Here is a 222,627-nt window from a genome sequence, read left to right on the forward strand (position 1 = left end):
AATCTTGTTGTGGGTCGGTACGTAGCCTTCCTGGGTGCAGGCGATGGCGAACACCAGGCCGTCGTGGCGCGGCAGCAGGGATTCCTGGATCGGCGGCAGCACCTGGTCGGTGTAGCGGTCGAAGCGGGTCTGGTACTTGGGTGGGTGGGTATTGGCGATCAACTGATAATGGCGGTCGAACAAGTCATCGAGGCTGATGCGGTTCTGCGCCAGGTCGGTCTCGAACTGCTCGGCGATGCGCCGCGCCCCCTCGCGAGCCAGGTCGTAGATACGCTGGTGGTAGTCGTCCAGGCCCACCGCCGCCAGACGCTCGCTGATGGTCTCCGCCTGCCCTTCCATCTGCACCGCGGCCTCGGCCAGGCTACGGGTCTGCTGGTCGCTGATGGCCAGGTCGCTGCGCATCTGCTCCACGGCGTGAAACAGGCTGTCGAGCTGTTCGCGATTGGTTTCGGCGCCCCGGGCGATCTCGCTGACCTGCTCCTCCACTCCCGCCGCCAGCCGCGCGATGTTGTCCAGATGCCGACCGGTGTGTTCCACCTGCTCCACCCCCAGGTTCAGGTCGTCGGACAGCTGGCGGATCTGCTCCACCACATCGCTGGTGCGCTGCTGGATATCGGCCACCATCACCCCGACCTCGTCGGTGGCCGTGGCGGTACGCCCGGCCAGCCCGCGCACCTCGTCGGCGACCACGGCAAAGCCCCGCCCGTGCTCGCCGGCCCGGGCCGCTTCGATGGCCGCGTTGAGGGCCAGCAGATTGGTCTGGCTGGCGATGGACTGGATTACCAGGGTCACCCGCTGGATCTCTTCGCTGCGCTGGCTCAAGGCCTCGATCAGCTCGCGGCTGCCGTTGGCCCGCTGGCTCAGGGAGTGCATGCGGCTGATGGACTCGCCCAGCACCGTGCGCCCTTCGGCACTGCTGGCGTGGGCTTCGCTGGCGGCGCCCAGGGCCTGCTGGCTGAGCTGCGAGGTGACCTGTTCGGTCTTGATCATCACCTCGGCATTGCCGACGATGCGCGCCGCCGCATCGAGCTGGGACTGCAGCCGGCCTGCCAACTGGGTCACCGAATAGGCCACGCCCGCAGCGGACAGCGCGTTATGGGTGGTGCTGTAGGACAGATCGCGGGTCAGCGCCGACAGCTCATTGTCCGTTGCCACCGGCACCTCGGAGGCCTTGCGCGAGCGCAGCCGGGGCATCCAGATCACCAGCACCGCCAGCGGCAGGCACAGGTACAGCGGCCAGTCGCCCAGGGCCTGACCGGCGAACAGGCCCATCAGCGCTGCACTCTGCAACGATGGAAGCCACCAGCGGGCCGCGGTTTCGGGTGTTGCCAGCGACTGCGCGCCCGGCGCCGCTAGAGATCCATCTCTTGACATCTTGATCACCCCACATCGTTCTAATTGTTTGCGGCATTAGACGCCACTATAAGGCCATTAACCATGGTCCCTTAGTAGGAAGAAGAGCAGCGGCAAGCGGCAAGCAGCAAGCTTCAAGCCGCAAGCGGCATGTGCGAGGCATTATTCAGAGTCTGCAGAGGCGGATGTTGCAGTAGATCAAGGGAAGTGGAGGCTGGGACATTGTGGCGGGGGCGCTGGCTCGCGCCCCAGTGCGCAGCGCTGGCTAGGCTGCGCACCCGGAGGCAAGGATGCACTTGAAACGCTTGCGGCTTGAAGCTGCAAGCTTGCAGCTGTTTTCAAGCCTGACGCTGATGCTTGTCGATCTGCTCGTGGCGTTCTTGGGCTTCGATGCAGTATTTGGTGGTCGGGCTGATCAGCAGGCGCTTGAGGCCGATGGGCTCGCCGCTGTCGTCGCACCAGCCGAAGGTGTCGTCACTGATCCGGCCCAGGGCCTGCTCCAGTTGCGGCAGCATGCGCTGATCGCGATCAATGGCGTTGACCAGCCAGGTGCGCTCTTCTTCGACGGAAGCGGCGTCGGCCGGGTCAGCCGGGGTGTCCAGGCTTTCAATGGCGATCCGGTTCTGTTCGATGCGCTCGTGGGTTTCCACCTTCATGGCTTGCAACAGGTCGCTGAAAAAAGCGTGCTGCTCGGCATTCATGTAGTCATCCGCCGGCATGGCCAGCAACTTTTCCTTGGTCATTGATTTCTCTATAAAAAATACGTGCATTAAGGCGAATTCAAACTGTTTCCGGTTGACCCGTCAGGTCATCAGAAAGGCGCCATACCTTCCAAGCGCCACCCGGCACTCAATTTACGAGGGGCGGCAGTCTAAGGCCGGTTTGAGGGCGCAGCAACTGAAATGACAGCGAATCTGTCCGACAAAGCGAACAAAGCCCGTAATCACGGGCTTTGCTGGCGCTTATCGGAGTGTGTTTATAACAAAAAATTCCATAAGCACTGCCCTTTTAGAAGACAAACGGCAGTACCGGACGGCGGATTCAAGCTTTTTACCCCTCCTTTCTTCCCCCCCGCAGGAGCCGGCTTGCCGGCGAACAGGCCGGCAAGCGTTGCATCGGAGTGTGGGCACCTGCGCTGGCCGGCCAGCGCCGACAACGGGCGCTGGATCAGCGCTTGAGCTTGCGCTTGTTGCGGTACTGGTCGATGACCACCGCCACCACGATGATCAGGCCCTTGATGATGTCCTGGATGTAGGCATCCACGCCGACAAAGGTGAAGCCGCTGGCCATGACCCCGAGGATCAGCGCACCGATCACCGTACCGGTGATGCGCCCCACCCCGCCGGCCAGGCTGGTGCCGCCGATCACCGCCGCGGCGATCGCATCCAGCTCGTAGGACATGCCCATCCCCGCCTGCCCGGTGGCGGCCCGCGCCGAGGCCACCACCCCGGCCAGCCCGGCCAGCAGCCCGGCGATGCTGTAGACGATCACCAGATGCCGCTTGACGTTGATTCCCGAGGTGCGCGCCGCCTGCATGTTGCCGCCGATGGCGTAGGTGTACTTGCCGTACTTGGTGTAGCGCAGGGCGATGTGGAAGATCACCGCCACCACCAGGAAGATGATCACCGGCATGGCCCCGTGACCGATGGCGGTGTAGGAGTCCGAGAGCATGCTCACCGGCTGGCCTTCGGTGTAGTAGCGGGCCAGGCCACGGGCCGACACCATCATGCCCAGGGTGGCGATAAAGGGCGGAATGCCGGTGATGGCGATGATGCTGCCGTTGATCGCCCCCGCCAGCAGGCCCACCCCCAGCCCGGCCACCACCGGTATCCACACCGGCAGGTCGGTCAGGGACGGGAACACCGCCCGGGCAAAGTCCGAGGTCTGCGCCAGGCTGGCGGCGATCATCGCCGACAGCGCCAGCACCGAGCCCGAGGACAGGTCGATACCGGTGGTGATGATCACCTGGGTCACGCCGATGGCCAGCAGGCCGATGATCGACACCTGCAGGATCATCAGCACCAGGCGCTGGGAGTTCAGCAGGAAGCTCTGGTCACGAACGATCCAGCCGAACAGCTCGAACACCAGGCCGATGCCGATCAGCACCAAAAAAATACTCAGTTCGGTGGGAAAGCGCCGGCGCGTTCTGGCGGGCGCCACGGCCGGTTTGTTTTCAGACATCACGTTCATAACCACTCACCTTTGTTATCGCCTGACCGTGGCGCCTCAGCGCGCCGCCGGTTGCCATCGATTGAAGAATCAGTGCACCAGCGACATTCCGGACGCCAGTTGCATCACCCGTTCCTGGGTCGCTTCGCTGCGGTCGAGAATGCCCATCAGCTCACCTTCGTGCATGACCATGACCCGGTCGCTCATGCCCAGGACTTCCGGCAGTTCCGAAGAAATCATGATCACCGCCATACCCTCGCTGGCGAGGAAGGCGATCAGGCGGTAGATCTCGGCCTTGGCCCCGACGTCGATGCCCCGGGTCGGCTCGTCGAGAATCAAAATCCGCGGGTTGGTCATCAGCCAGCGCGCCAGCAGCGCCTTCTGCTGATTGCCCCCGGACAAGGTGTCGATGCATTGCTCCAGGGACGGGGTCTTGACCCGCAGCTTCCTGCACATGTCCTCGCACAGGGCGCGCAGGGCCTTCTGCTGGACAAATCCGCCGCCGGCGTAGTGCGGCAGTACCGCCACTTCCATGTTTTCCAGGACCGACAGGCAGGGGAACAGGCCGCTGAGCTTGCGATCCTCGGTGAGCAGGGCAAAGCCCTTCTCGATCGCCCGGTGCGGGTCGCTGATGCGCAGGGGCTGGCCGTCGAGGTGAATCTCGCCGGCGTCACTGGGGGTGATGCCGAACAGGGTTTCGGCGACATTGGTCCGGCCCGAGCCCATCAGCCCGGCGATACCGAGGATCTCCCCGGCGTGCAGGTCGAAGGACACGCCGTCGAACACCCCGTCCAGGCGCAGGTCGCGGACCTTGAGCAGCAGGTCGCCAATGGGTTTCTCGCGTTGGGGAAACAGCTGGCTCAGCTCGCGCCCCACCATCATCGAGATCAGGCTGTCGCCGTCCAGGCTGTCGGCCCGTTGCAGGCCGATGTAGGCGCCATCGCGGAACACCGCCACCTCATCGGCGATGGCGAACACTTCGTTCATCTTGTGGGTGATGTAGATGATGCCCTTACCCTGGGCCTTGAGGTCGGCAATGATCGAGAACAGGTGCGCCACCTCCTTGTCGGTGATGGCCGAGGTCGGCTCATCCATGATCAGCACGTCGGAGTCGTAGGACACTGCCTTGGCGATCTCCACCATCTGCCGCTCGGCGATGCTCAGGTTGCCCACCTGTTCCTCCGGGTCCAGGTCGATGCGCAGGCGCGCCAGCAAGGCGGCGGTGCAGCGGTGCATTTCGCGGTGATCGATCAGGCGCAGGCCGTTGAGCTGCTCGCGGCCGATCCAGATGTTCTCGGCGATGCTCATGTGCGGCATCAGGTTGAGTTCCTGGTGGATCATGGCGATGCCCGATTGCAGGGCCTGCAGGGGCGTGTCGAAGACCACCGGCCGGCCCTTGAGGCGCAGTTCGCCGGCATCCGGCTGATAGATGCCGGCGATGATCTTCATCAGGGTCGACTTGCCGGCGCCGTTCTCGCCCATCAGCGCCAGCACCGTTCCCGGGCGTACCCGCAGTTGCACATCGGACAGGGCCACCACACCGGGAAAGCCCTTGCTGACGTTGATCACCTCCAGCAGGTAAGGCTCCCGGGTCGCCGGGGTGGCAGGCTGGACGGCGGCCAGCGGGGTGCTTGAGGCAGTCGCGCAAGAGAACATGATCAGCTACTCCATCGGCGCGGCGGCCCGGGGCCGCCCCGCTACTTTATTGTTGTGATGTAACAGCCCTTGGCAAAGGCGCGGCGTTACTTGAACTGGTCGACGTTTTGCGGGGTGATCAGGCGATAGGGAATCCACACGGCCGGCTCCACCGGCTCATGCTTGATCATCTTCACCGCCGTATCGATGGAGCCGTCCGCCTGGCCCTTGGCGTCCTGGAACACCGAGATCGCCAGGTCGCCCTTCTTCACCGCACGCAGGCCGTCGGGGGTGCCGTCGACCCCGGCGATCAGCACACTGCCCTTCTCGACCCCGGCCTGCTTCAGCGCCATGGCGGCACCAATGGCCATTTCATCGTTGTTGGACACCACCGCATCGAACTTGCGGCCCTGGGTCAGCCAGTCGTTGACCAGGGTCATGCCCTTGTCCCGCAGCCAGACCCCGGTCTGTTCCTGATCGACCTTGATCCCCGGGTAGCGGGTCAGCACCTCCTTGACCCCCTTGGTGCGGTTGGCGGTGGAGTTGTTCGCCAGATCGCCCAGCAGGATCACGATGTCGCCCTTGCCGCCCATTTTTTCGGCCAGGTACTGCATCTGCATCTTGCCGGCCTCCAGGTCGTCGGAGGCCACGGTGACCACGCCCTTGGGCAGGTTCAGGTCATCCGGGCGACGGTTGACGTACACCAGGGGGATGCCGGCCTTGACCACGGCCTCGGTGATTTTGCGGGTGGCCGCGGTGTCCACCGGGTTGACCACGATGGCGTCGACTTTCTGGCTGATGAAGTTCTCGACCTGGCTCAACTGCTTGACCACGTCGCTGCGGGCGTCCTCGAACTGCAGCTTGACCCCGTCGGGCAGGGACTTGGCTTTCTGGTCCATGGACTCGCGCAGGTAGGTCAGCCAGGTGTCATCGAACTGCGACATGCTCACGCCGATCTTGATGTCGGCCAGCGCCGCCCCGCTGGTCAGCAGCAGCGACAGCGCGAGCGAGGCAAAACGGATCTTGGTGTTCATAACAGGTCTTTCTCCACATTCTTGTAGGTTTTATGGATAAAGCGCAGAACGACTCAGAGCGGCAGGCGCACCACCGGCGCGCCGGGAACGCAGCACAGCAGCGCACCGTTGCGCTCTACGCAGAGAAAGCCGAGGCAGGTCAGGACAAGGGCGCAGCGGCGGGCCCGAGGAGTCACAGCGGCGGGCGCAGAGGAGAAGCGGAACGCTGAAGCGACAGCGAGGACAGCGGATTTGAAGGTTTTCATCGACGGTACCTGTTTGTTTTTGTGGGTCGGTGCACACCGCGCTCAAAGCCTGTTCGAGGGGTTTGCAACCTAGCTAGTCGGCAACCTGGAAATGACTTTATTGGAAAATAATTTCTATATCAACTCATTTTAGAATTTTATTCTAAATCGGTTTTCCCCCCGGAAAACCGCTGCTGCACGACGGCTGCTGGCCCAAGACCTGCGCTTGATGCAAGGCCTCCTTGGCCGGCCAGCCGGCTTGCCAGCGAAAGCGCCCTGCAAGGGTTGCTCCGCCGGCAAGGCTGCAGCTCAGGCGTAGAAGCCGGGACGCTCTGGCAGCTCGATCTTGACGATCTGGCCGCTGTTCTGCGCTTCGATACAGGCGTCGGCCGCCACGGCGGCAGCAAAGCCGTCCCAGGCCGAAGGCCCGCCCACCCGACCGCCGCGCACGCCGTCGATAAAGGCCTGCAGCTCGACGTCATAGGCGGCGATAAAACGCTCCTTCCAGTCCATCAGGATGGCGTTGGACAGCTTGGCTTGGCTGCGCAACTGCACCTGGGACGGCTCCGGCAATCTGGCGATGCCGCTCTCCCCCACCACTTCGCACTGGATGTCGTAGCCGTACTGGCAGTTGACGAAGACCTCGACGTCGATCCGCGTGCCACGGGCGGTTTCCAGCAGCACGATCTGCGGGTCGCGCAAATGGGCCAGGGCCTTGCTGGTCTTGCGCGGGAACACCACCTGCACCGACACATAGTCGTCGGCCAGCAGCCAACGCAGCACGTCCAGCTCATGGATCAGGGTGTCAGTGATGGCCATGTCGGTCTTGTAGTTCTCCCCCACCCGCGGGTTGCGGTGGGCGCAGTGCAGCATCAGCGGCTCGCCGATCTGCCCGCTGTCGATCACCGCCTTCAAGGCCTGGTAGCCGGCATCGTAGGGGCGCATGAAGCCCACCTGCACCAGGCGCTTGCCGTGGGCGATTTCGGCCTCGACGATGCGCCGGCAACCGGCGGCGGTCACCGCCAGGGGCTTTTCACAGAACACCGGCTTGCCCGCGGCAATCGCCGCCAGCACGAACTCCTCGTGGCTCGGGCCCCAGGAGGTGACCAGCACTGCCTCGACATCCGCAGCCTTGATCAGCGCGTGGCCATCCGGGTAGACCTCGGCAGTGAGCTTGAGGTCGCTGGCCACCTTGGCCGCCGACGCCAGGTTGATGTCGGTGACCGCCACCACCTGGCTGCCCAGCAGGGTCTGGCTGCACCGACGGATGTGATCCTGGCCGATGGCCCCGGTGCCGATAACGCCAAGTTTCAAAGACATGCAGATACTCCTGTTGTTGTTCGTTGCAGAGCGATCAGTACTGCCGGGCCTGGGCCAGGCGTTCATTGAGGGTCTTGGCCGCGGCATCGGTGCGCGCGCTGGTGGACACCTGGGCCACGCCCACCCGCCACCAGGACAGGTAGCCGTGGATCATGGTCTTGGGCAGGACCTTGATGTCGATCAGGGTCGATACTGTCTGGGTCCGGGCATCGGCCAGGGCCGCCAGCAACTGCTCCTCGTTGCTGACCTTGTAGGTCTTGCAGCCGTAGGCCGCGGCGCTCATGGCGAAGTCCACCGGCACAAAGCCGCCGTCGAGCTTGCCGCTCGAAGGGTTGCGGTAGCGGAACTCGGTGCCGAAGCTGTCCATGCCGTGGCCCATCTGCAGGTTGTTGATGCAGCCGAAGGTCATGTTGTCCAGCAGCACCACGTTGATCTTGCGCCGCTCCTGGATCGAGGTGACTAGCTCCGAATGCAGCATCAGGTAGGAACCGTCGCCCACCAGGGCGTACACCTCGCGATCCGGCTCGGCGAGCTTGACCCCCAGCGCCGCGTTGACCTCGTAGCCCATGCACGAATAGCCGTATTCCACGTGGTAGCTGTTGACCGCCCTGCTGCGCCAGCTGCGCTGCAGGTCGCCGGGCAGGCTGCCGGCGGCGGCAACGATGATGCCGTCCTCGGGCAAGGCCTGGTTGAGCAGCCCGAGCACCCGGCTCTGGGTCAGGCAGGAGCCGGTCAGTTCGATGAATTCGCGCAGCACCGCCGGGTCCAGGTGGTCGTTGATTTCCGGCACGAAGCCCTGGTCCTGGTATTGCAGCTGGTAGAGCCGGTCGACCTCGGCCTCCAGCTGCGCCCGGGCCTCGCCGATCTGCCCGCCCCAGGCTGCCCGGTAACCGCTGCGGCCCAGGGTTTCGCCCAGGGCCTGCAAACCGGCCTGGGCATCGGCCAGCAGTTGCACGCCCTCCATCTTCAGGCTGTCGCCAGGGCAGACATTGAGGTTGAGAAATTGCACCTCCGGGTGCTGGAACAGCCATTTCGACGAGGTGGTGAAGTCGCTGTAGCGGGTGCCGACGCCAATGATCAGGTCGGCTTCCCGGGCCAGCAGGTTGGCCGCCAGGCAACCGGTTTCGCCGATCCCGCCGACGTTCAGCGGGTGCTCGGAAACCACCGCGCTCTTGCCCGCCTGGGTTTCGGCAAAAGGAATGCCGAAGCGTTCGGCAAAGGCCTGCAACGCCCGGTTGGCCCCGGAGTACTTGACCCCGCCGCCGCAGATGATCAGCGGCTTGCGCTTGCCCTCGAACAGCGCCAGGGCATCGCCAAGCATGGCCTCGGTGGCCGGGCGGCGGTCGATGCGGTGCACCCGCCGGGCGAGGAAGGAGTCCGGGTAATCGTAGGCCTCGCCCTGCACATCCTGGGGCAGCGCCAGGGTCACGGCGCCGGTCTGCGCCGGGTCGGTGAGCACGCGCATGGCGTGGAGCGCCGCGCTCATCAGTTGCTCGGGCCGGTTGATCCGGTCCCAGTATTGGCTCACGGCCTTGAAGGCATCGTTGGTGCTGATGCTCAGGTCATGGAACTGCTCGATCTGCTGCAGCACCGGGTCCGGCTGGCGGCTGGCGTAGACGTCCCCTGGCAGCAGCAGCAACGGAATGCGGTTGGCGCTGGCGGTGGCCGCCGCGGTCAGCATGTTGGCCGCGCCGGGGCCCACCGAGGAGGTGCAGGCGTAGATCTTGCGCCGCAGGTGCTGCTTGGCGAAACCGATGGCGGCGTGGGCCATGCCCTGCTCGTTGCGGCCCTGGTGCACCAGCAGCTCGCCACTGTCCTGTTCCAGGGCCTGGCCCAGGCCGAGCACGTTGCCGTGGCCGAAAATGGTGAAGACCCCGGCGATGAACTTGCTCTGGACCCCATCCACCTCGACGTATTGGTTATCGAGGAATTTCACCAGGGCCTGGGCCATGGTCAAGCGTGTCGTACTCATGGTTTGCACCTTATTCATCATGTGAAGCCAACGGCCCTGCCAATACTCCCGTAGGAGCTGGCTTGCCAGCGAAAGCACCTTCGAGACTTGCCCCCCTGTGGGGCCCCTTCGCCGGCAAGCCGGCTCCTACATGAGGGCGGCGTCAAGTCAGGGATTGCTGCAGGTGGGCCATGCTCGCCCCAATCGCCTGCTGGATATCCGCCAGCCCGTGCACGCTCTCGGCAAAGGGTTCGAAGGACAGGTAGCCGCTGTAGCCATTGCTGCGCAGGGTATCGATCTGCGCCGCATTGCCAAGGATGTCCGCCTCGCCCACCAGCACCCGATGGCCGTCGCGAATGCGGTTGAGCGGCGCCTGGCGATCCTCGACCCCGGAGATGTGCACCAGCCCGGTCAGCTCGGGGAAGAACTCATGCTCGCCGGCCAGGTGGTGGTGGAAGGTGTCGTGCACCAGGCGCAACACATCCAGGCCGCCGATGGCGCGGATCGCCTCCACCGCCGTGCGCTTGTGGCGCAGCGCGCATTCCTCAAAGCCCAGGGGCTCGATCAACCCCAGCAGGCCGTGCTCCCGCAGGATCGGCGCCAGTTCGCTCAGGGCCGTGCGCAACGCGCTGCTGCGCTGGGCCTCGCCGCGCGGGTCGGCAGGGTCATTGAGCGGGCACAGCACCAGCCCCTCGGCGCCGCAGTCACGGGCATAGGCGGCCAGTTTCAGGGCCTGCCGGCGACGCTCGTCGTTCCACACATCGAAGGGGTACAGGGCGTTGATCGACAACACCTTGAGCCCCTGGGCCGCGCACAACTGGCGGACCCGTTCGGGCGGCGTGCCGTCCTCGATTTCCACGCCCGCAAGGTCATTGCGGATCTCAATGGCATCGACCTTCAGCGTGCGCGCCAGGTCGATGAACTGCGGCAGTGACAAACCCGGTGCAACCATACGATTCAGGGCGAAACGCAGGGGCTGGCTCATTCTTCTTGTTCTCCCAAATCCATCCCGTCGAGGCAGTTACTTGGCGGTCGGCATGCTGAATTCCGGGCCCTTGGCGATGCTCTCGGGCCAGCGCTGCATCACGCTCTTGTAGCGGCTGTAGAAACGCAGGCCTTCCTCGCCGTAGGCATGGTGATCGCCGAACAGCGAACGCTTCCAGCCACCGAAGGAATGCCAGGCCATGGGCACCGGAATCGGCACGTTGATGCCCACCATGCCCACCTTGATGCTGCGGGCAAAGGCCCGGGCCACGCCGCCGTCGCGGGTGAAGCAGGACACGCCGTTGCCGAATTCATGGGCGTTGATCAGCGCCACCGCGCTGGCAAAGTCGGGCACCCGCACAATGCCCAGCACCGGCCCGAAGATTTCCTGCTGGTAGATGCTCATCTCGGGAGTGACCTGGTCGAACAGGGTGGCGCCGACAAAAAAGCCCTGCTCCGCCCCCGGCACCTTGAAGCCGCGTCCGTCCACCAGCAGCTGTGCGCCCTGGGCCACGCCCTGGTCGATGAAACCTTCAACCCGGGCCTTGTGCTCGGCGGTCACCAGCGGCCCCATGTCGCTGTCGCCCTGCAAGCCGTTGCCGACCTTGAGCTGGTCGATGCGCGGCAGCAGCCTGGCGATCAATTCGTCGGCCACCTCGCCCACCGCCACGGCGATGGAGATGGCCATGCAGCGCTCGCCGGCCGAGCCGTAGGCCGCGCCGATCAGCGCGTCGGCGGCCTGCTCCAGGTCGGCGTCAGGCATCACGATCATGTGGTTCTTGGCCCCACCCAGGGCCTGCACGCGTTTGCCTCGGGCGCTGGCCTGCTGGTGGATGTACTCGGCAATCGGCGTCGAACCGACAAAGGAAATCGCCTCGATGTCCGGGTGCTGGAGCAAGCCGTCCACCGCGCTCTTGTCGCCCTGGACCACGTTGAACACCCCTTCGGGCAAGCCGGCTTCGGTCAACAGGCGCGCCAGCAGCAGGCTGGCGGACGGGTCGCGCTCGGACGGCTTGAGGATGAAGCAGTTACCGGCGATCAGGGCGAGGGGGATCATCCACAGCGGCACCATCACCGGGAAGTTGAACGGCGTCACCCCGGCGCACACACCCAGGGGCTGGCGCAGGTTCCAGTTGTCGATGCCGCCGCCGATGTTGTCGCTGAAATCGGTTTTCAGCAGGCTCGGCGCGCCACAGGCGTACTCGACGATCTCGATGCCGCGGGTCACTTCGCCCATGGCGTCGGCCAGCACCTTGCCGTGCTCGCGGGTGATGATCTGCGCCAGCTCCTGGTGGTGCCGATCCAGCAGTTCCTTGAACTTGAACATCACCCGCGCACGGCGCAGGGAGGACTGTTCGGACCAGGCCGGGAACGCCTTCAGCGCCGACGCCACCGCCGCGTCCACGGTCTGCTGGGCGGCCAGCGCCACGCGGGCCTGGACCGCGCCCGTGGCCGGGTTGAACACCGGGCTGAAACGCTCGCCGGCGTCCTGCACCTGGCCGTCGATGTAATGGCCGATTACCGGGGTGTCGCTCATTGTTCTTGTTCTCCGTGATGGGTTCGGTCGAGGCTCAAGGTTCGAGCGGCTTACAGATCCAGCAGCCAGCTGTGCTGCGGGTCGTTATGGAACTGCCAGACCCGCTTGGGCCCGGCCATGACGTTCAGGTAATAGGACTCGTAGCCGTAAGGCACGCTGACCGGGTGATAGCCCTTGGGCACCACCACCAGATCGTTGTTTTCCACGGCCATGGCCTGGTCAATGCTGCGGTCGTCGGTGTAGACCCGCTGGAACACGAAGCCCTGGGGCGGGTTGACCTGGTGGTAATAGGTCTCTTCCAGAAAGCTCTGGTGCGGCAGGTCATCGGTGTCGTGCTTGTGCGGCGGGTAGCTGGAGGAATGCCCGGACGGTGTGCGCACCTCCACCACCAGCAGGGAATGGGCCGGCTCGCTGTCGGGCAGGATGTCGCACACATAGCGGGTATTGGCGCCCTTGCCGCGCACGCTGCGCTTGCACTGCTCAGGGCGAATCAGCCGCGGGCCGGGGCTGCCCTCAAGGGCGCCCGGGGCGGCGCAGACCGCGATCTGCACGTCGCTCAAGGCACTGACCCGGGCCTGGCTGCCCGGCGGCAGGTAGACGGCAAAGGGCGACTTGTCCTCGAACACCGATTGCCGGTCGCCCAGGTTGGACCACTGGAAGGCGCCCTGGGGCGACTCGCCCTGCACGTCGATGCGGCCGCTGAGCAGCACCAGGCACAGCTCCTGGTCTCCGGCCCTGAGCGGCAGGCTGTCCCCCAGGCTCAGGCGGTAGGCACTGAACCCCACGTACGCCAGGGCGCCCTCCGGCAGCTGGACCAGGGTCCGGCCCTGGGTCGCGCTTTTAACCAGCAGATTCATTGGCCTGTCCTCGTAGATGGCACTGCGGCGTCCAGCAGCGCCCGCAGGGTGTCATAGCCTTTTTTCGCGTAGACGTAGCTCGGCGCCACGGCCGGGTCCTGCTCGGCTTCCACCACCAGCCAGCCTTGGTAGCCCGCCTGCAGCAGCACGTCGAGCAAGGCGGCGAAGTCGATGTCGCCATCGCCGGGCACGGTGAAGGTGCCGTTGACGATGCAGTCCGGAAAGCTCCACAGGTTGTTGCGCGCCAGTTGCACCACCGGCTTGCGCACGTCCTTGAAATGCACGTGGCAGACCCGGCGCACATGTTTGCGCAGCACCTCCAGGGGCTCGCCGCCGCCCATGTAGCAATGGCCCGAATCGAACAGCAGGCCGACTTCCTCGCCGCTCAGGCGCATCAGCTGGTCGATGTCCGCCGGCGATTCGACATAGGCGCCCATGTGGTGGTGATAAGCCAGGCGCACGCCCTGGGACAGGGTGAAACGCGCCAGCGTCGTGAGTTTGTCGGCGTAGTCCTGCCAGGCCTGGGCGCTGTGGAAGCGCGGGCGCTCGACCAGACGCACCGGCGAGCCCTGGATCGAGTCGGCCACTTCGCCGTAGACCAGCACCGAGGCGCCGTTGTGCTTGAGCAGCTCGACGTGGCCGGCGATGGCGTCGATTTCCTCGGCCGCCGAGCGCCGGGCCAGGCGCCCGGAATACCAGCCCGACACCAGCGCCAGATCATAGGGGCGCAACACCGCGGCCACGCCCTGGGCGTCCTTGGGGAATTTGCCGTTGAGTTCAAAGCCTTGGTAACCGATGTCGCGGCCTTCGCTGAGGGCGGTGCTCAGGGGCGTTTCACCGCCCAGGGCCGGCAGGTCGTCGTTGCTCCAGGAGATCGGGTTGATGCCAATTCGGATCGCGGGCATGGCTGCACCTTTTGTTGTTGTTCATGAAAGCGTGGAGAACGGCCTCGCACTCGTAGGAGCTGGCTTGCCAGCGAAGGCTCCGGCGAGCCTGGCACCAGGCTCAAGACCCTCTTCGCCGGCAAGCCGGCTGCTAAAGTGAGCGGGCGCTGCGCCAGGCGTTGATCAGTTGTTCGAAGGTGCCCTGCACTTGGTGGATCAGGGTGGCGTCGTCGATCTCCCCCGCCAGCCACGCACGGCTGGGCTCCTGGAAGATCGTGCGGCCCACGGCAAAACCGCGGCAGGTGCGGCTGTCGGCGGCTTGGCGAAAGCCCTCGGCGAGGGCTTCGGCCGAGGCATTCAGGCCCAGCAGCACCACGCCATGGCAATACGGGTCGCGTTCCTGGATCAGCTCGTCGAGCTTTTTCCATTCTTCGGCCGACTGCGCCTCGATCTTCCACCACGCGGGGTAGATGCCCAGGTTGTACAGGCGCTTGAGGCTGCGGTAGAGCACCTCGGGATGGGCGCCGGGCAGGTCCTTGGGCGGGATGATTTCCAGCAGCAGTTCATGCCCGCTGACCTGGGACGCCTGGTACAGCCCACGGATCTGCGCTTCCTGCTCCAGGCGCAGCAGGGGTTCGTCGTCCGGGTGAAATTGCACCAGGCACTTGATGATCTGCTCCTGGGGCCAGGCGATCAGGTTGCTGCCCACCGAGCGCCCGTGCTCGAAGGCCAGGGGCCGCGAGCCCTGGACTTCCACCGGCCGTGCCACCCACCAGCCGCGCCCGGTGGCGGCGTTCAGCGCCTCCTGGCCGAAACGCTGGTCGGCCAGCAGGCCGACATCGGCCTCGATGCCCCGGCGCCGCAGCTCGGCTTCGACCCGTTGCACCGCCTCTATGAAGAGCTGCTTGAGCTGAGCGATGGCCTTGAGCTCGCGACCGCTGTGCTGCGCCAGTTCCACCAGTTGTCCACGGTGGTCGAAGGCGAAGACGAACAATTGCTTCCAGGCCTTGCGCGGCACGCTGACCTGATGCAGGCGTTGCAGGATCGGATCCTGGTCGGGACGGGTAATCGGCACCGGGCTGCTGAACAGGTAGTCCAGTTCGGCCCGGGTCGGCATCGCCGGGGCGCAGGCATGGCGCGACACCACCAGGCCGCCGCAGGCGTTGGCCAACTGGCAGCAGCGCTCATCGCTGGCCTCTTCCAGCCAGCCACTGAGGAAGCCGGACATGAAGGCATCGCCGGCGCCCAACACGTTGAGCACCTCCACCCGCACACCGGGATAGATCGCCCCGTCCTCCAGGCGCGGCGGAATCTCGCCGTGGATCACCGTGCAGCCTTGCGGGCCGAGCTTGACCACCAGGGTCGCGGCGCTCAGGGAGCGCACGGTGCGCAGGGCCGTCAGCAGGTCGTCGCTGCCACCGGCAATCAGGAACTCCTCCTCGGTGCCGACGATCAGGTCGAAACGCCCCAGGATGCCCTGCACATGCTGGCTGACCTGCTGGTCGGCAACGAACCGGGTCTCGCCGTCGGCCTTGCCCGCCAGGCCCCAGAGCACCGGCCGGTAGTCGATGTCCAGGACCCGCCGGACCCCGTGCTTCTCGGCGTAGTCCAGGGCCTGGAGGCTGGCCCGGTAGACGCCGTCGGTGGAGAAATGGGTGCCGGTGATCAGCAGGGCCTTGCTGGAGGCAATGAAGGTTTCGTCGATGTCGGCGGCGCACAGCGCCATGTCCGCGCAGTTCTCGCGGTAGAACACCAGGGGGAAGGTTTCGCGGTCCTTGAGGCCCAGCAGGACCAGGGCGGTGAGGCGCTGCGGATCGACCTTGACCGCGCTGACGTCGCAGCCTTCGCGCGCCAGCGACTCCAGCAGGAAGCGCCCCATGTGATCGTCGCCGACCCGGCTCAGCATCGCCGACTTGAGGCCCAGGCGCGCGGTGCCGAAGGCGATGTTCGCCGACGAGCCGCCCAGGTACTTGGCAAAGCTGCTGACGTCCTCCAGCCGCGCCCCGACCTGCTGCGCATAAAGGTCGACGCCCAGGCGTCCGAGGCAGATCAGATCCAATTGACGCCCACTGGCAAAACGAGTCTGGCCCATGCTGGCTCCTGTTATTTTTATCAGCCTGCGCTCGCCGCCGTGACCGGTCGGCGAGCACTCTTGGTGGATGCAGACTAAAACGTCTCCGGGCCTCAATCAATATTTTTTCTATATATTTTTTACATGGAATATATTTTCCATTAAACTTTTTCAAGCCTGAGCCAGACGCCCTGCATCGTTTCAGCAAAGCCCCGGCCGGCACCGGCCCGAAGATTTTATGGGGCCCTACCCTGTAGACTGCCGGCTGCCCACCTATTGTCAGGGGACGGCTCTCCAGCCTGCCCATCAGTACACGCCAGAAGGATTTTCTATGTCCCGCACCGATCAGCCGGCCCTGGCCGAGAGCACGCCCGAGAGCGACCTCGTCAGCCCCCCGATCAATGCCGAGCGCCTGCTGCAACTGATCACCGAGGAATACGAGAGCCTGCCCCGCCAGCTCAAGCGCATTGCCAGCTACATGAGCCAGCAGAGCGACCGGATCATGGTCGACCGCATCAGCGACATTGCCCGGGAGTGCGAGGTCCATCCTTCGGCCATCGTGCGCTTTTCCCAGCGTTTCGGTTTCAGCGGTTTCAGTGAAATGCAGGCGCTGTTTCGCGAGGCCTACACCCACAAGGCCACGCCGGTGCAGAACTACCAGCAGCGCATCCGCAGCATGATCGCCAACAAGTCGCAGAAGGCCAGCGGCGGCGATCTGGCCCGGGAGTGCGTCAACGCCACGCTCTCGGGAATCGAGCGCCTGGGCCTGGAGCTGGACGACGCGGCCTTCGAGCAGGCGGTGGAGCTGGTGGTCAATGCCGACAACATCTACGTGGTGGGGGTACGCCGCTCCTTCGCCGTGGCCGACTACCTGGTGTACAACCTGCAGCACACCAACAAGCGCATCCACCTGGTGTCGGGCCTGGGCGGCAGCTACCGCGAGCAGATGCGCAGCATCCGTCCCAACGACCTGGTGATCGCCATCAGCTTCACCCCCTACGCCAAGGAAACCCAGCACTGCCTGCGCATTGCCCAGCACAACCAGGCCCAGACCCTGATCATCACCGACAGCACCCTGTCACCCCTGGCCAAGCGCGCCAACAGCGTGCTGCTGGTCAACGAAGGCAGCTCCTTCGCCTTCCGCTCGCTGAGCGCCACCCTGTGCCTGTGCCAGGCGCTGTTCATCGCCGTGGCCTATCGCCTGGAACTGAAGATGGACGAGATTCACGAACAGGGCGGCTTCGACGACTAGCCCGAAGCCGGCCCATGGCTATGGGCTTGCAGGGCATCGGGCACGCCCCGGCGTTGCAGGCCGCCCTGCTCGACCCAGCCCAGGGTCTGGCGGTATGCCCGCTGCAGCAGCGCCTCGGTCTGGTTGAAGTCGAACACCGATACCCCCAGCGGGCACAGGGGGTCGACCACATGGATCGCCACCCGCGGCGCATAGAGTTCGATGTCGCGCACCAGCTGGCGCATGCTCAACAGGTTCAAGGTGTGCAGGGCCAGGGCCAGCATCCCCGCCGGCGGCGCCGGGCAGGCGCAACCGAAACCGGTGGGCAGGACAATCACCCGAGTGGCCCCCAGGCCCACCGCAGCGGCAATCGGCGTATTGCTCGCGACCCCGCCATCCACCAGCAGCTTGTCGCCGATGCGCACCCAGGGAAACACCAGGGGAATCGCCGCGCTGGCCAGCAGCGCCTGCTCGGTGTCGCCACTGGAGAGCACTTCCTGGGCCCCCGTCAGCAGGTTGGTGGTGACGATATGCAACGCCAGCCGGCTGTCTTCGATACGCGCGACCGGCAACGCCCGACGCACCAGCCGAGACAGGGCCGTGGACGGCAGCAGGCAGCCGCGATGGCGTAGCAGGCCCACCAGGCTGTCGAACCAGGAAAACGGAAACACGTCGCCCGTGCGCAAGCCGCGCCAGAAGTCCGCCAGCTCGGCCACGCCCCGGGCATCGGGCCGCGCGGCGAAGTAGGCGCCATTGATGGCGCCCACCGAGGCCCCCACCACCAGATCGAACTCCAGCCCCAGCTCCACCAGGGCTTGCAGCATGCCGACCTGGACCGCCCCGAGGCTGCCGCCCCCGGAAAGCACCAGCGCGGTTCTGTCCTGACCCATGACCGACCTCCCGCGCCGTTGTCGACGCCCTAGAAGCTCAGCATAGTCGCCCGCCAACCACCGGCAGCAACCGCCCCAGCGGCCCTACTCGTAGATCTTGCCGCAGTACAGGAACACCGCGAAACGCCGCCAGGGCGAGGCCTGCGCCAACCCCTGGGTGGCGCCCATGCCGGTGGCTTCGGCCCAGGCCTGGGCGCCATCGAGAAAGTCCTCGATGGAATGATTCTGCCAACTGTCGCGGTGCTGCAGCTGACGGCGGTCGTCAAGCAGCGTCTGGACGAAGTCGAGGAAGCTCTGCTCGTCATTCACCTGCTGCAAGCGTTGTTCAAGGTCCATGGCCTGCTCCGTTGATTCAGGACAGCGCCTGCAAAGCCAGGCCCTTGCGCAGCAGCTCCTTGCGCAGGATCGGCCGGGCCAGGCAATGCACGCCGTCCTGGGCGCTGCACTCTAGCAGCCGCTCAAGCTTGCGGGCACTGCCCGGGCTGCCGGTCAGCAGGTAGCTTTTGCCTTCGCTGAGGCTGATCAGGTTCAGCAGCCAGTCATCGCCCCACTGCCCCAGCACCTGCTCGATCAGGTGGCGCTGGCGCGCCAGCAGGCCCTCGCCCTGCCACAGCGTCAGTTGGGCAAAGCGCCGCGGCAGGTTGCTGGACGCTTCGAGCACCTTCAAATCCTTGAGCAGGGCCTGGGGCAACTGCGCTTCGATCTGCTGCTGGCATTGCTGGAAATACGCTTCGGGCCACTGGGGCCCCAGGCCGGCATGGGCAGCCAGGGCGGCATAGGCCTGGCGGTCGGCCGCAGTACAGCTGCCGCCGCTGAAGTTCAGGGTGTTGTCGAGGATGCCCGCCGCCAGCAATTGCGCGCTGTCGCGGCTGATCCGCGGCAGCAGGCCGGCGTCGCGCCAGCGCTCATAGACCTGGGTGCAGGCGGCGCCGATCGGGCGGATATCCGCGTATTTGCCCAGGCGCTCGTCCCAGAACGCCTCGAACCCCGGGTGATGGTCGATGACCTCCACCACCCGCGCGAGGTCCACCAGCGGGTCCAGGTGCAGGTGGTTGGAAATGTCCACCAGCACGAACTGGTCGGCGCCCTCGGGGACGTGGCTGTCCAGGCCCTTGAGGCGGTCTCTGAAGCCTTGGGGAATGCTCTCGTTGAGCGGCGCGCTGCTCAGGGCCCGGGCCGGGCGCCCGCTGAGATTGAGCAGTTCGGCGTAGGCGATGCAACCGGCGTAGGCGTCGATATCCAGATAGGCCGCGCCGGCGGTGACAATGATCATGACGTCCGTGTAATCCACAAAGGCCCGAGGCCGGGGCGCCGAGGGTGCCCGAGCCACATGACAGGCAGATGACAGCCCAGGCTCAGCGTGCTTGCGCTTGCCGCGCCGCGGCCACCAGCAGCGCCGCCAGCCGCGATCCGCTGAAACGGATCTGCGCCAGGCTCAGGGCCGCGTAGCCGATGATCACCGCCGCCGGCCGGCGCGCCACCTGACAGTGCTCGGCCAGCCCCTGCAGCAGCAGGCCCTGCTCGGCGGCGCGCTGGCGAAAGCGCGTCTCGTCGCTGCCCGGTGGCAGCTCCAGGAGCAGGTGCAGCCCGGCCTGCTGGCCGCTGATGCGGTAGCAGCCCGGCGCCTCCCGAGCGAGGATCGCCAGCAGCAGGTCGCGGCGTTCCTGATAGGCCTGACGCGCCGCCCGCAGGTTACGCAGGAAGGCGCCGCTGGCGATGTAGTCGGCCAGGGCCATCTGCTCGATCACCCCGACCGAGCGCCCGGTGCTCTGCAAGGTCGCCAACAAGCGCGGGCGCAGGCTGTCGGGCAGCAGCATGAAGCCCACCCGCAAGCCGGCGAACAGGGTCTTGTTGAAGCTGCCGCAATAGATCACCCGGTCGTCCCGGTCCAGCGACTTGAGGGCCGCCAGCGGCGCGCTCTGGTAGTTGAACTCGCTGTCGTAGTCATCCTCCACCACCCAGGCCTGGCTATGCCGCGCCCATTCCAGCAGGGCCAGGCGCCGCGACACCGGCAGGGTCATGCCCAGGGGCGCCTGGTGAGCCGGGGTCACGTAGACCAGGCGTGCATCGCGATGCTCTTGCAGGCGCGCGGTGTCGATGCCCTCCTCCTGCAGCGGGATCGGCACCAGGCGCGCCCCGGCCAGGGCAAACAGATCCTTGGCCGAGAGGTAGCCGGGGTCTTCCAGGCACACCTTGTCACCCGGGCGCAGCAGGCTGCGGGCCAGCAGGTCGAGGCCATGGCGGATGCCGGTGGTGATCATCACCTGCCCGGCATGGCAGGCGATGCCCCGGTGCTGCCCCAGGTACTCGGCGATCTGCTGGCGCAGCGCCGGCAGCCCGCCGGGGTCGGCGTCGCACAGCGACTGCGCCGAGGCACTGCCCAGGGCCCGGGTCAGGGAACGGGTCCAGTGCGGCAGGGGAAACAGCGCCGGGTCGGCCAGCCGCGCAACAAAGGGCTGGCCGGCACGCACGCCCAGCGGCGGGTACGGCGGTTCAAGGTCACCGGCGGCGGGCGCGGCAACCGCCGCCGGGGCGCTCAGGTAAAGATCCGGCACCACCGCGCAGACCCGGGTCCCGGAACCGCTGGCGCGGCTCACGTAGCCTTCGCTGCGCAGGCGATCGAAAACCACTTCCAGGGTGCCCCGGGACAGGCCCCAGCGCTGGGCCAGGGTGCGCGTGGAGGGCAAGCGGCAGCCGGCCGGCAGGCGTTTTTCCAGGATCGCCTGGCGTAACGCGGCGTAGGCACTGTCCTGCTTGCCCTGAGCGCCCTCCATGGGCAGCGGCAGGTCGAGGGGCACGGGGTGTTTTCCACGGCTCATAGTGGTCCAGTCGAATGGGCTCTAAACGGTGCTCGGCATTAAACCATAAAGACCTTAATTTCAGCGCCGTACCCACTTGCCCCGAGCCCGCCATGCCCCTGCTTGCCGACGCCCCGCCCCGCTCCATTGCTGTTGCACGCCCCCTCGCCCCCTGGCTCTGGACCCTGTTGCTGCTGGTGGTGGTCTGCCTGCCGCGGATCAGCATCGACCTGTACCTGCCGGCGCTGCCGGCCATGGCCGACCAACTGCGGGCCAGCGATGCGCAACTGCAACTGACCCTGAGCCTGTACATGCTCGGCTATGCCCTGTCGATGCTGCTGGGCGGGCCGCTGTGCGACCGCTATGGCCGGCGCCCGGTGCTGCTGGCGGGCACCGCGCTGTTCCTGCTGGCCAGCCTGGCCTGCATGCTCGCCGCCAGCGTCGAGGTGCTGATGGTCGCCCGCCTGCTGCAAGCGTTGGGCGGTTGCTGCGGCACCCTGATCGGCCGGGTCATGGTCCGCGACCGCTGCGCCCCCGAAGAGCAGCCGCGCCTGCTCGGGCTGCTGTCCATGGGCATTGCCCTGTCGCCGATGCTGGCGCCGCCGCTGGGCAGCCTGATCGACCACCTGCTGGGCTGGCGCGGGCTGTTCCTGTGCCTGAGCCTGGTGGCCGCGGCGGCCTGGCTGCTGATGTACAAACGGCTTGCCGAAACCCGCCCGGCGCAGCTCGCCCCGGTGCCTGGCAAACACCTGCCGCGCCTGTACCTGCGCCTGCTGGGCGAGCGCTATTTCATGCGCTATTCCCTGGCCATCGGCTGCCTGTACTGCACCTATTTCCCTTTCATCCTGCAATCGTCGGCACTGTTGCAGCGCCAGCTGGGGCTGTCGCCCACGGCCTACGCCCTGGTATTCGCCGCCACCGTGGCCGGCTACCTGCTGGGTTCGCGGCTGTTCCAGCGCCTGGGCGCGCGCCACGGCGCCGACCGTCTGATAGCCCGGGCCTGCCTGTTGAACCTGGCGGGCGCCGGCCTGTTGCTGTTCGCTCGCAGCCTGTGGCCCGACAGCCTGTGGGCGATCGTCCTGCCGATGCTGCCGCTGATGTTCTCGGTGGGCCTGGCGATACCCGCCTGCCAGCTGGCGATCCTGCAACCCTATGCGGCGGTGGCGGGCACCGCTTCGGGGCTGTTCTTCTTTATCCAGATGGCCCTGACCGCCGGCTGCGGTTTGCTTGCCAGCCTGCTGGCGAACCACCCGGCCGGCTCGCTGCAGGCCCTGACCGGCCTGTCCAGCCTCGCCCTGGGCCTGGTCTGGTGGTGCCTGCGACCACGGCAGCCCTAGCACCTGTGGTAACGCGACGCGCAACCTGCCGGTCGCCGATTACCTGCCTGGCTGTAGCCGCTGCTGAGCCCGCGAAGCTGCGCAAAGGTCCGCAGGACCTTGCTTGACGATCTCCAGCCAAACTCGCAGCGGCCTCAAGAGCGCTGCGGCCCTTCGTGCCGTTCGCAGCCTGCGGCAGCGGCTACACACCCTCCCGATCGGCATTGGCCTGTAGCCGCTGCTGAGCCCGCGAAGCTGCGCAAAGGTCCGCAGGACCTTGCTTGACGATCTCCAGCCAAACTCGCAGCGGCCTCAAGGGCACCGCGGCCCTTCGTGCCGTTCGCAGCCTGCGGCAGCGGCTACACTCCCCCCCCGATCGGCATTGGCCTGTAGCCGCTGCTGAGCCCGCGAAGCTGCGCAAAGGTCCGCAGGACCTTGCCTGACGATCGCCCGCCAAACTCGCAGCGGCCTCAAGAGCACCGCGGCCCTTCGACGGAGTGCCGCCCAGCCCGTTCGCAGCCTGCGGCAGCGGCTACACCCCCCCGATCGGCATTGGCCCGTAGCCGCTGCTGAGCCATGACAAGGAGCTGGGCAAGGCCGATTCAATGCCGCTACATTAGCCGCGCCGTTCCCATCCGTTGTGCCGTTCAAGACAAGGAAATACGCGATGAAACTCATTGGAATGCTCGATTCACCCTATGTGCGCCGCGTCGCCATCAGCCTCAAGAGCCTGGGCCTGCCCTTCGAGCATCACTCGATCTCGGTGTTCAGCACCTTCGAGCAGTTCAAGGCCATCAACCCGGTGGTCAAGGCGCCAAGCCTGGTCTGCGACGGGGGTGAAGTGCTGATGGATTCGAGCCTGATCCTCGACTACCTGGAAACCCTGGCCGGCCCGAAACGAAGCCTGATGCCCGCGACCCAGCCGGAGCGTTTGCATGAGTTGCGCCTGATCGGCCTGGCCCTGGCGGCCTGTGAGAAGTCGGTGCAGATCGTCTACGAACGAAAGCTGCGTCCGGCGGAGAAACAACACGGCCCCTGGCTGGAGCGGATCGGCGGCCAATTGCAGGCCGCCTATGCCGAGTTGGAGCACGAGTTGCAGAAACAGCCCCTGCCCCGGGATGGAACCCTGAGCCAGGCCGGCATCAGCCTGGCGGTGGCCTGGAGTTTCAGCCAGATGATGCTGGCGGACCAGTTCGGTCCCGAGCAATTCCCGGCGGTGCGCAGTTTTGCCGAATACGCCGAACAGCTGCCGGTGTTCCTCGACACCCCCGCCACCTGACCCACACAGCGCCATCACCGTAGCCGGCTTGCTGGTGAAGAGCCCCCTGAGCCGTGCAGCGCTCCTGGAAACGCTTTCGCTGGCAAGCCAGCTCCTACGCAAGTCCAACAGACCCTGCCGACCGTAGGAGCCGGCTTGCCGGCGAAGAGGCCCGCGAGCCGTGCAGCGCTCCTGAAACGCTTTCGCTGGCAAGCCAGCTCCTACGCAAGTCCAACAGACCCTGCCGACCGTAGGAGCCGGCTTGCCGGCGAAGAAGCCCGCGAGCCGTGCAGCGCTCTTGGAAACGCTTTCGCTGGCAAGCCAGCTCCTACGCAAGTCCAACAGATCCTCGTGGGGATCTGTCAGGCCGGTTCGGGCTGTTTTTTCACCGGGGCGGTGGCGAAACGCCGGGCCAGGAACGGGGTGATGTCCAGCGGCAGGGTTTCGTCGTTCACCAGTTTGTCCAGCAGCACGCCGGTGATCGCCGACGTCAGGATGCCGGTGCGGAAGTGCCCGCAGGCATTGAGGTAACCCTCGACCCCGTCCATCGGCCCAAGAATCGGCAGTTCATCCGGCGAGCCCGGGCGCAGGCCGGCCCAGCAGCGCTTGAGGTTGACCTGGGCCAGCTCGGGAATGCAGCGCACCGCCCCCTGCACCAGACCGTTGATTTCCGGGTAGGTGGTGCTGACGTCGAAGCCCTTGTCCTCGGTGGTGCTGCCAATCAGGATCTCGCCGTTGTCCTTCTGCGCCATGTAGCAGTCGCTGGTGGTCAGGCAGCCATTGAGCAGCTTGGGCATGCGCTCGGTGAGGAGGATCTGGCCCTTCACCGGCTTCACCGGAATCTCCACCCCGGTGGCCTGCAGGCTCAGCTCGGCGGCCCAGGCACCGGCGGCGTTGATCAGGGTCGAGCAATGGAACAGCCCGGCCTCGGCGGTCTGCACCCCGCTGACCCGGTTGCCGTGGTGCAGGACGCCGGTGACGTTGGTGTTGAAGTACACATCCACGCCGTTCTGCCGTGCACCTTCGGTGTAGGCATCGGTCAGGCGGAACGGGTTGACCTGGTGATCGCAGAGGAACTCCAGGGCGCCCTGGGCTTCGTGGCTGACATTGGGTTCCGCAGCGCGCAGGGCCGCCTGGTCGAGCCAGCGCACCTGATCGGACAGGTGCGGGATGCAACCGACAATGTGTTCGGCGTACAGCCGGTCTTCATCGTCATAGATGACGAACTTGAGCCCGGTCTGTTCGAACTTGAAGTCCATGCCGTGCAGGCCGATCAGCTCGCGGTGCAGGCGCGGGTAGATCTCGTTGGACTGCAGGGCGAAGTCGAAGAACGACTGCGGCAGGATATGCGGGGTGCTGGAATCCACCACCACCGCCGAGCCCTGGGCCTCGCGTTTGCGGTTGGCCGACATCATGCGAAAGAAGATCACCCCGCAGCCCAGGCCCACCGACTCGCCGATGGCCCACAGGCCGCCGGCCGAGGCACGACTGGCGTTGCCCGGACGCTTGGCGTCGATCAGCGCCACCTTGAGGTTCTTGCGCTTGGACAGCTGGTAGGCGCAGGACGCCCCAATCACGCCGCCACCGGCGATCACCACGTCGTAGTACTTACTCATGTTCGGGGACCTCCTGGTCGGGTGCGGCAAAGGCGGAAAACGGAATCGGGTCCAGCGGGAAGCGCGGGCGAATCCAGCCCACGTCCTTGCGTCCGGTGGCCTGGCGCAGGCGGTCGCTGCAGTAGCCGACGCACATCCGCCCCTGGCAGTCGCCCATGCTCACGCGAGTGCGCATTTTCAGGCTGGCCATGTCCTGTACCCCCTGGGCCAGGGCACGCTCGATATCGTTGCGGGTGGTGTGCTCGCAACGGCAGATCACCGTGTCGCCCTTGGGCAGTTCTATCTGCCCGGTGCCACGCGCGGTATAGCGGTCCACCGCACCGCGAAAGCGCAGGATCGAGGCCAGTTTGCGCTCGTAGCCCTGGCGCCGCTGCAGGGCCGCTTCGTTATCCAGGACATTGCGCTGCATGAGGATCGACAGCGCGGCGATGCGACCGCTGAGCATGGCCGCTTCACCGCCGCGGATCCCGCCCATGTCGCCCGCCAGATGAATGTGCGGCTCGCTGCTCTGCTGCCAGGCATTGGCGTGGGCCCGCAGGTAGCCGTCGTCGCTGAAGCCGTGGTCCAGGCCCATCTGCTGGCTCAGCTGGGTGCGTGGGATGAAGCCGTAGCCCACCGCCAGGGTCTGGGCCGCGATGCGCTGGGCCTTGGACAGGTCCGGCTGCCAATCGGCGGAATAAGGGGCAACCGTGACCACGCTCAGGGCGTCCTGCCCCTGGGCCTCCACCACGCCCCAGCCATAGCGCAGGCTGATGCCGTGGAGCTTGAGGTAGGCCAGCATGCTCAGGCCGTCGAGGAACAGTTGCGGCTTGTTCAGCATGGCCAGGCTCTGCTTGGCGATCTTGCTCAAGGCACTGGCCTCGTAGACCCCGGCCACCCGCACGCCCGAGGCATGCAGCTGGCAGGCCACCAGTGGCAGCAGCGGCCCGGTGCCGGCGATCACCACCGGCCCCTGCGGCTTGACCACCCCGCTCTTGATCTGCAATTGCAGGCCGCCCAGCAACTTGACCCCCGGCAGGGTCCAGCCGGGAAACGGCACGCTGCGCTCATGGCAACCGGCGGCCAGGAGCAGTTGCGAGTAGTCCACCTGCTGCACCTGCTCTTCGGCGTCCAGCAGCATCAGGCTGTTATGGCCTTCGGCGCCGATCACCCGGCTGTTGAGGCGCACCTCGATCATTTGTTCGTGGTCGGAAAAATCACCGTGCAGCTTGGCCAGCATTTCGCAGTAGCGCGGCCCCAGGTAATCCAGTTGCACGCCATCGCGTAGCGGCCCGCGATAGACCACCCCGCCCAGGCGCGAGGCCTCTTCGATCAGGGTGCTGCGCACCCCGTGCTCGGCCAGTTCGATGGCCGCTGCCATGCCCGCCGGCCCGCCGCCGACGATCACCGGGTTCAGGCTCATAGGCTGGGCTCCGTTTCAGTGATGCGGTTGCTCAGGGTCTGCACCTGCATCCCCGGCTTGACCAGGGTCTGGCAGGCGCGGCGCTTGTGGCGGCCGTCGATCTGCACCAGGCAGCAATGGCACACGCCCATGCCGCAGTAGGCACCGACCAACTGCCCGTGATCGTTGCGCGCCACCTGGCGCAGACCGGTGGCCTGGATCACGCTGAGGACTGTTTCACCCAGGGCGGCAGTGACCGGCTGGCCATTGAGACTGATGGTCATGTCCGCATGCTGCAGCGGCTGAATATCAAAGTTGCGGTCTATCTGACGCATTGCGGTTCATCCGTGAGAAGTGAGTGGAGTTGCCGGCATCCTGCCGCTCAGAGTCCTGGCGCGAGGACGTGGCAACACCGCGGTTCCGATAACGCTGTCAGAACCGAGCGCGGGCCAATCTAGTACTTTTGTCCGACAGGAATATTGATCTGGGCCAAGCAAACTGCCGCAGCGCCCCAACACGTCGCGCCTGCGCTTGCGCGGTGGGGCCCGGGGCACAAAAAAGCCGCTGCCGGTACAAGCCGGCAGCGGCGCGTGAACAACGGGTCACCCCGCGTCGCGGGGGGCGCTTAGTGCATGAAGAGGGCGATCAGAATGATCACCGGGATCGGTACACCGAGAAACCACAACAGTAATGAGCGCATGACGAGTCTCCTGGATCAGTGAACGGGGGTGGGAGCCACGGTGCGCGGTTGCACAGGGCTTTCAAGCCAGAGCACCGCATCCCGGCGCCGGCCGCCGAAGGTGGCGGCCAGACTGGCGAAGAACGCCCCACATAGCAGGGCAACGAACATCCACAACGACGACCAGGCGGCTATCCTGGCGGCGCTGTCGGCGGCTTCCCGGGCCGCCTGCTTGGCTTCATGCAGCGCCTGCTGGGTCTTGGCGAACACCTCGTCCACCCGGCGCTCGGCCTCGGCCCGCGTCAGGTTGGTGCGCTGGGCCACCAGTTGCGCCAGGTAGCTGCGGTCGTCGGATGACAACTGGCCATCGTTGCTCAAGGTGCGCACGAAGATCCGCGACACCGTGCCCCGGGCCGCATCCTCAGTGACCGCCACCGGGCGATCGTCACGCAACAGGCTGTCGACGAAATAGCCGTACTCGTCCGGGGAACCCTGGGCAGCGGCATGGCCGGCCACCTGGGTGGCGGCACCGGCGGCCGCGGAAGCAACCTGGGCCCCGGCCTGCACGCCACCGCCAATGACGCTGGTGACCGAGCCCACCACCAGGGTCGCGGTGACCAGGGTCGCCACCGCCCAGGCCAGGAAGCCGTGGGCGGTGTCACGGAAATACACTTCATCGCCATGCAGGTTGGCCCACTTCACCCGCAGGCGTCCGGCGATATAGCCGCCCAACCCGGCGGCGAGAATCTGCGTCAGGGCCAGCCAGACAATGCTGGAAATGCCCAAGCCCTTGGCACTGATGCCGTTGCCGGCCCAGGGCGAAACCGCGGAGAAGCCCAGGCCGAAGCCCAGCAGCAAGAGGATCAGGGACAAGGCCGCGGCCGCCGCCGCGCCGGCGAAGATCGCCGCCCAGGACACGCCCGAGTGATGACTCGAAGCGTCCTCGGTGGCCAGCAGGTGTTCAGAGGGTCTGTTCATTGTTGTTCTGCTCCAGGCAGGAAAGAGGCTGTTACACGTCACGAAGGCACAGAAAGGACAGGTGCAGTCAGCGTGCCAGCAGCAGGAGTCTTATAAACACATGTATTTCAATAACTTGCGATTAGTCATCGGGCCTGGATCGTGCAATTTGCCGCTCCGGGGGTTTTATGGCGGGCGTTCTGCACGGCGTGCGCCTCAGCCGCGCTTGCTCAGGTAGAACACCCGGCCGCGGCTGTAGCACCAGTGCACCAGCAGCCCAAGGCCCCATAGCGCCAGCAGCAGGTTGGCCGCCAGGGTCAATTGCGCGATGCCCTGCCCCCACAGGATAAAGAGCGGCAATGCCAGCCAGGCTGAACGGCGAAAACCCAGCAGGCGCATGATGCCCGGCACGATCACCGCCATCAGGGCAATGACCAGCACGTCCAGGCCGCGATACCCCAGCATCCAGCGCGCATAACGGGGATCGGCGGCATAGGCCTCCAGGTAGCCCGGCAGGCGCAACGCCAGGTCCACGGCCAGACTCAACAGCAGGCTAGCCACCAACAGCCACAGCAGCCCTTTGAAACGTGATGCGTATTTCATTGCATGACACCTTGATACGAAGAAGCTCAATCGGGGCTTCAATGCCGCTTGTAGCTTTTATTGCCACTGGGGGTCAGGCAATAGACCCCGCCCCGTGGCCCGGTGCAGAAACTACCGCTGCCGCAGGTGCAACCCTGGGTATCACGCAGCAGTGGCTCGGCACGAGGGGTGGAGGAACGCTGGCCGAACATCAGCGCGCAGTTTTTCTTCGAGGCGCTGATGGAGCCGTCATTGCACAGGAACAGCTCGCCATCGCAGCGGGCGATGCCGCCTTTCTTTCCAGAACAGGGCTGATTGGCCGCCTGCGCCACCGCGCTGCACAGCAGCATCAGGCACACCGCGAAAAAGGGCTTCCAGCCGCCCCGGGTCAGGGCTCTCATGGTGACGCCTCCTGGCAAAAAGTGGCCGGATAATATCAACCTTCAGCGCCCCTGACCCGTAGGACACCGACGAGCCCCGCGCCTGGATGAAAGTTTTTTTAGAATCCCGCCAGCGGTTTCTTGGCAAAATGCCCGCCTGTGTCACGAACCGCCAAGCAGGTAACGCCTATGACCCGCATTCTGACCATCGAAGACGACGCCGTGACGGCCCGGGAGATCGTCGCCGAACTGAGCAGCCACGGCCTCGACGTGGACTGGGTGGACAATGGCCGCGAAGGCCTGGTACGCGCCGTGAGCGGCGACTACGACCTGATCACCCTGGACCGCATGCTGCCGGAGCTGGACGGCCTGGCCATCGTCACCACCCTGCGCACCATCGGTGTGTCGACGCCGATCCTGATGATCAGCGCCCTCTCCGACGTCGACGAACGGGTGCGCGGCCTGCGGGCCGGCGGCGACGACTACCTGACCAAGCCCTTCGCCTCCGACGAGATGGCGGCCCGGGTCGAGGTGCTGCTGCGGCGCAAGAACACGGTCAAGGATTTCGCCACCAGCCTGCGGGTGGCCGACCTGGAGCTGAACCTGATCAGCCGCGAGGCGACCCGTGCCGACCAGTTGCTGAGCCTGCTGCCCACCGAGTACAAGCTGCTGGAATTCCTCATGCGCAACACCGGGCAGATCCTCTCGCGGATGATGATTTTCGAAGAGGTCTGGGGCTATCACTTCGACCCGGGGACCAACCTGATCGACGTGCACATCGGCCGCCTGCGCAAGAAGATCGACCCGCCTGGCATGACTCCGTTGATCCGCACCGTGCGAGGCTCGGGTTATGTCATTGCTGAACCCCTCTAAGGGCTGGCGCTCCTCCAGCAGCCGCCTGCTGGCCCTGTACAGCACGCTGTTCGTGGCCTGGAGCTGCATCCTCATGGGGGTGCTGTACTACGAGGTGTCCACCTACCTGGACAGCCTGGCCAAGCACTCGCTGATGCAGCGCCAGCACCTGTTCGCCCGCTTCGAAGGCGAGCAGCTGGTGGAAGCCCTGGCCACCAGCATGACCTTCGACATGCGCGCCATCGACGCCTATGGCCTGTTCGACGAGCAGCGCCGGCCCTTGAGCGGACCGATCCGCCAGATCCCCGACGACCTGCCCCTGGACGGCCAGATCCACGAGTTGAAGAACTGCATCGACTCCGACGACACGAGCCTGCCCCGGGACAGCTGCGACGCGGTGGCCACCCACACCCGCGACGGCCGCTGGCTGGTGCTGGTGCGCGACAACGGCTCGCTGTTCGCGGTGACCCGGATCATTCTTCACGCGCTGCTGTGGGGCATCTCCCTGACCATCATTCCCGGCGCCGCCGGCTGGCACCTGCTGCGCCGCCGTCCACTGCGGCGCATCCGCCAGATCCAGGCCAGCGCCGAAGCCATCGTCGCTGGCGACCTGACCCGGCGCCTGCCGCTGTCGGACCGGCGCGACGAACTGGACATGCTGGCGGCCATCGTCAACGCCATGCTCGAACGCATCGAGCGGCTGATGCATGAGGTCAAGGGCGTGTGCGACAACATCGCCCACGACCTGCGCACCCCGCTGACCCGCCTGCGGGCCCAGCTCTACCGCCTGCAGCAACAGGCCGAGGAAGGCTCGCCCCAGGCCCTGCAGATGGACCAGTTGCTGGCCGAGGCCGACACCTTGATGGCGCGCTTTCGCGGGTTGCTGCGCATCTCCGAACTGGAGGACCAGCAACGGCGTTCGGGCTTCCTCGAACTCGATCCGCTGCCGCTGCTTCAGGAGCTGTACGACTTCTACCTGCCCCTGGCCGAGGAAGGCCGCCTGACCCTGCAGCTCGACGTGCCGGCCAGCCTGCCCCGGCTGATCGGCGACCGCGCCCTGCTGTTCGAGGCCCTGGCCAACCTGCTGAGCAACTCGATCAAGTTCACCCCGCCGGGCGGCGAAGTGATACTGCGCGGCCTCGACGACGGCGGCAGCCCGCGCCTGGAAGTGCTGGACTCAGGCCCCGGCATTCCCCCGGCGGAACGGGCGGCGGTGTTCCGGCGCTTCTACCGGGTCGACGAAAGCAACGCCCAGGGCGGCTTTGGCCTGGGCCTGTCGATCGTTGCGGCGATTGTCAGCCTGCACGGCTTCAAGCTCGAAGTGGGCAGCAGCGAACGCGGCGGCGCGCGCCTGAGCCTGGATTGCCGGCCAAGCCTGATCGCCGACCACTGACCCACCCCATCCCTGTAGCCGCCGCTGAGCCCGCGAAGCTGCGAAAAGGTCCGCAGGACCTTGCCTGGCGATTTCCCGACGAACCTCCAGCGGGCTTCAACTCCCCGCGTCTCCTGAGGCAGAGTGCCGACCAAAGCGTTCGCAGCCTTCGGCAGCGGCTACAGGTGGCCCAGGGAGTTGCTGTCCAGCTCGTAGAGCAACTCGTCAATGAGCCGCAATACGTCGGCCTCGCTCTGCAGGGACTTGATGCGCAACCCGCTGACCACCAGATCGACCCGGCCACTGTCGGGCTCGAACACCCGCAGGGTCAGGGTGCCGTCGCCGGCATGGCTGAAACTGCAGGCCAGGGGCGCCAGGCGCTGTTCGATACAGGCGCGCCATTGGGCCTGGGTGAGCACCGCCGGTGCCTGATCGGTCACGGTGCCCTTGCTCTGTTCATCACCCATGCGGGCTGTCCTTGTGCTGTGGTTGTGCTCTGCCACAACCCCATTGACCGGACCTGTGGCGGCTCCAAGGGTAGAAAACACCCACCACGCAAAGAAGGCGCATTTGCACGGGTTGCCCTGGTGCATATGCACCAGTTCAGCGTCCCCGACTGCCGACCGTTCCGACGAACAGCCCGCGCTCCCGGGCCCAGACGATGGCTTCGCCCCGGCTGTGCACCCCGAGCTTGGAATACAGGGTGGCGACGTGGTTGCGCACGGTGTTGGGCGCCAGCTTCAACTGGGCGGCAATCTCTTTGTCTGCCAATCCCTGATAGATCAACCCCAGCACTTCCCGCTCGCGGGCCGTCAGGTCGGCAGAGGACACCCCAGGCGTGTCCCGGGCCTTGGGGCTTCTCACGTTGGCCAGCTTTTCGATCAGGGTTCGGCTGAACCAGGAGGCGTCGCGCATCACTTCCTCGATGGCGCCCACCAGCTCCAGTTCGGAGCGCTTGCGCTCGGTGATGTCCATCAGCACCAGCAGGTAACAGGGGCTGTCCTGGATAAGCACGGTGTCGGCGTAGGCCACGCAATCGATCAGCCCGGCGTTCTTCTGGCGCACCTTGAGGTCCAGGCCATCGACGTTGCCGGCCTTCTCCAGTTGACTGAACAGCTGGCTGGCCGCCGCGGCTTCGGCGATGAAGCCGATGGCCTCGACCTTCTTGCCCAGCAGTTCTTCGCTGCTGTAGCCGCAAGTGTTGAGAAAGGCCTCGTTGACGTCGACGATCTGCTGCTCGGCGCTGCACACCAGGGTCGGCACCGGGCTCAGTCGAAACGACTTGGCAAAACGCTCCTCGCTCTGGCGCAGGGCAATCTCGATCCTGCGCCGTGGCTCCAGGTCCATGAAGGAAAACAGCATGCAGTCTTCATCGTTGATGTCCAGGGGCTGGCCGGCGACGATCACCAGCTTGCTGCCGCCGTCCGGCAGGCGCAGCTCGGCCTGCATCTGCGGGATGGTCGCGCCCTGGCCCAGGCGCTCGATGGCCAGGTCCTTGTGCTCGGCGGCCTCCAGCACATCCAGCTCGTACACCGAACGGCCGATCACCTGGTCCCGGGCATAGCCGGTCATTTCCAGGAAGCCCTGGTTGACCTTGATGTAGCGCAAGTCGCCGAGGCGGCAGATCACCGCTGGCGCCGGGTTGGCGTTGAAGGTCTTCTCGAAGCGCTGCTCGGCGCCAGCCCAATCGCTGGCATCGCTGAGGATCAGCACCAGGGATTCCGGCGCGCCGCTGCGATCAGTGAGGATCATACTGCGCACCCGGTGCACCCAGTGCCGGGGTTCGCCGTCGATCTCGGCCTGTACCTCGACCACCACGTCGCTGAAGGTTTCCCCGGCGGCCACCCGGTTGATCGGGTAGGCCTCCAGGGCCAGGGGGTGATTGTTGCGGTAGCGCAAGGCATAGCGCCGGGCGTACTCGCGGACATTGGCCCCCAGCTCGCCGACCTCGCTCACTCCATGCATGGCCAGCGCCGCCTCATTGGCCCAGAGCAGGCTGCGGGCCTGGTCGGTTTCGATCAGGATCACCCCGTCGGACAGACCGGCGATGATCTGCTGCAACTGGCGGCGATTGGTTTCGGTAGCAAGGACGGCCTGGCTCATGGCATCTCCGGAAAAAGGGCGATGAAGCTACGACCACGCTCGTTCGCCATCGTGCCCCGGGCGCACTGGAGCACCCGGGCACCAGGCGTTAAGCTGCTGCGCCCGGTTCCGCCCATTCATCTGGAGTCAAGCATGATCACCATCCGTGAAGCCGACAGCCGCGATATCCAGGCGCTCAAGGCCATAGGTTGTGCCACCTACCGCGAGCACTTCGCGGCGATCTGGAGCGCTGCCGGCATGCAGCAGTTTCTCGACCAGGACTTCTCCGACGCCCACCTGCAAGCGTCCCTGGCCGCCCGGGACCGGCACCTGTGGCTGCTGGCCCTGGACCCGCAGCAGCAGCCCATGGGCTTTGCCAAGCTCAACTGGGGGCGGCCGGTTCCGGGCAGCGACCGCTGCGGGGCCGAGTTGCAGAAGATCTACCTGCTCAAGTCCCAGGCCGGCCAGGGCCATGGCCGGCGCCTGCTGGAGCAGGTGCTGCAACGGGCCAGCGCCGCCGGGGAATCCTGCCTGTGGCTGGACGTGCTCAAGAGCAACAGCGGCGCCCGGCGCTTTTATGAAAGCGCCGGACTGCGGCAGATCGGTGAAGTGCCCTTCAGCACCGACCTGGAACAGATCGGCATGTGGGTGATGGCCTGCGACCTGCCGCTGCCGCTGCCCCGGCCACCGGCCGAGGCTTGAACCCGGCTGCGGCCGTCCGCCCGGCGGCTACAGGCCCAGGGCCTTGAGGCGCCGGTACAGCGTGCGTTCGCTCAGGCCCAGGGCCTTGGCCAGTTCGCTGCGCGAGCCGTCGAAGACTTCCAGGGCATGGGCCAGTTGCTCCAGGTCCTTGCCGGCCCGGCGCCGGGTCACCGGGACCGGGGCCTGGGGACGGCGCAGTTCCGCCGGCAGGTCCTGCAGGCGGATCACCCCGTCATCGCTGAACAAGCGCGCCCGTTCGAGGATGTTGCGCAGCTCGCGGATATTGCCCGGGTAGGTGTACAGCTGCAGCTGTTCCAGGGCCTGGGGATCGACCCGCGGCACCACCCCGGGATCGAGGCGGCGCAGCAGGCTGTCGATCAGCAGCGGCAGGTCGTCGCTGCGTTCGCGCAGCGCCGGCAGGCGGATCGGGAAGGCGCTGATGCGGTAGTACAGGTCCTGGCGGAAGCTGCCGGCGGCGACCATTTCCTTGAGCGGCTTGTGGGTGGCCGCCACCAGGCGAAAATCCGAGTGCACGGTGCGCAGGCTGCCCACTGGGCGGAAGCTGCCGGACTCGATCAGGCGCAGCAGCTTGACCTGCATGGCCAGGGGCACCTCGCCGATTTCATCGAGAAACAGGGTGCCGCCGTGGGCCGCTTCCGCCAGGCCGATCTTGCGTTGCAGGGCGCCGGTAAAGGCGCCCTTTTCATAGCCGAACAGTTCGCTTTCCAGCAGGGTTTCGGTGAGCCCGGTGCAGTCCACCACCACCAGCGGCCCGCTGGCCCTGGGGCTGCCGTCGTGCAGGGCCCGGGCGAACAGCTCCTTGCCGGTGCCGGACTCGCCCTGCAACAACACCGGGATCGGCGCCGGAGCCGCCCGCTGCAAGGCGCTCAGGGCTTCATTGAAGGCCGGCGAGCGTCCCACCAGGCCTTTCTGCTGGGGCTGCACCGAAGCCACCGCCACCGAACTCAAGCGCTCGACGTAGGCCACCACGGTGCCGGCCTCGCCGATGATCGGCCGCAGTTCCACGTCCACGTGCTCCGGGCCGCGAGGCGTGTGATGGATGTGCAGCATGCGCTCCGGCACCCGGCTGTCATGGGCCTTGCGCATCGGGCAATGCTCGCCGGCCTGATCGCAGGGCACGGCGAACTGGTGGGAGACGCGGTAGCACTTGGCGCCGACGTGGGGCTTGCCGGCCACGCCGAACTGACGCTGGTAGGCGGTGTTGGCGGCGATGATGTTGTAGTCGGTGTCGAGCACGATGGTCGGTTGCGGATCGTGTTCGAGGTAGGACACCAGGGCAGACATGGACGGCTGGGCAAGGTCGGTGGCGATCAGGGACATGGGCAACTCCGGGGCAGTGGCGGCAGCTTAAAGCACGCCGCGGCTTTCTGCCATTTTCTGCCACAAACTGCCAAACAACTGCCAAATGACGTTGGCAGTCGCGGCGCAAAACGCCTGATGGCAGCCTCTGCGGCCTTCTACTTCAATGAACAGGTGGCCAATCCGGGTGTTTGAGGTTGGCACGTTTATTGACAGTCCAAGGGACGAGCGACAGCGCAGACTGTCCTCACCTTCATTGCCTGGAGTGCCCCATGATCATCAGCGACACGCTGCGTGTAGAAGCCTTTTTCGACAGTCAGACCTGGACCATCAGCTACCTGGTGATGGACCAGGCCAGCCGCCGCTGCGCGCTGATCGACAGCGTGCTGGACTACGACCCGAAATCCGGCCGCACCCGCACCGAGTCCGCCGACCGCCTGATCGCCCGGGTGCGCGAGCTGGACGCCCGTGTCGACTGGATCCTGGAAACCCACGTGCACGCCGATCACCTGTCCGCCGCGGCCTACCTCAAGGACCAGCTGGGGGCCCGGGTGGCCATCGGCAATCAGATCACCCGGGTGCAGAAAGTCTTCGGCGCGCTGTTCAACGAGGCCCCGAGCTTTGCCCGCGACGGCAGCCAGTTCGACGTGCTGCTGGAAGACGGCGCCGAATTCGCCATCGGCGGCCTCGGCGCCCGCGCCCTGCACACCCCGGGGCACACCCCGGCCTGCATGACCTACCTGGTGCAGGTCGGCGATGAGTGCGTGGCCTTTGTCGGCGATACCCTGTTCATGCCCGACTACGGCACCGCCCGCTGCGACTTCCCCGGGGCCGATGCGCGGACCCTGTACCGCTCCATCGGCAAGATCCTCGCCCTGCCCCCACAGACCCGGCTGTTCATGTGCCACGACTACCTGCCCAACGGCCGCGAGCTGCAATACATGACCACCGTCGCCGAGCAGCGCGCCAACAACATCCACATCCATCAGGGCGTCGACGAAGACAGCTTCGTGAAGATGCGCGAAGCCCGTGACGCGACCCTGGACATGCCGGTGCTGATCCTGCCTTCGGTGCAGGTCAACATGCGCAGCGGGCAGTTTCCCGAGCCCGAAGACAACGGCGTGAGCTACCTGAAGATTCCCCTGAACACCCTATAACGATTAACGACTCCACACGGAGACCTTGCCATGCGTCCCTTCAACCCGGCCCTGCGCCCCGTCGACGGCAGCCACCAGGTGCTGATCGTCGGTGGCGGTGCCGCCGGCATCGCCGTTGCCGCCAGCCTCTTGACCCGCGATCCGCACCTGGACGTGGCCCTTATCGACCCCGCCCAGCACCACTATTACCAACCCGGCTGGACCCTGGTGGGCGCCGGGGTGTTCAGCGCCGCGTCCACCGAACGGACCATGGCCGAGCTGATTCCCCAGGGCGTCAAGTGGATCCAGCGCGCGGTCAGCCAGTTCGAACCGCAACACAATGCCCTGGTGCTGGACAACGGCCACGTGCTGGCCTACGACCAGTTGATCGTCTGCCCCGGGCTCAAGCTCGACTGGGCGGCCATCGACGGCCTGCCCCAGGCCCTGGGCAACCACGGCGTGACCTCCAACTACCGCTACGACCTGGCACCCTACACCTGGCAACAGGTGCAGCAGCTGCAACAGGGCGAGGCGCTGTTCAGCCAACCGCCGATGCCGATCAAGTGCGCCGGCGCGCCGCAGAAAGCCATGTACCTGTCCTGCGACCACTGGCGGCGCCACGGTCGCCTGGGGGCGATCAAGCCGCGCTTCCTGAATGCCGGCGGCGTGCTGTTCGGCGTGGCCGACTATGTGCCGGCGCTGATGGAATACGTGAAGAAATACGCCATCGAGCTGGATTTCGGCCACAACCTGGTGGCGGTGAACGGCCCGGCGCAGCGCGCGACCTTCGTCCGCACCCTGGCCGACGGCCGCCAGGAAACCCTGGAGCGCGCCTTCGACCTGCTGCACGTGGTGCCGCCGCAATGCGCCCCGGATTTCATCCGCCACAGCCCGCTGGCGGACGCCGCCGGCTGGATCGACGTCGATCCCCACAGCCTGCGCCACAGGCGTTTCGTCAACATCCACGGCCTGGGCGACGCCACCAATACCAGCAACGCCAAGACCGCCGCCGCGGCGCGCAAGCAGGCGCCGGTGGTGGCCAACAACGTGCTGGTGGCCCTCAAGCGCCTGACCCGGCTGGCCGCCTATGACGGCTACGGCTCCTGCCCGCTGACCGTGGAACGGGGCAAGATCGTCCTCGCCGAATTCACCTACGGCGGCAAGCTGGCGCCGAGCTTTCCGCGCTGGCTGCTGGACGGCCGCCAGCCGACCCGCCGCGCCTGGTGGCTGAAGGAACGGATTCTGCCGCCGCTGTACTGGCGCGGCATGCTCAAGGGCCATGAATGGCTGGCGCAACCGACCCAGGCCACGGACACCCCGAAGACATGAATGAACACAGTCTTTTGGGCGCTGGGCTGGGGGCGGTCATTGGCGCGATCCTGGCGCTGACCGGAGCCGGCGGCGGCATCCTCGCGGTGCCATTGCTGGTGTTCGGCCTGGGCTTGAGCATGGTCGAGGCCGCCCCTATCGGCCTGCTGGCGGTGGGTCTGGCCGCCAGCGTCGGCGCGGTGCTGGGCCTGCGCCAGGGCATCGTGCGCTACCGTGCGGCGGGGTTTGTCGCCAGCATCGGCATCCTCATGGCGCCGCTGGGGCTGTGGCTGGCCCACCGCCTGCCCAACCTGCCCCTGGCCCTGCTGTTTTCCCTGGTGCTGCTGTATGCCTGCGGACGTATCCTGCGCAAGGCCAGCCTGGAATTGAAACAGGGCCGGGCGGCGCCGCGCCCGGCGTTCCTGCCCTGCGTGCTCAACCCGGCCCAGGGCCGCCTGCGCTGGACCCTGCCCTGCGCCCGGGCACTGACCTTCACCGGCATGCTCTCGGGGCTACTGTCGGGGTTGCTCGGCGTGGGCGGCGGCTTCGTGATCATCCCGGCCCTGAGCCGCTACACCAACCTGGACAGCAAGAGTATCGTCGCCACCTCCTTGGCGGTGATTGCCCTGGTGTCCCTGGGCAGCGTGGTGACCGCCAGCCTCAGCGGGGTGATGCACTGGGCGGTGGGCGCACCCTTTGCCCTGGGCGCGGTAGTGGGCCTGGTGCTGGGCCGTCAGGTGGCCAGCCACCTGGCCGGGCCGCGCCTGCAACAACTGTTCGCCGTCACCGGCATGCTGGCGGCGCTGCTGCTGGCGGGCGGGGCCCTGGGCTGGCTGTCCCATTGAGGTCCTTGCGCCGGCCAGCCGGCTCCCACAACAACAGTTACACGGCAGCTGTCGCCGCTGACTTGCCAGCGAAGGCGTCACCACCGACGCCGCGCTTCCAAGGTGGAACAACAGGGCCATGCAGAGGAAATCCCCATGCTCTTTGATGCCGTACATTTCACCCCGGGCTCGGCCCTGGCCGGAGGCGCGCTGATCGGCCTGGCGGCCGGGCTGTTGATCGTCGCCAACGGGCGCATCGCCGGAATCAGCGGCCTGCTCGGCAGCCTGCTGCAACCGGGCAGCGACGGCTGGGGCGAAAAGGCCCTGTTCATCCTCGGGCTGTTGCTGGCGCCCCTGCTCTGGGGCCTGTTTCACGCCCTGCCGGTCGCCGAGTTCCAGGGCGGTCCGCTCGGCCTGATCGGCGCCGGCCTGCTGGTGGGCATCGGCACCCGCTATGGCGCCGGTTGCACCAGCGGCCACGGGGTCTGCGGCATTTCCCGGCTGTCGCCACGCTCGCTCGTCGCCACCCTGTGCTTCATGGGCACCGGCTTCGCCACGGTCTGGGTGTTGCGCCACGGACTGGGGCTGCTGCCATGAGAAAACTCAGCGCATTTTTTGCCGGCCTGCTGTTCGGCATCGGCCTGCTGCTGGCAGGCATGGCCAATCCGGCCAAGGTCCTGGGCTTTCTCGACCTGGCCGGCCGCTGGGATCCGTCCCTGGCGCTGGTGATGCTCGGCGCCATCGCCGTGGCCTGGTGGCCTTTCCATTGGGCCATGGGCCGCTCGCGCTCGCTGCTCGGGGCGCCCATGCAGATCCCCGCCAAGCGCAATGTCGATCGACGCCTGATCGGCGGCAGCCTGCTGTTCGGCATCGGCTGGGGCATCGCCGGGATCTGCCCGGGACCGGCCCTGGTGCTGTTGCCGGGGGGCCACTGGCAAGCCTGGGTATTCGTCCTGGCCATGCTCCTGGGCATGCTGCTGTTCCAGCGCCTGGAGGCCCGTCGGCAGCCCTGAACAGCACTGCTACGAGGGAAACCACCAGGGAAATATTGGCCTCTGCCGAACCAGCGCTTAGGTGGCGACCATGACCTGGACCCATGCCCCACCAGGAGTGCGCCATGTCCACCGCCCAGTCCCTTGAACTCTGTTTCTGGCACAAGATCGGCCGCTACGCCTCGCGCATCGGCCGGGCCCTGATCCAGAAAGCCCTGTGGCTCTACTACGCCGCGCAACGACCGCAAACCCCGATCTGGGCCAAGACCACCATCTACGCCGCCCTGGGTTACTTCGTGCTGCCGCTGGACCTGATCCCCGACCTGATTCCCGGGGCCGGGTACGTGGATGACCTCGGCCTGTTGACCGGCTCGGTGGTGACGGTGGCCGCCCACATCAACGCCGAGGTCCGGGAGCAAGCCAGCGCACGCCTGGCCGACTGGTTCGGCAGTGAGCCGCAATGAACCGGAGGGCGGCGCCTGGGTGCGCACTCGACTCACCAGGGCGCTGCGGCAGCCCGGCCAGAGTCGCCGCCCGGCTCACCGCGCCTGCGTGTCCAGGGCATAGAACTCCTGCAGCTTGGCCTGCAGCAGTTGCTTGTCCGGCAACTGGGTCCGGTACTCGGCGATCAACGCCGGAGACAGCGAACGGTTGAGGGCATATTCCACCACCTCGTCTTCCTTGCTGGCACACAGCAGCACGCCCAGGGCCGGTTTTTCGTGGGGTTTGCGCACCTGACGATCCAGGGCCTTCAGGTAGAAGCCCAGCTTGCCCAGGTACTCCGGTTCGAAGCGCCCGACCTTGAGTTCAACGGCCACCAGGCAATTCAACCCACGATGGAACAGCAGCAGATCCAGGACGAAATCGCGCCCGCCAACCTGCAAGGGGTAGCCCGAAGCGACAAAGCAGAAGTCGCGGCCCATCTCGATCAGAAAATCCTTGAGTTGACGCACCAGCCCCTGATGCAGATCGGCCTCGTCATGCCCCGGGGGCAGGTCGAGAAACTCCACCATGTAGGCATCCTTGAAGACCTTCAGGGCCTCGGGACGGGCCTGTTTCAAGGTGGCCGTGGCATTGGCCGGGTGGCTCAGCGTGCGTTCGAACAGCGCGGATTTGATCTGCCGTTCCAACTCGCGCCTCGACCAGTGCTCCTGGATCGCCAAGCGCAGGTAGAACTCACGCTCACGTGGCCCTTTGCTCTGCCCCATCACCACCAGATGGTGGCTCCAGGACAATTGTCGCACCAGTGGTGCGACTTTCTCGTCATCGCGATAGGCCTCATAAAACTGCCGCATGCGAAACAGGTTGGCCCGGGTAAACCCCCGCAGCCCCGGCTGCTGCCGCGCCAGGTAATCGGCCAATTGCTGGACCACGCCATCACCCCATTCCGCCGCCTCGAGCTTGCGGCTGATATAGGCCCCAACCTGCCAATACAGTTCCACCAGTTCAGTGTTCACCGCCCGCACCGCCCGTTGCCGCGCGGCGCTGATCATATGCGCCACTTCGCCAAATGCCACATCGGTGGGGTTAATTGCCGCTTCAGCCTTTTGCTTCATAACGCACGCCCGCTTGCTGGGAGACAGGCCCCCATGATCCCGTGGCTCGCCATGGGCCTGAAGTCAGGCCTGTCTCTTTGTGTTGAGCGAAACGTCCTGATTTGCGCGCGTTAAACAGCCCCGTCAGCCGGGCATGCAACTGAAGTCGTGGGTGCTGGCCACCTGCTTGCCCTGGGCGTCATACAAGCGCGCCGACACCTCGCTGCCCAGGCTCGACTCCACCAGTTTGTAATGCTCGCCGGCCTTGAAGCCGCTGTAGCTGAGGTGGCCGTTGCAGTCTTGCTGGTTGGAATCACCGACGCTCTCTTCAAACAGGGTCACGTCCAGGCGATGAGTGCCGGGCTTGACCTGAAAATAACGCCCGTCGTCGACCTTGTGCCCATCCACCCGTTCGGCCATCAGGTCGTTGGAACCCTCTTCCTGCAAGCCGATCCAGGCCTCGCTGGGGTCGGGCTGGGGCATGGGGCCAGCGCAGGCAGAAAGCAGGCACACCAGGCCCAGGGCAGGAATCAGCAGCAGCGGTTTAAATGTCATGACGCAGTACCTCGACAGTCGAAAAAAGGCGTTTACAGGCAACTGAACGGCTGGCTCCGGGCCACTGGCCGGCCCTGGGCATCCACCAGGGCGACGCTCACGTCCTGGCCCTGGCTCGACTCCAGCAGTTGGTAATGCCCACCCGCCTTGAACCCTGCGTAGTCCAGGCGTCCCAGGCACTCGGGCTGCGCCGAGTTGCCGTTGGCCCCTTGCAACAGGGCCATCTGCAAGCGGTGCTGGCCCGGGCTGACCTGAAAGTAGCGGCCATCGTTCAGGCGCTTGCCGTCGACGCTGTCGGCCAGCAAATCGTTGGGCGACTCCGCGGAAAGATCGATCCAGGCCTGCTGCGGATCGGCCTTGGGCACGGGCCCGGCACAGGCCGAGAGCAGGCACGCCAGGCCCAGGCCCGGCAGCAGCAACAGCGGTTTGAGGGACATGAAAAAACCTCGCAAGTGACAGAAACAGGTGCGACGCCGGCCGGAAAAAATCGGCTGCGTCGATGGCCATCAAGCTTGTCGAGGCCCGGGCGCGAGAACAAATGAATCCACATGAAAGGAAATTCAGGCCTTACCTAAAACTTCCTTCACCTGGCTGAAAGCCGCGTGTTAGGTGGGTCGCTGCAGGCTGCCGAGGTTTGCAATCCCACTCCCTCGGAGGTTTTCGGCATGCTCGGGCTGGTCAAGACCGCACTGCTCAAGCCCTACACGTTCATCGTGCTGGCGATATTCATCTGCATCATCGGGCCCCTGGCGGCCCTGCGTACCCCCACCGACGTGTTTCCCGACATCGGCATCCCGGTGGTGGCGGTGGTCTGGCAGTACAACGGCCTGTCGCCGGACGCCATGGCCGGCCGGGTGATCTACACCTACGAGCGCTCCCTGAGCACCACGGTCAACGACATCGAGCACATCGAATCGCAGTCGCTGCCGGGCATGGGCATCGTCAAGATCTTCTTCCAGCCCGGGGTCGATATCCGCACCGCCAACGCCCAGGTGACCGCGGTGTCACAAACCGTGCTCAAGCAGATGCCGCCGGGCATCACCCCGCCGCTGATCCTCAACTACAGCGCCTCGACGGTGCCGATCCTGCAGCTGGCGTTTTCCAGCCCGACCCTGTCGGAGGCGAAGATCCGCGACCTGGTGCAGAACAACATCCGCCTGCCCCTGAGCTCGCTGCCGGGGCTGGCCATGCCCACGCCCATGGGCGGCAAGCAGCGGCAGATCACCCTCGACCTGGACCCGCAAGCCCTGGCCGCCAAGGGCCTGTCGGCCCAGGACGTGGGCAATGCCCTGGCGGCGCAGAACCAGATCATCCCGGTGGGCACCGCCAAGCTCGGCGGCGATGAATACACGGTGCTGCTGAACAACAGCCCGACCGCCATCGACGAGCTCAACGACCTGCCGATCAAGACCGTGGACGGTGCGCTGATCACCATCGGCCAGGTGGCCCACGTGCGCGACGGCTCGCCGCCGCAGACCAATATCGTGCGGGTCGACGGACGCCGCGCGGTGCTGATGCCAGCGCTGAAGAACGGCAACATCTCCACCCTGTCGATCGTCGACGGCATCCGCCAGATGCTGCCGCGGATCAACGAAACCCTGCCGCCGGCCCTGAAGACTTCGCTGCTGGGGGACGCCTCGGTGTTCGTCAAGCAATCGGTGGGCAGCGTGGCCCGGGAAGGCATCATCGCCGCCCTGCTGACCAGCGCGATGATCCTGCTGTTCCTCGGTAGCTGGCGCTCGACATTGATCATCGCCGCCTCGATTCCCCTGGCGGTGCTTTCCGCGATTGCCCTGCTGGCGCTCAGCGGCCAGACCCTCAACGTCATGACCCTGGGCGGCCTGGCCCTGGCGGTGGGGATCCTGGTGGACGACGCCACGGTGACCATCGAGAACATCAACTGGCACCTGGAACAGGGCAAGGCGGTGAAGCAGGCGATCCTCGACGGCGCCAAGCAGATCGTCGGCCCGGCCTTCGTCTCGCTGCTGTGCATCTGCATCGTCTTCGTGCCGATGTTCCTGCTGCAGGGCATCGCCGGTTACCTGTTCCGGCCCATGGCCCTGGCGGTGATCTTCGCCATGGCCAGCTCGTTCATCCTTTCGCGGACCCTGGTGCCCACACTGGCCCTGTACCTGCTCAAGCCCCACGCGCCGGAAGCCGGGCCCGGGCATCACCCGGAAGACGCCTTCATCAACCACCACGAAGGCGAACAGCACGCCAAGCCGCGCAGCGCCCTGGTGCGCGGGCTGCTGGCCTTGCAGCAGGGTTTCGAGGCGCGCTTCTCCAACGTGCGCGACACCTACCACGGCCTGCTGCACCTGGCCCTGGGCCGGCGCAAGACCTTCATCCTCGGTTTCCTGGCCTGCGTGCTGGCCTCCTTCGCCCTGCTGCCGAGCCTGGGCCAGGACTTCTTCCCCGCCACCGACGCCGGGGCCCTGGCCCTGCACGTGCGCCTGCCCCTGGGTACGCGGATCGAGGAAAGCGCGGCGGCCTTCGACCGCATCGAAGCGCGCATCCGCGAAGTGATCCCGGCCGAGCAACTGGACAGCATCATCGACAACATCGGCATCCCCCTGAGCGGCATCGACATGGCCTACAGCAACAGCGGCACCATCGGCCCCCAGGACGGTGATATCCAGGTCACCCTCAAACCGGGCCACGCACCCAGCGCCGACTACGTGAAACAGCTGCGCGAAGCACTGCCGGAAAGCTTCCCCGGCAGTCAGTTCGCCTTCCTGCCGGCGGACATCAGCAGCCAGATTCTCAACTTCGGCGCCCCGGCCCCGCTGGACGTGAAAATCTCCGGGCCCAACGCCGAAGCCAACCGCGCCTTCGCCCTGGAACTGCAACGGCGCCTGCAACATGTACCGGGCATCGCCGACCTGCGCATCCAGCAGTCCACCGGCTACCCGTCCTTGCAGGTCAAGGTCGACCGCCTGCGGGCCAACGGCCTGGGCATCACCGAGCGCGACGTGACCAACAGCATGGTGGCCTCGCTCGCCGGCAGCTCCCAGGTGGCGCCGACCTTCTGGCTCAACCCGAAGAACGGCGTGTCCTACTCCATCGTCGCCGCCACCCCGCAGTACCGCTTGGACAGCCTGCCGGCCCTGGAGGCGCTGCCGGTCACCGGCAGCAACGGCCAGTCGCAGATCCTCGGCGGCCTGGCGGACATCTCCCGGGTCGAGAGCCCGGCGGTGGTCAGCCACTACAACATCCAGCCGACCCTGGACCTGTACGCCAACGTGCAGGGGCGCGACCTCGGCGCCGTGGCCCACGACATGCAAAAGGTCCTGGACGACGCCGCGGCCCTGCGGCCCAAGGGCGCCACGGTCAGCCTGCACGGGCAGATCGACACCCTGCACGAAGCCTTCAGCGGCCTGAGCCTGGGCCTGCTGGGGGCGGTGGTGCTGATCTACCTGCTGATCGTGGTCAACTTCCAGTCCTGGGTCGATCCGTTCGTGATCATCACCGCCCTGCCGGCGGCCCTGGCCGGGATCGTCTGGATGCTGTTCCTGAGCGGCACCTCGCTGTCGGTGCCGGCGCTGACCGGGGCCATCCTGTGCATGGGGGTGGCTACCGCCAACTCGATCCTGGTGGTGAGCTTCTGCCGCGAGCGCCTGGCGGCACATGGCGACGCCCTCAAGGCCGCCCTGGAAGCCGGCTACACGCGCTTTCGCCCGGTGTGCATGACCGCCCTGGCGATGATCATCGGCATGCTGCCCCTGGCCCTGTCCGAGGAACAGAACGCGCCCCTGGGCCGCGCGGTAATCGGCGGGCTGCTGCTCGCCACCGTCGCCACCCTGATCTTTGTCCCCGTGGTCTTCAGCCTGGTCCACGGCCGTCACCCCCAATCCGCTGTCGTTGGAGAAAACACCCATGTCGCCTGATCACACCCCTTCGCGCAAACGCCTGATGCTCCTGGGCATCGGCGGCCTGAGCCTGGCCGCGCTGCTGGTCGCCAGCGGCCTGGCGGCGCGCACCCGACATGAACGGGCCGTGGTCGCCTGGACCGAAACCGCCGCCGTGCCGCAGGTGCTGGTGTTCCAGCCGCAGCACAACCTGCTGGGCGACACCCTGCGCCTGCCGGCGCACCTGGAAGCCTGGAGCAAGGCGCCGATCCACGCCCGGGTCAGCGGCTACCTCAAGGACTGGAGCCAGGACATCGGCGCCAAGGTGGCCGCCGGGCAGGTACTGGCCCATATCGACAGCCCCGACCTGGACCAGCAAGTGGCCCAGGCCCGGGCGCGGATGATCCAGCAGCAGGCCAATGCAAGGCTGGCGCAGACCACCGCCGAGCGCTGGCAGCACCTTTTGGCCAGCCACTCGGTGTCGCGCCAGGAGGCCGATGAAAAAAGCTCCAACGCCGCCGCGGCCAAGGCCAATGCCCAGGCAGCCGCCGCCGACTACGCACGGCTCACGGCGCTGGAAGACTACAAGACCATTCGCGCGCCCTTCGCCGGCACCATCACCGCCCGCCACACCGACATCGGCCAGTTGATCAAGGCCGACAACGACAGCGACCCGGAGCTGTTCGACCTGGCGGACACCCACAAGCTGCGGCTCTACGTGCCGATTCCGCAGAACTACGCCAGCGTGATCCGCCCCGGCCTGCAAGCGCAACTGACCGTGCCCGAGCACCCGGGCCAGCACTTCAGCGCGCAACTGGTGGGCGACTCCACCGCCATCGACCCGCGCTCCGGCACCCTGCTGGCGCAGTTCGTCGCCGCCAACCCCGACGGCGCATTGCTGCCCGGCGACTATGCCGAAGCCACCCTGGCGATCCCTGCCGACACCCACGGCGTGAGCATCCCCGCCAGCGCGCTGATCTTCCGTGCCCAGGGCACCCAAGTGGCGGTGATCGACAGTGCCAAGCGCGTGCACCTGCGCAGCATCCATATTGGCCTGGACCTGGGCGAGCGACTGGTGATCGATCAGGGCCTGCAAGCCAGCGATCACGTCATCGACAACCCGCCGGACGCCCTGCGCGAAGGTGACCTGGTGCAACTGGCCGACGCCGGAGGTGAGCATGCGCCCAAGGCTTAAGCCCCTCGCCGCCCTGCTGGTGCTGGCCCTGCACGGCTGCTCCCTGGCGCCCCATTACCAGGTGCCGGCCATCGACCTGCCGGCGCACTACCGCGAACAGAGCAGCGACGGCCCCTGGCACCCGGCCGCCGCGCCCCAGGGCCTCGCCGAGCACTGGTGGCGGCTGTACCAGGACCCGCAGCTGGATGACCTGCAACAACGCCTGCTCCGAGCCAACCCGGATCTGGCGGCGGCCCTGGCCCACTACGACGGCGCCCAGGCCTACGCCAGCCAACTGCATGCTGGGCTGTTCCCGCAGATCAGCGCCAGCGCCCAACCGCTGCGCCAGCGCCAGTCGGACAGCCGCCCCCTGCGCGGCAGCACGCAACCGTCGATCTACAACAGCAACAGCGCCGGTTTTGCCCTGAGCTTCGACCTCGACCTCTGGGGCCGAATCCGCAATCAAGCCGCAGCCGGCGATGCCCAGGCCCAGGCCTCCGGCGACGACCTGGCGGCGGCGCGCCTGAGCCTGCAAAAACAGCTGGCGAGCCTGTATGTGCAACTCAACGGCCTGGATGCCCAGAGCCGGATCCTGAGCCGTTCCCTGGAGGATTACGCCCAGGCCCTGCAACTGACCCGCGACCGCTATCAGGGGCAGATCGCCTCGGAACTGGACCTGACCCGGGCCCAGAGCCAACTGGCCAGCGCCGAGGCGGAACTGGACGAAGTGCGCGCCCAGCGCAACCTCACCGAACATGCGATTGGCGAACTGGTGGGCGAACCGGCCAGCCGCTTCAGCCTGGCGCCCTCTTCGCGGCTGCTGAGCCTGCCGAGTATTCCCCAGCAACTGCCCAGCACCCTGCTGCAACGCCGACCCGACATTGCCGCCGCCGAACGCCGGGTGTACGCCGCCAATGCCGGCATCGGCATCGCCCGCGCCGCCTGGTACCCGGATTTCAGCCTGACCGGCATGCTCGGCGGGCAGACCCAGGGCGTGGGCAACCTGCTGTCGGCGGGCAATCGCTATTGGGCCCTGGGCCCCCTGATGAACCTGCCGATCTTTGATGGCGGGCGGCTGAGCGCCAATGAACGCCAGGCCCATGCCGAGTTCGAAGAAGCCGCCGCCCATTACCGCGGGCAAGTGCTGCGAGCGGTTCGGGAGGTGGAGGATAACCTCGGGCAACTGCGGGACTTGCACCAGGAGGCGCTGGACCAACAGGCAGCGGTGAATGCGGCGCTGCATACCCAGACCTTGGCCATGAACAGCTATCAGGCCGGGGCGGTGAGTTACCTGGATGTGGTGACGGCGCAGACTGCAGCCTTGCAGGCACAACGGGGGTTGCAGGCGCTGCAGACCCGGGAGTTGCAGGCCAGTGTGGGGTTGGTGGTGGCGTTAGGCGGAGGGTGGAACGGTGGGGCTTGAAACCTGAAGCGCAAACCTTGTGGCGAGGGAGCTTGCTCCCGCTCGACTGCGTAGCGGTCGTGAAATCTGTGTTCGCTATTTGTCGGGAGTCCATATCCGTTGCTGCGGTAACGGCGGCTTATGGTTTCGCTCTTACAGCGAGTCACTTTGGAAAAGCCGGAATCTCGACCCAGCCCAAAGTCACCAAAGGCTTCTGCCCCTCCACTCGGAGCCTCGCCTAGCGAGGCATGCTCGAGCTCCGGCCATCGTGTCTCAGGGGGCAGGAAGATCAACATCTGACGGCGGCCTACCGGCCGACCTTGTTTCATTTGTCCTTCACAGGGCGATGCTGCTCTTGGGATGGTCGAAGGTCCTGCGGACCTTGTCGCAGCTTCGCAGGCTCAGCAGCGGCTACAGAACGCACATACTCTGTAGCCGCTGCCGCAGGCTGCGAACGGCTCAGCAGGAGACGCTAAACCTGCATCCCCAATGCTCCTGGCATACCGCGCCGCCTGGTTTTGCGAGCGCGAGCGCTCGTTCGCAGCCTTCGGCAGCGGCTACAAGGAGCCGGCCTGCGCACCTTGGCTTTGGCTTTTGATCTTGATCTTGATCTTCCGGCCCCTTCCCAGCAGGCCGAGCGTAGGCGTTGCATAGGGGGCAGCTCGGCATGGATGCCGAGCTAGCCGCCACCCGGCCAGGGCCCCCGGAGCAATTCCGAAGCGAGGGAACCCCGAGCCCCAGCGAGGGGCCGTATGGAGGGGCAAGCCCTTTTGGTTCCTTTTTGCTGGGCCGGCACTCCGGCGTTTGACAAAAGGGACTCGCCGTAAGGGCGAAACCCTAAGTGGCCATGACCGCAGCAACGAATATGTACCCCGTCAACCTCGCCACAAAGACAAAACCGCCAGCCGCTACACCCGCAGCAACGGATATGCCCCCCAGCAAAACCAGCCACCAACACCACGAAACAAGCGCTCAAACATCTCCCCAACCACCCTGTTGCAGCGCTATGACGTCGCTCCTATAGTCCCCACTCGCAACCCAATCCGCGAGCGACCTTGGCCGGTCGAATATAGGAACGCATCGACTATCAAACCATCATTGCAGTCGCTTTTTGCGCCAGTGATCGAGGGACATGACGGTGATGCGCGGGACACCTTCTGGTGCACTGCTGTCCTGTCTCCGGCCAGTCTTTCCGCGTACTACCGCCCTACTCCTCCCAATCGGCGAAAAAGGTGACTGCTCTGAAAAAGGAGCCGCAGCTATGACTGACCATCACCTCCCTCGCTTCACCCCCATCGACACCCACGACACCGAACACCCGGTGTTCTACCTCGACACCCAAGCCCCCTTGAGCGACCTGGCCAGCAGCGCCGCTCACCGTTTCACCGTGGTCCGCGACCTGATGGACAGCCTCTCCACCCTGGAACTGAAAGACATCAGCGATTGCGACCTGACCCGCATCACCCGTGGCGTGCACCTGCTGACACGAGAAGGCTGCGCAGTGCTGGAAGTGATTCAGTGGCGAGTCGCGTAGCAACCCTATTCGCGGACCTGTGGCGAGGGAGCTTGCTCCCGATTGGGCCTCAACCCCATACATCCTGATGCACCGCGTCATCAGGGTTTGGGGCCGCTGCGCAGCCCAGCGGGAGCAAGCTCCCTCGCCACGAAGAGCAGGCAGCAACTAAGACTCCGAGCTCCAAGCTGCAAGCTCCAAGCTGCAAGCTCCAAGCTCCAAGCTCCAAGCTCCAAGCTCCAAGCTTGCGGCTTGCAGCTTGCAGCTTGCAGCTTCTAGATATGGCAACTGCTCAAGCCATTCTTCTCCAGGTAACGCTGGTGCGCTTCATCCGCCAACTCGAAGCGGCCCAGGGGCACGATCACAGTGGCCACGGGTTTATTGAGGCGTCCGGAGTCTTGCAGGGCGGTCTTGGCCGCCCTCGCCTGTGCGGCCTGCACAGCGTTGGTGTGGAAGATCGCCGAGCGATATTTCACCCCGCCATGTTCGCCCTGGCGATCCACCGAAGTGGGATCGTGCAGGCCCCAGAAGTGTTCGATCAGGCTGGTATAGGTCAGCACCTGCGGGTCGAAATCCACCTGCACCACTTCTATCTGCAAGGCTTCGTCCGCCGCTTCCACGGCGTAGCCGACGCGGCTGTCGATAACGCCCGGCAGCGCCCGGAACGCGGCTTCCGCGCCCCAGAAGCAGCCGGCGCCGAAGGTCGCTTGCTCGAGGCTGTTCACCGGCGCCCCACTCATTGCGCCACTCCCACTTTTTCACCGCTGGCACCCAGCCAGCCATCAACGATCTGCGGGTGCGCGGCGACCCATTCCTTGGCCGCCTGCGCCGCCGGTTGCTGTTCCTTTTCGATCTTGAGGATCAGGTCGTTCAAGGCCTGGGGTTCGATGCTGAAGTTCTCCAGGAACGCGGCGATCCGTGGTGCGCGTTTTTGCAAAGCGCTGGACGCCAGGACATACACCCGGGCATCCGGGTAGGCGCAGGTGATCTTGCTCTTGCTCAGCCAGTCGGCGTCCACCGTGGGGCTGATGAATTTCCAGCAGCCGTCGGCCTTGTACAGCGGGTCGCCCTTCTTGTTGTCCTGGGCGTAGCCGTCGAACGCCGGTTCATCCAGGCGGCGCAGGTCGAAGGCGGAGAAGATCCAGTCCGGGGTGTAGGCGTAGAACACCACGCCGCGCTGGGCCTTGTAGGCCGCGGCGAGCTTGGCGTAGGTCACCGAGGCTTCGGTGGACACCGATTCGAATTTATCGGCAAAGCCAAAATCCTTGGCCTTGATCTGGCCGATGTAGGTGGACTCCCAGCCCGCCGGGCCCACCAGCAGTTGGGCCTTGCCGCCGCCCAGGGGTTCGAAGAGTTTCGCCACTTCGGGCTTTTGCAGGTCGTAGACCGACTTCACGCCGTATTTATCTTGCAGGTAACCGGGAATGTAGAAGCCTTGCACCCCCAGGTACGGCTGCTTGTTGGGCACCAGGGAGCGGGTGCCGCCGGTGACGTACTTGGCCCAGGCGGCGGACTGGTTGGGCAGCCAGATGTCGGTCAGCACGTCCACCGAGCCGTCGCCCTTGGCGGCAGCAGCAAACAGCACCGGTACGTCACCGGCGAGGTAGGAAACGTCGCCGTCGAGGCGGCTCTTGATCACTTCGCCAAGGATGTTCTGGATGGCGATGGCGCCGGTCCAGTTCTGTTCGCCAATGACGATCTTGTCCTTGGCCAGCACCGGCAGGGACAGACCCAACAACAGCGCGGCGGCGCCAAGGGTACGGGTAAACGACTTGTTCAAGGGACACCTCATGATTGATGCAATGTGCGATCCCGCTGGCGCAGGGTCGCTTGAATGATTCGATCGGGAATCAGCGCGCAGAACACGATCGCGGCGCCGGCCAACATGCCCTCGCCGCCCTTGATGTTGCGCAGCGCGGTCATCACGTCGTAGCCCAGGCCACCGGCGCCGATCAGCGCCGCCACCACCACCATCGACAAGCTCATCACCAGGGTCTGGTTGATCCCCAGCAGCAGCGAGCCGGCCGCCAGGGGCAGCTCGACCTTGGTCAGGATCTGCCACGGCGTGGCGCCGTGGGCCAGGGCCGCTTCGACGGCGGTCTTGGGCACTTCCTGAATCCCCAGGGCGGTGAGGCGGATCATCGGCGCCAGGGCGAAGATCACCGTGGCGATCACCGCCGGGGTCTTGCCCACCGAGAAGAACGCCACCGCCGGGATCAGGTACACGAAGGTCGGCAGGGTCTGCATCACGTCCAGCAAGGGAGTGATCAGGCGCCGGGCCAGGGCGCGCTTGGCCAGGAGGATGCCGGCGGGCACGCCGATCAACAGCGAGATCAGCACCGAGGAACCCACCAGGGCCAGGGTGGCGATGGTCCGTTCCCAGAAGCCGAACAGGCCGATGTAGAGCAAGGCCGCGGCGCTGGTCAGGGCCAGGGCGGCGCCGGCGCTGCGCCAGGCCAGCAGCACCAGGGCCAGGGCCGGCACCGGCCAGGGCAGCCAGCCCAGCAGGCTTTCGATGCTTTCGATCACCGTGCGCACGGCGACTATCACGCCGACAAAGCTGCTTTCAAAGGTGACCTGGGACCAGCCGATCAACTGGTCGATGGCTGCCGCGGTGCCCAGCAGCACTTGGCGGTCGGCGGGAAACTGCAGCCAGGGGCCCGAGGCATCGGCGGCCAGTACCCGCCACAGCACCAGGGCCTGGGACAGCAGCAACACCAGCCACGGCAGGCGCCAGTCGGAACGGCCCAAGCGGCTGGGGCGACGGGCCAGGGTCACACTCAACAGGCGGCTGGACAGCAAACCGATGAGCGCCAAGGCGACCCAGGCGAAACCGGCCGTGGCCAGCCCCTGCCCCAAGGCTGCGGCGGCGCCCAGCTCCAGGGCAAAGCCCAGCCAGTACAGGCTACCGCGACCGCTGGCGGCCAGGGCCGCGGGCCCCAGCAGCAGGGCCTGGGCCAGGGACAGCCCGGGGCTGACCGGGGCCGGAGCCGGGGTCGTCGCGCGCGGGTGCGGGGCAATCGCCGCCACCGCAGGCGCAGCGCTGCGGGCACCGTGCTCCTGGAAGAAGTCCGCCACTTCGGCATCCGCCGGCTGCTCCAGCAGTTCGGCGGGGGTGCCCAGTTGAATCAGCTGGCCGTGGCGCAATACGGCAATGCGGTCCGCCAGGCGCAGGGCTTCGGCCGGGTCGTGGGTCACCAGCAAGGTGGTGATGCCGCGCTCGCGTACCACCCGCAGAAAGTGGCTTTGCAGGTCGCGGCGAATGGTCGGGTCCAGGGCGCTGAAGGGTTCGTCCATCAGCAGGATGTCCGGCTCGCTGACCAGCGCCCGGGCCAGCCCGACCCGCTGCTGCATGCCTCCGGACAGTTCATGGGGATAGTGCTCGCCCCAGCCGTCCAGGCCCATGGCCTGCAACTGCACATCCGCTGCGGCGTGACGCAGGGCCTCGGGCTCGCCGCGCAGCTCCAGGGGCAAGGCGACGTTGTCGCGCACGCTGCGATGGGGCAGCAGGCCGAAGTGCTGGAAGACCATGCCGATGCGCCGGGAACGCAGGGTACGCAGTTCCTGGGCCGAGAGTTGGCTGATGGCCGAACCGTCGATCAGCACCTCGCCACTGCTGGGCTCGATCAGCCGGTTGATATGCCGCAGCAAGGTGGACTTGCCGCTGCCGGAGGTGCCCATCAGGCACAGCACTTCGCCACGGCGCACCTGCAGGCTGACCTGCTGCACCGCTGGCGGCGCGCTCTGGCCACGGCGGCGGGTGTAGTGCTTGGTCAGGTTGCGCAACTCCAGCACCACGTCGGCGGGGCTCGGTGGCGTGGCGGCTGAGGCTGAGACGGCGAAAGCCTCTTGGGGGTGAACGGCAGACACGGGAACTCCTGACGCCGGGCGCGGGATGGCGTAACCGGCGGTGAACAAGAAAAAAGGGGGGGACCTGTTCGCCGGCAAGCCGGCTCCTACAACGGCATCGCGTGGTGCATGTAGGAGCTGGCTTGCCAGCGAAGGCAATCTAACCAGCGATCACAACTTCTTGGGGCTCCACAACTGCACGGCCCGGGCATCCACCGGCTTGGGCAAGAGCTTTTCCTGGTAGAAGGCATCGGCGATTTTCTGCTGCTCGCCCAGGGCGTCGGGCTTGACCGCTTCCACCTGGTAGGTGCGGCGGCTGTTGGCCAGCTCTACCGTCGGCACGTCCAGGTTGCCCCACAGCGGGCCCAGCAGTTTGGCCGCCTCGCTCGGGTGTGCCTTGACCCAGGCGCCGGTCTTCTGCAACTCGGCGAACACCTGGTTCAGCACCTCGGGATGGGCCTTGGCGTAGTCATTGGAGGCCAGGTAATAGCGGCGGTAACTGGCCAGCCCCTGGCCGTCGTGCAGCACCCGCGCGCCCTGCTGGCGCTGGGCGCTGGCGACGAAGGGCTCCCAGGTGACCCAGGCATCGACCTTGGCGGTTTCCAGGGCCGCGCGGCCATCGGCCGGGGTCAGGTACACCGGCTGGATATCAGCGAAGCTCAAACCCGCTTCGCGCAAGGCGGCGATCAGCAGGTAATGGCTGCCGGCGGCCTTGGTCACGGCAATGCGCTTGCCCTTGAGGTCGGCCAGGGATTTGAGCGGTGAATCCTTGGGGATGACGATGGACTGAGCCGCCGGCGATGGGGTTTCCGTGGCGAAATAGGTCAGCTGAGCCCCGGCGGCCTGGGCGAAGACCGGCACCGTGTCGGCGACATCGGCACTGATGTCGACATTGCCCACGTTCAGCGACTCCGCCAACGGCAGGCCGCTGGTGAACTCGTGCCAGGTGATGTTGACGCCCTGCCCCGCCAGTTGTTTTTCCAGGGTGCCCTGGGCCTTGAGCAGCGCCAGCAGGGTCGAGGATTTCTGGTAGCCGATGCGCAGGTCGGTATCGGCCTGGGCATTGAGGGCCATGCCCAGCGCCAGACCGGCCAGGGCGGTAATCGACAAGCTACGACGCAAAGCAAAGGGCAGGCGCATGGGGGCGAACCTTCTCGGAGACAGGACAGTCGCTAAAAGCTAATCGATCTAATAAATCGAAAATAAATACTTTTTAGGAATTAGCTTAGGTTCGTGCGACCGACCCCCCCTAACGGTCACAAGGCTTGGAACCGCCGAACTCGGTTTTGCGCAGGCAGAAGAAGCCGTTTTTCTTCAAGGTCAGCGGTGCCACGGCGCAAGGCAGCACGGCCTGATTGACTTCGATCGACACCCGCTCGCCCTGCAACTCGCGCTCGTCCAGCCGCAGCTCGCAACTGCCCGCCTGGTCACCTGCCGCGTAGCCGATATGGCTGATCACCCGGTTGTCCAGTTTGATCACCAGGGGGTTCTGCGCTGCCGAACAGGCCGAGAGGCTGGGGTGGCGGGCGTTGATGCTCAGATGGTTGTCATCGCCGGTGGCCGCCGGGACCAGGGGGATGAACAGCAGCGACATCAGGTGGTGGGACGGCGCGGAGGTCAGCTTCACATACAGCGGCTCGGGGCCGCAGGCCAGCTTGAACGAGGTGCCCTGGTCATAGCTTCCCTTGCTGGCGTCCTGCCAACCGCCGAGGCTGTCGGCCTTCCAGTCGTGGCCCCATTTGTAATCGATACACCCCCCCAGGCTCAGAGCCAGGGCCAGACAAAGCGCCATCCTGTGCATAGTCGACATCCCGTGCGAAAAGTTCGCCAGTGTACGCCAGCCAAGCACCTGACGATGCCCCTTGCCGGCGAAGGCGTCGGCGGCCCACCTCTAGCGGGCCCCTTCGCCGGCAGGCCGACTCCTAAGGTTGGCGCTGGGCGATGGATTGGGAGGCGGCGAGCATGGCCCGCAGCAGCACGGCGCAGCCGGCGGCCAGGTCGTCGGGGTCGGCGTTTTCGATTTCGTTGTGGCTGATGCCGCCTTCGCAGGGCACGAAGATCATCCCCGCCGGGCCCAGCTCGGCGACGAAGATCGCGTCGTGCCCGGCGCCGCTGACGATGTCCATGTGGGACAACCCCAAGCCCTGCGCGGCTCCGCGCACGGCTTCGACACAGACGGGGTCGAAGTACAGCGGCGGGAAGTCCGCGGTGGGGGTCAGTTCGAAGCTCAGGCCGTGCTCTTCGCAGGTGTTGTCGATCACCTGGCGCACCTCGGCAATCATCGAATCCAGGCGCTCCGGCTCCAGGTGGCGGAAGTCCAGGGTCATGCGCACCTCCCCCGGAATCACGTTGCGCGAGCCCGGGTAGGCTTGCAGGCAGCCGACGGTGCCGCAGGCGTGGGGCTGGTGCCCCAGGGCCGCACGGTTGACCGCGGCCACCACCGCGGCAGCGCCCACCAGGGCGTCCTTGCGCAGGTGCATGGGGGTCGGGCCGGCGTGGGCTTCGACACCCCGCAGCTTGAGGTCGAACCACTTCTGGCCGAGGGCGCCCAGCACCACACCGATGGTCTTGCGCTCGTCTTCCAGGATCGGGCCTTGCTCGATGTGCGCCTCGAAATAGGCACCCACCGGGTGCCCGCTGACCGGGCGCGTACCGGCGTAGCCGATGGCGTTCAGCGCCTCGCCGACGCTGATGCCCTCGGCGTCGGTCTTGGCCAGGGTGTCCTCTAGGGTGAATTTCTCGGCGAACACCCCGGAGCCCATCATGCACGGCGGGAAGCGCGAGCCTTCTTCGTTGGTCCACACCACCACTTCCAGGGGCGCCTCGGTCTCCAGCTTGAGGTCATTGAGGGTGCGCAGCACTTCCACCCCAGCCAGCACGCCAAAGCAGCCGTCGAACTTGCCGCCGGTGGGCTGGGTGTCGATATGGCTGCCGGTCATCACCGGTGGCAACTGCGGATTGCGCCCGGGGCGGCGGGCGAAGATGTTGCCGATGCCGTCCACCGTGACCGTGCAACCGGCCTCCTCGCACCACTTCACGAACAGGTCGCGGGCCTGGCGATCGAGGTCGGTCAGGGCCAGACGGCAGACCCCGCCCTTGACCGTGGCACCGAGCTGGGCCAGTTGCATGAGCGACTGCCACAGGCGGTCGCGGTTGATGTGCAGGTGACTGGATTGCAGAACCTCGACAGCAGCGTTCATGGTGATCCCCTCAGGCTTTATCTGGTTGTGGTTGACGAGATCGGGCTCGTCTTGAGTCTCGCGGTTTTCGGTGCTCACCTGCAGGAGCGAGCTTGCTCGCGATTAGCCAGCAGACGTTACGCAATCCCCAGAGAGACAGGGTTGTTTGTACGTTCATCGCGAGCAAGCTCGCTCCTACAGGGTCGGGGTCTTGACGGTCGCCACCTGCGGGCTGCGCAGGCTGCACAGGCCGTAGTAGATCAAGCCGCCCAGGGCCGAGCCGGTGAACCAGCCGTAGCTGTAGAACCAGTTGAAGGCGCTGCTGCCCAGGGACATCAGGGTCAGGGCCACCGGCACGCCAAAGGCGATGAAACCGTGCCAGTTCCACGCCGGGTAGACGTCGTCGCGGTACAGGCCGGCCAGGTCCAGGCGCTGTTTCTTGATGATGAAATAGTCCACCACCATGATCCCGGCGATCGGCCCCAGCAGGCTGGAGTAGCCCAGCAGCCAGTTGGAGTACACGGTCTCCAGGCTGACGTCGGAAATCAGCAGGCCGAGCTTTTTCAGCAGTTCGTGGCCCATCAGCGCCAGCCCCACCAGGCCGGTGAGGATCACCGCGGTGGTGCGACCGATCAGCTTGGGCGCCAGGTTCTGGAAGTCGTTGGTGGGCGAGACGATGTTGGCCGCGGTGTTGGTGGACAAGGTGGCGATGATGATCAGCGCCATGGCCAGGGCCACCCAGCCCGGGCTCTGGATATGACCGATCAGGCTCACCGGATCGGAGACGGTGACCCCCACCAGCTTCACCGAGGCGGCGGTCATCACCACCCCCAGGGCGGCGAACAGGAACATGGTCAGTGGCAGGCCGAAGATCTGCCCGAGGATCTGGTCCTTCTGGCTCTTCGCGTAGCGGCTGAAGTCGGGAATGTTCAGCGACAGGGTGGCCCAGAAGCCGACCATCGCCGTGAGCCCGGCCATGAAGTAACCCGTGACGCTGGCGCCCTCGGGACGCTTGGGCGCGATTGCCAGCAACTCAGTCAGCGACACGCTGGGCAAGGCCCACACCAGCAGGCCGATGCCCACTGCCACCAGCAGTGGCGCAGACAATGTTTCCAGCCACTTGATCGACTCGGCGCCGCGCAGCACCACCCACAGGTTGAGGGTCCAGAAGATCATGAAGCCGATCACCTCGCCGGTGCCGCTCAGGGCCTTCCAACCCTCGAAGATCGAGCCCAGGAACAGGTGGATCGCCAACCCGCCGAACATCGTCTGGATGCCGAACCAGCCGCAGGCCACCAGGGCGCGGATCAGGCACGGCACGTTGGAGCCGATGATGCCGAACGACGAGCGCAGCAGCACCGGGAAGGGAATGCCGTACTTGGTGCCGGCAAAGGCGTTGAGGGTCAGGGGAATCAGCACCACGATGTTGGCCAGGAGGATCGCCAGCAGCGCCTCGCCGACGCTGAGGCCGAAGTAGGCGGTGAGCACCCCGCCCAGGGTGTAGGTGGGCACGCAGATCGACATACCGATCCACAGCGCGGTGATGTGCCATTTGTTCCAGGTGCGCTCCTGGACCTTGGTCGGTGCGATGTCGTGGTTGTAACGGGGGCTGTCGAGTACGTCGCTGCCGGCGTCCAGCTCGTACAAGCCGGCGCGCTCGGTCACCTGGGATCTGATCTGTTGCATGGCCGCTCCACTGTTCTTTTGATTATTTTGCTCATCAGGCCAGCGCACCCAGGAACAGTGCGCCGGACGATGGCCGGAGAACTTACGACTTCCGCCCTCCTGGCCAGCGATCTGCGGCGGCACTCAATAACGATGCCAACTACTGCCGGGTACGCGACTGCACAGTGTGCGGAATCCATGTAAACAACTGATGTGATTCAGTTTTATTCAGTCAACTTTGAAGCCTTCGGTTAGTTGCCGGTTCACTCAGGCCGGGTGTTTGGCAAGTTGTCCGTTCGATCAGGACCCAAAGCAGTGCACGGTTATTTTCTTAGTTGTCTTCTGCTCTTCGCAGCGCCTCCTCAAACGGCTGATTTGACATAGGAAATCTCGACTATTTTTCGATCCTGTCAAGTGCGTCAAAATGGTGATGGCGCGCACCATTTTGCGGATTTTGATTTTTATTCGTTTACTTTCAATAACTTATAACTAATATAAGCTTATAAAAAATAATCTTGCTGTTTCTTTGAACTGCGACTAGCTTCTAATCCTGACACCGCTGACAGGATTGTTAAGTTGTCAGCGCGTTCAATAAAAAAGTTAGAACCGGCACCAGCCGGCCATGCCTGCGAGGAACTCGGAATGTCTCTGTTGATCCGTGGCGCCACCGTTATTACCCATGATGAAAGTTACAAGGCCGATGTGTTCTGCGCAGACGGCGTGATTCGCGCCATCGGCCAAAATCTGGATATTCCCGCCGGCTGTGAAGTACTCGACGGCAGCGGCCAGTACTTGATGCCCGGCGGCATCGATCCCCATACCCACATGCAACTGCCCTTCATGGGCACCGTGGCCAGCGAAGACTTCTTCAGCGGCACCGCAGCGGGTCTTGCAGGCGGCACCACCTCGATCATCGACTTCGTGATTCCCAACCCCCAGCAGTCGCTGCTGGAAGCCTTCCACCAGTGGCGCGGCTGGGCCGAGAAATCCGCCAGCGACTACGGCTTCCACGTGGCCATCACCTGGTGGAGCGAACAGGTGCGCGAGGAAATGGCCGAGCTGGTGCAGCATCACGGCATCAACAGCTTCAAGCACTTCATGGCCTACAAGAACGCCATCATGGCCGCCGACGACACCCTGGTGGCCAGCTTCGAGCGCTGCCTGGAGCTGGGGGCGGTGCCCACGGTACACGCGGAAAACGGCGAGCTGGTGTACCACCTGCAACGCAAGCTGCTGGCCCAGGGCATCACCGGGCCGGAAGCCCACCCGCTGTCACGGCCCTCGCAAGTGGAAGGTGAAGCTGCCAGCCGGGCGATCCGTATTGCCGAGACCCTGGGCACGCCGCTGTACCTGGTGCACGTCTCGACCAAAGAGGCGCTGGACGAAATCACCTACGCCCGCAGCAAGGGCCAACCGGTCTACGGTGAAGTGCTGGCCGGCCACCTGCTGCTGGACGACAGCGTGTACCGCGACCCGGACTGGCAGACCGCCGCCGGTTACGTGATGAGCCCACCCTTCCGCCCTCGTGGCCACCAGGAAGCGCTGTGGCACGGCCTGCAATCGGGCAACCTGCACACCACCGCCACCGACCACTGCTGCTTCTGCGCCGAGCAGAAAGCCGCCGGCCGCGACGACTTCAGCAAGATCCCCAACGGCACCGCCGGCATCGAGGACCGCATGGCCGTGCTCTGGGATGAGGGGGTCAACAGCGGACGCCTGTCGATGCAGGAATTTGTGGCCCTGACCTCCACCCACACCGCGAAGATCTTCAACCTCTACCCGCGCAAGGGCGCGATCCGCGTCGGCGCCGATGCCGACCTGGTGCTCTGGGACCCGCAAGGCACGCGGACCATCTCCGCCAAGACCCACCACCAGCAGGTGGACTTCAACATCTTCGAAGGCAAGACCGTGCGCGGCGTGCCCAGCCACACCATCAGCCAGGGCAAGCTGGTCTGGGCCGACGGCGACCTGCGAGCCGAACGCGGCGCCGGGCGCTACATCGAACGCCCGGCCTACCCGGCGGTGTTCGACCTGTTGAGCAAGCGCGCCGAGCGGCACAAACCGACCGCCGTCAAACGCTGACCCCGGAATGCCCCAATGCCAATCCACGCTCTGTCACGCTCTGTGTAGCCGCTGCCGCAGGCTGCGAACGAGCGGCACGCTCGCGGCGCTCTTGAGGCCAGCAGAGGGTTGGCGGGAGACCGTCAAGCAAGGCCCTGCGGGCCTTTTCGCAGCCTCGCAGGCTCGGCAGCGGCTACAGGGATTGCGGGGATCGGAGGGCTTCGTGTAGCCGCTGCCGTAGGCTGCGAACGAGCGGCACGCTCGCGGCGTTCTTGAGGCCAGCAGAGGGTTGGCAAGAGATCGCCAGGCAAGGCCCTGCGGGCCTTTTCGCAGCCTCGCAGGCTCGGCAGCGGCTACAGGGATTGCAGGGATCGGAGGGCTTCGTGTAGCCGCTGCCGCAGGCTGCGAACGAGCGGTACGCTCGCGGCGCTCTTGAGGCCACCAGAGGGTTGGCAAGAGATCGCCAGGCAAGGCCCTGCGGGCCTTTTCGCAGCCTCGCAGGCTCGGCAGCGGCTACAAGACAGCAGGACGGCAGGACAGCTAGCAGTTTCGTGAACACCCATGCCCGTCAGAGGCAGATGAAAAACCGTGAGGCCAAAACCGTGATCAAGACCTTGAACCACTTGCCCCACCCGACCCTGGACGGCGCCACCCTCGCCGGTCATTTCAGCGATCTGGCGCCACCGCTCAACGCCCGCCAGGCCCATCTGGAAGCCTCGCGCTGCCTGTATTGCTACGACGCGCCCTGCGTCAACGCCTGCCCCAGCGAGATCGACATTCCTTCGTTCATCCGCAATATCCACACCGACAACGTCCAGGGCGCGGCGCAGAAGATTCTCTCGGCCAACATCCTCGGCGGCAGTTGCGCCCGGGTCTGCCCCACCGAGATCCTCTGCCAGCAGGCCTGCGTGCGCAACAACGCCCAGGAATGCGCGCCGGTGCTGATCGGCCTGCTGCAGCGCTATGCCCTGGACAACGCGCACTTCACCGAGCACCCGTTCCAGCGCGCCGCGCCCACCGGCAAGCGCATCGCCGTGGTCGGCGCCGGCCCGGCGGGCTTGTCCTGCGCCCACCGCTGCGCCCTGCACGGTCATGAGGTGGTGGTGTTCGAAGCCCGGGAAAAAGCCGGTGGCCTCAACGAATACGGGATCGCCAAGTACAAGCTGGTGGATGACTTCGCTCAGCAGGAGTTGGAGTTCCTGCTGGGCATTGGCGGCATCGAGATCCGCCACGGGCACAAACTCGGCGACAACCTGAGCCTGACCCAACTGCATCAGGAGTTCGATGCGGTGTTCCTCGGCCTCGGGCTGGCCGCCAGCAAGCAGCTGGGGCTGGAGCATGAAGACGCCCCCGGGCTGCTGGCCGCCACCGACTACATCCGCGAGCTGCGCCAGGCCGACGACCTCGGCCAACTGCCCCTGGCCGACCGCTGCATCGTCCTCGGCGCCGGCAACACCGCCATCGACATGGCGGTGCAGATGGCCCGCCTCGGCGCCCGGGACGTCAACCTGGTGTACCGCCGGGGCGTCGAGGACATGGGCGCCACCGGGCACGAACAAGAGATCGCCAAGGCCAATCAGGTGCGCCTGCTGACCTGGGCCGCGCCGCAACAGGTGCTGCTGGATGATCAGGGCCGGGTGCGCGGCATGCGCTTCGCTCGCACCCGAATGCTGGAGGGACGTTTGCAACACACCGGGGAAACCTTCGAGCTGGCGGCCGACGCGATCTTCAAGGCCATCGGCCAGTCGTTCGACGACGGCGCCCTGGCCGATCCTCTGGCGCGGGAACTGCAGCGTTGCGGGGAACGTATCCAGGTGGACGAACAGCTGCGCACCAGCATTCCCGGGGTCTACGCCGGCGGCGATTGCGTCAGCCTCGGCCAGGACCTGACGGTGCAGGCGGTACAACACGGCAAGCTGGCCGCAGAAGCCATGCATGCCCAACTCATGCTCAATGTGGAGGCTGCGTAAATGGCCGATCTATCGATTGTCTTTGCCGGTATCAAGGCGCCCAACCCGTTCTGGCTGGCCTCCGCACCGCCCACCGACAAGGCCTACAACGTGGTTCGTGCGTTCGAGGCCGGCTGGGGCGGTGTGGTCTGGAAAACCCTGGGTGAGGACCCGGCGGCGGTCAACGTGTCGTCGCGTTATTCGGCGCATTTCGGACCGAACCGCGAGGTCATGGGCATCAACAACATCGAGCTGATCACCGACCGCTCCCTGGAGATCAACCTCAAGGAAATCACCCAGGTGAAGAAGGACTGGCCAGACCGGGCGCTGATCGTGTCGCTGATGGTGCCCTGCGTCGAGGAATCCTGGAAAGCCATCCTGCCCCTGGTGGAAGCCACCGGCGCCGACGGCATCGAGCTGAACTTCGGCTGCCCCCACGGCATGCCGGAACGCGGCATGGGCGCGGCGGTGGGCCAGGTGCCGGAGTACGTCGAGCAGGTGACCCGCTGGTGCAAGACCTACTGCTCGCTGCCGGTGATCGTCAAGCTGACGCCCAACATCACCGACATCCGCATGGCCGCCCGCGCCGCCCACCGCGGCGGAGCGGATGCGGTGTCGTTGATCAACACCATCAACTCCATCACCAGCGTCGACCTGGAGCGCATGGTGGCCCATCCGATGGTGGGCAGCCAGAGCACCCACGGCGGCTACTGCGGCTCGGCGGTCAAGCCGATTGCCCTGAACATGGTGGCCGAGATTGCCCGCGACCCGCAGACTCGCGGCCTGCCGATCTGCGGTATTGGCGGCATCGGCAGCTGGCGCGATGCGGCGGAGTTCGTGGCCCTGGGCTGCGGCGCAGTGCAGGTGTGTACGGCGGCGATGCTGCATGGCTTTCGCATCGTCGACGAGATGAAGGACGGCCTGTCGCGGTGGATGGACAGCCAGGGCTACCACAGCCTGCAGGACTTCTCCGGGCGCGCGGTAGGCAACACCACCGACTGGAAGTACCTGGACATCAACTATCAGGTGATCGCAAAAATTGACCAGGAGGCGTGCATTGGTTGCGGCCGTTGTCATATCGCCTGCGAAGACACCTCACACCAGGCAATTGCCAGCATCCGCCAGGCCGACGGCACCCACACCTATCAAGTGATCGACGACGAATGCGTGGGCTGCAACCTGTGCCAGATCACCTGCCCGGTGCAGGACTGCATCGAAATGGTGCCCCAGGACACCGGCAAACCCTTCCTCGACTGGCAGCACGACCCGCGCAACCCCTACCGCGAAGCCGTGTAACACCGCACCACTTGTAGCCGCTGCCGCAGGCTGCGAACGAGCGGTACGCTCGCGGCGTTCTTGAGGCCAACAGAGGATTGGCGGACGATCGCCAAGCAAGGCCCTGCGGGCCTTTTCGCAGCCTCGCAGGCTCGGCAGCGGCTACAGGAATTGCGGAGGGCCGGGGGGGTCGTGTGGCCGCTGCTGTTGCTCAGGGCTCCAGGCCAATGCCGCGCAGGATGACGCTGGTGACGGTCTGTACCGCCCGTTCGAATTGCAGGTCCGACAGCGGCTGGTGGTCGTTGAGGATCATCACCTGGTGGTCGAAGTCGGCGTAATGCTGGGTCGAGGCCCAGATCATGTACAGCAGGCTCGACGGTTCCACGGGCATGATTCGTCCAGCCTCGACCCATTGGCGGATCTTGGCTTCCTTCATCTTCGCCCAGTCGTACAGGCTGGCATCCAGCGCCGCGCCCAGGGTCGGCGCGCCATGGATGATTTCGTTGGCCCAGACCTTGGAGCCATAGGGCCGGCTGCGCGAGTGCTGCATCTTGGCGCGGATGTAGCTGCTGAGCACCACCCGCGGGTCGTCGAACATCTCGAAGCACAGGGCGTCCTGTTTCCACACGTCCAGCAGGTCCATGAGCACGGCGCTGTACAGCTCGTTCTTGGTGCTGAAGTAGTAATGCAGGTTGGAACGCGGCAGTTGCACTTCTTCGGCGATGTCGGCCATGGCGGTCCCGGCATAGCCTTTTTCAGCGAAGATTTTCTCGGCCGCCAGGAGGATCTTTTCCACGTTGCTGCGACGAATCTCGATCTTGTGATTGCCCATGAGGGCTCCTACGAAAACAGTCTGCGGCAAGACTAGCATTCGCCCGAGTCTTGCGGGGGCTGTCAGGGCCGCGACATTGCGCGCCGCCGATGGGTCTTTCGCCGCCCGGCCGGATTGAGTAGGATCGGCCTCCCGCTCATTTGCAGCAGCCACTGCGGTGCTCCGTCCAGGCGTTAACTCGCGACACGGGCATACAGGTCTCTGCCCGAATGCCGGCCCTGCCCCACCGCCGGCCATCTGTCCTGTTACTGATGGAACACACTCATGACGATTCGCCCTCGCGTCGCTGCGGACGACGCCCTGCTGACCGCGCTCTGGGAGCGTTCGGTCCGCGCCACCCATGACTTCATTGCTGAAGACGACATCCAGCGCCTGTACCCGCTGGTCCGCGACAGCTACCTGCCGGCCCTTGAGACCTGGGTCTTCGAAAACCCCGACGCCAGCCCCGCAGGCTTTATCGCCACCAGCGACAACACCGTACAGATGCTGTTCATCGAACCGGCCCAACGCGGCCAGGGCATCGGTCGAACGCTTCTGGATCACGTTCGCCGTCCCGGCCTCAAGGTCGACGTCAATGAACAGAACCCACCGGCCCACGGTTTCTATCGTCACTACGGCTTCGTCGACTGCGGCCGCTCGGAAACCGATGGCGAAGGCCGGCCTTTTCCGATCATCCATATGCAGCTGCAAGCTCGTTGAGCGGCTGCCCTTTCTTCAAGGTAACCCTGTTATGTCCCTGAAAAACCTGTTCACCACCACCGCCCTGCTCGCCTCCCTGCTGGGCGCCTCCTCAGTATTCGCCCACGCCCATCTGAAAAGCTCGAACCCGGCGGCCGACAGCAGCGTGGTTGCGCCCAACGAACTGCGCCTGGTGTTCACCGAAGGCGTGGAAGCGGCCTTCACTCAAGTGACGATCAGCAAGGACGGTGCGCCCCTCGAATTGAAAAGCCTGGCCACCGAAGGCGCGGACAAGAAGACCCTGGTGGTCACCCCGGCCGCCACGCCGCTGCGTGCCGGCAAGTACCAGGTGCAATGGCACGCGGTGTCGGTGGACACCCACAAGAGCGAAGGCAGCTACAGCTTCAAGGTGAGCCCGTAAGCCGTGGCGTCATGGCTGGTGCTGTGCCGCTTCGTGCACTTTGTGGTGGTGCTGATCCTGGTGGGTGCCTGGGTGTTTCGCCCGCTGTTGCTGGGCCGTGATTCAGCACAGAACGGCCATGGCGCCGTGCATCGACAGCTCGATCGGCTCAGCCGCTGGTTGACGCTGATCGGTCTTTGCAGCGGCCTGTGCTGGCTGTTGCTGATCACCGCCAGCATGGCCGGTTCCTGGTCGGCGGCGCTGGACCCGGCGACCGTGCAATTGGTGCTGGGCAAGACCTTCTTCGGTCAGGTCTGGACCTGGCATCTGCTGCTCAATCTGCTGTTGCTGGGGCTGCTACTGACGCCGCTGGGTCGGCGCCTGCCGCTGCAACTGGGGCTCGGTGCCCTGCTCCTGGCCACCCTGGCTCCGGTGGGTCACGGCGCCATGCTCGATGGGCTGCAGGGGCAGATGCTGATCCTCAATCAGATCGTGCATTTAAGCTGTGTCGCCATCTGGTTGGGGGGCTTGCTGGTGTTGTTGCTGGTGTTGCGCCAACCCGCGGGGCTGTCTGTCGAGCCCTTGTTGAGGCGCTTCAGCGGCGTGGGTTATGGCCTGGTCAGCGGCTTGCTGCTAACCGGCCTGATCAACGTGCGAGTGCTCACCGGACAGTGGTGGCCGACGCCATTGTTCAGCGGCTTTGCCCTGATCCTGCTGATCAAGGTGCTGCTGGTGGCGGGCATGCTCGGGCTGGCGCTGTTCAACCGCCTGCGCATCCGCGGCTGCGACCTGCGCCTGTCGAGCCTGCGCAGCAGCGTGCAGCTGGAATGGCTGCTGGGTGTGGCCGCCGTGGCCGCCGTCTCGTTACTGGGCACCTTGCCGCCGATGCAGGCGGCATGACCTCCCGCGCACCGCGCCCCTGTAGCCGCTGCCGCAGGCTGCGAAAAGGTCCGCAGGACCTTCAGCGATCTCAAGGCCTTCCCCTCCTGGTCTGGAGCATTGCGGTGGAGCGCCATCCTTGGCGCCTGCTGCGCAGCCGGTCGCAGCCTGCGGCAGCGGCTACAGAGGATCCGCGGCAAGAGGGGTCAAGGCGTGACGGAGGTGTCGATGCTGACCACCACCGATAACCCTGGCCGCAACCGCTCCAACTCCGGCTGATCCGGGTCGACGCTGATGCGCACCGGGACGCGCTGGGCAATCTTGACGAAGTTGCCGGTGGCGTTGTCGGCCTGCAACAAGGCGAATTCGGAACCGGTGGCCGGGGAAATCCGCTGCACCTTGCCGGTGAATCTGCGGTGGTTCAGGGCGTCCACGGTGAAGCTCACCGGCTGCCCGACCCGGACGTTGTCCATCTGGGTTTCCTTCATGTTGGCAATCACCCACAACTGGTTCGGCACCAGGGCCATCAGTTGCGCGCCGGAGTTGACGTAGGCCCCCAGGCGCACGCCGATCTGCCCCAGCTGGCCATCCCGCGGGGCGAGGATGCGGGTGTTGGACAGGTCGATGCGCGCCAGTTCCACCGCGGCCTCGGCGCTGGCCACCGCCGCTTCCAGGGAGCCGCGGTTGACGACCACGCTCTGCAGGTCCTGGCGGGCGATGTCCAGTTGCGCCTGGGCCTGAGCCACGGCGGCCAGGGTCTGGGCATGGGCGGCGCGGGTCACGTCCAGCTCACGCTGGGACACCGAACCGTCGGCGATCAGCGCCTGGTTGCGTTGCAGGTCGGCTGTGCTCTTGCGCGCCTGGGCCTGGCTGTCGACCAGGGCGGCCTGGCGCAGCTTGATCGTGGCTTCGGCGCTGTTGCGCTGCTGCAGGGCGTTGGCCAGGGCGGCCTTCTGCACCGCCAGTTGCGCCAGGGACTGGTCCAGGCGCTGGCGGTAGATGCGGTCGTCGAGGCGCACCAGCAGATCGCCGGCCTTGACCTGCTGGAAGTCCTGCACCGGCACCTCGAACACATAGCCGCTGAGCTGCGGGCCGATGATGGTCACCTGCCCCCGCACTAGGGCGTTCTCGGTGCTTTCGATGGCGCTGGAGAACGGCGGCAACTGCCAGGCGTAGAGCACGATCAGCACGCCGACGATGGCAATGGCGGCAAAGCCCAGGGACGAGAGGACGCGCACCGCCAGCGGGCGCGGCTCGGTGGCGGGCATGCTCGGCGGGCCGCCGGACTCCGGAGTCGAGGCGATGGCGTTGGTGGTGGGGTTGACGGTTTCGCTCATGAACTTGGGGCACCACTTTGTTGAACGGGAGCCGTGGGCGCGACCGCTCGGGTCGTGCTCATCAGCCACAGGCTGCGGATGAAGATCCAGAGCATGGTCAGCACGGCAATCACCGCGATCAGCATGAATACATCGTTATAGGCCAGCACGTTGGCCTCGCGGGTAGCGGCGCTGGCCAGGCTGCGAATGCCTTGCAGGGTGCGCAGGTCCGGGTCGGCGATGACCTTGCCGTAGGCCACGCCGCCGCTCTGCACCCGGGCCAGGACCTGGGGATCGAGCAGGGTCAACTGATCGACGATATGGCTGGAATGGTACTTCTCGCGCACGATCTGGAAGGTCCCGAGCAAGGCCGAGCCGATCAGCCCGCCGAGGTTCTGGCAGATGCCGAACAGCACCGAGAAACTCACCAGGTTGCGCGGATTGGTCAGCACGTTGCGGGTGCCCAGGACCATGGTCGGGCCGAGAAAGAAGGTGCCGCCGAAGGCCAGCAGGAACTGGCTCAGGTACATGTTGGCCGGGCGCGTGAGGTTGCTGGAGAAGCTGTCCATCACCGAGCCCACGGCCATCAGCGCCAGGGAAATCACCAGCGGCATCAGCAGGTGCGCCGGGTTGATGGTCAGGGCGCTGGTGGCCAGCCCGGCGACGCTGCCCAGCAGCATCACCCCGTAGAGCAGGCGCATCTGCTCGCTGCTCATGTTCAGCGCCTGGAGAAAACCCACGGCGCCGGTGGACTGCTCGGACAACACCATGCGAATCAGGATCACCGCCAGCCCCAGGCGGATCATCGCCCCGCTGCCCAGCCAGCGGGTCATCAGCATCGGGTTGCTGCGGTTATGTTCGATGCACAGCCCGGCCAGGATCAGCACGATGGAGCCGGCGCTGGCGTAGCCGATCCACGGCGCTTCCAGCCACCAGTCGATGCGCCCCAGCGATAGCACCGCGCACAGCAGGGCAACGCCTGTGGCCAGCAAAGCGAAGGTCAGGAAGTCGAGTTTCTCGAAGGTGCGAAAACGATCCCCCGGCGGCAGCTTGAGCAGGAACACGCAGCCCAGGGAGGTCAGCGCCAGGCCCAGTTCGAACAGGTACAGGCCGCGCCATTCGGCGATCTGCAGCAGGTCCTCGGAAAACAGCCGGGCCAGGGGCAAGGCCAGCTGCGAAGTGCCGAGCCCCAGCACCAGGGCCTTGAGCCGCCATTTCGCCGGAAAGGCCTGGACCATGTAGTACAGGCCCAGGGAACTGAGCGCCGCGCCGACCATGCCGTGGGCCGCGCGCACGGCGATGGCCGAACTCAGGTCGTTGACGAACAGGTGGCCGAAGGTCACCAGGGCGTAGAGCACCAGGAACACTTCGGTGAAGGCACGCAGGCCGAACTGCTGGCGAAACTTCACCAGCAGTAGGTTCATCGACACGTTGGTCATCACGTAGGCGGCCGGCAGCCAGGCCATTTCCGCGGTGGTCGCCCCCAGCGCCCCTTGCAGGTACGGCAGGTTGGCGATCACCAGCGAGTTGCCCAGGCCGCCGGTAATCGCCACCAGCAAACCCACCAGGGCGTAGGCCAGGCGCTTGTGGCGGGGGTGCAGCGGTGTCGAGGGCGAGCCGGGCAGGCTGGGCTTTTCGTGGGGCTGCCAGTTGCGCGGGGCGTAGTGATCCATGCCGTGACCTTGTGCTGTGCCGAGCGCTGTTGCAGCGCCGGACGATGTTCCCGGTGGTCCGGCAGTGTGCCGGAAAATCCCGCGATCCAGGCAGCAGCGCTGCCCGCCGGATGAATTTTATTTTATGGCGCTGGCGCCGGTGGTCTTTTTTCGCAATCCTGCACTCGCCGGCGCCGCTCCAACCTGGCGCCGCCTGCACTCGCCCACCGGAGCCCGCATGCCGCTGAACCTTCTCAACATGCCGCTGAACTTTCTAAACATGCCGCTGAACTTTCTCAAGATGCACGCCAATGGCGACGACTTCGTGCTGATCGATGCCCGTGGCCGCGACAACCCGATCAGCGCCGAACGGGCCCGGGCCCTGGGGGATCGTCGGCGCGGCATCGGTTTCAATCAATTGGTGGTGCTGGGCGATTGCCAGGAGAGCGCGGCGCAACTGACCTTCTTCAACGCCGATGGTTCCAGCCTGGCTACCTGCGGCAGCGCGACTCGCGGCGCCGCCGACCTGCTGCTGAACGAAAGCGGGGCCACCTCGGTGCTGGTGAAAACCGCCCGCGGTCTGCAGCACTGCCTGCGCCTTGAGGATCAGTCGGTGTCCGTGGAAATGGGCCGACCATCGTTCGACTGGCGGGACGTCCCCCTGGCCCGAGAGCTGGACAGCCTGCACCTGCCGCTGCCAGGAACACCGGCGGCATGCAGCATGGGCAACCCCCATTGCAGTTTTTTCGTCGACGATCTGGAGCAACTGGACGTGGCCGCCCTGGGTCCCACGATCGAGAGCGACCCGCTGTTTCCACACAAGACCAATGTGCACTTCATCCAGGTGATCGACCGCCAGACCATCCGCCTGCGCATCTGGGAGCGCCATGGCGCCATCCCCCTGGGCTCCGGTTCCTGTTCCTGCGCGGCGGCGGTCAATGGCATCCGTCGCGGCTTGCTCGACAGCCCGGTGCGGGTGCTGTGCGACGGCGGGCCGGTGACGGTGAGCTGGGACGGCCAGGGCAAGGTGCGCCTGGCCGGCAGCGTGACCCGGGTGTTCAGCGGGTCACTGTGAAGGGCTCTACATCCAGCCCAGCCACTTCCACCAGGTCAGGGCGAACACCAGCATCAGCAGGTAGCCGATCAGCGTCACCAGCAGCCCGACCTTGGCGAACTGCCGGGCATTGAAGGTCTCGGTACCCAGGCAGACCATGTTCTGCGGCGCGTTGATCGGCAGGATGAAACCGTAGCTGACGACAAAGCCCAGGAGCATGGTCATGCCCAGGCGGCTGAACTCGCCCGGCAGGGTTTGCAGCACGGCGATCAGGATCGGCAGCAGCGCCGAAGTCAGTGCCGTGGCACTGGCGAACCCCAGGTGAATGAGGATCAGGAACGCCGCGAGAATCGCGAACACCGCCAACGGCCCGACCTGGTCCAGCCCGGTATGGGCCACCACCTGCCCGCCCAGCCATTGCCCGGCCTGAGTGCTGAGCAACGCCGACCCCAGGCTGATGCCGACCCCGAAGACAATCACCGTGCCCCAGGGAATGCGCGACTGCACGTCCTTCCAGGTCATGATGCCGACTCGCGGCAACAGCAGGATTACCAGCCCGGCGTAGGTGGTGGTCGTGGTGTCGAAGGGGTGCAGCTTGCCTTCGGTGGACCAGGCCAAAAGCAGCAGCAGCGACACCGCCAGCAGGCGCTTCTGCGGCCCGGTCATGGGCCCGATGTCCACCAGGGACTGGGCCACCGCCTCCTTGCCGCCAGGAATGCTGTCGGTTTCCGGCGGCAGCAGTTTGAGCACCAGCCACAGCAGCACCAGGGACATGATCAGCGCCCAGGGCGCGCCGGCGATCAGCCAGTCGAGCCAGGCCACGCGCTGGCCGAGCATCTTGTCCATGAAGCCCACGGTCAGCAGGTTCTGCGCCGCGGCGGTCTGGATCCCGACGTTCCAGATGCTGGTGCCCTGGGCCACGACGATCATCAGCCCGGCGGCGATATTGGAGCGCTTGTCGACGCCGAAGGCGGCAATCACCCCCATCATGATCGGCACCACGCAGGCACTGCGCGCCGTGGCGCTGGGCACCAGCAGGCTGAGGAGGATGGTCACGGCGATGGCGCCGAGGAGGATGCGTCGGGTGCTGGTGCCGACCCGGGTCAGGGTCACCAGGGCGATGCGCCGGTCGAGGCCGGTGTGGGTCATGGCGGCGGCGATGAACAAAGCGCCGGCCACCAGGGCCAGGGCCGAGTTGGAAAACCCGGTGAGGGCCAGGCTGATGGCCGCCGAGCTGCCATAGAGTTGGGTCGGGTCCTGCAGGGTCGGCGCGGTGCCGATCAGGAAGGCCATCAGCGCGGTGATCATGATGGCGCTGGCCTCGTAGGACACCGCCTCGCTGATCCACACCACCACGGCAAATGCCAGGATCGCCAGCATCCGCTGGCCGGCCACCGGCAGGTCGGCGGGCAACGGCAACAGCAGCACGGCGACCAGCGCCAGTACGCCGATCAACAGCCCGACGGGCAAGCGCGCCCGAGCCTCGGAGGTTTGACTGACAGGGGAGTTCATGTGCGGGGTATTCCTTCTCCGGTTGGGCCTGTGCAGCATGCCGGTTTCTGCGGCAAACGGCCTTGATAGAGGTCAAGTCGGGCGGCCCGCGAGCCCTCTAGACTGCCGCAAAGACGCCTGCACAAGCACCTCGCCCGCACTGATCGAATGCCTGAGAAATCCAAAAAAAAAAGAAGCACTCTTTTACATTTCTACAGATTTTTCACTTCAATGAGATCAGATTGGCATCAGGGCGACAGGGAGTCGAAGTATCAGTCGTATCACTCCAAAAAAGCAGGTGCCTTATGGTGACAAGAAACATGAAACTGACCTTGCGAGCGCTGCTCAGCTTCGGCTCGATCTGCGTTTTACTGGTAGGCCTGGGAGGGTTGTCCCTGTGGAAGATGGGACAGATCCATGATGCCGCGATCGACCTGCAAACCAACTGGCTGCCCAGCGTGCGACAAGCCACGCTGATCGAATCCAGCACCCTGCGCCTGCGTCTGGAAACGCTGCATTTCATCACCGAGAACAACGGCGAGAAAACCGCTTCGCGGGCACGTCTCGATGCCCTCAAGGACAACCTGAACCAGGCCATCAAGGACTATGCCGTGCTGGTTTCCAGCCCTCAGGAACAAGACATCTACGAGCGCGTGCGCAGTGGCGCCCAAGCCTATCTGGACAAGTTCGCGGTGCTGATGGAGAGCAGCAAGACCAGCACTTCGGAGGAAGCGGTCAACTATGCCAACCAGGTCACGGTGCCCCTGGCCAACACCCTGCAGACCAGCATCGATGAGCTGATCAAGCTCAACGAACGTGGCGCCGCCCAATCAGGCACCGACGCCGGAGCCCAGTTCAGCACCGGGCTGACCGTGACCAGCGTGATCATCGTCCTGGCCATCGTGCTCACCGCCCTGATCGCCCTGTTCTTCACCCGCAGCATCATCCTGCCGGTGCAGACCCTGCTGGCGACCACGCGAAAAATCGCCGAGGGCGATCTGCGCACCCAGGTGGAAGTCAGCGGCCAGGACGAACTCACCGAGCTGCAGACCGCCACCCGGGCCATGCTCGACAGCCTGAAGTCGACCATCCGCCACATTGCCGATTCCTCCACTCAACTGGCCTCGGCCGCCGAGGAAATGAGCGCCATCACCCGCGAGTCCAACGCTGGTATCCAGCAACAGAGCATGGAGACCGAACAGGCCGCCACCGCGGTCAACGAGATGACCGCCGCCGTTGAGGAAGTGGCGCGCAACGCGGTGTCCGCCTCGCAATCGACCCAGGAATCCGAGCGCTCCGCCGGGCTGGGCAAGGAGCGGGTCGAGCAGACCATCCACTCCATCGAGAAGCTCACCGGCACGGTGGAAAACACCCGGGTGGAAATGGCCGGCCTGGCGCAACAGGCCCAGGACATCACCAAGGTCCTGGACGTGATCCGCGCCATTGCCGAGCAGACCAACCTGCTGGCCCTGAACGCCGCCATCGAGGCCGCCCGGGCCGGCGAGCAAGGCCGCGGCTTTGCCGTGGTGGCCGATGAAGTGCGCGCCCTGGCCCACCGCACCCAGCTTTCGACCCAGGAAATCGAGCAGATGATCCAGGGCATCCAGAGCGGGTCGAACAAGGCCATGCTGTCCATGCAACAGAGCAGCGAGGACGCCAGCCAGACCCTGGCCATCGCCCATGAAGCCGGCTCGGCCATCGGCCACATCACCCAGGCCATCAGCCACATCAACGAACGCAACCTGATGATCGCCACCGCCTCGGAGGAACAGGCCCAGGTGGCGCGCTCGGTGGATCAGAACCTGATGAGCATCCGCGACCTGTCGGTGCAGAGCTCGTCCGCCGCCAGCCAGACCTCCATCGCCAGCAGTGAACTGTCGAACCTGGCGATGGGTCTGAACAAGCTGGTGGCACGCTTCTCCCTGTGAGACGGGCCCAAGCCCGTATAGAAGTCAGGTAGAACAAGCGCTGGCGTGCTTCGCCGCTGATCGGTTCGGCAGGAACCTTTCAGCGGCGACCAGCCGGTGCCCTGAAATGGAGTGCTGGTCATGCTGAAACAAATCTCCATCCACCAGCTGCAAATGGGCATGTACATCCATCAATTCTGTGGTTCCTGGCTGGACCACTCGTTCTGGAAAGCCGGCTTCGTCCTCGACAACCGTGACGACCTGCAACGCCTGCAACGCTCCAACCTGAGCAGCCTGTGGATCGACACCGCCAAGGGTCGCGACCTGCCCGAAGCCAGTTCGACGCCAGCGCCAGGCGCCCCGCCACTGCCACCGCTACAACCGGCCAGCACGAGCACACCCCGGGTGAGCATGGACGAGGAAGTCCAACGCGCGATCAAGCTCTGCGCCGAATCGCGCAAGGCGGTGATGGCGATGTTCCAGGAAGTGCGCATGGGCCAGGCCCTGGAGATGCAGCAAGCCGAGGAACTGGTGGTGCAGTTGGGCGAGTCGCTGCTGCGCCATCCCGATGCGCTGATCAGCCTGGCGCGCCTGAAGAGCGCCGATGACTACACCTACATGCATTCAGTGGCGGTGTGCGCGTTGATGCTGGCCACCGCCCGCCAGCTGGGCCTGTCGGAGGACTACATCCGCCTGGCGGGGATTGCCGGGCTGCTGCATGACGTGGGCAAGCTGACCATCCCCGACAGCATCCTCAACAAGCCGCAAAAACTCTCGGACAGCGAATTCGAACAGGTCAAGCTGCACCCCGAAGCCGGTGGCGCGATCCTGCGGCAAAGTCCTGACGTGGATGCGCTGGTGCTCGATGTGTGCCTGCATCACCACGAGAAAGCCGACGGCTCCGGCTATCCGCACCGGCTGGCGGGCAACCAGATCAGCCTGTTCGCGCAGATGGGCGCGGTGTGCGATGTGTACGACGCGGTGACCTCCAATCGCCCCTACAACCGAGGCTGGGACCCGGCCGAGGCGATCCAGCGCATGTCCACCTGGAAAGGCCACTTCGACCAGCGGGTGTTCCAGGCCTTCGTCAAGAGCGTGGGCATCTATCCGGTGGGCGCCCTGGTGCGCCTGGAAAGCGGACGCCTGGCGGTGGTGATCGAACAGAACCCCAAGTCGTTGCTCACGCCCAAGGTCCGGGTGTTCTTCTCCACCCGCTCCAACCTGCCCCTGGAGCAGAGCGTGGTCGACCTGGCCAAGGTCCAGGGCCAGGAGCGCATCCTGGCCCGCGAAGCCCCGCAAGACTGGGAGTTCAAGAACCTGGAGCGGCTCTGGAACCCGCTCCCGGCCTGAACCTCAGGTACCCAGGGTCAGGCCGTTGGCCGGCAGCGGCAGCGCGGTCTTGTAGCGCACCTGCTTGAGGGCGAAGCTGGAGCGGATGTTGGCCACCCCGGGCACCTTGGTCAGAAAGTCCATCATGAAGCGTTCCAGGGACTGGATGGTCGGCACCAGCACCCGGATCAGGTAATCCGGGTCGCCGGCCATCAGGTAGCACTCCATGACTTCCGGGCGATCGGCAATGGCTTCTTCGAAGTGCTGCAAGGCCTCCTCCACCTGCTTCTCCAGGCTGACGTGAATGAACACGTTGACGTGCAGCCCCAAGAGGTCGGCATCCAGCAGGGTCACCTGCTCGCGGATCAGTCCCAACTCCTCCATGGCCTTGACCCGGTTGAAGCACGGCGTGGGCGAAAGATTCACCGAACGGGCCAGGTCGGCGTTGGTGATGCGGGCATTCTCCTGAAGACTGTTGAGAATGCCGATGTCGGTACGGTCCAGTTTACGCATGAGATAAAACAACCTTTTTTTTATGTTTATGCAGATTTTTTATCTGCAAATAATCTCAAGCGCAATGAAACAGAGATAAATATTCTCCTTCGCCCGGCCTATGATGTTTGTAGGACAAGATTTCTTTTACCCAGAGAATGACTGTCAGCTAGCGCGCCCAATTACAAGAAATCCACAAGATCGAGCGTAGAAAGCCATGACCACCGCGTATGAACCGCTACGCCTGCACGTTCCCGAACCCTCGGGCCGTCCCGGCTGCAAGACCGACTTCACCTACCTGCGTCTGAACGATGCCGGCCTGGCCCGCAAACCCCCTATCGATATCGAACCTGCCGAATGCGCCGACCTGGCCCGCGGCCTGATTCGCGTGCTCGACGACCAGGGCAACGCCCTGGGCGACTGGGCCGCGGACATGCCGCTGGAGATCCTGCGCAAGGGCATGCGCGCCATGCTCAAGACGCGGATCTTCGACAACCGCATGGTGGTCGCCCAACGGCAGAAGAAGATGTCCTTCTACATGCAGAGCCTGGGCGAGGAAGCCATTGGCAGCGCCCAGGCCCTGGCCCTGAACATCGACGACATGTGCTTCCCCACCTACCGCCAGCAGAGCATCCTGATGGCCCGGGAAGTGCCGCTGGTGGAAATGATCTGCCAACTGTTGTCCAACGAGCGCGATCCGCTCAAGGGGCGCCAGCTGCCGATCATGTACTCGGTGAAGGAATCCGGCTTTTTCACCATCTCCGGCAACCTGGCGACCCAGTTCGTGCAGGGCGTGGGCTGGGGCATGGCCTCGGCGATCAAGGGCGATACCAAGATCGCCTCGGCCTGGATCGGCGACGGCGCCACCGCCGAGTCGGACTTCCACACCGCCCTGACCTTCGCCCACGTGTACCGCGCGCCGGTGATCCTCAACGTGGTCAACAACCAGTGGGCCATCTCCACCTTCCAGGCGATTGCCGGCGGTGAAGCCACCACCTTCGCCGGACGCGGCGTGGGCTGCGGCATCGCCTCCCTGCGGGTCGACGGCAACGACTTCCTCGCGGTCTACGCCGCCTCGCGCTGGGCCGCCGAACGCGCCCGGCGCAACCTCGGGCCGACCCTGATCGAGTGGGTCACCTACCGCGCCGGCCCGCACTCCACCTCCGACGACCCGTCGAAATACCGTCCGGCCGACGACTGGAGCCACTTCCCCCTGGGCGACCCGATTGCCCGCCTCAAGCAGCACCTGATCAAGATCGGCCAGTGGTCCGAAGAGGAACACGCCGCGGTCAGCGCCGAGCTCGAAGCCCAGGTGATTGCCGCGCAGAAGGAAGCCGAGCAGTACGGCACCCTCGCCGGCGGCCAGATCCCCAGCGCCGCGACCATGTTCGAGGACGTCTACAAGGACATGCCCGAGCACCTGAAACGTCAACGCCAGGAACTGGGGGTCTGACATGAACGATCACAACAACAATATCCAGCTGGAAACCGCCATGACCACCACCACCATGACCATGATCCAGGCCCTGCGCTCGGCCATGGATGTGATGCTCGAGCGTGACGACAACGTGGTGGTGTTCGGCCAGGACGTCGGCTACTTCGGCGGCGTGTTCCGCTGCACCGAGGGCCTGCAGGCCAAGTACGGCACCTCGCGGGTGTTCGACGCACCGATCTCGGAAAGCGGCATCGTCGGCGCGGCCATCGGCATGGGCGCCTACGGCCTGCGTCCGGTGGCGGAAATCCAGTTCGCCGACTACGTCTACCCCGCCTCGGACCAGATCATTTCCGAAGCCGCGCGCCTGCGCTATCGCTCCGCCGGCCAGTTCACCGCGCCGATGACCCTGCGCATGCCCTGCGGCGGCGGCATCTATGGCGGCCAGACCCACAGCCAGAGCATCGAGGCGATGTTCACCCAGGTCTGCGGCCTGCGCACCGTGATGCCCTCCAACCCCTACGACGCCAAGGGCCTGCTGATCGCCTCCATCGAAAACGATGACCCGGTGATCTTTCTCGAACCCAAGCGCCTGTACAACGGCCCGTTCGATGGCCACCACGACCGCCCGGTAACGCCGTGGTCGAAACACCCGGCGGCCCAGGTGCCGGACGGCTACTACAAGGTGCCGCTGGACGTGGCGGCCATCGCCCGTCCGGGCAAGGACGTCACCGTCCTCACCTACGGCACCACCGTCTATGTGTCGCAAGTGGCGGCCGAGGAAACCGGCATTGACGCCGAGGTCATCGACCTGCGCAGCCTGTGGCCCCTGGACCTGGACACCATCGTCAAGTCGGTGAAAAAGACCGGCCGTTGCGTGGTGGTGCACGAAGCCACCCGTACCTGCGGCTTCGGCGCCGAGCTGGTGTCGCTGGTGCAGGAACACTGCTTCCACCACCTGGAAGCCCCGATCGAGCGCGTCACCGGTTGGGATACGCCGTATCCCCACGCGCAGGAGTGGGCATATTTCCCAGGGCCGTCCCGAGTGGGCGCGGCACTGCAACGGGTCATGGAGGTCTGAATGGGCACGCACGTTATCAAGATGCCGGACATCGGCGAAGGCATCGCGGAAGTGGAACTGGCGCAATGGCACGTAAAAGTCGGCGACCAGGTGGTGGAAGATCAGGTCCTGGCGGACGTGATGACCGACAAGGCCATGGTGGACATCCCCTCCCCGGTGCACGGCACGGTCATTTCCCTGGGGGGCGAACCCGGTGAAGTGATGGCGGTGGGCAGCATCCTCATCAGCATCGAAGTCGAAGGCGCGGGCAACCTCAAGGAATCCGCCCAGGCCGCCGCGCCGGTGCAACAAGCGCCGGCCGCTATTAATAAGCCGGCTGCCGCGCCAGTGGCCGAAGCCCCCAAGGCGGAACAAGCCGTCGTCAGCCAAACAGCCGCCTGCCGCCCTGCGCCCCAGGCGCCGGTGGCGCGCCAGGCCGACGAACGCCCCCTGGCCTCGCCCGCGGTGCGCAAGCACGCCCTGGACCTGGGCATCCAGCTACGCCTGGTCCAAGGCAGCGGCCCAGCCGGGCGCATCCTGCACGAAGACCTGGAGGCCTACCTGGCCCAGGACAGCCAGCCGCTCAAGGGCTATTCGGCCCCAGGCGCCGGCTATGCCGAACGCCACGACGAAGAGCAGATCCAGGTGATCGGCATGCGCCGCAAGATCGCCCAGCGCATGCAGGAATCCAAGCACCGCGCCGCGCACTTCAGCTATGTCGAGGAAGTGGACGTCACCGCCCTGGAAGAGCTGCGCATCCACCTCAATGAAAAACACGGCGCCAGCCGCGGCAAGCTGACCCTACTGCCGTTCCTGGTACGGGCCATGGTCGTCGCCCTGCGCGACTTCCCGCAGATCAACGCGCGCTACGACGATGAAGCCCAGGTCATCACCCGCCACGGCGCGGTGCATGTCGGGGTCGCCACCCAGAGCGACGTCGGCCTGATGGTGCCGGTGGTACGTCACGCCGAAGCCCGCAGCCTGTGGGGCAACGCCGAGGAAATCTCGCGCCTGGCCAAGGCGGCCCGCAGCGGCAAGGCGGCCCGGGATGAACTGTCCGGCTCCACCATCACCCTCACCAGCCTCGGCGCCCTGGGCGGGATCGTCAGCACCCCGGTGCTGAACCTGCCGGAAGTGGCGATTGTCGGGGTCAACCGCATCGTCGAGCGGCCGATGGTGATCAAGGGCCAGATCGTGATCCGCAAGATGATGAACCTTTCCAGCTCCTTCGATCACCGGGTGGTCGACGGCATGGACGCTGCGCAATTCATCCAGGCCATTCGCGGCCTGCTCGAACAACCCGCCACGCTGTTTGTGGACTGACTTTCAGAGGAGCAGGCATGCAACAGACTCTCAACACCCAACTGCTGATCATCGGCGGCGGGCCTGGCGGTTACGTGGCGGCGATCCGTGCCGGCCAGCTGGGCATTTCCACCATCCTGGTGGAAGGCCAGGCCCTGGGCGGCACCTGCCTGAACATCGGCTGCATCCCGTCCAAGGCGCTGATTCATGTGGCCGAGCAGTTCCACCAGACCCGCCACCACAGCCAGGGCTCGGCCCTGGGCATCGAAGTGGCGGCGCCAACCCTGAACATCGGCAAGAGCGTGGAATGGAAGGACGGCATCGTCGACCGCCTGACCACCGGGGTCGCCGCGCTGCTGAAGAAAAACAAGGTCCAGGTGATTCACGGCTGGGCCAGGGTCATCGACGGCAAGACCGTGGAGATCGAAGGCGCCGAGACTCGCATCCACTGCGAGCACCTGTTGCTAGCCACCGGTTCGAAGAGCGTCAACCTGCCGATGCTGCCCATCGGCGGGCCGATCATCTCCTCCACCGAGGCCCTGGCGCCCAAGACCCTGCCCAAGCGCCTGACCGTGGTCGGCGGCGGCTACATCGGCCTGGAGCTGGGCATCGCCTATCGCAAGCTCGGGGTCGAGGTCAGCGTGGTCGAGGCCCAGGAGCGCATCCTGCCGGCCTACGACGCCGAGTTGACCCAGCCGGTGCTGGAGTCGGTGAAGCAGTTGGGGATCAAGCTCTACCTCAAGCACAGCGTGCTGGGCTTCGATGCCGCCAGCAGCAGCCTGCAGGTGCGCGAGCCCAACGGCGACACCCTGAACCTGGCCACCGACCAGGTACTAGTGGCGGTGGGTCGCAAACCCAACACCCAGGGCTGGAACCTGGAAAGCCTGAACCTGGACATGAACGGCGCGGCGATCAAGATCGACCACCGCTGCCAGACCAGCATGCGCAACGTCTGGGCCATCGGTGACCTCAGCGGCGAACCCATGCTCGCGCACCGGGCCATGGCCCAGGGCGAGATGGTCGCCGAGCTGATCGCCGGCAAGCACCGCGAGTTCAACCCGGCGGCGATCCCGGCGGTGTGTTTCACCGACCCGGAACTGGTGGTGGTGGGCAAGACTCCGGACGAGGCCCGCGCTGCCGGGCTGGATTGCATCGTCAGCAGCTTCCCGTTCGCGGCCAATGGCCGGGCCATGACCCTGGAAGCCAAAAGCGGTTTCGTGCGGGTGGTGGCCCGAAGTGACAATCACCTGATTGTCGGCTGGCAGGCGGTGGGGGTCGGGGTGTCCGAATTGTCCACGGCGTTTGGCCAATCCCTGGAAATGGGCGCGCGCCTGGAAGACATCGGCGGCACCATCCACGCCCACCCGACCCTGGGTGAAGCGGTCCAGGAAGCGGCGCTGCGGGCCTTGGGCCACGCCCTGCACCTGTAACCATTCAAGGGGCACACAGGACAGCGCCCAGGTAGGAGCGAGCTTGCTCGCGAAAGAGCTGGCGGGGATAGCCAAGCGTTCGCGCCGGGACCTTCGCGAGCAAGCTCGCTCCTACAGGGGGTATGGGGCTGTTATGGAGGAAGCTTCATGAGCAGGCCAAGTTTTTTGCGCACCCTCCCATCGTCCGGGATGCGGTGCGCCCCCGGAATGCAGTATTGTTGTGCCCATCCAAAAAAACGTCAGAAGCCTTGAGCCGTTCCGACGGTTGTTAAGCGATAGAGGGTGTCATGGGTAACGAAAGCATCAATTGGGACAAGCTGGGTTTTGACTACATCAAGACAGACAAGCGCTATCTGTCGCACTGGCGTAACGGCGAGTGGGACGCAGGCACCCTGACCGAAGACAACGTGCTGCACATCAGCGAGGGCTCCACCGCCCTGCACTACGGTCAGCAATGCTTCGAAGGCCTCAAGGCCTACCGCTGCAAGGACGGCTCGATCAACCTGTTCCGTCCCGACCAGAACGCCGCGCGCATGCAGCGCAGCTGCGCCCGCCTGCTGATGCCGCAGGTGTCCACCGAACAGTTCATCGAAGCCTGCAAGGCCGTGGTCAAGGCCAACGAGCGCTTCATTCCGCCGTACGGCACCGGCGGCGCGCTGTACCTGCGTCCGTTCGTGATCGGCGTGGGTGACAACATCGGCGTGCGCACCGCGCCCGAGTTCATCTTCTCGATCTTCGCCATCCCGGTCGGCGCCTACTTCAAGGGCGGCCTGACTCCGCACAACTTCCTGATCTCCAGCTACGACCGCGCGGCCCCGCAAGGCACCGGCGCGGCCAAGGTCGGTGGCAACTACGCCGCCAGCCTGATGCCCGGCTCCCAGGCCAAGAAAGCCAGCTTCGCCGACTGCATCTACCTCGACCCGCTGACCCACAGCAAGATCGAGGAAGTCGGTTCGGCGAACTTCTTCGGCATCACCCACGATGACAAATTCGTCACCCCCAACTCGCCGTCGGTGCTGCCGGGTATCACCCGCCTGTCGCTGATCGAGCTGGCCAAGACCCGCCTGGGCCTGGAAGTGGTCGAAGGCGACGTGTTCATCGACAAGCTCTCGGACTTCAAGGAAGCCGGCGCCTGCGGCACCGCCGCGGTGATCACGCCGATCGGCGGCATCCAGTACCAGGACAAGCTGCACGTGTTCTACAGCGAAAAAGACGTCGGCCCGATCACCCAGAAGCTCTACAAAGAGCTGACCGGCGTGCAGACCGGCGACGTTGAAGCGCCAGCGGGCTGGATCGTCAAGGTCTGATTCGTCCCCTGCTGCACCCCAGCCCGCCCCTGCTTGCCAGGGGCGGGCTTTTTCATGCCTGGAGCCTGCTGGGGCTCCCCCCTCAGAGGCTGATACCGAACGACATCAGCACCTGTTGCGTTCCATCCACCACCAGCAGTGCAGCCCGGGACGCCATCAAGGTGTAGAGAAAACTCGTGATCAGCACAAAGAGTTCGAACCAGACGAACATCGGCCAGTTGCTGGCTCGCAGCGGTCGGCCCTGCATGAGCCACTCCATTCGATTGCGTGGCAGGTGATAAACAAGTTCGAAAATCTTCAGCTCGCGAAACTGCTTGATCACCGCGTGTATCACCCCCATCGCAGTGACTATCGCGATACACCAGAACACAACGAACTCAACCCCTTTGTTCCCGTACCCGCCAAGACTGACTGCCTGTTGAAAAAAGGCGAGGCCGACCCCCGATACCACAGGCCCAACTACCCAGGCGTAAATCACCAACCCCAGGCTGGCCATGGCCACACCACTGGCAAAGACACTGATGCGAACCACCCAGGCCAGGAACCCGGGGGAAAACTTCGAATAGGCCCTCTGGGTCTCGATCACCAGCAAGGGGATCAGCATGGTCAGCACTCCAACCGCGATGTCCACGACCTTGAACCCGGTCTTGGGCAGCAGCAGCGCCGCCAGGAAGGTCACGCCGCGGCTGCCCACCCGCCACATCATCTTGGCGTCGTTAGTCACTGCCTTCGACCAGAACTCCTCGGTAATGCCCTTGCCGTCATCCACACCGTCATCCATTGACTGCCTGCCTCATTGTTCAAAGCCGCGCATTGTCAGGGAAGGCCCTGGCGTCTGCCCAGCGCTATCACTGCGCACCTGACCGATCCGCTTGCCTGGCCGCGCTGCCACCTGGCTGGCCTGGCCGTCGCGCTGCTTGCCGTGGCGCGCTTCGCTGATCAGCGCCGGAATCAGCGGCCCCTCCGGCAGGTGCTTCCAGAACCGGGTCGGCAAATGCCCCTGCATGACCTTGGGGTTGAGCCGCGCCGGGTTGAAGATGTGGCTGTAATAGGCCAGCCACAGCTCGCTGCCGGGGTCGTCGCCGGCCTGGGCCAGTTGCTGCCAGCCACGGGGGCACTGGCGCTGGTGGTGCAGTTGCTCGCCGTCGAAGTACACCCCGTCCCGGGGCGTGGCAATCATCCAGCGGTGGCGCCCCATGCGCCCGATGAAGTGCCGGCTGGCGTGGGCCAGGATGTCGTGGGCCGGCTCGTGCCAGGCCACGTATTCGGGTTGCTCGGCCAGGCGCGAGCGGCCCTCGGGCAGCCGGACAAATCGCACGAAGGCATGCAGGTGATGGGCCTCGCGGTCCACCTGCTTGATCCGCCGCTGCAACTCGCTGCCCAGTTGATCGCCGCTGAGCATGGCCGTGCGGTCGCCATGGCTGACCCGCCACAGCACCTCGTAGAGCAGGCTCCAGCGCTGCTCGCCGCGGTAGCAGGCGGCTCGCTGCAACAGCTCCAGCAGGGCCTGGGGAATGCGCGCGCGAAAGGGCCCCGGCTGTTCGGGGCAACTCTCGTCGCTGGCGAACAGGTCGGCCTCCCGGGTCCCGGCCCAGCTGACCCGGCTCGGGTCGATGGAGTGGCTGAGCAGCCAGCGTGCCTGCTGGCGCCAGGTGTCGAACAGGTCGTCGCAATCCAGGCTGATCATCCCCAGAGCCCCATCTGCTGTGGTTGCGGCCGGTCCCGCAGTTGCTGATAGAGCAGCGCGCTGCTGGTTTCCGCCTGCTGCGGGTGATAGTCGCTGGTGATGAAGAACGGCTTGGCCTTGCTCAGCACGCAGCGCATGCGCGCCAGGTCCTCGAAGCGGATGCGCCGCTCGCGGCGCAGTTCCACCAGGCGCTGGGTGGTGCGCAGGCCGATCCCCGGAATACGCGATATCAGCGCCGGTTCGGCGCGGTTCAGGTCCAGGGGAAACAGGCTGCGGTTGTCCAGGGCCCAGGCCAGCTTGGGGTCGATATCCAGGGCCAGGTGCCCCGGTCCCTTGAAGAGTTCGTTGGCGCTGAAGCCATAGCCGCGCAGCAGGAAGTCGGCCTGGTACAGGCGGTGCTCGCGCATCAGCGGCGGCGCGGCCAGGGGCACGCTTTTCGGGCTGTCGGGAATCGGGCTGAACGCCGAGTAATAGACCCGGCGCAGGCGGAAGTTGCCGTACAGCGACTCGGCGCTGTGGAGGATGGTGCTGTCATCGGTGTCGTCGGCACCGACGATCATCTGGGTGCTCTGCCCGGCGGGGGCGAAACGCGGCGCCCGGGGTTCGTTGAGCACGGTCTGCTCGCCGGTATAGATGGTGCCCATGGCCTGCTTGATCGAACCCAGGTGTTTTTCCGGGGCCAGGGCCTTGAGGCCCTGGTCGGTGGGCAATTCGACATTGACGCTGAGGCGGTCGGCATAGCGCCCGGCTTGCTCGATCAGCAGCGGGTCGGCGTCGGGGATGGTCTTGAGGTGGATATAGCCGCGAAACTCGTGCTCCTCGCGCAGCAGCCGGGCCACCCGCACCAGTTGCTCCATGGTGTAGTCCGCCGAGCGGATGATGCCGGAGCTGAGGAACAGCCCGCTGACGCAATTGCGCCGGTAGAAATCCAGGGTCAGGCGCACCACTTCCTCGGGGCTGAAGCGTGCCCGGGGCACATCGCTGGAGCGGCGGTTGACGCAGTACTGGCAGTCATACAGGCAGAAGTTGGTCAGCAGCACCTTGAGCAGCGAGACGCAACGCCCGTCCGGCGTGTAGCTGTGGCAGATGCCCATGCCATTGCTCGAGCCCAACCCGCTTCGGCCTTCCGAGCTGCGCTTGGGCGCGCCGCTGCTGGCGCAGGAAGCGTCGTACTTGGCGGCGTCGGCGAGGATGCTCAGCTTGTCGATCAATTGCATGGCAAGGCCCTGATACTGTTTTTATATACAGTACAGAGTACAACCCCGGGCCCACAAGGGACTTGGCAGGTAGACGTCGAAAAAAATCTCGGCACAGCCCGCCGGCCACCAGCAACCAGGGCAGAAAGCCCCTAAGATACGCCCCCGCCTCCCCCTCCCTTTGGAAAGGACCCCGTCCATGCACCGTTTCTATCGTTTCTGCCTGCTTGGCGCCGTATGGCTGTCGACCTTCGCGGCCAGCGCCGCGCCAGGGGACCCGGCCCTGGTCGAGGGGATTTCCGCCAAGGTCCAGGCCCGGCAAGACTGGCAAGCCCAGGCCAGGCAATGCCCCAGCGACAACATGCCGGCCAGGACCGCGACACGGGCCACGCAGGCCAACCGCTGCGAAACCCCGGAGCAGCTGGGCGCCTGCCTGCAGCGCTGCGAAGCCGGCGACGGCAACGATTGCTACTGGCTGGCCACCACCCTGCAACAGGCCAAAGGCCCCGCCGCAGGCTATGAACCGCTGTACCAGCGCGCCTGCAGCCTGGGGCTGGTTTCCGGGTGTACCAACCGCGCCGCCGGCATGCTCACCGCCGACGCCGACAACCAGGCCACCCGGCACTGTGCGGTGCAGACTTTCAACAAGGCCTGTGAGCTGAATGATCCCTGGGCCTGCACCATGTACGGCTTCCACCTGAGCCGGGGCATCGGCGTAGCGCCCGACGCCGACCTGGCGCTGAAGGTGCTGGATAAATCCTGCAAGTACGGCCCCGCCGACCCGGCCTGCAGCGGCGCTCGCCAGTTGCAGGAAGAAATCCGCGAGGCCATTCGCGCGGCGCGGCCCTGACAGCGTTCGGGGGATGCTTTCGCCGGCCAGCCGGCTGCTGCGCAACGCGTGCCGGCGAACCCTCCCTCAAAAGTACTTCAGCCACCCCAGGTCGCGACGCCGTGCCTTGAGCCGGGCAAAGGCCCGCACCGGCGGGTAGAGCAGCACCGCCAACAGCGGCGTGATCAGCCACAGCCAGCCCAGCGAGTCGAAGCCGAAGTAGGCCCCCTGGTTGCGCCCCAGCAGCGCCACGGCCAGCAGGTACAGGCCCTTGAGCACATACAGGTGCAGCAGGTAGAAGAACATCGGCGCGCCGCCAAACACCCCGAGCAGCGCGACCCAGCGGCGTGCCTGGCAGCGCTCCAGGGCGCGCAGCACCAGCAACCCCACACCCAGGGTCAGGGCGATGAACAGCAGCGACGGTGGGTACTTGGTGATGTTGAAAAAGCTCATCAGCGTTTGCAGGCCGCTGTCGCCACTGCCCCAGGGCCGCTCGCCATAACCATTGAGCAGGCGCAGCAGGACAAACCCCGCCAGCGCCGCCAGCCCGCCCAGCAGCAACCGCCGCTGACGCCGCGCGCTATCGGCCTCGGCGGCAAACCACGGCCCCAGCCCATAGCCCAGGCCAATCACGCCGATCCACGGCAACAGCGGATAGGAGGTGCGCACGCGCAAGGCATCGCCGAACTCGATCCAGCCCCGGTCGTGCAGGATCGCCCAAGGCACGTGCAGCGCCTCGCCCGCGGCGAAATGCACGCCATCGAGCAGGTTGTGCCCGCCGATCAGCAACAGGCTCAGTACCAGCAGCACCGCGCGCGGCAACCACAGCAGCGCCGACAGCGCCAGCATGCTCAGGCCGATGACCCAGATCACCTGCAGGTAGATCACGCTCGGCGGCACCTGCCCGGTCCAGGCGAAGTTCACCAGGGTCAGTTCCAGCAGCACCAGGAACAAGCCGCGCTTGAACAGGAAGGCACTGGCCTCGGCCCGATTGCCGTGCTTGTGGGCGAACAGGCTGGCCGAGAGCCCGGTCAGCAGCACGAAGACCGGCGCACACAGGTGCGCCAGGGTGCGGCTGAAAAACAGCCCGGGCTCGGTGGTGGCCACGTCCATGGGATCGCTGACCTGCCGGTGCAGGAAGAAGGTTTCGCGGACGTGGTCCAGGAGCATGAACAGCATCACCAGGCCGCGCAGCGCGTCGATGCTCAACAAGCGCGCGCCGAGGCGCACGGGAGGATGGGCTGAAGAAGTCATAGGGAGGGATCGCAGCGTCAGGTTCAGAGAGTGGGCGTCAGCTTGGCTAAGCGGGACAATCGGCCGTTACTTTATAACATCAACGATTGATCCGAAACCTTGTCCGCAACCGCTGCTGCGGGCACGACACGCTCAAGACCGCGGGCGAGCCGACGCCAGCCGCGGCCAGTGGGCCTAGCCTCAGGCGCGTGGCCCGCTCCCGGGCAGGCTCGCCGGCGCGGCAGCGACCTGGGGGTTGCGCTTGAGCCGCTGGCGCAGCCACTCGTAGCCGCTGACCGTGACGATGCCCGCCAGCACCAGCAGCGCGCCAACGATGAAGTTGGCCTCCAGGGGTTCATGCAGCAGCCAGACGCCGAAGCCGATGCCGAACAGCGGGGTCATGAACGACAGCACCCCGAGCCGCGAGGCCTGGTAGCGACGCAACAGGGTGAACCAGATCAGGAAGCTGGCAAACGACACCACCAGCACCTGGAACCCCAGGCTGGCGATCACCAGCGGGGTGAAACGGATACTGGTCTGGCCGAACAGCAACGCCGCCAGGCCGAGCCAGACAAAAGCCCCCAGCAGCTGATATTGCAGGGTCCGGGTGGTGGGGCTGGAGGCCAGCCGCGAACAGCGCACCACCACCGTGGTGGCGCCCCAGGCAACCCCGCCGAGCACCCCGAGAAAATCCCCCAGCAGCACATGGCTGCCGCCGCCGTGGCCGGCCGGGGATGGACCGCTGAAGGCCACGACGATGCCGCCAAAGGCCACGCCAATACCCAGCCATTGCGCGGGCTTGAGGCGCTCGGAAGGCATCAGCCAGTGCAGCCCGAGGGCGGCGAAGATCGGCGCGGTGTAGAGGAAGATCGCCATGTGCGAGGCCGTGGTGTGACGCAGGCCCTCGCCCACCAGAAGAAACTCCAGGGCAAACAGCCCGCCCACCAGCAGGCCCGGGCGCCAGTGACCATCGCCCAGCCCCAGGCGTTCGCCGCGCCAGCGCATCAGCAGGCCCACCAGCAACGCGGCGCCGCCGGAGCGCAGGGCGATCTGCAGGATCGGCGCGATGTCCGCGGCGGTGGCCTTGAGCGCCACCTGCTGCAGGCCCCAGATCGCGCACAGGCCGAGCATCAGGCCAGCGGCGGTGGCGTCCAGGGGTTGGCGAGTGGCCATGGCGAATCCTTCATCGAGCAAAAGTGATGAAGGATTGTCCGCCTGACAGTTTTCCTAGATATAGTTCTATTCCGCCAGCTCATAACACTTATCCGCCAACCGGTGCCCGCCGTGAACAAAGCTGCGCAACAACTGCACCTGCCGCCGTTCAGCGAAGCCCTGCCGGCGCCGATCTTCTTTCGTGCGGCCAACCTGCCGGCCCATGCCACCTACCCGCGCCACCGCCACCCCTGGGGCGAGTTCGTCTATGCCTACAGCGGGGTGATGGAAATCGAGCTGGGCGACCACCATTACCTGGCGCCGCCGCAGTACGGCATCTGGCTGCCACCGAATGTCGAGCACATGGGCTTCAACCGCCACGAGGCCTGCCACTGCTCGCTGTACCTGGCGCCCGAGCTGTGCACCGCCCTGCCCGCCCGACACTGCGCCCTGAGCCTCAGCCCGCTGGTCCTGGCCTTGCTCGACGACCTGCGCCAGGCGCCGCCGGGGCTGCCCCAGAGCGCCGAACAACAGCGCCTGCTGCAAGTGCTGGTGGACAAGCTGGGGCACGCCTCCTGCGCCGGCAGCTACCTGCCCTCTTCCGACGACCCGTTGCTGGGACCGGTGCTGCGTACCCTCAAGGCCAACCCCGGCGACCCGCGCTCATTGCCGCAACTGGCCCACGCCGCCAACACCAGCGAACGCACGCTGATGCGCCGCAGCCAGCGCGAGCTGGGCATGTCGCTGATCGAGTGGCGCCAGCGGCTCAAGGTGGTGCAGGCCCTGGCCCTGCTGGAACAGGGCCAGACCGTGGAAAGCATCGGCCTGGACCTGGGCTACAGCAGCGCCTCGGCCTTCATCAGCATGTTCCGGCGCATGATGGGCACCACCCCGGACGAATACCGTCGCCAGTGCATGGGCCGCGACTGACCCCGGACAGCCGCCTATTGATGCTGGACCTGCACCATGGAACTGACCTGCACCTGCGCGTGCATCTGTTCCGCCCCGCCGCCGCGGCGCATGCCGCGCACCGGGCAGGCATCCAGGTAATCCAGGCCCACCGCCAGTTTCAGGTGGCGCTCGGGGCGGGTCAGGCGGTTGGTCACGTCGAAGCTGTACCAGCCGTCGTCGAGCCAGGCTTCGGCCCAGGCATGACTGGCCAGATGGCTGGCGTCCTCGGTGCACAGGTAGCCGGACACATAGCGCGCGGGAATCCCCAGGCTGCGGGCGCAGGCCAGGAACGCGTGGGTATGGTCCTGGCAGACCCCGGCGCCGCCGGCAAAGGCCTGGGCGGCGGTACTGCCGACCCCGGTGGCGCCGGGACGGTAAGGCATGTGCTCGGCCAGGGCGTGCATCAGCTCGGTCAGCGCGGCGCGGTCGCGGCCTGCGCCGCAGTGCTGCCGGGCAAAGTCGCAGAGGGCCGCGTCGGCCGCGCTCAAGTGGCTTGTGCGCAGGAACGGCAGCGGCGACTGGCTGTCGCCTTCCACCTCGCGACTCTCGTCGATCTGCACTTCGCCGAAGGCGGTGAGGATGATCGCCCCGTGGGGCTCGTCGAGGGTCATGACGTGCAGGATGTTGCCGTAGGGATCGCGCTGGGCGCGGACCCGGCGTGGCAGTTCCAGCTGCCACTGCAGGACCTGCTGGCGCTGGCTGTCCTGGGGCGTCAGGCGCAGGAACTGGATGCTGGTGCAGACTTCGTCGGCGTAGCTGTAGGTCGTGTCGTGGCGAATGGACAGTTTCATACCACCTCCAGATAGGATTCGTGCACGGTCTGCCCCAGGTGACGGATCTGCCCGATGCAATCGGTCAGCCACTGGTGCAGGCCGGAGTCGAGAATCTCGTCGATCCCGGTGTAGCGCAGGCGCGCATTGAGTTCGGCGGCCAGGCGCTGGGCCGGGCGGCCGTTGTCCCCCGGCAAGGTGGCCAGGAGCTGGTCCAGCTCCTCGACACAGGCCAGCAGGGAGCGCGGCACATCGGCGCGCAGCAGCAACATCTCGGACACCTGCTCGGCCCCCGGGGCATTGCGGTAGATCTCGTTGAACGCCTCGAACGACGACAGGGCGCGGAGCAAGGCGCTCCACTGGTAGTAGCCCCGGGCCGAATCGTCGCTGACCTCCTCGGACTCCTCGCCGAACATTTCGTAGCGCGCATCCAGCAGGCGCAGGGTGTTGTCGGCGCGCTCGATGAAGGTCCCAAGGCGAATGAAACGGTAGGCATCGTTGCGCATGATGGTGCCGGCAGTGGCGCCGCGGAACAGGTGCGAACGCTCCTTGACCCAGTCACAGAACTGGCTGATGCCGTAGCGCCCCAGGCCGTTGGCGGCGATGTTGCGCATCTCCAGCCAGGTGGCGTTCATGTTCTCCCACATGTCGGCGGTGATCCGCCCGCGCACCGCGTGAGCATTGCTGCGCGCCGCCCGCAGGCAGCAGTAGATGCTGCCGGGGTTGGTTTCGTCGAGGGCAAAGAAGTGCAGCATGCGCTCGCTGTTGAGTTCACCGTAGCGCTGGTTGTAGTCGTCCAGGGTGCCGGCGGCGAGCAGCGACATGGACAGTTCGGCATGGCCGTCGCCACGCCCAGCCTGGGGCATCAGCGACAGCGAGTAACTGACTTCGAGCATGCGCGCCAGGTTCTCGGCACGCTCCAGGTAGCGGGACATCCAGTACAGGTCCGCAGCGGTTCTTGAGAGCATGGTTCAGTCCTCCACTACCCAGGTGTCTTTGGTGCCGCCGCCCTGGGACGAGTTCACCACCAGCGAGCCCTCGCGCAGGGCGACGCGGGTCAGGCCGCCGGGCACCAGGCGGGTTTCCCGGCCGGACAGGACGAACGGCCGCAGGTCGATGTGCCGCGGCGCGATGCCGTTTTCGACGAAGGTCGGACAGGTGGACAGCGACAGGGTCGGCTGGGCGATGTAGGCCTCGGGACGGGCCTTGAGCCGGGTGCGGAATTCCTCGATCTGGGCCGCGGTGGCCGCCGGGCCCACGAGCATGCCGTAGCCGCCGGAACCCTGGGTTTCCTTGACCACCAGATCCGGCAGGTTGGCCAGCACATGGGACAGTTCGGCGGGGTTGCGGCACTGCCAGGTGGGCACGTTCTTGAGGATCGGCTCCTCGCTCAGGTAGAAGCGGATCATCTCGTCCACGTAGGGGTAGATCGATTTGTCGTCGGCGACCCCGGTGCCCACGGCGTTGGCCAGCACCACATTGCCGCAGCGGTAGGCGGCGATCAGCCCGGGCACGCCGAGCATGGAGTCGGGGTTGAACGACAGCGGATCGAGAAAGGCGTCGTCCAGCCGGCGATAGATCACATCCACCGCCTGGGCCCCGGCCGTGGTGCGCATGAACACCCGGTCGTCACGCACGAACAGGTCGGCCCCTTCCACCAGTTCCACGCCCATCTCCCGGGCCAGGAACGCATGTTCGAAATAGGCGCTGTTGAAGCGTCCCGGGGTCAGCACCACCACCGTGGGATTGTCCAGGGGGCTGGCGCTTTTCAGGGTTTCGAGCAGCAGGTTGGGGTAATGGTCGATGGGCGCGATGCGCTGGGCGGCGAACAGCTCGGGAAACAGGCGCATCATCATCTTGCGGTCTTCGAGCATGTAGCTCACGCCGCTGGGGGTGCGCAGGTTGTCTTCCAGCACGTAGTAGCTGCCGTCGCCGTCGCGCACCAGGTCCACCCCGGCGATATGGGCGTAGATGCCGCGGTGCAGGTTCAGGCCCTGCATGGCCACCTGATAGCCCTCGTTGGCCAGCACCTGTTCGGCGGGAATGATGCCCTCCTTGATGATCCGCTGGCCCTGATAGATATCGGCCAGGAACAGGTTCAGCGCCTGGACCCGCTGCACGCAGCCGCGTTCCACGGTGCGCCACTCGCTGGCCTTGATGCTGCGGGGAATGATGTCGAAGGGAATCAGGCGCTCGGTGCCCTGCTCGTCGCCGTACAGGGTGAACGTGATGCCGGCGCGATGGAACAGCAGATCGGCTTCGCGCCGCCGCTGGTCCAGAAGCTCCAGGGGGGTGTCCGCCAGCCAACGGGCGAACGCTGCGTAATGGGGTCGACACGTGCCGCTGGCAGCGTACATTTCATCGAAAAAAGCGCGGGACATAGCCAACTCCTTGCCGTGATGCAAACGGCTTCTTATCTGAACCCTGTGTGTACCTAACCCGGCTTTGCCCTGGCAGGGAGCAGCGCTCCCTGACCGTGAAAACACCTCCTGAGTGCTGTGCGGGGCGGCCCTTGCCGCCCTGGTAAGACAGCGGTAGCAATCGCTATGCCGCAAATGCGCAAACGGCGGGCAAAGCGCCGCCCCAGGCCATAAATGCACTCAATGCGACATTTAATTTCATAAAAGTGACTTGTCCGCCCTGAGCAGGCCGGCCTTGAACCTGTTCAAGACCGATCGGGCGGCACCAGGGGTGACGGATGCGGGCAGAATCGGTGCAGAAAGCCCGACAGCGGAATTTTTTGCCCCGTTATCGGGAGTTTTTCACCCAGTGCTGCTCACAGCGGCCAGTAGCGCCCCCTGAGCAATGACTGTAGCTGCACCAATGAGGTTCACAGACAAAAATCGGCACGGCGCAGCCGGGCCTCAGGAGCGCGCTGCCACCTTGGCCAGAATCACCGCCACCGCCTGCTCCGGCGACAGCCGCGAGCTGTCCAGGCGCAGGGGCGGCGAAGCCCAGGCCTGATACTCGTGGCTCTGCACCGACTGCCAGTCGGGCGCTTGCAGGCCCGGCACATCCAGCTGCCGGGTTTCGACCCGCCGGCGATGCTCCAGCGGATCGCTGCAGAACACCTCGATGTCCAGCAGCTCGACGCCCAGCCTGTCCGCCAGCCGACGCCAGGCTTGACGGCTTTCGGCCAGCGGATTGACGCAGTCCGCCAGCACGCGGTTGCCCAGGGCCAGATTGGCCTCGGCCAGTTGCAGGGCGATCTGGTAGCCGCCCTTGCCCACCTCGGGCAGGCCGGCGTCGCGCAGGCCCTGCTCGATGCTGTCGATGCGCAGGTAGGTGGCGCCCAGGTGCGGCACCAGGGTACGGGCGATGGTGGTCTTGCCGGAGCCCGGCAAGCCGCTGAAGACGATAAGCATGCAAGCACCTGCCTGAATCAAGGGACCCACAGCTTCGACACAAAGGCCGTCCGCGTCCAGCGCCGTTTCCACAGGCGCCAGCCGGCAGCCTCAGGGCGTCTGTTGCGACACCGACACCGGCGCCCTGCGCGGCCAGGCCAGCAACTGGGCTTGCGCCATCGGCCGGGCATACCAGTAGCCCTGGCCCAGCAGGCAGCCCATTTCCAGCAGCAGGCGCCGTTCGAGCTGGGTTTCCACCCCTTCCACCACCAGGCACATCTCCAGGCTGCTGGCCAACGCCAGGGACGCCCCCACCACCGCACGGCAGCGCGGCTGACGCACCAGTTCGCGGACGAAATGCGCGTCGAGCTTGATCTGGTTGAACGGCAGCTCGCACAGGCGCTGCAAGGAGGAATAGCCGGCGCCGAAGTCGTCGATGGCCAGGTTGCACTTCATCATGCGCAGACGCACCAGGTTCTCCAGGCTGATGGCCGGAGCCTGCACCAGGCCGACCTCGGTGATTTCAAAGCTCAGCAAATGCGGCGGCACCTGGTGCCGTTCGATGGCCTGGCGGATATGCCCGACAATGTCGCTGCTGGCCAGTTGCCGGGGCATCAGGTTGAACGCCAGCTCCAGCTCCTCTCCCTGATCCAGCAGCCGGCGCTGCAACGCCATGCTCTGGTCGAGCTGCTGATGAAACACCCGGTCCAGCAGGCCTTCGGCCTCCAGTTCAGCGAGAAACGCCGCCGGCGCCAGCACGCCGCGCTGCGGATGAAGCCAGCGCACCAGCACCTCGGCACCACTGCAGGTGGCCTGTTGCAGATCGAACTTGGGCTGGTAGTAGGACACGAACTGCCCCTGCTCCACGCCCCGGAGCAGCTCTTCGCGATTCACCGGCTCGAAGTGCCGGGGCGGCGGCGCGGGCAGCGGTGACTGGTGGCGCTGTTGATAGAGTTCGAGCATCGCCTGCAGGGCCGCCAGTTCCGCCGGCTTGCCCACATCACCCAGCACGATCAGCCCCTGCAGGCTGATCATCTGCAACACCGCGCGCCGCAGGTCGGGTTCGATCAGGCTGTAGAGAATCACCGCCCGCACCAATTGTTCCGCGCTGGCCCGGCGCAGGAATTCCAGGCCGTCCATGCCCGCCATCTGCAGGTCGCAGAGAACGATGTCCGCCGCGCCGCGTGCGCGCAACAGCTCCAGGGCACCGGTTCCGTCGGACGCCGCCAGGGGAGCCACCACCCCCAGGCGCTGCAACTGCTCCAGGACCAGCAACTGCTGCACTGGATGATCTTCCAGAACCAATATCTTCAGGGTATTCAAGCGCGGCTCCAGGCTCAGCGGCGACGACCGGGGTGCTGCCGATGGTGCGGCCGCCGGCACCATTCAGGCCACCCGGCGGCCTGCCCACGGGAAACGTACGGATAGCAACAAGCGTATCGCTAACCGCAAGCCGGTCAAGGCGCCGACCAGACCTTCGGTCCGCCCGTATCAGCGCGCTTGCCCGAGCCTGCGCAACCCGGGAAAATAGCCGCGTTTGCCGCCGTTCCTTGATCTATATTTACGTCCAGCATTGGCGCTCAGCTGTTGTCCGGCTGATGACGCAGCCTGCCGCTTCCCTCTTCGATCCACCCTTGTGCCGTTCCTCGATCAGGAGCCCCGATGCTTCGTTTTATCCTGCCCATGCTGATGGCGCTGACATGCCTGCCGGCCATGAGCGACACCACGCCCCTTTTGCAGTTGCTCAATTATGAATCCCCCCATCACCACCAACTGTCCCTGACCAGCGATGACTGGCAATGGCTGCGCAACAAGCGCGAACTGGTGCTGGGCACCGCACAGCAAAACCTGCCGCCTTTGGAAATGGTCAACGAAGCCAAGGAGTACGAAGGCGTTACCGCCGACTACATCGGCCTGCTGGCCGACGCTCTGGGGGTGAAGATCAGCATCCGCGCCTATGAAACCCGCGAGCAGGTGTTCAATGCCCTGGCCAGGGGCGAGATCGACTTGATGGGCAGCGTCACCCAGGACGAGGCGCGGCAACGGCAACTGCTGCTCAGCCAGAGCTATCTGGTCAATCGCCCGACCCTGGTCGCCCGCCAAGGCGACTCGCCGTCGCTCAAGGGCGGCTTGCAGGGACGCCGCCTGGCCATCTCCCAGGACACCATCAGCCTGCCCTCGGCCCAGGCGATGTACCCCCAGGCGCGGATCGAAACCTATGGCACTGCGGATGCGGCCATGGCCGCCGTGGCCTTCGGCGATGCCGACGTGCTGCTCAGCGATGCCGTCTCGGCGCAGTTCCTGATCTCGCGCAACTACAGCGACTACCTGCGGATCATCTACAGCGGCCCGGCCAGCATCTCCGGCTTCGCCTTCGCGGTGAACCCGGACAACCGGCAACTGCAGCATTTGCTCGACGCTGCCCTGCGCGCGATCCACAGGGAGCAGGACATCAGCATCCGCAATCGCTGGGGCGACCGCCTGCTGCTGAGCATGGAAAAAACCAGCCTCACCCCCGAGGAACAGCGCTGGATCGAAAAGAACCCGGTGGTGCGCATCGGCATCCACCGCTACCTGCCGCCGATGTCCTACTTCGACGCCGACGGCAATTACCTGGGGATTACCGCCGACCTGCTGGCGATGCTGGAGGCCAAGACCGGGCTGACCTTCGAAATCACCACGCTGCCCAGCTTCAAGGACCTCAACGACGCCGTGCGCGAGGGCCGGGTGCAGATGGTCGCCGATCGGGCCCGCAACCCCGAGCGCGAAACCTACCTGCGATTCTCCCGCCCCTACCTGGTCGGGCCCTACATGCTGATCACCCGCGACGCCGCCGACGCGCCGAAAAGCCTGGAAGACATGGCCGGCAAGACCCTGCTGATCGGCAGCGGTCACGCCCTGGTGGCCCTGCTGCGCCAGCGCTACCCACAGATCCGCATCAAGGAAGTGCAGACCAACTTCGAAGCCCTGTCCCTGCTTCGGGACCACAAGGCCGACGCCGCCGTGCAGGCGGAAATCGCCGTCAGCTTCAACCTGCCGCGAATCAGGGAAGACCAGCTCAAGGTCCGCTCGGCCCTCAACCTGCCCCTGCTCAACGAGTCCCTTGCGGTGCGCCGCGACCAGCCGGAACTGTTCAGCATCATCGACAAGTCCCTGCGCAGCATTTCTCCGGACGCCATCACCGAGCTCAACAATCGCTGGCGCTCCAAGGCGGCCGTCGCGCCCCCTTCCTGGCGCGACTATCGCTCGACCCTCTACCTGGCCGGCGCCGCGTCGATCGTGCTGCTGCTGATTGCCCTGGCCTGGGGCTACGCCATGCGCCGCCAGGTCAGCCAGCGCGAACGGGCCGAGCATGCCCTCAACGACCAGTTGCGCTTCATGGACGCGCTGATCAACGGCACGCCCAACCCGATCTACGTGCGCGACCGTGAACGGCGCCTGGTGATCTGCAACGACAGCTACCTCAAGACCATGGGCACCGATCGCCAGAGCGTGCTGGGCAGCAACCTCGAACAGCTGGCGGTGCCCGAAGCCGGGCTGTTCGCCACCGACTTCCAGAGCATCCTCGATGGCGGCCCGCCGCTGCTGATCGACCGCACGGTGCACATCCGCGGCCAGCAGATGCAGATCTACCACTGGATGCTGCCCTACCGCGATGCCCAGGGCGAAATCCTCGGCATCATCGGCGGCTGGCTGGACATCAGCGAACGCCAGCAACTGTTGAGTGAACTGACCCAGGCCAAGAACGACGCCGACAAGGCCAACCGGGCCAAGACCACCTTCCTGGCCACCATGAGCCACGAGATCCGCACCCCCATGAGCGCGGTGATCGGCATGCTCGAACTGGCCCTCAAGCGCGCCGACCAGGGGCAGCTCGACCGCCCTTCGATCGAGGTGGCCTACAGTTCGGCCCTGGGCCTGCTGGAACTGATCGGCGACATCCTGGACATCGCCCGGATCGAAAGCGGGCGCCTGAGCCTGAGCCCCGAGCGGGCCAATCTGCGGGACCTGGTGGAATCGGTGTTCCGGGTCTTCGATGGCCTGGCCCGACAGAAGGGCCTGCGCCTGGAACTGGACCTGGACGGCGGCGCCAGCGGCGACGTGCTGGTCGACCCGCTGCGCTTCAAGCAGATCCTCTCGAACCTGGTGAGCAACGCCATCAAGTTCACCGAGCGCGGCACCGTGCAGATCCGCCTGCAGGCCGAGCGCGACGACCCGCAGACCCTGCCCCTGCTGCTGACGGTCCGGGACACCGGCATCGGCATCGAACCCGAGGACCAGCAACTGCTGTTCCAGCCCTTCAGCCAGGTGCCCGGACAGCATCAGAACGCCCGTTCGGGCACCGGCCTGGGGCTGGTGATCTGCCGCACCCTGTGCGAGATGATGGGCGGCCAGTTGAGCCTGCAAAGCCAGCCCGGGGTCGGCACCCTGGCCCGGGTCCAGCTGCAGTTGAGCCGACTCGAGCCGCTGCCGGATACCCCGCCGCCGCTGACGCCGGACACCCAGCCGCTGGCCGCCAGGGCCGCGCTGCACATCCTGGTGGTGGACGACAGCCAGGCCAACCGCCAACTGCTCTGCGAACAACTGCGCTTTCTCGACTACAGCCTGAGCCAGGCGCAAAACGGCGCCGACGCCTACAAGCTGTGGCTGCGGGAAACCTTCGATGTGGTGATCACCGACTGCAACATGCCGGTGATGAACGGCTACGACCTGACCCGGCAGATTCGCCTTGCCGAGCAGATCCAGGGACGGCCGCCGGTGCAGATCTTCGGATTCACCGCCAATGTCCAACCCGAAGAACAGCAACGCTGCCTGGACGCCGGCATGAACGGCTGCATCTTCAAGCCCATCGCCCTGCCCGAACTGGATCGGCGCCTGCGCCAGTTGCAGGCCCTGCCGCGCACCCAGCTGAAAAGCACCAGCCAGCGTTTCGACATCCAGCAACTGGACCACCTCACCGGCGGCAACCCCGCCTCCATCCAGCGAGTGCTCAAGGGCCTGCAGCAGAGCAACCGGCAGGACCTGAAACAGATCCGCGAACAGCTCGCCGGTTCCGACAGCAAGGGGGTGGCCGATCTGGCCCACCGCATCCATGGCGCGGCGCGGATCATCAAGGCCCAGGCCCTGATCGATGAATGCGAATACCTGGAAAAGGCCTGCCGCGAAGGCGCCAATGCCGATCAGATCAAGGCGGCCTTGACGCGCTTGGAGCAGGCCATGCTCGGGCTCGACGGCGACCTGCTGGAGGCCCTGGAACCCGATTGAACGGCCCATGCGGCGCCCGGGCGAGCCCCGGCCGCCGCATCCTCATGGGGCTCAGCCCCCCAGTTGCTGCAGCTCCCGGCTGGCCGAGGCCGACAGTGGCCGCGACGGCTGGATCAGCGGCATGCCAAAACGCTTGCTGATGTAGCGTCCGCCGGTGCCGGTCAGGGTCAGGGCACGGCTGTCCAGGTCGCGGATCAGCCATTTGCGCTCCAGCAATACCCGCAGCACGGCAGCGCCCAGGGCGCCCCCCAGGTGCGGACGGCGCATGCTCCAGTCCAGGCACGAGCAGGCAACGCGCCGACGCAGGGCGCGAAGCTCGGCCACCTCGATGCCCAGGCCGCGGAAGAACTCAACGCCGCTGTCGCTGACCTGGTACTCCTCGCCCTCCCCGGCCGCCAGCAACCAGCCGGCTTCGAGCATCCGGTCGTGCAGCTGCACCCCCAGGGTGCCCGCCAGGTGGTCGTAGCAGGTGCGGGCGAACTGCAGGCGGTCCGGGGTGCGTGGGGTGAAGGTGCTGCCCTGGCCGATCACCATCAGCGCCTCCAGGGCCTGGGCCACCAGGGGATCGCCCAGGTCGTAGTATCGGTGCCGCCCCTGGACCTGCACCCGAAGCAAACCGGCGTCCTTGAGCTTGGCCAGGTGGGCGCTGGCGGTGGAGGTACTGACCTGGGCGATTGCCGCCAGTTCGGTGCTGGTGCGGGCGTGGCCGTCCATCAGGGCACAGAGCATCCGGGTCCGGGCCGGCTCGGCGATGGCCGCCGCCACGTTGGATAGCCCAAGGTCGTTCTGCACTACATTCATATTTCGCTCCATGACGAATCGTGTCTTCGAAAGGCAGAGGATAGTAGCAACCTGGATATCTGCCCAACAAAGAGAAAAATCATGGACCCGATCAGCGCCGCTACCCATTTCGACCCCTACGACTTTTACTACGCCCGCCTGCGTGCCCGGGGCGGCCTGACCTACGATTCGGCCCTCGGACTGTGGGTGGCCAGCAGTGCCGCGGCGGTCGCCGCGGTGCTCAACCACCCGGCCTGCCGGGTCCGACCGCTGCAGGAGCCGGTGCCCCGGGCCATCGCCGGACGGCCCGCCGGGCAAGTGTTTGCCCGCCTGATGCGCATGAACGACGGCCCGCGCCACGGCTGTCCGCGACAGGCCATGGCCCCTGGGCTGCAGGCACTGGGCGGGATCGACCTGATGCCCTGGCTGGCCCAATGGCGCCCGGCCCTTCGCGCCCCGCAGTGCGCCGCCGACCTGCAACGCTGGCAGTGGTGCCTGCCGGTGGCCCTGCTGGCAGCCCTGCTGGGGGTGCCCGCCGCGCAATGCGAAGAACTGGCCCGACGCACCGGCGAGTTCGTCGCCTGCTTCTCGCCCCTGAGCACGGAACCACAGTTGCAGGCCGCCGACTCGGCGGCGCAAGCCTTGCTCCGACAGATGCAGGCCGTGCTCGACAACCCGCAACCCGGCCCGCTGCTGAGAACGATCCTTGAGCGCAGCAACGGGCTGGCCCCCGAGGACCTGCAGGCCAACCTGGTGGGCCTGCTGGCGCAAACCCACGACGCCTGCGCCGGGCTGCTCGGCAACAGCCTGCTGGCCTTGCTGGCGGACCCGGCCCTGGCCCGGCGCCTGCAGCACGACCCCCGGCAGTTGCAGGACTGGCTGCTGCAACTGCAGCGCCTGGACCCGCCGGTGCAGAACACCCGCCGCTTCGTGGCCGAGCCTTGCACCCTGCTCGGTGTCGACCTGCAAGCCGGGGATAGCGTGCTGGTGCTGCTGGCCGCGGCCAACCACGACCCGGCCCTGTGCGCGATCACCGGCAGCGATCCGGCGCAGCAAGGCTTCAGCTTCGGCGCCGGCGCCCACCGCTGCCCGGGGCGGGACCTGGCCTTGAACATCGTCCACAGCCTGCTGCGCACCCTGCTGCAACCACCGGGCCTGGACGCGCTGGCCCTGCAGTGGCAGTACCGGGCCTCGGTCAATGGCCGCCTGCCCCAGTTCAGCGACGCACCGGGCAGCCGGCCAAGGGACTGGCAGCAAGCGGACGCTTGAGGTAAAAAGTGCCCCCTCTGCCGACGCCGCTATTGGAAAAAGGAAGGATCATGCTGTTTGTGGTGATGCTCGGGGGCAAGCACCCCAAAGCGACAATCGAAGTCCACGACGTCCAATTCGTGGTCGCCGACCGCCTTGAGTCGGCCTACGCGCAACTGCGCGAGGCCTGGTTCGGCAGCCCGGCGGGCCTGCATATCGATTCGTGGATGCAGGTCGACGGCGTCGATGAATACAAGGTCGAGTTCAGCCCCCTGGCCCCCGGGCCGGGCGCGCCGCGCCTGTACTTCCTCAACCTGGGCGGCTACGAGGCGGCAACCTTCGGCGAGGCCCACCGCTACCTGCTGGTGGTGGCCAGAGACAAGACCGAAGCCAAGGCCAAGGGCAAGCGGCAGATGCTGGCCCACTGGCACAAATCCCACACCGACGCCCTGCTCGACGTCGACGACTGCCTGCCGATCGACCTGCTGCAAGGGCGCTATGTGCACCTGGTGCCAGGGCCGCACCAGGGCATCGAACAACGCAACGACTACATCATCCTCAACTGACGTCATGCCGGCCGGTCAGCGCTGCCCGGGGCCCGGTAGTGCACGCCTAGATCGCTGATATCCGTGACCTGGCTCAGCAGGAATGTGCGCAACCGGGCAATGCGCTCCTGGCTCGGGCTGTCGCGCAGCCACACCAGGTAGTAGCCGTCTCCTGACGCCACCGCGCTGGGGAACGGCAGGCTGATCCGCCCGCCGCGTATGTCCTGCGCCACCAGGTGCAGGTCACCGATCGACAGACCGTGCCCGGCCATGGCGGCGCTGATCGCCTGGTCCAGGGTGTCGAAGACCGTGCCGCGCTCCAGCCGCAGCGGCTCCAGCAGTGCCCGCTCCTCAAGCGCCTGGGCCTGCAGCCAGCGGCGCCAGTCGCGGCGGTCCGCCGACGGGTGGATCAGTTCCGCGTCCCTGAGCCGCTCAAGGGGCCAGGGCGCGCCGTCCGCAGCCTGCGGCGGGCCGATGGGAATCAACCACTCATCGAACAGCTTGCAGGCCTCGACCCCGTCGCCGAAGTGGCCGTTGCCCAGCAGAATCGCGCAGTCGTAGGGCTCGGCGTAGAAGTCCACGTGATCGAAATCCATCCACACACTGGCCAGTTGCACCGCCAGCTCCGGCTGCTCGCCCTTGAGCGTCTGCAGAACCCGCAGCAGCCAGCGCATGGTCAGGGTCGAGGGCGCCTTGAGACGCAACTGGCCGCGACTGGCCCGCAGCGGCAGGCAGGCATCCTCGATGATCCGGAAACCGACCTTGAGCTCCCGGGCCAGGCGCTCCCCGGCCTCGGTGAGCTGCAGCCGCGGGCCGTGGCGCTGGAACAGACGGCAACCGAACTGGCTTTCCAGGGTACGGATATGCCGGCTGATGGCGCTCTGGGTCAGGGACAGCGCCTCGGCGGCACGGGTGAAGGAGCAGGAACGGGCGGCCACTTCAAAGGCACGCAAGGCGTAGAGCGGCGGCAGGGGCTCGACCATCGACAGGCACTCATGATGATAAAAAATCATAGTAGCTCACAGCTTTTTGCGTTTTTCAACGCCGGGCAAAGGCGCCAAGCTGCGCGCTCTCGAATTGAGCAGGAGGCCTGCACCGTGGATCTTAACCTGTCGTTATTGTTGGCCTATGCCCTCAGCGTGCTGATGCTGGTGGCCACCCCGGGACCGGTGGTGGCGCTGATTGTCACCACCAGCCTGCACGCCGGACCGCGCCAGGCGCTGCTCACCGCCCTGGGCACCCATGCCGCCTCATTGCTCCTGGCGCTGCTGGCGGTGCTGATGCTGACCACCGGCCTGGCGCTGGATCCGCGCCTGATCAGCGGGTTCAGCCTGCTGGGTTGCGGCTTTATCGGCTGGCTGGCGTTGCAAGGCCTGCGGGAGGCCGCAGGCCCGCAAACTGCAGCGGCCACAGCGCCGACCGCCCCGGGCCGGCGCGGCCTGGCCAATGGGTTCCTGCTGGGCATCAGCAACCCCAAGGACATCATTTTCTTTGTCTCGTTCTTCCCCCAGTTCATCCAGGTCAGTCGCTCCTTCGAGCGCAGCGCGCTGCTGCTGACGCTGGTCTGGGTGGTGATCGACTTTGCCGTGCTGGGGGCCTATATCCTGATGGCGCGCCAGGGGTTCTCACTCAAGTACAAGCGCCAGGTGACCGGCCTGTCGAGCCTGATGCTGCTGGCGGTGGCCGTGGTGGGACTGGTGTATTCGGTGCTGGAACTGTACCGCTGAGGCGCCCGGCCCGCGGCCTCGGAGGCTACGCAGTTCGAAGGGCAAGTGCGCCAGCCCGGACACCGCGGCCAGGCGTTCATCACGGGTGTCGAGCAACACCGCCGCGCTGGAGTTGATCAGCGCATGGGACCTGCGGGCAATCAGCAGCGCGCCGATCATTCCCATCACCGGGTCGAGCCCGACCCAGCCCCGGTAGCGCCCGCCCAGCAGCGCGACAATGGCCAGCACCGAGGTCAGGGCCTCGGCAAAGGCCACCGTGGTGGGCTGCAACAGCCGCACCAGCGACTCGCCAGCAATCCCCAGGGTTGCCCCCCCCCCGGCAGCCGCCGAATGAGCGGACGCCACAGAAAAAACTGCTCTGCAGCCGATAGCGTGGATTAACATAGCCCCGTGCCATCAACCCTCAGGACTCCCCCTTCCATGCTGTCCAGAATCTCATGATTGCTGTCTGGTCCCTGCTGTGCCTGACCCTGTTGCTGGCCCTGCTGACACTGTGGTTGCTGCGCCGTGAGCGCCGCGCCCAGGCCCAGTTGCGGGCCTATCGCCAACGGGTCGAGGGCCTGCCCGACGATGCCGAGCGCTTCAAGCGCAGCCAGTACTTCGCACGCATCGGCACCTGGGACTGGGAAGTCGACACCCAGCGCCTGTACTGGTCGGAAGCCATCTACGGCATGTTCGGCTTCAAGGTCGGCGAAGTGGTGCCCTCCTACGAACTGTTCTGCTCCTGTGTGCACCCCGAGGACCGGGAACGGGTGCGCGCCGGCGAATTGCGCTGCCTGGAAACCGGCGAGAACCATGACGAGGAATACCGCGTGGTGTGGCCCGACGGCAGCATCCACTGGCTGCGCGAGACCGGCAACGTGGTGAAGAACGTGCACGACACCACCATCAAGATGCTCGGCGTGGTGCGCGACATCACCGATGAAAAGGTTTCCACCCGCCAGCTGCAGCAACTGGCCCACTTCGATCCGCTGACCGGCCTGCCCAATCGCCTGATGCTGGAACAGCGCCTGTCCCGGGCCCTGGAGCAGGCGCGGCACAATCAGACCCGGGTGGCCCTGGTGTTCGTCGACCTCAACGGCTTCAAGGCCATCAACGACCAGTACGGCCACGCCGCCGGGGACCGGGTGCTGAGCGCCACGGCCCAGCGCCTGCAAGGCATCCTGCGCAGCAGCGACACCGTGGCGCGGATCGGCGGTGACGAATTCGTGGTGATTCTGGAGGGACTGTCCCCGGGGCTCGACCTGACGGAAGAAGCCCGGCGCATCGGCGAAAAGATCTTCAGCCAGCTATCGCCCCCGGTGGAGGTGGACAGCCAGCGCCACAGCATCGGCAGCAGCCTGGGGGTGGCGGTGTTTCCCGACCATGCCGGGCGCATGGACCAGTTGCTGCACATCGCCGACCTGGCGATGTACGAAGCCAAGCGCAGCGGCAACAACCAGTACCGCCTGGGGCAGTGATACCCACCAACCCGGCCTAGGCGTCGGCGTCGAGCAGGCGCTCGCGCAAAAACACCAGGGCCGCCTGGAACAGCGGGTGCCATTGGGCCGACGGCGGGCTGGCCAGGGGGTGCCAGAAGAATTCGAAGTGATGGCCGCCGTCATCCGCGGTGAAGTGAGTCCAGCTCTCGGGCAGCGGCGCCGGCACCCGGCACTCATGGAAAGCCCACACCTGGCCGGCAAACCCCGAGTGCCAGAGGCCAAGAAAACGGCTTTCCTCGGCCTCGACGCCCGCTTCTTCCGCCAGCTCGCGGACCGCCGCAGCGGCCGTCGACTCTCCCGCCTCCACCGTGCCCTTGACCAGTTGCAGGCCGGCCAGCGGATGGCGAAAGGCCAAGACCTCAAGCTCGGTGGTGTAGCGCAGCAGCACCGGGCAAGCCTTGTTGGCGGGTGTCGAGGGTGCGGCTGAGGTGTGCGCCGGCCCCTCAGTCGTCACGGGTCAGCACTTCGAGCAACTCGATCTCGAAGATCAGGTTCGAGTTGGGCGGGATCGCGCCCATGCTGCGCTCGCCGTACCCCAGGTGCGCCGGCACCAGCAGCTTGCGCTTGCCGCCCACCTGCATGCCCATCAGGCCCTGGTCCCACCCCTTGATCACCCGCCCGGTGCCGATCACGCACTGGAACGGCTTGCCGCGATCGTAGGAGGAATCGAAGCTGCTGCCGTCCTCCAGAAAGCCCCGGTACTGGGTGGTGATCAAAGCGCCCTTGACCACCGCCTTGCCGTCGCCCAGCTGGATATCGATCACCTGTAATTGGTCACTCATGCTTCACTCCCGTTCAAACATTGCCCCGACACGGGACCGCGGCGCGCTTTTTCGCAGAATTGCCGCGCCTTGGCAATCACTGCAGCGCCCCCGGCCCGGGCTGCAGCTGAATGCGCGTGTCGGTGCCGAGCAGCATTTCGCCGAGCGCCGCCCGGACCTCCTCGACGCTGGCCAGCCCGGCGTCCCAGCTGATGTCCAGGCCGGGCAGGCCCCGGCACCAGTCCAGGGTGCTGGAGAACTGCAGGGTCAAGCGCCCCGGGGCCAATTGCAGCTGCTCGATGCCGCCATAGCCGGCCACGCCCTGCCCGCCCAGCTCGACGTAATAGGTGTCCATGCCCAGTTGCCGATCCTGCTCGTCGAAGCATTCGGCACGCTGCAACAGCAGGTAGTGCTCGGGCTGCTGCCCATCGTCGGCAAAACCCAGGATCTGCACGTCGTCCTCGGTATAGGCACTGTAGGTGTTGGCATGAAATTTCAAGTTCATCGGTCCTTGCTCCCTGGCGCGGTCACTGGCGCAACAGCCCGCTTTCATAATCCAGCCAATCCTGGTCAACGCACGCCTGCAGGTACTCCAGCACGCTGTCCAACGGCACCGAGGCCGGTACGTTGACCGCGAAGAAGGCCTGGCTCATGCCCTCCCAGCGACAACCCAGGGCGTTGATCCGCTCCAGCACCTCCGGGATCCGCTCCCGGCCGGCCTTGAAGAACACCACGCGCAAGGTGCTGTTGCCACTGCTGCGCCCCACCTGCCTGAACCATTTCAGGCCATCGGCCTCGACCTGGACGGCCACCTCGTCGTCATAACAGACGTCCTGGGAATAGAAAGGAAGATTGGCGATCCGGTACAGGCCGTCCGGCTGCTGCTCAGCCCAGACCCCTTCGCTGGCAACCGGTGGGTAATCGTCGACCACCGTCAACCTGAGCATGATCTTGTCCATCGCCTGTCCCTGGTTCATCGAATGAAAGGCGCCCCCTCGACCTTGAAGCCGGAGCGCCGCGCGCTTTTTCGCAGAATTGCCGGCCCGGGGCAATCCCTGATTGGCTACTTGAGCAAAGCGCTGTCACGGCCCGGGACGTTTCCGTTACCATGGCCGCCCCCACGCCTCACCCCGATAAGGACATCCCATGGCCACCGCCGATATCGTCGCCCTGGTGCTGCTCGCCGTTCTGGCGCTGTACCTGGTCAGTCTCTACAACCGTCTGACGACCCGGCGCAATCGCCTGCGCAATGCCTTCGCCCAGATCGAAGTGCAACTCAAGCGCCGCTACGACCTGATCCCCAACCTGCTGGAAACCGTCAAGGGCTACCTGCAGCACGAGCGCCAGACCCTGACCGCCCTGGCCGAGGCCCGCAACAGCGCCCGGGACAGCCTGCAAGCGGCCGCCGCGCAACCCGGCGATAGCGCGCGCATTGCCCGCCTGGGCCAGGACCAGGGTGCCCTGGACCAGGTCCTCGACCGCCTGCACCTGAGCCTGGAGGCCTACCCGGAACTCAAGGCCTCGCAGAACATGGCGCAGCTCAGCGAAGAACTGACCAGCACCGAGAACAAGGTCGCCTACGCGCGCCAGGCCTTCAACGACGCCGTGACCGACTACAACCTGTGCAAGCAGCAAGTGCCGGCGCTGTTTTTCGCCGGGCTGTTCGGCCATCGCGCCGATGCCGCGCTGCTGCAATTCGCCGACAGCGCGCAGATCCAGGACGCCAGCAAAGTGTCGTTCCAATAACCCCGCCGCCTGCCCCCGGAAGCTTGCATGAAGTTCTTTCAACACCAGGCCCGTGCCCGGCGCCACACCCTCAAACTGCTGTTGTTGATGACCCTGGCGGTGACCACCCTGGTCAGCCTCAGCAGCCTGGGGCTGGGCCTGTTATGGCGCGAGCTGAGCCAGGAGTACGGCCAGCCCAAGGTGCTGAACTGGGCCGTGGTCGCGGTCATAGCACTGCTCATGCTGCTGGTGGTGGTGCTGGGCAGTTGGTACAAGACCTGGCGCCTGCGGGCCGGCGGCAAGGTGATCGCCGAGCACCTGGGCGGACGCCTGATCAACGACTCGCCTCGGGGTAGCGAAGAACAGCGCCTGCTCAATATCGTCGAGGAAATGGCCCTGGCCTCCGGCGCCACCCTGCCGGCGGTGTATGTACTGCCGGAAGACGCGATCAATGCCTTCGCCGCCGGGCTGACCCCGGAGCAGGCGGTGCTCGGAATCACCCGTGGCGCCCTCGTCCATCTGGACCGCGACGAATTGCAGGGCTTGGTCGCCCATGAGTTCAGCCACATTTACAACGGTGACATGCGCCTCAACACCCGGCTGCTGGCGGTGATCCACGGCCTGCTGGTGTTCAGCCTGGCGGGCATCGCGGTGCTGCGCCAGGCTGAAAAGCAGCACCTGGGCAGCGACCGCCACCGTTTCTTCTGGCAGATCGTGTTTGCCGTGCTGGGCCTGGCCCTGCTGATCTTCGGCTCCCTGGGCAGCCTGCTGGGCAACCTGATCAAGGCCGCCATCTGCCGCCAGCGCGAGTTTCTCGCCGACGCCTCGGCGGTGCAGTTCACCCGCAACCCCCAGGGCATTGCCGGGGCCCTGAAAAAGATCGGCGGCAGCAGCGCCGGCTCACGCCTGCGAGCCTTCGCCGCCGCCCAGTACAGCCACCTGTATTTCCATCAGGGGGTGAAACTGCGCCTGGAACGCCTGTTCGCCACCCACCCGCCGCTGGCCGCACGCATCCAGCGCCTGGACCCGCAGTGGGATGGGCGCTTCAAGCCGTTGTAGATGCGCTACCAGAGGGCGATGTCGTAAGTGATGTAGAGGCGGTTGCTGTCGCGTCCACGGGAGTAGTCGGAGCGATACACGTAGTTGCGCAGCTTCACCCCCAGCCCCTTGAACGAGCCCTGCTGGAGCACGTAGGCCAGTTCGCTGTCGCGCTCCCACTCATCGACGCGGGTATTGGACTTGCCGTCATTGCCGCTCAGGTAGCGCGAGCTGAAGGTCAGGCCGGGGACACCCAGGCTGGCGAAGTTGTAGCCATAGCCGAGCATCCAGGTCTTCTCGCCCTCCTCGATGAACTTGCCGATGCCGGCGTTACTGAAGGAGTAGACCGTGGCGCCGCTGATATAGGGCAAGCCGGCATCGCCGCTCAGGCGCTGATAGCCGCCGCCCAGGGAATGCCCGGCAATCGCGTAGGTCAGCTGGCCGCTGAACATGCGGTTGGCGATCTTGCCGTCGAACGCAGCGCCTGAATCGGCGCTGCGGAAGTAGCGCAGATCGCTGGTCAAGGTCCCCTGCCCCAGCGCCAGGTCATGTTGCAGGCCGACAAAATCCTGCCGATAGAAGTTTTCGAGCTCGCCATGGAAATAGCTCAGGCGCAGGGTCTTGCTCCATTTGTATTCGCCCCCGCCGTAGCGGAAGTCCCCGGACTGGCCGCCGCTGTAGCCGTCGGGCACCAGCCCCACGCTGTCGGTGGAATCCCGCAGTTTGAAGCGCTGCAGATAACCGCCGGTCAAGCTCAGGCCGTCGATATCGGTGCTGGTGAGCTGGGTGCCCTGATAGGTCTGCGGCAACAGACGGGCATCGTTGTAGACCAGCACCGGGGTCTTGGGCAGCAAGGTGCCGTACTTGAGGGTGGTCTTGGCCAGCCGCACCTTGGCCGTGGCGCCGGCACTGGCAAATTCGCTCGCGGCGCGACCGTCGTCGTGCACCGGCAGCAGCCCCGTGCCACTGCGGCCCTTGCCGGAATCGAGCCGAACCCCCAGCAGCCCCAGGGCATCGACCCCGAACCCCAGGGTGCCCGGGGTGAATCCGGACTGATAGTCCAGCAGGAAGCCTTGAGCCCACTCGGTGCGCTCGCTCTTGGCCGTGCGCGCGGCCTTGGCGCTGAGGCCGTGTTCGTCGCGGAAGTTCTCGTTGAAATAGACGTTGCGCAGTTGCAGCTTGAGGCTGCTGTCGTCGATGAAGTCAGCGGCCTGGAGCCCGGCCACGGGTGGCAGGCTCAAGCAGGAAAATACCGTTGCGCGAATCAGCAAATGGCTCATGTCGTACTTCTCGTTGTTGTTATTCAAGGCGCAGTTCGCCAAGCGCCCCGCCAGCAGGCGCGCCCGGCTACAAAAGAGGGTTTCGAGGCAATCAGACGAACAGGGTCAGGGCCCCGGTCAGCAAGGCCAGGGCGGTAATGACCAGGGAGGTCAGCACGGCCCACTTCACCGTGGCTTTCTGGAAGTCGCCGATGTCGCGGTCCACCATGCCCACCAGCAGCAAGGTCGAGGCCACCAGCGGGCTCATCAGGTGCACCGGCTGGCCGAGGATCGAGGCGCGGGCGATTTCCAGGGGAGAAATGCCATAGGCCGCCGCCGCGTTGGCCAGGATCGGCACCACGCCGAAGTAGTAGGCGTCGTTGGACAGGACGAAGGTCAACGGCATGCTGGTCAGCGCCACCACCAGCGGGAACAGGTGGCCCCAGGACGGCGGGATCCAGTCCACCAGGGTCTGAGCCAGGGCATCGACCATCTTGGTGCCGGAGAAAATGCCGGCGAAGATCCCAGCGGCGAATACCAGCAGCACCACAGTCATGGCGTTGCCTGAATGGGCAAGAATGCGCTCCTTCTGAATATCCAACTGCGGGTAGTTGATCATCAAGGCCAGGACAAAACCGATCAGGAACAGCACCGCCGAGTGCATCAGGCCCAGCACCAGCGCGGTCATCACCGCCATCACCAGCAGCAGGTTGACGTAGGCCAGCTTGGGCCGCTTGTGCGGGGTGTCTTCGAGAATCGCCTTGATGTAGCAGTCGCCACCGCCGCTTTGCAGCTGGGTATTGCCGATGCGCTTGCGTTCGGCCCGGCCCAGCAGGTAGGCGGTGAACACCACCCAGGCGGCGCCACCGATCATGGTCGGCAGCAGCGGCACGAAGTACTCGCCGGCATCCAGGCCCAGGGCGGCGATGGCGCGCGTGGCCGGCCCGCCCCAGGGGGTCATGCCGCTCATGATGCTCAAGGACAGCATGGAGATGGTGGCGAGGATCATCGGGTTCATGCCGATGCGCTTGTACAGCGGCAGCATGGCCGCGCAAGTGATCATGTAGGTGGTGGTGCCGTCACCGTCCAGGGCCACCACCAGCGACAGCAGCGCGGTGCCCATGGCGATCTTGGTCGGATCGCCATTGACCCGCTTGAGAATCTTGCGGATCAGCGGGTCGAACAGCCCCGAATCGATCATCAAGCCGAAGAACAGAATGGCGAACAGCAACAGCGCCGCCGACGGCGCGACCATTTTCAGGCCGTCGAGCATCATCTTGCCGGTGGTGCCGGCAAACCCGCCGAGCACCGCGAAGACGATGGGCACCAGCGTCAACGCCACGATGGGCGACAGGCGCTTGGTCATGATCAGGAAGGTGAAGACCACCACCATGGCGAGGCCGAGTAAAGCGAGCATAAGTCGATTCTCTTGTTTTTATGATGAGCGTGGCCGACGCGCGGGCGCACGGCCACCCGAGCACCGGACGCCCCGATCAAGGGCGCCCGGCACAGGTGTTGAGTCGGTACTTGGGGTGAAGCGGTGCGGCCTGGCGGGTCTAGCCGAGCTTGTTCGCCAGCGCGCTCGCCGGGGTGTCGGCAGCAGCGGCCTGGGCCGCAAGGGGCTGGCCATCGAGCGTGCGCAACAGCACCTGGCGGTCGCAGGCCTGCTCCGAAATGGCGATCACCACGGTTGCCACGGCGTTGCTGGCCAGGCTGGTCAAGGCCCGGGCCTCGGACATGAAGCGATCGATGCCGATCAGCAACGCCAGGCCGGCCAGGGGGATGTCATGAATCACCGTCAGGGTCGAGGCCAGGGCCACGAAACCGCTGCCGGTCACTCCGGCGGCGCCCTTGGACGACAGCAGCATGATCGCCAGCATGGTGACCACCTGCCCGGCGCTCAGGTCGATGTTGCACGCCTGGGCAATGAAGATCGCCGCCAGGGACAGGTAGATCGCCGTGCCATCGAGGTTGAACGAATAGCCGGTGGGCAGCACCAGCCCCACCACGCTCTTGCGGCAGCCCAGGGCCTGGAGTTTTTCCAGCATGCGCGGCATCACCGGCTCAGTCGACGAGGTGCCAAGCACCACCAGGAACTCTTCGCGCAGGTAGCGCAGCAGCTTCCACAGGCTGAAGCCGTTGGCCCGGCAAATGCCCCCCAGGACCACGCAGACAAAGAAGCCGCAGGCGACATACAGGGTCATGATCAGTTTGGCCAGGGCGCCCAGGGAGGTGATGCCGTACTGGCCCACGGTAAAGGCCAGGGCCCCGAAGGCGCCGACGGGGGCAAAACGCATCAGGTAGGAAAAAATCTTGAACACCATCTGCGAGGCCGACTCCAGCACCTCCAGCACCGGCTTGCCACGCTCGCCCAGGGACGACAGGGCAAACCCGCACAGCACCGCGATAAACAGCACCGGCAGGACCTCGCCCTTGTTGAAGGCGCCGATGAAGGTCTCGGGGATGATGTGCATGAAGAATTCCACCACCCCCAGCTTGGCCGCCGACTCGGTGTACTGGGACAGGCCCTGGGTGTTCAGCCGGGTGGGGTCGATGTTCATCCCCGCGCCGGGCTGGAACAGGTAGACCGCCGCCAGGCCGATGAACAGGCTGATCAGCGTCAGGCCCAGGAACAGCAGCATGGTCTTGCTCAGCAGCCGCCCCAGGGAACGCTTGTCGCTCATGCCGGCGATGCCGGTGACGATGGTGCAGAACACCACGGGAGCGATCATCATTTTGATCAGCTTGATGAAGGCGTCGCCCAGCGGCTTCAAGGCAATGGCTTGCTGGGCCCAGAAGTGCCCCACCAGTACCCCGAGGCACACCGCGCAGAGGATCTGGAAGTAGAGCGATTTAACAACTTTCATGGCATCACCCATTTTTAGAATTGTTCTGATGCAACCAGGATCGACAGCGCGTCGACTAACCGGCTAGACGTTGTGCAGCAGGCGCGTAGACATACCCGGAAAACAACCGGCGAGCGGTGCGGACCACCGAGGCGCGGATGGTCTCGGGGCTGGTTCCGCTGTAGGACAATACGACATCTATCGCCCCGCTGGGGTGTTCGATTCGAACCTGATGCAGACGCGGTTCACTGATCCCGCCGAGCATCTCGGCCACCACGCTGCCGGCGGTGACACAGGCGGTAGCCAGGCCGATGGAGCCGGTGATGGCCAGGGCCCGATGGCAGTTGTGGGGCATGAAATAGCGCACCGCCAGGGTGCCCCCCGCCCGGGCCGGGGACACCAGCACCGGCTTGGGAATCACCTTGTCGCTGACATCCCCCAGGCCCATGGCCAGGCCGGCCTTGAGCCGCAGGCTCTCCAGGCGCTGGAGAAAGTCCGTATCGGCGTCCAGTTCGGCGGGGCTTTCATCGCCGCGCTTGCCCAGGCAGGCCGCCTGCACCAGCACCATGGGCATGGCCATGTCGATGCAGGTCACGGCAATGCCGTCGATCAGGTCCTGAGGCTGGCCAGTGGGGAACAACTGGCCGGTCTTGCTCCCGGCGGCATCGAGAAAGGTCAGGGCCACCGGCGCCGCGCTGCCCGGCACGCCGTCAATCGTGGTGTCGCCTTCGTAGCTGACCTTGCCATCGGGGGTCTGGACCTGGGCATGGACCAGGGTGCCGGTGTTGAGGTTGCGGATCCGCACCTGCGTCTGAGCACCCGTGGCCTTGACCAGCCCCTGCTCGATGGCGAAAGGCCCGACAGCGCACAGCATGTTGCCGCAGTTGGGCGCGGTATCGACCCGCCGCTGGGACACCATGACCTGGACGAACAGGTAATCGACATCCGCCTCCGGGTGCAGCGACGGACTGACGATCGCCACCTTGCTGGTTTGCGGGCTGCCACCGCCGATGCCGTCGATTTCCAGCTCATGGCCGGAGCCCATCAGGTTGAGCAACAGCTCATCACGCTCGGACACGGCCACCGGCAGATCCCAGGCCAGAAAAAACGGCCCTTTGGAGGTGCCGCCGCGCATCAACACACAAGGAATTCGTTGCATGAACACTGACTCTTGTTGATCAATCGAGGTAATTGATGTTCTGGGCACAAGAGTGTCAGGGATTAAAATGTGTTTCCAATGCAAAGATCAGAGAGATTATTGCGTTTCGCGCATGAGTTAAATATCGTGTCCGCCAGCGCCCCACCCGCCTCCCGCCTTGAGTAGCCCCCATGGAATATGAGCTCCAGGACATAAGATCTTTCGTGAAAATCGCCGAACTGGGGAGTTTTCACGAAGCAGCCGACGCCTTGCACCTGTCCCAACCGGCCCTGAGCCGGCGCATGAAAAAGCTCGAAGAGGGGCTGGGCACCGCCCTCCTCGATCGCACCACGCGCAAGGTCAGCCTGACCAGCGTCGGTCGCGATTTTCTGCCCAAGGCCCGCCGCCTGCTGGACGACTTCGACGATTCGATCCTCAACATCCGTGAGCTGGCGGAACGGCAGATCGGTCAGGTGACCCTGGCCTGCATCCCCACGGCGGCGTTCTATTTCCTGCCGTCGGTGATCCGCCTGTACAACCAGCGCTACCCGAAAATCCGCATCCGTCTGCTCGACCTCAGCGCCAACGAGGGCCTTGAAGCGGTGCTGCGCGGCGAAGCGGACTTCGGCATCAACATGATGAGCGGCCAGCACCCGGACATCGAGTTCGTGCCACTGGTCAACGAACCCTTTGTCCTGGCCTGCCGGCGCGACCACGAACTGGCCGGACGCCCTTCGGTGACCTGGTCGGAACTGAGCGACTATCGCTTGATCGGCGTCGGCCGCCTGAGCGGCAACCGCATGCTGCTGGACCATGCCCTGTCCGGCTTGAGCTGGCGGCCCCAGTGGTTCTACGAGGTGCAGCACCTGTCCACGTCACTGGGCATGGTGGAAGCCGGGCTCGGGGTGTCGGCCATGCCCAGCCTGGCCATGCCGGCCGCCGATCACCCGACCCTGGTCAGCGTTCCGCTGACCGAGCCGGTGGTCAACCGCACCCTGGGCCTGGTGTACCGCCGCGGCGCATCGCTGTCGCCGGCGGCGGAAAAATTTGTGGCGATCCTGCTGGAGCAGTGGCCACATTGACCGGCACGCCCCGGCAACGCCCCCCATACTCCAACGTGCCTTGAAGGGCGCACCGCCAGTCTCAGGACATCCACGCCGTTTTTATTCGGGCGCAGACTGGCGACACCCGTGCGCTCATCGTCACCGGTGAGCCCTTGTCATCACCTGTGCCCCGTTTTCCCTGGAGTCCCCCCGATGCCCCATGAAGGCAACCTGCTACAAGCCGCCGTCGTGTTCCTCTGCGCCGCCGTGCTCATCGTGCCCCTGGCCAAGCGCCTGCAACTGGGGGCCGTGCTCGGCTACCTGCTGGCCGGGGTGCTGATCGGCCCGTCGGTGCTGGGGCTGGTGGGCAACCCGCAAAGCGTCAGTCACATCTCCGAGCTGGGGGTGGTGCTGTTGCTGTTCATCATCGGCCTGGAGCTGTCGCCCAAGCGCCTGTGGGTGATGCGCAAGGCGGTGTTCGGCGTCGGCCTGGCCCAGGTGCTGTTGACCGGCACGGTGATCGGCGTGGTGGCCCTGTTTCTGTTCGGCCAATCGCTGAACAGCGCCATCGTGCTGGGCCTGGGGCTGGCCCTGTCATCCACTGCCCTGGGCCTGCAGAGCCTGGCCGAGCGCAAGGAGCTGAACAGCCCCCACGGGCGCATGGCCTTCGCCATCCTGCTGTTCCAGGACATCGCCGCCATTCCGCTGATTGCCATGGTCCCGGTGCTGGCCGGCAACGATCACCACACCAGCAGCGCCGAGGACCTGCGCCACGGCCTGCAAGTGCTGGGCAGCATCGCCGTGGTGGTGGTGGGCGGACGTTACCTGCTGCGTCCGGTGTTTCGCATCGTGGCGCGCACCCGCTTGCCGGAAGTGTCCACCGCCACCGCCCTGCTGGTGGTGATCGGCACCGCCTGGCTGATGGATCTGGTGGGGGTGTCCATGGCCCTGGGCGCCTTCCTCGCCGGCCTGCTGCTGGCCGACTCCGAGTACCGCCACGAGCTGGAAGCGCAGATCGAACCCTTCAAGGGCCTGCTGCTGGGGCTGTTCTTCATCAGCGTCGGCATGGGCGCCAATATCGGCCTGCTGCTCAGCGCGCCCATCGCGGTGCTGGGCCTGACCCTGCTGTTGATCGGCCTCAAGCTGCCGCTGCTGTACGTGGTCGGGCGGCTGGCCGGCGAGCTCAATCGCGAGAGCGCGCTGCGCCTGGGCGTGGTGCTGGCGGCCGGCGGTGAATTCGCCTTCGTGGTGTTCAAGATCGGCCGCGACCAGGGCCTGTTCGAGGCCCGCCTGCACGACCTGCTGGTGCTCACCATCACCCTGTCCATGGCCCTCACGCCCCTGCTGTTGCTGGCCTGTTCGCGCTGGCTCAAGCCCAAGGCCAAGCCGCTGGAGATGCCCGCCGAATACCGTCAGATCGAAGCGGATAGCCCCCGGGTGGTGATCGCCGGCATGGGCCGCATGGGGCAGATCGTGGCGCGGATCCTGCGGGCACAGAAGATCCCCTTCGTGGCCCTGGACACCTCGGTGGACACCATCGAACTGATCCGCAGTTTTGGCGGCATGCCGGTGTTCTACGGCGACCCCATGCGCCCGGAAATCCTCAGTGCGGCCAAGGTCGGCACCGCGGAGTACTTCGTGATTGCCACCGACGACCCGGAAACCAACATCAAGACCGCCGAACAGGTGCGCAAGCTCTACCCGCACCTGAAGATCATCGCCCGGGCGCGCAACCGTCAGCACGTGCACCGGCTGGTGGACCTGGAGGCCCAGGCCGTGCGGGAAACCTACTACTCGAGCCTGGAAATGAGCCGTCGCACCCTGGTGGGCCTGGGGCTGAGCCAGGCCCAGGCCGACTCGCGGATCCAGCGTTTCACCCAGCACGACGAACAGCTGCTGGCGGCCCAGCACGCGGTCTACGACGACGCCGCCAAAGTGCTGCAGAGCGCCCAGGAAGCCCGCGCCGAACTGGCCCGGCTGTTCGAGGCCGACGAGCAGGAAGAACAGCTCGAAAGCCCGCTGCCGCCGATGCGCTGACGCAGCGCTCCCTTCGCTGGCAAGCCAGCTCCTACACCTGCGGCACGCACACTCCGTAGGAGCCGGCTTGCCGGCGAAGGCGGCCTCGAGGACGCCGGCAAATGCTCTGAAGGACGCAAGGACACACCATTCCCTCCAGCGACTACCGTCAGGTTCTGTCAGGAGGGGTTGTGTACAGTGAGCGCCGCCTCGCCTTTGAATGGATACGCCCCATGAGCTCCACCCAAGAGAACGCCCCGGCCCTCAAGGAAATCTTCAACCTGCAGCGCCTGGAGCACATCGCCGACGCCATGTTCGCGGTGTACCCGGCCTTCGAGCGCCAGCGCTTCCTGCAACTGGCCGGCCACAACCTCGCCGAGCTGTCGTTGATGCAGCGCCTGGCCCGGGTCAGCGACAGCCTGCATCAGGTGCTGGAGCTGGACTACCCCACCAGCCTGGCATTGCTGCGGGCCCTGGCGCCGCGCCTGAACAGCCGCTTCGTGTGCATCTTCCTGCCGCATTACGTGGCCAGCCATGGCCTGCATGACTTCGAGCTGTCGATGGCGGCATTGAAGTACTTCACCGGCTTCGGCTCCTCGGAATTCGCCGTGCGGCATTTCCTGCGCCAGGATTGCACCCGCACCCTGGCCCAGATGCAGGAATGGGCCGGCGACCCGGATGAACACGTGCGCCGCCTGGCCAGCGAGGGCAGTCGCCCGCGGCTGCCCTGGTCGTTTCGCCTGGAACAGCTGCAGGCCGACCCGCAGCTGGCGGCGCCGATTCTCGAACGCCTGAGGAGCGACCCCAGCCTGTACGTGCGCAAGTCGGTGGCCAACCACCTCAACGACATCACCAAGGACCATCCGCAGTGGGTCATGCAGTGCCTGGAAGGCTGGCCCCTGGATAATCCCCGCAGCGCCTGGATCGCCCGCCATGCCCTGCGCAGCCTGATCAAGCAGGGCGAGCGCCGGGCCCTGGCGATCATCGGCGCCGGGGCCCGGGCCGAAGTCGACGTCAGGCGCTTTCAGGTCACTCCCGGGCAGTTGCGCCTGGGCGAGCGCCTCAATCTGTCCCTGACCCTGGCTTCCACCAGCCCCCGCGACCAGCGCCTGGTGGTGGATTACGCCATCGACTACGTCAAGGCCTCCGGCGCCACGGCAAGCAAGGTGTTCAAGCTCAAGACCTTCACCCTGCCCGCCCTGGCCCAGGTGGACCTGGGCCGCAGCCAGCCGATCCGTGAGCTGACCACCCGGCGCCATTATCCGGGGCGCCATGGCGTGCAGTTGCGGGTCAACGGCGAACCCGTGGCCAGCGCGCATTTCGAGCTGTCGATCCCCTGAGGGTCTCCGCCGACTAGCGGCCCGGCAGCATGCGCTTGAGGGTGTTGTCGCCCACCCAGTAGTGGTGGAACAGCCCGGCCGCGGCGTGCAGGCCGATCAGCCAGTAGCCGGCGTTGCCCAGTTGCTCGTGCCAGTGCTTGAAGAAACGCGCCTGGTCCGGGTCCACGGGCACCGGCGCGGCCGGCAGGAAGAACTCGAAGTAAGGCACCGGCTTACCCGCCGCCGAGAGCATCAGCCAGGCCAGCAGCGGCGTGACGATCATCAGGCCATACAGGATCAGGTGCATCAGGTGCGACAGCCCGGTCTGCCAGGCCGCCGGCGCCGGGGAGATCGCCGGCCGTGGTTGCAGACGCGCCAGCAGGCGAATCCACACCAGGGCAAAGATGCTGATGCCGAACAGGCTGTGCAGTCCGAGAAACAGGCCCCGGGCCGTGCTGCCCCGGGGCATCAGGCCCTTGAGTTCGATACAGGCGTAGACGCCGACGAACAGCGCCAGCATCAGCCAGTGCATCAGGATCGACAGTCGCGCGTAACGCAGCGGTGCGGTTTCAGCAGTCATACACAGTCCTCACGGTGGTTCGGGACGCCCGAGTCGTTCAGGTCGTCGCAGGGCCCGTGCAACGCCTTTGGCTGCCCGGGTGCGCCACCTTGCCGGGCCAGCCTTAAGGCAACCTGAAGAGCGCAGAACTGTCTCTTTGCCATCTTCAGATTGGCTTAAGAAAGCCTGCCGATACTCCTCCCCAACACGCCCCGGGAGGCTCTATATCAATGCCTGGCTTCGACTGGAACATCCATCTGCCGCTGCGCTTCGGGCGCGACTGCGCCCCACCCCTGACCCTGGACCGCAGCCTGCCCGGGGACGGGCAGCGAGCACTTTTCGAAACCTACGTCAGCCAGCGCTTTCGCCAGGTTCACGGCGCCGATATCCGTCAATTCATGCCCGAGCTGTTCGGCCTCAGCGATCCCCAGGGCGCGCTGTGCGCCGTGGCCGGGGTGCGCCTGGCCAAGGCTGGCCCGCTGTTTCTGGAACGCTACCTGGACGAGCCCATCGAGGACCTGATCAACCTCGCCGCACAACGCCCGGTGCAAGGCCCGGTGGAACGCCAGGGCGTGGTGGAAGTGGGCAACCTGGCGGCCAGCGACACCGGCAGCGCGCGGCTGTCGATCATCGCCATCACCTGGCTGCTGGCCATGGGTGACCTGGAATGGGTGGCGTTCACCGGCAACGTCGGCCTGGTCAACAGTTTCCATCGCCTGGGCCTGCGCCCCCTGACCCTGTGCGCGGCCGACCCCGAGCGCCTGGGTGAAGACCGTCATCACTGGGGCAGCTATTACCAGAGCCAGCCAGCCGTGCATGTGGGCAGTATCCGGGCGGGGTTCATCCATTTGCGCAACATGGGGATGTTCAACCGCCTGGGCCTGCCGCTGTCGTTCGAGGAGAGCAGTCATGTCGCTTGAAGTGCAGCGTTTCAAGGAAGCGCTTCGCCAACACGCCGAACAAAAGACCGTGCATATCGCGCTGTGGGGCGACCGCCTGCGCCTGGACTACGCCACCCTCTACGCCGAGGTGATCTACCGCCAGCAACGCCTGCGCGATGAACAGGTGCAGGTCGTGGCGCTGGCCCTGGACAACGGCCCGGAACTGCTGCTGTGGGATCTGGCCGCGCTGTTCGAGGGCCTGGCCTGCCTGACCCTGCCACCGTTCTTCACCGACGCCCAGCGCCTGCATTGCCTGGAACACAGCCGCGCCGAACTGCTGGTGGCCGAAGACGGCCAGGACGCAGCGCTGCAAGCCGCCGGCTACCAGCGCCAGGGCGAGTTCTGGCGTCGGCACTTCGACGGGCCGTCGATCATGCCCCCGGGCACCGCGAAACTGACCTTCACCTCCGGCACCACCGGCACCCCCAAGGGCGTATGCCTGGGCGCCGACAGCCTGCTGCGGGTGGCCCGGGAGCTGGAGCAGGCCAGTCATTCCAGCAATCCGCGCCATCACCTGGCGCTGCTGCCGCTGGGGATTCTTCTGGAAAACCTGGGCTGCTACGCCGCGCTCTACGCCGGGGCCACCCTCAGTCTGCCCAGCCAGAAGACCCTGGGCATCCAGGGCGCCAGCGGCGTCGACGCGCCGACCCTGCTCGGCTGCCTGGCCCAGCGCCAGGCCGAGAGCCTGATCCTGGTGCCACAGTTGCTGCTGTTGCTGGTGGCCGCCGCCGAGCAGCGCCAGTTCAACCCCGCCCACCTGCGTTTCGCCGCGGTCGGCGGGGCCAAGGTGTCCCTGGAGCTGCTGCAACGGGCCCAACGCCTGGGCCTGCCGGTCTACGAAGGCTACGGGCTGTCGGAATGCGCCTCGGTGGTGTGCCTCAATCGTCCCGGGGCACATCGTCCGGGCAGCGTCGGCCAGCCCTTGCCCCATGTCCGGGTGCATCTGGCGGCCGATGGCGAGGTACTGATCGAGGGCTCGGTGCTGCTGGGCTACCTGGGGCAGACCGCGACGACCGATGGCTGGTGGCACAGCGGTGATATCGGCGAGTTCGACAGCGACGGCTACCTCTACCTCAAGGGCCGCAAGAAGCATCAGTTCGTCACCAGCTACGGGCGCAACGTCAACCCCGAATGGGTCGAGGCCGAACTGACCCAGCGCAGCCACATTGCCCAGGCCTTCGTCTACGGCGAGGCCCAGCCCCGCAACCACGCCCTGCTCTGGCCCCACCGCGCGGACTGCAGCGACAGCCAGCTGGCCGCCGCCGTGGCCCAGGCCAACGAGGCCTTGCCCGACTACGCCCAGGTCCATCACTGGACCCGCCTGCAACAGCCCTTCACCCCGGCCAACGGCCTGCTGACCGCCAACGGCCGGCCTCGTCGCGAGGCCATCGTCGAACACTATCGCGACCTGCTCTGCCCGACTGTTCACTCCGAGGAATCATCGTCATGAGTTTTTTTGACCAACTGCAAGCGGCCACCGCCCAGGAGCGGGAGCAACTGTTCAACCTGCCGATCATTCGTGAAGCCCTGGCGGGCCAGGTCAGCCTTGAGGGCTACCGGGCCTTCCTGGTCCAGGCCTACTACCACGTGCGCCACACCGTGCCGCTGATGATGGCTTGCGGCGCCCGCCTGCCCGAGCGCCTGGAATGGCTGCGCGGCGCGGTGTGCGAGTACATCGAGGACGAGTACGGCCACGAACAGTGGGTGCTCAACGACATCGTCGCCTGCGGCGGCCAGCGCCTGGCGGTGCGCGACGGTCAGCCCTGCCTGGCCATCGAACTGATGGTGAGCTTTCTCTACGACCTGATCGCCCGCGGCAACCCGGTGGGCCTGTTCGGCATGGTCAACGTGCTGGAAGGCACCAGCATCGCCCTGGCCACCCTGGCCGCCGGCAGCATTCGGGAGACGCTGCAACTGCCGCAGAGCGCGTTCAGCTACCTGGCGTCCCACGGCGCCCTGGACATCGAACACATGCAGACCTACCGGCGCCTGATGGATCGTCTCGACGATCCCGCCGACCAGGCCGCAGTGATCCATGCCTCGAAGGTGGTCTACCACCTGTACAGCGAGATGTTCCGTGGTCTGCCACGTGTCGGGGAGAGCGCCCATGCGTCTGTCTGAAACCCGCGCGGTGCTCACCGGCGCCAGTGGTGGCATCGGCCTGGCCATCACCGAGGCCCTGTGCGCCAGTGGTGCCCGGGTGCTGGCCGTGGCCCGGCACAAGGAGCCCCTGGCCCACCTGCTGGCGCGCTACCCCGACCAGCTGTGCTGGGTCTCGGCGGACCTGACCTTCCTCAGCGACCGGCGCAAGGTGCTGCTGGCCGCCGAGGCCATCGGCGGGGTCAACCTGTTGATCAACGCCGCCGGAATCAACCACTTCGCCATGCTCGAACAGCTCGACGATGCCGAGATCAACGCCATGCTGGCGGTCAACATCGGCGCGCCGATGTGCCTGACCCGCCTGCTGCTGCCCCTGCTGCAACAGGCTCCCAGCGCCATGGTGGTCAACGTCGGCTCCACCTACGGCTCCATCGGCTACCCCGGCTACGCCGCCTACTGCGCCAGCAAGTTCGCCCTGCGGGGTTTTTCCGAGGCCCTGCGCCGGGAGCTGGCGGACACCCGGGTCAACGTGCTCTATGTGGCGCCGCGCGCCACCCGCACCAGCATGAACAGCCCCGCGGCCCAGGCCTTGAACGATGCCTTGAAAAGCAACGTCGACGATCCGCAGACCGTGGCCAACGCGGTGCTGCACGCCATCGCCGGCGACCACCGCGAGTTGTACCTGGGCTGGCCGGAACGTTTCTTTGTCCGCCTCAACAGCCTGCTGCCGAATCTGGTGGATCGCGGCCTGCGCAAACACCTGCCGCTGATCCGGCGGCTGAGCATCCGTTCCGAACGGGAGCACGAGGAACCATGAAAACCCTGATCAGTGCTTTGTTGCTGGGCTGTCTGAGCCTGCCCGCCTGGGCCCTGGATGCCGCCGACCAGCAGCGTCTGAACGGTATCCAGCAAGGCTGGGCGCACATTCAGTACCAACTGCCGGCCGAGCAGCGGGCGGCGGCCTTTGAACAACTGGCCACGCAAACCCGGGCCTTTACCCAGGAGCGTCCCGCGCTGGCGGAGGCCTGGATCTGGTCGGGCATCGTCACCAGCAGTTGGGCCGGCGCCCAGGGCGGACTCGGCGCCCTGAGCAAGGCCAAGGCGGCCAAGGCCGACCTGGAACTGGCCCTGGGCCTGGACCCCAAGGCCCTGCAAGGTTCCGCCTACACCAGCCTCGCCGCGCTGTATGATCGCGTTCCCGGCTGGCCCATCGGTTTCGGCGACGCCGACAAGGCCGAGGAGTTGCTCCGGCAAGCCTTGCAGCAGAACCCCGAGGGCCTGGATAGTCTGTACTTCTGGGGTGACCACCTGTATCGCCAGGGCCGCTACGGCGAAGCCCGGGTCGCCTTGCTCAAGGCCCTGCAGGCGCCGCCGCGCCCAGGTCGGGAAGTGGCCGACCAGGGCCGGCGCGAAGAGATCCGGGCCTTGCTGGCCGAGGTGGGCAAGAAAATCAGATGACCGGAACAGGACAGGAGTCGATGTGCGCTTACTACTGATCGAGGACGACCAGCCCCTGGGCGAAGGTATCCACCAGGCCTTGACCCGCGAAGGCTACACCGTGGACTGGCTCAGGGACGGCAACAGCGCGCTGCATGCGCTGCTCAGCGAAACCTTCGACCTGGCCCTGCTCGATCTGGGCCTGCCGCGCCTGGACGGCCTGCAAGTGCTCAAGCGCCTGCGCGACAGCGGCTCGACCCTGCCGGTGCTGATTCTCACCGCCCGGGATGCCACCGAGGATCGCATCGCCGGCCTCGACGCCGGAGCCGACGACTACCTGATCAAGCCCTTCGACCTGGACGAACTCAAGGCCCGGCTGCGGGCCCTGCTGCGACGCAGCGCCGGCCGCGCCCGGGTGCTGATCGAGCATGCCGGCATCAGCCTCGATCCGGGCACCCAGCAGGTGCATTACCACGGCGAGCCGGTGGCCCTGACGCCCAAGGAATACCAGCTGCTCTACGAACTGCTCTCGCCGCCGGGCCGGGTGATGACCCGCGACCGCCTGCTGCAACTGCTCTACGGCTGGAATGAAGAGGCCGAGAGCAACACCCTGGAAGTGCACATCCACCACTTGCGCAAGAAGTTTTCCGCCGACCTGATCCGCACCATTCGCGGGGTGGGTTACCTGGTGGAGGAGCGTCGATGAATTCGATCCGCCAGCGCACCCTGACCCTGATCATCGGTCTGCTGTTCGCCGGCCTGCTGATTCTGACCAGCTTCAACCTGCACGACAGCAACCATGAGATCGACGAAGTCTACGACGCTCAGCTGGCGCAACATGCCCGGCTGCTTTTGGGGATCATGCGCATGCCCAGCAGCAGCATCGATCAGGCCCAGCTGTATCACGCCTTCAACCTGGCCCTGAGCCAGGCCATGCCCCAGGTCGACGGTCACCCTTACGAAAGCAAGATCGCCTTCCAGGTATGGAACCGCAAAGGCAACCTGCTGGTGCGCACCACCAGCGCCCCGGTCCTGGCGCTACAGCCGCTGGCGCCAGGGTTCGGCAATGAACAGGACGGCAACGACCATCAGTGGCGCACCTTCACCCTGGACGATCCGGATTCGGGCCTGCGGATCTGGGTCGGCGAGCGGGTCGATGTGCGCAGCGACCTGGTCAGCCGCATCATGCGCCACACCCTGTGGCCCAACGTCCTGGGCAGCCTGTTGCTGGCCGTGATCATCTGGCTGGCCATCGGCTGGGGCCTGCGCCCCCTGGCCAATATGGCCGCGACCCTGCGGGCGCGCCCCAGCGGTTCCCTGGAACCCTTGCACCTGGAACCCCTGCCCAGGGAGCTGGAACCCATGCAGGCCGCCCTCAACCGCATGCTGACGCAGATTCAGGAGCTGCTGGGGCGCGAGCGACGCTTCATTGCCGACGCCGCCCATGAGCTGCGCACGCCCCTGGCGGTGTTGCGGGTGCACGCGCAGAACCTGCTGCAAGCCGGCACCGAGCAGGAGCGCCGGGCCTCCCTGGAATCGCTGATCCTCGGCGTCGACCGCGCCGGGCGCCTGGTCAACCAGCTGCTGACCATGGCCCGCCTGGAACCCAAGGCGCAGGTGCCCAGCGAACAGCTCATCGACCTGGCCCACACCGTGCGCGACAGCCTGGTGCAGTTGACGCCATGGTTGCTGAACCAGGGCCTGGAACTGTCGTTCGACGTGGACGAACGCGCCTACCCGATCCGCGCGGAAGCGGCCTCCATCGATATCGCCCTGAACAACCTGATCAGCAACGCGGTGAACTTTTCGCCGGCCAATGGCGTGATCAACGTGCGCCTGGCCCAGGTCGGCGAGCACTTCGAACTCAGCGTCGAGGACCAGGGCCCGGGTATCGACGAAAGCCAGCGCGAGCGCTTGTTCGAGCGTTTCTACAGTCGCGGCAACGTCAACGGCGCCGGCCTTGGGCTGACCATCGTCAGCGTCATCGCCCGCCACCTGGGCGGCCGGATCAGCCTCGACAACCTGCCCCAGGGCGGCCTGCGCGCGACCTTGTCGATTCCCTGCCATCAACCGCTGCGGCTAGGCAGTGCCTGGACGGCGCGCCGCGAGCCATAGCCCATGGGCGGGCGCCAGGACTGAACGCTCAGTCCGGCGTGGCCTTCGCGGACAGCGCGATCAAGTGCTCGCTGCAGCCGAAGCCGCCTACCGCATCGTCGTACCAGGACACTTCCACCACCGCAATGCAGCCGTCATAGGACTGCCCCACCAGCGTGCCGTCGGCCTTGAACACTCGCAGGTAGCCGCCAACGCTGTACCGCGAGCTGTCGCCATCACCGGGCATGGTCATGATGGGAATCCAGGTGCGCCAGCTGAACAGGCGGTACTTCTGGTAGTAGAAGGCCTGATCGGGGGTGTAGTTGCGGCCCTGATACGGCGTGCCGTAGTAGAACCAGCCGTAGGCCTGGTACGCCAGGAACACCGCCAGTGCGGTGCCGAGCATGAGCTTGATCCTGTTCATCGGGGGGCGTTCCTTTTACCCGTAGAGACGTTACGCAACAGGCAGGCCCAGCAGGCGCAGGCAGGCCTGGACAATTGCCTCGGACAGCGCCCGGCCATCTTCTTCACCAGCGGCAATCACGTCGTCGGTGGCGCCGTGCACACCGGCGTAGATCAGCGAGGCAATCACGCCCGGCTGCGCCAGGGACCAGCAGCCGGCGCGCTGGCCGCCGTCGAGGATGCCCAGCAACTGGGTCAGGATCGCGCTCTTTTCCGGGTTGCCGCGGTCATGGTGATGGTGGTTGGGGTAGACGATGTCGTGCAGGCGGTAAGTGTCGAGGTAGGCCTGCACGCTGGTGCCGATCCAGCAGGAAACCTTGGCCACCCAGTCGTCTTCCGGGCAGGCAGCCACGGCCGTCTCCAGGCGCTGCAGGTAGTTCTGGGTATAGCGCTGCCCCAGGGCCACCAGCAGCTCGTTCTTGGATGGAAAGTAGTGGTAGAAGGTGCCCTTGGCCACGTCGGCGCGCTGGACGATCTCGCTGATGGTGGTGGCTTCCACGCCCTGGCTGAGAAACAGGCTCTCGGCGGCGGCCATCAGCTCTTCCAGGCGCACCTCGGCCGGCTTGGTGCGCGGCCGTGGCTGGGCGGCGCCAGGCGGGGAAACCGGGGAGGACTTCACGCTCATTGATGCATCCGGGCTGCTCGACAAAGGTCGACATTCTAGGGCAACGGCGACGGAAAAGAGAGTTGAGAATCGATATCATTTTCCATTGACCGACGGTCAGTCGAAATACTATGCTCGCCGCGAATGCCCATTCCAGCCCCTGCGGGAGACTCTTCATGGACCGCTATCGCCGCCCTGCCCTGGTAGCCGCCGCCTACCTCGGGACCTTCCTCGCGTCCCTTGACATCAGCATCGTCAACGTCGCCCTGCCGACCTTGCAGCACGCCCTGGCCACCGGCCTGGGCGGCCTGCAATGGGTGATCAATGCCTACGCCATCTGCCTTTCGGCGTGCATGCTGTCGGCCGGGCCGCTGGGCGACCGCTTCGGCCACAAGCGCTGCTGGCTGATCGGCGTGCTGCTGTTCTGCCTCGGCTCGTTGCTCTGTGCCCTGGCCCAGGAACTCGCGCTGCTGCTGGCCGGGCGCGCGGTGCAGGGGCTGGCCGGGGCCCTGCTGATTCCTGGGGCGATGCCGATCCTCAGCCACGCCTTTCCCGAACCACGGCAACGGGCCCACGTGATCGGCGGCTGGTCGGCGTTCAGCGCCCTGGCACTGATCCTCGGCCCGTTGCTGGGTGGCCTGCTGCTGGAACACCTGGGCTGGCAGAGCATTTTCCTGATCAACCTGCCCATCGGCCTGCTAGCCCTGCTGCTCGGCGGCTGGGGCATCAGCGAGCGCAAGCATCCCCAGCACGCTGCGCTCGATCCGCTGGGCCAGGTCCTTAGCATGCTCTGCCTCGGGGCCCTGACCTACGGGCTGATCGTCGCCGGCGAGAGCGGCTTCGCCAGCCGCGCAGCCCTCGCTTCCTGGCTGCTGGCGAGCCTGGCCCTGCTGGGCCTGATCCTGGTGGAGCGTCGAGTGCAGCGGCCGCTGGTGCCGCTCGTGCTGTTGCGCCAGCGGCCCTTCGCGGTGGCCAACCTGGCTTCGTTCATCCTCGGGTTTTCCTGCTACAGCAGCCTGTTTTTCTTCTCGATCTTCCTTCAGCAGATCCAGGGCTGGTCTGCCGCCGACAGCGGCCTGCGCATGCTCCCGCAGTTCGCGGTCACCGGCGTGGTATCGATGCTTTTCGGTCGCCTGCACCGGCGCATCCCCCTGCCCTGGCTGATGATCGGCGGCTATGGCCTGGTGGGCCTGGCCATGAGCGCCATGGCCGGCTTCGACGCTCATACGCCCTATTGGCTGGTGGGTTCGCTGTTCGCGCTGCTGGGGCTGGGCATGGGCCTGGCGGTGCCGGCCACCGGGCTGGTGGTCATGGCCTGCGCACCGGCGGAGCGCGCCGGGATCGCCTCGGCCAGCATGAACGCCCTGCGCCAGACCGGCATGAGCGTCGGCATCGCCCTGCTCGGTAGCCTGATGAGCGCCCGGGCGGTGCAGGTGCTCAGCGAGTCCGGCGCCGCGGCCGGGTTCCACGGCGCCGCCGAACTGGCCCGGCAAGCGGTGACCGAGCACCGCCTGCCGCTGCACGCCCCGCTGTTCGGCGAACTCTATGGCGCCGCCATGACCAGCGGTTTCCGCCTGGCCATGGCCCTGGCCGGCTGCGCCAGCCTGTTGGCCATGGGGCTGTTGCTGCTGACCCGCCAGCACGCGGCCCGCGCCCCGGTCGTCGAAGCCTGCCAGTAGCGCCGGCGGCGGGGCCGCTCGTTGACAAGCGCCGTGGCGCCGCCGACCATCTGCCGCCGCCCGCACCGGCCGGGGTCCCTATCGAGGAGTGACAAGGGTGAACAGGATGAGCGCATGGCTGTTGTCGCTGACCGCTGTCTGCAGCGCGGCCCAGGCCACGAGCGCGGTCGACGCGGCCCGCCAGTCGCTGAAGAACTACGGCCTGGCCCACTGCCTGGCCGAGCGTTTCACCGAGCCCTCGGCCATGCGCCAGGACGTCGGCCACGCGCTCGGCATGTACGGCGTGCTGGGCGCAGGCCGGTACGACGTGCAGCAGAACGAAGACACCCTGGAAATCCTGCACAACCCCTACACCGCCACCACCGACTACGTGGCACAAGCCTATGAGCAGGCCTCGGGGAGCAGCAAATACAGCCGCGACAAGGTGGTGCTGCATGCTTGCCTTGAGGTCTACAACTCCCGGGCCTTCGATGAGTTCATCCAGACCCAGGACCGCTACATCCGGCCTGACGGCTAAGGCAGCGAGCGAGCCTGGTGCATGTCGCAAAGACGTTGTTCGAGGTCGAATCCAGCCTGTCGCCCCGGCGCCAGCTGTCCATACTCAAGGGCCCATTCCCCGGTAATGGAAGACCCCCGTGAACCTGCCATCGGTCCTGTCTGAGAACACCCCGCTCCTGGTCAACCCGCTGCGTCTGGAGCAGGACGACTTGCGGCACTTTCAAGAGCGCGGCTTCATCAAGCTGCGCCAACTGCTGACCCCGACAGCCATCGAGCACCTGGGTGAACTGGTCGACAGCCAACTGCGCCCCTGCCGCACCAGCGCCCCCGCCCATGGCGACGGCTTCAGTCGCCTGACCCACCAGCTGGGGCAGATCGGCATCCTCGAACGCCTCTACCGGCAACCGGCCTTCACCCAGGTGCTGACCCGCCTCACGGGCTGCCGGCTGATCGTCAGCGAGGCCCAGAGCTTCGAGCTGCAGACCGGTCGCTCGGGCTTTGCCTGGCACTACGACTCGCTGAACTTTCGCTACATCCGCCCCCAGGACCCGGCCTTCAGCCTGTGGCTGCCGTTGCAGCCGATCCGCCCCGAGCAGCAGGGTGGCGGCATGGCCTGGGTGCCGCTGTCGCGGTGCTCGGCCCAGGCGAACTTCCAGTTCTCGCGCCTGCTGGCCGAAAAGCTGGCCCGGGGCGAGGCGATCGAGGATTTTTCCGCACACCTGCGCCAGACCTACTGCACCCCGGGACTGCTCACCGACAGTTTCGAACAGCAGCGCATCGAAGACAGCTTCGATCCCGGCGACGCCCTGCTGTTCAGCAAATACCTCTGGCACCGCTCCAGCCCCCTGCTGCCCGGCGACCTGCAACGGCGCCAGGCGGTGAGCCTGCGCCTGCTGGACTGGCGCGCGCGCCTCGACCCGCTGCTGCAGGAAGGCGAAACCCGCAGCGCCGGCGGCCTTGGCATGGGTCGTGAAGGCGGCCCGCTGAACCCGGTGTCCTATGGCTCGCGTTTCGTCGATATCCAGCCCGGGGCGCCGATCCGCAGCTCGGCCCATTGCGGGCCGATTCTCTGAGCCTGGCTAGGACTGGGGCCCCAGCAACACCTGCTGTTGGGCCGCGCACAACTCCATCAGGTAGTCCCAGACCACCCGCAGCCGCACCGACTTGTGCAGCTCGCGGCGAGTGCTGATCCAGTAGGCACGCTGGATGCTCTCGGCCGGCAACAGCGGCACCAGCTGCGGGTCGGCGGCGGCCATGTAGCACGGCAGCACGGCGATCCCCAGGCCGGAACGGGCCGCCTCTTGCTGGGCGATGACGCTGGTGCTGTGGAACACCACTTGCGGGTTGCGGCAGAACTGGTTGAGGAACATCAGCTCCTGGCTGAACAGCAGGTCGTCGACGTAGCCGATCCAGGCGTGGCGCCCCAGGTCTTCGCGGCTGCGCAGCGGCGGCGCGCGGTCCAGGTAGCTCGGGCTGGCGTACAGCGCCAGGCGGTAGTCGGTGAGCTTGCGGGTCACCAGCATGTCGGCGCTGGGGCGTTCCAGGTGAATGCTGATCTCCGCCTCGCGGTTGAGAATGCTGACAAAGCGCGGCACCGCCACCAGTTCCACCTCCAGCCCCGGATAGCGCTCGAACAGCGCGGACATGCGCCCGGCGAGAAACTTCACCCCCAGGCCTTCGGTGACCCCCACGCGGATCTTGCCCAGGGGCGCGCTGGACTGGGTGATTTCTTCCTGCACCAGCAAGGCGACGTTTTCCATGGCCTCGGCGTGCTTGAGCAGCGCCTCGCCGGCCGGGGTCAGTTCATAGCCCTGGGCGTGCTGGACGAACAGCGCGGTGCCCAGGGCCTTCTCCACCGCCTCGATATGCCGGGCCACCGTGGCGTGGGTGGTGTTCAGCCGCCGCGCCGCGGTGAGCAGGCGCCCGCTGCGTTGCAGTTCGAGAAAGTAGCGCAGGTCGTTCCAGTCGAACATGGAAAATCCTTATCGATGTCGAGGTTGGCGGCTGTTAGAAAACGCACAGCGGGTGGGCAAAAACTAACATTCTTTTGACGAAAGCTAACAACTAGGATGAGGCAACAAGAATCAGAACAAGAAGAGGTCATGGATGCTTCCCGCCTTTGACGCCTACGACTACATCGTGGTCGGCGCCGGTCCCGCCGGCTGTCTGCTGGCCAATCGCCTGTCGGCCAATCCCCAGCACCGGGTGCTGCTGCTGGAAGCCGGCGGCCGCGACAACTATCCCTGGATCCACATTCCCGTGGGCTACCTGTTCTGCATCGGCAACCCGCGTACCGACTGGTGCTTCAAGACCGAGGCCGAACCGGGCCTGCAGGGCCGCAGCCTGAGCTACCCGCGGGGCAAGGTGCTGGGCGGCTGCTCATCGATCAACGGCATGATCTACATGCGCGGCCAGGCCGCCGACTACGACGGCTAGGCCGCCGCAGGCAACCCGGGCTGGAGCTGGCAGGATGTGCTGCCGCTGTTCAAGAAAAGCGAAAACCACTTTGCCGGGGGCAGCGAGTTGCACGGCGCCGCCGGCGAATGGCGGGTCGAGCGCCAGCGCCTGTCGTGGCCGATCCTCGATGCCTTCCGCACTGCTGCGCAGCAGAGCGGCATCGGCAACATCGACGACTTCAACGGCGGCGACAACGAAGGCTGCGGCTACTTCCAGGTCAACCAGAAAGCCGGGGTGCGCTGGAACGCCGCCAAGGCCTTTCTCAAGCCGATCGCCCAGCGCCCCAACCTGGTGGTGCTGACCGGGGTCGAGGTGCAGCGGCTGATCCTCGAGGACGGCCGCGCCACGGCGGTACACGCCAGCTGCCAGGGGCGCCTGGAGCAGTTCAAGGCGCGCCGCGAGATCATTCTCTGCGCCGGCGCCATCGGCTCGCCAAGCATCCTGCAGCGCTCGGGCATTGGTCCGGCGCCGCTCCTGCAACGCTTGGGGGTAGGCGTCAGCCATGCCCTGCCCGGGGTCGGCGACAACCTTCAGGACCACCTGCAACTGCGCTTGATCTACCAGCTGGAAAACGCCCGCACCCTGAACCAGATCGCCGGCAGCCTGTGGGGCAAGATGGGCATGGGCCTGCGTTACCTGTATGACCGCAGCGGCCCGCTGTCCATGGCCCCGAGCCAGCTGGGCGCCTTTGCCCGCTCGGGCCCGGAGCAGACTCGGGCCAACCTCGAATACCACGTGCAGCCGCTGTCCCTGGAGCGCTTCGGCGAGCCCTTGCACAGCTTCCCGGCCTTTACCGCCTCGGTCTGCGACCTGCGTCCGCAGAGCCGGGGCCGGGTCGAGATCCGCTCGGTGGACGCTGGCGCTGCGCCGTTGATCCAGCCCAACTACCTGAGCCACCCGGAGGACCTGCGGGTCGCCGCCGACGCCATCCGCCTGACCCGGCGCATCGTCGGCGCCCCGGCCCTGCAGCCGTTCAAACCCTGCGAATACCTGCCGGGGCCGCAACTGCAAACCGAAGAGCAACTGCATGAAGCGGCGGCGCGGATCGGCACCACCATCTTCCACCCGGTGGGCACCTGCCGCATGGGCAGCGACGCCCACGCCGTGGTGGACGCGCAACTGCGGGTGCACGGCATTCCCGGGCTGCGCATTGCCGATGCCTCGATCATGCCGCGCATCACCTCGGGCAATACCTGCTCGCCGACCCTGATGATCGCCGAGAAGGCCGCCGAACTGATCCTCGCCAGCGTCCCCAGGAGTACCGTCCAGCACAAGCAACCCGCCACCCCGGCATGACCGTAGGAACAGATGCACCTGAGTAGGAGCTGGCTTGCCGGCGAAGGCGCCTCCAAGGCCGGCACCGGGTTCAAGGGCCTCTTCGCTGGCAAGCCAGCTCCTACGCAATAGCGGTAACAGTTGCACCCGATGTAGGGGCCGCTTCGCTGGCAAGCCAGCTCCTACGGTCGGCAGGGAAACGAAGGCTTAACGCGCGCGCGATAAGCCCGCAACAACGGCGCCGGTCACGGCGTCGGCAGTGGAACAACAACAATAATCACTGTAAGGAAGCCCCCCATGTCAGAACACGTACAGCCCCTGACCCCCACCCTGCAGGACACCACCGCCCAAGGCGGGCAGAAGGTCATCTTCGCCTCGTCCCTCGGCACGGTGTTCGAGTGGTACGACTTCTTTCTCTATGGCGCCCTGGCGGCGGTGATCAGCAAGCAGTTCTTCGCCGGGGTCAATGACACCACGGCGTTCATCTTCGCCTTGATGGCCTTCGCCGCCGGCTTCGTCGTGCGACCGTTCGGTGCCCTGGTGTTCGGGCGCCTGGGGGACATGATCGGGCGCAAGTACACCTTCCTCGCCACCATCGTCCTCATGGGCATGGCGACCTTCGCCGTGGGCCTGCTGCCCAACTACGCCAGCATCGGCATCGCCGCGCCGATCATCCTGGTGGCCCTGCGCATGCTCCAGGGCCTGGCCCTGGGCGGTGAGTACGGCGGCGCCGCGACCTATGTCGCCGAGCACGCGCCCCAGGGCAAGCGCGGCTTGCACACCAGCTGGATCCAGTCCACCGCGACCCTGGGCCTGCTGCTGTCGCTGCTGGTGGTGCTGGCCTGCCGTTACTTCACTGGCGATCAGTTCGAGGTCTGGGGCTGGCGCTTGCCGTTCCTGCTGTCCATCGTCCTGCTGGGCATCTCCACCTGGATCCGCATGAGCCTGCACGAGTCCCCGGCCTTCCTGAAAATGAAAGAGGAAGGCCGGGCCAGCAAGGCGCCGATCCGCGAGTCCTTCGGCAAATGGGAGAACCTCAAGGTGGTGCTGATCGCCCTGTTCAGCATCAATGCCGGGCAGGCGGTGACCTTCTATGCCGCGCAGTTCTACGTTCTGTTCTTCCTGACCCAGTTCCTCAAGATGGACCCGGCCCTGGCCAACAGCCTGCTGATCATCAGCGTGGTGATCGGCGCACCGATGTTCATCTTCTTCGGCTGGCTCTCGGACAAGGTCGGCCGCAAGCCGGTGCTGATGCTCGGCCTGTTGCTGGCCACGCTGCTGTACTTCCCGATCTTCAAGGCCCTGGCCCACTACGCCAACCCGGCCATCGACCAGGCCAGCCGCCAGGCGCCGATCAGCGTCAGCGCCGACCCGGCCACCTGCACCTTCCAGTTCGACCCGGTGGGCAAGGCGCGCTTCGACAGCCCCTGCGACAAGGTCAAGACCTTCCTGGTGAAACAGGGCCTGCCCTACAGCAGCGTCGCCGCCCCGGCCGGTAGCCCGGTGCAGGTCAGCTTCGGCGAGGTGAAGATCGACGGCTTCGACGAAGCGGCCCTGCGCGGCGCGGTGACCCTGGCCGGCTATCCGCAGCAGGCCGATACCCAGAACGTCAACAAGCCCATGGTGGTGGTGCTGATCGTGGCGCTGATCCTGATTGCCGCCATGTGCTACGGGCCGCTGGCGGCGCTGATGGTGGAACTGTTTCCGACGCGGATCCGCTACACCTCGATGTCCCTGCCCTACCACATCGGCAACGGCTGGTTCGGTGGTTTCCTGCCGACCGTGTCCTTTGCCCTGGTGGTCTACACCGGCGATATCTTCTATGGCCTGTGGTACCCGGTGCTGATTACCGGGGTCAGCCTGGTGGTGGGGTTGTTGTGCCTGCGGGAAACCCGCGATGTGGACATCAACCATGGCTGATGGCCAAGCCAACTCCGCCGCCGGCCTGGCTTTCGGGCTGATGCTGAGGAACTGATGGTCGGTGCACGGCCAGGCGGCCCGGAACAGCACCCCGGAGCACAGGAATGCGGGCTTCGACGGGCCGCCGCAATCCTGCCGGGTGTCGCTGTCCAGCGGGTTGAGGCGGGCCAGCGTGTCACTGCCCCGGTCGGCCCGCGCCCTGGGCAACAGGCACAGGTGTAGAGCGGCTTGAATAAAGCCCCGGGTTGCGCCACTGTCTCGGCACTTTTTCCGGCGGAGTCCGAACATGCTGTTGATCTTTCCCACGGTGCTGGCCCTGGCCTTGATCCTGATGTTGTGGCGCCGTCAGAACGCCCTCCGGGCCTTGCGCCGGGAAGCCCATATCCGCAATTTCACCCTGCCGCCCAGGCTGTTCGAACCGCTGCGCACCCAGCATCCGCACCTGAGCCTCAAGGACTGCCAACTGGTGGCCCAGGGCTTGCGCCAGTTCTTCCTGGCCTACCTCAAGGGCGGCCAGCACTACGTGTCGATGCCATCCCAGGTGGTGGACGACCTGTGGCACGAGTTCATCCTGCATACCCGGGATTACCAGCAGTTCTGCGACAAGGCCTTCGGCCAGTTCCTCCATCACACGCCCGCCGCAGTGCTCGGCCAGAACGCTGCGCGCAAAAGCGACAACGGCCTGCGTCGGGTCTGGCGTCTGGCCTGCCTGGAAGAAAACATCAACCCTGCCCAGCCCAGCCGCCTGCCGCTGCTGTTCGCCCTGGATGCCAAGCTGAAAATCGCTCGGGGCTTTCACTACGTCGCTGACTGCCAGTCCCTGCGGCGTCTGACGGACAACGCCACCACGGCTGCCGTGGTGCACTGCGGCAGCGAGCTGTACAGCAGTTCCTTCGACAGCGACTCCTCCAGCAGTGGCAGCGACAGTGACGGCTCGCGTTTCGGCGGCGACGGGGACAGTGGCGGCAGCGATGGCGGCGGGGGCGACAGCAGCGGTTGCGGGGGCGGCGGTTGTGGCGGCGGGGGCGGCGACTGATCACCCGTGGGCCAGCGCCACCGACAGCCAGGTGGCCGAGGCAATGTCCTGGCGCTGTGATTTGCCTGGCGCGGGCGCAGACCAGGAGGCTTGCCTGAGCGTTGAGCGAAACCGACACAGGCACACGGGCTGGGCGCGATGCCCAGCACCCACATCAGAGCGCGCGGGCGTGAAAAAAACCGGGCGTTAGAACAAGCGGATCGCCAGTCCGAAAACGCTCGCCCCATACCATGACTTCTTCTTGCGACGGCAACAGCATGGGGCGTAATCGATACCCTTTGAGCAGGGCCTCGACGCCTTGAGCAAAATCATGCCCAACAAAAAGCATTATGGGCGCGACCAATCCGTTCGAGAACAAACGGCCTTGGCTATCCAGCCAGAGCTGTGCATGACCATGATGTACATCACCCAGGCAAACAAAGTGGGTGTGCAGCGCTTCTTGCCAGCCATGTACTTGTTCATCGGGGCACGCAGGACACCCAAACTCTATGTCACTAGAGGCACACTCCGCCCCCGCGCCGGTATGCCCTACGGTCAATTCGCCAAATGCTTGCAGGATGCGAAATGCCGGATGTGCGCGGGGTACGTGACTATCAACCACAACGGCCCTGCCAGGGGCCCACCCGGCATCTCTGAAAAACGGCTCTATGTTCGGAGTAAGGAGGTTCATGCGGCGAAGATAATCAAAGTGCAGGAAAACCGCAAAAGCCCTGTATACGGCCCCTGCCGGAAGGCTATCAGCTGCTCTGCGCGTCAAGTCGACATCCACGACTATCGACGGCCAGCCAATGCCTGCCTCGATCAAACCTGCCCAGGACCGGGGAAAACAAGGGGAAGAGTGATGTGGAAGCGGCGCATCGCGCGCCGCTCCACTGTTTCCGATCAATCAGGCGATGATGTCGGTGACAGCCGCCTGGCCCACGGTGCCCAAGGCGAAGTCCACCGCGCCATGACCGGTCAGGTCGATCATCAGGCTGGTCTGGTTGGTTTCGACAAAGTAGGTGAGGATCGCATCGCCGGCGTGGCCAGTGAAGCCGCTGACGAAGTTCAGGGTGGCGCCGGTGGAGGCAAACAGGCCGCTGAGGTCGATCTTGTCCTCGCCACTGGCGAAATCCATGATCCAGTCCGGGGCGTCGAAGGTCGAATCTGAAGCTGCGCCGAACACGAAGGTGTCGGCCCCTGCCCCGCCCCACAGCGTATCGCCACCGCCACCGCCGTAGAGGATGTCGTTGCCGGCACCGCCTTCGAGGATGTTCGCCGCAGCGTTGCCGATCAGCAGGTCATTGCCCGAACCGCCGATGGCGTTTTCCACGGTCACGCCGTGGGCGATGGAGACGTTGCCCACCAGGCCGCCGACATCGGAGAAACCACCCTCGTTGAGGTTGATCTTCTGGTCCTGGGTGAAGCCGGAGAAGTCCAGGGTGTCATTGCCGCCGCCGTCCCACACCGCGAACACCAGTTTATCGGCATTGGAGTGGGCACTGTAGAAATCCCGCCCGGTGTTGGAGTTGAAGCCGTACACCGTGTCGTCGGCGCGGGTTTCAAGGTTGGCGCCATAGAGCTTCTGCACCGCGACGATATCGTCGAGCAACGGTGCCGAAGCATAGGCGCCGCTGCCGTCCTTGCTGAAGTTCTGCCCGGTGTTGCCCTCGCTCCAGTAGCTCATCAGGCTGTAGCCGCGGGTGTCCTGGGCGTAGGTGACATCGTTGTAGGTGGGGTTGCCGTTGCCGGCGTTGTACACACCCGGGTGGGACAGGCCCAGGGTGTGGCCGATCTCGTGGGTCAGGGTCTGACGACCGTAGTTGCCGTTGCCCGGGGTTTCGTTGACCCGATACTGGTCGTTGATCAGGTACCAGGACTGGCCGTCGTAGCTGCCGCCGGACGGCAGGTAGGCGAAGGCTGCGCCGCCGGTGCTGACGTTGTAGTTGCCGAAGGTCATGTGACCATCGCCACCCTTGGCGGCCTCGCTGAAGGTGACGTTGGCCACGTCCGACCAGGACTGCAGGGACAACAGCGCCTGGGCCTTCTGCAAGGCGCTGAACTCGCTGAAGCTGCCCAGGGCCGGGTTGTAGTTGGCCGGCTTTTCAGTGAGGAAACTGTAGGTCAGGTCGATCTTGCCGTCGCCATTCTGGTCGTGCCAGGACAGGCCCTTGCGCAGGATCGAATCCGCCGCCTGGTCGGCGGTGAAGGATGGCTTGCCGTTCACCAGCGCGCTGCCACCGCGGTCATACAGGTGGCTGAAGGTCTGGACCTGCAGGTAGGCACTGCTGGCCGCTGCACCGGGAATGATCGCGTTTTCGTTGATTTGCGAGAGTGTCTTCGACATTGCTACGTCCTTGTTCAAGACAAAAATTTTCCGATAGAACAGCCACGACCCCGCCCGCGAGATCGTCCTATCACTCGCCCGTTGAGGCGCAGAAAAACTGACACAATCGTCAACTTCCAGTCCACGATTTTCTTTGTCCGACAATCGTCCGAAAGCGCTCTGGCCCGGGGTCGATTTTCCACTCGCGCGCCGCTCCGGCAGCGGATAGGCTAAGCAGCGATCGGAGGCAGAAAATGCTCACACCAAGCGCTGCCCCGCCGCTGTTCCATGAGGAGTCCGCTATGCGCAAAATCCTGCTGCTGGGCACTTTGATGATCTTCGCCGGCGCTGCCCACGCCGAAGGCATTCCGCTGTTCAACGTCTCCTGCCCGGGCAATCTGGCGGTCAGCGCCGACCAGGGCGGACCGATTTACATCAACGGCAAGGCGGTCAAGAACAGCGCCGTGGATGACCGGCATTTCCAGGTCAAGACCGCTGAAATCACCCTGGCCATCAGCGTCGAAGACGACGATTCGGTGACCGTGAAGTACACCGACAAGCATGGCGCCAGTGGCCTGTGCGAAGCGGTGGACGATTGAGCCGCCCTTAGTCTTTTCTCCCTCAACCTCAAGAGCCGAGCATGCACATCAGCGCACTCCCCTTCGCCACCACCGACTGGTCGACCATCGAACCCACCGAGCATCGCGGCGAAACCGGCAGCGCGTTCTGGCGCACCCGGCAGTTCGGCGCGATCCGCGTGCGCATGGTCGAATACACCCCGGGCTACCTGGCCGACCACTGGTGCTCCAAGGGCCACATCCTGCTGTGCCTGGAAGGCGAACTGCACACCGAACTGGAGGACGGCCGGCGCTTCGTGCTGACCCCGGGCATGAGCTATCAGGTGGCGGACAACGCCGAGCCGCACCGCTCATCTACTGCGCGGGGGGCCAAGTTGTTCGTGGTGGATTGAGGCGCTTCAGAACAGCCCCATCTGGCCACCCACCAGGGTGCTGAAATCGTCCTGGACAAAGGGCAGGATGGCGTCTGCCACCGGTTGCAATTGCCGGGTCAGGTAGTGCTCGTAGTCGATGCCGGCGCGGCGGTTTTCCAGGGGCTCAGGGCCGGCCAGGGTGATCACGTAGCTGATCCAGCCGCCGTTCTGGTACTGCAACGGCCGGCCCTGCTCGCGGTTGTAGTCATCGGCCAGGCGCGCGGCGCGGACATGGGGCGGCACGTTGCGCTCGTAGTCATCCAGCGGCCGGCGCAGGCGCTTGCGGTAAATCAGCAAATCATCCAGTTGCCCGGCCAGGGTGCGGTGCACGTAGTCGCGCACATAGTCCTGATAGGGCTGGCGGTGGAAGATCCGCCGGTACAGCTCCTGCTGGAATTCCCGGGCCAGGGGCGACCAGTCGGTGCGCACGGTTTCCAGGCCCTTGTAGACCATCTCCTGGCGGCCATCGGCGCGCTGCACCAGCCCGGCGTAACGCTTCTTGCTGCCCTCCTCGGCGCCGCGGATGGTGGGCATCAGAAAGCGCTTGTAGTGGGTTTCGAACTGCAACTCCAGGGCGCTTTCCAGGCCGTACTCTTGCTGCAGGTGCTCGCGCCACCACTGGTTGACGTGGGCCACCAGGGCACGGCCGATCGACGCCGCCTGCTCCTCGTCATGCAGGCTGCCGAGCCAGACGAAAGTCGAGTCGGTATCGCCATAAATCACCTGATGCCCCTGGGCTTCGATCAACTGCCGGGTGCGGGCCATGATCTCGTGGCCGCGCAGGGTGATGGAGGACGCCAGGCGCGGGTCGAAGAAGCGACAACCGCTGGAACCCAGCACCCCGTAGAAGGCGTTCATGATGATCTTCAACGCCTGGGACAGCGGCGCATTGTGCTCGCGCTTGGCCACCTCGCGGCCCTCGGCGACCCGGGTCACGATCGAGGGCAGGCAATGCCGGGTGCGGGAAAAACGCGCGCCGCGAAAGCCCGCCACCGAATGCTGCTCGTCCGGTTGGCGCAGGCCTTCCACCAGGCCCACCGGGTCGATCAGGAAGCTGCGGATGATCGACGGGTACAGGCTCTTGTAGTCCAGCACCAGCACCGACTCGTAGAACCCGGGCCGCGAATCCATGACAAAGCCGCCGGGGCTGGCCTGGGGCGGCAGTTCGCCGAGGTTGGGCGCGACGAAGCCCTGGCGATGCATCAGCGGCATGTACAGGTGGGTGAAAGCGGCCACCGAACCGCCACTGCGGTCGGCGGGTAGCCCGGTGACGGTGGCCCGCTCCAGCAGGAAGGTCAGCAGCTCGGTCTTGGCGAAGATCCGCGTCACCAGTTCGCAGTCCTTGAGGTTGTAGCGGGCCAGGGCCGGCTTGTCCTCGGCGAACATGCGGTTGATTTCGTCCATGCGCTGGTAGGGGTTGTCGATCGACTTGCCCTCCCCCAGCAGCGTCTGGGCGACGTTTTCCAGGCTGAAGGACGGGAAGCTCCAGGTCGCCGAACGCAACGCTTCGATGCCGTCGATGATCAAGCGGCCGGCGGCCGAGGCGAAATAGTGGGTACGGCTGCCGTGCTCGCGCCACTGCATTTCCTCGCCGCCACGTCCCAGGCGCAGCGGTACCGCCAGGCGCCGGGCATGCTCGTGGAGCACCCGCAGGTCGAACTGCACCAGGTTCCAGCCAATGATCGCGTCCGGGTCGTGCTCGGCCAGCCATTGGTTGAGTTTCTCCAGCAACTGCTCGCGGCTGGCGCAGAACTCCAGGTCGAAATCCACCGCGCTGTCGTCTTCCCGGGCCTTGCCGAGCATGTACACCTGGCGCTGGCCGCAGCCTTCCAGGGCGATGGAATAGAGCTCGCCGCGTTCGCTGGTCTCGATGTCCAGGGACACCAGCTTGAGGGTTGGGCGGTAGTCCGGCGCCGGCTTCATCTGCGCTTCCAGCAACAGGCCGTCGGGCCCTGGCAGGCCGCCGAAAGACACCGGCGCGGTGATGAAACGCTCCATCAGGTAGCGCTCGGGCGGCCGCACATCGGCCTCGAACACCTCGACGCCGGCGCGGCGCAGGGTCTTGTCCAGGCGCATCAGCTGATTGTGTTGCGGGCAGTACAGGCCCAGAACCGGGCGCTGATGGAAGTCCCGCAGTTGCAGGGGGCGCAGTTCGACATCCGGGTCGTCCGCCAGCAAGCGTTCGGCCTGAGGACGCTGCACCGCCGGGATAAAGGCTACGGAAGTCTGCAACGGCAAGCGGAGCCGCCGCGGCCCCTGATCGGTGGCCAGCCAGAATTCGACTTCCGTGCCTGCCGGCGTATCGCGCCAGTGCCGGGTCAGGACGAAGCCTTGTTGTACATCCACCGCTGCGACCTCAGAGCCGTTTCAAGGCGCCGATTCTACCTGTCCCGGGCGGCGATAGGGTGTCTGGATGATGGCTTTGACGCTTTTGTCAGACAATATGTAGTGCTTGAAAATTTTCACTACAAAACCGTTGACGCGAAGATTTCGCCCTTGCATGATGCAGACGTCTCCCCGATCGGGGGACGAGGCAAAGGTGTTATGAGCAAGCTCGTCTGACCGCCGAGCTGTGACCCGGATGTGTACTGCCCACAAGGCAGATTGATGAAACTGACCTGGCATTGATCGTCCAGTACAAGGACCGGAAGCCGGCGAAAACTCTTCAAGATGCTTGTGGCCGATGGTGGGAATGTCGGCAGCTTCATCCAGGTTTACGCTGCTTCTCTTCGTTGTGACGCTATTGCGTAGCAGTTAATCAAGGCAACTACACGCATCAGGCTCTGGGCCTTATCTGTATTCGACAGACACCCTCTGTCGCCCTGTTTCCGGTATCAGGGTTCAACTTACCGACGTAGCAAGATGAATTAGCGAATCAACTTAGATAGATCGATAAATGGTCAAGGGGGCTACAAATGAATCTTAATAATCAACCCACTATTGATGAATTGGCACGCATGTTCGCCGCACAGAAAGACAGCCACGACAGCCACATCCTGTGGATTGCCAAGTCGGGCCAAGTGCACATCGACTGCCTGTCGCCCCATAGCCATGAAGCAGAGTTCGATCAGAACAACCGGGAGCTGGCAGCCCGCCTGAAGATGTACCGCCGCGGCCAGGGCTACGTCGGCAAGAAAGCCGCCGCCGACAAGGACTTCATCGGCCGGGTACTGGAGACCCTGAAAGCCGAATGGCAATCGCTGCGGGACAAATCGGAAGTTCGGGTTATTGATCGGTTTTGTTGAGACAAGTTAACACTGGATATAAGCCAACAAGGGGCGCTGAACTTTCAGCGCCCCTTTTTATTGCCTTGAATAAACTTGAGTTGCCTTTTCCGGACACCGAAATCAGTTCAAGAGCACCATCTGCTAACGGTTGGACACAATAATGGCCAATTAGTATTATGCGGCCGCTCAAGCCGACCTGGAGGTTGGAATACGGTTTTTCAGAATCATACTGAGACTCAGTACAACCACCAGGAGGTCTACCCGATAGCTAAGCTAAATCTGGAAAAAGGAATTTTTGTGACTGATCGCTGCGGTGTTTTGCGTTACATCATTGAACAGTATTACTCGGGAGATATAGAAACGGCCTGTTCCTATACCGGGTACAGCAGCAAGCAGATCGAGGACTGGTGTTCTGGCCAATGTCAGCCACAGCACCTCACAGTTGAGCACTTCATACACTGTGCTTTTACGCCTGAATTCCAATCAGTGGTGGAATTCGCCGAATTCAAGCAGGACCAGCCGGTGATGGCTCAGTTGCGAACCCTGTTCAAGGGCCACGAAGAGCGGGCGGGAATCTATGCCTTTTATGACTCGATGGCCAACCTCATCTACCTCGGCAAAGCCACCAATCTGTTGAAAGAAACCTACTCGGCCATTCGCCGGGATGTAGACATCCAGTTCCCAGCAGGGATCAAGAAAAAGCCCGAGAAACGCTACGAAATCGTTCGCTATATCTCAGCCTACGACGTCGGCAGCTCCGATTGGTTGGATTTCCCCAAACACGTTGAGTCGCTGATCCTCAGAATTTCCAAGCCTATCTTGAACAAGAACATCGGCCATATCGAACAGGCGTATACGCCTCCTGGCATCGACTGACACGCGTTCTATCCCTCCAGCTGCTGGAAGATCCTCAAAAAAAGCGACAGGACAGTCTCCCGTCCTGTCGCCTTTTTACAGGCTTACCTCAGAACGCAAAACACGAACACCCAAACGCCCCCCAGAACCCCTGGAAGTCACTCACCGGCACATTGGACATACGCGCCTTCTGGTGCCCGTGGGCATGCACCGCGCAGGGTCCGCTGCACTGGTGCACCTGGTTCTGCAGTGGTGCGTTGGGCTTCCAATGCCCCGGCACCTTGGCCACCGGCGACCAGTCCGGGGTCACCGGCAGGCTCGGCGGGGCCAGTTTGGCGAAGTCGCCGGCCGCGTGGACCACCTTGCCGTCCACCACGGTCAGCAGGGATTCGATCCACTTGATCGCCTCTTCCTCGACGCTGAAGTAGTCCGCCGACAGGGCCACCAGGTCCGCCAGTTGCCCGACCTTGATCTGGCCTTTCTTGCCCTGTTCCGAAGAGAACCAGGCGCTGCCGTGGGTATACAGTTCCAGCGCGGTGTCGCGGCTCAAGCCCTGGGGATACAGCTCCAGGCCACCAACCGTGCGACCGCTGACCATCCAGTACAACGAGGTCCAGGGGTTGTAGCTGGACACCCGGGTGGCGTCGGTGCCGGCACCCACCGGAATGCCTTCGGCGAGCATGCGCTGGATCGGCGGGGTCATCTCGGCGGCCTTGGCGCCGTAGCGTTCGACGAAGTACTCGCCCTGGAAGGCCATGCGGTCCTGGATCGCGATGCCGCCGCCCAGGGCCCGTACCCGCTCGATGTTTTTCGCGCTGATGGTTTCCGCATGATCGAAGAACCACGGCAAGCCGTTGAAGGGGATGTCGCGGTCGACCTTTTCGAAGACGTCGAGCATCCGCGAGATGGATTCGTCGTAGGTGGCGTGCAGGCGAAACGGCCAGCGCTGCTCCACCAGGTGGCGCACCACCGGTTCCAGCTCCTGCTCCATGGTCTGCGGCAGATCGGGGCGCGGTTCGAGGAAGTCCTCGAAGTCGGCGGCGGAGAACACCAGCATCTCCCCTGCCCCGTTGTGCCGCAGGAAGTCGTCGCCCTGACCGTAGGTGACACTGGACGTCCAGTGCTTGAAGTCGGCCAGTTCTTCCTTGGGCTTCTGGGTGAACAGGTTGTAGGCGATGCGCACGGTCAGTTGCTGCTCAGCCGCCAGCTGGTTGATCACCTGATAGTCGTCCGGGTAGTTCTGGAAGCCGCCGCCGGCATCGATGGCACTGGTGACCCCCAGGCGGTTGAGCTCGCGCATGAACTGGCGGGTCGAGTTGACCTGATATTCCAGGGGCAACTTGGGCCCCTTGGCCAGGGTCGCATACAGAATCATCGCGTTGGGCCGGGCGATCAGCATGCCGGTGGGGTTGCCATTGCCATCGCGGACAATCTCGCCGCCGGGCGGGTTCGGCGTGTTGCGGTCGTAGCCCACCACCCGCAGCGCGGCACGGTTGAGCAAGGCGCGGTCATACAGGTGCAGGACGAACACCGGGGTGTCCGGTGCCGCCTGGTTCAGTTCCTCCAGGGTCGGCATGCGCTTCTCGGCGAACTGGAATTCGTTCCAGCCGCCCACCACCCGTACCCACTGCGGCGCCGGGGTGCGCACGGCCTGTTCCTTGAGCAGGCGCAGGGCATCGGCCAGGGACGGCACGCCCTCCCAGCGCAGTTCCAGGTTGTAGTTGAGTCCGCCGCGGATCAGGTGCAAGTGCGAGTCGTTGAGCCCGGGGATCACCGTGCGCCCCATCAGGTCAATGACCTGGGTGCTGGCACCGCGCAGGGCCATGGCCTGGGCGTCATTGCCCACGGCAATGAAGCGCCCGTCCTTGATCGCCACCGCGCTGGCCCGGGGCCGGGCCCGGTCCACGGTGTGCAGGCGGCCGTTGAACAGAATCAGATCCGCAATTGCATCGGGTTTCATGGCATTGCTCCAAACGAAGGTCGGGAAGGAATCAGGCCGCGCTGCGCGGTTGCAGCCAGCGGCGGAACAGGCGCGTGACCCGGGGCATGAAGACGTAGACCACCAGCAGCACGATGCTCAGGGTGATCAGCACCGTGGCCGGCACATAGCCACCAAGCCAGGGCAGCAGGGCAAACACCGGCTTCCACAACTGCGGCACCAGGAAGCTCAGCGGCAGGATCACCAGGAAGGTCACGCAGGCCTGCTTCCAGCGTGGCGGTGGCGTTGGCGCCGCGCTGTCCTGGGGGGTGAACCAGAATTCGCGATCGGCGTTGATTTCGGTCTGGTCGCCATCGGCCAGCAGGTGCTGGGCCTGCTCTACCAGCTCGCGGCGGTCGGCGGAATCCAGCCAGTTCTGCAACTGCTCGGTGCTGGCAAAGCGCAGCACGCTGGTGAACAGCCCGAGACCGCCGCTGTGGCCGCGGACCACGTCGATGCCCAGGTGTCCCGGGTAGCTGCGGGCCTTGGCGATGATCTGCCGCAGCCAGGTTTCATAGGCCTGTTCCTGGCCCTGCTTGATCCGGTGGCGCACCAGCAGGGTCACGACACCATCGGTGAGTTCGATGTTCATCAGAAGGCTCCAGGGTCCGGGAGGAGATGGCATCGGGGGCAGCCCGGCTGCCCCCGCGCTTCACAGTTAAGCTCAAGATTGCTGGATGAACGTCAGCAAATCGTGGTTGAGACGCTCCTTGTGGGTGTCGGTCAAGCCGTGGGGCGCGCCGGGATAGACCAGCAGTCGGGCGTTGGCGATCAGCTTGGCCGACGCCCGGCCCGCAGCGTCGATGGGCACGATCTGATCATCGTCGCCATGCACCACCAGGGTCGGGATATCGAAGCGCTTCAGGTCTTCGGTGAAGTCGGTTTCGGAGAACGCCTTGATGCAGTCATAGGCATTCTTGTGCCCGGCCTGCATGCCCTGCAGCCAAAAACTGTCGATCATGCCCTGGGACACCTTGGCCCCCGGACGGTTGAAGCCGAAGAACGGACCACTGGCAATGTCCTTGTACAGCTGCGAACGGTCGGCCACGGCGCCGGCGCGGATGCCGTCGAACACCTCCAGCGGCAGGCCCCCGGGGTTGGTTGCGGTCTTGAGCATCAGCGGCGGCACCGCCGAGATCAGCCCGGCCTTGGCCAGGCGCCCGGTGCCATGGCGGCCGATGTAGCGCGCCACTTCGCCACCGCCGGTGGAGAACCCCAGGAGCACCGCATCCTGCAGGTCCAGATGCTCGATCAACTGCGCCAGGTCGTCGGCGTAGGTGTCCATGTCATTGCCGTCCCAGGGCTGGCTGGAACGTCCATGACCGCGCCGGTCGTGGGCGATGACGCGGTAGCCATGCTCGGCCAGGAACAGCATCTGCGACTCCCAGCTGTCGGCGCTCAGGGGCCAGCCGTGGCTGAAGACCACGGGCTGACCGCTGCCCCAGTCCTTGTAATAGAGTTCGGTGCCGTCGCGAGTGATGAAGGTGCTCATGTCAAATGTCCTTATGTTCGAGAGATCAACACCGGACACCGACGGCATCCGGTACATCAGGTCCTGGCCTTTTCTCCGGCAAGCCGGCTCCTACAGCTGACGTTGCGGGGCCTTGTGCACCATGCTGTAGGCGTAGTCCACGCCCATACCGTAGGCGCCGCTGTGCTCCAGCACCAGGCCCATTACCGCGTCGTAGGTGTCCTTGTGCGCCCAGTCGCGCTGGTATTCCAGCAGCACCTGTTGCCAGGTCACCGGCACCGCGCCGGCCTGGATCATCCGCTGCACGGCCATGTCGTGGGCTTCCTGGCTGGTGCCGCCGGAGGCATCGGTGACGATGTACACCTCATAACCTTCGGCCAGGGCTTCCAGGGCCGGGAAGGTCAGGCAGACCTCGGTCCACAGCGCCGCCATCACCAGTTTCTTGCGCCCGGTGGCCTTCACCGCCTCCACCAGCTTGCGGTCTTCCCAGGAGTTCATCGAGGTGCGTTCGATGGGCTGCTGACCGGGGAACACCGCCAGCAGTTCCGGCCAGATGTAGCCGCTGAAGCTTTCGGTTTCCACCGAGGTGAGGATGCTCGGCACGTTGAAGATCTTGGCCGCCTTGGCCAGGGCCACGGTGTTGTTCTTCAGGGTCTGGCGATCGATCGATTGCACGCCGAAGGCCATCTGCGGCTGGTGGTCGATGAGGATCAGGGCGGAGTTGGCGGGGTTGAGCAATTCACGAATGGACATGGCGCGTTCCTTTTGCAGTCAGAGAGTGAGGGTCGAACATGACCGGCTGATGGCGCTGCTTGCGCCCCGTTGCGTCCGGCTTGGTGGCTAATTTAGGCCTTGTCCGAAATCGGAACAATTCCCTAAAATCGGGAATCATTGATTCCAAATAAGGGACAATCATGGACCGCATCCAATGCATGCGCGCTTTCGTCGTCACCGTTGATGAGAATGGCTTTGCCGCCGCCGCCCGAGCCATGGACGTGCCCCGCTCCAAGGTCAGCAAACAGATCCAGGCCCTGGAAGAGGCCATTGGCGTGCAACTGCTGCAGCGCACCACCCGCAGCCTGCACCTGACCGAAGCCGGCGCCGAGTACTACGAAAACGCCCGGGAGGTGCTGGCGGCCCTGGACGAGGCCGAACAACGGGCCCGGGACGGCGTTGCCGAACTGCGCGGCGTGTTGCGGGTCAATGCGCCGATGTCCTTCGGCCTGCGCCGGCTCGGGCCGCTGGTGCCGCTGTTCCATGAACAGCACCCGCTGATCGAGTTGCAGCTGGTGCTCAGCGACCAGCAGGTGGATCCGGTGCGCGGCGGTTTCGACGTCACCCTGCGCATCGCCAGCCTGCCGGATTCGTCGATGGTGGCCCGGCAGCTGGCGCCGGCGCCGCGGATCATGGTGGCCGCGCCCAGCTACCTGGCCCGGGCCGGAGTGCCCGGCCATCCCAAGGACCTGAGCAGCCACCAGTGCCTGAACTACGGCTACCTGCAAAGCGGCGTCAGCCTGCAATTGAACAACGGCAGCGACACCCAGCGGGTGCACGTCACCGGGCCGCTGCACGCCAACAACGGCGACCTGCTGGCCCAGGCCGCCGAGGCCGGCATGGGCATCGCCCTGCTGCCGGACTTCATCGTCGAAGACGCCCTGGCGGCCGGACGCCTGGTGCCGGTGCTGTGTGAATGGCAGGCGCCGCCCATCAGCATCAACGTGGTCTACCCCTCGGCGCGGCGGGTGCCGCAGAAGACTCGGGTGTTTATCGACTTTCTGGTGGGGCACCTGACGGAAAAAACCGTGGCCTGAGCCAGCTGACAGACGTGCGCCTTCGCCCGCAAGCGGGCTCCTACACTCAGAGAAGTGTTCCCGGAATAGGCGCAGCTCATCATGAAAATCCCCCCCAGGCTGGCCGTCTCCAGCCTTCTCGGCGCCCTCGCCTACCTGGGCCTGGCGATCTGGGGCATTGGCGGTTTCGCCACCTTCTTCGGCCATCCACAGTTGACCCTGATCACCCTCGCCACCCTGCTGATGGTGGTCGCTTCGCTGTCCAGCGAGGTCAACCTGAGCAGCGGCGTGCGGGAAGATCAGGGCAACCGTTGGGTGCTGCCGGTGTTCGGGGTGATCGGCCTGTTGAGCGGCTTTGTCCCGGCTTACAGCGACCGCATGGATTTCTGCACTTTCGGCGGCGAAGGCCTGCGCTGGCTCGGCGCCTTGCTGTTCATCCTCGGCGGTGTGCTGCGCCTGTGGCCGGTGTTCATCCTCGGCCGGCGCTTCAGCGGCTTGGTGGCGATCCAGCCCGGTCACCAGTTGGTGGTAGACGGCCTCTATCGCCACCTGCGCAACCCCAGTTACCTGGGTTTGCTGGTGAACGCCGTGGGCTGGGCCCTGGCGTTTCGCTCGGGGCTGGGGCTGCTGCTGGCGGCGCTGACCCTGATTCCGCTGATCGCGCGGATTCATGCCGAGGAAGCCCTGTTGCTGGAGCATTTCGGCCAGGCGTATGAAGATTATTGCGCCCGTAGCTGGCGCCTGCTGCCCGGTGTCTACTGAAGCGCTGTAAAAAAAATCAGACACTTCTGCCGACAAGGACGCACCGCTCTAGCACGCGCCTCTGCCCATGGTTGAGAGGCGCTCGCCAGGGGCCTTGGGCCCTTTACCCCCCTTACATTGGCTGGCGGATTCTTGCAGTATTGAACCGCCCTGAGCCTGCGGCGCCCTGTATTCGCCCTGCCAGTGCCCGGTTCCTATCAAGAATAATCACCACGAACTCGACAGCGAGATCACCCGGCGATGTGCCCCCTGAGCCCGTATCACGGATTCGACAGATCAGCTCCCGCGCCCCTGCACTGTGGCCGCGGTGGTGACGTCGACGCTCGGCTCTCGCTGCCCCGCTCACGCCCCGTCACGCCTCATGAGGTTCATGAGGACCGCGCCGCCGATATCGGCGTGTACTTGCTGGACAGGTCCTGCCCATGAAGCTTCTGGTCAACCTGCCCATGGCCCTGTGCCGCTCCCGTCTGCGCCACTCCTCACGTCCTCCGGATCGCTCGCCTGCGGCCTGATCGCGCGCCCCTGCGCGTAACGCCCCAGAACTGATTTCTGCCCTTGCAACCGAGCCGTGCGCGGCATCGTTGCAGGACCTGAAAACCTGCGCGCCCCAATGGCGCAAGCGAGAATCCGATGAAATTTGCCGCCCTCGATGAAGCCCGTGACTTCCTGGCCGCCCACCCCGATATCGACATGATCGAGCTGTTCATCCTCGACGCCAACGGCGTGCCCCGAGGCAAACTGCTGCACCGCGAAGAACTGCTGGCGGTGTATGAAAGCGGCCGGCCGCTGCCCAGCACCATCCTCGGTCTGACCCTCAATGGCGACGACGTCGAGAACTCCGGCCTGGTGTGGGACGTCGGCGATATCGACTGCCGCGCCTACCCGCTGGCCGGCAGCCTGGTACGCCTGCCCTGGCGGCAGATCCCCACTGCCGCGGTGCAGGTCAGCATGCACCCGCAAGAGGGCATGCCCGCCAGCATCGCCGACCCGCGCCACCTGCTGATCAAGGTCATCGACGGGCTCAAGGCCGAGGGTTACCACCCGGTAATGGCCTGCGAACTGGAGTTCTACCTGCTGGACGCCAAGCGCGACGGCAACGGCCGGCCGCAACCGGCCCTGGACGCCGACGGCGGGCGCCCGCGCAGCACCCAGGTCTATGGCCTGCGCGAGCTGGAGCAGATCGAACCGTTCCTCGCCGACCTCTACGCCGCCTGCAAACTGCAAGGCATACCAGCGCGCACGGCGATCTCCGAATACGCCCCGGGGCAGGTGGAAATCACCCTGGAGCACGGCGATGCCCTGCAGGCCATGGACCAGGCCGTGCGCTACAAGCGCCTGGTCAAGGCCGTGGCCCACAAGCACGGGATGCAGGCCACCTTCATGGCCAAGCCGTTCGATCACCTGGCCGGCACCGGCATGCACATGCACGTGAGCATTGCCGATGCGGCGGGCCGCAACCTGTTCGCCTCCGAGAATCCGGCCGGCACCCCGCTGCTGCGGGAGGCCGTGGGCGGCATGCTCGCGTCCCTGCTCGACTCCCTGCTGCTGTTCTGCCCCAACGCCAACTCCTACCGGCGCTTCCAGGCCAACAGCTACGCGCCCCTGGCCCCCACCTGGGGCGTCGACAACCGCACCGTGAGCCTGCGGGTGCCCGGCGGCCCGGCCAACAGCCGGCACATCGAACACCGCATCTGCGGTGCCGACGCCAACCCCTATCTCGCGGCAGCGGCGATTCTCGCCGGGGTGCATCGCGGCCTGCGGGAACACCTCGATCCGGGGGATCCGGTAGAGGGCAACGGCTATGCCCAGGCCACCGAGTTGCTGCCCACCGACTGGCTGACCTCGCTGACCGCCCTGGAGCAATCGGCCTGGGCCCGAGATGCCCTGGGCAGTGAGTTCCTCGGGGTGTACCTGGCGGTCAAGCGCGCCGAATACCGCCAGTTCATGGCCGAAGTCGGCGAACAGGACTGGCGCTGGTACCTGACCCAGGCCTGAGCCCCCAGTGACGATCTGCGCGCCTGGCCAGGCAGGCGGCCTTGCCGAACCTGAGCCGGGCCCGCCAGATCACCGTCCCCTACCCCTCCCGGTCGCCGCCAGGCCACCCGGTTGATTGTCTACGAGGAATTGCCCATGAACGCCGCCTTCGACCCGCGGACCCCGGCAGCCGAGCGCTGCCCCAGCTACTACAGCGCCACCCTGAACCAGGAAACCCACTACCCGACCCTGCAAGGCACCCATCAAGCGGATGTGGTGATCATCGGCGGCGGCTTCACCGGCGTCGCCAGCGCGGTGGAACTGGCCGAACGTGGCCTCAAGGTGGCCATCGTCGAAAGCCACAAGATCGGCTGGGGCGCCAGTGGGCGCAACGGCGGACAGGTCACCGGCAGCCTTTCCGGCGACGAGGCCATGCGCAAGCAGATGGGCCGCAGCCTCGGCAAGGAAGTCGACGACTTCATCTGGAACCTGCGCTGGCGCGGGCACCGGATCATCCAGCAGCGGGTGCAAAAGTACGCCATCGCCTGCGACCTCAAGCACGGTCATCTGCACGCCGCCTACAAGCCCAGCCACCTGCCGGGGCTGCGCGCCGACTACGAAGAAGCGCTGCGCCGAGGCATGGGCGACGAAGTCAGCCTGCTGGACCGGGCCCAGGTCCGCGGACTGCTGGAAAGCGACCTCTATCACGGCGCGATCAAGAACACCCGCAACCTGCACCTGCACCCGCTGAACCTGTGCCTCGGCGAAGCCCGGGCTGCCGAAAGCCTGGGAGCGCTGATCTTCGAACACAGCCAGGTGCTGGAAATCGTCCACGGTGAGCGCCCGGCAGTCATCACCGCCCAGGGCCGCATCGACGCCAAGCAGGTGCTGCTGGCCGGCGACGTCTACCACAAGCTGGAGCCGAAAAAACTCAAGGGCAAGATCTTCCCGGCCATGGGCGGCATCGTCACCACCGAGCCGTTGGGCGACCTGGCCAAGCGCCTGAACCCGGAGGACCTGGCGGTCTACGACTGCCGCTTCGTGCTCGACTACTACCGCATGACCGCCGATGGCCGCCTGCTGTTCGGTGGCGGCGCCAACTACAGCGGCAAGGACTCGCGGGACATCGCCGGCGAACTGCGCCCGTGCATCGAACGCACCTTCCCGGCGCTCAAGGGCGTGGGGATCGATTTCCAGTGGAGCTGCGCCATGGGCATCGTGATCAACCGCATCCCCCAGTTGGGCAAGCTTTCGGACAACGTCTGGTACTGCCAGGGCTACTCCGGGCATGGCGTGGCCACCAGCCACATCATGGGCGAGATCATGGCCGAAGCCCTGACCGGCCACCTCGGCCACTACGACACCTTCGCCGCCTGCCAACACATCCGCGTGCCCCTCGGCGACCAGTTGGGCAACCCGATGCTCGCGGCGGGCATGTGGTACTACCAGATGCTGGAGAAACTGCGCTGAGGGTTCGGTCAATAGGCCCCCCCTCTGGTCATTGTCAGTGGCCGCAACTACCCAAAGCCCAACCGATTCCGTACCATCGCGCCGCTCACGAGCGGCGCCAGGGAAGGCCATGTACAGACACTCATGCCTCCCTCCCTGCCTGCGCCTTGTCCAAAGTCACTTTCAGGGTTCCCCATGTTCCGCGTACTCAAGGCTTCGTCCTTACTGCTGGCCACCAGCATAGTTTCTGGCTGCATCAGCCAACCCGCCGCCATCGTCAGCGCCCCTCTGCAACCCGCAGCCAACGAACCCACGACCTATCTGGTGGGCGCTATTGGCCCGCAGTACCTGGGCGGCGGCGGTGCCGCCACCAACCTGCGCCTGCTGATTCGCAAGCGCGGCTCAATCAATGGCGCCGCGGCACTCTGGGAGGGCGACCCACGGCCAACGCCTGAGGACATCCATGAACCCCGCGCAGCCGGCAGTGTATTTGTCATGCCGCTCAAACCGGGTGATTACGAGTTCTACAACTTCCAATTCTGGTCCATGGTCTACACCCCGGGGCTCGGCTCACGACTGCAATCCCAGGAAGCGCGCGAAGAGTTCGTACTGCCGCTGCGCCTGGAGGCGGGCAAGGCGTATTACATCGGCGAGTTTCGCTCGGTCTGCAGCCAAGTGACCCAGTGCTTCTTTGCCTGGAGCAATCAGATGCCCCGTGACGCCGTGATTGCCCAGCGCCAGGTGCCGGGGCTGCCGGAGCTGCAATGGATGCCGCTGGATCTGGACAAGGCCAAGCCCTTCATCCTTCCCGTCGACAAGCAAACCAGCCCAGCCAACGCCACTGCGGAGATTCATCCATGAAATCCTGCCTGACCCTTTGCGCCCTTCTGCTGCTCGCGGGCTGCACAGCAACCGACACCTTGCCGGACCGTCCGCTGACGGATGGCCAAGCCTATTTGATGCCCCTGCATGTGATGGTCGATGACCCATTACGCGCCGCTGAGTTACGTAACGCCTTGCGTGCCACCGGGGTGTTCGCGGATGTCCAGACCGGCGCCGGACAAGCTGGCGACTACAGCGCCCGTATTCAGTTCAAGTCCGAGCGGGACATGCCGCCAATGCCGTTGATCTTCCTCAGTGCAGCCACTCTGTTCCTGATGCCGCTCTCCAATGGCATCGACACCCACACCGACATCAGCCTGCTGCACGAGGGCAAGCTCCTCAAGCGCTACAGCTATCGCAACCTGACGCATAAATACACCTGGTTGCTGGATCAAGGCGGTGAAATGCAAGAACAGAATATCCAGCGCATCGCCCGCGCCTTTGCTGGCGATCTGCGTCAGGATCAACTGTTGCCAACCGCGAGTCAGGCCCAATGAACCCCATAGGTTTGACCACCCTGCTGTGCAGCGCACTGATCATCACCGGTTGTGGCACCCGAATGGCACCGCTGGACTACCGCAGTCAACATCCCTATGTACCGCTGACCCTGGACCTGGGCCCGGTGAAAAGTCGCTTCGACGAACAGGAGCAACGGGAAACCATCGCCGCCCTGCGTCAAACCGGAGCCTTCTCCTTTCTCGATGGTGGCTACAGCCGCAGCGGCTACCGCCTGCTGATCAGCGAGCCAGGCGGCAAGAGCGCGGGGTTGCTTGGCGCGTTGAATGCCATCACCCTGCTGACCTTCCCCATGCCCTACTCCTACCAGAGCAACTTGCGCGGCAGCCTGCTCAAGGACGGCCAACTGCTCAAGACCTACGACTACCGTCGTGAAGGCTATAGCGTAGCGGCCTGGTATGTTCCGCCGGTGCAGGTCGAAAGCCGCAGACAGATGCTCGATGAACTGCTGCATGACTTGGAAAAGGACCGTTTGATTCCTCAGGAGAACCCACGCTGATGACTGCCAGCCTGTACCGGGGCGGCTGCCTGTGCGGGCAGATTCGCTTCGAGGCCCGAGGGCCTGCCGCCAATCCCCACACCTGCTCGTGCCAACTGTGCCAGCGCCACAGCGGTGCCTTGACCCTGGCCTGGGTCGAGTTCCCCCGGGAACGGGTGACCTGGACCGGCCCCGGCGGCGCACCGGCGACCTTCAGGTCGTCGGACTATTCGAGCCGGACCTTTTGCCGGGCATGCGGCAGCACCCTGGGGGCTGTCGATGACGAGCCGACCCTTGCCCTGCTGCTGGGCTGCTTCGACGACAACCGCGACCCGGCCCTGATGCCAACCCACCATTCGTTCAGCGATCGCTGGCCAGACGGCTGGCAGCCTACGTCGCAACCACCGCTCAACGCCGGGCAACAACCCGTTGCTCCAGAAGCTGAACAGGCTCGGGATAGCGCTGCGCCAACCCAATACAAAGGCCCACCGCATGAGTGAAACACCCCTGCACCGTGACAGCCCCCTCGCCTCGAACGTCTGGACCTGGTACGGCCAGGACGAGTACCGAAAGATCATCCTGCTGGGAGAGTTGGGCCCGGCCCTGGAGTTCCTGGCCTCGGAGGCCGACCGCCAACGCACGGAGGTCGGCTGCTGCGCCGAGTGTGGCCTGTGGTCCAACCACCTGGATTATCTCGAGGGCTTCGTGAAGCACTTTCCGGCGTACCTGGCGCCCACTCTGCACCCGCGCCTGCAAGCCCTATTGAGCGGCTGTGAAGCGCTGTGCCGAGAGGCCTACGGGGTAACGCTGGAGGACAACGGCTTCAAACACCCGCAATGGCTGCCCCTGCGCCAGGAAGCGCGTGAGTTGCTGGGCATGCTGGGTTGGCAGGACGTGCGCGAGCATATGCCCGAGCTGATTGAAGAATGCCGGGCGAGCTTGAGGAAATGGCCGGATTGAAGGGCGGGTGGCCGCGCTTGGCTGGCGCGGTTGTTCGCTGGCAAGCCAGCTCCTACGGCCGGGGGTGATGGAGTAGGAGCCGGCTTGCCGGCGAAGGCGTCGGCTCAGGTGGGACTGCGGGGCAAGGCGCGTTTGTGAGCGGTGCGCCGGTAGGCGCTTTCAATCAGTTGGCGCACGCTATCGGGCACCGGTTGGCCCATCAGGTAGGCATCGATTTCTTCGTAGCTGCAACCGTAAGCCGTTTCGTCCAGCTTGCCCGGAGCCAGTTCCTCCAGGTCCGCGGTGGGCGCCTTGTGCACCAGATGGCCTGGCGCGCCGAGGGCATCGGCCAGCAGCCGCACCTGGGTCTTGGTCAGGCCCGACAACGGGGCCAGGTCGCAGGCGCCGTCGCCGTACTTGGTGAAGAAGCCCATCAGGGCCTCGGCAGCGTGGTCGGTGCCCACCACCAGGCCATTGCTGAAGTTGGCCACGGCGTACTGCGCGATCATCCGCGCCCGGGCCTTGACGTTGCCCTTGGCAAAGTCCGTGAGGGCCGCTGAAGGCTGCAAGCCGTCGATCCGCACCTGGCTCATCAGGCCGTCGACGCTGTCGGCAATGTTGCAGGTACTGACGGCATCGGCACCGATGAAGTCCAGGGACGCCTGGGCATCGCTTTCGTCCGCCTGGTTCTTGTAGGGCAGGCGCATGGCGATGAAGCGGGCCTCATGCCCTGCCCCGCGCAGTTGCTCCACCGCCAGTTGGCACAGGCGGCCGGCGGTCAGGGAGTCCACCCCGCCGCTGATGCCCAGCACCAGGCTGCCGCACCCGGACTCGCGCAGCACCTGCTGGATAAAGTCCACGCGCCGGGCGATCTCGGCGGCCTCGCCACCGCGCACCAGTTGCCGGTCGACGCCCAGTTCCCGGGCGATACGTTCTTGGGTTGGGTTGCTCATGTCAGGCCTCCAGGGGCGAGTGGGCAAGATCGACGTTGAACACCTGGGCCGCGTAGCGCAGGAACGACGGGTCTTCGCAGACGTTCTTGATCGGGTCGTCGGAGAACTTCACCACCGGCTCGCCATGCACCCGCACCAGCTTCATCACGATGCTCAGCGGCTCGACGCCTTCGACGTCGCAAGCCAGGCTGGTGCCCATGCCGAAACCGAACCGGGCCTGGCCGCGCACGTGGCGCAGGATCGGCAGGCATTTCTCGAAGTTCAGGCCGTCGGAGAACATCAGGTCCTTGGTCCGTGGATCGATGCCCAGTTCGCGGTAGCGGGCCAGGACCTTGTCGGCCCAGAGCAGCGGGTCGCCGGAATCCTGGCGCAGGCCGTCGTAGAGCTTGGCGAAGTACAGGTCGAAATCCTTGAGGAAGAAGTCGGTGCTGATGCAGTCGGTCAAGGCGATGCCCAGGCGCCCGCGGTACTCGTGCACCCAATTCTCCAGGGCCGCATTCTGGCTCTCCCGCAGCCGTCCCAGTTGCTGGTGCACCATCAGCCACTGGTGGGCCATGGTGCCGATCAGCGGCAGGTCGAACTCATAGGCCAGGTGAGCATTGCTGGTGCCGACGAAGACCCCGGGAAAGTCGCTGCGCATGATCTTCACCACTTCGCGCTGGGCCTTGAACGACAGGCGCCGGCGGGTGGAGAAATCCGAGACGCGGAACTCGGCGAGTTCGTCGCGGCTGGCGTTTTTCTCCAGCCATTCGAACTTCTGATAGAGCCGGCGGGTGACGTCCTCCAGCTCCACCTCGGGGTATTTATCGCGGTTGCGCAGCTCGCTGACCATGGCCAGTACCGGCTGTTCGAACATGATGCAGTGCAGCATCGGGCCACGGACGCGGATGCTCAGCTGGCCATCGACGGCGGCCACGTGGATGTAGCGCAGGTTGAAGCGGAACAGGCCGAGAAACTGCTCGAAATCCGGGGTCAGGTATTCGCGGAAGCGCTTGTTGAACAGAAAGCGCTGTTCGCCTTCGCGCATCTGCAGGCCGGCGAGCTTTTCCAGCTCCTGGCGGATCTCGGGGATCAGGTGCACCAGGGACTCTTTGGAGCGCACGATGAACTGGTATTCCACGTCGACATTGGGGTGCTGGTGCAGCACCGCCTGCATCATGGTGAAGGTGTAGTAGTCGGTGTCCAGCAGGCTCTGAATCACGCCGTTGTTACGGTCGAATGCACTTTCCATGATGACTCCTCAAGCCTTGGCCAGTCTGGCGGTTTCTTCGCGGGTCGCGGCAACCGTGATGCCCGCTTGTTGCATGTCGGCGATGGCCCGGGTGGCGCCCTCGGCGCTGATGGCCCGGCACGCCGGCAGGTGGATGATCACCCTGAAGCCGGCGGCGGCCAGCTGCAGCGCGGTGGTCTTGACGCAGAAATCCAGGGCCAGGCCGCCGACGATGACCTGTTGCACGCCCTGGCTGTTGAGGTACTCGATGACCCCGGTGGACAACTTGCCGTGCAGGTCGTGGTAGCAGGCACCGTAGGGGTGCAGGTCCGGCTCCACGCCCTTCCACACGAAGTAGTCGTAGTCATAGGGCGTGGGCAATTCATCCAGCAGGGTGAAGCCTGCGGTGCCCGGCACGCAGTGGCTGACCCAGGTCAGGTCGGCATGTTCCAGTCCGGTGGGCTGAAGCATCTGTTGATGCCCGGCCACCACCCAGGGCGCCTGGGGGCTGTGGGCATCCTTGCTGCCAATGCGCAGGCTGGCCAGGGTCGCCATGAAATTCAGTTCGCCACCGATGCGGTCGCCTTCGGCCACGGGCAGCTCGTCCGGGCACAGCGGGGTGAAGCTCTTTTGCGCATCGACATCGAAGGAAGCGGTCTTCATCGTTTGGCTGTTCATGCTGGGTCTCTCCTCTGCATGGAGCACAAAGTATATGTCATGTACTTTCATGGCAAGCCCCAACGCATTTTATTTTTATCCTTCTGCTAAAACGCACTGATAAAGCCAGCTGAAAAAGAAGATGTTCCACAGGCAAAAGCGATGATAAGGTACACGTCATGTACCAAACGAGGAAAAGCAGATGTTTGAACTGGCCCTCTATGGCGGCGCCTTCAACCCGCCCCACGCCGGACACGCCCAGGTGATGCTCGAAGCCGCGCGCCATGCCCGCCGGGTACTGGTAGTCCCGAGCTTTCGCCACCCGGATGGCAAGCGCATGGCCGATTTCGAGCAACGGGCCAACTGGTTGCAGGCGATCACCACGCACTTGCAGCCCGAGTGCCAGGCCGAGCTGGCGGTCAGCCGCCTGGAGCGCCAGCTGGCCCTGGCCGACCCGGGTCCGGTCTACAGCTTCACCCTGCTGCAACGCCTGGCCGACGACCTGGCCCTGGATGGCAAGCGCATCGCCCTGGTGGTGGGTGAAGACGTGGCGCGGCAGTTGCCCAGGTTCCATCGCGGCGAAGAATTGCTGCAACGCTTTTCCATCCTCTGCATCGAGGAACAGCCCGGAGTGCGCAGCAGCGTGTTGCGCCAGTGCCTGGCCCGGGGCGAAACACCGCCCAAGCAGTGGCTGGCACCGGGCCTGAATCCGCTAAACTACGGCCTCTACGCCGTCCACGGAAGTTGATATGCAAGACCGCCCCCCCCTCCCCAGCGCCTACCTGCACACCATCGACCTGTGCCTGCTGCGCTACAACCGCGAGCGCTGCGAGCTGGAAATCCTCCTTCACCAACGGGACAGCGAGCCATTTGCCGGACACTGGGCGCTGCCGGGCATCGTGGTCAACGGCGATGTCGAGGACCGCAGCCTGAATGACGCCGTGGAACGCCTGCGCCGTTCGAGCAAGGTCGACATGCCCCTGGCCTGGCTGGAACAGGTGGGCACCGTGGGTGACGCCTTCCGCGACCCGCGCTGCTGGTCGTCCTCGACCTTCTACCTGGGGATTGTCAGCGACCCGGTGCAGCCGGGCCCGCAGCAGGGTTTCTTCGCCCTCGGCGAGGTGGCCAGCGGCGCCTTCAAACTGCCGTTCGACCACAACAGCCTGGTGGCCCAGACCAGGGAGCGGCTGTTTTCCAAATCCCTGTACAGCAGCCTGCCGCTGATGTTTCTCGGCCAGGAGTTCAGCGCCCCCGAGGCGGTGAGCATCTTCTCCCGGGTACTGCAACGGCCGGTGCTCAAGACCAGCATCCGCCAGCGCCTGCTGAAGATGAGCGAAGCCGGTTACCTGCAGGAAACCGGGCGCAAAAAAAGCGGCGATGGTGGCCGCCCGCAAGCCACGGTGGAAAGCCTCAAGCCCACCGAGCTGTACCTGTTCGATCGTTGTTTCCTGGAGTAATAACGCCCATGAGTTCCACCCCCGACAACCAATGCCTGCTGCAAACCCCCTACTTCAAGGTGGTCCGCGAAAACGGCTACTTCATCATCAAGGAAGCCCAGGCGATCAACGGCGTGGTGGCCGTGCCGACCCTGGCCGATGGCCGGCTGATGCTGGTCGAGCTCAAGCGCCGGGCCATTGGCGGCCAGTCCATCGAGTTTCCCCGGGGCGCCATCGATGCCGGGGAAAGCGCCTGTGACGCCGCGGTCCGGGAGCTGCTGGAAGAAACCGGCCGGCAGGCTTCGTCCGTGCGCCAGCTGGGCTTGCTGCACAGCAATACCTCACTGATCGCCAGCGCGGTGGCGGTGTGTCAGGTACAGGTCACCGAGCAGCAGAGCGCCGCCACCGACGGCGAGGTGGACCATGTGCTGTGGGTCAGCCGCCAGGAGCTGCTGGCCATGATCGCCGCCGGCCGGATCACCGACGCTCATACCTTGTCCGCAGCGATGATGCTGCTGGCCGCCGAATCGGCCTGACGCCCCCATTTTTCCAGGGCGAAATCGACGAAGCTGCGCAGCTTGGGCAGGCGGTAGCGGTCCTGGGCATACAGCAGGTGCATGGTCCGAAACGGCAACTGATAGTCCTGCAGCACCGGCACCAGCCGGCCCTGCTGCAGGTCCTCCTCCACCAGCGCGTCGGGCATCATCACCAGCCCCAGGCCGCCCCGGGCCGCGCGGTGCAGGCCGGACGAGGTATTGGTCAGCAACGAGCCGGACACCGGAATCAGCACATCGCCCTCGGGCCCGCGCAAGGGCCAGCGGGTGGCGGTGGAACTCCACTCGTCACCGGCCGGGTAGGCGAACGCCAGGCAGTTGTGATGCTGCAGGTCTTCCGGGACTTGCGGGGTGCCGCAGCGCTCCAGGTACTCCGGCGCGGCGCAGATGGTCAGGGTGTAATCCTGCAGCCGCCGGGCGATCAGCGCCGAGGTGTCCAGATTGCCCAGGCGCACGGCCACGTCAAAAGCGCCATCACTCAGATCGAAGCGCTGGTTGGCCAGGGTCAGTTCCACCTTGACCTGCGGGCAGCGCTGCTGGAACTCGCTCAAGGCCGGCGCCAGGCGCTCGGTGCCAAAGGTCAGCGGCGCGGTGATGCGCAAGGTCCCGGAAGGCTCGCCCTGGGCCTGCTCCGCCAGGCGCTCGGAGTCCGCCACCAACCCCAGCACCGCCAGACAGCGCTGGTAGTAATCAGTGCCGAACTCGGTCAGGCGCTGGCGTCGCGTGGTGCGGTTGAGCAGGCGCACCCCAAGGCGCTGCTCCAAAGCCCGCAGATGATTGCCGACCATGGTGGTGGACAAACCGCACTCACGGGCCGCAGCGGTCATGTTCCCCGCCTCCACCACCTTGACGTACACCGACATCGCCTGGAACAGATCCATTATCAACCCTGACTTCAAGATGATTAAAGAATTGCCGAGTTTATCTAGCCTGAGTGACTAACGATACTGGCCGCACACCCCAACAAGATGGAGTCGCCCGCCATGACCGCCGCCTGCCTGATGAGCACCTACCAGCCCCTGGCCCTGAGCTTCTGCAAGGGGTTGGGCAGTCGACTTTGGGACCAGGCCGGTCGCGAGTACCTGGACGCCATCGCCGGGGTCGCGGTAACGGCCATCGGCCACGCACACCCCAAACTGGTCAAGGCCATCAGCGAACAGGCCGGCCTGTTGCTGCACAGTTCCAACCTGTACGACATCCACTGGCAGCAACAGCTGGCCACCCGACTGACCGCGCTGGCCGGGATGGACCGGGCCTTTTTCAACAACTCGGGCGCCGAAGCCAACGAAACCGCGCTCAAGCTGGCGCGGCTGCACGGCTGGCACAGGGGCATCGAACAGCCCCTGGTGGTGGTCATGGAGGACGCCTTCCATGGCCGCACCCTGGGTACCCTGGCGGCCAGCGACGGGCCCGCCGTGCGCCTGAACTATGGCCAGTTGCCAGGGGATTTTCTCCGGGTGCCCTTCGCTGACCTCAAGGCGCTGCAGGCCGTCGTTGCCGAGCACGGCCCACGCATCTGCGCAGTGTTGCTGGAGCCGATCCAGGGCGAGAGCGGCATCCGGCTGGCGCCCGCCGGCTACCTCAAGGCCCTGCGCGAGCTGTGCACCCGGCGCAACTGGCTGCTGATGCTGGACGAGATCCAGAGCGGTGTCGGCCGTACCGGACGCTGGTTCGCCTGTCAGCACGAAGGCGTGGTGCCGGATGTGATGACCCTGGCCAAGGGCCTGGGCAACGGCATTCCCATCGGCGCCTGCCTGGCCCGGGGCAAGGCCGCGCAACTCTTCACCCCCGGCAGCCACGGCAGCACCTTTGGCGGCAACCCCCTGGCCTGTCGGGCGGCGTGCACCGTGCTGGAGATCATTGAGGAGCAAAATCTGCTGGCCAATGCCGAGCGCCAGGGCGCGCTGCTGTTGCGGCGCCTGCGGGAGGAGTTGCAGGGCCATGCCCAGGTCCTGGAGATTCGCGGGCAGGGCCTGATGGTTGGCATCGAGTTGCGCAACACACCGCGGGACCTGGTGCAGATCGCCGCGAGGGATCACGCTTTGCTGATCAATGTCACCCGCGGCAAGACCATTCGCCTGCTGCCGCCGCTGGTGATCGATGAAGCTGAAGTGGAGCAGATCGTTCAGGGCCTGCGGCAGCTCCTCAACGCTGCTTGAACGACACCGGAGCGCGGCCCGGGCCCGCCCCGGTGCCCCGGATCAATCGTCCAGGGCCTTGGGAGCGGCGGCGGGCTTGGCCGCTTTACCGGCTTTGGCGTTGGCCGGCTTGGCTTCGGGCTCGGGAGCCGGGGCCGGTGCAGCGGCCTGTTTCTCCGCGGCGGGCAACTGATCGACGGCCGTGAAGACCTCCTTGAGTTCAATCGCCCCGGAGTGCTCCAGCTTCTTCTCGCCGTCCTTGCCCACCAGGATCACCTTGGTCTGCGCCCCGGCTCCGAGCTTGAGGCTGCGGATCAGGGCCATGGTGGATTGCGGGTCGATGTCCTTGCCATCGCGCTGGCCGATGGTGTTGATCACGGTGTACAGGACCATGTTGCGTTCGTTAAAGGCTTGACGGGTTGCCGGCTCTTCCAGGGACTTTTTCAGGCTGACCAGGGTCGGGTCGACGGTGCTGGGGGCGATCACGATCAATGGCCGTGATTTGCCCAGGTCCTGAGTCAGTGGGCCATCGTTGTCGGCAGCCAGGACAGGGCCGGCGACAGCGAGCAGAGTAGCGAGGGTCAATGACCGAATGAACATGCGTCTCTCCTTATGTTTTCCACGCAGTAATGATTGCGCATTGCGGGAAAAGGTCCAGGCCGGGACTCAAAATCTGACATTTTTCTGCGCCGCGGCCCAGGCGTGCGCCGCCATCGCCGCCAGACGGCGCAGAATCCGGGCTGCGGCGTTTTTGACGTCGAACCGGACGGCCTGGCGCGTAAGGTTTTGTTGCATATACAGGGCCGCGACCGGGCTGCCCGCGCAATGGCGCGGGCAAACGTCGAGCGCCTTGGAGCAAGGCGCGGATCCAGTACCCTTCATGCCCACCCCCTATGGCGAGCGCCCAGGCCTGGCTGCCACATGGTGCTTGAATCCACCGAACAATGACCTGGAACAAACAACTCAATTAGCCGCCACTTGTTCTGCCGACGCTCGGCGAACTATAGTGCGGCGCGGCACGGACAGCCCTGCGACACACTGGTTAAAGCGACAACTCACCACATTCCCGAACACTATCCCGCCACGGATTTTTTCGAATGAGTGTCCGACCCCGATGATTCCCCTCCTCGTCTGCGATGACTCGAGCATGGCCCGAAACCAGGTGCTGCGGACCCTGCCCAGCGAGTGGCAGGTTTCCGTGACCCAGGCCTGCAACGGTCGCGAGGGCCTGGAGGCGCTGCGCCGGGGCTTGGGCAAGGTGGCACTGCTGGACCTGACCATGCCGGTCATGGACGGTTATCAGGTCCTGAGCGCCGTGCAGGAAGAAGGCATCGACGCGCAGATCATCGTCATCTCCGGCGATGTCCAGGAAGAAGCGGTGCGCCGCACCCGCGAGCTGGGCGCCCTGGCCTTTCTCAAGAAACCCTTCGATCCCCAGCAGTTGCGCGCCCTGCTCAAGCAACTGCAACTGCTGGACAGTCCGCCTCTCAAGCATCCGATAGCGCCCTCGCCGGCTCCTGTGGTGACCTTTCGCGACGCCTTCCGGGAAACCGTCAACGTCTCCATGGGCTACGCCGCGGCGCTGATCGCCAAGGTGCTGGATGTGTTCGTGCACCTGCCGATTCCCCACGTCAACGTGCTGGAAGCCGGGGAGCTGCAGATGCTCCTGGCGGACGCCAATCGTGCCCGGCAATTGACCGCCATCTGCCAGGGCTACATCGGCAGCGGCATCGCCGGCGAAGCCTTGCTGATGTTCTACGACTCGGAAGTGGCGGACATCGCCCAGCTGATGGAACAAGGCACCGATCCCTACCAGGAAATGGAAGTGCTGATCGACCTCTCCAGCGTGTTGATCGGCGCGTGCCTGAGCAGCATCGCCGAACAGCTGGACGTGTTCTTTTCCGTGGGCCACCCCCAGGTGCTGGGGGAACACACCACCATCGACGAATTGATCGTGCTCAATCAGCAGCGCTGGAAAAAGACCCAGGCGGTGGAAATCAGCTACAGCCTGGAGGAGCAGAACATCCACTTCGACCTGTTGCTGCTGTTCACCGAGGACTCCATGCCCCTGCTGGAACAGAAACTCGCCTACCTGATGAGTTGAGCCATGCCCAAACGAATGGATTTCAGTGAGCTGCACTGGTTGCTGGCGGTGGTCCAGAGCATTGACGTGGGGATCGTGGTGCTCGACCTCCAATGCCAGGTCCAGGTGTGGAACAGCTTTATGGAGAATCGTTCCGGCGTGCCCTCCAAACAGGCCATCGACCAGTCGTTCTTCGCGCTGTTCCCCGAGGTCGAACGGCCCTGGTTCCGCCGCAAGCTGAGTCGCGTGGTGGCCCTGGGCACCCCGGCCTTCACCATCTGGAAACAACGGCCGTACCTGGTGCACTTCAAGAACTACCAACCGATCACCGGCCAGGGCGAGTTCATGTACCAGAACACCACCCTGCTGCCGCTGCGTTCGTCCAACAGCGAGATCCACCACGTCTGCCTGGTGATCTACGACGTCACCGACGTGGCGATCAACAGCCTGGCGCTGCAGCAGGCCAACCGGCAGTTGCAGCACCTGTCGCGCATCGATCACCTGACCCAGCTGTTCAACCGCGGTCACTGGGAACAGCGCCTGGCGTTCGAGTACAGCCGCCACGGCAGCGCCATCGCCCTGCTGATGCTGGACATCGACCACTTCAAGTCGATCAACGATCGTCATGGGCACCAGGCCGGGGACGCGGTGATCCAGCGTGTCTCGCAACTGATCCACGCGCACGTGCGCGACAGCGATGTGGCCGGGCGTTACGGCGGCGAAGAGTTCGCCATCCTCCTGCCCCACACCGACCTGACCGGGGCCCAGACCCTGGCGGAGCGCCTGCGCCAGTCGGTGGAGCAGCAGGAGGTGATCCACAACGGCCAGGCCATCGCCTTCACCATCAGCCTGGGCATCGCCTGCCTCGACCGACCGGCCCGCGATCACCGCTGCCTGATCGAATGGGCAGACCAGGCGCTGTACGCCTCCAAGCACGCCGGGCGCAATCGGGTCAGCACCTACGCACCTTGAACAGCGGCACTCGGGCGCCTTGAACAGGGGCACTCAGGCCCCTTGAAAAAAAAACCGCCACCAAGGGATAAACTGCGCGCTTTTCCGGTCAATCCCCCGGTCTGCTACGCCTTTTCCAGCGCCACAAGGAGTCCCGTGCGCATGTCCCAGTCGAATTCGAACCTCTCCCCGCAAGAGCAATGGCAGAAAGCCGTGCTGAGCTATGCCCGCGACATCAACCACTATGTCGAAACCGGCACCCGCGAGGGCTGGAAGGGCTTGAAGGAGCCGAACATGCCCGATACCGAGCACCTGTTGCAGGACTGGCAAGCGGCCCTGGAAGCGAGCAATCAGCGCCCCCATGATGAGGCCGCGCGCCAGGCCTTCCGCCAGGACTGGCCGCCGGCACACTTCCCACTGACGCCGCGCCTGGAAAGCCAGGGGCGGATGATCCCGACCCTGGCCCTGTTGCCGGACGGCAGCCTGCTGGCCCGCATCGGTGCGCCCTACGAGGCCGGCTTTGTGGTGCATATCGACGATGCAAGGATCGAGACCCTGGAGCAGGTGGAATGCTTCGGCATGTGCCCGCAACGGCGTTATTTCGCCTGGGGCCGGGCTGACGGCATCCAGCTCACCGATGGCTGGAATGGCCCGCAGGTGGCGAGCTTCCCCTGGCCCGATCCCCACGCGAACCTGCCTGCGGGCGTGGAGCTTGAAGACACCGGACGCCCCGCTCCCTCCAGCCTGATTCCCTTCCCCGACGGGCGCCGGGTGCTGCTGGTGAGCGCCGACGGTATCTTCGTCCTGGCTGCCGAGGGCGCCACCCGCCTGCTGCGCAGCCTTGAGGATATCCAGCAGGACCTGGCCGAAGGCGTCGCCTCCGAGGACCTGAGCATTGGCCTGAGCATGGAACATGGCGCGGTGTCGCCCGACGGCCAATGGATCGCCGTGGGCGAACAATGCGGCATGCACCTGGTGTTCGATGCCCAGTTGCAACGGGTCGCGCAGATCGGCCCCGCCAGCGAGTACCCGCACTTCGCGCACTTCAACTCACGCGGCGATCGCCTGCTGCTCAATGCCTGCCACTTCTATGGCGGCGCCAGCCTCGGGGTGGCGGTGGCCGACCTGCCGGGGCTGAGCACCGACTTCTACAGCGACGACCCGCGCACCCCGGTGCTGGAGGAAGGCGCCCGGGTGTATGCCGCGGCTTCACGGGGCGACGAGTTCATCATCGGCGACGCCTACGGCTACCTGCGGGCCTTCAGTGAAACCGGCGAGCAGCGCTGGCAGCACTACATCGGCTCGACCCTCACCGCCATGGACATCAGCCCCGATGGCAAGACCCTGGTGGCCGCGACCTATGCCGGAATCATCGTCAAGATCGCCCTGGAGGGCGGGCGCCCGGACTGGCAGATCGGCACTGGCGAACACCATGAACTGCGGCGCTGGCTGTTCTGGAAGGACTTCGCCAAGCCCCTGCTGTGGTAAGGCGGCGTTAAACCGGCGGGCGCGAGAAACTCACCTGCATCTGCAGGTGATCCGCGTCGTCGATTGCCCGCAGGTACTCCTCCACGCTGACCTCGCCGGCACTGGACCGGGCGCCCGCTGCCGGTACATGGCCGGCCAGCAGCTTGTGCACTACCGCCACTGCCGCGCAGCTGGGGATCTCCGGGCCGTGGTCGTGGGTCGCGGTCAGCTGGGCGTTCATCGTCAAGGGCTGGCCATCCAGCCCCAGGCCATGGACGTCGACATACAGGGCGCTGAGGCCGTCGCCAAAACCTTCGAACCAGGTGCCGCAGCGATGCAGGCGCGCCGCCCAGGGCGCCGGGTCGCGCACCAGCCCGAGCTTCACGGCCTGAGCCAGCAAGGCGTTGGCCAGCCCGGCGACCTTCAGCCCGGCACCGGCCTTGAAGCTCAGGGTGTGGGCGCCGTAGCGCTCGGCGAACAGGTCCAGGTCCGGCACATCGACGTTGGCCACCAGGCGCCTGCCCAGCCCCGGCAACTTGCGCAGGGTCAGGCCCTGCCAGCCGATCACCGGGTGCGGCCGGCCATCCTTGAGTTGCAGGATCGGCCGACCGGCATAGGCCAGCACGCCCTGGATGGTGGACAGGCCGGGCATTTTCGCCGAGGAGGAAATGCCGTGCTCGATGCGCTCGATGCGGGAAAAATGCCCGCGATGCTCATCGATGATCGCCGCCGACAGGGTCGGCACCGAGCTGCAACCGCTGAGCACCGTCACCCCGGCGGCCCGGGCCGCCTCATCCAGCGTGCCAATGCCGCGCACGAACTGGCGGCAGTCGGCCAGGTCGCAGTAGTTGACCCCGGCCTCGATGCAGCCCTGGGCCACCGCGTAGGACTGGCCCTGGAACGGCCCTCCGGTGTGGATCACCCAATGCACGTCCAGGGCCTTGAGCGCCGGCGCCCACTGCGGGCCCATGGCATCGCCGCACCAACCTTCACAGGGCTGTCCACCCTCGGCTTGCAGCGCCTGAACCTTGGCCGCGAGCTTGCGTGGGTCGCGCCCGGAAATCAGCAGATGCACCCCGGGCGTACGGATCAGATAGCGGCAGACGATGCTGCCGAAATTGCCATAACCACCGACCACCAACACCCTGAGCGTCATTACCTGCATCCTTGAACCAAGCCATTGCGCAGCTGCCAAGCTGCCATTCGAGGCGCGGCAGCTTGGTTGATTTGCCAGCGCTCGACAAGTACCCGAACAACGCCAATCCGCGCCTGAAGTCCCCTCGGCAGGCATCCGTAATATTCAGTTAGAAAAAAATTGCCAATGCCGGTCCGGCATAATGCTATGCAAATTCCTCATCAACTACGGCCTTGCAGCGTGATAGCCTCGTCCTGCTATGTCGGCCTCGCATAACAAACCTGCCGGTTCGCGCAACCGAGCGGGATAAAGACGCCTTGCTACCCACCTTGTTTCATCTTCATCTGCCCAACTAACGTTTCGCTGCGAGCCGCTCTTTCCCCGGCTCGCCAAGGGAACTGATTGCAAAATTTGACTCGACCCCAAGGTCGATCTCTCGATCCTATCTCGGAGCTGTTATGTCCAGGCTTTCCCATCAAGATTTGCGCCGCGGTTTCCGTGAACTGATCGCCTCCTCGTCCTGCTACCACACCGCTTCCGTGTTTGACCCGATGTCCGCCCGCATCGCCGCCGACCTGGGTTTTGAAGTGGGCATCCTCGGAGGCTCCGTGGCCTCGCTGCAGGTTCTGGCGGCCCCCGACTTCGCCCTGATCACCCTCAGCGAATTCGCCGAGCAGGCCACCCGCATCGGCCGCGTGGCCCAATTGCCGGTGATCGCCGACGCCGACCACGGCTACGGCAACGCACTGAACGTGATGCGCACCGTGGTGGAACTGGAACGGGCCGGCATCGCCGCGCTGACCATCGAAGACACCCTGCTGCCGGCGCAGTTCGGGCGCAAATCCACCGACCTGATTTCCGTGGCCGAAGGCGTCGGCAAGATCCGCGCCGCCCTGGAAGCCCGGGTCGACACCGAGCTGGCGATCATCGCCCGGACCAACGCCGGCATCCTCCCGGTGCAGGAAATCATCAGCCGTACCCAGCAGTACCAGCGCGCGGGCGCCGACGCCATCTGCATGGTCGGCATCCGTGATTTCGAGCAACTGGAACAGATCTCCGAGCACCTGAGCGTACCGCTGATGCTGGTGACCTACGGCAACCCGGCCCTGCGCGACGATGCACGCCTGGCCGAGCTGGGGGTGAAAATCGCGGTGGACGGCCACGCCGCCTACTTCGCCGCGATCAAGGCCACCTACGACTGCTTGCGCGAGCAGCGGCAGATCTTCACCCAGGCCTCGGACCTGAGTGCCACCGAGCTGGCCCATACCTACACCCAGCCGGAGGACTACATCGTCTGGGCCAAGGAGTTCATGAGCGTCAAGGAGTAACACCGGCGATTGGCCGGGGTGAGGCGCAACGCCTCAACCCTGGGCCGATTTCAACGCGCCCTCCACGCAGTCGAGGATTTGCCCGATGGTCCAGGGCTTGCGGATGAAGGTCACCGGATAGCGCACCCCGGAACTCTCGGGGGTCTCGAAACCCGACATCACCACGATCGGCAGCGACGGCCAGCGTTCAGCGCACAGGTTGCTCAGGCTGGCGCCATTGAGCGTGCCGGGCATGCTGATATCGGTCAGCAACAGGGTCACGTGCGCAGCATGCGCCTGCAGAAAGTCCCAGGCTCGATCGGCGCTGTCCATGGCCTGGGTGGCAAATCCCTCGTCCTGCAGAATCTCGCACAGGAACTCCAGCACCGTCGGTTCGTCCTCCACCACCAGGATCAAGCGAGAGGTGGCGTCGGGGCTGACGGACGAGGCTGGGCACATGGGGCTGACACTCCTTGGAAGGTTGAGAATTGCGCGGACAGGACCGCTGACAAGAGTTATGAGCGGCGGTGCGAGGATAAATTCACTCCTGATGCGTGCGCCGTGATTTTTTCGGACAGGTCCGAGCGGGACCGCGATAATGCAGGCCCGATAGCAACGCAACCACAAAGAGCAGTCACCCATGGAGTTCGATCCCCAATACCTGGCCCGGGCCCGGCATCTGGTGGTGTTCACCGGCGCCGGAGTCTCGGCGGAAAGTGGCATCCCGACCTTTCGCGACGCCCTGAGCGGCCTCTGGGAGCAGTTCGACCCGGCACAGCTGGCCACGCCACAGGCCTTCCGTGCCGACCCGGCGCTGGTCTGGGGCTGGTATGAAGGGCGGCGCCTGAAAGTGCTCGAAGCCCAGCCCAACCCGGCGCACCTGGCCATAGCCGAACTGGCGCGACGGGTGCCGCGCCTGACCCTGATCACCCAGAACGTCGACGACCTGCACGAGCGCGCCGGCAGCCCTTCGGTGCTGCACCTGCATGGCAGCCTGCATACGCCGATCTGCTTTGCCTGCCAGCGCCCGTGGCGCGGCGAACCGGCCGCCCCGGTGCTCGCGGAACACGGCAGCCGCCTGGAGCCACCGCGCTGCAGCGGCTGCAACGGCAAGATCCGCCCTGGCGTGGTGTGGTTCGGCGAAGCGCTGCCGCCCGCCGTGCTCAAGGCCGCATTCAAGGCCGCCGGGGACTGCGATCTGCTGTTGTCGGTGGGGACTTCGGGGCTGGTGCAGCCGGCGGCGCAGATCCCCCAACTGGCCCTGCAACAGGGGGCCAGGGTGGTGCACATCAATCCCCAGCCCCAGGAGTGCCGCGCGCCCCAGGAGTACAGCCTGACGGGCCCGGCCGGCCAGCTTCTGCCGCAACTCGTGCAGCGGGCCTTCGCCTGATTCACCGGGCGTGGCCGGGCGGATCGTCATTTTTCCCGCCAAAACGGCCCGGCATGAGGTAGATTCAAGCAGCGACCAACCTCGCAACGACGTTTGCTTTCTTGCCCTGCCGCTGGAAACCAAGCCCCGTACCGGTGGCTCGTTCACTGCCCCGCCGTTTTTTCGCCACTGACCGCACCTGGCGCGGTGGCGCCGATTTCAGGAAATGGATTAATGCCGCAAAGACACGTGATCAATGCTTCGGTAAGCCCGAAAGGCAGCCTGGAGACCCTCTCGCAACGTGAAGTGCAACAACTCAGCGCCGCCGGCTCCGGCAGCATCTACACCCTGTTCCGCCAGTGCGCCCTGGCCATTCTCAATACCGGCGCCCACGTCGACAACGCCAAGACCATCCTCGACGCCTACCACGACTTCGAAGTGCGCATTCACCAGCAGGACCGCGGTGTGCGCCTGGAACTGCTCAATGCTCCGGCCGACGCCTTCGTCGACGGCGAGATGATCGCCAGCACCCGGGAAATGCTCTTCAGCGCCCTGCGCGACATCGTCTACACCGAGAACGAACTGGACAGCCAGCGCATCGACCTGGAGAGCTCCCAGGGCATCACCGACTACGTCTTCCACCTGCTGCGCAACGCCCGCACCCTGCGCCCCGGCGTCGAGCCGAAAATGGTGGTGTGCTGGGGCGGTCACTCGATCAACACCGAGGAATACAAGTACACCAAGAAGGTCGGCCATGAGCTGGGCCTGCGCAAACTGGACATCTGCACCGGCTGCGGCCCGGGCGTGATGAAAGGCCCGATGAAAGGCGCCACCATCGCCCATGCCAAGCAGCGCATGAGCGGCAGCCGCTACCTGGGCCTGACCGAACCGGGGATCATCGCCGCCGAGGCCCCCAACCCGATCGTCAACGAGCTGGTGATTCTGCCGGACATCGAGAAGCGCCTGGAGGCCTTCGTCCGCGTCGGCCACGGCATCATCATCTTCCCGGGGGGCGCCGGCACCGCCGAGGAGTTCCTCTACCTGCTGGGCATCCTCATGCACCCGGACAACCGCGACCTGCCGTTCCCGGTGATCCTCACCGGCCCGCGCAGCGCCGCGCCGTATCTGGAACAGCTCAACGCCTTTGTCCTGGCCACCCTGGGCGAAGCGGCGCAGCAGCACTACCAGATCATCATCGACAACCCGGCTGAGGTCGCCCGGCAGATGACCGAGGGGCTCAAGACCGTCAAGCAGTTCCGCCGCGAACGCAACGACGCCTTCCATTTCAACTGGCTGCTGAAAATCGACGAGGGCTTCCAGCGCCCCTTCGATCCGACCCACGAGAACATGGCCAACCTGCAACTGAACCACGCCCTGCCACCCCACGAACTGGCGGCCAACCTGCGCCGCGCGTTCTCCGGCATCGTCGCCGGCAACGTCAAGGACCAGGGCATCCGCCTGATCGAACAGAAAGGCCCGTACAGCATCCACGGTGACCCGGCGATCATGCAGCCCCTGGACCAACTGCTCAAAGCCTTCGTCGAGCAGCACCGCATGAAGCTGCCCGGCGGCGCCGCCTATGTGCCGTGCTACCGCGTGGTGAGCTGATCCGGCGACGCCTTTGACGGCCCCACGACGCCGCGCTCCTTTCCCGGGAGCGCGGCGTTTTTTTTGCCCCGCTGGAGCCCGTGCCCTCAGCCATGGCCGTACCGCGCGGCCTCCCTCCCTGCCCGTAACACCGTTGGCCGAAAACAACGCGCCGGTTTGACAGCCTCCCTGGCGCTATGGAATAGTTTTTCAACAAAACGGAACAGCATTCCATTTTTTATAATTCTTGCTAAAAAAGGCCTGTCATCTTGAGTGAAGCCCCTGCTGCCCTCCTTTCCCCCCTGGACTGTGACCTGCTGGTAATCGGCTCCGGCGCAGCCGGCCTGGCCTGCGCGGTGACCGCCGCCTGGCACGGCCTGCAAGTGATAGTGGTGGAAAAAGATTCCACTTTCGGCGGTGCCAGTGCCTGGTCCGGTGGCTGGATGTGGGTGCCCGGCAACCCCCTGGCCCGCCGCGCCGGCATTGATGAAGACCCGCAGCAACCGCGCACCTACCTCAGGCATGAGCTGGGCGAACGCTATGACGCCGCGCGCATCGATGCCTTGCTGGATAACGGGCCGCAGATGGTGGCCTTCTTCGAGCAGCACACGGCCCTGCAATTCGTCGATGGCAATGGCATCCCCGACATCCACGGCCAGGTGCCCGGCGCCGGGATCGAGGGCCACCAGGTGATTGCCGCGCCCTATGACGCGCGGGCCATCGGCCCCTTGCTGAAACGCCTGCGCAAGACCCTGCGGGAAACCTCGTTCATGGGCATGCCGATCATGGCCGGGGCCGATCTCGGGGCCTTTCTCAGCATGACCCGTTCGTTCAAGTCGCTGCTGCATGTCGCCAAGCGTTTCAGCCGTCACCTGCGGGACCTGGCGCTGCACGGCCGGGCCATGCACCTGGTGAACGGCGTGGCGCTGATCGGCCGGCTGGCCAAGTCCGCCGAGCAATTGGGGGTCACCCTCATGGAATCCGCGCCGGCCCGCTCGCTCCTGCAGGATCGACACGGGGTGCACGGCGCCCTGGTGGACACGCCCCAAGGCCGGCGGGAGATCCGCGCCCGGCGTGGCGTGGTGCTGGCCGCCGGCGGGTTTGCCAATGACCCGGCCCGGCGCCAGGCGCTGTTTCCCCGGGCACCAGGCGCCGATCAGCATCTGGCGCTGCCCCCGTTGAGTTGTTCCGGGGATGGCATCCGCCTCGGTGAAGCCGCCGGCGCGGTGCTGGCCACAGACCTCGCCAGCCCGGTGGCCTGGGCCCCGGTATCGCGGGTGCGCCATGCCGACGGCAGTGTCGGACACTTTCCCCACATCATCGACCGGGCCAAGCCCGGATTGATCGGCGTGCTGGCCAACGGCAAGCGCTTCGTCAACGAGGCCGACGGTTACTACGACTACACCGCCGCCATGGTCGAGAAGGTGCCGGCCGGCGAGGAAGTGGCCTCCTGGCTGATCTGCGACCATCGCTTCCAGCGCCGCTACGGCCTGGGTTATGCCCGCCCCTTCCCGCTCCCCGTTGGCCCACTGGTGCGCAGCGGCTACCTGCGGCGGGCCGACTCCATCGCGGCCCTGGCCGGCCAATGCGGCATCGACCCACAAGCGCTGGAGGCCACGGTGCAGCACTTCAACCAGCACGCCCGCCACGGCCAGGACCCCGAGTTCGGCCGCGGCTCGACCCCCTACAACCGCAAGCAGGGCGACGCCCTGTACCCCGGCCCCAACCCTTGCGTGGCGCCCATCGAACAGGGGCCGTTCTACGCGGTGAAGGTGCTGCCCGGCAGCTTCGGCACCTTTGCCGGGCTCAAGACCAATGCCCAGGCCCAGGTGCTGGATCAGGTCGGCGCGGCGATCCCCGGGCTGTATGCGGCGGGCACCGACATGGCCAGCGTGATGGGCGGGTTCTATCCCTCCGGCGGCATCAACCTGGGCCCGGCCATGACCTTCGGCTACATCGCCGGGCGCCATGCGGCCGGGGTCGATGCCTATGAAGCGGCACTGCCTCCGGTCGCCGTGGCCAGTCCGCGCTGAGCCACCACGGCGCGCTCAGGGCAAGCGGCCGCCAGCCGGGTCCTCACCCGCCACGGGGGCCTGCAACTGGCTTTCGATCTGCCGGCCGAGGTAATACACACCGGCCATGACCCCATGCTCGGGGTCATGCAGTTGCCGGGACCAGGCCTGGTCGAAGGCCGCCCCCAGGTCCCGCCGGGTCTGGGCCTGCAAGCCTTCCCGGTCATGGTCCTGGACCAGAGCCCGGACTCCGGCCACCCCCACCGAGATCAACGCACCGGCCACCCGCCCCACCGCCGCCGCCACCGCACCGGCGACCCCGCGGGTGGCGAACTGGGCCTGGAGTTTGTCGCTGGTCACCTGTGCCACCTGGGCCACCCCAGGGGCCGGCGAGTCGCGCTCGACCGCCGCTGCTCCGCGAAGCTGCTGCAACAGCGGTCCGTAGGCGGGCAAGCGGGCGATGGGCTCGACCCGCAGCAGCTGGGTCAAGGAGGCGCGCTGTTCGGCGGCCGGCCCCAGGTCGATGGCCAGGACCTGCCCCAGGTGCTGGTCCAGCTGCGGCGCCGGCAGCTGGTAGCGGTGGCCGATCTGCGCCAGTTGCTGGCGCAGCAACTGCACATAGAACTCCATGGCCTCGCCGGCGATCTCGTCGGCATCGATCTCCAGCGCCACTGGTGCCAGCACCCGCTCCTGGTACTGCTCCTGCAGGTAGGCGGCCAGGCGCCTGGAGGCTTGCCCGGTATCGCCCCGATTGTTCAGTGAATACCAGCCCACCTTCAGCGACAGCCATTCCTGGGTCCAGTACCCGCTGAACCAGGGAATGAACTGTTCGTCGGTCTGCTGGTAGACCCGGGTGCGCCAGTGCTCCATGGAGCCCTGGGCGTAGACTTCGGCCTGGGCGGTGGCGCTACGGGAAGCCTCAAGCAGCTCGCTGTTGACCGAACGCCAAGTGGCCGGGCTGACCGCGGTCGGCACCGCAGGCGCGGGCGGGCGCTGGGCGCAGCCGGCGAGCGCCAGCAACAGCGCCAGCAGCCAATGGCGCCAGCAGAGCATCGATCGCCGCAAGGCAAGTTCCTCCCGCATTAGCCGCGCCAGCCTCCACAGAGCGCCATGGCGTTCCCGCAGTATAGGTAGCCTCGCGACAGTGGCCGCAAGCCGTGCCCCTCACCTCGCACCGGGCTTTTTCCTGCCCTGTGAAGAAACACTGCCAGCCCCCGCTCTCCCCCGGTATATTGCCCCCCCGGCGCTCGCGCCACGGACCTGCTCCTCGCCAAGGAACCCTCATGCTCTACCGCATCGCCGCCGACAGCCTGGTGCTGTTTCACCTGTCATTTATCGTCTTCGTACTCCTGGGCGGCCTGCTGGTGCTGCGTTATCCGCGGCTGATGCTGCTGCACCTGCCGGCCGCGGCCTGGGGCGTGGCGGTGGAAGTGCTGCACCTGGAATGCCCGCTGACCCGCTGGGAAAACCTGCTGCGCCATGCCGCCGGCCAGGACGGCTACGGCGCCGGGTTCATCGAGCACTACCTGATACCGCTGATCTACCCCGCCGGCCTGACCCCCGGCATCCAGCTGTGGCTGGGCAGCCTGGTGCTGCTGGTCAACCTTTCGGTCTATGTCTATCTGAGCCGGCGCTGGGCTCGCAGCCGCCACGCCTGAACCGGCGCTGCCGGCCTGCGGCAAGGCGCAAGTGCGCGGCCCGTTTGCGCCCCTGGGCCGCCCGCGAGCTGATCCACCCAATGGCGGCGCAGCACCTGCTGCTGTTGTTTGACGCAACGGGCACGAGCCCTGGCGACCTAGCCCGGCTCAAGCTCGGCCAGGCGTGCGCAAGCCCGGGTCAGGACCTGCCAGGTGCTGTCGTCGGCGGGGATCAGGTGCTCGATGCGCAATGAAGCCACGGTGATGTCCTGAGGCATGCCGAAGGTGGTGAAGGTGGAAAGAAAACGCAGCTCGCCCTGGGGCCCGCGGACCCGGGTCAGCAGCAACGGCGCGGCCAGTTGCGAAGCGGGGGTTGATTGCCCCGGACACGGCAGACTCGCCAGCAAGGTCGCGAGCCCCGGCTCCCCCGCGGCCTCCCGCGCGGCCCGTTGCCAGGCCACCTGGCGGATCTCCTCGGCGTTGATCAGGCAGTCGCCGAATCCGCCGGGCGCCAACAGGGTCGTCAACAGATTGAAACCCTCCTCGAGCGCCTGTAATGGCAACCCCAACAGCTGAAAAAGGGCCGTGGTGGCGTGGTTCGCCGCCCGCACCTGCCAGAGGCTGTCGATGACAATGGCCGGCGCCGGGTTGTTGGCCTTGAGCAGGTGCATCAGGGCCATGCGCACCGGCTCCAGCCCTGGATCGTCCAACGCCAGGGCGGCGTAGCGTGGTGCGTAGCCGGCGGCGAGCAACACCCGGTTGCGGGTGTGCAACGGGGTGTCCAGGGTGCTCAGCAGGCTGTGCAGCAGCTGCGCGCTGGGTTGCGCGCGACCGGTCTCGACGCAGCTCAGGTGGCGCTGCGACATGCCGGCCTGCAAGGCCAGCTCCAGCTGGCTCAAGCGCGCCTGCAGACGCAACTGGCGCAACCACTGGCCCACGGACAGCGAGTCGACGGCGGCGGGTGCAAGGGTTTCGAACATGCTTCGGGTCATCCTGTACGGGGCAGTCAGCGCAGCGGCTTGAAATAGATCAGCTCGGGATCCCCCGGATCGAGGTTCTCCACCACCCCGCTGGGCTGGAAACCGGCCTTGGCAATCAGTGCCTGAGCCGCGCGGTTGGAGCGGTTGGTGGAGATGAACAGTTTGTCGCTCAGGCAGGCCTGCTGCGCCGCCGCCAGCAACCGCAGGGCCACGCCCTGGCGCTGCTGATCGGCGGCCACCACCACCAGCGAGACGAAACCGTGGTCGAAAAAATCATGGCTCAGCAGCACGTAGCCCAGCACCCGGGCGCCCTGCACCTCGACCCAGCACTGGCCCTGCTCGACGGCCCACTGCAGCGCCCGGCCCCGCTCGGGATGGGCACTGGCATAGGCATCGAAGCCGAGCATGGCCGGCACATCCTCGGGCCGGGCCTTGCGGATCATCCGCTGTGCAGTCGGGTCGGGGGACTGTTCGCTCATCACTGCTCGCTCCTTGAAGGTGATCGTCATACGGGCGCATCTGACAGGATCGGCCGCCCTGCTGTCTATGACCTGTGAGGTCATTGAGTGACGACGGGCCTGCCACTTAGCCTGTTGGCCTGTCGCCGTTCAAGGAGTTTCACCGTGAAAAACACCCTCTGGACGCTCTGTCTGGCCCTGTTCGCCGGGCATGAGCTGGATGCCGTGGCCCAGTCCGAGTGGCGCCTGCTGTATGGCTTGCGCCACCTCGATCCGGCGCTGGGGCAGGCGTTGTTCATCGCCCTGCACGTCCCCCTGGTGGTTGCGCTGATCGGGCTCACCGGGCATTCGCGTCCCGCCGTGCGCCGCAGCAGCCGGCGACTGCTGGCCGGATTCGCCGTGGTCCACGCCGGGCTGCACTTCAACCTGCGCGAGCATCCGCTGTATCGGTTCGACTCGCCGCTGTCCCAGGCGCTGATCTTCGCCTGCGCTGGCGCCGGGCTGCTCTACCTGCTGGTCGACCTGGGCCGGCGCGACCGCCAGGCCGCCCTCCCGCTCACGGACTGATCGAGGACTTCAGCATGCACCGCCCCTACCCGGCACTCCTGGCCCTGCTGGCCTTCAGCGGCTACACCCTGTTCACCCTGCTCCAGGCCGAACAGTCGCTGCTGCAATTCGGTGTGCAACTGCTGTCGCGGCCCGACACCGCGCAAGTGGTGATCGACCTGTACCTGATGGCGCTGCTGGCCTCGGCCTGGATGCTCAACGACGCCCGCCGCCGCGGCCGCTCCGTCCGCTCGGTGCTGCCCTATCTGCTGCTGACCGCCGTGTTCGTTTCCATCGGACCGCTGCTGTACCTCGTGGTCCAGGGTTGGCGTCGCCCTTCAGCGCTGCCGGGCCGGACACGCTGAAGCCCCGGCCACCCGCGGATCGGTATCCAGGCCGGGTGACGAATGATCCTGTGGGTCCTCCGAACCGACCCAGCGCCTGGCCCGTGCCGGCGGGATTGGACGGCACCCCCCATCGGCGGCGCGAGGATGGCCCATGATTCATGGACAGCCCTCGAGAGGACAGCCGCGGCCGCCCCAGGCTCCGATCGCTCCAGCGCGGCCATGCACTGCAAGAGCGGTTGCCGAACCCCGGCACGGCCAGGCCTGAGATCCAGGGCGTTCAGAGCCGTTGCCCTCAGACCAGGAGGCCGTTCGAAGTGTGGCGACTTGCTCGCCAAGCGTCGTCCAGGTCAACCACTCGGTTGACTAAGTATTGATGCAAGTCATGAATCAAGTCCGTTCAAAGATACAGTATCGGGCCCTTTATTTTTTGCACTACTTAAACATCACCCGCACTAAACCCTCAACTAAGCAACATTAAAAATAAATTCAATAGACGGCCTTGCGCTGCAAACTTTCTGTGCTAGAAATATGTGCTTCCTCCAACTAGTGCAACTGAGGAAGGCTTGCCAGCCATTGACAACGAGCGTCTTTCAACAACAGAAGTTCGCTCTTGGCATGCAATTAACGAGTGTTTTCGCTCACCCCGTCATCGTTACGGATGAACATTTCAAACAAGGATGTTGTATGAAAATTGTAGGACTTTCAGGAATTCTTCCTTCGCGAATCGTTACTAACCAGGATGTTCTTGATCTGGTTGAAGAACACTCGAAAAACACCTTTCAGGATGACTTGCCCAAGACCCTGAAGACCATCGGAAAACTGCTCGACAAGAGCGGCATCGAAACCCGGCATTGGTTGGCCGCCGGAGAAAAACCGATGGATCTGATGACCGCAGCCTTTGACTCGGCATTGGCCCAGGCCAATATCAACAAGGCCGACCTGGACTTGTTGATCTATCCCAACGTTACCCGGGGCTTCATCGAGCCGGCCAACAGCACCTTCATGGCCAAGGCCCTGGGCCTGAACTGCAGGAACTTCGACGTGGTCGACGCCTGCAACGGCTGGGTGACCGCCATGGATGTGATCAACAGCAAGATGGAAGCCGGAGAGATACGCTACGCGGCCATTATCAACATGGAATTCGGCATGTCTGACGGCGGGCCGGTGATGCCGAAGAACTTCTCTTTGCAGTCTCCGTCGGAACTGGCGTACAAGTTCCCAAGTTTCACCATCGGTGAAGCGGCAACAGTCACCATTCTCAGCAATGAGTCGCCTGGAAACTTCAAGTTCTCTTATATCAACCGCCCCGATCTCAGCGACTTGTCGACCATTTCCCTGCCGGACTGGAAGCTGTTTTGCAATGAAGAAGATACTCCGCGCATTGCACCGACCGGCGGGCAGTATCAGTTCAACTCCTACGCGGCTGCCTTGCATGAAGATGGTCGCAATGAAGCCATAAAAGTGTTCAACCTGCATAAGGTCAGCGGCGCGGACATCCATAAAGTGTTCATTCATACCGGCTCGCCAAAAATGTGGGAACACATTGGTGAACTGATCGGCATTGATCACAAGTTGCATCATGTCGGGCATAAAACCGGCAATATCATTACGGCGTCCATTCCCTATGGAATTTACGACGCCATCAGCCGGGGCAACGCTGAAAAAGACCAGTTCTGCATGGGCTGGGCGGGAAGTGGCGGAATGGTCTTTTCTGCCCTTTCGTTCCGGTTGTAAGGCGCCACGGCCAGTATCTCGATCGGGGGGTGACGCGGCTGAACCTCGCTGCCCCCCTGATCAGTTCGCCAGATACGCCTCGCGCGACGTGCCGCTGCCCTGCGGCACGTCGCGCATTGCATCCCGCCCGCCGCGCTTGCCTGTCAGATCAGGCGCTGGATCTGCTTGTGGCGCCAGACCAGCTTGAAGTAGCAGACCTGCAGCACCAGCATGCTCAGGTAGGCCACCGGGAAGGCCATCCACACCCCTTGCAGGCCGAAGTGCGCATCCAGCAGATAGGCCGCCGGCACCTGCACCCCGAGGATGCAGAAGATCGAGATCGCCACCGGCATCAGCACCGTGCCGCTGGCACGCATGATGCCGCCCACCACCGCCTGGAAGCCGAACACCAGGATGCTCCAGAGCATGATGTGCAACAGATGCTCGGCCTGTACCAGGGCCGTCGGATCGATGATGAACAACCCCAGCAGCCAGTGGGAAATCAGGTAGCCGAGCAACACCAGGGCACCGGTCAGGCACAGGTTGATCGCCAGCCCGGTGCGCAGGATTGGACTGATGCGCTCCAGGCGTCCGGCACCGATGGCCTGGGCCCCGAGGATCGACGCGGTGATGGCGATCGACAGCGCCGGAAACTGCACATAGTTGACGATCTGGGTCACCGCGCCATAGGCCGCCGTGGCCTGGGAGCCGTGGCGGTTGACCAGGGCCAGGATCACCAGTTCGGACAGCGAGATCACCACCATCTGCACCCCGGTGGGCAGGCCGATGCGCAGCACTTTGCCGAGGATCGCCCGGTCCAGCTTCATCGCCGCGAACAGCGCCCGGTCCGGCGCCAGCGGGTGTGCCCGGCCGCTCAGGCGCCAGACCAGAAAGCCCATGGCCAGGATATTGCCCACCAGCCCGGCGAACGCCGCGCTCTGGATGCCCATCGGTGGCAACCCCAGCCAGCCGCGAATCAGCGCCGGGGTCAGCAGCAGGCCCACCAGGGTCGAGACGATCAGCGCCAGCAATGGCGACAGGGTGTCACTGACACCGCGCAGCAACTGAGTGAAGAGCACGAACACCAGCAGCAACGGCATGATCAGCATCATCACCCGGGCGTAGCCCACCGCATCGTCCAGCACATCCACCGGTGTCCCCAGGCCCTGCAAGGCCGGTCGGGCGAACAGCATGCCCAGCACCGCCCCCAACAGCCCGATCAGCGCGCCGAGCAACAGCGTGCTGCCGGCCACCGCCTTGACCGTGCCCGGCTCCCGGGCGCCCCAGGCCTGGCCGATCAGCACCGAGGCTCCCGCCCCCAGGCCGATCACCAGGGCAATGAAGAAGAACACGATGGGAAACATCCCCGATACCGCGGCCAGCGCCTGGGTCCCCAGCATCTGACCGATGTAGATGCCGTTGAGGGTGCCGGAAAACGACTGCAGGAAGTTCGACAGCACCATGGGCAAGAGGAAGATCAGGTACACCTGCCAGAGCGGGCGCTGAGCGGGAATGGACATGGAACAGGCAACCTCGGATCAAGACGACAAAGGGCCGCGAAGAACCTCCGCAGCGCGGAGCTTGCGTCGGTCATGGACAGTGCTGCGAAGAAGGCCGCGCGGGGTATTCCGGCAGTGCGGCGGCCTGAGGTTTATATCAGCGGTTGACCTCGACTACCACCCGCCCGCGCACCTGGCCCTCAAGCGGCTCGGGGCCGGGCGCTCCCCGGCATCGACCCGCCCCAGGGTGCAGGCGTGGCAGCCCCTGCCCTTCGGCGTTACCATTGCCCGCCGTTCCCCCTCACCGAATGGATTCCCGACCGTGTCCCACCTCCTGGAAAAAGCTGCCGCACGTGGCGATCTCATTGCACTCAACCGCCTGCTGGACGCTGGCGCGGACCTTGAATGGCAGCACAAGAGCACCGGGCGCACGGCCCTGCTGGCCGCCACTATCGCCGGCCACTCGGCCGCCGTGGCACTGCTGCTGGAGCGCCGCGCGAATGTGCAGCAGCCGTGCAAGGCCCTGGGCTACAGCCCGCTGGCCTGGGCCGCGAGCCAGGGCGACCTGGCCTGTGCCGAGCTGCTGATTGCCCATGGCGCCGCACTCGAACAAGCCTCCCCCGAGCTGCGACGCACGGCCCTGATGAACGCCGCCCAGGCCGGCCACGAAGCGATGGTGGCCTTGCTGCTGAACGCCGGCGCCGATCCCCGGCCGCTGGACTTTCAGCAGCGCAACGCCTGGTCCCTGGCCCAAGAAAAGTCCCATGCCCGGATCATGCAACTGCTCGAACAGGCCGGCGCTGGAGCGCCACCGCCCCCCACGCCCGCCCCTCACCTGACCTGGCCGGAGCCGCCGGAGGATGGCGACTGCAGTGTCGACCCGGTCACTCAGGTGCGCGCCTATACCCTGGCCGTGGCCGCCTGGGAACAACGTGGCAATGCCGCGGGCCACGAAGCGCTCGATGCCGGCTTCTGGGCCGAACCGCAACAGCTCATCGAACGCTTCTGCACCCAGCGCCCGCGGGCCTATCCGCGTGCGTCCTACGGTTTTCCCACGACCTATTCGCCCGCCGATGAACTGCTCGGCTGCGAACGGCTCAAGCCCGCTCAGGCTGAAGTGCTGATCCGCGACCCGGCCATTCGGGCGCTGTGCTACGAACACCGTTTCCTGCTCAAGCAGGTCGCCGGGCAATGGCGGATCGACAGCGTCAAACGCCGCCTGGCCGGCACCCAGAAATGGGCAAACGCCCTTCTCTGATGAAAAACTCGGCGACGAGGACTTCAACGACGAAGGCCACCCCTTTGCCCTGGCCTGCTAGCAGGCCCGGGACAACAGCCGCTTTGCCTGCGAGCAGCGTCTACCGGGTGGAAAACAGCTGGCACAACCATGACCGGCCGACCGCGGTGATGGACCGGCGGCTGGCCGCAGTCCATCCACCGCGCACAGCGGGCCAGGCTCGTGGTTGGCGGATATCGCCCCGCCCGTGGTTAAATGCCGCCCCCGAAAAATGACCGGCCCTGCTGATGACACCTCTCGCCCTCGCCACCCTCAACCAGCACTTGCTGACCGCCCTGGCCGCCGCGCCCACCGAGACCCGGCGCCTGTTCCATGGCCGCGGCCGCTGCTGGCCGGGGCTGGAGCAACTGACCGTGGACTGGTTGCAGGGCGTGCTGCTGGTGTCGCTGTTCAAGGAGCCCGAGGCCGGGCAACTGGCCGCCTTGCAGCAACTGCTGACCGACCTGGGCTCGACCCCACAATGGGCCGCCAGCGGCGCCCGCAGCCTGATGCTGCAACACCGCTACCTGCCCGACAGCCGTGGCGAATGGCTGCTGGGCGAGGCGATTGACAGCTGCACCATCACCGAGGAAGGCCTGCGCTACCAGGTGGACCTGGGCAGCAAGCAGAACAACGGGCTGTTTCTCGACATGCGCTATGGACGCAACTGGGTGCGGGCCAACGCCCAGGGCAAGAACGTCCTGAACCTGTTTGCCTACACCTGCGGCTTTTCCGTGGCGGCGATTGCCGGTGGTGCCGAGCGAGTGGTGAACCTCGACATGTCCCGGGCGGCCCTGAGCCGTGGTCGCGACAACCATAGGCTCAACGGCCACGACACTGGCCGGGTGAGTTTCCTCGGGCATGACCTGTTCAAGTCCTGGAGCAAGGTCAAGCAAGGGGGGCCCTATGACCTGGTGATCATTGACCCGCCGTCGTTCCAGAAAGGCAGCTTTGTCCTCGGCAAGGACTATGCGCGGGTGCTGCGGCGCTTGCCGGAACTGCTGACGGCCAATGGCTGCGTATTGGCGTGCATGAATGACCCGGCGTTCAGCGTGGACTTTCTTTTGGAAGGGGTGATGCAGGAGGCGCCGGGGTTGCGCTTTGAACAGCGACTGGAGAATCCGCCGGAGTTTCCGGATGCCGATCCGCAGTGCGGGCTCAAGGCGCTGGTGTTTCGTCAGGGGCAATAGGGAGGTATTGGGCGGCAGGGGGTTTTGTCTTTGTGGCTCGGTTGATCGGGTACATATCCGTTGCTGCGGTCACGGCCACTTAGGGTTTCGCTCTTACAGCGAGTCACTTTGGAAAGAGCCCAAAGTAACCAAAGGCTCTTGCCCCTCCACTCGGTGCCTCGCCTAGGCTCGGCATGCCCGAACTCCGGCATTGATCCGTGGGCCGCCGCAATGGGCCATCCATGGCCCAGTGCGGCTAACCCGGCGTCCTGCCGGGTTACCCACGGCTCAATGCCTGCGTTCGGCCATCGTGTTTAAGGGGGCAGGAAGATCAAAAACCAGATCAAGATCAACATCTGACGGCGGCCTACCGGCCGACCTGTTTCATTGCCGTTCGCGTTACATGTAGCCGCTGCCGCAGGCTGCGACCGGCTCCGCAGGAGACGCTAAACCTGCCTCCCCAATGTTCCTGAACCACCGCGCCGCCTGGTTTTGCGAGCGCGAGCGCTCGTTCGCAGCCTTCGGCAGCGGCTACAAGGAGCCGGCCTGCGCACCTTGGCTTTTGATCTTGATCTTGATCTTCAGGCCCCTTCCCAGCAGGCCGAGCGCAGGCGTTGCGTAGGGGGCAGCTCGGCAGGGATGCCGAGCTAGCCGCCACCCGGCCATGGATGGCCGGTTGGCGGCGGGCCCCCGGAGCAATGCCGAAGCGAGGGAACCCCGAGCCCCAGCGAGGGGCCGTATGGAGGGGCAAGCGTTTTTGCTTACTTTTTTGGCGTTTGAAAAAAGTAAGTCGCCGTAAGGGCGAAACCCTAAGTGGCCGTGACCGCAGCAACGGATATGTACCCGTCCCACCCGCTGTAAAAGCGAAACCGCCAGCCGCCGTTACTGCAGCAACGGATATGTACCCCCCTAGCACCACCCACCAGCCCCCCCGCCTTACAACTCCATCCGATACTCAATAACCCCCGGCTTGTACGCCACCCAGTCATACAACCGCTGCGCCCGCTCGTTGCTTTCCTGGGTATGCCAATACAACCGCCCACACTGCCGTTCCCGGGCCAACGCCTGCACCCACTCGATCAGCAGTTTCCCCGCCCCGCTGCCACGAATCGACGGGGCCACGTACAGGTCTTCCAGGTAGCAGAAGTCGCTGACAGCCCAGGTCGAGCGATGCACCACCAGGTTGACGAAGCCAATCACTTCATCGCCCTGTACCGCCACAGCCGAATACATCGGTTCCTGCGTATCAAGGAAACGCTCGAACGTGGTGCGACTGACCTCTTCGCTCAGCGTCACCTGATAGAAATCCTGATAGGCCAGCCACAGCGGCAGCCATTGCTGGTAATCCCCTGGCTGAATCGCCCGTACCGTCACCGCAGGTTGTTGATCGCTCATTGCGCGCTCCTCTTGATCATCCACACCGGGATCGGCCCCGGTCATTGAAGAGCGCGCAGGTTAATGCCTGAGTGGCGGGTTTGATCAGGCCAATTCACTGACCATTGCCAGACCACTTCATGGACTGCCTCAAACCTCGGGCAGTTGATGGGTCACGCAGTGGATCCCGCCTCCGCCTGCCGCGATGGCGTCGATGTCCAGTGCGATGATCTGTCGCCCGGGGTACAGGCTGGCGAGCAGGCTGTGGGCCTTGGCGTCGGCTGCCCGGTCGCCGAACTGTGGGGCGATCACCGCGCCGTTGATCACGAAGTAGTTGATGTAGCCCGCGGCGAAATCCGGGTTATCGCGGCTGAAGCGGTTCTGTCGCGGGTTCAGTGGTGGCGACAGGGTGTGCACCTGCAGCGCGCGGCCGTCGGCGTCGCGGGCGGATCGGAGGATCTCCAGGTGCTTGAGGGTCACCTGGTGGTCGTAGGATTCGCGGTCGTTGTCCAGGTTGGTCACCACCACCCCCGGTTTGACGAAGCGGGCGTAGAAGTCGACGTGGGCGTCGGTGATGTCGTGGCCCTTGATCCCCGGCAGCCAGATGATCTTGCGCAGGCCGAGGCAAGCCTTGAGTTCCTCTTCGACCTCGGCCTTGCTCCAGCCAGGGTTGCGGTTGTCATTGATCCAGCTGCTTTCGGTCATGATCCCGGTGCCGTGCCCGTCCACTTCGATGCCGCCGCCCTCGCCCACCAGTTCGCTGCGCCAGTAGCGGGCACCGGCGGCGTCGGCCATCTGCCGCGCCAGTCGGGCGTCCTTGGCGTGGCGCTGTTTGTTGCCCCAGCCATTGAAGTTGAAATCCACCGCGCCCAATCCGCCTTGGGCATCAACGACGAAGTTGGCGCCGATGTCGCGCATCCAGATGTCGTCCAGCTCGGTGCTGACAAAGGTGATGTTGTGCGAGCCGCAGAGTTGCTCCGCCAGGCCGCGTTCCTGCGCGCGGCAGAACAGGGTCAGCGGTTGATAGGCGGCAATCGCCCGGGCAATGCGCCCCTGGGCTTGCTGCACGTCGCCGGTGAAATCCTCCCAGATGGCGTCCTGGGCGCCGAAGGCCATGAAGGCCCGCTGCTGGGGCTCGCCTTCATCGGGCAGGTAGGCGTTGTCCTGCTCGCGGGCCCGGGCACTGCGCGGCCCCAGGCCGAGGGTGGTCATGGCGGCGACACCGGCCAGCAGCGAGGCCTGTTTGATCAGTTGACGTCGGGTGGGCATTGGGCAGTTCTCTTGTCGAAGGTTCTGCAGGAAAGGGTTCGGGGGCGACGCGGGCCTTCGCCGACAGAGCGGCTCCTACCAGGCAGTGTAGGAGCCGGCTTGTCGGCGAAGCGCATGGCGCCCGGTTAGTGGCGGGCAGCGGTGGCCGTCTTGAACTGGGTCCAGGTGCGCATGCGCGCCCGCATGTCGGCCTGAGGGATGTCGCGGCCGGGAATCAAGCGTTCGAAAGTGGCGTCATCCGGGTAGATATCCGGGTTGTTGCGCATCTGCGGATCCACCGCCGGCCGCGCCTTGGCATTGGCCGTGGGGTAGCCCGTGAAGTTGCTGATGGCCGCCATGTTCTCTGGCCGCGTGACAAAGTTGATGAAGGCATAGGCGTACTCCGGGTGCCGGGCATCCTTGGGGATCGCCAGGGTGTCCATCCACACCGTGGTGCCCTCCCGGGGGATGCGGTACTGGAATTCGACCGGCTTGCCTGCGGCGTCAGCCGCGCGCTGGGCCTGGGTCATGTCGCCGCTGTAACCCAGGGACAGGCACAGGTTGCCGTTGACCAGGTCGGTCACCGGCTGCGACTGAAACTTGCGGATATACGGTCGCAGCTTGCCCAGCAGTTCGCTGGCCGCCTGCAGATCCTCCGGCCGGGCACTGCGCGGGTCGCGCCCCAGGTAGTTGAGCGCCACCGCCAGCACTTCGTCCGGCGAATCGATCAGCGAGATCCCGCAATCGGCAAAGCGCGCCGCCAGCTCCGGCTTGAACAGCAGGTCCAGGCTGTTGACCGGCGCATCGGGCAGGCGCTGGGCGATCTGCCGGGCGTTGTAGGTCAGGCCGATGGTGCCCCAGGTATAGGGCACCGTGGCCTGGCTGGCGCGGGGGTACTGGGCCCGCAGGCGCTTGAGGCCGGGCTCGATGTCGTCCTGCCCGGTCAGCTTGCTCGGGTCCAGCTGCTGCAGGCTGCCAGCGCGCATCAGGCGCTCGGCCACGGTATCACCGGGGAAGATCAAGTCGTAGCCGCTGCCGCCGGTCATCAGCTTGGCCTCCAGCACCTCGCTGCCTTCCATCACGTCGTAGATCACCTTGATTCCGGTTTCGGCGGTGAAGCGCGCCAGGGTGTCCGCGGCGAAATAGTCGGCCCAGTTGTACAGGCGCAGGGTCTTGTCCTCGGGGTCGGCCTGGGCCTGGAGCGCGGCCAGGGTCAGGGCCAGCACGATGGCGCAATGGCGTTTGCCGCGCTTGCCTATGGTTCGCATGTCATGCCTCCCGGCCGTTCCAGCGTGAATGAAGGTGTTGCCCGTCAAGACTCAGCAGCGGCCCGTACATCTCGGGCCGGCGGTCGCGGAAGATGCCCCAGGTGCGGCGTTCCTCGGCCATGGCCGCCAGGTCCAGGGGCTGCAACAGGACCCCGCTGCTGTCGCGGTCGGCCTCGGCCAGGAGCCGGCCCTTGTGGTCGCAGATGAACGACGAGCCGTAGAAATCCATGTGCAAGGTCGGGTCGCTGGTTGCCACTTCATGGCCGACGCGGTTGGCCGCCACCACCGGCAGCAGGTTGGCCGCGGCATGCCCGCGCATGGTCATCTGCCAGTGGTCCCGCGAGTCCAGGCCGGCGCTGCCCGGCTCACTGCCGATGGCAGTGGGAAACAGCAACACTTCGGCGCCCTGCAAGGCCAGGCAGCGGGCGGTCTCGGGGAACCACTGGTCCCAGCAGATGCCGATGCCCAGTCGGCCGAAGGCCGTGTCCCAGACCCGGAAACCACTGTCGCCGGGGCTGAAGTACTCCTTCTCCTGATACCCCACGGCGTTGGGAATATGGGTCTTGCGGTACACCCCCAGCAGGCGGCCGTCGGCATCGGCGACGCTCAGGGAATTGAAATAGGCGGTGCCGGCCCGCTCGAACCAGCTCAGGGGCAACACCACCCCCAGCTCCCCGGCCAGGGCGGCGAAACGCTGGAGCACCTGGCTCTGGGCATATTCCTCGGCCAGCGCCAGGTGGCGGTGCTGCTGCTCGATGCAGAAGTACGGGGTGGCGAACAGCTCTTGCAGGAGGATCACCTGGGCACCGCGGGCCGCCGCCTCGCGCACCAGCTGTTCGGCGCGTTCGAGGTTGCCCAGCAGGTCCCAGGTGCAGGGCATCTGGGTGGTGGCGACGATCAACCGGCTCATGCCTGCACCTCCAGCGGCCACTGCGGCTGCTGCTGGGTGATGCAATGCACGCCACCGCCGCCATGGGCCAGGTGGTTGATCCGCACCGGCACCACTTGCCGCCCGGGGAAGGCCCGGGCCAGCACCTGGGCCGCTTCCTCGTCGGCGGCGATGCCATAGGCCGGCATGATCACCGCGCCATTGGCCAGGTAGAAGTTGGTGTAGGAGGCGCAGAACACCTCGGCCTGGCTGTTGACCGCGGCACTGGCCTCGAACAGCTCGATCAGTTCGAAACGGCGGCCCCGGGCATCCCGGGCCAGCTCCAGCGCGCGGCGGTTCTCGCGCACCACTTCGGCGTAGACCGAGCCCTGATCGAGGGTCGCGTCCACCAGCAAGACGCCCGGGCGAGCGAAGGCACAGATCCCGTCGACATGGCCGTCCGTCATGTCGCCGGTGACATGGTCCGGGTCCCCCGGCAGCCAGATGGTCTTCTGCACCCCCAGCAGGCGCTGGAAGATCGCCTCGATCTCGGCCTTGCCCAGGCCCGGGTTGCGATTGCGGTTGAGCAGCACCGATTCGGTGGTGATCAGGGTGCCCTCGCCGTCCACGTGGATGGCCCCGCCTTCATTGGCCAGGGGCGTACCGAAACAGTCCAGCCCCAGATCGTCGAGCAGGCGCCGGGCCAGGCTGCGGTCCAGGTCGTGGGCCGATTTGTCGCCCCAGGCATTGAAGCGCCAGCTGACGCCGGCCAGCCCCTGCTGCGGATGGACGATGAAGGTCGGGCCGGAGTCGCGGCACCAGCTGTCGTTCACCGGTTGCACGACCAGTTGGATATTGCCGGTGCACAGCGCCCGGGCGCTGTCCAGGGCGGCCGGGTCCACCACCAGCTTCACCGGTTCGAAGCGCGCAATGGCATTGGCCACCCGGGCGAAATCCGCTTGCACCTCGGCCAGGGTCACGCCCCAGACCGACTCCCACAAACCCTGATTGTGTGGCCAGACCATCCAGGTCGCGGCGTGGGTAACCCACTCGGCCGGCATCCTCCAGACGGGGTATTGAGTGTCATTGCTGAGCATGAGCCTTGCACCTCTCAAGTAAGGTTTTGTTATCAATCGAACAACGCTGTCGATCCTTGGCGCCCATGCTATGGCTTTGAAAAAACGGCAACAAACGATAGATTTAGCCCATTTCTGATTAGCAGGGCTTATCAATCATGTTGAAACACTGGCCTCCACTGAACGCCCTGCGCGGCTTCGAAGCCGCTGCGCGCCTGGGCAGTTTTCACCAGGCAGCGCAGGAGCTGCACCTCACTCAATCGGCCATCAGCCAACAGATCCGCAGCCTGGAAAGCTATCTCGAACAACCGCTGTTCTACCGCAGCGGGCGCAGCGTCACCCTCACCGACGCCGGGCACGACCTGCGCAGCACCACCCAGTCGCTGCTGCAACAGCTGGCGGTGGGCATCCGCCGCCTGGAGCAGTACCGCAAGCCCAACCAACTGGTGGTCAACACCAGCCCGGCCTTCGCCCGCCACTGGCTGCTGCCGCGCCTGGGGGAATTCCATCGCCTGCACCCGGAAGTCGACCTGTGGCTGTTCACCAGCTTCGAACCGCCGGACATGAGCACCCAGACCATCGACCTGACCCTGCGCGACGACCTGAGCGCCCAGGCCGAATGCAGCTACCTGGAGCTGTACAGCGATCGCCTGTACCCGGCCTGCCACCCCAGCCTGCTGGCACAGCCCGAGGCGCTGCGCACCACCTTGCATGGCGAGCGGGAGATGGACTGGAGCCATTGGCTGGTGGAAGGCGGCGCCGACATTGGCCAGCGCAGCAACGGCCTGAATTTCTCCGACCCGGGCCTGTTGCTGGACGCCGCTTGCGCAGGCCACGGCATTGCCCTGGTCAGCCAGCTGCTGACCCAGCAGGCCCGGGCCCAGGGCTTGCTGGCGCCGTTGTGCGAACAGAGCGTACGCGGCCCGACCTGGGCCTGGCTGATTCACCGCGACAGCGAAGGCAGCCCGCTGACCCGCAGCTTCTGCGAGTGGCTGCTGGGCGCCTTGCAAGCCCCGACCGAGCCATGAGCGGCGGCTGCAAAACCGCTTTGCATTTCTGCCGCTAACCCCACGCGTGGCAGCGCCTTAAGCTGGCGCCGGTGCAATCCGCATCGCCTTCCCGGAGCCGCCCGTGCCCCCGATCCACGACATCAACTGGCCGTTGTGGCTGTCCACCATGCTGCCCATGGCCCTGAGCGCCGGGCCCGGCAACTTGATGGTGGCCAGCTCCGGCGCCCGCAGCGGCGTGCGCCGCTCGCTGCGCTTTATCCTCGGCCTCGACCTGACTTACTGGCTGCTGGCCCTGCTGGTGGGGCTGGGGCTGTATCACAGCCTGGCGGCGCAGCCGCAATGGCTGTGGGGCCTGCGGGTGGCCGGCAGCCTGTACATTTTCTGGCGCGGCCTGCGCCTGTTGCTGCGCTCGCGGGGCTTGTCCGTCGCGCCGGACGCGCCCCTGGGCTTTCGCGATGGCGTGCTGCTGCAACTGGGCAATGTGCAGGGCCTGGTGATGCTGCTGGTGATGTTCTCGACCTTCAGTCCCGGCACCGACGCCGGCAGCGCCGTGGTGCTGGTGCTCAGCGCCGCGCTGATCGCGGTCAATCTGTTCGGCCACCTGCTCTGGGCCAGCCTGGGCTCCAGCCTGCAAGTGCTGCTACGGGACCGACCGAGCTTGCTGGTGGCGCAGAATGCCCTGTTCGGCTTGCTGCTGATGGCGGTGGCCATATGGATCTTCCTGCGCGGCGCCTAGTGCCCCAGCAGCCCTTCAGCCGGCCTGCAGCCCGTGACGCAGCAGCAGCTCGCAGAGAAACCTCGCCACCTGCTCGACCCGCTCCTGGCCCTGGGTCGCCTGGTTGCGCAACAGCCAGATGTCCGCGCGGTGAACCGGGGTCTGGGGCAGCACCCGACGCAGGCCCAAGGGCTCTGCGATATAGGCCGGCAAGGCGGCAATCCCCAGCCCTGCCTGCACGGCCTTGAGCTGCGCCTCCAGGTTGCCGGTGCGCATCCACAGCGGCTGGCCGCCGCTGAGCTGGTCCAGCCAGCGGGCCAGGGGCAGGTGTTCCAGGGCCTGGTTCCAGCCGATCAGCGAATGCTGGCCCAGGTCCGCCGGCTTCTCGGGGCAGCCATGGACCGAGGCATAACCCGGGGAACAGAACAACGCCTGGGTCAGCTCGCCGACCCGGCGCAGGGTGAAGTTGCCGGCCTCCGGCCGCTGCAGGCGCAGCAGCAGATCGCTGTGGCTCTGGGTGAGCTTGACCGAGCGCGCGGCATTGACGAAGTCGAAGCTGATCTGCGGGTGCTGCACGCGAAACTGCGCCAGCGCGGGAATGATCAGGTGGCTGCCCATCAGCTCCGGGCAGTCGATGCGCACCACCCCCGCCATGCGCGCACCGGGCTGGGACATCTGCCGCGTCATCAGCTGGAAGCGCTCTTCGGCCTCCAGGGCCATGGGCAGCAAGGCCTGGCCGGCCTCGGTGAGGAAATAGCCCTGGGTGGTCTTCATGAACAACAGGGTGTTCAAGGCCTGCTCCAGCACCAGGATCTTGCGTGAAACCGTCGAGGCGGACACCTTCAGCGCCTGCCCGGCGTCGGTGATGTTGTTGGCATTGGCCACAGCGATGAAAAACCGCAGATCGTCCCAGTTCACGTTTACCTGCCCTATCCCTGAAAACCCAGGCCCGGGATCTTATGCGATATCGCCAACGCGGCGGTCAGACTTTTCTCAGGTAAAGTGCCCCAGATCTTTACTGCCCACGGATCGGGAACCTCTCATGCTGGAACTGCACACCCCCCGCCTTCACCTGCGCCCCTTGGCTCCCCATGACTGGGCGTTGTTCCTGAACCTGCACAGCGACCCGGACAACCTGCGCTATGTCTGCGATCCGCTGTCCCGGGCCCAGATCGAGGAGCGCTTCACCTCGCGCCTGCCCCGCTGGGACCTCGACTCGACACACTGGCTGTGCCTGGTGATCCGTGATCGCGAGAGCGGCGAGGAGCTGGGCCTCACCGGCCTGCGCATCAGCGACAGGGACGCCGCCGAAGCCGAGGTCGGCTACCTGCTGGCGCGCCATCACCAAGGCCGGGGCGTGGCCGCAGAGTCGCTGCGCGGGCTGATGGAGTACGCCCGCCAGGGCCTGGGCATCAAGCGCCTGGTGGCCACCGTCACCGACGGCAATGCGGCCTCCTGCCAGGTCCTGGAAAAGTGCGGCTTCGTCTTCCTGCGCCGCGACGAAGGCGCGTTCCGCCAGGGCGGCGAAGACTTCGACGACCTGATATTCAGCTGCCCGCTGACAGCCTGAACCCGGATTTGCCAGCGCGGCCCCACCCTCGCAGCGTGGTTTTTTCTTGACAGTGAAAAATCTCAACGGCTATTGTCTGACAACCTGACTGCCACGGTTTTTCCTTCCCATGCTCGAACTCCAGCGACCTGACTCCCTCGTTGTCCGCGTGGTCAATGCGATCCGCAGCGAGATCGACTCCGGCCGCCTGGCGCCCGAATCGCGCCTGCCGACCGAGCAGCAGTTGGCCGAGCAGTTGAACGTCAGCCGTTCGGTGATTCGCGAAGCCATCGCCCAGCTCAAGGCCGACGGCGTGCTGATCGCCCGGCGTGGCCTGGGTTCGTATATTTCCAAGACCCCGGCCGGCACCGTGTTCCGTTTCCCCCAGGGCAACGGGCGCTTGCCGGACCTGGCGCAGATGTTCGAGATGCGCCTGTGGATCGAAACCCAGGCGGCGTCGATCGCCGCCCAGCGCCGGGACGCCACCGACCTGCAACGGATGCAGCAGGCGCTGCAGGAAATGCACGACAAGCGCAGTGATTTCGAAGCCGCAGGGTTGGCCGACGTGGAGTTCCACCGGGCCATCGCCGAGGCCAGCAAGAACGACTACTTCGTGGCCTTCCATGATTTTCTGCGCAGCCAGCTGACCAGTGCCCGCAAGGCCGCCTGGGAGAACTCGGCGCGGCGCCAGGTCGGCGGTTCCGCCGATGCCACCCAGGAACACCAGGCGCTGTACCAGGCGATTGCCGCCGGTGACCGCCAGGCCGCGGCCGGTTGCGCCGACGCCCACTTGCGCGCCGCGGCCAAGCGCCTCGGCCTGGAGTTGCCCACTACGGATTAAGCACAGCGGCACGCTTGAGGCTTCAAGCGTCGCGCCGCGAGGTTTTGTCGGATTAGTTAGTCTGACAACCTGATAACCAGACCAAAACAGATTAGAGCCAAGGTATCCAAGAACAATGACTTACGACTTTTGCATCATCGGCGGCGGCATCGTCGGCCTGGCCACGGCCATGGAGATCCTCAAGCGCCAGCCCGGCGCTTCGCTGGTGATCCTGGAAAAGGAGAACGTCCTGGCCAAGCACCAGACCGGGCACAACAGCGGGGTGATCCACGCCGGCATCTACTACGCGCCGGGCAGCCTCAAGGCCGACCTGTGCAAGCGCGGGGCCGAGGCCACCAAGCAGTTCTGCCGCGAGCACGGGATCAAGTTCGAGGTCTGCGGCAAGGTGCTGGTGGCGTCCAATGCCCTGGAGATGGAACGCATGGAGGCCCTGTACCAGCGCTCGCAACAGAACGGCCTGAAGGTCGAGCGCCTGGATGCCGAGCAACTGCGCCAGCGCGAACCGAACATCGTCGGCCTCGGCGGGCTGTTCCTCGACGCCACCGGCATCGTCGACTACCGCGAAGTCTGCGAAACCATGGCCCGGGTGATCCGCCGCGAGGGCGGCGAGATTTGCCTCAGCCAGACCGTCACCGCGATCCAGGAAAGCGCCGACAGCGTCACCGTCAGCAGCCACGGCGGCAGTTGGCGGGCGAAGAAGCTGGTGGCCTGCGCCGGCCTGCAATCGGACCGCCTGGCGGTGATGGCCGGGGTGAAGATCGACCACCAGATCATCCCCTTCCGTGGCGAGTACTTCCGCCTGCCGGCGGCGAAGAACAACATCGTCAATCACCTGATCTACCCGATTCCCGACCCGGAGCTGCCGTTCCTCGGCGTGCACCTGACCCGCATGATCGATGGCAGTGTCACCGTCGGCCCCAACGCGGTACTGGGCCTGGGCCGGGAGAACTACCGGAAGTTCTCCATCAACTGGCGCGACGTGGCGCAGTACGCCAGCTTCCCCGGGTTCTGGAAAACCATCTGGCAGAATCTGGGCTCCGGCACCACCGAAATGAAGAACTCGCTGTTCAAGTCCGGTTACCTGGAGCAGTGCCGCAAGTACTGCCCGTCCCTGCAAGTGGAGGACCTGCTGCCCTATGAAGCGGGGATCCGCGCCCAGGCGGTGATGCGTGACGGCAGCCTGGTGCACGACTTCCTGTTCGCCGAAACCCCGCGCATGTTGCACGTGTGCAACGCGCCCTCGCCCGCCGCCACCTCGGCGATTCCCATTGGTTCGATGATTGCCGACCGGATTTTCCAGGCCACCTGAAACACAGCGCGTCACGCCTTTGCGGTGCAGCGCCCAGGCCCTGCCCAGCGCGTCACGTGTCGCCGAAACAGCCCGCGGCCGCCCTTGGGGCGCGTCGCGCAAGGCTCGCGTCAACTCGACAATAAATACAATGATTCATGAGGAAGTACGGAAATGAGCGCAGTTGAAACCAGCAGTACTGCAGCGGAAACCCCACAACAGACCCAGAAACGCCTGCGCAAGGTCGCGGCGGCCACCATCTTCGGCTCGATGCTGGAGTGGTACGACTTCTACCTCTACGCGACCATGGCGGCCATCGTCTTCTCGAAGATCTTCTTCGATAACAGCAACCCGAAAAGCGCCACGCTGATGGCCTTCTCGACCTTTGCCATCGGTTTTATCGCCCGGCCCTTCGGCGGCATCCTGTTCGGCTACCTGGGGGACAAGTTCGGCCGCAAGCAGGTGCTGGTGCTGACCTTCTGCCTGATGGGCGTGTGCACCGCGCTGATCGGCCTGATTCCCAGCTACGCCTCGATCGGCATCTGGGCGCCGATCCTGCTGGTGGCGATCCGCATCATCCAGGGCCTGGGCGCCGGTGCCGAACTGTCCGGCGCGGCGGTTACCTCCTATGAACACGCCAGCGAAGGCAAGCGCGGCAGCCAGGGCGCCTGGCCGGCACTGGGGCTGAACCTGGGCCTGCTGCTGTCGTCGCTGACCATCTACCTGCTGACCATCAACGGCAACGAGTTCCTGCTGGCCGGCGGCTGGCGCATTCCGTTCGTCTGCAGCATCGTCCTGGTGGCGGTGGGCCTGTGGGTGCGCAACAGCATTCCGGAAACCCCGGAGTTCAAGGAACTGAGCAAGGAAAGCCAGAAGGCCAAGCCCTCGCCGCTCAAGGCGCTGTTCAAGAACGACCTCAAGGGCCTGGCAGTGGTGTTCTTCGTCGCCATTGGCTACAACGCCCTGAGCTACATCTTCAAGACCTTCTCCCTGGCCTACCTGACCCAGTACAAGAACGTCGATGTGCATGTCACCTCGCTGTCGGTGACCATCGCCAGCCTGATCGCCATCGTCGCCGTGCCGTTCTTCGGCTGGCTGTGCGACAAGTGGAGCAGCAAGGCGGTGCTGATCCTCGGCGGGGTGTTCTCGGTGCTGTTCGCCTACCCGTTCCTGGCCCTGCTCAACACCGGTGAAAGCCTGATGATCTACATCGCCATCGGCGTCGGCACCGGCATCCTGGCGCCGATGATGTTCGCGCCCCAGGGCTCGTTCCTCAGCCGCCAGTTCCCGACTGCCACCCGCTCCTCGGGCTTTGGCACCGGGCGCGAAATCGGCACCGCGATTGCCGGCGGCCTGGCGCCGCTGGGGGCTCTGTCCCTGGTCACCGCCTCGGCCACCCACTCCACCGACGGCGTGGTGATCATCCTCGCGGTTGCCGCCGTGCTGGTGGTGGTGTTTGCCCTGTGCGACCAGGGCCGCAAGCACTCGGCATTCAAGAACTGACGCAGTGTTGAACCTCCACAGCGCCCCTGGCGGCCTGTGGAGACTCTGCTAAGGTGGCCGCTGCATTCGAATCACGGGCCACCCCATGCAATCTTGCAGCGCATTCGGCGTCGATGCCGATGGCTTGATCACCCTCCCTGCCGAACCCCCTCTGCAGCCCGAATACCTCGGTGTGCTCGACGACCTCTGCGCCAGCTTGCACACCCCGGCCAACCCGCCGCTGCACAGCCTCTACCTGTATGGCAGCGTCGCCCGGGGCACAGCCAGGCCCGGGGTTTCCGACCTGGACCTGTGCCTCATCCTGCAACACCCCGCCACCCCGCAGCAGCTGCGCCACCTGGAGCAGCTGCGCCAGGCGCTGCAAGCGCGGCACCCGCGGGTGTCGAAGATCGACTTCGACATCGGCCACCTGGCCCAGGTCCTGGCCGCGGAAAACCTCGACAGCTGGGGCTATTGGCTCAAGCATCATTGCCGCTGCCTGTCCGGCGAGGACCTGCGCCGGCGCTTTGCGCCCTTCAGGCCCAGCCGGGAGATTGCCCTGGCAGTGAACGGCGACTTCCAGAGGGTGCTCGACGACTACGCCGAGCGCATCGAGGGCGAGCGCCAGCCCGCGCAAATCCTGCGCCTGCAACGCGAGGCATCCCGCAAACTGATTCGCGCCACCCACCTGTTGCGCGCAGAACAGGAGCCGAGCTGGCCTCACAGCCTGGATGAACATGTGCGGTTGTTCGTGCAGCGTTACCCCGACATGGCCGCGCCCATTGCCGAGTTCCGCCAGACCGCCGAAGCCGGGGCCGCCGCCAGTGCCGGTTTCAGCCGCCGCCTGCGGCAGATGGTGCAGTGGATGGCCGCAGAGCACATCCGGCCGCGAGCCAGGAACTAGCACGGGGACCGACCACGCCCCGGCCATTGCTGCATGCCGCGAACAGGCCCGCGCCGCCCTGCCTGCCCTGTTGCCGGCCACCCTGGAACGGGTCAGGCCAGCAGCACCTCGATCCCCAGCTGCCGATAGCCCTGGATATCCGCCTCAGGCACTTCCTGCTCGGTGACCAGCCGCTGCAAGCGCTGGCACGGCACCACCACAAAGGGCTCCATGGCGCCCAGCTTGTCGGCGGTGGTCACGGCGATGACTTCGGCGGCGCTGTCGAACATCGCCTGCTTGATCGGCACTTCATCGAAATGCAGGGAGCTGATACCGATCTCCGGGTGAATCGCACAGACCCCGGTGAACATCAGGTCGGCCTTGATCCCCTGGATCATCCGCAGTGCTTCATGACCGCTGGCGGACAGGGTGGCCGGGTTGAGCTGGCCGCCCACGAGAATCACCTTGACCCCGGGGTATTCGGCCAGGGCCACGGCAATCATTGGCGAAGCAGTGACCGCGGTCAGGCGGATGTCGGCCGGCAGGGACTGGGCGATGTGCAAGGTGGTGGAACCGGAATCGAACAGCACCGTCTGGCCGTCTTTCACCCATTGCACGGCAAACTGCGCCAGACGCAGTTTCGCCTCGCTGGTTTCGCCGACCCGCGTGAAGTAGTCCTTGCCGCTGTCCTTGGGCCGCGGCAGCGCGCCGCCGTGGACCCGCTGCACCAGGCCGGCCGCATCCAGCTCGGCAAGATCGCGGCGGATGGTGTCTTCGGACACCGCGAAGTGCCGGCTCAGCTCGGCGGCCAGGACCTTGCCGTCGCGCTCCAGGAGCAGGAGGATTTTCTGCCGGCGCACCGAAGGCAGTTCGGCATGATGCTGCTGACCTTGCATGTTATTGCCCGCTTTTGCGTGTTTTTGCGAGATTAGCCAAGCCCTCTGCCGAACACAAGCGGGCGCGATCAGGGAATCAGTTGAGGCGGCCGTGCGTTGTACAGCGCGGCCTCGCCCAAGCGCTCGCGTACCAGCGCCTGGGCTTGCCGGGTCATCTGGTCCAGATGCCGGTCGCGCTTTTTCTCCGCTTCCAGCATGGCCTTGCGCCCGTGCTGGGCCAGCAGGTAGGTGTGGATCTGCCGCACTTCCAGCGATTGGTAGATCGGCGCCACGTCCAGCACCGCCAGCAGGCCGTCGCTGCCATGGTCTTGGGTATTCATCAGCACCTGCGGGCCGCGAGCACTCAGCAGTTGAAAGCCCAGGGCCTCGAAGCACGCCACTTTGGCCACGTGGCAGGCCAGCTCGGCATGGGGGTAACGCGCGCGCATGGCCTCCAGCATCTGCCGGGCAATGCCCTGGCGCCGATGGCTTTGCAGCACCGCCATGTAGGCCACGGCACAGGCCCGGGGGTCGTCCTTGAGCGGCAGGTACAGGGTGAAACCCAGTACCTTTTCAGGGGCCTGAGTGTCGGTGGCCACCACCAGCTCTACCGCGATCCCCCGGGAGCCGTCCATGGCCTGCAGGTACAGGTGCACCTCGTAGCCAACGCCGTACTGGTACAGGTTGTACAGCGGGTTGCTGGGGGCGATGGCCACCGCGCTGATGTCGCTGATGTAGTCCACCACCATCTGCTGGATCTGGCTCTGGATGGCTTCGGGCGGCGGGGCTTGGAACAGGGTGATGCTGGACATCGAGGCGGTGACTCCGAGGATGGGGGCATGCCCGGGCATGGCGGGCGGCGCCATGATAACCCGCTGCGGGCCGCTCAGGCGCACAGCCACGCCGGTGCGGCGGGCACGCGGGGTCGTCGAACAGGCAGGCAATGGATTGAGGACGCTGCGGATGCCGGCCGGGCCGGCAGGTTGCGCGCCCCTCTTGGGGGGCGGCGCAACCGGCACAGGAGACGGCGGCACGCTGGCCGCCGCAGTGCCCCGCCCGACGAACGCGGGCGGGGCCGAGGCTTACAGCGCCATGTCGGCCGCTGGGTTGCTCTCGGGCTTGGCCATGCTGGCCGGAGCCTGAGGCGCTGCACCTTTCACCGCAGGTGGCGGGGTCAGTTGCAGCACTTCGGCGGTGTAGGCCCACTCTTTGGCCACACGCTCGGGGCTGTCGTTCAGGGCGGTGCCGTAGCTCGGTACGATCTGCTTCAGCTTCTCTTGCCAGGCTGGCGTCGCGACCTGGTCCTTGAAGACTTTCTGCAGCACGCTGAGCATGATCGGCGCGGCGGTCGAGGCACCTGGGGAGGCGCCCAGCAGGCCGGCGATGCTGCCGTCCTGGGAAGCGACGATCTCGGTGCCCAGTTTCAGCACGCCGCCCTTCTCTTCGTCACGCTTGATGATCTGCACGCGCTGACCGGCCTGCCACAGGCGCCAGTCTTCTTTCTTGGCGTTGGGGAAGTATTCCTTCAGGGCGTTGAAGCGGTCGTCATCCGAGAGCATCAGCTGGCCGGCCAGGTATTCCACCAACGGGTACTGTTCGATGCCGACTTTGGTCATCGGCCAGAAGTTGTGGGTGGTGGTGCTGGTCAGCAGGTCGAAGTACGAACCTTCCTTGAGGAACTTGGTGGAGAAGGTGGCGAATGGGCCAAACAGGATCACTCGCTTGCCGTCCAGCACGCGGGTGTCCAGGTGCGGAACCGACATCGGCGGTGCGCCCACCGAAGCCTTGCCGTAGGCCTTGGCCAGATGCTGCTCGGCCACCGTGGCGTTGTCGGTCACCAGGAACGAGCCACCCACCGGGAAGCCGGCGTATTCGTTGGCTTCAGGAATGCCCGACTTCTGCAGCAGGTGCAGGGCACCGCCGCCGGCACCGATGAACACGAACTTGGCGTCGGTCTCGGTTTTCGAACCGTCCTTGAGGTTCTTGTAGGTCACGCGCCACGAGCCGTCTTCATTGCGCTCGATGTCCTGCACTTCGCTGGACAGCTTGAGGGCAAAGTTCGGCTGGGCCTGCAGGTGGGCAACGAACTGGCGAGTGATCTCGCCGAAGTTGACGTCGGTGCCGATCGGGGTCCAGGTCGCAGCGATCTTCTGCGCCGGATCACGACCTTCCATCATCAGTGGCACCCACTTCTTGATCTGCTCGGCGTCTTCGGAGTACTGCATGCCGCTGAACAGCGGGCTGGCCTGCAGGGCCTCGTAGCGAGCCTTGAGGAACTTGATGTTGTCATCGCCCCAGACAAAGCTCATGTGCGGCGTGGAGTTGATGAACGAACGCGGGTTCTTCAGCACGCCGTTCTTGACCTGCCAGGACCAGAACTGCCGGGAAATCTGGAACGCTTCGTTGATCTCGATGGCCTTGGCGATCTCGATCTTGCCGTCCTTGCCTTCCGGGGTGTAGTTCAGCTCGGCCAAAGCGGAGTGACCCGTACCGGCGTTGTTCCAGCCGTTGGAGCTTTCTTCAGCCACGCCATCCAGGCGCTCGACCATCTCCATCGACCAATCCGGCTGCAGCTCATTGAGCCAGACCCCAAGGGTCGAACTCATGATGCCACCACCGATCAGCAGCACATCCACTTTCTTCGGCTCAGCCGCGTGCGCGGTCGTGAGGCCTATCGACATCGCCAGCCCGATCAGGGCCGTGTTCACTTTCTTCAACATTCTGTAGTACCTACGATAGAACGCCATCCGCCGCCCCATCCTCGATCCTGCGCACTCGGCACCTGGCGAAACAGGCATTTCGCAGGCCCTGGACACACGCATTCATAAAGAACTGGAGGGTGGGCACACAAGGCCGACGAGACTGGCTCGACCTCAGTTTTATATCGCTCGGGCGCTGACTTCTTGTCGTTTTTGGCTTCAGCTACTTGAGTGACACTTGTTTCTCAGGACACATCACGGGACATCGCCTGCCGGCTGCGAAGCCCCACTCCTTTCACCGGCACCGGCCTCGGCACGACGCACAATGCCGGCGCCCGTCACACGGGGCCAGCAGGAAAAGAAGGGTCGGGTTCAACCAAAGGAGGTAAACGAACACTGCCTGACATTGCATTCGGCAGGTTTGCCCGGACACTCCCGCCCGCTTGCAAGGACCCGATCAGGCCACTTGAAGCAAAGCATGGGGGAGGTATTTCCGCACAAACGATGAACCGATTCAGCGCAAGAATATCATTACGGCATCAGCCTGTCTTGGCCGGAGCGGCTGCCCTGGGCCCCGGACAAACCGCGACCCACTACGACACCCGCCGCAATCAATGCGTCACAACGACGCTGGCCGATCAGCGCGCCACAGCACTGCGCTGCGCCTTGGCGAGCAGCGATGGGGCGGGCATCATGAGCCCCCGCACCACCTGCCAGACCATCGTCAAGGACAAGAAGAACAACCATGCACGAGACATCCCTGCAAGACACCACCGCCCCCGAGGGCGTGTGCTTCGGCTGCGGCAGCCGCAACCACCACGGCCTGCACATCAAGAGCCACTGGCACGCAGACGGCGTGCATGTGATCGCCGAGCACCTGCCGCAATCCCAGTACTGCGGCTGGCCGGACCTGGTCTATGGCGGTCTGATCGCCATGCTGGTGGACTGCCATTCCAACTGGACCGCCATGGCCTATCACTACCGCCAAGAGCAGCGTGAACCGGGCAGCCTGCCACGCATCGACTGCGTGACCGGCAACCTGGGCATCAAGTTCATCAAGCCCACGCCCATGGGCGTGCCGCTGACCCTGCGGGCCCGGGTCGACGGCGAGGTGGGCCGCAAGAGCCGGGTGATCTGCGAGGTGTACGCCGACGATGTGCTGACCGCCATCGGCGATTCGATCTTCGTCAGGGTCGATACCTCGCAGCTCGCGGCGGCGGCCCACGGCCGCGACGCCTGAGACCGGGAACCTGAACTACTGGCCGTTGCCCGGGGACAGGTGCCGGTACCCCGCCGCCCGGGTGAAATCCGCCAGATGCCACAAGGTACCGTTGGCGCCCCAGGTGCCATCGGGCACCTCGTCCAACAGGATCGAGGTCATCAGCACCCGCCCGTCCTCTGCCGACCGGCACGCCGCCAGGGCCTGATGCAAGCCGGCGACATAGGCCTGGCGCCGGGCGCTATCGAGCACGCCGACGGGCACCTTGACCTGAATCAGGCAAGGCAGCGCCTGGGCCCCGAGATCGGCGCCGCCACAACGCCAGGTGCCCGGGGCCAGCTCCTCCAGCAAGACCCAGCACAAAGCCCGCTGACGCGGGTCCTCGCCGATCTGCTCGACGTCCAGCGCCACTTGCGTCACCTCATGCAGGATCCGCTCGCGCTGCTGGGCATTGAAGGCGCCCTGGGGAATCTTGATCAGGATGTTGGGCATCGCTATCACCACTCGAAGAAAAAATGAGCCGCTATTGAGCCCCCTGCCCGGCTTGGCCAACAGCGACCGATTCGACATCTTTCGTGCATAATCGGCCAATGAACGATTTCACTGTCCTGCTGCTTCCCGGTGCCTTTGCCTCCAGCGTCGCCCTGACCTTGGACATGCTGTCCTGCGCCGCCCTGCTGGCTCCGCGCCTGGGATTGGGCGCGCCGCGCTGGCGGGTCTGTGCACTGCAGGCAGGCCAGGTGCGCCTGGGGCAAGGCTTGCTGCTGGACGTCGAGGCCCTGGACGCCACGGCCGACGACCGCTCCTGCTGGATTCTGCCGGGGCTGGGCCTCGACACCCCGGAGGCCATCGCCCAGCGCCTGCAGCATGCGGAGGTGGCCCCCGTGCTCCAGGCCCTGCGCCAACACGTGCACAGCGGTGCGGAAGTCGCGGCCTCCTGTTCCGCGGTGTTCCTGCTGCAAGCCGCCGGGCTGTTGCACGGGCGCCGGGTGACCACCTCCTGGTGGCTGGCGCCGCTGCTGCAGGAGTGGGTCGCCGACTGCCGCGTGGACCCGGATCAGATGGTCATCGTCGATCCGCCGCTGACCACCGCCGGTGCAGCCATCGGCCAGTCCGACCTGATGTTGCACTTGTTGCGCAGGCGCTTCTCCCCGGCCCTGGCGGACGCCGTGGGACAGGTGCTGCTGATTGATCGGCGCCAGTTGCAAGCGCCTTGTCCGGTCCCGGCGATGATGGCTCAGGGCAACGCCCTGATCGCTCGTCTCACCGCCCATATCGAATCCTGTCTGCCCAGGCTGCCCAGCGTCGGCGAACTGGCGGCGCAGTTCGGCATGTCCGAACGCACCCTGGGCCGTCAGGTGCGCAAGGCCACCGGCCACAGCAGCTTGCGCTTGATCCAGCGCGTGCAATTGAACCGCGCCCGGGCGCTGCTGCAGAACAGCAAGTACTCGGTGGAAAGCGTCGCCGAACAGGTGGGCTATCAGGACGCCACCGCCCTGCGCCGGCTGATGCGCAAGCTGCTCAACGCCACGCCGCGACAACTGCGCTGAACACACCGAGCTACTGCCTCCCCGCAACCTTTGTTACATTGCCCGCCCCCTTCCCCTGACAGGAAATCAGCCCTGACCATGGACATTCAGGAAATCCAGCGCCAGTTGGCCAAGCCGGCACTGCAATTGATCCCCGGCGGCTTTCGCCCGACCCACAGCGACGAGGAAAGCTGGCTGGGCCGGGTCTTTCTGTTTCGCGAGGATGAAGAGCTGCCGCGCAACAGTGCCGGAGAAACCCTGCTGCCGTTCGCCCAGTTCTATCTGCCGGCCCTGCCCTGGCACAGCCCGCTGCTGGACGGCGTGCGGGTGCTCACGGTGTTCGTCGCCAACCCCTTCCCCGAGCCCCTAGAACCCATGGGCGAGCGCTGGCTGATTCGCGAATACCGTGCCGAGGATGTCCTGGTGCGCAAGGAGCTGTCGGCCCCGGGAGCCTTTCTCAAACCCTTCCCGGTCAAGGCCCAGGCCGTGCCCGAGGACTATCCGCTGTGGGACGGCGGTGGCGTGCCGGAAGACCTGGAGCGGGAAATCCTCGAACTGGAGCGTTCCGGGCAGATCGAGTGCTACTACGACTTGGTGAGCCATTGCTATCAGCACAAGCTCGGGGGCTACCCATCGTTCTGCCAGTCGGGGATCGATGCCGGGGACGGTTTCGGGTTCGTGATGCAGATTTCCTCCGACGCCAAGATCAACCTCAACGTGGTGGACAGCGGCAGCCTGATGTTCTGGAAGCACCCCGGCAGCGGCGAATGGGCGCTGTACTACGACTTCCATTGAGGCCCCCCGGCTAACACCGATTTCATCCACCGGCGGATGAAATGCCCCGGCGCCGGGTGCATCATGGGCGCTGTCCATTTTCCGGGAGACTTGCATGCCCATGCGCTCATTGCTCTTGCCCGCCGCCGTCCTGTCGTTGGGCGTGCTGGCGGCCACTGGCGCCGCCGCCGACGACCAGTCGCAACTGATCGAGTCGATCAACGCCTACCGCAGCCAGCCACAACGCTGCGCCAACCAGGCCTCCTCGGAGCTGCCGCCACTGACCGGCGACCCGCGGTTGATCCTGCCGGTGGAAAATGTCGGCGACCTGCAGCAGGCCCTGGCACGGGCGGCCTACCCCATGGTCAACGTGCAGGCCATCAGCCTCTCCGGACCACGAAACGCCCAGGCGGCGATGCAGGCGGTGCGCGAGAGCTTCTGCCAGGTAGTGCTGGACCCGCAGTTCGTCGACATCGGCGTCAATCGCCAGGCCAACCAGTGGCGCATCGTGCTTGCCCGGCCGCTGCTGTCCGCGCGTCTCGGGGACTGGCAAGCCGAAGGCCAGCAATTGCTGGCCCAGATCAACACGGCCCGCAGCCAGCCGCGGCAATGCGGCGAGCAGCACTTCACCGCAACCGCGCCGCTGGCCTGGAACGCCACCCTGGGCAGCACCGCCGAAGCCCACAGCCGGGCCATGGCCAACCAGAACTACTTCGACCACAAGGACCACGACGGCCGCACCCCGGGCGACCGCGCAGAACTGGCAGGCTATGCCGGCCAGCAGGTGGGCGAGAACATCGCCGCCGGCCAGGACACGGTGCGCAAGGTGCTGGACGGCTGGCTGGCCAGCCCCGGGCATTGCGCCAACCTGATGAACCCGGCCTACCGCGAACTGGGCGCGGCCTACGCGGTGGACCCGAAAAGCGACGCCGGGATCTACTGGACCGCGATGTTCGGCGCGCCCTGAGGCCTCGGGCGCGGCGCCCGGCCGGCAGACACTGGCCGTCGACCGCGCTCACACCGGCCCCAAAATGCAAACGCCCCGATCAATCGGGGCGTTTTAGCTGGCGACAAGCACCTGGCTAGCGATTGGTCGCCACCTGACCGGCTTCCCCCTGGCTCACCAGGGCCTTGAGCGATGCATCGAATTGCTTCAGCGCGTCGACCTGCAGTTCGGTCTGCTGATTGATCTGCGCGGCAATCTCCGGCGCCGCCTTGCCGCGAACCCAGACCGACGGCAGCACCTTGGCCTGGATGCCTTCGGCCTGCCCGATGTATTGCAGGTTGGCGTCATAGAACTTGGCGATAAACCGCGCTTCCACCTTGCTGTTGCCCTTGGTCACCAGCTGGTTGTAGGTGTCGAGCATCACCACCGCATCGGGGCGAGCCTGGACCAGCGCATCGAGGCTGTCATACAGCGTCACGCTGGCGAAGTGTTTCTGCAACGACGCCATCAACCAGTTGATCGCCCGTTGCGGATCGGAGCTGTCGACAAAGGCGGCACTGATGCGCGGGTCGAGCCCGGCATTTTTCGCCCCATTCAGCGCCACCGAGTGGTAGTGCTCCAGGTATTCCAGGGTATTGAGGGTGTTTTCGCTGTACAGCACCCCGACCGACTGGGCGTGCCGCAGATCGGCCCCGCTGTCGGCCATGGGCAGGAAGTGGCAGGAGGCGTCGTCAGCGCCCTGGCTGGCCGCAGAAGCCCCGGTTCCCGCGATCAAAAGCACCACAAGGGTCACTAAAGTCGAGATTCTCATCGGGTATTTCCTTCTGCAGCAAGCACGGTGTAAGCGCTATCTTCCTCCTTTGCCAGAAAAACGGAACCTGCACTTTTTGATGATAACTATCGATTGCAGCAATGATTGACAATCGGCCCGGACGCGCCGCCACAACTGCCCAGCCGATCGCGAGCGAAGATCGCAAAACCCTGTTTTTTTGGCTTACAGCTCGCCACCACCCCGATAGAATCAAGCCCCCTTTTTCTGCAAGACGAGTCCGTTCCATGGATGCTCACTCGATACTGACCTACACCCTGGTGGCGGCAATCGCCATTGCCAGCCCCGGCCCCGCCACCCTGGTGGCGCTGCACAACAGCGTGGCCTACGGCGCCAAGTCCACCCTCTGGTCATCCCTGGGCAATATCAGCGGGCTGTTCTGCATGTCCGCCGCTGCCATGCTTGGCCTCGGCGCGCTGATCGCCAGTTCCGAGTGGGTCTTCAATGCGGTGAAAATCGTCGGCGCCGGCTATCTGTTCTACCTCGGTGCCAAGCAGCTGTTCAGCAAAAGCCAGCTGCTGAGCGCAAGCAGCGCTGGCGACGGCAAGCTCGCCCCGCCACCCCGCCTCAAGCTGTTCAAGTCGGCCTTCCTGACCGCCGCCACCAACCCCAAGGCGACGATCTTCTTCACCGCGCTGTTCCCGCAGTTCATCGATCAGCACGCCGCGCTGTTGCCGCAGTTCTTCATCCTGACCCTGATCTTCATGGCCCTGTCGCTGATCTCTCTCAGCGTCTACGCCGTGCTCGCGTCTCGAGCCAAGGGCGTGCTGACCCGGCCGGCCCTGTCCAAGTGGGTCAATCGCGTGGTGGGTTCGACCTTCATCTTCTTCGGCACCACCATCCTGGCCATGCGTCGGCAAACGGCTTAGGCAACCAGACGCCATGCACATCGACCTGCTGAATGAGGCGATGCTCGGTCACTGGGAAAGCGCTGTCGGCGTGATGCAATGTGAATTGCAGTTCGGCAGCCGCCTGATCTACGTCCAGCATCCGGGCAACGAGCCGCCCCGGCGTCGGCTCGCGATGGCGCAGCAACAGGTACAGGCCGCCTGGGACGACATCCCCCAGGCCCTGGCCTTTGCCGAGCAATGGTGTGAACCGGCCATACGCCAGGTCTGGCAGCTGTATCGGCAAGGCTCCCTGGGATGCCCGCCGCTGGAGGTCTACTCGATTCATTTCGAGCTCGACAGCCCCTGTCCGTCCTACAGCATCTCCCTGAACCCGGATTTCGACTGGGACGCCAGCGTGATGGTGGTAGACGAACTGGGACAGGAGCAGCGGGTGCCTCTGGCCGAATATGAGCCTGAGGCCGAGTTCTGGCTGAGTGTCAGGTGTCTTGGCGCCGGGCACTTCCAGCACCTGGCCTGAGCCCTGCGCCTCAGCCCTTCTTTTTCTGTAAGGCCTTGAGCCGCGCACTGGCCCGCTGCACCGCGGCCATCTTTTCCGGGCGCTTCATGCGCTTCCATTTGCGGATGTCGTCCTTGGTCCGCCCACAACTCAGGCACAGGTCGCCACTGAGCTGGCACAAGGCGATGCAGGGATTGTCGATTTCCTTGGCCATGGCTCAACCCCGTCCCGGGCGCAGGCGCTTCAGGCGTTGCGCCCAGTCGCCGCCATTGATCCGCCGGCATTGTTCCTCGCTGTCGAAGAACACATGGGCCGCCAACGACTCAAGGTGCACATCGGCCTCGCCCAGGGCGCGGGCTGTCAGTTCGATCATCCGTGAGCCCTGGCCCGCCGCCAGGGCCTGCTCCTTGTGGGCCTTGGTATCGAAGATCCAGGCCACCACCAGGCTCGCCGGAAAGGCGGCGTAATTCACGTCGTGGGTCAACCAGGAAAAACCGACGATCTCTGCCTTGGCGGCCTCGCAGGCTTCGGTCAGGGTGGCGGCCAGCTGGCGTTCCATGGCGGCTTGCCGGCGTTTGTCGAGTGGCATGAAGGACCTTGAGCAAGGGAAAAAAGGCCGCACAAGATACCTCAAACCCGCCATCCGCGGCGGCGCGTCGCACTTGGGCTAGCGCCTACAGAACCTTGCTGCCCAGGGCACTGGACAGCACCTCGTCATGCCCGTAGATGTCCGGCGCATACAGCAACTGCCCATGGCTGTCGGCCTGCACCGTCCAGTAGCTGAGCAGGATCGGCACCGGCTTGGCCAGGCGGAACTCATGGGTCAGGCCGGTGGCCAACAGGTCGTTGGTGCGCAGCCGTTCCGCCGGGCTCAGCAGCCAGTCGCGCAGTTGCAGGGCCTGTTCGACCCGCACGCAGCCTGAGCTGAAGGCCCGCGGTCCCTTGTTGAACAGGGCCTGACTCGGGGTGTCATGCAGGTACACCGAGAACGGGTTGGGGAAACGGATGGCGATGCGGCCCAGGGGGTTGCGCGGCCCCGCCCCCTGGCGCAGGAGAATATTGCCCGGGCGCTCCCAGTCGATGTCCTCGGCGGCCAGGGGCTGGCCATTGGCGTCCAGCACCTGCAGGTTCTGGCGGTTGAGGAAGCCCTGGTCACGGCGGATCTCTGGCAGCTTGTCTTCCTTGAGGATGGTCGGCGGCACGGTCCAGGTGGGGTTCAGGGTCAGGCGCGTGACCTGGGATTTCAACAGCGGGGTCTGGCGCTCGGCGCGGCCGACCTGGGTGCGGGTCTGCCAGACCACCGCGTCGTCCTTGTAGAAGGTCAACTGCGCCGCGGCGACATTGACCAGCACGATGTTCGGTTCGAAATCCTGGGCCAGCCAGCGCAGGCGTTCAAGGTTGATGCGCAGTTGCTCGCGGCGCTGGGACGGGCTGACGTTGAGCTCCTTGAGGGTGCCCGCGCCGATCACCCCATCGGCCTGCAGCGAGTGACTGAGCTGGAAGTTTTTCACTGCGCTCACCAGCTCACTGCTGTAGGTATTATCCGCACTGACCTGCGGGCTCGGCAGCAGGCCGCCGCGGTACAGGCGCAGGGCCAGGTCGGGGACGCGCTTGTCCTGCATGTCCGGACGCAGCAACGGGCCACCGGCCACCGCCTGCCATTGCGGCAAGGGTTGCTGGCGGCGCTGGGCATAGGCCTGGCGCAGGTTGCGGTACTGCTCAAGGTTGGGCCGCGCCTGTTCAAAGGCCGTGGCCAGATGCTCGACGCCCGGCACGGCCATCACCAGCAACGCCGCCTGGCGATCCTCCGGCAGCGGCTGGGCTCGCCACAACGGCTCGAAGCGGGCTTGGGACAGGCGTCCGTAATGCAGGTCCTGCAAGGCTTGCAGGTACTGCTGGCTGATCTCGATGTCGTGACACGGGTCGGCCGCCGGGCTGCTCGACGGCAGGTGGTAACGGCCAGGGTCCAGGCCGTCGTCCACCAGTTGCGCCAGCTGTGCCTGCAGGTCGGACACACGTCCTTCGACGCTCCACACCGGCTGCTCGCCCTGCTGCTGGTAGAAACCCAGCAACAGCTGTTGCTGGGCCGGATTCACCCGCGTGGCCAGGGCCGGACAAGCCACCGCCAGTTGCGTCAGTGCCAGTTGCATCGGGCTCGCCGGCAGCGGCGCCTGCTCCCCGGCCAGCGCGACCAATGGCGCAGCGAGCAAGCACAGGCTCAAGTAACATGCGTGTTTTTTGAACAACTGCTTTACTCCAATCCGTGGCCGCCAGCTTGACGGCCAATCGTTACGGCAGATGGGGAAGTCAATCAGGCCAGGGCCTTGAATATATAGACCAGCCTGCCGGGGGAACGACAGGACGTCAGGAGCCAAAGTGACCATGGGGATGCACTATACATGTTGACCTTCTTGTGCCGATTCTGCCTGGCGGCCATTACCCTGGGCGCCATTTGCAGTCCTTCCTTCGCCGCCAACAAACCCCGCCCCGCTGCCAGCCCCGCGCTGTACGCCAGCCTCGCCCACGCCGCACCGGAACTCAATCCCCAGGCCCTGAAAAGTGCCCTCAGCGCCATGCAATGCGCAGTCGCCAGCGGTGCTCGCCAGGCCCGGCACCTGGCGGTGATCGACTACTCGCAACCGTCCACCGCACGACGCCTGTGGATCTTCGACCTGCGCAGCAAGAAACTGGTGCTGCGCGACCTGGTGGCCCACGGGCAGAAGTCCGGGGAAAACTTCGCCACCCAGTTCTCCAACCGCCTGGGCAGCTACCAGTCCAGCCTGGGCCTGTTCCGCACCCAGGAGAGCTACGAAGGCAGCCACGGCTACTCCCTGCGCATGGACGGCCTGGAGCCCGGTTTCAACGACCGCGCCCGCGACCGCGACATCGTGATCCATGCCGCCGACTACGTGAACCCCCTGTGGAGCCAGCGCCAGGGCCGCATCGGCCGCAGCCAGGGCTGCCCGGCGGTACGCCCGCAAGTGGCGCGCCAGGTGATAGACAAGCTCAAGGATGGCCAGTTCATGTTCTCCTGGTACCCGGACCAGCGCTGGCTGAAATCCTCGGCCTACCTCAACTGCCAGCCGCGCCAGGTGGCGAGCATCCTCAGTGCCAATGGCGGCTGAACAAAGGCGCTGAGCGCGGCGGCCAGCCCGCTGCCGGGTTGCGCCGAGCGCCGGCGACGAGATACCGTTGCCGACCTGGAACGCCACCTCGCCCGAGCCGGACCTCATGCCTTCAGCGCCCTCCCTGCTTCTCCATCATCCCGGACCACGCCCGGCCTTCTACCGAGTCGCCGAACACCTGTGGGGCGCCGGTTGCAATGTGGACTCCGATGGCGACAGCAGAACCCCCGACGACGAGCAGTGGACCGAGCTGACCCTGATACTGCGCGCCTCCCCCGAGCAACGCCTGGACATCGACCCGCTGTCCCGGGAGCCCCTGGTCTTGCTGATCCGCGCTTCTGCGGCGGACCTGGGCGCCAGGGCCGCGCACTTCATCCAGTCGGTGGCAGGCGGCACCCTCCGGGCACACATCACGGACCGATAAGGACCGGGCCCTGCCCTCCGGCAATGGCCCTCCTTCCCCCACAGGCAGCGCTTTTATGAATCCACCCGAGATCGACTTTTTCCCCGACTTCATCGCCGACCCGCAGCGGTTGTTCAACCACCTCAAGCAGGACGTGCAATGGGACGAGCGCATGCGTGCCCGCAAGACCGCCAGCTTCGGCGCGCCCTATGACTACTCGCAGATCACCTACCCGGCAGTGCCGATGCCCGAGGCCCTGGCACAGCTGTGCGAGCCGATCGAGCAACGACTGGGCTTTCGTCCCAACAATTGCCTGCTCAACTTCTACCCGGACGGGCAGTCCTCCATGGGCTTTCATTCCGACGCCAACGAACAGCTGGTGGAAGGCACCGGGGTGGTGATCGTCTCCCTGGGCCACCCGCGGGCCATGGTGTTCCGACACAAGGAAAGCGCTGCCACCTTCGACTACACACTGGCCAGCGGCTCGCTGCTGCACATGTCCGACGAGTTGCAAAAACACTGGCTGCACGCGATCCCCAAGGCGCCGGGTGCAGGCGAACGCATCAGCCTGTCGTTTCGCCTGCTCAAGGTGCAATAGTGCTGGACGCGGTCAGGATCGACCCTTGACTCGCGCCCGCCCCCATCGACAATGCCCGCCTGTGCCCACCGCTCTCCAAGAGGCCCCATGCAGTTGCTTCCCTGGTCCTATCCGTGTCCCGAAGGCTTCACCCTGCGCGGCCTGCGCTCCGAACCTTCGGGCAAACCCTTGCTGCACTTTCTCCACGGCAACGGCTTCTGCTCCATGGCCTATCGTCCGCTGCTGGCCTTGCTGGCCGAGTCCTTCGACTTGTGGCTCAGCGATGTCCAGGGCCATGGCGACAGTGACCATGGCGGCCCGTTTCGCGGCTGGAACCGCACTGCGCAGCTGGCCGCCGAGGCGTTCGAGGCCGGGCGCGGGGCCTACGCCGACGTGCCGTGCTACGCCGTCGGCCACAGTTTTGGCGGGGTGCTCACCAGCCTGATCCTGGCCGAACGCCCCCAGCTGTTTCGCAAGGCCGTGCTGCTGGATCCGGTGATCTTCAGCCCGTCGATGATCAGTTCCCTGAGGCTGCTGTCGGCCCTGGGCCTCAATCGCCGCCACAGCCTGGCGCGCAAGGCCGCCGCTCGACGCCAGCACTGGCCGGACCGCGCCGCGGCCAGGGCCAGCCTGGCCAACCGGGGAATCTTCAAGGGCTGGAGCGAAGACGCCCTGAACGCCTATGTCGAGCACGCGCTGAAGGACGACGGCCAGGGCGTGGCACTCAAATGCGCTCCCGAGCGCGAGGTGGACATCTTCAGCAGCTTCCCCCGGCACCTGTGGCGCTCCCTGCGCCAGGTGCAGACCCCGAGCCTGGTGATCCACGGTCGCGACAGCTACCCCTACGTGGCCCGTTCGGTGAAGCGCTGGGCAACCCTCAATCGCCACCTGAGCACGCAGGTCATCGAGGGCCAGCACTGCTTCATGCAAGTCGACCCGGCAGCCAGCGCACGAGCCATCCTGGGGTTTGTGCACCACGAAGGCCGCTGAAAACCCCGCCGCAGCCCCCCAGAATAGATGTCACCGTGATATCATTGCCCGGTTTCCCAGACCGGGCCGTGCATCCCGATCACCCCGGAACCCCTGGACAAGGCGCCGCCCAGACGCGCCTGCCACCCCGCCTTGTGTGCAAAAGACCGACGGCGCCATGGAGCCTGCTCCAACGCGCGCCGCATTGATGCAAACCGCGATGCCTGTCGCCGGTTGTACTTTTTGCCGCCACAAGGAACACAGTCATGCTCTTGAGAACGATGAACATTTCCCGCCGTGCAGGGTTCAGCTTCGCCCTGATCGCCCTGCTGGCACTGGGCCTGGGGGGGTTCTCATTGCTGGAAATGCAGCGCATGAACCAGCAATCCCTTGAGGTCGACCAGAACTGGCAGCCATCCATCGTTGCCGCCAACGCCCTGGCCCTGACCAGCACCCAGATCCGCACCATCACCCTGCGCATGCTGGTGGTCCGTGACAACAACGATGTCCAGGCGCTGCTCAAGCGCGTCGGCGAGCTCGACGAGCAGCTCGCCCACCAGCAAGGCGTCTACGAAAAACTGATCACCGAGGCCGAGGAGCGCAGCGCCTATGAACGCTTTCTCGGCGCCAAGGCGGCCTACAGCAAGGACCAGCACCGGGTGGTGGAACTGGTGCGCCAGGGGCAGAAGGAAGCCGCCATCGATGTCGTCGACGCCGGCCCGTACCTGGCCAACGCCGACACCATGCTCAAAGAGCTGCTCCAGATCATCGACACCAACACCCGGGGGGGCGTCGCCGCGGCCGAACACACCAGTGAGGTGTTCCATGGCGCCATCGGCATGGTCGCGCTGATCATGCTGGTCGTGGTGACCCTGACCATCGCCCTGGCCCTGCTGCTGACCCGCAGCATCGTGCGGCCCCTGGGCCAGGCCGTGGCCGTGGCGGAAACCATCGCCAACGGCGACCTCGGCCAGAGCATCACGGTCAGTGGCAAGGACGAACCGGCGCGCCTGCTGCAAGCCCTGCAGACCATGCAGGCCAGCCTGCGCGGCACCCTGCAACGCATTGCCGACTCCTCCAACCAGCTGGCGTCGGCCGCTGAAGAACTGCACGCGGTCACCGAGCACTCCAGCCAGACCCTGCACCAGCAGAGCAATGAAGTGGAACAGGCCGCCACCGCCGTCAACGAAATGACCGCGGCGGTGGAAGAAGTGGCGCGCAACGCCGTGAGCACCTCGCAAGCCTCCCAGGAAACCGACCGCACCGCCCACCACGGCCGCGAGCAGGTGCAGCACACCGTGGACTCCATCGGCCAACTGGCGACGGACGTGACCCAGACCTGTGAACAGGTCGAGCACCTGGCGGTGGATGTGCGCAATATCGGTCAGGTCCTGGAAGTGATCCGTTCGATCGCCGAGCAGACCAACCTGCTGGCCCTCAATGCCGCCATCGAAGCTGCCCGGGCCGGGGACGCCGGACGCGGCTTTGCCGTGGTCGCCGACGAAGTGCGGGCCCTGGCCCATCGCACCCAGCAGTCGACCCAGGAAATCGAAAGCATGATCAACACCATCGAGGAAGGCACCGAGGGCGCGGTCAGCGCCATGCGCAACAGCAACGAGCGGGCACACCTGACCCTGGAGGCGGCCCGCGCCTCGGGGCTGGCCCTGGACCAGATCACCCAGGCCATCACCATGATCAACGAGCGCAATCTGGTGATCGCCAGCGCCAGCGAAGAACAGGCCCAGGTGGCCCGGGAAGTGGACCGCAACCTGATCAATATCCGCGACCTCTCGACCCAGACCTCGGCCGGGGCCAACCAGAGCAACGCCGCCAGCCAGGAGCTGTCGCGCCTGGCAGTGGACCTCAACGCCCTGGTGAATCAGTTCAAGCTCTGAAAAGGCCGCTGCAAGCTTCGAGCGGCAAGCTTCAAGTTCAAAGCTTGCCGCTTCAGAACGCGTAGCGGCCAATCACTTGTCGGACCTTGGCCAGGGCCAGGCCCAGATCGGCCATGTCCACCGAGCCCAACGCCAGGCGAATGGCGTGGGGCACCGGCCCGGCGCCGACGAAGGGCTCGGCGGTGGACACCGAGACGTTCTCCCGCAGCAGTGCCATGACCACCTGATCGGCCCGGACCTCCTCGGGCAACGGCAGCCAGAGGAAGTAGGCGTTCGGATGGCTGACATAGGCCAGCCCGGTCATGGCCTCCCGAGCCAGGGCCTGACGGGCCCTGGCATCCTCGCGTTTTTCCTGCTCCAGCCGCGCCACGGTGCCATCCTCGATCCAGGCGCAGGCCAGGGCAGTCATCACCCCCGGAGTGTTCCAGGTGGTGGCACGGATCGCGCGCTCGATCGGCGGCACCCACTGCAGGGGCGCCACCACGTAACCGACCCGCAGGCCGGTGGCCACGTTCTTCGAAAACCCCGAGACGTAAACCGTGAGATCCGGCGCCAGGGCGGCCAGGGGCGGCGGCGGACTGGGCGCCAGGAAGGCGTAGGCGGCGTCTTCGATGATCAGCAGCCCATGGGCCCGGGCAATCGCCACCAGCCGCTGGCGCCAGGCCAGGTCCAGCACCCAGCCCATGGGGTTGTGCAGGGTTGGCATGGCATACACCGCGCGCACCCGCCGCCGTCGGCACAGCGCTTGGAGACCGTCGAGGTCCGGGCCCTGGTTGCCCAGGGGAATGGCCACCAGCTCCAGCCCATGGGCCTCGGCCACCACCTTGAACCCGGGGTAGGTCAAGGCATCCACCGCCACCACATCGCCGGGCTTGAGCAGCGCCATCACCGTGATCGCCAGGCCGTGCTGGGCGCCACTGACCGTCAACACCTGCTCGCCCGCAACCGTCAGCCCGCAACCGGCCAGGTAGCGAGCCAGCGTCGCCCGTTCATGGGCGCGCCCGGCGTGCGGCTGGTAGCGCAGCAAGGCTTCCAGATCGCCAGCCAAGGCCAACTGGCGCAAGGCGTTGCGCAGCAACTCCGCCTGCCCGGGCAGCGCCGGGTAGTTGAAGTTCAGGTCCAGCGTGCCCGGCGTGGCGACCGGCTGATCCACCCCCTGCCCCGGAGGCAGGGCGGTTTCCCGAACATAGGTGCCGCGTCCGGCTTCGCCGCTGACCAGGCCCATGGCTTCCAGCTCGGCATAGACCCGGGACGCGGTGACCAGCGCCAGCCCCTCCCGCGCCGCCAGTTGGCGATGGGTGGGCAGGCGAGTGCCCGGGGCCAGTACCCCGGCGCGGATGTCGGCGGCAAAGGCATCCACCAGTTGCTTGTAGCGAGCACGGGCCATAGGGCGCTGTATCCATGACAATTTTTTGATTGTGCTGATCTTCGATCCTAGGATGCCTTCGACACAAGCTCCGCCGCCGCGGCCCCTCATCTGATGAGCACTCCCTCAATGGCACGAACATCGAACCTGCAATCACCCGCCCTGCAATCCTCCGCCAGTGGCTGGCTCAACGGCTTTATCGGGGTGCTGATCTTCAGCGGCTCGCTGCCGGCAACCCGGGTCGCGGTGCTGGAGTTCGAGCCGTTGTTCCTCACCGTGGTCCGCGCCAGCCTCGCCGGGGTTCTGGCCCTGTGTCTCCTGCTGCTGTTCAAGGAAAGACGCCCGAGTCCGGGGCAACTGCTGCCCCTGGGTATCGTCGCCCTGGGGGTGGTCCTGGGCTTTCCGCTGCTGACCGCCCTGGCCCTGCAATACGTGACCTCGGCCCACTCCATCGTGTTTCTTGGCCTGCTGCCTCTGGCCACCGCCGTGTTTGGAGTGTTGCGTGGCGGCGAGCGACCGCGCCCGGTGTTCTGGCTGTTTTCCCTGCTGGGCAGCCTGCTGGTGGTGGGCTACGCCCTGTCCCAGGGCCTCACGGCCTCGCCGCGGGGCGATGCGCTGATGCTCCTGGCGGTGCTGGTCTGCGGCCTGGGCTATGCCGAAGGCGCCAAGCTATCGCGGACCCTGGGCGGCTGGCAGGTGATCTGCTGGGCCCTGGTGCTGTCATTGCCGATCATGACCGCGCTGACCCTGTTCAGCGCCCCGCCCGACTTCGGCGGCATCAGCCTGCCGGCCTGGTTCAGCCTGGGCTACGTCTCGCTGTTCAGCATGCTGATCGGGTTTGTCTTCTGGTACCGCGGCCTGGCTCAAGGCGGGATCGCCGCCGTCGGCCAGCTGCAGTTGCTGCAGCCGTTCTTCGGTCTGGCCCTGGCCGCCGGCCTGCTGCACGAACAGGTCAGCCTGGGCATGCTCGGGGTCACTCTGGCGGTGATCCTCTGCGTGGCCGGGGCAAAGCGTTGGGCCAAGTGACAGAAACGACAGTGGCAGGCTCAAGAGGCCTGCCACTGCTTGCGCCTTACCTGGCGACGGGTGCTGCAAACGGCTTGGGGTCTAGGTCGGAGAGATAGTGGCAAGCGCACCGATTGCGATGGTCAAGGCTAAAAATCCAAACAAGAAAAACGCCATCTTAGTCATCAGGCCTCCTGAACAGTAGGTGTGCGGTGCAGCGGGCCCGGTTTCCAGCCGGGAGGCCGGACGGGCGCGTCATTTTCAAACCTCGGCTGTTCTGATAACAGACGCAGATACGCGAGAAAAATACGGATCAGAAGCATCTGCCGGCTCTCGCTCGCCCATCCCCGAGCGCCTGCGTGACCCTAGCGCCGAGCCAGCTTGTAGCGCACGCAATCCTCGTAGAAGCTTTTGCGCAGGGCCTCGGGCCTGATCCGCGAGGCACTGTCGTAGGTCTGTTCGGTGATCCCCAGGGCCATCATGCGCATCCAGCCCTTGCTGAACTTGTAGGTCTGGATCTTCTGCCGCGCCGCGTACAGCGACACCCCGGACAACTTCAGCTCCTGAGCCCGGGCAGCAGTGCCAGCGCCCCAACTGCAAACATAACGGTCATTGGCCTGCAGCTCTCTGGCCTGGGCCATCCCGGCCCCGCCCAGCAGGGCGCAGGAAGTCAGCGTTATCAACACATGGCGCATTTATCGGTCACCTAACCACCTGAAAATAAAGTGATTTTGCCGATACCTCAGCCAGTGCGGGGCCAGCAGATTGCCTTATCGATCAAGGCAAAGTGCCTGCCACTGCTGGCCAGTCATGCGGTACAGGCGCACCGGTCGTTGATGAAACTCGATCTCGCGGAACGCGCTGAAGCCGGCCTTCTGCGCTACCCGCAGGGAGGCGCCGTGGTCCGGCTCGATGATCACCACGACGGATGCCAAAGGCCACTGGCAAAAGACCCACCGTAGCACGCCCCGGGCCGCCTCCACCGCCAGCCCCCGATTCCAGAAGCGCGTGGCCAGGCGATACCCCAGGTTGAGCTCTTGCACCTCGCCCACCTGTTCCGGACTGACGCCGCAGAACCCTACCAACTCGCCACTGGACTTCTCCACCAGGGCCCAGGGGCCCGTGCCCCGTTCGGCATAGCACTCCAGACACCAGTCGATGAACTGGCCGGTGGCCTGCTCGTCGCAGACCCCGCGCAGGGAGTACTGCATCACCAGGGGATCACTGAGAATCGCGGTCAGTGCGGGTAAATCGTCCCGGGTCAGAGGACGCCCGATCAGGCGTGGGGTTTCGAATAAAGGCATCCTGTGCTCCCTGGATTGTGCTTGGCCGGCTCAGTATTCCAGAAGGGAATGCACGGATAAAAATCGCGCATTTTATTTATCGCCCGGGATCTCTTAGCGTGTCCGTTCCCCCATTGGAGATCCCGCCGTGACCGACGCCCGTCCACGCCTGTACGTCGATGCCCAGTTCACCAGCCCCTATGCCCTGTCAGTGTTCGTGGCGTTGCGGGAAAAAGGCATCGACTTCGAACTCATCCCCCTTGACCTCGATGCCGGTGAGAATCGCGCCCTGGACTATGCCCGGCTGTCCCAGACCCAGCGGGTGCCGACCCTGGTGCATGACGGCTTTGCCCTGTCCGAATCCTCGGCCATCACCGAATACCTGGAGGAGCTGTTCCCCGAAATACCCGTCTATCCCCAAGACCGACAACAGCGAGCCAAGGCCCGCCAGGTCCAGGCCTGGCTGCGTAGCGATTTGCTGCCGATCCGCCAGGAGCGCTCGACCCTGGTGGTGTTCTATGGCTGCAAGGGCGAACCTCTGTCGCCACCCGCCGAAGCGGCGGTGGCCAAGCTGATCGATACGGCGCAAGCGCTGTTGGCGCACGGTCGTGACTGTCTGTTCGGCCAGTGGTCGATTGCCGATGTCGACCTGGCGCTGATGCTCAACCGGCTGATTCTCAACGGTGACCCGATGCCGGCGCGCCTGGTGGACTATGCCCGCCGCCAATGGCAGCACCCGGCGGTGCAGGAATGGCTGCAACTGCCACGCCCGGCGCTGTAGCCGCCAGCGGCTGAAGGTGTCGGCAACGCGGTAGACGGCAAACACCCTCCCGGCCAGCCGGGAGGGTGCATGGAACGACGGGACAGGCGCCTCAGGAGGCCAGCAACGGCCGCTGGTCATAGTTCTTGGCATAGGCGTTCTCTACGCCGGGAAGAATTTCCACTATCGAGAAGTAGCGATCCCAGAACGGCGTTTCCCGCAGTTCTTCCACCAACAGCTCATAGGCGTGATGGCTGCTGGCCTGCCACCACCAGAGATCGGTGACCCGGGCCGAATAGAACTCGATATCGAAAAAGCGCATGGACACCTCTGCCGAGTGCTTCTGCAGAATCGGCTCCATCTGGGTACGCATCAGATGAAAGCGCTCCTCGACGGAGAATCCCAGCCACTCCGGGGTGGTCTTGACCAGCATGAATACGCTGAGCACGGCGACAGACATAGTGTTGACTCCTGACGAACAAAGGGTTGAGAGATAGGATTTGCCCCAGCAGAATACGAGTCATCACTCACCTTTCAAACTCGCATTGGCGCCATGTCAAAACACCCTGTCGCTCCCCCCTTGAACCCGCGTAAAGCCCCGAGTCAGCGTCGTTCGGCGCACACCGTCGAGGCCATTCTGGAAGCCGCTGCTCGCATTCTGGAAACCCAGGGGCTCACTGCCTGCTCCACCAATGCCGTGGCGCAACGGGCCGGGGTCAGCATCGGCTCGCTGTATCAGTACTTTCCCAATCGTGATGCCCTGACCGTGGCTCTGATCGAGCGCGAGACCGCGCAACTGCTGCGCGACATCCAGGCGGCCAGCGATCTCAGCGGCGCCCTGGAGCGCATCCGCGCCATGGTCCAGGCCGCGGTGGCCCACCAGTTGCGCCGGCCGGAACTGGCCCGGGTCATCGATTTCGAGGAACGGCGGCTGCCGTTGCAGGAGCGCCATCAGCGAGTGGCCCAGGTCATTCATCAAGCCCTGGTCGAGGCCTTGCAACTGGCCGATGCGCCATGGGTGCTCGATGACGTGACCACGGTGGCCCATGACCTGTTCGCCCTGACCCACGGCATGATTGACGCCGCGGGTGAGCGAGGTGAAACCGATGCCCTGAACCTGGAGCACCGGGTCATGCGCGCCATCCGCGGCTACCTGGCGCTGAGCGGGGAATGATCCGCCGGTGCGGCGCAGGCCTCTTCGGCCGACCTGGACCGACCAACAGATGCCGGGCAAAGCCGGTGCCGGCCAGGGACAGGCATGCCAGGAACGCAGGCAATCCCGGTCGATCGCAGCCTCGCCAGCGGCAACGGACAACGCCAGAAAAGTACCCGTGCGCCGATCCGGCTGGTATGGTGCGCCCCTTGGAAATACACCGCCCGACCCTGAGGAACCTGACCTTGAGCAGTGAAGCAAAAATGACCGGTGACCTGTTCGAAGTCGACAAGCGCCTGGCCCTCAAGCCCATCGTCGACTTCAACAGCTACCTGCGCGCCGCCTTCGCCGACGGCCCCTGCACCTGTGGCCGCTGCGTCGCCAGCCAGGGTGACGAAACAGGCTACGAGCACCCGCACAGCTTCAACTTTGCCGGCAAGGTAGCCAACCGCCGCTTCGCCACCACCGCCGGCAGCGACGTGCTGCTGGCCCTGAAGAAGGCCTGGCTGTCCTTCACCAAGGCCGAACTGCCCAGCAGCGGCGACCTCGACCTGACGACCGTGAAAGAGTTCGTCGAACCCGAGCTGCACAAACGGCTGCTCCCCTTGTTCGTCGCCAGTGGCCTGGTTCAAGACGTGGATGGCCAGTTGCAGATTCAGGCGCAAGTGGCGGCTTGATACGGACCAGTACTGTGCCGGGCCGCTCCACGGTGCAAAGCGGCGTAAGATGATGCACCAATAGGACTGCCCAGCGTCATCAGGAGCGAGGAATGGATTCCAACCTGCCAATCGCCGATCAAGAGGCCCTGGTTCCCCACTATCAGGGCTGTCTGTACTTCCTGCCCCTGACCACCGTCTTCGACCTGCTCCACATGTCGACCTTGCAACGGAATCTGTATGAACAGGCGCATCGGCCTGGCTGGCTGACCTGGAAAACCTTCAGTAAATGGTTTACTGGCTGTCAGCTCATAAGGGACATGCGCCCAACCCAGAAGCTCAAACTGGAAAAGATGCTGCAAGGCCGTCCCGCGCTGACACAACTGCAGCAAGAGATTCGGCACAAGGATGCGCTATGGCGCCCCTACGCTGAATGGTCGGGTTTGATGGGAAGCCCGCTCTTCAACAGCAAACAATGTGTGGACTATTGGAAAGACAAACTCGAGACAGAGTGGCACCTGGCGTGCAAGCTGCTGCCTTGCGCCTCAAGCGGCGCGGCAAAACTGGCACTGCTGGCCGACTCCACCTTGGCCGAAGACCTGGGCACGCCGAGTTCAAGGGCGCGGATCAAGGCATTGCTGGCAAGCAAACTCGACGATCAGGCGCTGACCAGTCATGCCGACTTTATGCATACGAGACTGGCGGATTGCGTCGCCACATTGCTGCGTTTTGCAGCCTGGCTGACCGCCGATGCCGTGGTGTTGAACGGGGATCTGATGCAGTTGAGCAGCATGGAGGATTCCCAGCCACTGGTACGCTGGCTGCCAAGACTGACGTCTACCCCATCGGAGTGGAGCAACCCCCTCGACGACTGTATTAAACATTTCGGCCGGCTAGCGGGATGTTCTGACACAGCAGCCCTTGGCGAACTCTGGGCACAGCATGAGTACCATCAGGGCAAAGTCCGGGACATCACCTCCAAACAGCGCCTGCTGCGTGATTGGATCAACGGCGGCAAAGGCCGGCCTAACCTCACCAGCGTGCGCTCACTCGCCGAGGCAGTCGCGATAAGGGCTGCCGCCTTGCAAGGCATAGCCGATTACCAGGGAGGGAGTGAAATCGATGCCCTGCGGCAAATGCTGCACTTCGCCGAGACAACACGTTTTCTGCAGAAAGAGATGCTACGGCTGGGGCTGCCTGCGCAACTGATCGGCGAAGTATTCTCCACCTATCCGCAGGAGTACCGCAAAGCGCTCATGGTTCTGGGTCATCCCCTGCCCTGAAGAAAAGGGCCGGCATAACTCCGGCCCCAAAGCCTTGGTCATTGAGGTTTCGACGGTGACTGGTTGGGATTCAGTTGCTTGCCACGATTGCCCTGGCCTTTGTCATAGATGGGGTTGGTACCTGGGGTGCCATTGTTGGCGTTCTGGATATCCCCTCGGGCATCCCGGGGGCGTTTCCCACTGCCCGTAACCGCACTGCCTTCCCCCCGTGAACTCCGGTAGGCAGGGTTGTTAGGGTTCAGTTGATTGGCCCGGTTGTCGCGGTTTTGCTGATTCATGATGTATGTCCTTGAGTGAGTTGCCTGGCTGATCTTGAAGATCGAGCACAGGATCAACCCCAAGCCTGAAAACACCGAGGAATTGGCGAGGAAGAAAGTCGCCACCGCCATTCGGTCCCAGCCGAGGCTCACAGCCAGCGCCGCACGCGCTGTCGATAGTCCGCAAAATCAGCGCCAAACAACTGCTCGAGCGCCCGTTCTTCGGGAGCGATCTGCAAACGGTTCATGTACAGGACAAAGCCCAGGACGCCCGGCAGCACCAGGGGCGACGCCAGGTACAGCCCCCAGGCCAGCAACCACAGGGCAAAGCCGACATACATCGGGTTGCGGGTGTAGCGGTAGATGCCCGACGTGACCAACGCTGAGGCCGCTTCGGGTTTCAAGGGGTTGACCGTGGTCCGGGCACGCCGGAACGAGATCCCGCCCGCCAGGACGAACAGCAGCCCCGCCCCGACCACAGGCAGCGCCAACAACAGGCGTGTGCTCCAGGCCAGGTCAAGTCCCGGCAGCCCTAGCGATGCGCCGCCCATCAGCCCGCCGAACGCCAGCGCGACCAGCGGTGGCGGAACCCTGTTTTCCAGTGCCTGCATCATGCTTCTTCCCTCGAAATGCTGCGCAATCGCCAAGCGGCGGATCCCTGGCCTCAGGGGTTGTCCATCGCCCGGCACCTCCTACCGTCGCTCAATGATGCAACAGCAAATGCCTTGCAAACCGGCACTGCCCACTTGAGCATCAGCGCGCAGTTGTACATCCTCCGGGCTTCGACTTGATAGCCCGGCGCGAGCTTGAGCCCCCGACCGAACAGGTTGTAGCAGCGCCGGCCCCGACACTCTGGAAATCCTCAGCATGCAAATCCCCCATCAAGGCAGCTGCCTGTGCGGCGCGGTGACTTATCAAGTATCCGGCGCGTTGAAAGCCGTCGCCCACTGCCACTGCCGCAAGTGCCAGAAAGGCCACGGCGCGGCCTTTGCCTCCTACGCCAGCACGCCGCGCGCGAATCTGCACGTCAGCGACTCCGGCGCCGCCCTCAAGGGCTATGAGTCCTCCCCTGGCGTGCTGCGCCAGTTCTGCTGCCACTGTGGCTCATCACTGTTCTGGCAAGATGCCCGGGGCGAATACGCCGAGTGGATTTCAATCGCCATCGCCACCCTGGATACGCCCTTCACGGCCCCCAAGCAGAAGCACCACTGCGTGGCAATGAAGGCCAGCTGGCATGCCATCACCGATCACTACCCGCAACTGCCCTGACCCCGGGCGCAGCCGTGTCCCTGACCTGA

Annotated in this window: 211 protein-coding genes and 4 pseudogenes (1 of these 215 running past the window's edge); 109 read left to right on the forward strand and 106 right to left on the reverse strand. The window is 65.5% G+C overall.

Features of this window, described 5'->3' with window-relative positions; all coding sequences use genetic code 11:
- The 13 genes from L1O02_RS17840 to iolC all read right to left on the reverse strand — a co-directional run.
- On the reverse strand, window positions 1–1,374 hold the 5' portion of the coding sequence (locus L1O02_RS17840; RefSeq protein WP_235758418.1) for a methyl-accepting chemotaxis protein. 249 nt of this gene lie to the left of the window's left edge; 1,374 of the gene's 1,623 nt are visible here — the first part of the coding sequence; its start codon is at window positions 1,372–1,374; its stop codon lies off the left edge, out of view.
- A gap of 317 nt (window positions 1,375–1,691) precedes the next feature.
- Window positions 1,692–2,096, reverse strand: coding sequence for a TraR/DksA family transcriptional regulator (locus tag L1O02_RS17845; protein WP_016962869.1), 405 nt, complete (start codon window positions 2,094–2,096; stop codon window positions 1,692–1,694).
- A 424-nt stretch (window positions 2,097–2,520) separates the two neighbouring features.
- Window positions 2,521–3,543 (reverse strand): ABC transporter permease, encoded by a 1,023-nt coding sequence (locus L1O02_RS17850; protein WP_060843343.1) that lies wholly within the window; start codon window positions 3,541–3,543, stop codon window positions 2,521–2,523.
- Between the two features lie 69 nt (window positions 3,544–3,612).
- A complete protein-coding gene (locus tag L1O02_RS17855) occupies window positions 3,613–5,178 on the reverse strand; it encodes a sugar ABC transporter ATP-binding protein (RefSeq protein ID WP_108543164.1) in 1,566 nt (521 codons plus the stop codon).
- A gap of 86 nt (window positions 5,179–5,264) precedes the next feature.
- Entirely contained in the window at window positions 5,265–6,191 is a 927-nt protein-coding gene (locus tag L1O02_RS17860) for a sugar ABC transporter substrate-binding protein (RefSeq protein WP_235758420.1), read from the reverse strand.
- A gap of 53 nt (window positions 6,192–6,244) precedes the next feature.
- Window positions 6,245–6,436 (reverse strand): hypothetical protein, encoded by a 192-nt coding sequence (locus L1O02_RS17865; protein WP_082729235.1) that lies wholly within the window; start codon window positions 6,434–6,436, stop codon window positions 6,245–6,247.
- Between the two features lie 288 nt (window positions 6,437–6,724).
- Window positions 6,725–7,735 (reverse strand): Gfo/Idh/MocA family oxidoreductase, encoded by a 1,011-nt coding sequence (locus L1O02_RS17870; protein ID WP_235758422.1) that lies wholly within the window; start codon window positions 7,733–7,735, stop codon window positions 6,725–6,727.
- A gap of 34 nt (window positions 7,736–7,769) precedes the next feature.
- The gene (gene iolD / locus L1O02_RS17875; protein ID WP_235758424.1) at window positions 7,770–9,707 is read right to left on the reverse strand and encodes a 3D-(3,5/4)-trihydroxycyclohexane-1,2-dione acylhydrolase (decyclizing); all 1,938 of its coding nucleotides are present in this window, start codon (window positions 9,705–9,707) and stop codon (window positions 7,770–7,772) included.
- A 142-nt stretch (window positions 9,708–9,849) separates the two neighbouring features.
- Window positions 9,850–10,671 (reverse strand): TIM barrel protein, encoded by an 822-nt coding sequence (locus tag L1O02_RS17880; protein ID WP_235758426.1) that lies wholly within the window; start codon window positions 10,669–10,671, stop codon window positions 9,850–9,852.
- A gap of 36 nt (window positions 10,672–10,707) precedes the next feature.
- Entirely contained in the window at window positions 10,708–12,207 is a 1,500-nt protein-coding gene (locus tag L1O02_RS17885; protein WP_060838898.1) for a CoA-acylating methylmalonate-semialdehyde dehydrogenase, read from the reverse strand.
- A 50-nt stretch (window positions 12,208–12,257) separates the two neighbouring features.
- Window positions 12,258–13,064 (reverse strand): 5-deoxy-glucuronate isomerase, encoded by an 807-nt coding sequence (iolB, locus tag L1O02_RS17890; protein WP_060838897.1) that lies wholly within the window; start codon window positions 13,062–13,064, stop codon window positions 12,258–12,260.
- Window positions 13,061–13,969 carry a myo-inosose-2 dehydratase gene (gene iolE, locus L1O02_RS17895; protein WP_060843337.1) on the reverse strand — a complete coding sequence of 303 codons (909 nt, stop codon included), beginning with the start codon at window positions 13,967–13,969 and terminating at the stop codon, window positions 13,061–13,063. Before iolE ends, iolB begins: the two co-directional genes overlap by 4 nt.
- Window positions 13,970–14,099: 130 nt before the next feature.
- Window positions 14,100–16,040 carry a 5-dehydro-2-deoxygluconokinase gene (gene iolC, locus L1O02_RS17900; protein WP_235758428.1) on the reverse strand — a complete coding sequence of 647 codons (1,941 nt, stop codon included), beginning with the start codon at window positions 16,038–16,040 and terminating at the stop codon, window positions 14,100–14,102.
- A 310-nt stretch (window positions 16,041–16,350) separates the two neighbouring features.
- On the opposite strand from iolC, the gene L1O02_RS17905 reads away from it, so the two are divergent.
- Window positions 16,351–17,271: a MurR/RpiR family transcriptional regulator gene (locus tag L1O02_RS17905; protein WP_060838894.1), complete on the forward strand. Its 921-nt coding sequence runs from the start codon at window positions 16,351–16,353 to the stop codon at window positions 17,269–17,271.
- On the opposite strand, the gene L1O02_RS17910 is transcribed toward L1O02_RS17905, so the two are convergent.
- The 4 genes from L1O02_RS17910 to L1O02_RS17925 form a co-directional block, all read right to left on the reverse strand.
- Complete coding sequence (locus tag L1O02_RS17910; protein WP_235758430.1) at window positions 17,268–18,140, reverse strand: patatin-like phospholipase family protein; 873 nt, start codon at window positions 18,138–18,140, stop codon at window positions 17,268–17,270. The two genes, L1O02_RS17905 and L1O02_RS17910, sit on opposite strands and share 4 nt — an antisense overlap.
- Before the next feature lie 84 nt (window positions 18,141–18,224).
- Window positions 18,225–18,476 (reverse strand): hypothetical protein, encoded by a 252-nt coding sequence (locus L1O02_RS17915; protein WP_060838892.1) that lies wholly within the window; start codon window positions 18,474–18,476, stop codon window positions 18,225–18,227.
- A 16-nt stretch (window positions 18,477–18,492) separates the two neighbouring features.
- Window positions 18,493–19,413, reverse strand: a complete 921-nt coding sequence (locus L1O02_RS17920) for a DHH family phosphoesterase (RefSeq protein WP_108543150.1) — start codon at window positions 19,411–19,413, stop codon at window positions 18,493–18,495.
- An 82-nt stretch (window positions 19,414–19,495) separates the two neighbouring features.
- Window positions 19,496–20,959 (reverse strand): PLP-dependent aminotransferase family protein, encoded by a 1,464-nt coding sequence (locus L1O02_RS17925; protein WP_235758432.1) that lies wholly within the window; start codon window positions 20,957–20,959, stop codon window positions 19,496–19,498.
- Between the two features lie 92 nt (window positions 20,960–21,051).
- Here L1O02_RS17925 and L1O02_RS17930 point away from each other — a divergent pair, with 92 nt between their 5' ends.
- Together L1O02_RS17930 and L1O02_RS17935 are read left to right on the forward strand one after the other, a co-directional pair.
- On the forward strand, window positions 21,052–22,275 hold the full coding sequence (locus tag L1O02_RS17930) for a multidrug effflux MFS transporter (protein ID WP_235758434.1): 1,224 nt from the start codon (window positions 21,052–21,054) through the stop codon (window positions 22,273–22,275).
- A gap of 646 nt (window positions 22,276–22,921) precedes the next feature.
- Window positions 22,922–23,533, forward strand: coding sequence for a glutathione S-transferase (locus tag L1O02_RS17935; protein ID WP_108543144.1), 612 nt, complete (start codon window positions 22,922–22,924; stop codon window positions 23,531–23,533).
- A 341-nt stretch (window positions 23,534–23,874) separates the two neighbouring features.
- Here the strand turns inward: L1O02_RS17935 and hcnC are convergent, their stop codons facing one another.
- The 6 genes from hcnC to L1O02_RS17965 all read right to left on the reverse strand — a co-directional run bounded on the left by hcnC (window position 23,875) and on the right by L1O02_RS17965 (window position 29,128).
- On the reverse strand, window positions 23,875–25,128 hold the full coding sequence (gene hcnC / locus L1O02_RS17940) for a cyanide-forming glycine dehydrogenase subunit HcnC (RefSeq protein ID WP_060838887.1): 1,254 nt from the start codon (window positions 25,126–25,128) through the stop codon (window positions 23,875–23,877).
- A complete protein-coding gene (gene hcnB / locus L1O02_RS17945; protein ID WP_060838886.1) occupies window positions 25,121–26,530 on the reverse strand; it encodes a cyanide-forming glycine dehydrogenase subunit HcnB in 1,410 nt (469 codons plus the stop codon). The genes hcnC and hcnB overlap by 8 nt, the downstream gene beginning before the upstream one ends.
- Window positions 26,527–26,844, reverse strand: a complete 318-nt coding sequence (gene hcnA / locus L1O02_RS17950; RefSeq protein WP_047303914.1) for a cyanide-forming glycine dehydrogenase subunit HcnA — start codon at window positions 26,842–26,844, stop codon at window positions 26,527–26,529. The genes hcnB and hcnA overlap by 4 nt, the downstream gene beginning before the upstream one ends.
- 380 nt (window positions 26,845–27,224) lie before the next feature.
- Complete coding sequence (locus L1O02_RS17955) at window positions 27,225–28,166, reverse strand: hypothetical protein (RefSeq protein WP_060838885.1); 942 nt, start codon at window positions 28,164–28,166, stop codon at window positions 27,225–27,227.
- A gap of 195 nt (window positions 28,167–28,361) precedes the next feature.
- Window positions 28,362–28,748 (reverse strand): hypothetical protein, encoded by a 387-nt coding sequence (locus tag L1O02_RS17960; protein ID WP_060838884.1) that lies wholly within the window; start codon window positions 28,746–28,748, stop codon window positions 28,362–28,364.
- A 38-nt stretch (window positions 28,749–28,786) separates the two neighbouring features.
- Complete coding sequence (locus L1O02_RS17965; RefSeq protein ID WP_108543142.1) at window positions 28,787–29,128, reverse strand: hypothetical protein; 342 nt, start codon at window positions 29,126–29,128, stop codon at window positions 28,787–28,789.
- Window positions 29,129–29,296: 168 nt separating this feature from the next.
- Between L1O02_RS17965 and L1O02_RS17970 the strand changes: the two genes are divergently transcribed.
- A complete protein-coding gene (locus tag L1O02_RS17970; protein ID WP_060838882.1) occupies window positions 29,297–29,980 on the forward strand; it encodes a response regulator transcription factor in 684 nt (227 codons plus the stop codon).
- The gene (locus L1O02_RS17975; protein ID WP_060838881.1) at window positions 29,958–31,352 is read left to right on the forward strand and encodes a HAMP domain-containing sensor histidine kinase; all 1,395 of its coding nucleotides are present in this window, start codon (window positions 29,958–29,960) and stop codon (window positions 31,350–31,352) included. Before L1O02_RS17970 ends, L1O02_RS17975 begins: the two co-directional genes overlap by 23 nt.
- Window positions 31,353–31,510: 158 nt before the next feature.
- On the opposite strand, the gene L1O02_RS17980 is transcribed toward L1O02_RS17975, so the two are convergent.
- Both L1O02_RS17980 and L1O02_RS17985 read right to left on the reverse strand, forming a co-directional pair.
- The gene (locus L1O02_RS17980; protein ID WP_060838880.1) at window positions 31,511–31,798 is read right to left on the reverse strand and encodes a DUF1652 domain-containing protein; all 288 of its coding nucleotides are present in this window, start codon (window positions 31,796–31,798) and stop codon (window positions 31,511–31,513) included.
- Window positions 31,799–31,934: 136 nt separating this feature from the next.
- The gene (locus L1O02_RS17985) at window positions 31,935–33,434 is read right to left on the reverse strand and encodes a helix-turn-helix transcriptional regulator (RefSeq protein WP_108543140.1); all 1,500 of its coding nucleotides are present in this window, start codon (window positions 33,432–33,434) and stop codon (window positions 31,935–31,937) included.
- A 132-nt stretch (window positions 33,435–33,566) separates the two neighbouring features.
- Here L1O02_RS17985 and L1O02_RS17990 point away from each other — a divergent pair, with 132 nt between their 5' ends.
- The gene (locus L1O02_RS17990) at window positions 33,567–34,115 is read left to right on the forward strand and encodes an N-acetyltransferase (protein WP_108543138.1); all 549 of its coding nucleotides are present in this window, start codon (window positions 33,567–33,569) and stop codon (window positions 34,113–34,115) included.
- A 27-nt stretch (window positions 34,116–34,142) separates the two neighbouring features.
- On the opposite strand, the gene L1O02_RS17995 is transcribed toward L1O02_RS17990, so the two are convergent.
- Window positions 34,143–35,456, reverse strand: a complete 1,314-nt coding sequence (locus tag L1O02_RS17995) for a sigma 54-interacting transcriptional regulator (protein WP_060838877.1) — start codon at window positions 35,454–35,456, stop codon at window positions 34,143–34,145.
- A gap of 251 nt (window positions 35,457–35,707) precedes the next feature.
- Here L1O02_RS17995 and L1O02_RS18000 point away from each other — a divergent pair, with 251 nt between their 5' ends.
- The 6 genes from L1O02_RS18000 (at window position 35,708) to L1O02_RS18025 (ending at window position 40,159) form a co-directional block, all read left to right on the forward strand.
- Window positions 35,708–36,592, forward strand: a complete 885-nt coding sequence (locus tag L1O02_RS18000; RefSeq protein ID WP_060838876.1) for an MBL fold metallo-hydrolase — start codon at window positions 35,708–35,710, stop codon at window positions 36,590–36,592.
- Between the two features lie 30 nt (window positions 36,593–36,622).
- A complete protein-coding gene (locus L1O02_RS18005; protein WP_108543134.1) occupies window positions 36,623–37,900 on the forward strand; it encodes an FAD/NAD(P)-binding oxidoreductase in 1,278 nt (425 codons plus the stop codon).
- On the forward strand, window positions 37,897–38,724 hold the full coding sequence (locus L1O02_RS18010; protein WP_060838874.1) for a sulfite exporter TauE/SafE family protein: 828 nt from the start codon (window positions 37,897–37,899) through the stop codon (window positions 38,722–38,724). The genes L1O02_RS18005 and L1O02_RS18010 overlap by 4 nt, the downstream gene beginning before the upstream one ends.
- A gap of 135 nt (window positions 38,725–38,859) precedes the next feature.
- The gene (locus L1O02_RS18015; protein WP_108543132.1) at window positions 38,860–39,300 is read left to right on the forward strand and encodes a YeeE/YedE; all 441 of its coding nucleotides are present in this window, start codon (window positions 38,860–38,862) and stop codon (window positions 39,298–39,300) included.
- Complete coding sequence (locus tag L1O02_RS18020; protein WP_060838872.1) at window positions 39,297–39,716, forward strand: DUF6691 family protein; 420 nt, start codon at window positions 39,297–39,299, stop codon at window positions 39,714–39,716. Before L1O02_RS18015 ends, L1O02_RS18020 begins: the two co-directional genes overlap by 4 nt.
- A 104-nt stretch (window positions 39,717–39,820) precedes the next feature.
- Entirely contained in the window at window positions 39,821–40,159 is a 339-nt protein-coding gene (locus L1O02_RS18025; protein ID WP_060838871.1) for a YkvA family protein, read from the forward strand.
- Window positions 40,160–40,234: 75 nt separating this feature from the next.
- Here L1O02_RS18025 and L1O02_RS18030 read toward each other — a convergent pair whose 3' ends face one another.
- The 3 genes from L1O02_RS18030 to L1O02_RS18040 form a co-directional block, all read right to left on the reverse strand.
- Window positions 40,235–41,251 (reverse strand): PDDEXK nuclease domain-containing protein, encoded by a 1,017-nt coding sequence (locus L1O02_RS18030; RefSeq protein WP_060838870.1) that lies wholly within the window; start codon window positions 41,249–41,251, stop codon window positions 40,235–40,237.
- A gap of 123 nt (window positions 41,252–41,374) precedes the next feature.
- Window positions 41,375–41,785: a hypothetical protein gene (locus L1O02_RS18035; protein ID WP_060838869.1), complete on the reverse strand. Its 411-nt coding sequence runs from the start codon at window positions 41,783–41,785 to the stop codon at window positions 41,375–41,377.
- Between the two features lie 32 nt (window positions 41,786–41,817).
- Window positions 41,818–42,222, reverse strand: coding sequence for a hypothetical protein (locus tag L1O02_RS18040; protein WP_108543130.1), 405 nt, complete (start codon window positions 42,220–42,222; stop codon window positions 41,818–41,820).
- Window positions 42,223–42,450: 228 nt separating this feature from the next.
- Here L1O02_RS18040 and L1O02_RS18045 point away from each other — a divergent pair, with 228 nt between their 5' ends.
- The 4 genes from L1O02_RS18045 (at window position 42,451) to L1O02_RS18060 (ending at window position 49,743) form a co-directional block, all read left to right on the forward strand.
- Entirely contained in the window at window positions 42,451–45,672 is a 3,222-nt protein-coding gene (locus tag L1O02_RS18045) for an efflux RND transporter permease subunit (RefSeq protein WP_235758436.1), read from the forward strand.
- Window positions 45,662–46,828, forward strand: coding sequence for an efflux RND transporter periplasmic adaptor subunit (locus tag L1O02_RS18050; protein WP_060838866.1), 1,167 nt, complete (start codon window positions 45,662–45,664; stop codon window positions 46,826–46,828). Before L1O02_RS18045 ends, L1O02_RS18050 begins: the two co-directional genes overlap by 11 nt.
- A complete protein-coding gene (locus L1O02_RS18055; protein WP_235758438.1) occupies window positions 46,812–48,230 on the forward strand; it encodes an efflux transporter outer membrane subunit in 1,419 nt (472 codons plus the stop codon). The genes L1O02_RS18050 and L1O02_RS18055 overlap by 17 nt, the downstream gene beginning before the upstream one ends.
- Before the next feature lie 1,240 nt (window positions 48,231–49,470).
- Complete coding sequence (locus tag L1O02_RS18060; RefSeq protein WP_232642397.1) at window positions 49,471–49,743, forward strand: hypothetical protein; 273 nt, start codon at window positions 49,471–49,473, stop codon at window positions 49,741–49,743.
- A gap of 254 nt (window positions 49,744–49,997) precedes the next feature.
- Here the strand turns inward: L1O02_RS18060 and msrA are convergent, their stop codons facing one another.
- The 7 genes from msrA to L1O02_RS18095 all read right to left on the reverse strand — a co-directional run bounded on the left by msrA (window position 49,998) and on the right by L1O02_RS18095 (window position 58,436).
- Complete coding sequence (gene msrA, locus L1O02_RS18065; protein ID WP_235760258.1) at window positions 49,998–50,447, reverse strand: peptide-methionine (S)-S-oxide reductase MsrA; 450 nt, start codon at window positions 50,445–50,447, stop codon at window positions 49,998–50,000.
- A gap of 11 nt (window positions 50,448–50,458) precedes the next feature.
- A complete protein-coding gene (locus L1O02_RS18070) occupies window positions 50,459–51,514 on the reverse strand; it encodes a glycine betaine ABC transporter substrate-binding protein (RefSeq protein WP_041117702.1) in 1,056 nt (351 codons plus the stop codon).
- The gene (locus L1O02_RS18075) at window positions 51,511–53,592 is read right to left on the reverse strand and encodes an ATP-binding cassette domain-containing protein (protein ID WP_235758440.1); all 2,082 of its coding nucleotides are present in this window, start codon (window positions 53,590–53,592) and stop codon (window positions 51,511–51,513) included. The genes L1O02_RS18070 and L1O02_RS18075 overlap by 4 nt, the downstream gene beginning before the upstream one ends.
- A 150-nt stretch (window positions 53,593–53,742) precedes the next feature.
- Window positions 53,743–54,711 carry an aliphatic sulfonate ABC transporter substrate-binding protein gene (locus tag L1O02_RS18080; protein WP_060838862.1) on the reverse strand — a complete coding sequence of 323 codons (969 nt, stop codon included), beginning with the start codon at window positions 54,709–54,711 and terminating at the stop codon, window positions 53,743–53,745.
- A gap of 109 nt (window positions 54,712–54,820) precedes the next feature.
- Window positions 54,821–55,372 carry a hypothetical protein gene (locus L1O02_RS18085; RefSeq protein WP_231979030.1) on the reverse strand — a complete coding sequence of 184 codons (552 nt, stop codon included), beginning with the start codon at window positions 55,370–55,372 and terminating at the stop codon, window positions 54,821–54,823.
- Between the two features lie 121 nt (window positions 55,373–55,493).
- Window positions 55,494–56,771, reverse strand: a complete 1,278-nt coding sequence (locus tag L1O02_RS18090) for a Zn-dependent hydrolase (protein ID WP_108543112.1) — start codon at window positions 56,769–56,771, stop codon at window positions 55,494–55,496.
- 174 nt (window positions 56,772–56,945) lie between these two features.
- Window positions 56,946–58,436: an NCS1 family nucleobase:cation symporter-1 gene (locus tag L1O02_RS18095; RefSeq protein WP_108543110.1), complete on the reverse strand. Its 1,491-nt coding sequence runs from the start codon at window positions 58,434–58,436 to the stop codon at window positions 56,946–56,948.
- 621 nt (window positions 58,437–59,057) lie between these two features.
- Here L1O02_RS18095 and hydA point away from each other — a divergent pair.
- The 3 genes from hydA (at window position 59,058) to preA (ending at window position 63,721) form a co-directional block, all read left to right on the forward strand.
- The gene (gene hydA, locus L1O02_RS18100) at window positions 59,058–60,497 is read left to right on the forward strand and encodes a dihydropyrimidinase (protein WP_235758441.1); all 1,440 of its coding nucleotides are present in this window, start codon (window positions 59,058–59,060) and stop codon (window positions 60,495–60,497) included.
- A 581-nt stretch (window positions 60,498–61,078) separates the two neighbouring features.
- A complete protein-coding gene (locus L1O02_RS18105) occupies window positions 61,079–62,446 on the forward strand; it encodes an NAD(P)-dependent oxidoreductase (protein ID WP_108544031.1) in 1,368 nt (455 codons plus the stop codon).
- A complete protein-coding gene (gene preA / locus L1O02_RS18110) occupies window positions 62,447–63,721 on the forward strand; it encodes an NAD-dependent dihydropyrimidine dehydrogenase subunit PreA (RefSeq protein WP_108543106.1) in 1,275 nt (424 codons plus the stop codon).
- Window positions 63,722–63,911: 190 nt separating this feature from the next.
- Here preA and L1O02_RS18115 read toward each other — a convergent pair whose 3' ends face one another.
- Complete coding sequence (locus tag L1O02_RS18115) at window positions 63,912–64,532, reverse strand: TetR/AcrR family transcriptional regulator (protein WP_060843316.1); 621 nt, start codon at window positions 64,530–64,532, stop codon at window positions 63,912–63,914.
- 264 nt (window positions 64,533–64,796) lie between these two features.
- Between L1O02_RS18115 and L1O02_RS18120 the strand changes: the two genes are divergently transcribed.
- The 3 genes from L1O02_RS18120 to copD are packed head-to-tail and all read left to right on the forward strand — an operon-like array spanning window position 64,797 to window position 66,510.
- Window positions 64,797–65,231 carry a GNAT family N-acetyltransferase gene (locus L1O02_RS18120; protein WP_108543104.1) on the forward strand — a complete coding sequence of 145 codons (435 nt, stop codon included), beginning with the start codon at window positions 64,797–64,799 and terminating at the stop codon, window positions 65,229–65,231.
- Window positions 65,232–65,262: 31 nt separating this feature from the next.
- Window positions 65,263–65,631, forward strand: coding sequence for a copper homeostasis periplasmic binding protein CopC (gene copC, locus L1O02_RS18125; RefSeq protein ID WP_108543102.1), 369 nt, complete (start codon window positions 65,263–65,265; stop codon window positions 65,629–65,631).
- 3 nt (window positions 65,632–65,634) lie between these two features.
- On the forward strand, window positions 65,635–66,510 hold the full coding sequence (gene copD, locus L1O02_RS18130) for a copper homeostasis membrane protein CopD (protein ID WP_108543100.1): 876 nt from the start codon (window positions 65,635–65,637) through the stop codon (window positions 66,508–66,510).
- A gap of 185 nt (window positions 66,511–66,695) precedes the next feature.
- Here the strand turns inward: copD and L1O02_RS18135 are convergent, their stop codons facing one another.
- Window positions 66,696–67,826 (reverse strand): HlyD family secretion protein, encoded by a 1,131-nt coding sequence (locus L1O02_RS18135; RefSeq protein WP_108543098.1) that lies wholly within the window; start codon window positions 67,824–67,826, stop codon window positions 66,696–66,698.
- Window positions 67,823–69,478, reverse strand: coding sequence for an MFS transporter (locus L1O02_RS18140; protein WP_108543096.1), 1,656 nt, complete (start codon window positions 69,476–69,478; stop codon window positions 67,823–67,825). Before L1O02_RS18140 ends, L1O02_RS18135 begins: the two co-directional genes overlap by 4 nt.
- 259 nt (window positions 69,479–69,737) lie before the next feature.
- Between L1O02_RS18140 and dapF the strand changes: the two genes are divergently transcribed.
- Complete coding sequence (gene dapF / locus L1O02_RS18145; RefSeq protein ID WP_108544029.1) at window positions 69,738–70,532, forward strand: diaminopimelate epimerase; 795 nt, start codon at window positions 69,738–69,740, stop codon at window positions 70,530–70,532.
- Window positions 70,533–70,538: 6 nt separating this feature from the next.
- Here the strand turns inward: dapF and L1O02_RS18150 are convergent, their stop codons facing one another.
- A complete protein-coding gene (locus L1O02_RS18150; protein WP_060843310.1) occupies window positions 70,539–72,023 on the reverse strand; it encodes a DASS family sodium-coupled anion symporter in 1,485 nt (494 codons plus the stop codon).
- Between the two features lie 284 nt (window positions 72,024–72,307).
- On the opposite strand from L1O02_RS18150, the gene L1O02_RS18155 reads away from it, so the two are divergent.
- The gene (locus L1O02_RS18155) at window positions 72,308–73,930 is read left to right on the forward strand and encodes a methyl-accepting chemotaxis protein (protein ID WP_060838850.1); all 1,623 of its coding nucleotides are present in this window, start codon (window positions 72,308–72,310) and stop codon (window positions 73,928–73,930) included.
- Window positions 73,931–74,050: 120 nt separating this feature from the next.
- Entirely contained in the window at window positions 74,051–75,259 is a 1,209-nt protein-coding gene (locus L1O02_RS18160; protein ID WP_108543094.1) for an HD-GYP domain-containing protein, read from the forward strand.
- Window positions 75,260–75,262: 3 nt separating this feature from the next.
- On the opposite strand, the gene bkdR is transcribed toward L1O02_RS18160, so the two are convergent.
- A complete protein-coding gene (gene bkdR, locus L1O02_RS18165; RefSeq protein WP_060838848.1) occupies window positions 75,263–75,751 on the reverse strand; it encodes a Bkd operon transcriptional regulator BkdR in 489 nt (162 codons plus the stop codon).
- Between the two features lie 196 nt (window positions 75,752–75,947).
- On the opposite strand from bkdR, the gene L1O02_RS18170 reads away from it, so the two are divergent.
- The 5 genes from L1O02_RS18170 to L1O02_RS18190 all read left to right on the forward strand — a co-directional run bounded on the left by L1O02_RS18170 (window position 75,948) and on the right by L1O02_RS18190 (window position 82,261).
- On the forward strand, window positions 75,948–77,183 hold the full coding sequence (locus tag L1O02_RS18170) for a 3-methyl-2-oxobutanoate dehydrogenase (2-methylpropanoyl-transferring) subunit alpha (protein ID WP_060838847.1): 1,236 nt from the start codon (window positions 75,948–75,950) through the stop codon (window positions 77,181–77,183).
- Between the two features lies 1 nt (window position 77,184).
- On the forward strand, window positions 77,185–78,243 hold the full coding sequence (locus L1O02_RS18175; protein ID WP_047303847.1) for an alpha-ketoacid dehydrogenase subunit beta: 1,059 nt from the start codon (window positions 77,185–77,187) through the stop codon (window positions 78,241–78,243).
- Complete coding sequence (locus tag L1O02_RS18180) at window positions 78,244–79,545, forward strand: dihydrolipoamide acetyltransferase family protein (protein ID WP_060843307.1); 1,302 nt, start codon at window positions 78,244–78,246, stop codon at window positions 79,543–79,545. It begins immediately after the preceding gene.
- A 17-nt stretch (window positions 79,546–79,562) separates the two neighbouring features.
- Window positions 79,563–80,954 carry a dihydrolipoyl dehydrogenase gene (gene lpdA / locus L1O02_RS18185; protein ID WP_108543090.1) on the forward strand — a complete coding sequence of 464 codons (1,392 nt, stop codon included), beginning with the start codon at window positions 79,563–79,565 and terminating at the stop codon, window positions 80,952–80,954.
- A 287-nt stretch (window positions 80,955–81,241) separates the two neighbouring features.
- Window positions 81,242–82,261, forward strand: a complete 1,020-nt coding sequence (locus tag L1O02_RS18190) for a branched-chain amino acid aminotransferase (protein WP_015635266.1) — start codon at window positions 81,242–81,244, stop codon at window positions 82,259–82,261.
- Between the two features lie 82 nt (window positions 82,262–82,343).
- Here L1O02_RS18190 and L1O02_RS18195 read toward each other — a convergent pair whose 3' ends face one another.
- The 3 genes from L1O02_RS18195 to L1O02_RS18205 are packed head-to-tail and all read right to left on the reverse strand — an operon-like array spanning window position 82,344 to window position 85,165.
- Window positions 82,344–83,042, reverse strand: a complete 699-nt coding sequence (locus tag L1O02_RS18195; protein ID WP_235758443.1) for a hypothetical protein — start codon at window positions 83,040–83,042, stop codon at window positions 82,344–82,346.
- A gap of 12 nt (window positions 83,043–83,054) precedes the next feature.
- Window positions 83,055–83,948, reverse strand: a complete 894-nt coding sequence (locus tag L1O02_RS18200) for a TIGR03915 family putative DNA repair protein (protein WP_108543086.1) — start codon at window positions 83,946–83,948, stop codon at window positions 83,055–83,057.
- Window positions 83,945–85,165, reverse strand: coding sequence for a putative DNA modification/repair radical SAM protein (locus L1O02_RS18205; protein WP_060838842.1), 1,221 nt, complete (start codon window positions 85,163–85,165; stop codon window positions 83,945–83,947). Before L1O02_RS18205 ends, L1O02_RS18200 begins: the two co-directional genes overlap by 4 nt.
- Window positions 85,166–85,343: 178 nt before the next feature.
- Here L1O02_RS18205 and L1O02_RS18210 point away from each other — a divergent pair, with 178 nt between their 5' ends.
- The gene (locus L1O02_RS18210; RefSeq protein ID WP_060843303.1) at window positions 85,344–85,994 is read left to right on the forward strand and encodes a sel1 repeat family protein; all 651 of its coding nucleotides are present in this window, start codon (window positions 85,344–85,346) and stop codon (window positions 85,992–85,994) included.
- Between the two features lie 66 nt (window positions 85,995–86,060).
- Here the strand turns inward: L1O02_RS18210 and L1O02_RS18215 are convergent, their stop codons facing one another.
- Both L1O02_RS18215 and L1O02_RS18220 read right to left on the reverse strand, forming a co-directional pair.
- Complete coding sequence (locus L1O02_RS18215; protein WP_108543084.1) at window positions 86,061–87,227, reverse strand: heparan-alpha-glucosaminide N-acetyltransferase domain-containing protein; 1,167 nt, start codon at window positions 87,225–87,227, stop codon at window positions 86,061–86,063.
- Window positions 87,228–87,407: 180 nt separating this feature from the next.
- Entirely contained in the window at window positions 87,408–88,379 is a 972-nt protein-coding gene (locus tag L1O02_RS18220) for a DMT family transporter (protein ID WP_108543082.1), read from the reverse strand.
- Between the two features lie 111 nt (window positions 88,380–88,490).
- Between L1O02_RS18220 and L1O02_RS18225 the strand changes: the two genes are divergently transcribed.
- Window positions 88,491–89,288, forward strand: coding sequence for a helix-turn-helix transcriptional regulator (locus tag L1O02_RS18225; protein ID WP_108543080.1), 798 nt, complete (start codon window positions 88,491–88,493; stop codon window positions 89,286–89,288).
- A 14-nt stretch (window positions 89,289–89,302) separates the two neighbouring features.
- Here L1O02_RS18225 and L1O02_RS18230 read toward each other — a convergent pair whose 3' ends face one another.
- The 5 genes from L1O02_RS18230 to L1O02_RS18250 all read right to left on the reverse strand — a co-directional run bounded on the left by L1O02_RS18230 (window position 89,303) and on the right by L1O02_RS18250 (window position 94,746).
- A complete protein-coding gene (locus L1O02_RS18230) occupies window positions 89,303–90,100 on the reverse strand; it encodes a transglutaminase family protein (RefSeq protein ID WP_060838837.1) in 798 nt (265 codons plus the stop codon).
- Window positions 90,097–91,047, reverse strand: a complete 951-nt coding sequence (locus L1O02_RS18235; RefSeq protein ID WP_060838836.1) for an alpha-E domain-containing protein — start codon at window positions 91,045–91,047, stop codon at window positions 90,097–90,099. Before L1O02_RS18235 ends, L1O02_RS18230 begins: the two co-directional genes overlap by 4 nt.
- A 3-nt stretch (window positions 91,048–91,050) precedes the next feature.
- Window positions 91,051–92,460, reverse strand: a complete 1,410-nt coding sequence (locus L1O02_RS18240) for a circularly permuted type 2 ATP-grasp protein (RefSeq protein WP_060843301.1) — start codon at window positions 92,458–92,460, stop codon at window positions 91,051–91,053.
- A 483-nt stretch (window positions 92,461–92,943) separates the two neighbouring features.
- Window positions 92,944–93,444, reverse strand: a complete 501-nt coding sequence (locus L1O02_RS18245; protein ID WP_060838834.1) for an AAA family ATPase — start codon at window positions 93,442–93,444, stop codon at window positions 92,944–92,946.
- Between the two features lie 90 nt (window positions 93,445–93,534).
- Window positions 93,535–94,746 carry an EAL domain-containing response regulator gene (locus tag L1O02_RS18250; RefSeq protein ID WP_060843300.1) on the reverse strand — a complete coding sequence of 404 codons (1,212 nt, stop codon included), beginning with the start codon at window positions 94,744–94,746 and terminating at the stop codon, window positions 93,535–93,537.
- Between the two features lie 339 nt (window positions 94,747–95,085).
- Here L1O02_RS18250 and L1O02_RS18255 point away from each other — a divergent pair, with 339 nt between their 5' ends.
- Window positions 95,086–98,688: a transporter substrate-binding domain-containing protein gene (locus tag L1O02_RS18255; RefSeq protein WP_060838832.1), complete on the forward strand. Its 3,603-nt coding sequence runs from the start codon at window positions 95,086–95,088 to the stop codon at window positions 98,686–98,688.
- Between the two features lie 51 nt (window positions 98,689–98,739).
- On the opposite strand, the gene L1O02_RS18260 is transcribed toward L1O02_RS18255, so the two are convergent.
- The gene (locus L1O02_RS18260) at window positions 98,740–99,489 is read right to left on the reverse strand and encodes a metalloregulator ArsR/SmtB family transcription factor (protein WP_060838831.1); all 750 of its coding nucleotides are present in this window, start codon (window positions 99,487–99,489) and stop codon (window positions 98,740–98,742) included.
- An 81-nt stretch (window positions 99,490–99,570) separates the two neighbouring features.
- On the opposite strand from L1O02_RS18260, the gene L1O02_RS18265 reads away from it, so the two are divergent.
- A complete protein-coding gene (locus tag L1O02_RS18265) occupies window positions 99,571–100,737 on the forward strand; it encodes a cytochrome P450 (RefSeq protein ID WP_108543074.1) in 1,167 nt (388 codons plus the stop codon).
- Window positions 100,738–100,787: 50 nt separating this feature from the next.
- Complete coding sequence (locus L1O02_RS18270; protein WP_108543072.1) at window positions 100,788–101,282, forward strand: DUF1543 domain-containing protein; 495 nt, start codon at window positions 100,788–100,790, stop codon at window positions 101,280–101,282.
- Between the two features lie 2 nt (window positions 101,283–101,284).
- On the opposite strand, the gene L1O02_RS18275 is transcribed toward L1O02_RS18270, so the two are convergent.
- The gene (locus L1O02_RS18275; protein WP_148655002.1) at window positions 101,285–102,244 is read right to left on the reverse strand and encodes a LysR substrate-binding domain-containing protein; all 960 of its coding nucleotides are present in this window, start codon (window positions 102,242–102,244) and stop codon (window positions 101,285–101,287) included.
- Window positions 102,245–102,406: 162 nt separating this feature from the next.
- Between L1O02_RS18275 and L1O02_RS18280 the strand changes: the two genes are divergently transcribed.
- Entirely contained in the window at window positions 102,407–102,988 is a 582-nt protein-coding gene (locus tag L1O02_RS18280) for a LysE family transporter (RefSeq protein WP_181321565.1), read from the forward strand.
- Here L1O02_RS18280 and L1O02_RS18285 read toward each other — a convergent pair.
- Window positions 102,887–103,291 (reverse strand): annotated as a pseudogene (locus L1O02_RS18285) (hypothetical protein); the annotation flags it as partial. The gene L1O02_RS18280 and the pseudogene L1O02_RS18285 sit on opposite strands and share 102 nt — an antisense overlap.
- A gap of 134 nt (window positions 103,292–103,425) precedes the next feature.
- Here L1O02_RS18285 and L1O02_RS18290 point away from each other — a divergent pair.
- A complete protein-coding gene (locus L1O02_RS18290) occupies window positions 103,426–104,448 on the forward strand; it encodes a sensor domain-containing diguanylate cyclase (protein WP_060843295.1) in 1,023 nt (340 codons plus the stop codon).
- A gap of 16 nt (window positions 104,449–104,464) precedes the next feature.
- Here the strand turns inward: L1O02_RS18290 and L1O02_RS18295 are convergent, their stop codons facing one another.
- From L1O02_RS18295 to L1O02_RS18310, 4 genes are all read right to left on the reverse strand, one after another.
- Window positions 104,465–104,923 carry an NUDIX domain-containing protein gene (locus L1O02_RS18295; protein WP_108543066.1) on the reverse strand — a complete coding sequence of 153 codons (459 nt, stop codon included), beginning with the start codon at window positions 104,921–104,923 and terminating at the stop codon, window positions 104,465–104,467.
- Complete coding sequence (locus L1O02_RS18300; protein WP_060843293.1) at window positions 104,913–105,251, reverse strand: FKBP-type peptidyl-prolyl cis-trans isomerase; 339 nt, start codon at window positions 105,249–105,251, stop codon at window positions 104,913–104,915. The genes L1O02_RS18295 and L1O02_RS18300 overlap by 11 nt, the downstream gene beginning before the upstream one ends.
- A 76-nt stretch (window positions 105,252–105,327) precedes the next feature.
- Window positions 105,328–105,735 (reverse strand): Imm10 family immunity protein, encoded by a 408-nt coding sequence (locus L1O02_RS18305; protein ID WP_108543064.1) that lies wholly within the window; start codon window positions 105,733–105,735, stop codon window positions 105,328–105,330.
- 22 nt (window positions 105,736–105,757) lie between these two features.
- The gene (locus tag L1O02_RS18310; protein ID WP_231979029.1) at window positions 105,758–106,177 is read right to left on the reverse strand and encodes a DUF4265 domain-containing protein; all 420 of its coding nucleotides are present in this window, start codon (window positions 106,175–106,177) and stop codon (window positions 105,758–105,760) included.
- Window positions 106,178–106,376: 199 nt separating this feature from the next.
- On the opposite strand from L1O02_RS18310, the gene L1O02_RS18315 reads away from it, so the two are divergent.
- Together L1O02_RS18315 and L1O02_RS18320 are read left to right on the forward strand one after the other, a co-directional pair.
- Window positions 106,377–106,976: a LemA family protein gene (locus tag L1O02_RS18315; RefSeq protein ID WP_060838821.1), complete on the forward strand. Its 600-nt coding sequence runs from the start codon at window positions 106,377–106,379 to the stop codon at window positions 106,974–106,976.
- Between the two features lie 27 nt (window positions 106,977–107,003).
- Window positions 107,004–108,014, forward strand: coding sequence for a M48 family metallopeptidase (locus tag L1O02_RS18320; RefSeq protein WP_108543062.1), 1,011 nt, complete (start codon window positions 107,004–107,006; stop codon window positions 108,012–108,014).
- A 5-nt stretch (window positions 108,015–108,019) separates the two neighbouring features.
- Here the strand turns inward: L1O02_RS18320 and L1O02_RS18325 are convergent, their stop codons facing one another.
- From L1O02_RS18325 to L1O02_RS18340, 4 genes are all read right to left on the reverse strand, one after another.
- Window positions 108,020–109,273, reverse strand: a complete 1,254-nt coding sequence (locus L1O02_RS18325; protein WP_060845107.1) for an OprD family porin — start codon at window positions 109,271–109,273, stop codon at window positions 108,020–108,022.
- Between the two features lie 91 nt (window positions 109,274–109,364).
- Window positions 109,365–110,669: a citrate:proton symporter gene (locus tag L1O02_RS18330; RefSeq protein WP_041117598.1), complete on the reverse strand. Its 1,305-nt coding sequence runs from the start codon at window positions 110,667–110,669 to the stop codon at window positions 109,365–109,367.
- 139 nt (window positions 110,670–110,808) lie between these two features.
- Window positions 110,809–112,131: a C4-dicarboxylate transporter DctA gene (gene dctA / locus L1O02_RS18335; RefSeq protein ID WP_108543060.1), complete on the reverse strand. Its 1,323-nt coding sequence runs from the start codon at window positions 112,129–112,131 to the stop codon at window positions 110,809–110,811.
- A gap of 43 nt (window positions 112,132–112,174) precedes the next feature.
- Entirely contained in the window at window positions 112,175–113,257 is a 1,083-nt protein-coding gene (locus L1O02_RS18340) for a 4-oxalomesaconate tautomerase (RefSeq protein ID WP_060838817.1), read from the reverse strand.
- Window positions 113,258–113,427: 170 nt separating this feature from the next.
- On the opposite strand from L1O02_RS18340, the gene L1O02_RS18345 reads away from it, so the two are divergent.
- From L1O02_RS18345 to L1O02_RS18355, 3 genes are all read left to right on the forward strand, one after another.
- Entirely contained in the window at window positions 113,428–114,318 is an 891-nt protein-coding gene (locus L1O02_RS18345; RefSeq protein WP_108543058.1) for a LysR family transcriptional regulator, read from the forward strand.
- Window positions 114,319–114,492: 174 nt separating this feature from the next.
- Window positions 114,493–116,316, forward strand: coding sequence for a monovalent cation:proton antiporter-2 (CPA2) family protein (locus L1O02_RS18350; protein WP_060843289.1), 1,824 nt, complete (start codon window positions 114,493–114,495; stop codon window positions 116,314–116,316).
- Window positions 116,317–116,528: 212 nt separating this feature from the next.
- Window positions 116,529–117,635, forward strand: a complete 1,107-nt coding sequence (locus L1O02_RS18355; protein WP_108543054.1) for a DNA alkylation repair protein — start codon at window positions 116,529–116,531, stop codon at window positions 117,633–117,635.
- Between the two features lie 13 nt (window positions 117,636–117,648).
- Here L1O02_RS18355 and L1O02_RS18360 read toward each other — a convergent pair whose 3' ends face one another.
- Complete coding sequence (locus L1O02_RS18360; protein ID WP_060843287.1) at window positions 117,649–118,194, reverse strand: cytochrome b; 546 nt, start codon at window positions 118,192–118,194, stop codon at window positions 117,649–117,651.
- 209 nt (window positions 118,195–118,403) lie between these two features.
- Between L1O02_RS18360 and L1O02_RS18365 the strand changes: the two genes are divergently transcribed.
- The 7 genes from L1O02_RS18365 to L1O02_RS18395 are packed head-to-tail and all read left to right on the forward strand — an operon-like array spanning window position 118,404 to window position 124,766.
- Window positions 118,404–119,093: a thermostable hemolysin gene (locus tag L1O02_RS18365; RefSeq protein WP_108543052.1), complete on the forward strand. Its 690-nt coding sequence runs from the start codon at window positions 118,404–118,406 to the stop codon at window positions 119,091–119,093.
- Entirely contained in the window at window positions 119,083–120,564 is a 1,482-nt protein-coding gene (locus L1O02_RS18370; protein WP_060843285.1) for an AMP-binding protein, read from the forward strand. Before L1O02_RS18365 ends, L1O02_RS18370 begins: the two co-directional genes overlap by 11 nt.
- Window positions 120,561–121,235 carry an iron-containing redox enzyme family protein gene (locus L1O02_RS18375; RefSeq protein ID WP_108543050.1) on the forward strand — a complete coding sequence of 225 codons (675 nt, stop codon included), beginning with the start codon at window positions 120,561–120,563 and terminating at the stop codon, window positions 121,233–121,235. The genes L1O02_RS18370 and L1O02_RS18375 overlap by 4 nt, the downstream gene beginning before the upstream one ends.
- On the forward strand, window positions 121,222–122,031 hold the full coding sequence (locus L1O02_RS18380; RefSeq protein WP_108543048.1) for an SDR family oxidoreductase: 810 nt from the start codon (window positions 121,222–121,224) through the stop codon (window positions 122,029–122,031). Before L1O02_RS18375 ends, L1O02_RS18380 begins: the two co-directional genes overlap by 14 nt.
- Window positions 122,028–122,672: a tetratricopeptide repeat protein gene (locus tag L1O02_RS18385; RefSeq protein WP_060838809.1), complete on the forward strand. Its 645-nt coding sequence runs from the start codon at window positions 122,028–122,030 to the stop codon at window positions 122,670–122,672. Before L1O02_RS18380 ends, L1O02_RS18385 begins: the two co-directional genes overlap by 4 nt.
- Before the next feature lie 22 nt (window positions 122,673–122,694).
- Window positions 122,695–123,357: a response regulator gene (locus tag L1O02_RS18390; RefSeq protein WP_060838808.1), complete on the forward strand. Its 663-nt coding sequence runs from the start codon at window positions 122,695–122,697 to the stop codon at window positions 123,355–123,357.
- Window positions 123,354–124,766 (forward strand): ATP-binding protein, encoded by a 1,413-nt coding sequence (locus L1O02_RS18395; RefSeq protein WP_129405574.1) that lies wholly within the window; start codon window positions 123,354–123,356, stop codon window positions 124,764–124,766. The genes L1O02_RS18390 and L1O02_RS18395 overlap by 4 nt, the downstream gene beginning before the upstream one ends.
- A gap of 28 nt (window positions 124,767–124,794) precedes the next feature.
- On the opposite strand, the gene L1O02_RS18400 is transcribed toward L1O02_RS18395, so the two are convergent.
- Together L1O02_RS18400 and L1O02_RS18405 are read right to left on the reverse strand one after the other, a co-directional pair.
- Entirely contained in the window at window positions 124,795–125,169 is a 375-nt protein-coding gene (locus L1O02_RS18400; RefSeq protein ID WP_108543044.1) for a hypothetical protein, read from the reverse strand.
- A 30-nt stretch (window positions 125,170–125,199) separates the two neighbouring features.
- Window positions 125,200–125,832, reverse strand: a complete 633-nt coding sequence (locus L1O02_RS18405; protein WP_060843280.1) for a TetR/AcrR family transcriptional regulator — start codon at window positions 125,830–125,832, stop codon at window positions 125,200–125,202.
- Window positions 125,833–125,987: 155 nt separating this feature from the next.
- Between L1O02_RS18405 and L1O02_RS18410 the strand changes: the two genes are divergently transcribed.
- The 3 genes from L1O02_RS18410 to L1O02_RS18420 all read left to right on the forward strand — a co-directional run bounded on the left by L1O02_RS18410 (window position 125,988) and on the right by L1O02_RS18420 (window position 129,061).
- A complete protein-coding gene (locus L1O02_RS18410; RefSeq protein ID WP_235758445.1) occupies window positions 125,988–127,490 on the forward strand; it encodes an MFS transporter in 1,503 nt (500 codons plus the stop codon).
- A 106-nt stretch (window positions 127,491–127,596) separates the two neighbouring features.
- Window positions 127,597–128,007, forward strand: a complete 411-nt coding sequence (locus L1O02_RS18415; RefSeq protein WP_232513234.1) for a hypothetical protein — start codon at window positions 127,597–127,599, stop codon at window positions 128,005–128,007.
- A 118-nt stretch (window positions 128,008–128,125) separates the two neighbouring features.
- The gene (locus L1O02_RS18420) at window positions 128,126–129,061 is read left to right on the forward strand and encodes a phytanoyl-CoA dioxygenase family protein (RefSeq protein WP_060838804.1); all 936 of its coding nucleotides are present in this window, start codon (window positions 128,126–128,128) and stop codon (window positions 129,059–129,061) included.
- A 6-nt stretch (window positions 129,062–129,067) separates the two neighbouring features.
- Here L1O02_RS18420 and L1O02_RS18425 read toward each other — a convergent pair whose 3' ends face one another.
- The gene (locus tag L1O02_RS18425) at window positions 129,068–129,961 is read right to left on the reverse strand and encodes a LysR family transcriptional regulator (RefSeq protein ID WP_060838803.1); all 894 of its coding nucleotides are present in this window, start codon (window positions 129,959–129,961) and stop codon (window positions 129,068–129,070) included.
- 133 nt (window positions 129,962–130,094) lie between these two features.
- Here L1O02_RS18425 and L1O02_RS18430 point away from each other — a divergent pair.
- Together L1O02_RS18430 and L1O02_RS18435 are read left to right on the forward strand one after the other, a co-directional pair.
- Window positions 130,095–131,741, forward strand: a pseudogene (locus L1O02_RS18430) (GMC family oxidoreductase N-terminal domain-containing protein).
- Between the two features lie 276 nt (window positions 131,742–132,017).
- On the forward strand, window positions 132,018–133,640 hold the full coding sequence (locus tag L1O02_RS18435) for an MFS transporter (RefSeq protein WP_235758447.1): 1,623 nt from the start codon (window positions 132,018–132,020) through the stop codon (window positions 133,638–133,640).
- A gap of 6 nt (window positions 133,641–133,646) precedes the next feature.
- Here L1O02_RS18435 and L1O02_RS31165 read toward each other — a convergent pair.
- Window positions 133,647–133,928: pseudogene (locus tag L1O02_RS31165) on the reverse strand (hypothetical protein); the annotation flags it as partial.
- Here L1O02_RS31165 and L1O02_RS18440 point away from each other — a divergent pair.
- The gene (locus tag L1O02_RS18440) at window positions 133,927–134,676 is read left to right on the forward strand and encodes a hypothetical protein (protein WP_235758449.1); all 750 of its coding nucleotides are present in this window, start codon (window positions 133,927–133,929) and stop codon (window positions 134,674–134,676) included. The pseudogene L1O02_RS31165 and the gene L1O02_RS18440 overlap by 2 nt on opposite strands.
- Window positions 134,677–134,830: 154 nt before the next feature.
- Here L1O02_RS18440 and L1O02_RS18445 read toward each other — a convergent pair whose 3' ends face one another.
- Together L1O02_RS18445 and L1O02_RS18450 are read right to left on the reverse strand one after the other, a co-directional pair.
- Window positions 134,831–135,433 carry an SUKH-3 domain-containing protein gene (locus tag L1O02_RS18445; RefSeq protein WP_129405577.1) on the reverse strand — a complete coding sequence of 201 codons (603 nt, stop codon included), beginning with the start codon at window positions 135,431–135,433 and terminating at the stop codon, window positions 134,831–134,833.
- 129 nt (window positions 135,434–135,562) lie between these two features.
- Window positions 135,563–137,002 (reverse strand): serralysin family metalloprotease, encoded by a 1,440-nt coding sequence (locus L1O02_RS18450; protein WP_235758451.1) that lies wholly within the window; start codon window positions 137,000–137,002, stop codon window positions 135,563–135,565.
- 281 nt (window positions 137,003–137,283) lie between these two features.
- Between L1O02_RS18450 and L1O02_RS18455 the strand changes: the two genes are divergently transcribed.
- Both L1O02_RS18455 and L1O02_RS18460 read left to right on the forward strand, forming a co-directional pair.
- On the forward strand, window positions 137,284–137,580 hold the full coding sequence (locus L1O02_RS18455) for a hypothetical protein (RefSeq protein WP_016968706.1): 297 nt from the start codon (window positions 137,284–137,286) through the stop codon (window positions 137,578–137,580).
- A gap of 41 nt (window positions 137,581–137,621) precedes the next feature.
- A complete protein-coding gene (locus L1O02_RS18460) occupies window positions 137,622–137,951 on the forward strand; it encodes a DHCW motif cupin fold protein (RefSeq protein ID WP_060838798.1) in 330 nt (109 codons plus the stop codon).
- A 6-nt stretch (window positions 137,952–137,957) separates the two neighbouring features.
- Here L1O02_RS18460 and L1O02_RS18465 read toward each other — a convergent pair whose 3' ends face one another.
- Window positions 137,958–140,318: a DNA polymerase II gene (locus L1O02_RS18465; RefSeq protein WP_108543031.1), complete on the reverse strand. Its 2,361-nt coding sequence runs from the start codon at window positions 140,316–140,318 to the stop codon at window positions 137,958–137,960.
- Window positions 140,319–140,887: 569 nt separating this feature from the next.
- Here L1O02_RS18465 and L1O02_RS18470 point away from each other — a divergent pair.
- Window positions 140,888–141,217, forward strand: a complete 330-nt coding sequence (locus L1O02_RS18470) for a hypothetical protein (RefSeq protein WP_041117563.1) — start codon at window positions 140,888–140,890, stop codon at window positions 141,215–141,217.
- Between the two features lie 279 nt (window positions 141,218–141,496).
- A complete protein-coding gene (locus tag L1O02_RS18475) occupies window positions 141,497–142,075 on the forward strand; it encodes a hypothetical protein (protein WP_235758452.1) in 579 nt (192 codons plus the stop codon).
- An 88-nt stretch (window positions 142,076–142,163) separates the two neighbouring features.
- Here the strand turns inward: L1O02_RS18475 and L1O02_RS18480 are convergent, their stop codons facing one another.
- From L1O02_RS18480 to L1O02_RS18495, 4 genes are all read right to left on the reverse strand, one after another.
- On the reverse strand, window positions 142,164–144,014 hold the full coding sequence (locus L1O02_RS18480) for an amidohydrolase (RefSeq protein WP_235758454.1): 1,851 nt from the start codon (window positions 144,012–144,014) through the stop codon (window positions 142,164–142,166).
- A 31-nt stretch (window positions 144,015–144,045) separates the two neighbouring features.
- Window positions 144,046–144,624 (reverse strand): antibiotic biosynthesis monooxygenase, encoded by a 579-nt coding sequence (locus tag L1O02_RS18485; RefSeq protein ID WP_060838795.1) that lies wholly within the window; start codon window positions 144,622–144,624, stop codon window positions 144,046–144,048.
- A 72-nt stretch (window positions 144,625–144,696) separates the two neighbouring features.
- Entirely contained in the window at window positions 144,697–145,524 is an 828-nt protein-coding gene (locus L1O02_RS18490; RefSeq protein WP_108543022.1) for an alpha/beta hydrolase, read from the reverse strand.
- A 90-nt stretch (window positions 145,525–145,614) separates the two neighbouring features.
- Entirely contained in the window at window positions 145,615–146,256 is a 642-nt protein-coding gene (locus L1O02_RS18495) for a hydrolase (RefSeq protein WP_060838793.1), read from the reverse strand.
- A 161-nt stretch (window positions 146,257–146,417) separates the two neighbouring features.
- Between L1O02_RS18495 and L1O02_RS18500 the strand changes: the two genes are divergently transcribed.
- The 9 genes and pseudogenes from L1O02_RS18500 (at window position 146,418) to L1O02_RS18540 (ending at window position 154,314) form a co-directional block, all read left to right on the forward strand.
- Window positions 146,418–147,314 carry a LysR family transcriptional regulator gene (locus tag L1O02_RS18500; protein WP_108543020.1) on the forward strand — a complete coding sequence of 299 codons (897 nt, stop codon included), beginning with the start codon at window positions 146,418–146,420 and terminating at the stop codon, window positions 147,312–147,314.
- Between the two features lie 81 nt (window positions 147,315–147,395).
- Window positions 147,396–148,055 (forward strand): isoprenylcysteine carboxylmethyltransferase family protein, encoded by a 660-nt coding sequence (locus L1O02_RS18505; protein ID WP_060838791.1) that lies wholly within the window; start codon window positions 147,396–147,398, stop codon window positions 148,053–148,055.
- 630 nt (window positions 148,056–148,685) lie between these two features.
- Window positions 148,686–150,050, forward strand: a complete 1,365-nt coding sequence (locus tag L1O02_RS18510) for a glutamine synthetase family protein (protein WP_060838790.1) — start codon at window positions 148,686–148,688, stop codon at window positions 150,048–150,050.
- A gap of 135 nt (window positions 150,051–150,185) precedes the next feature.
- Window positions 150,186–151,499 carry an FAD-binding oxidoreductase gene (locus L1O02_RS18515; RefSeq protein WP_235758456.1) on the forward strand — a complete coding sequence of 438 codons (1,314 nt, stop codon included), beginning with the start codon at window positions 150,186–150,188 and terminating at the stop codon, window positions 151,497–151,499.
- 174 nt (window positions 151,500–151,673) lie between these two features.
- Window positions 151,674–152,339, forward strand: a complete 666-nt coding sequence (locus tag L1O02_RS18520; RefSeq protein ID WP_015635215.1) for a hypothetical protein — start codon at window positions 151,674–151,676, stop codon at window positions 152,337–152,339.
- Window positions 152,336–152,857, forward strand: coding sequence for a hypothetical protein (locus L1O02_RS18525; protein WP_060838788.1), 522 nt, complete (start codon window positions 152,336–152,338; stop codon window positions 152,855–152,857). The genes L1O02_RS18520 and L1O02_RS18525 overlap by 4 nt, the downstream gene beginning before the upstream one ends.
- Window positions 152,854–153,375, forward strand: a complete 522-nt coding sequence (locus L1O02_RS18530) for a hypothetical protein (protein ID WP_060838787.1) — start codon at window positions 152,854–152,856, stop codon at window positions 153,373–153,375. Before L1O02_RS18525 ends, L1O02_RS18530 begins: the two co-directional genes overlap by 4 nt.
- Window positions 153,375–153,746 (forward strand): annotated as a pseudogene (locus tag L1O02_RS18535) (GFA family protein); the annotation flags it as partial. The gene L1O02_RS18530 and the pseudogene L1O02_RS18535, both read left to right, overlap by 1 nt.
- 100 nt (window positions 153,747–153,846) lie before the next feature.
- A complete protein-coding gene (locus L1O02_RS18540; RefSeq protein ID WP_060838786.1) occupies window positions 153,847–154,314 on the forward strand; it encodes a hypothetical protein in 468 nt (155 codons plus the stop codon).
- Window positions 154,315–154,418: 104 nt separating this feature from the next.
- Here L1O02_RS18540 and nadE read toward each other — a convergent pair whose 3' ends face one another.
- Genes nadE through L1O02_RS18555 form a run of 3 tightly spaced genes read right to left on the reverse strand, consistent with a single transcriptional unit; the run spans window position 154,419 to window position 157,134 of the window.
- Window positions 154,419–155,246, reverse strand: coding sequence for an ammonia-dependent NAD(+) synthetase (nadE, locus tag L1O02_RS18545; RefSeq protein ID WP_108543014.1), 828 nt, complete (start codon window positions 155,244–155,246; stop codon window positions 154,419–154,421).
- Window position 155,247: 1 nt separating this feature from the next.
- On the reverse strand, window positions 155,248–156,477 hold the full coding sequence (pncB, locus tag L1O02_RS18550; RefSeq protein WP_060838784.1) for a nicotinate phosphoribosyltransferase: 1,230 nt from the start codon (window positions 156,475–156,477) through the stop codon (window positions 155,248–155,250).
- 9 nt (window positions 156,478–156,486) lie between these two features.
- Window positions 156,487–157,134 carry a nicotinamidase gene (locus tag L1O02_RS18555; protein WP_060838783.1) on the reverse strand — a complete coding sequence of 216 codons (648 nt, stop codon included), beginning with the start codon at window positions 157,132–157,134 and terminating at the stop codon, window positions 156,487–156,489.
- A gap of 181 nt (window positions 157,135–157,315) precedes the next feature.
- Between L1O02_RS18555 and L1O02_RS18560 the strand changes: the two genes are divergently transcribed.
- From L1O02_RS18560 to L1O02_RS18570, 3 genes are read left to right on the forward strand one after another with little or no spacing between them, the layout of a single operon-like run.
- Complete coding sequence (locus L1O02_RS18560) at window positions 157,316–157,861, forward strand: adenylyltransferase/cytidyltransferase family protein (RefSeq protein ID WP_060843262.1); 546 nt, start codon at window positions 157,316–157,318, stop codon at window positions 157,859–157,861.
- A 1-nt stretch (window position 157,862) separates the two neighbouring features.
- Complete coding sequence (locus tag L1O02_RS18565; RefSeq protein ID WP_060838781.1) at window positions 157,863–158,570, forward strand: NUDIX hydrolase; 708 nt, start codon at window positions 157,863–157,865, stop codon at window positions 158,568–158,570.
- An 8-nt stretch (window positions 158,571–158,578) separates the two neighbouring features.
- A complete protein-coding gene (locus tag L1O02_RS18570; RefSeq protein ID WP_060838780.1) occupies window positions 158,579–159,085 on the forward strand; it encodes an NUDIX hydrolase in 507 nt (168 codons plus the stop codon).
- Here the strand turns inward: L1O02_RS18570 and L1O02_RS18575 are convergent.
- A complete protein-coding gene (locus L1O02_RS18575; RefSeq protein WP_060838779.1) occupies window positions 159,037–159,984 on the reverse strand; it encodes a LysR family transcriptional regulator in 948 nt (315 codons plus the stop codon). The genes L1O02_RS18570 and L1O02_RS18575 overlap by 49 nt on opposite strands.
- Window positions 159,985–160,086: 102 nt before the next feature.
- Here L1O02_RS18575 and L1O02_RS18580 point away from each other — a divergent pair, with 102 nt between their 5' ends.
- Window positions 160,087–161,262 (forward strand): aspartate aminotransferase family protein, encoded by a 1,176-nt coding sequence (locus tag L1O02_RS18580; protein ID WP_060838778.1) that lies wholly within the window; start codon window positions 160,087–160,089, stop codon window positions 161,260–161,262.
- A gap of 42 nt (window positions 161,263–161,304) precedes the next feature.
- Here L1O02_RS18580 and L1O02_RS18585 read toward each other — a convergent pair whose 3' ends face one another.
- Window positions 161,305–161,841: a DUF4174 domain-containing protein gene (locus L1O02_RS18585; RefSeq protein WP_108543010.1), complete on the reverse strand. Its 537-nt coding sequence runs from the start codon at window positions 161,839–161,841 to the stop codon at window positions 161,305–161,307.
- Window positions 161,842–161,907: 66 nt separating this feature from the next.
- Entirely contained in the window at window positions 161,908–162,123 is a 216-nt protein-coding gene (locus L1O02_RS18590; RefSeq protein WP_108543008.1) for a hypothetical protein, read from the reverse strand.
- A gap of 232 nt (window positions 162,124–162,355) precedes the next feature.
- Here L1O02_RS18590 and L1O02_RS18595 point away from each other — a divergent pair, with 232 nt between their 5' ends.
- The 3 genes from L1O02_RS18595 (at window position 162,356) to L1O02_RS18605 (ending at window position 165,763) form a co-directional block, all read left to right on the forward strand.
- Window positions 162,356–163,345 (forward strand): response regulator, encoded by a 990-nt coding sequence (locus L1O02_RS18595; protein ID WP_060838775.1) that lies wholly within the window; start codon window positions 162,356–162,358, stop codon window positions 163,343–163,345.
- A 3-nt stretch (window positions 163,346–163,348) separates the two neighbouring features.
- Window positions 163,349–164,296, forward strand: coding sequence for a diguanylate cyclase (locus L1O02_RS18600; RefSeq protein ID WP_060838774.1), 948 nt, complete (start codon window positions 163,349–163,351; stop codon window positions 164,294–164,296).
- Window positions 164,297–164,437: 141 nt separating this feature from the next.
- Window positions 164,438–165,763, forward strand: a complete 1,326-nt coding sequence (locus L1O02_RS18605; RefSeq protein WP_108543006.1) for a hypothetical protein — start codon at window positions 164,438–164,440, stop codon at window positions 165,761–165,763.
- 7 nt (window positions 165,764–165,770) lie between these two features.
- On the opposite strand, the gene L1O02_RS18610 is transcribed toward L1O02_RS18605, so the two are convergent.
- Window positions 165,771–166,898, reverse strand: a complete 1,128-nt coding sequence (locus tag L1O02_RS18610; protein WP_060838772.1) for a saccharopine dehydrogenase NADP-binding domain-containing protein — start codon at window positions 166,896–166,898, stop codon at window positions 165,771–165,773.
- Window positions 166,899–167,335: 437 nt separating this feature from the next.
- On the opposite strand from L1O02_RS18610, the gene L1O02_RS18615 reads away from it, so the two are divergent.
- Entirely contained in the window at window positions 167,336–168,205 is an 870-nt protein-coding gene (locus L1O02_RS18615) for an oxaloacetate decarboxylase (protein WP_060838771.1), read from the forward strand.
- A gap of 33 nt (window positions 168,206–168,238) precedes the next feature.
- Here the strand turns inward: L1O02_RS18615 and L1O02_RS18620 are convergent, their stop codons facing one another.
- The gene (locus tag L1O02_RS18620; RefSeq protein WP_060843255.1) at window positions 168,239–168,643 is read right to left on the reverse strand and encodes a response regulator; all 405 of its coding nucleotides are present in this window, start codon (window positions 168,641–168,643) and stop codon (window positions 168,239–168,241) included.
- Between the two features lie 181 nt (window positions 168,644–168,824).
- Between L1O02_RS18620 and L1O02_RS18625 the strand changes: the two genes are divergently transcribed.
- The 3 genes from L1O02_RS18625 (at window position 168,825) to L1O02_RS18635 (ending at window position 173,173) form a co-directional block, all read left to right on the forward strand.
- Window positions 168,825–169,574 (forward strand): NAD-dependent deacylase, encoded by a 750-nt coding sequence (locus L1O02_RS18625; protein ID WP_108543004.1) that lies wholly within the window; start codon window positions 168,825–168,827, stop codon window positions 169,572–169,574.
- Between the two features lie 213 nt (window positions 169,575–169,787).
- A complete protein-coding gene (gene ppnN / locus L1O02_RS18630; protein ID WP_060838768.1) occupies window positions 169,788–171,161 on the forward strand; it encodes a nucleotide 5'-monophosphate nucleosidase PpnN in 1,374 nt (457 codons plus the stop codon).
- A gap of 248 nt (window positions 171,162–171,409) precedes the next feature.
- The gene (locus L1O02_RS18635; RefSeq protein WP_108543002.1) at window positions 171,410–173,173 is read left to right on the forward strand and encodes an FAD-dependent oxidoreductase; all 1,764 of its coding nucleotides are present in this window, start codon (window positions 171,410–171,412) and stop codon (window positions 173,171–173,173) included.
- A 15-nt stretch (window positions 173,174–173,188) separates the two neighbouring features.
- Here L1O02_RS18635 and L1O02_RS18640 read toward each other — a convergent pair whose 3' ends face one another.
- On the reverse strand, window positions 173,189–174,217 hold the full coding sequence (locus L1O02_RS18640) for a hypothetical protein (protein ID WP_231979027.1): 1,029 nt from the start codon (window positions 174,215–174,217) through the stop codon (window positions 173,189–173,191).
- 218 nt (window positions 174,218–174,435) lie between these two features.
- Here L1O02_RS18640 and L1O02_RS18645 point away from each other — a divergent pair, with 218 nt between their 5' ends.
- The gene (locus L1O02_RS18645; RefSeq protein ID WP_060838765.1) at window positions 174,436–174,810 is read left to right on the forward strand and encodes a DUF2784 domain-containing protein; all 375 of its coding nucleotides are present in this window, start codon (window positions 174,436–174,438) and stop codon (window positions 174,808–174,810) included.
- A 137-nt stretch (window positions 174,811–174,947) separates the two neighbouring features.
- On the opposite strand, the gene L1O02_RS18650 is transcribed toward L1O02_RS18645, so the two are convergent.
- Both L1O02_RS18650 and L1O02_RS18655 read right to left on the reverse strand, forming a co-directional pair.
- Window positions 174,948–175,769 carry a helix-turn-helix domain-containing protein gene (locus L1O02_RS18650; RefSeq protein WP_108542999.1) on the reverse strand — a complete coding sequence of 274 codons (822 nt, stop codon included), beginning with the start codon at window positions 175,767–175,769 and terminating at the stop codon, window positions 174,948–174,950.
- A gap of 26 nt (window positions 175,770–175,795) precedes the next feature.
- Window positions 175,796–176,248, reverse strand: coding sequence for a GNAT family N-acetyltransferase (locus L1O02_RS18655; protein ID WP_108542997.1), 453 nt, complete (start codon window positions 176,246–176,248; stop codon window positions 175,796–175,798).
- Between the two features lie 144 nt (window positions 176,249–176,392).
- On the opposite strand from L1O02_RS18655, the gene L1O02_RS18660 reads away from it, so the two are divergent.
- The 3 genes from L1O02_RS18660 (at window position 176,393) to L1O02_RS18670 (ending at window position 178,854) form a co-directional block, all read left to right on the forward strand.
- Window positions 176,393–176,794 carry a DUF6713 family protein gene (locus L1O02_RS18660; RefSeq protein ID WP_060843249.1) on the forward strand — a complete coding sequence of 134 codons (402 nt, stop codon included), beginning with the start codon at window positions 176,393–176,395 and terminating at the stop codon, window positions 176,792–176,794.
- 14 nt (window positions 176,795–176,808) lie between these two features.
- The gene (locus L1O02_RS18665; RefSeq protein ID WP_108542995.1) at window positions 176,809–177,138 is read left to right on the forward strand and encodes a DUF2834 domain-containing protein; all 330 of its coding nucleotides are present in this window, start codon (window positions 176,809–176,811) and stop codon (window positions 177,136–177,138) included.
- Window positions 177,139–177,804: 666 nt separating this feature from the next.
- Window positions 177,805–178,854 carry a 3-oxoacyl-[acyl-carrier-protein] synthase III C-terminal domain-containing protein gene (locus L1O02_RS18670; protein WP_235758458.1) on the forward strand — a complete coding sequence of 350 codons (1,050 nt, stop codon included), beginning with the start codon at window positions 177,805–177,807 and terminating at the stop codon, window positions 178,852–178,854.
- A 143-nt stretch (window positions 178,855–178,997) separates the two neighbouring features.
- On the opposite strand, the gene L1O02_RS18675 is transcribed toward L1O02_RS18670, so the two are convergent.
- Window positions 178,998–180,353, reverse strand: a complete 1,356-nt coding sequence (locus tag L1O02_RS18675; protein ID WP_129405587.1) for an MATE family efflux transporter — start codon at window positions 180,351–180,353, stop codon at window positions 178,998–179,000.
- A gap of 301 nt (window positions 180,354–180,654) precedes the next feature.
- On the opposite strand from L1O02_RS18675, the gene L1O02_RS18680 reads away from it, so the two are divergent.
- On the forward strand, window positions 180,655–181,590 hold the full coding sequence (locus L1O02_RS18680; RefSeq protein WP_060843245.1) for an ankyrin repeat domain-containing protein: 936 nt from the start codon (window positions 180,655–180,657) through the stop codon (window positions 181,588–181,590).
- A gap of 266 nt (window positions 181,591–181,856) precedes the next feature.
- Complete coding sequence (locus L1O02_RS18685; RefSeq protein WP_060843244.1) at window positions 181,857–182,798, forward strand: class I SAM-dependent methyltransferase; 942 nt, start codon at window positions 181,857–181,859, stop codon at window positions 182,796–182,798.
- A 915-nt stretch (window positions 182,799–183,713) separates the two neighbouring features.
- Here the strand turns inward: L1O02_RS18685 and L1O02_RS18690 are convergent.
- From L1O02_RS18690 to L1O02_RS18710, 5 genes are all read right to left on the reverse strand, one after another.
- Entirely contained in the window at window positions 183,714–184,172 is a 459-nt protein-coding gene (locus L1O02_RS18690; protein WP_060838756.1) for a GNAT family N-acetyltransferase, read from the reverse strand.
- A gap of 129 nt (window positions 184,173–184,301) precedes the next feature.
- Window positions 184,302–185,420: an agmatine deiminase family protein gene (locus L1O02_RS18695; RefSeq protein ID WP_108542991.1), complete on the reverse strand. Its 1,119-nt coding sequence runs from the start codon at window positions 185,418–185,420 to the stop codon at window positions 184,302–184,304.
- 125 nt (window positions 185,421–185,545) lie between these two features.
- Entirely contained in the window at window positions 185,546–186,667 is a 1,122-nt protein-coding gene (locus L1O02_RS18700) for an extracellular solute-binding protein (protein WP_108542989.1), read from the reverse strand.
- 1 nt (window position 186,668) lies between these two features.
- Window positions 186,669–187,577 carry an N-carbamoylputrescine amidase gene (gene aguB, locus L1O02_RS18705; RefSeq protein WP_108542987.1) on the reverse strand — a complete coding sequence of 303 codons (909 nt, stop codon included), beginning with the start codon at window positions 187,575–187,577 and terminating at the stop codon, window positions 186,669–186,671.
- Entirely contained in the window at window positions 187,574–188,632 is a 1,059-nt protein-coding gene (locus L1O02_RS18710) for an agmatine deiminase family protein (protein WP_108542985.1), read from the reverse strand. Before L1O02_RS18710 ends, aguB begins: the two co-directional genes overlap by 4 nt.
- A gap of 137 nt (window positions 188,633–188,769) precedes the next feature.
- Here L1O02_RS18710 and L1O02_RS18715 point away from each other — a divergent pair, with 137 nt between their 5' ends.
- Window positions 188,770–189,639, forward strand: a complete 870-nt coding sequence (locus L1O02_RS18715; protein ID WP_108542983.1) for a LysR family transcriptional regulator — start codon at window positions 188,770–188,772, stop codon at window positions 189,637–189,639.
- Window positions 189,640–189,742: 103 nt separating this feature from the next.
- A complete protein-coding gene (locus tag L1O02_RS18720) occupies window positions 189,743–190,357 on the forward strand; it encodes a LysE family transporter (protein WP_108542981.1) in 615 nt (204 codons plus the stop codon).
- Between the two features lie 15 nt (window positions 190,358–190,372).
- Here the strand turns inward: L1O02_RS18720 and L1O02_RS18725 are convergent, their stop codons facing one another.
- Window positions 190,373–191,254: a LysR family transcriptional regulator gene (locus tag L1O02_RS18725; RefSeq protein ID WP_060838750.1), complete on the reverse strand. Its 882-nt coding sequence runs from the start codon at window positions 191,252–191,254 to the stop codon at window positions 190,373–190,375.
- Between the two features lie 124 nt (window positions 191,255–191,378).
- Between L1O02_RS18725 and L1O02_RS18730 the strand changes: the two genes are divergently transcribed.
- From L1O02_RS18730 to L1O02_RS18750, 5 genes are all read left to right on the forward strand, one after another.
- Window positions 191,379–191,906: a GNAT family N-acetyltransferase gene (locus tag L1O02_RS18730; RefSeq protein ID WP_108542979.1), complete on the forward strand. Its 528-nt coding sequence runs from the start codon at window positions 191,379–191,381 to the stop codon at window positions 191,904–191,906.
- Between the two features lie 109 nt (window positions 191,907–192,015).
- Entirely contained in the window at window positions 192,016–192,726 is a 711-nt protein-coding gene (locus L1O02_RS18735; RefSeq protein ID WP_108542977.1) for a FadR/GntR family transcriptional regulator, read from the forward strand.
- Window positions 192,727–192,841: 115 nt separating this feature from the next.
- Window positions 192,842–194,035, forward strand: coding sequence for an L-2-hydroxyglutarate oxidase (lhgO, locus tag L1O02_RS18740; protein WP_060838747.1), 1,194 nt, complete (start codon window positions 192,842–192,844; stop codon window positions 194,033–194,035).
- A gap of 153 nt (window positions 194,036–194,188) precedes the next feature.
- Window positions 194,189–195,517, forward strand: coding sequence for an MFS transporter (locus L1O02_RS18745; RefSeq protein WP_060838746.1), 1,329 nt, complete (start codon window positions 194,189–194,191; stop codon window positions 195,515–195,517).
- An 85-nt stretch (window positions 195,518–195,602) separates the two neighbouring features.
- Window positions 195,603–196,400: a nucleotidyltransferase domain-containing protein gene (locus tag L1O02_RS18750; RefSeq protein WP_108542975.1), complete on the forward strand. Its 798-nt coding sequence runs from the start codon at window positions 195,603–195,605 to the stop codon at window positions 196,398–196,400.
- 92 nt (window positions 196,401–196,492) lie between these two features.
- Here the strand turns inward: L1O02_RS18750 and L1O02_RS18755 are convergent, their stop codons facing one another.
- The 3 genes from L1O02_RS18755 to mqo all read right to left on the reverse strand — a co-directional run bounded on the left by L1O02_RS18755 (window position 196,493) and on the right by mqo (window position 199,974).
- A complete protein-coding gene (locus tag L1O02_RS18755) occupies window positions 196,493–197,275 on the reverse strand; it encodes a DeoR/GlpR family DNA-binding transcription regulator (RefSeq protein WP_108542973.1) in 783 nt (260 codons plus the stop codon).
- Window positions 197,276–197,343: 68 nt separating this feature from the next.
- Window positions 197,344–198,066 carry a GNAT family N-acetyltransferase gene (locus L1O02_RS18760; RefSeq protein ID WP_235760259.1) on the reverse strand — a complete coding sequence of 241 codons (723 nt, stop codon included), beginning with the start codon at window positions 198,064–198,066 and terminating at the stop codon, window positions 197,344–197,346.
- 270 nt (window positions 198,067–198,336) lie between these two features.
- Entirely contained in the window at window positions 198,337–199,974 is a 1,638-nt protein-coding gene (gene mqo / locus L1O02_RS18765) for a malate dehydrogenase (quinone) (RefSeq protein ID WP_060838743.1), read from the reverse strand.
- Between the two features lie 724 nt (window positions 199,975–200,698).
- Between mqo and L1O02_RS18770 the strand changes: the two genes are divergently transcribed.
- Window positions 200,699–201,193: a PaaI family thioesterase gene (locus L1O02_RS18770; protein ID WP_060843236.1), complete on the forward strand. Its 495-nt coding sequence runs from the start codon at window positions 200,699–200,701 to the stop codon at window positions 201,191–201,193.
- 15 nt (window positions 201,194–201,208) lie between these two features.
- On the opposite strand, the gene L1O02_RS18775 is transcribed toward L1O02_RS18770, so the two are convergent.
- Window positions 201,209–201,664 (reverse strand): tautomerase family protein, encoded by a 456-nt coding sequence (locus L1O02_RS18775; protein ID WP_181321548.1) that lies wholly within the window; start codon window positions 201,662–201,664, stop codon window positions 201,209–201,211.
- Between the two features lie 98 nt (window positions 201,665–201,762).
- Between L1O02_RS18775 and L1O02_RS18780 the strand changes: the two genes are divergently transcribed.
- The 3 genes from L1O02_RS18780 to L1O02_RS18790 all read left to right on the forward strand — a co-directional run bounded on the left by L1O02_RS18780 (window position 201,763) and on the right by L1O02_RS18790 (window position 204,442).
- Window positions 201,763–202,722, forward strand: a complete 960-nt coding sequence (locus L1O02_RS18780) for a helix-turn-helix domain-containing protein (protein WP_060838740.1) — start codon at window positions 201,763–201,765, stop codon at window positions 202,720–202,722.
- A 78-nt stretch (window positions 202,723–202,800) separates the two neighbouring features.
- Window positions 202,801–203,496 carry a DUF1963 domain-containing protein gene (locus L1O02_RS18785; RefSeq protein WP_235758460.1) on the forward strand — a complete coding sequence of 232 codons (696 nt, stop codon included), beginning with the start codon at window positions 202,801–202,803 and terminating at the stop codon, window positions 203,494–203,496.
- Between the two features lie 94 nt (window positions 203,497–203,590).
- Window positions 203,591–204,442, forward strand: coding sequence for a CAP domain-containing protein (locus L1O02_RS18790; protein WP_060838738.1), 852 nt, complete (start codon window positions 203,591–203,593; stop codon window positions 204,440–204,442).
- Between the two features lie 115 nt (window positions 204,443–204,557).
- Here L1O02_RS18790 and L1O02_RS18795 read toward each other — a convergent pair whose 3' ends face one another.
- Complete coding sequence (locus L1O02_RS18795) at window positions 204,558–205,232, reverse strand: hypothetical protein (protein WP_060838737.1); 675 nt, start codon at window positions 205,230–205,232, stop codon at window positions 204,558–204,560.
- A gap of 245 nt (window positions 205,233–205,477) precedes the next feature.
- Here L1O02_RS18795 and L1O02_RS18800 point away from each other — a divergent pair, with 245 nt between their 5' ends.
- Together L1O02_RS18800 and L1O02_RS18805 are read left to right on the forward strand one after the other, a co-directional pair.
- Window positions 205,478–206,119, forward strand: a complete 642-nt coding sequence (locus L1O02_RS18800; protein ID WP_060838736.1) for a LysE family translocator — start codon at window positions 205,478–205,480, stop codon at window positions 206,117–206,119.
- A gap of 13 nt (window positions 206,120–206,132) precedes the next feature.
- Complete coding sequence (locus L1O02_RS18805; protein ID WP_235758462.1) at window positions 206,133–206,618, forward strand: hypothetical protein; 486 nt, start codon at window positions 206,133–206,135, stop codon at window positions 206,616–206,618.
- Between the two features lie 10 nt (window positions 206,619–206,628).
- Here L1O02_RS18805 and L1O02_RS18810 read toward each other — a convergent pair whose 3' ends face one another.
- The 3 genes from L1O02_RS18810 to L1O02_RS18820 all read right to left on the reverse strand — a co-directional run bounded on the left by L1O02_RS18810 (window position 206,629) and on the right by L1O02_RS18820 (window position 208,843).
- Window positions 206,629–206,811, reverse strand: coding sequence for a DUF1289 domain-containing protein (locus L1O02_RS18810; protein WP_060838734.1), 183 nt, complete (start codon window positions 206,809–206,811; stop codon window positions 206,629–206,631).
- Window positions 206,812–206,814: 3 nt separating this feature from the next.
- Window positions 206,815–207,186, reverse strand: a complete 372-nt coding sequence (locus tag L1O02_RS18815; RefSeq protein ID WP_235758464.1) for a hypothetical protein — start codon at window positions 207,184–207,186, stop codon at window positions 206,815–206,817.
- An 85-nt stretch (window positions 207,187–207,271) separates the two neighbouring features.
- Complete coding sequence (locus L1O02_RS18820; RefSeq protein WP_235758466.1) at window positions 207,272–208,843, reverse strand: L,D-transpeptidase family protein; 1,572 nt, start codon at window positions 208,841–208,843, stop codon at window positions 207,272–207,274.
- Window positions 208,844–208,996: 153 nt separating this feature from the next.
- Here L1O02_RS18820 and L1O02_RS18825 point away from each other — a divergent pair, with 153 nt between their 5' ends.
- The 5 genes from L1O02_RS18825 to L1O02_RS18845 all read left to right on the forward strand — a co-directional run bounded on the left by L1O02_RS18825 (window position 208,997) and on the right by L1O02_RS18845 (window position 213,566).
- Entirely contained in the window at window positions 208,997–209,722 is a 726-nt protein-coding gene (locus tag L1O02_RS18825; RefSeq protein WP_108542954.1) for a murein L,D-transpeptidase catalytic domain family protein, read from the forward strand.
- Window positions 209,723–209,789: 67 nt separating this feature from the next.
- Window positions 209,790–210,146: a hypothetical protein gene (locus L1O02_RS18830; RefSeq protein ID WP_235758468.1), complete on the forward strand. Its 357-nt coding sequence runs from the start codon at window positions 209,790–209,792 to the stop codon at window positions 210,144–210,146.
- Window positions 210,147–210,201: 55 nt separating this feature from the next.
- A complete protein-coding gene (locus L1O02_RS18835; RefSeq protein WP_060838730.1) occupies window positions 210,202–210,723 on the forward strand; it encodes an alpha-ketoglutarate-dependent dioxygenase AlkB in 522 nt (173 codons plus the stop codon).
- An 87-nt stretch (window positions 210,724–210,810) separates the two neighbouring features.
- Window positions 210,811–211,692, forward strand: coding sequence for an alpha/beta hydrolase (locus L1O02_RS18840; RefSeq protein ID WP_060838729.1), 882 nt, complete (start codon window positions 210,811–210,813; stop codon window positions 211,690–211,692).
- A 245-nt stretch (window positions 211,693–211,937) separates the two neighbouring features.
- On the forward strand, window positions 211,938–213,566 hold the full coding sequence (locus tag L1O02_RS18845; RefSeq protein WP_060838728.1) for a methyl-accepting chemotaxis protein: 1,629 nt from the start codon (window positions 211,938–211,940) through the stop codon (window positions 213,564–213,566).
- A gap of 52 nt (window positions 213,567–213,618) precedes the next feature.
- Here the strand turns inward: L1O02_RS18845 and L1O02_RS18850 are convergent, their stop codons facing one another.
- Window positions 213,619–214,953, reverse strand: a complete 1,335-nt coding sequence (locus L1O02_RS18850; RefSeq protein WP_235758470.1) for a PLP-dependent aminotransferase family protein — start codon at window positions 214,951–214,953, stop codon at window positions 213,619–213,621.
- A gap of 108 nt (window positions 214,954–215,061) precedes the next feature.
- Here L1O02_RS18850 and L1O02_RS18855 point away from each other — a divergent pair, with 108 nt between their 5' ends.
- Window positions 215,062–215,958, forward strand: coding sequence for a DMT family transporter (locus L1O02_RS18855; protein ID WP_060838726.1), 897 nt, complete (start codon window positions 215,062–215,064; stop codon window positions 215,956–215,958).
- 344 nt (window positions 215,959–216,302) lie between these two features.
- Here L1O02_RS18855 and L1O02_RS18860 read toward each other — a convergent pair whose 3' ends face one another.
- Window positions 216,303–216,632: a hypothetical protein gene (locus tag L1O02_RS18860; protein WP_060838725.1), complete on the reverse strand. Its 330-nt coding sequence runs from the start codon at window positions 216,630–216,632 to the stop codon at window positions 216,303–216,305.
- A 75-nt stretch (window positions 216,633–216,707) separates the two neighbouring features.
- A complete protein-coding gene (locus L1O02_RS18865) occupies window positions 216,708–217,241 on the reverse strand; it encodes a GNAT family N-acetyltransferase (RefSeq protein WP_235758472.1) in 534 nt (177 codons plus the stop codon).
- Window positions 217,242–217,368: 127 nt separating this feature from the next.
- Here L1O02_RS18865 and yfcF point away from each other — a divergent pair, with 127 nt between their 5' ends.
- Window positions 217,369–218,001, forward strand: a complete 633-nt coding sequence (gene yfcF, locus L1O02_RS18870) for a glutathione transferase (RefSeq protein ID WP_235758474.1) — start codon at window positions 217,369–217,371, stop codon at window positions 217,999–218,001.
- 91 nt (window positions 218,002–218,092) lie between these two features.
- Here the strand turns inward: yfcF and L1O02_RS18875 are convergent, their stop codons facing one another.
- The gene (locus tag L1O02_RS18875) at window positions 218,093–218,440 is read right to left on the reverse strand and encodes a darcynin family protein (protein ID WP_060838722.1); all 348 of its coding nucleotides are present in this window, start codon (window positions 218,438–218,440) and stop codon (window positions 218,093–218,095) included.
- 93 nt (window positions 218,441–218,533) lie between these two features.
- Here L1O02_RS18875 and L1O02_RS18880 point away from each other — a divergent pair, with 93 nt between their 5' ends.
- From L1O02_RS18880 to L1O02_RS18890, 3 genes are all read left to right on the forward strand, one after another.
- Window positions 218,534–219,154, forward strand: a complete 621-nt coding sequence (locus L1O02_RS18880) for a TetR/AcrR family transcriptional regulator (protein ID WP_060838721.1) — start codon at window positions 218,534–218,536, stop codon at window positions 219,152–219,154.
- 224 nt (window positions 219,155–219,378) lie between these two features.
- Window positions 219,379–219,810 (forward strand): hypothetical protein, encoded by a 432-nt coding sequence (locus L1O02_RS18885; protein WP_173655940.1) that lies wholly within the window; start codon window positions 219,379–219,381, stop codon window positions 219,808–219,810.
- Window positions 219,811–219,902: 92 nt separating this feature from the next.
- Window positions 219,903–221,072, forward strand: a complete 1,170-nt coding sequence (locus L1O02_RS18890) for a hypothetical protein (RefSeq protein ID WP_060838720.1) — start codon at window positions 219,903–219,905, stop codon at window positions 221,070–221,072.
- A gap of 38 nt (window positions 221,073–221,110) precedes the next feature.
- On the opposite strand, the gene L1O02_RS18895 is transcribed toward L1O02_RS18890, so the two are convergent.
- Together L1O02_RS18895 and L1O02_RS18900 are read right to left on the reverse strand one after the other, a co-directional pair.
- Window positions 221,111–221,350, reverse strand: a complete 240-nt coding sequence (locus L1O02_RS18895; protein ID WP_235758476.1) for a hypothetical protein — start codon at window positions 221,348–221,350, stop codon at window positions 221,111–221,113.
- A gap of 128 nt (window positions 221,351–221,478) precedes the next feature.
- Window positions 221,479–221,940, reverse strand: a complete 462-nt coding sequence (locus L1O02_RS18900; protein WP_060841918.1) for an isoprenylcysteine carboxylmethyltransferase family protein — start codon at window positions 221,938–221,940, stop codon at window positions 221,479–221,481.
- A gap of 256 nt (window positions 221,941–222,196) precedes the next feature.
- On the opposite strand from L1O02_RS18900, the gene L1O02_RS18905 reads away from it, so the two are divergent.
- On the forward strand, window positions 222,197–222,598 hold the full coding sequence (locus L1O02_RS18905; RefSeq protein WP_235758478.1) for a GFA family protein: 402 nt from the start codon (window positions 222,197–222,199) through the stop codon (window positions 222,596–222,598).
- Window positions 222,599–222,627 lie beyond the last annotated feature (29 nt).

Origin of the sequence: Pseudomonas sp. BC42 (genome assembly GCF_021560055.1) — a bacterium.
Lineage (GTDB): Bacteria > Pseudomonadota > Gammaproteobacteria > Pseudomonadales > Pseudomonadaceae > Aquipseudomonas.

Coding starts and splice junctions, on each gene's coding strand:
- L1O02_RS18175 (WP_047303847.1), top strand. CDS start 77,185: ATGAACGATCACAACAACAATATCCAGCTGGAAACCGCCATGACCACC.
- L1O02_RS18835 (WP_060838730.1), top strand. CDS start 210,202: ATGAATCCACCCGAGATCGACTTTTTCCCCGACTTCATCGCCGACCCG.
- L1O02_RS18850 (WP_235758470.1), bottom strand. CDS start 214,953: ATGGCCCGTGCTCGCTACAAGCAACTGGTGGATGCCTTTGCCGCCGAC.
- L1O02_RS17985 (WP_108543140.1), bottom strand. CDS start 33,434: ATGAGCCAGGCCGTCCTTGCTACCGAAACCAATCGCCGCCAGTTGCAG.
- mqo (WP_060838743.1), bottom strand. CDS start 199,974: ATGTTGAAGAAAGTGAACACGGCCCTGATCGGGCTGGCGATGTCGATA.
- L1O02_RS18890 (WP_060838720.1), top strand. CDS start 219,903: ATGGATTCCAACCTGCCAATCGCCGATCAAGAGGCCCTGGTTCCCCAC.
- L1O02_RS18670 (WP_235758458.1), top strand. CDS start 177,805: ATGAAAATTGTAGGACTTTCAGGAATTCTTCCTTCGCGAATCGTTACT.
- L1O02_RS18895 (WP_235758476.1), bottom strand. CDS start 221,350: ATGAATCAGCAAAACCGCGACAACCGGGCCAATCAACTGAACCCTAAC.
- L1O02_RS18305 (WP_108543064.1), bottom strand. CDS start 105,735: ATGAACTTGAAATTTCATGCCAACACCTACAGTGCCTATACCGAGGAC.
- L1O02_RS17990 (WP_108543138.1), top strand. CDS start 33,567: ATGATCACCATCCGTGAAGCCGACAGCCGCGATATCCAGGCGCTCAAG.
- L1O02_RS18290 (WP_060843295.1), top strand. CDS start 103,426: ATGATTGCTGTCTGGTCCCTGCTGTGCCTGACCCTGTTGCTGGCCCTG.
- L1O02_RS18540 (WP_060838786.1), top strand. CDS start 153,847: ATGAGTGAAACACCCCTGCACCGTGACAGCCCCCTCGCCTCGAACGTC.
- L1O02_RS18370 (WP_060843285.1), top strand. CDS start 119,083: ATGTCGCTTGAAGTGCAGCGTTTCAAGGAAGCGCTTCGCCAACACGCC.
- L1O02_RS18470 (WP_041117563.1), top strand. CDS start 140,888: ATGAATCTTAATAATCAACCCACTATTGATGAATTGGCACGCATGTTC.
- L1O02_RS18200 (WP_108543086.1), bottom strand. CDS start 83,948: ATGATCAGCCTGGATTGCGACGACCTGTTCGACACCTGGCGCCAGCAG.
- L1O02_RS18270 (WP_108543072.1), top strand. CDS start 100,788: ATGCTGTTTGTGGTGATGCTCGGGGGCAAGCACCCCAAAGCGACAATC.
- L1O02_RS17930 (WP_235758434.1), top strand. CDS start 21,052: ATGCCCCTGCTTGCCGACGCCCCGCCCCGCTCCATTGCTGTTGCACGC.
- L1O02_RS18055 (WP_235758438.1), top strand. CDS start 46,812: ATGCGCCCAAGGCTTAAGCCCCTCGCCGCCCTGCTGGTGCTGGCCCTG.
- iolC (WP_235758428.1), bottom strand. CDS start 16,040: ATGGGCCAGACTCGTTTTGCCAGTGGGCGTCAATTGGATCTGATCTGC.
- L1O02_RS18700 (WP_108542989.1), bottom strand. CDS start 186,667: ATGCGAACCATAGGCAAGCGCGGCAAACGCCATTGCGCCATCGTGCTG.
- L1O02_RS18385 (WP_060838809.1), top strand. CDS start 122,028: ATGAAAACCCTGATCAGTGCTTTGTTGCTGGGCTGTCTGAGCCTGCCC.
- L1O02_RS18320 (WP_108543062.1), top strand. CDS start 107,004: ATGAAGTTCTTTCAACACCAGGCCCGTGCCCGGCGCCACACCCTCAAA.
- L1O02_RS18205 (WP_060838842.1), bottom strand. CDS start 85,165: ATGCAATTGATCGACAAGCTGAGCATCCTCGCCGACGCCGCCAAGTAC.
- L1O02_RS17980 (WP_060838880.1), bottom strand. CDS start 31,798: ATGGGTGATGAACAGAGCAAGGGCACCGTGACCGATCAGGCACCGGCG.
- L1O02_RS18265 (WP_108543074.1), top strand. CDS start 99,571: ATGGACCCGATCAGCGCCGCTACCCATTTCGACCCCTACGACTTTTAC.
- L1O02_RS18085 (WP_231979030.1), bottom strand. CDS start 55,372: ATGCACAGGATGGCGCTTTGTCTGGCCCTGGCTCTGAGCCTGGGGGGG.
- L1O02_RS18780 (WP_060838740.1), top strand. CDS start 201,763: ATGAACGATTTCACTGTCCTGCTGCTTCCCGGTGCCTTTGCCTCCAGC.
- L1O02_RS18585 (WP_108543010.1), bottom strand. CDS start 161,841: ATGTTCATTCGGTCATTGACCCTCGCTACTCTGCTCGCTGTCGCCGGC.
- L1O02_RS18090 (WP_108543112.1), bottom strand. CDS start 56,771: ATGAACGCTGCTGTCGAGGTTCTGCAATCCAGTCACCTGCACATCAAC.
- L1O02_RS18840 (WP_060838729.1), top strand. CDS start 210,811: ATGCAGTTGCTTCCCTGGTCCTATCCGTGTCCCGAAGGCTTCACCCTG.
- L1O02_RS18900 (WP_060841918.1), bottom strand. CDS start 221,940: ATGCAGGCACTGGAAAACAGGGTTCCGCCACCGCTGGTCGCGCTGGCG.
- L1O02_RS18080 (WP_060838862.1), bottom strand. CDS start 54,711: ATGCGCCTGCCCTTTGCTTTGCGTCGTAGCTTGTCGATTACCGCCCTG.
- L1O02_RS18190 (WP_015635266.1), top strand. CDS start 81,242: ATGGGTAACGAAAGCATCAATTGGGACAAGCTGGGTTTTGACTACATC.
- L1O02_RS18800 (WP_060838736.1), top strand. CDS start 205,478: ATGGATGCTCACTCGATACTGACCTACACCCTGGTGGCGGCAATCGCC.
- L1O02_RS17915 (WP_060838892.1), bottom strand. CDS start 18,476: ATGGACCTTGAACAACGCTTGCAGCAGGTGAATGACGAGCAGAGCTTC.
- L1O02_RS18505 (WP_060838791.1), top strand. CDS start 147,396: ATGAAAATCCCCCCCAGGCTGGCCGTCTCCAGCCTTCTCGGCGCCCTC.
- pncB (WP_060838784.1), bottom strand. CDS start 156,477: ATGGAAAGTGCATTCGACCGTAACAACGGCGTGATTCAGAGCCTGCTG.
- preA (WP_108543106.1), top strand. CDS start 62,447: ATGGCCGATCTATCGATTGTCTTTGCCGGTATCAAGGCGCCCAACCCG.
- dctA (WP_108543060.1), bottom strand. CDS start 112,131: ATGGGTGATGCCATGAAAGTTGTTAAATCGCTCTACTTCCAGATCCTC.
- L1O02_RS17880 (WP_235758426.1), bottom strand. CDS start 10,671: ATGAGCCAGCCCCTGCGTTTCGCCCTGAATCGTATGGTTGCACCGGGT.
- L1O02_RS18450 (WP_235758451.1), bottom strand. CDS start 137,002: ATGTCGAAGACACTCTCGCAAATCAACGAAAACGCGATCATTCCCGGT.
- iolD (WP_235758424.1), bottom strand. CDS start 9,707: ATGAGTACGACACGCTTGACCATGGCCCAGGCCCTGGTGAAATTCCTC.
- L1O02_RS18510 (WP_060838790.1), top strand. CDS start 148,686: ATGAAATTTGCCGCCCTCGATGAAGCCCGTGACTTCCTGGCCGCCCAC.
- L1O02_RS18000 (WP_060838876.1), top strand. CDS start 35,708: ATGATCATCAGCGACACGCTGCGTGTAGAAGCCTTTTTCGACAGTCAG.
- L1O02_RS18425 (WP_060838803.1), bottom strand. CDS start 129,961: ATGTTCGACTGGAACGACCTGCGCTACTTTCTCGAACTGCAACGCAGC.
- L1O02_RS18330 (WP_041117598.1), bottom strand. CDS start 110,669: ATGCTCGCTTTACTCGGCCTCGCCATGGTGGTGGTCTTCACCTTCCTG.
- L1O02_RS18195 (WP_235758443.1), bottom strand. CDS start 83,042: ATGGATGACGGTGTGGATGACGGCAAGGGCATTACCGAGGAGTTCTGG.
- L1O02_RS18665 (WP_108542995.1), top strand. CDS start 176,809: ATGCACCGCCCCTACCCGGCACTCCTGGCCCTGCTGGCCTTCAGCGGC.
- L1O02_RS18570 (WP_060838780.1), top strand. CDS start 158,579: ATGAGTTCCACCCCCGACAACCAATGCCTGCTGCAAACCCCCTACTTC.
- L1O02_RS17975 (WP_060838881.1), top strand. CDS start 29,958: ATGTCATTGCTGAACCCCTCTAAGGGCTGGCGCTCCTCCAGCAGCCGC.
- L1O02_RS18710 (WP_108542985.1), bottom strand. CDS start 188,632: ATGCTCAGCAATGACACTCAATACCCCGTCTGGAGGATGCCGGCCGAG.
- L1O02_RS18745 (WP_060838746.1), top strand. CDS start 194,189: ATGAGCGCAGTTGAAACCAGCAGTACTGCAGCGGAAACCCCACAACAG.
- L1O02_RS18210 (WP_060843303.1), top strand. CDS start 85,344: ATGCACCGTTTCTATCGTTTCTGCCTGCTTGGCGCCGTATGGCTGTCG.
- L1O02_RS18600 (WP_060838774.1), top strand. CDS start 163,349: ATGCCCAAACGAATGGATTTCAGTGAGCTGCACTGGTTGCTGGCGGTG.
- L1O02_RS18730 (WP_108542979.1), top strand. CDS start 191,379: ATGCTGGAACTGCACACCCCCCGCCTTCACCTGCGCCCCTTGGCTCCC.
- L1O02_RS18405 (WP_060843280.1), bottom strand. CDS start 125,832: ATGAGCGTGAAGTCCTCCCCGGTTTCCCCGCCTGGCGCCGCCCAGCCA.
- L1O02_RS18035 (WP_060838869.1), bottom strand. CDS start 41,785: ATGACATTTAAACCGCTGCTGCTGATTCCTGCCCTGGGCCTGGTGTGC.
- L1O02_RS18775 (WP_181321548.1), bottom strand. CDS start 201,664: ATGCCCAACATCCTGATCAAGATTCCCCAGGGCGCCTTCAATGCCCAG.
- L1O02_RS18215 (WP_108543084.1), bottom strand. CDS start 87,227: ATGACTTCTTCAGCCCATCCTCCCGTGCGCCTCGGCGCGCGCTTGTTG.
- L1O02_RS18575 (WP_060838779.1), bottom strand. CDS start 159,984: ATGGATCTGTTCCAGGCGATGTCGGTGTACGTCAAGGTGGTGGAGGCG.
- L1O02_RS18855 (WP_060838726.1), top strand. CDS start 215,062: ATGGCACGAACATCGAACCTGCAATCACCCGCCCTGCAATCCTCCGCC.
- L1O02_RS18880 (WP_060838721.1), top strand. CDS start 218,534: ATGTCAAAACACCCTGTCGCTCCCCCCTTGAACCCGCGTAAAGCCCCG.
- L1O02_RS18795 (WP_060838737.1), bottom strand. CDS start 205,232: ATGAGAATCTCGACTTTAGTGACCCTTGTGGTGCTTTTGATCGCGGGA.
- L1O02_RS18715 (WP_108542983.1), top strand. CDS start 188,770: ATGTTGAAACACTGGCCTCCACTGAACGCCCTGCGCGGCTTCGAAGCC.
- iolB (WP_060838897.1), bottom strand. CDS start 13,064: ATGAATCTGCTGGTTAAAAGCGCGACCCAGGGCCGGACCCTGGTCCAG.
- L1O02_RS17885 (WP_060838898.1), bottom strand. CDS start 12,207: ATGAGCGACACCCCGGTAATCGGCCATTACATCGACGGCCAGGTGCAG.
- L1O02_RS18755 (WP_108542973.1), bottom strand. CDS start 197,275: ATGCAAGGTCAGCAGCATCATGCCGAACTGCCTTCGGTGCGCCGGCAG.
- L1O02_RS18760 (WP_235760259.1), bottom strand. CDS start 198,066: ATGTCCAGCATCACCCTGTTCCAAGCCCCGCCGCCCGAAGCCATCCAG.
- nadE (WP_108543014.1), bottom strand. CDS start 155,246: ATGAGCAACCCAACCCAAGAACGTATCGCCCGGGAACTGGGCGTCGAC.
- L1O02_RS18300 (WP_060843293.1), bottom strand. CDS start 105,251: ATGAGTGACCAATTACAGGTGATCGATATCCAGCTGGGCGACGGCAAG.
- L1O02_RS18340 (WP_060838817.1), bottom strand. CDS start 113,257: ATGCAACGAATTCCTTGTGTGTTGATGCGCGGCGGCACCTCCAAAGGG.
- L1O02_RS18245 (WP_060838834.1), bottom strand. CDS start 93,444: ATGCTTATCGTCTTCAGCGGCTTGCCGGGCTCCGGCAAGACCACCATC.
- ppnN (WP_060838768.1), top strand. CDS start 169,788: ATGCCGCAAAGACACGTGATCAATGCTTCGGTAAGCCCGAAAGGCAGC.
- L1O02_RS17935 (WP_108543144.1), top strand. CDS start 22,922: ATGAAACTCATTGGAATGCTCGATTCACCCTATGTGCGCCGCGTCGCC.
- iolE (WP_060843337.1), bottom strand. CDS start 13,969: ATGCCCGCGATCCGAATTGGCATCAACCCGATCTCCTGGAGCAACGAC.
- L1O02_RS18135 (WP_108543098.1), bottom strand. CDS start 67,826: ATGAGCGAAACCGTCAACCCCACCACCAACGCCATCGCCTCGACTCCG.
- L1O02_RS18355 (WP_108543054.1), top strand. CDS start 116,529: ATGAGCTCCACCCAAGAGAACGCCCCGGCCCTCAAGGAAATCTTCAAC.
- L1O02_RS18875 (WP_060838722.1), bottom strand. CDS start 218,440: ATGTCTGTCGCCGTGCTCAGCGTATTCATGCTGGTCAAGACCACCCCG.
- L1O02_RS17870 (WP_235758422.1), bottom strand. CDS start 7,735: ATGTCTTTGAAACTTGGCGTTATCGGCACCGGGGCCATCGGCCAGGAT.
- L1O02_RS18455 (WP_016968706.1), top strand. CDS start 137,284: ATGCGCAAAATCCTGCTGCTGGGCACTTTGATGATCTTCGCCGGCGCT.
- L1O02_RS18360 (WP_060843287.1), bottom strand. CDS start 118,194: ATGACTGCTGAAACCGCACCGCTGCGTTACGCGCGACTGTCGATCCTG.
- L1O02_RS18025 (WP_060838871.1), top strand. CDS start 39,821: ATGTCCACCGCCCAGTCCCTTGAACTCTGTTTCTGGCACAAGATCGGC.
- hydA (WP_235758441.1), top strand. CDS start 59,058: ATGTCTCTGTTGATCCGTGGCGCCACCGTTATTACCCATGATGAAAGT.
- L1O02_RS18180 (WP_060843307.1), top strand. CDS start 78,244: ATGGGCACGCACGTTATCAAGATGCCGGACATCGGCGAAGGCATCGCG.
- L1O02_RS18095 (WP_108543110.1), bottom strand. CDS start 58,436: ATGCAACAGATCAGATCCCAGGTGACCGAGCGCGCCGGCTTGTACGAG.
- L1O02_RS18560 (WP_060843262.1), top strand. CDS start 157,316: ATGTTTGAACTGGCCCTCTATGGCGGCGCCTTCAACCCGCCCCACGCC.
- L1O02_RS18440 (WP_235758449.1), top strand. CDS start 133,927: ATGCTGTTGATCTTTCCCACGGTGCTGGCCCTGGCCTTGATCCTGATG.
- L1O02_RS18565 (WP_060838781.1), top strand. CDS start 157,863: ATGCAAGACCGCCCCCCCCTCCCCAGCGCCTACCTGCACACCATCGAC.
- L1O02_RS18675 (WP_129405587.1), bottom strand. CDS start 180,353: ATGTCCATTCCCGCTCAGCGCCCGCTCTGGCAGGTGTACCTGATCTTC.
- L1O02_RS17995 (WP_060838877.1), bottom strand. CDS start 35,456: ATGTCCCTGATCGCCACCGACCTTGCCCAGCCGTCCATGTCTGCCCTG.
- L1O02_RS18525 (WP_060838788.1), top strand. CDS start 152,336: ATGAAATCCTGCCTGACCCTTTGCGCCCTTCTGCTGCTCGCGGGCTGC.
- L1O02_RS18495 (WP_060838793.1), bottom strand. CDS start 146,256: ATGTCCATTCGTGAATTGCTCAACCCCGCCAACTCCGCCCTGATCCTC.
- L1O02_RS18785 (WP_235758460.1), top strand. CDS start 202,801: ATGGACATTCAGGAAATCCAGCGCCAGTTGGCCAAGCCGGCACTGCAA.
- L1O02_RS18150 (WP_060843310.1), bottom strand. CDS start 72,023: ATGAACTCCCCTGTCAGTCAAACCTCCGAGGCTCGGGCGCGCTTGCCC.
- L1O02_RS17920 (WP_108543150.1), bottom strand. CDS start 19,413: ATGATCATTGTCACCGCCGGCGCGGCCTATCTGGATATCGACGCCTAC.
- L1O02_RS18750 (WP_108542975.1), top strand. CDS start 195,603: ATGCAATCTTGCAGCGCATTCGGCGTCGATGCCGATGGCTTGATCACC.
- L1O02_RS18595 (WP_060838775.1), top strand. CDS start 162,356: ATGATTCCCCTCCTCGTCTGCGATGACTCGAGCATGGCCCGAAACCAG.
- L1O02_RS18790 (WP_060838738.1), top strand. CDS start 203,591: ATGCCCATGCGCTCATTGCTCTTGCCCGCCGCCGTCCTGTCGTTGGGC.
- L1O02_RS18230 (WP_060838837.1), bottom strand. CDS start 90,100: ATGAAACTGTCCATTCGCCACGACACGACCTACAGCTACGCCGACGAA.
- L1O02_RS18860 (WP_060838725.1), bottom strand. CDS start 216,632: ATGCGCCATGTGTTGATAACGCTGACTTCCTGCGCCCTGCTGGGCGGG.
- L1O02_RS18805 (WP_235758462.1), top strand. CDS start 206,133: ATGCACATCGACCTGCTGAATGAGGCGATGCTCGGTCACTGGGAAAGC.
- L1O02_RS18415 (WP_232513234.1), top strand. CDS start 127,597: ATGAGCGCATGGCTGTTGTCGCTGACCGCTGTCTGCAGCGCGGCCCAG.
- L1O02_RS18690 (WP_060838756.1), bottom strand. CDS start 184,172: ATGAGCGATCAACAACCTGCGGTGACGGTACGGGCGATTCAGCCAGGG.
- L1O02_RS18695 (WP_108542991.1), bottom strand. CDS start 185,420: ATGCCCACCCGACGTCAACTGATCAAACAGGCCTCGCTGCTGGCCGGT.
- L1O02_RS18310 (WP_231979029.1), bottom strand. CDS start 106,177: ATGCTCAGGTTGACGGTGGTCGACGATTACCCACCGGTTGCCAGCGAA.
- L1O02_RS18580 (WP_060838778.1), top strand. CDS start 160,087: ATGACCGCCGCCTGCCTGATGAGCACCTACCAGCCCCTGGCCCTGAGC.
- hcnC (WP_060838887.1), bottom strand. CDS start 25,128: ATGAGTAAGTACTACGACGTGGTGATCGCCGGTGGCGGCGTGATTGGG.
- L1O02_RS18810 (WP_060838734.1), bottom strand. CDS start 206,811: ATGGCCAAGGAAATCGACAATCCCTGCATCGCCTTGTGCCAGCTCAGT.
- L1O02_RS18865 (WP_235758472.1), bottom strand. CDS start 217,241: ATGCCTTTATTCGAAACCCCACGCCTGATCGGGCGTCCTCTGACCCGG.
- L1O02_RS18235 (WP_060838836.1), bottom strand. CDS start 91,047: ATGCTCTCAAGAACCGCTGCGGACCTGTACTGGATGTCCCGCTACCTG.
- L1O02_RS18155 (WP_060838850.1), top strand. CDS start 72,308: ATGGTGACAAGAAACATGAAACTGACCTTGCGAGCGCTGCTCAGCTTC.
- L1O02_RS18620 (WP_060843255.1), bottom strand. CDS start 168,643: ATGTGCCCAGCCTCGTCCGTCAGCCCCGACGCCACCTCTCGCTTGATC.
- L1O02_RS18380 (WP_108543048.1), top strand. CDS start 121,222: ATGCGTCTGTCTGAAACCCGCGCGGTGCTCACCGGCGCCAGTGGTGGC.
- L1O02_RS18685 (WP_060843244.1), top strand. CDS start 181,857: ATGACACCTCTCGCCCTCGCCACCCTCAACCAGCACTTGCTGACCGCC.
- L1O02_RS18375 (WP_108543050.1), top strand. CDS start 120,561: ATGAGTTTTTTTGACCAACTGCAAGCGGCCACCGCCCAGGAGCGGGAG.
- L1O02_RS18220 (WP_108543082.1), bottom strand. CDS start 88,379: ATGGCCACTCGCCAACCCCTGGACGCCACCGCCGCTGGCCTGATGCTC.
- L1O02_RS18040 (WP_108543130.1), bottom strand. CDS start 42,222: ATGTCCCTCAAACCGCTGTTGCTGCTGCCGGGCCTGGGCCTGGCGTGC.
- L1O02_RS18845 (WP_060838728.1), top strand. CDS start 211,938: ATGCTCTTGAGAACGATGAACATTTCCCGCCGTGCAGGGTTCAGCTTC.
- L1O02_RS17925 (WP_235758432.1), bottom strand. CDS start 20,959: ATGAGCCGTGGAAAACACCCCGTGCCCCTCGACCTGCCGCTGCCCATG.
- L1O02_RS17855 (WP_108543164.1), bottom strand. CDS start 5,178: ATGTTCTCTTGCGCGACTGCCTCAAGCACCCCGCTGGCCGCCGTCCAG.
- L1O02_RS18325 (WP_060845107.1), bottom strand. CDS start 109,273: ATGAGCCATTTGCTGATTCGCGCAACGGTATTTTCCTGCTTGAGCCTG.
- L1O02_RS18825 (WP_108542954.1), top strand. CDS start 208,997: ATGTTGACCTTCTTGTGCCGATTCTGCCTGGCGGCCATTACCCTGGGC.
- L1O02_RS18395 (WP_129405574.1), top strand. CDS start 123,354: ATGAATTCGATCCGCCAGCGCACCCTGACCCTGATCATCGGTCTGCTG.
- hcnB (WP_060838886.1), bottom strand. CDS start 26,530: ATGAGCCTGAACCCGGTGATCGTCGGCGGCGGGCCGGCGGGCATGGCA.
- L1O02_RS17970 (WP_060838882.1), top strand. CDS start 29,297: ATGACCCGCATTCTGACCATCGAAGACGACGCCGTGACGGCCCGGGAG.
- L1O02_RS17905 (WP_060838894.1), top strand. CDS start 16,351: ATGTCCCGCACCGATCAGCCGGCCCTGGCCGAGAGCACGCCCGAGAGC.
- L1O02_RS18615 (WP_060838771.1), top strand. CDS start 167,336: ATGTCCAGGCTTTCCCATCAAGATTTGCGCCGCGGTTTCCGTGAACTG.
- L1O02_RS18520 (WP_015635215.1), top strand. CDS start 151,674: ATGTTCCGCGTACTCAAGGCTTCGTCCTTACTGCTGGCCACCAGCATA.
- L1O02_RS17955 (WP_060838885.1), bottom strand. CDS start 28,166: ATGAACAGACCCTCTGAACACCTGCTGGCCACCGAGGACGCTTCGAGT.
- L1O02_RS18015 (WP_108543132.1), top strand. CDS start 38,860: ATGCTCTTTGATGCCGTACATTTCACCCCGGGCTCGGCCCTGGCCGGA.
- L1O02_RS17850 (WP_060843343.1), bottom strand. CDS start 3,543: ATGAACGTGATGTCTGAAAACAAACCGGCCGTGGCGCCCGCCAGAACG.
- L1O02_RS18255 (WP_060838832.1), top strand. CDS start 95,086: ATGCTTCGTTTTATCCTGCCCATGCTGATGGCGCTGACATGCCTGCCG.
- L1O02_RS18365 (WP_108543052.1), top strand. CDS start 118,404: ATGCCTGGCTTCGACTGGAACATCCATCTGCCGCTGCGCTTCGGGCGC.
- L1O02_RS18020 (WP_060838872.1), top strand. CDS start 39,297: ATGAGAAAACTCAGCGCATTTTTTGCCGGCCTGCTGTTCGGCATCGGC.
- lhgO (WP_060838747.1), top strand. CDS start 192,842: ATGACTTACGACTTTTGCATCATCGGCGGCGGCATCGTCGGCCTGGCC.
- L1O02_RS18115 (WP_060843316.1), bottom strand. CDS start 64,532: ATGGGCAATCACAAGATCGAGATTCGTCGCAGCAACGTGGAAAAGATC.
- L1O02_RS18350 (WP_060843289.1), top strand. CDS start 114,493: ATGCCCCATGAAGGCAACCTGCTACAAGCCGCCGTCGTGTTCCTCTGC.
- L1O02_RS18770 (WP_060843236.1), top strand. CDS start 200,699: ATGCACGAGACATCCCTGCAAGACACCACCGCCCCCGAGGGCGTGTGC.
- L1O02_RS18280 (WP_181321565.1), top strand. CDS start 102,407: ATGCTGGTGGCCACCCCGGGACCGGTGGTGGCGCTGATTGTCACCACC.
- L1O02_RS18515 (WP_235758456.1), top strand. CDS start 150,186: ATGAACGCCGCCTTCGACCCGCGGACCCCGGCAGCCGAGCGCTGCCCC.
- L1O02_RS18260 (WP_060838831.1), bottom strand. CDS start 99,489: ATGAATGTAGTGCAGAACGACCTTGGGCTATCCAACGTGGCGGCGGCC.
- aguB (WP_108542987.1), bottom strand. CDS start 187,577: ATGAGCCGGTTGATCGTCGCCACCACCCAGATGCCCTGCACCTGGGAC.
- L1O02_RS18435 (WP_235758447.1), top strand. CDS start 132,018: ATGTCAGAACACGTACAGCCCCTGACCCCCACCCTGCAGGACACCACC.
- L1O02_RS18815 (WP_235758464.1), bottom strand. CDS start 207,186: ATGCCACTCGACAAACGCCGGCAAGCCGCCATGGAACGCCAGCTGGCC.
- L1O02_RS18480 (WP_235758454.1), bottom strand. CDS start 144,014: ATGAAACCCGATGCAATTGCGGATCTGATTCTGTTCAACGGCCGCCTG.
- L1O02_RS18625 (WP_108543004.1), top strand. CDS start 168,825: ATGGAGTTCGATCCCCAATACCTGGCCCGGGCCCGGCATCTGGTGGTG.
- L1O02_RS17845 (WP_016962869.1), bottom strand. CDS start 2,096: ATGACCAAGGAAAAGTTGCTGGCCATGCCGGCGGATGACTACATGAAT.
- L1O02_RS18140 (WP_108543096.1), bottom strand. CDS start 69,478: ATGGATCACTACGCCCCGCGCAACTGGCAGCCCCACGAAAAGCCCAGC.
- L1O02_RS18645 (WP_060838765.1), top strand. CDS start 174,436: ATGCTCTACCGCATCGCCGCCGACAGCCTGGTGCTGTTTCACCTGTCA.
- L1O02_RS17865 (WP_082729235.1), bottom strand. CDS start 6,436: ATGAAAACCTTCAAATCCGCTGTCCTCGCTGTCGCTTCAGCGTTCCGC.
- L1O02_RS18345 (WP_108543058.1), top strand. CDS start 113,428: ATGGAATATGAGCTCCAGGACATAAGATCTTTCGTGAAAATCGCCGAA.
- L1O02_RS17965 (WP_108543142.1), bottom strand. CDS start 29,128: ATGAGAGCCCTGACCCGGGGCGGCTGGAAGCCCTTTTTCGCGGTGTGC.
- L1O02_RS18555 (WP_060838783.1), bottom strand. CDS start 157,134: ATGAACAGCCAAACGATGAAGACCGCTTCCTTCGATGTCGATGCGCAA.
- L1O02_RS18050 (WP_060838866.1), top strand. CDS start 45,662: ATGTCGCCTGATCACACCCCTTCGCGCAAACGCCTGATGCTCCTGGGC.
- L1O02_RS18030 (WP_060838870.1), bottom strand. CDS start 41,251: ATGAAGCAAAAGGCTGAAGCGGCAATTAACCCCACCGATGTGGCATTT.
- L1O02_RS18160 (WP_108543094.1), top strand. CDS start 74,051: ATGCTGAAACAAATCTCCATCCACCAGCTGCAAATGGGCATGTACATC.
- L1O02_RS18735 (WP_108542977.1), top strand. CDS start 192,016: ATGCTCGAACTCCAGCGACCTGACTCCCTCGTTGTCCGCGTGGTCAAT.
- L1O02_RS18650 (WP_108542999.1), bottom strand. CDS start 175,769: ATGTTCGAAACCCTTGCACCCGCCGCCGTCGACTCGCTGTCCGTGGGC.
- bkdR (WP_060838848.1), bottom strand. CDS start 75,751: ATGCGTAAACTGGACCGTACCGACATCGGCATTCTCAACAGTCTTCAG.
- L1O02_RS17960 (WP_060838884.1), bottom strand. CDS start 28,748: ATGAAATACGCATCACGTTTCAAAGGGCTGCTGTGGCTGTTGGTGGCT.
- L1O02_RS18010 (WP_060838874.1), top strand. CDS start 37,897: ATGAATGAACACAGTCTTTTGGGCGCTGGGCTGGGGGCGGTCATTGGC.
- dapF (WP_108544029.1), top strand. CDS start 69,738: ATGCCGCTGAACTTTCTCAAGATGCACGCCAATGGCGACGACTTCGTG.
- L1O02_RS18410 (WP_235758445.1), top strand. CDS start 125,988: ATGGACCGCTATCGCCGCCCTGCCCTGGTAGCCGCCGCCTACCTCGGG.
- L1O02_RS18460 (WP_060838798.1), top strand. CDS start 137,622: ATGCACATCAGCGCACTCCCCTTCGCCACCACCGACTGGTCGACCATC.
- L1O02_RS18490 (WP_108543022.1), bottom strand. CDS start 145,524: ATGAGCACCTTCATCACTCGCGACGGCACCGAACTCTATTACAAGGAC.
- L1O02_RS18315 (WP_060838821.1), top strand. CDS start 106,377: ATGGCCACCGCCGATATCGTCGCCCTGGTGCTGCTCGCCGTTCTGGCG.
- L1O02_RS18005 (WP_108543134.1), top strand. CDS start 36,623: ATGCGTCCCTTCAACCCGGCCCTGCGCCCCGTCGACGGCAGCCACCAG.
- L1O02_RS18905 (WP_235758478.1), top strand. CDS start 222,197: ATGCAAATCCCCCATCAAGGCAGCTGCCTGTGCGGCGCGGTGACTTAT.
- L1O02_RS18060 (WP_232642397.1), top strand. CDS start 49,471: ATGACTGACCATCACCTCCCTCGCTTCACCCCCATCGACACCCACGAC.
- hcnA (WP_047303914.1), bottom strand. CDS start 26,844: ATGCGTCAGATAGACCGCAACTTTGATATTCAGCCGCTGCAGCATGCG.
- L1O02_RS18400 (WP_108543044.1), bottom strand. CDS start 125,169: ATGAACAGGATCAAGCTCATGCTCGGCACCGCACTGGCGGTGTTCCTG.
- copC (WP_108543102.1), top strand. CDS start 65,263: ATGTCCCTGAAAAACCTGTTCACCACCACCGCCCTGCTCGCCTCCCTG.
- L1O02_RS18070 (WP_041117702.1), bottom strand. CDS start 51,514: ATGAGGTGTCCCTTGAACAAGTCGTTTACCCGTACCCTTGGCGCCGCC.
- L1O02_RS18605 (WP_108543006.1), top strand. CDS start 164,438: ATGTCCCAGTCGAATTCGAACCTCTCCCCGCAAGAGCAATGGCAGAAA.
- L1O02_RS18485 (WP_060838795.1), bottom strand. CDS start 144,624: ATGAACATCGAACTCACCGATGGTGTCGTGACCCTGCTGGTGCGCCAC.
- L1O02_RS17860 (WP_235758420.1), bottom strand. CDS start 6,191: ATGAACACCAAGATCCGTTTTGCCTCGCTCGCGCTGTCGCTGCTGCTG.
- L1O02_RS18170 (WP_060838847.1), top strand. CDS start 75,948: ATGACCACCGCGTATGAACCGCTACGCCTGCACGTTCCCGAACCCTCG.
- L1O02_RS18655 (WP_108542997.1), bottom strand. CDS start 176,248: ATGAGCGAACAGTCCCCCGACCCGACTGCACAGCGGATGATCCGCAAG.
- L1O02_RS18275 (WP_148655002.1), bottom strand. CDS start 102,244: ATGGTCGAGCCCCTGCCGCCGCTCTACGCCTTGCGTGCCTTTGAAGTG.
- lpdA (WP_108543090.1), top strand. CDS start 79,563: ATGCAACAGACTCTCAACACCCAACTGCTGATCATCGGCGGCGGGCCT.
- L1O02_RS17910 (WP_235758430.1), bottom strand. CDS start 18,140: ATGGGTCAGGACAGAACCGCGCTGGTGCTTTCCGGGGGCGGCAGCCTC.
- L1O02_RS18590 (WP_108543008.1), bottom strand. CDS start 162,123: ATGAAGGGTACTGGATCCGCGCCTTGCTCCAAGGCGCTCGACGTTTGC.
- L1O02_RS18045 (WP_235758436.1), top strand. CDS start 42,451: ATGCTCGGGCTGGTCAAGACCGCACTGCTCAAGCCCTACACGTTCATC.
- L1O02_RS18500 (WP_108543020.1), top strand. CDS start 146,418: ATGGACCGCATCCAATGCATGCGCGCTTTCGTCGTCACCGTTGATGAG.
- L1O02_RS18610 (WP_060838772.1), bottom strand. CDS start 166,898: ATGACGCTCAGGGTGTTGGTGGTCGGTGGTTATGGCAATTTCGGCAGC.
- L1O02_RS18530 (WP_060838787.1), top strand. CDS start 152,854: ATGAACCCCATAGGTTTGACCACCCTGCTGTGCAGCGCACTGATCATC.
- L1O02_RS18240 (WP_060843301.1), bottom strand. CDS start 92,460: ATGTCCCGCGCTTTTTTCGATGAAATGTACGCTGCCAGCGGCACGTGT.
- L1O02_RS18120 (WP_108543104.1), top strand. CDS start 64,797: ATGACGATTCGCCCTCGCGTCGCTGCGGACGACGCCCTGCTGACCGCG.